172 protein-coding genes and 1 tRNA gene (1 of these 173 cut by a window edge) are annotated in these 230686 nt (G+C 37.3%); 21 read left to right on the top strand and 152 right to left on the bottom strand.

Going from position 1 to position 230686, the window contains the following annotated elements; genetic code table 11:
* A protein-coding gene (locus tag ACTQ54_RS00865; RefSeq protein WP_441753948.1) for a carbohydrate ABC transporter permease crosses the window boundary here: on the top strand, positions 1 to 728 show its 3' portion. It extends 100 nt beyond the left edge of the window; only the last 728 of its 828 coding nucleotides appear in the window; its start codon lies beyond the left edge, outside the window; its stop codon occupies positions 726 to 728.
* 15 nt (positions 729 to 743) lie between these two features.
* Positions 744 to 2192, top strand: a complete 1449-nt coding sequence (gtfA, locus tag ACTQ54_RS00860; RefSeq protein ID WP_441754395.1) for a sucrose phosphorylase — start codon at positions 744 to 746, stop codon at positions 2190 to 2192.
* A gap of 583 nt (positions 2193 to 2775) precedes the next feature.
* On the opposite strand, the gene ACTQ54_RS00855 is transcribed toward gtfA, so the two are convergent.
* The 25 genes from ACTQ54_RS00855 to ACTQ54_RS00735 all read right to left on the bottom strand — a co-directional run bounded on the left by ACTQ54_RS00855 (position 2776) and on the right by ACTQ54_RS00735 (position 40509).
* Positions 2776 to 4236: a sialidase family protein gene (locus ACTQ54_RS00855; RefSeq protein WP_441753947.1), complete on the bottom strand. Its 1461-nt coding sequence runs from the start codon at positions 4234 to 4236 to the stop codon at positions 2776 to 2778.
* Positions 4237 to 4329: 93 nt separating this feature from the next.
* Entirely contained in the window at positions 4330 to 4635 is a 306-nt protein-coding gene (locus tag ACTQ54_RS00850; protein ID WP_441753946.1) for a hypothetical protein, read from the bottom strand.
* Positions 4636 to 4670: 35 nt separating this feature from the next.
* Positions 4671 to 4880, bottom strand: coding sequence for a hypothetical protein (locus ACTQ54_RS00845; protein WP_441753945.1), 210 nt, complete (start codon positions 4878 to 4880; stop codon positions 4671 to 4673).
* 40 nt (positions 4881 to 4920) lie between these two features.
* Positions 4921 to 5058: a hypothetical protein gene (locus ACTQ54_RS00840; protein WP_441753944.1), complete on the bottom strand. Its 138-nt coding sequence runs from the start codon at positions 5056 to 5058 to the stop codon at positions 4921 to 4923.
* Between the two features lie 33 nt (positions 5059 to 5091).
* Positions 5092 to 5976, bottom strand: a complete 885-nt coding sequence (locus tag ACTQ54_RS00835) for an ROK family protein (RefSeq protein WP_441753943.1) — start codon at positions 5974 to 5976, stop codon at positions 5092 to 5094.
* A 1227-nt stretch (positions 5977 to 7203) separates the two neighbouring features.
* Positions 7204 to 8133, bottom strand: coding sequence for a dihydrodipicolinate synthase family protein (locus tag ACTQ54_RS00830; protein ID WP_441753942.1), 930 nt, complete (start codon positions 8131 to 8133; stop codon positions 7204 to 7206).
* A 24-nt stretch (positions 8134 to 8157) separates the two neighbouring features.
* The gene (locus ACTQ54_RS00825) at positions 8158 to 8883 is read right to left on the bottom strand and encodes an N-acetylmannosamine-6-phosphate 2-epimerase (RefSeq protein WP_441754393.1); all 726 of its coding nucleotides are present in this window, start codon (positions 8881 to 8883) and stop codon (positions 8158 to 8160) included.
* The gene (locus tag ACTQ54_RS00820; protein ID WP_441753941.1) at positions 8867 to 11878 is read right to left on the bottom strand and encodes a glycoside hydrolase domain-containing protein; all 3012 of its coding nucleotides are present in this window, start codon (positions 11876 to 11878) and stop codon (positions 8867 to 8869) included. Before ACTQ54_RS00820 ends, ACTQ54_RS00825 begins: the two co-directional genes overlap by 17 nt.
* Positions 11879 to 11982: 104 nt before the next feature.
* Complete coding sequence (locus ACTQ54_RS00815) at positions 11983 to 14682, bottom strand: sensor histidine kinase (RefSeq protein WP_441753940.1); 2700 nt, start codon at positions 14680 to 14682, stop codon at positions 11983 to 11985.
* Positions 14672 to 15526: a response regulator transcription factor gene (locus tag ACTQ54_RS00810; RefSeq protein WP_441753939.1), complete on the bottom strand. Its 855-nt coding sequence runs from the start codon at positions 15524 to 15526 to the stop codon at positions 14672 to 14674. Before ACTQ54_RS00810 ends, ACTQ54_RS00815 begins: the two co-directional genes overlap by 11 nt.
* A gap of 605 nt (positions 15527 to 16131) precedes the next feature.
* A complete protein-coding gene (locus tag ACTQ54_RS00805) occupies positions 16132 to 16935 on the bottom strand; it encodes a nuclease-related domain-containing protein (protein WP_441753938.1) in 804 nt (267 codons plus the stop codon).
* Positions 16936 to 17052: 117 nt separating this feature from the next.
* Positions 17053 to 21003, bottom strand: a complete 3951-nt coding sequence (locus ACTQ54_RS00800; protein WP_441753937.1) for an endo-alpha-N-acetylgalactosaminidase family protein — start codon at positions 21001 to 21003, stop codon at positions 17053 to 17055.
* Between the two features lie 69 nt (positions 21004 to 21072).
* Entirely contained in the window at positions 21073 to 24156 is a 3084-nt protein-coding gene (locus ACTQ54_RS00795; RefSeq protein ID WP_441753936.1) for a glycoside hydrolase family 2 TIM barrel-domain containing protein, read from the bottom strand.
* Between the two features lies 1 nt (position 24157).
* Positions 24158 to 25999, bottom strand: coding sequence for a GDSL-type esterase/lipase family protein (locus ACTQ54_RS00790; protein ID WP_441753935.1), 1842 nt, complete (start codon positions 25997 to 25999; stop codon positions 24158 to 24160).
* 158 nt (positions 26000 to 26157) lie between these two features.
* Entirely contained in the window at positions 26158 to 28089 is a 1932-nt protein-coding gene (locus ACTQ54_RS00785) for an ABC transporter substrate-binding protein (protein WP_441753934.1), read from the bottom strand.
* Between the two features lie 40 nt (positions 28090 to 28129).
* Positions 28130 to 28759, bottom strand: coding sequence for a YesL family protein (locus ACTQ54_RS00780; protein WP_441753933.1), 630 nt, complete (start codon positions 28757 to 28759; stop codon positions 28130 to 28132).
* 51 nt (positions 28760 to 28810) lie between these two features.
* Positions 28811 to 29686, bottom strand: coding sequence for a carbohydrate ABC transporter permease (locus ACTQ54_RS00775; RefSeq protein ID WP_441753932.1), 876 nt, complete (start codon positions 29684 to 29686; stop codon positions 28811 to 28813).
* A gap of 14 nt (positions 29687 to 29700) precedes the next feature.
* Positions 29701 to 30663 carry an ABC transporter permease gene (locus tag ACTQ54_RS00770; protein ID WP_441753931.1) on the bottom strand — a complete coding sequence of 321 codons (963 nt, stop codon included), beginning with the start codon at positions 30661 to 30663 and terminating at the stop codon, positions 29701 to 29703.
* 1435 nt (positions 30664 to 32098) lie between these two features.
* Entirely contained in the window at positions 32099 to 33364 is a 1266-nt protein-coding gene (locus ACTQ54_RS00765) for a CapA family protein (protein WP_441753930.1), read from the bottom strand.
* 20 nt (positions 33365 to 33384) lie between these two features.
* Positions 33385 to 34185, bottom strand: a complete 801-nt coding sequence (locus tag ACTQ54_RS00760) for an AAA family ATPase (RefSeq protein WP_441753929.1) — start codon at positions 34183 to 34185, stop codon at positions 33385 to 33387.
* Positions 34186 to 34461: 276 nt separating this feature from the next.
* Positions 34462 to 35058: a hypothetical protein gene (locus ACTQ54_RS00755; protein ID WP_441753928.1), complete on the bottom strand. Its 597-nt coding sequence runs from the start codon at positions 35056 to 35058 to the stop codon at positions 34462 to 34464.
* A 1266-nt stretch (positions 35059 to 36324) separates the two neighbouring features.
* A tRNA-Leu gene (locus ACTQ54_RS00750) sits at positions 36325 to 36406 on the bottom strand.
* Positions 36407 to 36510: 104 nt separating this feature from the next.
* The gene (locus ACTQ54_RS00745) at positions 36511 to 37584 is read right to left on the bottom strand and encodes a S66 family peptidase (RefSeq protein WP_441753927.1); all 1074 of its coding nucleotides are present in this window, start codon (positions 37582 to 37584) and stop codon (positions 36511 to 36513) included.
* Between the two features lie 27 nt (positions 37585 to 37611).
* Positions 37612 to 39786 (bottom strand): Tex family protein, encoded by a 2175-nt coding sequence (locus tag ACTQ54_RS00740; RefSeq protein WP_441753926.1) that lies wholly within the window; start codon positions 39784 to 39786, stop codon positions 37612 to 37614.
* Between the two features lie 3 nt (positions 39787 to 39789).
* Entirely contained in the window at positions 39790 to 40509 is a 720-nt protein-coding gene (locus ACTQ54_RS00735) for a metallophosphoesterase family protein (RefSeq protein WP_441753925.1), read from the bottom strand.
* 175 nt (positions 40510 to 40684) lie between these two features.
* Here ACTQ54_RS00735 and ACTQ54_RS00730 point away from each other — a divergent pair, with 175 nt between their 5' ends.
* Positions 40685 to 42142: an NCS2 family permease gene (locus ACTQ54_RS00730; RefSeq protein WP_441753924.1), complete on the top strand. Its 1458-nt coding sequence runs from the start codon at positions 40685 to 40687 to the stop codon at positions 42140 to 42142.
* Positions 42143 to 42740: 598 nt separating this feature from the next.
* Here the strand turns inward: ACTQ54_RS00730 and ACTQ54_RS00725 are convergent.
* The 7 genes from ACTQ54_RS00725 to pepF form a co-directional block, all read right to left on the bottom strand.
* Positions 42741 to 43079 (bottom strand): DUF896 domain-containing protein, encoded by a 339-nt coding sequence (locus tag ACTQ54_RS00725; protein WP_441753923.1) that lies wholly within the window; start codon positions 43077 to 43079, stop codon positions 42741 to 42743.
* 73 nt (positions 43080 to 43152) lie between these two features.
* Positions 43153 to 44733 carry a bifunctional metallophosphatase/5'-nucleotidase gene (locus tag ACTQ54_RS00720; protein WP_441753922.1) on the bottom strand — a complete coding sequence of 527 codons (1581 nt, stop codon included), beginning with the start codon at positions 44731 to 44733 and terminating at the stop codon, positions 43153 to 43155.
* Position 44734: 1 nt separating this feature from the next.
* Complete coding sequence (locus ACTQ54_RS00715; RefSeq protein ID WP_441753921.1) at positions 44735 to 46060, bottom strand: MBL fold metallo-hydrolase; 1326 nt, start codon at positions 46058 to 46060, stop codon at positions 44735 to 44737.
* 33 nt (positions 46061 to 46093) lie between these two features.
* Entirely contained in the window at positions 46094 to 47017 is a 924-nt protein-coding gene (locus tag ACTQ54_RS00710; RefSeq protein ID WP_441753920.1) for an RluA family pseudouridine synthase, read from the bottom strand.
* 609 nt (positions 47018 to 47626) lie between these two features.
* Entirely contained in the window at positions 47627 to 48592 is a 966-nt protein-coding gene (locus ACTQ54_RS00705; protein ID WP_441753919.1) for a nuclease-related domain-containing protein, read from the bottom strand.
* Positions 48593 to 48753: 161 nt separating this feature from the next.
* Entirely contained in the window at positions 48754 to 49926 is a 1173-nt protein-coding gene (locus tag ACTQ54_RS00700; protein WP_441753918.1) for a 3D domain-containing protein, read from the bottom strand.
* Positions 49927 to 50126: 200 nt separating this feature from the next.
* A complete protein-coding gene (gene pepF, locus ACTQ54_RS00695; RefSeq protein WP_441753917.1) occupies positions 50127 to 51926 on the bottom strand; it encodes an oligoendopeptidase F in 1800 nt (599 codons plus the stop codon).
* A 215-nt stretch (positions 51927 to 52141) separates the two neighbouring features.
* Here pepF and ACTQ54_RS00690 point away from each other — a divergent pair, with 215 nt between their 5' ends.
* Positions 52142 to 52423, top strand: a complete 282-nt coding sequence (locus tag ACTQ54_RS00690) for an ArsR/SmtB family transcription factor (RefSeq protein WP_441753916.1) — start codon at positions 52142 to 52144, stop codon at positions 52421 to 52423.
* A gap of 106 nt (positions 52424 to 52529) precedes the next feature.
* On the opposite strand, the gene ACTQ54_RS00685 is transcribed toward ACTQ54_RS00690, so the two are convergent.
* From ACTQ54_RS00685 to ACTQ54_RS00625, 13 genes are all read right to left on the bottom strand, one after another.
* The gene (locus tag ACTQ54_RS00685; protein ID WP_441753915.1) at positions 52530 to 53732 is read right to left on the bottom strand and encodes a pyridoxal phosphate-dependent aminotransferase; all 1203 of its coding nucleotides are present in this window, start codon (positions 53730 to 53732) and stop codon (positions 52530 to 52532) included.
* Positions 53729 to 54217: an Lrp/AsnC family transcriptional regulator gene (locus ACTQ54_RS00680; RefSeq protein WP_441753914.1), complete on the bottom strand. Its 489-nt coding sequence runs from the start codon at positions 54215 to 54217 to the stop codon at positions 53729 to 53731. The genes ACTQ54_RS00685 and ACTQ54_RS00680 overlap by 4 nt, the downstream gene beginning before the upstream one ends.
* A 757-nt stretch (positions 54218 to 54974) precedes the next feature.
* Complete coding sequence (locus ACTQ54_RS00675; RefSeq protein ID WP_441753913.1) at positions 54975 to 56759, bottom strand: serine hydrolase; 1785 nt, start codon at positions 56757 to 56759, stop codon at positions 54975 to 54977.
* A 32-nt stretch (positions 56760 to 56791) separates the two neighbouring features.
* Positions 56792 to 57529 carry a hypothetical protein gene (locus ACTQ54_RS00670; RefSeq protein WP_441753912.1) on the bottom strand — a complete coding sequence of 246 codons (738 nt, stop codon included), beginning with the start codon at positions 57527 to 57529 and terminating at the stop codon, positions 56792 to 56794.
* 244 nt (positions 57530 to 57773) lie between these two features.
* Positions 57774 to 58538, bottom strand: coding sequence for a M15 family metallopeptidase (locus tag ACTQ54_RS00665; RefSeq protein WP_441753911.1), 765 nt, complete (start codon positions 58536 to 58538; stop codon positions 57774 to 57776).
* A 173-nt stretch (positions 58539 to 58711) separates the two neighbouring features.
* Positions 58712 to 60562 (bottom strand): ABC transporter ATP-binding protein, encoded by a 1851-nt coding sequence (locus tag ACTQ54_RS00660; RefSeq protein WP_441753910.1) that lies wholly within the window; start codon positions 60560 to 60562, stop codon positions 58712 to 58714.
* The gene (locus ACTQ54_RS00655) at positions 60562 to 62319 is read right to left on the bottom strand and encodes an ABC transporter ATP-binding protein (protein WP_441753909.1); all 1758 of its coding nucleotides are present in this window, start codon (positions 62317 to 62319) and stop codon (positions 60562 to 60564) included. Before ACTQ54_RS00655 ends, ACTQ54_RS00660 begins: the two co-directional genes overlap by 1 nt.
* A gap of 699 nt (positions 62320 to 63018) precedes the next feature.
* Entirely contained in the window at positions 63019 to 64140 is a 1122-nt protein-coding gene (locus ACTQ54_RS00650) for a sensor histidine kinase (RefSeq protein ID WP_441753908.1), read from the bottom strand.
* Entirely contained in the window at positions 64140 to 64811 is a 672-nt protein-coding gene (locus tag ACTQ54_RS00645; RefSeq protein WP_441753907.1) for a response regulator transcription factor, read from the bottom strand. The genes ACTQ54_RS00650 and ACTQ54_RS00645 overlap by 1 nt, the downstream gene beginning before the upstream one ends.
* Positions 64812 to 64894: 83 nt before the next feature.
* Positions 64895 to 65449, bottom strand: a complete 555-nt coding sequence (locus tag ACTQ54_RS00640; RefSeq protein ID WP_441753906.1) for a chromate transporter — start codon at positions 65447 to 65449, stop codon at positions 64895 to 64897.
* Positions 65446 to 66051: a chromate transporter gene (locus ACTQ54_RS00635; protein ID WP_441753905.1), complete on the bottom strand. Its 606-nt coding sequence runs from the start codon at positions 66049 to 66051 to the stop codon at positions 65446 to 65448. The genes ACTQ54_RS00640 and ACTQ54_RS00635 overlap by 4 nt, the downstream gene beginning before the upstream one ends.
* Positions 66052 to 66106: 55 nt before the next feature.
* Positions 66107 to 67264 (bottom strand): NADH-dependent flavin oxidoreductase, encoded by a 1158-nt coding sequence (locus ACTQ54_RS00630; protein ID WP_441753904.1) that lies wholly within the window; start codon positions 67262 to 67264, stop codon positions 66107 to 66109.
* 15 nt (positions 67265 to 67279) lie between these two features.
* The gene (locus ACTQ54_RS00625) at positions 67280 to 68284 is read right to left on the bottom strand and encodes an MsnO8 family LLM class oxidoreductase (RefSeq protein WP_441753903.1); all 1005 of its coding nucleotides are present in this window, start codon (positions 68282 to 68284) and stop codon (positions 67280 to 67282) included.
* Between the two features lie 1459 nt (positions 68285 to 69743).
* Here ACTQ54_RS00625 and ACTQ54_RS00620 point away from each other — a divergent pair.
* The 3 genes from ACTQ54_RS00620 (at position 69744) to ACTQ54_RS00610 (ending at position 72640) form a co-directional block, all read left to right on the top strand.
* A complete protein-coding gene (locus ACTQ54_RS00620) occupies positions 69744 to 69860 on the top strand; it encodes a putative metal homeostasis protein (RefSeq protein ID WP_441753902.1) in 117 nt (38 codons plus the stop codon).
* Between the two features lie 147 nt (positions 69861 to 70007).
* On the top strand, positions 70008 to 71210 hold the full coding sequence (locus ACTQ54_RS00615; RefSeq protein ID WP_441753901.1) for a serpin family protein: 1203 nt from the start codon (positions 70008 to 70010) through the stop codon (positions 71208 to 71210).
* A 65-nt stretch (positions 71211 to 71275) separates the two neighbouring features.
* Entirely contained in the window at positions 71276 to 72640 is a 1365-nt protein-coding gene (locus ACTQ54_RS00610; RefSeq protein WP_441753900.1) for an aspartate kinase, read from the top strand.
* Between the two features lie 43 nt (positions 72641 to 72683).
* Here the strand turns inward: ACTQ54_RS00610 and ACTQ54_RS00605 are convergent, their stop codons facing one another.
* Entirely contained in the window at positions 72684 to 73424 is a 741-nt protein-coding gene (locus tag ACTQ54_RS00605; protein ID WP_441753899.1) for a sugar phosphate isomerase/epimerase family protein, read from the bottom strand.
* 120 nt (positions 73425 to 73544) lie between these two features.
* Between ACTQ54_RS00605 and ACTQ54_RS00600 the strand changes: the two genes are divergently transcribed.
* Both ACTQ54_RS00600 and ACTQ54_RS00595 read left to right on the top strand, forming a co-directional pair.
* A complete protein-coding gene (locus tag ACTQ54_RS00600) occupies positions 73545 to 74384 on the top strand; it encodes an aldo/keto reductase (protein ID WP_441753898.1) in 840 nt (279 codons plus the stop codon).
* 25 nt (positions 74385 to 74409) lie between these two features.
* Positions 74410 to 74730 (top strand): thioredoxin family protein, encoded by a 321-nt coding sequence (locus ACTQ54_RS00595; protein ID WP_441753897.1) that lies wholly within the window; start codon positions 74410 to 74412, stop codon positions 74728 to 74730.
* A 188-nt stretch (positions 74731 to 74918) separates the two neighbouring features.
* On the opposite strand, the gene ACTQ54_RS00590 is transcribed toward ACTQ54_RS00595, so the two are convergent.
* From ACTQ54_RS00590 to ACTQ54_RS00555, 8 genes are all read right to left on the bottom strand, one after another.
* Positions 74919 to 75344: a DUF1801 domain-containing protein gene (locus ACTQ54_RS00590; RefSeq protein WP_441753896.1), complete on the bottom strand. Its 426-nt coding sequence runs from the start codon at positions 75342 to 75344 to the stop codon at positions 74919 to 74921.
* A 31-nt stretch (positions 75345 to 75375) separates the two neighbouring features.
* Positions 75376 to 77331 (bottom strand): alpha/beta hydrolase family protein, encoded by a 1956-nt coding sequence (locus tag ACTQ54_RS00585; RefSeq protein ID WP_441753895.1) that lies wholly within the window; start codon positions 77329 to 77331, stop codon positions 75376 to 75378.
* A gap of 115 nt (positions 77332 to 77446) precedes the next feature.
* Positions 77447 to 77917, bottom strand: coding sequence for an ABC transporter substrate-binding protein (locus ACTQ54_RS00580; RefSeq protein ID WP_441753894.1), 471 nt, complete (start codon positions 77915 to 77917; stop codon positions 77447 to 77449).
* Positions 77918 to 77921: 4 nt separating this feature from the next.
* Positions 77922 to 78599 carry an ABC transporter substrate-binding protein gene (locus ACTQ54_RS00575; protein ID WP_441753893.1) on the bottom strand — a complete coding sequence of 226 codons (678 nt, stop codon included), beginning with the start codon at positions 78597 to 78599 and terminating at the stop codon, positions 77922 to 77924.
* 914 nt (positions 78600 to 79513) lie between these two features.
* Complete coding sequence (locus tag ACTQ54_RS00570) at positions 79514 to 79687, bottom strand: hypothetical protein (protein ID WP_441753892.1); 174 nt, start codon at positions 79685 to 79687, stop codon at positions 79514 to 79516.
* A 133-nt stretch (positions 79688 to 79820) separates the two neighbouring features.
* Complete coding sequence (locus tag ACTQ54_RS00565; protein WP_441753891.1) at positions 79821 to 80975, bottom strand: ABC transporter substrate-binding protein; 1155 nt, start codon at positions 80973 to 80975, stop codon at positions 79821 to 79823.
* Positions 80976 to 81290: 315 nt separating this feature from the next.
* Entirely contained in the window at positions 81291 to 81911 is a 621-nt protein-coding gene (locus ACTQ54_RS00560) for a DUF624 domain-containing protein (RefSeq protein WP_441753890.1), read from the bottom strand.
* Positions 81912 to 81947: 36 nt separating this feature from the next.
* The gene (locus tag ACTQ54_RS00555; protein ID WP_441753889.1) at positions 81948 to 82802 is read right to left on the bottom strand and encodes a hypothetical protein; all 855 of its coding nucleotides are present in this window, start codon (positions 82800 to 82802) and stop codon (positions 81948 to 81950) included.
* Between the two features lie 174 nt (positions 82803 to 82976).
* On the opposite strand from ACTQ54_RS00555, the gene ACTQ54_RS00550 reads away from it, so the two are divergent.
* Positions 82977 to 84548, top strand: coding sequence for an IS1634 family transposase (locus tag ACTQ54_RS00550; RefSeq protein WP_441753888.1), 1572 nt, complete (start codon positions 82977 to 82979; stop codon positions 84546 to 84548).
* A 175-nt stretch (positions 84549 to 84723) separates the two neighbouring features.
* On the opposite strand, the gene ACTQ54_RS00545 is transcribed toward ACTQ54_RS00550, so the two are convergent.
* The 7 genes from ACTQ54_RS00545 to ACTQ54_RS00515 all read right to left on the bottom strand — a co-directional run bounded on the left by ACTQ54_RS00545 (position 84724) and on the right by ACTQ54_RS00515 (position 92907).
* Positions 84724 to 86124, bottom strand: a complete 1401-nt coding sequence (locus ACTQ54_RS00545) for a GDSL-type esterase/lipase family protein (protein ID WP_441753887.1) — start codon at positions 86122 to 86124, stop codon at positions 84724 to 84726.
* A gap of 62 nt (positions 86125 to 86186) precedes the next feature.
* Complete coding sequence (locus tag ACTQ54_RS00540) at positions 86187 to 87455, bottom strand: family 43 glycosylhydrolase (RefSeq protein WP_441753886.1); 1269 nt, start codon at positions 87453 to 87455, stop codon at positions 86187 to 86189.
* 24 nt (positions 87456 to 87479) lie between these two features.
* Complete coding sequence (locus ACTQ54_RS00535) at positions 87480 to 88511, bottom strand: glycoside hydrolase family 88/105 protein (protein WP_441753885.1); 1032 nt, start codon at positions 88509 to 88511, stop codon at positions 87480 to 87482.
* Positions 88512 to 88606: 95 nt separating this feature from the next.
* Entirely contained in the window at positions 88607 to 90238 is a 1632-nt protein-coding gene (locus ACTQ54_RS00530; RefSeq protein WP_441753884.1) for a hypothetical protein, read from the bottom strand.
* A 115-nt stretch (positions 90239 to 90353) separates the two neighbouring features.
* Entirely contained in the window at positions 90354 to 91274 is a 921-nt protein-coding gene (locus ACTQ54_RS00525; protein ID WP_441753883.1) for a carbohydrate ABC transporter permease, read from the bottom strand.
* Positions 91274 to 92233, bottom strand: a complete 960-nt coding sequence (locus ACTQ54_RS00520) for an ABC transporter permease (RefSeq protein WP_441753882.1) — start codon at positions 92231 to 92233, stop codon at positions 91274 to 91276. The genes ACTQ54_RS00525 and ACTQ54_RS00520 overlap by 1 nt, the downstream gene beginning before the upstream one ends.
* A 41-nt stretch (positions 92234 to 92274) precedes the next feature.
* Positions 92275 to 92907: a YesL family protein gene (locus ACTQ54_RS00515; protein WP_441753881.1), complete on the bottom strand. Its 633-nt coding sequence runs from the start codon at positions 92905 to 92907 to the stop codon at positions 92275 to 92277.
* A gap of 168 nt (positions 92908 to 93075) precedes the next feature.
* On the opposite strand from ACTQ54_RS00515, the gene ACTQ54_RS00510 reads away from it, so the two are divergent.
* The gene (locus ACTQ54_RS00510) at positions 93076 to 93831 is read left to right on the top strand and encodes a helix-turn-helix transcriptional regulator (RefSeq protein ID WP_441753880.1); all 756 of its coding nucleotides are present in this window, start codon (positions 93076 to 93078) and stop codon (positions 93829 to 93831) included.
* A 377-nt stretch (positions 93832 to 94208) separates the two neighbouring features.
* On the opposite strand, the gene ACTQ54_RS00505 is transcribed toward ACTQ54_RS00510, so the two are convergent.
* The 21 genes from ACTQ54_RS00505 to rhaM all read right to left on the bottom strand — a co-directional run bounded on the left by ACTQ54_RS00505 (position 94209) and on the right by rhaM (position 126001).
* Entirely contained in the window at positions 94209 to 96302 is a 2094-nt protein-coding gene (locus tag ACTQ54_RS00505) for a beta-galactosidase (RefSeq protein WP_441753879.1), read from the bottom strand.
* A gap of 105 nt (positions 96303 to 96407) precedes the next feature.
* Positions 96408 to 97388 (bottom strand): AraC family transcriptional regulator, encoded by a 981-nt coding sequence (locus tag ACTQ54_RS00500; protein WP_441753878.1) that lies wholly within the window; start codon positions 97386 to 97388, stop codon positions 96408 to 96410.
* 51 nt (positions 97389 to 97439) lie between these two features.
* Entirely contained in the window at positions 97440 to 99749 is a 2310-nt protein-coding gene (locus ACTQ54_RS00495; protein WP_441753877.1) for a hypothetical protein, read from the bottom strand.
* Between the two features lie 281 nt (positions 99750 to 100030).
* Positions 100031 to 101323 carry a Gfo/Idh/MocA family protein gene (locus ACTQ54_RS00490; protein ID WP_441753876.1) on the bottom strand — a complete coding sequence of 431 codons (1293 nt, stop codon included), beginning with the start codon at positions 101321 to 101323 and terminating at the stop codon, positions 100031 to 100033.
* 32 nt (positions 101324 to 101355) lie between these two features.
* Positions 101356 to 102807 (bottom strand): aldehyde dehydrogenase, encoded by a 1452-nt coding sequence (aldA, locus tag ACTQ54_RS00485; protein ID WP_441753875.1) that lies wholly within the window; start codon positions 102805 to 102807, stop codon positions 101356 to 101358.
* A gap of 106 nt (positions 102808 to 102913) precedes the next feature.
* A complete protein-coding gene (locus ACTQ54_RS00480) occupies positions 102914 to 103807 on the bottom strand; it encodes a carbohydrate ABC transporter permease (RefSeq protein ID WP_441753874.1) in 894 nt (297 codons plus the stop codon).
* A 17-nt stretch (positions 103808 to 103824) separates the two neighbouring features.
* Positions 103825 to 104799, bottom strand: a complete 975-nt coding sequence (locus ACTQ54_RS00475) for an ABC transporter permease (RefSeq protein WP_441753873.1) — start codon at positions 104797 to 104799, stop codon at positions 103825 to 103827.
* Positions 104800 to 104858: 59 nt separating this feature from the next.
* Entirely contained in the window at positions 104859 to 106379 is a 1521-nt protein-coding gene (locus ACTQ54_RS00470; protein ID WP_441753872.1) for an extracellular solute-binding protein, read from the bottom strand.
* A 984-nt stretch (positions 106380 to 107363) separates the two neighbouring features.
* Positions 107364 to 109877 carry an exo-rhamnogalacturonan lyase family protein gene (locus ACTQ54_RS00465; RefSeq protein WP_441753871.1) on the bottom strand — a complete coding sequence of 838 codons (2514 nt, stop codon included), beginning with the start codon at positions 109875 to 109877 and terminating at the stop codon, positions 107364 to 107366.
* Positions 109874 to 110521: a YesL family protein gene (locus tag ACTQ54_RS00460; protein WP_441753870.1), complete on the bottom strand. Its 648-nt coding sequence runs from the start codon at positions 110519 to 110521 to the stop codon at positions 109874 to 109876. The genes ACTQ54_RS00465 and ACTQ54_RS00460 overlap by 4 nt, the downstream gene beginning before the upstream one ends.
* 7 nt (positions 110522 to 110528) lie before the next feature.
* The gene (locus ACTQ54_RS00455; protein WP_441753869.1) at positions 110529 to 111227 is read right to left on the bottom strand and encodes a DUF1961 family protein; all 699 of its coding nucleotides are present in this window, start codon (positions 111225 to 111227) and stop codon (positions 110529 to 110531) included.
* A 23-nt stretch (positions 111228 to 111250) separates the two neighbouring features.
* Positions 111251 to 113506, bottom strand: a complete 2256-nt coding sequence (locus ACTQ54_RS00450) for a helix-turn-helix domain-containing protein (RefSeq protein ID WP_441753868.1) — start codon at positions 113504 to 113506, stop codon at positions 111251 to 111253.
* Positions 113507 to 113746: 240 nt separating this feature from the next.
* Positions 113747 to 115582: a rhamnogalacturonan lyase gene (locus ACTQ54_RS00445; protein WP_441753867.1), complete on the bottom strand. Its 1836-nt coding sequence runs from the start codon at positions 115580 to 115582 to the stop codon at positions 113747 to 113749.
* A complete protein-coding gene (locus tag ACTQ54_RS00440) occupies positions 115583 to 117382 on the bottom strand; it encodes a glycoside hydrolase family 35 protein (RefSeq protein ID WP_441753866.1) in 1800 nt (599 codons plus the stop codon). It lies immediately after the preceding gene.
* Between the two features lie 72 nt (positions 117383 to 117454).
* Positions 117455 to 119494, bottom strand: a complete 2040-nt coding sequence (locus ACTQ54_RS00435; protein ID WP_441753865.1) for a glycosyl hydrolase 115 family protein — start codon at positions 119492 to 119494, stop codon at positions 117455 to 117457.
* 12 nt (positions 119495 to 119506) lie between these two features.
* On the bottom strand, positions 119507 to 121492 hold the full coding sequence (locus ACTQ54_RS00430; protein WP_441753864.1) for a beta-galactosidase: 1986 nt from the start codon (positions 121490 to 121492) through the stop codon (positions 119507 to 119509).
* Positions 121479 to 122171, bottom strand: a complete 693-nt coding sequence (locus ACTQ54_RS00425) for a YesL family protein (protein ID WP_441753863.1) — start codon at positions 122169 to 122171, stop codon at positions 121479 to 121481. The genes ACTQ54_RS00430 and ACTQ54_RS00425 overlap by 14 nt, the downstream gene beginning before the upstream one ends.
* Positions 122172 to 122245: 74 nt before the next feature.
* Positions 122246 to 123538, bottom strand: coding sequence for an ABC transporter substrate-binding protein (locus ACTQ54_RS00420; protein WP_441753862.1), 1293 nt, complete (start codon positions 123536 to 123538; stop codon positions 122246 to 122248).
* Positions 123539 to 123717: 179 nt separating this feature from the next.
* Positions 123718 to 124815: a beta-galactosidase BglB gene (gene bglB, locus ACTQ54_RS00415; protein ID WP_441753861.1), complete on the bottom strand. Its 1098-nt coding sequence runs from the start codon at positions 124813 to 124815 to the stop codon at positions 123718 to 123720.
* A 13-nt stretch (positions 124816 to 124828) separates the two neighbouring features.
* Positions 124829 to 125668 carry a sugar phosphate isomerase/epimerase family protein gene (locus tag ACTQ54_RS00410; RefSeq protein WP_441753860.1) on the bottom strand — a complete coding sequence of 280 codons (840 nt, stop codon included), beginning with the start codon at positions 125666 to 125668 and terminating at the stop codon, positions 124829 to 124831.
* A gap of 12 nt (positions 125669 to 125680) precedes the next feature.
* Positions 125681 to 126001: an L-rhamnose mutarotase gene (gene rhaM / locus ACTQ54_RS00405; RefSeq protein WP_441753859.1), complete on the bottom strand. Its 321-nt coding sequence runs from the start codon at positions 125999 to 126001 to the stop codon at positions 125681 to 125683.
* A gap of 595 nt (positions 126002 to 126596) precedes the next feature.
* Here rhaM and ACTQ54_RS00400 point away from each other — a divergent pair.
* Together ACTQ54_RS00400 and ACTQ54_RS00395 are read left to right on the top strand one after the other, a co-directional pair.
* The gene (locus tag ACTQ54_RS00400) at positions 126597 to 128315 is read left to right on the top strand and encodes a sensor histidine kinase (RefSeq protein WP_441753858.1); all 1719 of its coding nucleotides are present in this window, start codon (positions 126597 to 126599) and stop codon (positions 128313 to 128315) included.
* Positions 128316 to 128332: 17 nt separating this feature from the next.
* Positions 128333 to 129877, top strand: coding sequence for a response regulator transcription factor (locus ACTQ54_RS00395; protein WP_441753857.1), 1545 nt, complete (start codon positions 128333 to 128335; stop codon positions 129875 to 129877).
* Between the two features lie 474 nt (positions 129878 to 130351).
* Here ACTQ54_RS00395 and kduD read toward each other — a convergent pair whose 3' ends face one another.
* The 26 genes from kduD to ACTQ54_RS00265 all read right to left on the bottom strand — a co-directional run bounded on the left by kduD (position 130352) and on the right by ACTQ54_RS00265 (position 163727).
* Positions 130352 to 131134: a 2-dehydro-3-deoxy-D-gluconate 5-dehydrogenase KduD gene (gene kduD, locus ACTQ54_RS00390; RefSeq protein WP_441753856.1), complete on the bottom strand. Its 783-nt coding sequence runs from the start codon at positions 131132 to 131134 to the stop codon at positions 130352 to 130354.
* Between the two features lie 98 nt (positions 131135 to 131232).
* Positions 131233 to 132009 carry an IclR family transcriptional regulator gene (locus ACTQ54_RS00385; RefSeq protein ID WP_441753855.1) on the bottom strand — a complete coding sequence of 259 codons (777 nt, stop codon included), beginning with the start codon at positions 132007 to 132009 and terminating at the stop codon, positions 131233 to 131235.
* 106 nt (positions 132010 to 132115) lie between these two features.
* Complete coding sequence (locus tag ACTQ54_RS00380; protein ID WP_441753854.1) at positions 132116 to 132919, bottom strand: gluconate 5-dehydrogenase; 804 nt, start codon at positions 132917 to 132919, stop codon at positions 132116 to 132118.
* Between the two features lie 45 nt (positions 132920 to 132964).
* Complete coding sequence (kduI, locus tag ACTQ54_RS00375) at positions 132965 to 133807, bottom strand: 5-dehydro-4-deoxy-D-glucuronate isomerase (RefSeq protein ID WP_441753853.1); 843 nt, start codon at positions 133805 to 133807, stop codon at positions 132965 to 132967.
* 1664 nt (positions 133808 to 135471) lie between these two features.
* Positions 135472 to 136296, bottom strand: coding sequence for a rhamnulose-1-phosphate aldolase (rhaD, locus tag ACTQ54_RS00370; protein ID WP_441753852.1), 825 nt, complete (start codon positions 136294 to 136296; stop codon positions 135472 to 135474).
* Between the two features lie 15 nt (positions 136297 to 136311).
* Positions 136312 to 137565 carry an L-rhamnose isomerase gene (rhaA, locus tag ACTQ54_RS00365; RefSeq protein WP_441753851.1) on the bottom strand — a complete coding sequence of 418 codons (1254 nt, stop codon included), beginning with the start codon at positions 137563 to 137565 and terminating at the stop codon, positions 136312 to 136314.
* A gap of 13 nt (positions 137566 to 137578) precedes the next feature.
* On the bottom strand, positions 137579 to 138994 hold the full coding sequence (gene rhaB / locus ACTQ54_RS00360) for a rhamnulokinase (protein WP_441753850.1): 1416 nt from the start codon (positions 138992 to 138994) through the stop codon (positions 137579 to 137581).
* Between the two features lie 854 nt (positions 138995 to 139848).
* Positions 139849 to 141030: an MFS transporter gene (locus ACTQ54_RS00355; RefSeq protein ID WP_441753849.1), complete on the bottom strand. Its 1182-nt coding sequence runs from the start codon at positions 141028 to 141030 to the stop codon at positions 139849 to 139851.
* 421 nt (positions 141031 to 141451) lie between these two features.
* A complete protein-coding gene (locus tag ACTQ54_RS00350) occupies positions 141452 to 143227 on the bottom strand; it encodes a family 43 glycosylhydrolase (protein WP_441753848.1) in 1776 nt (591 codons plus the stop codon).
* Positions 143228 to 143298: 71 nt separating this feature from the next.
* Entirely contained in the window at positions 143299 to 144387 is a 1089-nt protein-coding gene (locus ACTQ54_RS00345; RefSeq protein ID WP_441753847.1) for an alpha-L-arabinofuranosidase C-terminal domain-containing protein, read from the bottom strand.
* Positions 144388 to 144632: 245 nt separating this feature from the next.
* The gene (xylB, locus tag ACTQ54_RS00340) at positions 144633 to 146126 is read right to left on the bottom strand and encodes a xylulokinase (RefSeq protein ID WP_441753846.1); all 1494 of its coding nucleotides are present in this window, start codon (positions 146124 to 146126) and stop codon (positions 144633 to 144635) included.
* Between the two features lie 10 nt (positions 146127 to 146136).
* Complete coding sequence (gene xylA, locus ACTQ54_RS00335) at positions 146137 to 147444, bottom strand: xylose isomerase (RefSeq protein ID WP_441753845.1); 1308 nt, start codon at positions 147442 to 147444, stop codon at positions 146137 to 146139.
* A gap of 155 nt (positions 147445 to 147599) precedes the next feature.
* Positions 147600 to 148775, bottom strand: coding sequence for an ROK family protein (locus tag ACTQ54_RS00330; RefSeq protein ID WP_441753844.1), 1176 nt, complete (start codon positions 148773 to 148775; stop codon positions 147600 to 147602).
* 66 nt (positions 148776 to 148841) lie between these two features.
* The gene (locus ACTQ54_RS00325; RefSeq protein ID WP_441753843.1) at positions 148842 to 149495 is read right to left on the bottom strand and encodes a hypothetical protein; all 654 of its coding nucleotides are present in this window, start codon (positions 149493 to 149495) and stop codon (positions 148842 to 148844) included.
* Entirely contained in the window at positions 149488 to 150768 is a 1281-nt protein-coding gene (locus ACTQ54_RS00320) for a response regulator transcription factor (RefSeq protein ID WP_441753842.1), read from the bottom strand. The genes ACTQ54_RS00325 and ACTQ54_RS00320 overlap by 8 nt, the downstream gene beginning before the upstream one ends.
* A complete protein-coding gene (locus tag ACTQ54_RS00315; protein ID WP_441753841.1) occupies positions 150749 to 152440 on the bottom strand; it encodes a sensor histidine kinase in 1692 nt (563 codons plus the stop codon). Before ACTQ54_RS00315 ends, ACTQ54_RS00320 begins: the two co-directional genes overlap by 20 nt.
* A gap of 151 nt (positions 152441 to 152591) precedes the next feature.
* Positions 152592 to 153527 (bottom strand): family 43 glycosylhydrolase, encoded by a 936-nt coding sequence (locus ACTQ54_RS00310; RefSeq protein ID WP_441753840.1) that lies wholly within the window; start codon positions 153525 to 153527, stop codon positions 152592 to 152594.
* Between the two features lie 109 nt (positions 153528 to 153636).
* Positions 153637 to 155283, bottom strand: a complete 1647-nt coding sequence (locus ACTQ54_RS00305; protein WP_441753839.1) for an extracellular solute-binding protein — start codon at positions 155281 to 155283, stop codon at positions 153637 to 153639.
* Between the two features lie 76 nt (positions 155284 to 155359).
* A complete protein-coding gene (locus ACTQ54_RS00300) occupies positions 155360 to 156229 on the bottom strand; it encodes a carbohydrate ABC transporter permease (RefSeq protein ID WP_441753838.1) in 870 nt (289 codons plus the stop codon).
* A gap of 13 nt (positions 156230 to 156242) precedes the next feature.
* A complete protein-coding gene (locus ACTQ54_RS00295; protein ID WP_441753837.1) occupies positions 156243 to 157202 on the bottom strand; it encodes an ABC transporter permease in 960 nt (319 codons plus the stop codon).
* 169 nt (positions 157203 to 157371) lie between these two features.
* Positions 157372 to 159342, bottom strand: coding sequence for a hypothetical protein (locus tag ACTQ54_RS00290; protein WP_441753836.1), 1971 nt, complete (start codon positions 159340 to 159342; stop codon positions 157372 to 157374).
* 91 nt (positions 159343 to 159433) lie between these two features.
* Positions 159434 to 159931 (bottom strand): hypothetical protein, encoded by a 498-nt coding sequence (locus ACTQ54_RS00285; RefSeq protein WP_441753835.1) that lies wholly within the window; start codon positions 159929 to 159931, stop codon positions 159434 to 159436.
* Positions 159932 to 160116: 185 nt separating this feature from the next.
* Positions 160117 to 161673, bottom strand: coding sequence for an extracellular solute-binding protein (locus ACTQ54_RS00280; protein WP_441753834.1), 1557 nt, complete (start codon positions 161671 to 161673; stop codon positions 160117 to 160119).
* A gap of 17 nt (positions 161674 to 161690) precedes the next feature.
* Complete coding sequence (locus tag ACTQ54_RS00275; protein WP_441753833.1) at positions 161691 to 162590, bottom strand: carbohydrate ABC transporter permease; 900 nt, start codon at positions 162588 to 162590, stop codon at positions 161691 to 161693.
* 16 nt (positions 162591 to 162606) lie between these two features.
* Complete coding sequence (locus ACTQ54_RS00270) at positions 162607 to 163587, bottom strand: ABC transporter permease (RefSeq protein WP_441753832.1); 981 nt, start codon at positions 163585 to 163587, stop codon at positions 162607 to 162609.
* Positions 163584 to 163727, bottom strand: coding sequence for a hypothetical protein (locus tag ACTQ54_RS00265; RefSeq protein WP_441753831.1), 144 nt, complete (start codon positions 163725 to 163727; stop codon positions 163584 to 163586). The genes ACTQ54_RS00270 and ACTQ54_RS00265 overlap by 4 nt, the downstream gene beginning before the upstream one ends.
* Before the next feature lie 158 nt (positions 163728 to 163885).
* Between ACTQ54_RS00265 and ACTQ54_RS00260 the strand changes: the two genes are divergently transcribed.
* Together ACTQ54_RS00260 and ACTQ54_RS00255 are read left to right on the top strand one after the other, a co-directional pair.
* Positions 163886 to 166288 carry a glycoside hydrolase family 2 TIM barrel-domain containing protein gene (locus tag ACTQ54_RS00260; RefSeq protein ID WP_441753830.1) on the top strand — a complete coding sequence of 801 codons (2403 nt, stop codon included), beginning with the start codon at positions 163886 to 163888 and terminating at the stop codon, positions 166286 to 166288.
* 37 nt (positions 166289 to 166325) lie between these two features.
* Positions 166326 to 166952, top strand: coding sequence for a YesL family protein (locus ACTQ54_RS00255; protein ID WP_441753829.1), 627 nt, complete (start codon positions 166326 to 166328; stop codon positions 166950 to 166952).
* A gap of 99 nt (positions 166953 to 167051) precedes the next feature.
* On the opposite strand, the gene ACTQ54_RS00250 is transcribed toward ACTQ54_RS00255, so the two are convergent.
* Positions 167052 to 167705 carry an endonuclease III domain-containing protein gene (locus ACTQ54_RS00250; protein ID WP_441753828.1) on the bottom strand — a complete coding sequence of 218 codons (654 nt, stop codon included), beginning with the start codon at positions 167703 to 167705 and terminating at the stop codon, positions 167052 to 167054.
* A gap of 26 nt (positions 167706 to 167731) precedes the next feature.
* Positions 167732 to 168853 carry a GNAT family N-acetyltransferase gene (locus ACTQ54_RS00245; RefSeq protein WP_441753827.1) on the bottom strand — a complete coding sequence of 374 codons (1122 nt, stop codon included), beginning with the start codon at positions 168851 to 168853 and terminating at the stop codon, positions 167732 to 167734.
* A gap of 277 nt (positions 168854 to 169130) precedes the next feature.
* On the opposite strand from ACTQ54_RS00245, the gene ACTQ54_RS00240 reads away from it, so the two are divergent.
* Positions 169131 to 170858, top strand: coding sequence for a helix-turn-helix domain-containing protein (locus tag ACTQ54_RS00240; RefSeq protein WP_441753826.1), 1728 nt, complete (start codon positions 169131 to 169133; stop codon positions 170856 to 170858).
* A 105-nt stretch (positions 170859 to 170963) separates the two neighbouring features.
* On the opposite strand, the gene arfA (ACTQ54_RS00235) is transcribed toward ACTQ54_RS00240, so the two are convergent.
* From arfA (ACTQ54_RS00235) to ACTQ54_RS00175, 13 genes are all read right to left on the bottom strand, one after another.
* The gene (gene arfA, locus ACTQ54_RS00235) at positions 170964 to 172460 is read right to left on the bottom strand and encodes an arabinosylfuranosidase ArfA (RefSeq protein WP_441753825.1); all 1497 of its coding nucleotides are present in this window, start codon (positions 172458 to 172460) and stop codon (positions 170964 to 170966) included.
* Positions 172461 to 172500: 40 nt separating this feature from the next.
* Positions 172501 to 172650: a hypothetical protein gene (locus ACTQ54_RS00230; RefSeq protein WP_441753824.1), complete on the bottom strand. Its 150-nt coding sequence runs from the start codon at positions 172648 to 172650 to the stop codon at positions 172501 to 172503.
* Between the two features lie 23 nt (positions 172651 to 172673).
* Positions 172674 to 172928 carry a hypothetical protein gene (locus tag ACTQ54_RS00225; protein ID WP_441753823.1) on the bottom strand — a complete coding sequence of 85 codons (255 nt, stop codon included), beginning with the start codon at positions 172926 to 172928 and terminating at the stop codon, positions 172674 to 172676.
* An 84-nt stretch (positions 172929 to 173012) separates the two neighbouring features.
* On the bottom strand, positions 173013 to 174413 hold the full coding sequence (locus ACTQ54_RS00220; RefSeq protein ID WP_441753822.1) for an ABC transporter substrate-binding protein: 1401 nt from the start codon (positions 174411 to 174413) through the stop codon (positions 173013 to 173015).
* Positions 174414 to 174537: 124 nt separating this feature from the next.
* Positions 174538 to 175560, bottom strand: a complete 1023-nt coding sequence (locus ACTQ54_RS00215; RefSeq protein ID WP_441753821.1) for a carbohydrate ABC transporter permease — start codon at positions 175558 to 175560, stop codon at positions 174538 to 174540.
* Positions 175514 to 176488, bottom strand: a complete 975-nt coding sequence (locus ACTQ54_RS00210; RefSeq protein WP_441753820.1) for a carbohydrate ABC transporter permease — start codon at positions 176486 to 176488, stop codon at positions 175514 to 175516. The genes ACTQ54_RS00215 and ACTQ54_RS00210 overlap by 47 nt, the downstream gene beginning before the upstream one ends.
* Positions 176488 to 178890 carry a DUF5696 domain-containing protein gene (locus ACTQ54_RS00205; protein WP_441753819.1) on the bottom strand — a complete coding sequence of 801 codons (2403 nt, stop codon included), beginning with the start codon at positions 178888 to 178890 and terminating at the stop codon, positions 176488 to 176490. Before ACTQ54_RS00205 ends, ACTQ54_RS00210 begins: the two co-directional genes overlap by 1 nt.
* A complete protein-coding gene (locus tag ACTQ54_RS00200) occupies positions 178877 to 180940 on the bottom strand; it encodes a hypothetical protein (RefSeq protein WP_441753818.1) in 2064 nt (687 codons plus the stop codon). Before ACTQ54_RS00200 ends, ACTQ54_RS00205 begins: the two co-directional genes overlap by 14 nt.
* An 8-nt stretch (positions 180941 to 180948) precedes the next feature.
* A complete protein-coding gene (locus ACTQ54_RS00195; RefSeq protein WP_441753817.1) occupies positions 180949 to 181818 on the bottom strand; it encodes a carbohydrate ABC transporter permease in 870 nt (289 codons plus the stop codon).
* Positions 181819 to 181832: 14 nt separating this feature from the next.
* A complete protein-coding gene (locus tag ACTQ54_RS00190; protein WP_441753816.1) occupies positions 181833 to 182735 on the bottom strand; it encodes a carbohydrate ABC transporter permease in 903 nt (300 codons plus the stop codon).
* A complete protein-coding gene (locus ACTQ54_RS00185; RefSeq protein ID WP_441753815.1) occupies positions 182735 to 185638 on the bottom strand; it encodes an extracellular solute-binding protein in 2904 nt (967 codons plus the stop codon). The genes ACTQ54_RS00190 and ACTQ54_RS00185 overlap by 1 nt, the downstream gene beginning before the upstream one ends.
* A gap of 130 nt (positions 185639 to 185768) precedes the next feature.
* Positions 185769 to 187535 carry a glycoside hydrolase family 2 protein gene (locus tag ACTQ54_RS00180; protein ID WP_441753814.1) on the bottom strand — a complete coding sequence of 589 codons (1767 nt, stop codon included), beginning with the start codon at positions 187533 to 187535 and terminating at the stop codon, positions 185769 to 185771.
* A 20-nt stretch (positions 187536 to 187555) separates the two neighbouring features.
* Positions 187556 to 188500, bottom strand: a complete 945-nt coding sequence (locus ACTQ54_RS00175) for a glycoside hydrolase family 43 protein (protein WP_441753813.1) — start codon at positions 188498 to 188500, stop codon at positions 187556 to 187558.
* 324 nt (positions 188501 to 188824) lie between these two features.
* Between ACTQ54_RS00175 and ACTQ54_RS00170 the strand changes: the two genes are divergently transcribed.
* Positions 188825 to 189739 carry an ArsR/SmtB family transcription factor gene (locus tag ACTQ54_RS00170; protein ID WP_441753812.1) on the top strand — a complete coding sequence of 305 codons (915 nt, stop codon included), beginning with the start codon at positions 188825 to 188827 and terminating at the stop codon, positions 189737 to 189739.
* A 37-nt stretch (positions 189740 to 189776) separates the two neighbouring features.
* Here ACTQ54_RS00170 and ACTQ54_RS00165 read toward each other — a convergent pair whose 3' ends face one another.
* The 12 genes from ACTQ54_RS00165 to ACTQ54_RS00110 all read right to left on the bottom strand — a co-directional run bounded on the left by ACTQ54_RS00165 (position 189777) and on the right by ACTQ54_RS00110 (position 206800).
* Positions 189777 to 191408, bottom strand: a complete 1632-nt coding sequence (locus ACTQ54_RS00165) for a glycoside hydrolase family 43 protein (protein WP_441753811.1) — start codon at positions 191406 to 191408, stop codon at positions 189777 to 189779.
* Positions 191409 to 191708: 300 nt separating this feature from the next.
* The gene (locus tag ACTQ54_RS00160) at positions 191709 to 193715 is read right to left on the bottom strand and encodes a TIM-barrel domain-containing protein (protein WP_441753810.1); all 2007 of its coding nucleotides are present in this window, start codon (positions 193713 to 193715) and stop codon (positions 191709 to 191711) included.
* An 18-nt stretch (positions 193716 to 193733) separates the two neighbouring features.
* Positions 193734 to 193952 (bottom strand): hypothetical protein, encoded by a 219-nt coding sequence (locus ACTQ54_RS00155; protein ID WP_441753809.1) that lies wholly within the window; start codon positions 193950 to 193952, stop codon positions 193734 to 193736.
* Positions 193953 to 194143: 191 nt separating this feature from the next.
* Positions 194144 to 195643, bottom strand: a complete 1500-nt coding sequence (gene arfA, locus ACTQ54_RS00150) for an arabinosylfuranosidase ArfA (RefSeq protein ID WP_441753808.1) — start codon at positions 195641 to 195643, stop codon at positions 194144 to 194146.
* A 20-nt stretch (positions 195644 to 195663) separates the two neighbouring features.
* Positions 195664 to 196932 (bottom strand): glycoside hydrolase family 27 protein, encoded by a 1269-nt coding sequence (locus ACTQ54_RS00145; RefSeq protein WP_441753807.1) that lies wholly within the window; start codon positions 196930 to 196932, stop codon positions 195664 to 195666.
* 33 nt (positions 196933 to 196965) lie between these two features.
* On the bottom strand, positions 196966 to 198414 hold the full coding sequence (locus ACTQ54_RS00140) for an alpha-N-arabinofuranosidase (RefSeq protein ID WP_441753806.1): 1449 nt from the start codon (positions 198412 to 198414) through the stop codon (positions 196966 to 196968).
* Positions 198415 to 198449: 35 nt separating this feature from the next.
* The gene (locus ACTQ54_RS00135) at positions 198450 to 199394 is read right to left on the bottom strand and encodes a glycoside hydrolase family 43 protein (protein WP_441753805.1); all 945 of its coding nucleotides are present in this window, start codon (positions 199392 to 199394) and stop codon (positions 198450 to 198452) included.
* Between the two features lie 13 nt (positions 199395 to 199407).
* Positions 199408 to 201663, bottom strand: coding sequence for a glycoside hydrolase family 127 protein (locus ACTQ54_RS00130; RefSeq protein ID WP_441753804.1), 2256 nt, complete (start codon positions 201661 to 201663; stop codon positions 199408 to 199410).
* A 34-nt stretch (positions 201664 to 201697) separates the two neighbouring features.
* Entirely contained in the window at positions 201698 to 203122 is a 1425-nt protein-coding gene (gene araA / locus ACTQ54_RS00125) for an L-arabinose isomerase (protein ID WP_441753803.1), read from the bottom strand.
* A gap of 26 nt (positions 203123 to 203148) precedes the next feature.
* The gene (locus ACTQ54_RS00120; RefSeq protein WP_441753802.1) at positions 203149 to 203850 is read right to left on the bottom strand and encodes an L-ribulose-5-phosphate 4-epimerase; all 702 of its coding nucleotides are present in this window, start codon (positions 203848 to 203850) and stop codon (positions 203149 to 203151) included.
* Positions 203851 to 203861: 11 nt separating this feature from the next.
* The gene (locus ACTQ54_RS00115; protein ID WP_441753801.1) at positions 203862 to 205484 is read right to left on the bottom strand and encodes a xylulokinase; all 1623 of its coding nucleotides are present in this window, start codon (positions 205482 to 205484) and stop codon (positions 203862 to 203864) included.
* A gap of 392 nt (positions 205485 to 205876) precedes the next feature.
* Positions 205877 to 206800, bottom strand: a complete 924-nt coding sequence (locus ACTQ54_RS00110) for a nuclease-related domain-containing protein (protein ID WP_441753800.1) — start codon at positions 206798 to 206800, stop codon at positions 205877 to 205879.
* A 121-nt stretch (positions 206801 to 206921) separates the two neighbouring features.
* Here ACTQ54_RS00110 and ACTQ54_RS00105 point away from each other — a divergent pair, with 121 nt between their 5' ends.
* Complete coding sequence (locus tag ACTQ54_RS00105; protein WP_441753799.1) at positions 206922 to 207341, top strand: acyl-CoA thioesterase; 420 nt, start codon at positions 206922 to 206924, stop codon at positions 207339 to 207341.
* Positions 207342 to 207364: 23 nt separating this feature from the next.
* On the opposite strand, the gene ACTQ54_RS00100 is transcribed toward ACTQ54_RS00105, so the two are convergent.
* From ACTQ54_RS00100 to ACTQ54_RS00055, 10 genes are all read right to left on the bottom strand, one after another.
* Positions 207365 to 208447 carry a GntR family transcriptional regulator gene (locus tag ACTQ54_RS00100; RefSeq protein WP_441753798.1) on the bottom strand — a complete coding sequence of 361 codons (1083 nt, stop codon included), beginning with the start codon at positions 208445 to 208447 and terminating at the stop codon, positions 207365 to 207367.
* A 177-nt stretch (positions 208448 to 208624) separates the two neighbouring features.
* Positions 208625 to 209464 (bottom strand): sugar phosphate isomerase/epimerase family protein, encoded by an 840-nt coding sequence (locus ACTQ54_RS00095; protein ID WP_441753797.1) that lies wholly within the window; start codon positions 209462 to 209464, stop codon positions 208625 to 208627.
* 20 nt (positions 209465 to 209484) lie between these two features.
* The gene (gene uxaC / locus ACTQ54_RS00090) at positions 209485 to 210888 is read right to left on the bottom strand and encodes a glucuronate isomerase (RefSeq protein WP_441753796.1); all 1404 of its coding nucleotides are present in this window, start codon (positions 210886 to 210888) and stop codon (positions 209485 to 209487) included.
* Complete coding sequence (locus ACTQ54_RS00085; protein ID WP_441753795.1) at positions 210888 to 212366, bottom strand: tagaturonate epimerase family protein; 1479 nt, start codon at positions 212364 to 212366, stop codon at positions 210888 to 210890. The genes uxaC and ACTQ54_RS00085 overlap by 1 nt, the downstream gene beginning before the upstream one ends.
* Positions 212367 to 212385: 19 nt before the next feature.
* A complete protein-coding gene (locus ACTQ54_RS00080) occupies positions 212386 to 213087 on the bottom strand; it encodes a rhamnogalacturonan acetylesterase (protein WP_441753794.1) in 702 nt (233 codons plus the stop codon).
* A 19-nt stretch (positions 213088 to 213106) separates the two neighbouring features.
* Positions 213107 to 214072, bottom strand: a complete 966-nt coding sequence (locus ACTQ54_RS00075) for a pectinesterase family protein (RefSeq protein ID WP_441753793.1) — start codon at positions 214070 to 214072, stop codon at positions 213107 to 213109.
* A gap of 4 nt (positions 214073 to 214076) precedes the next feature.
* Positions 214077 to 215372: a glycoside hydrolase family 28 protein gene (locus ACTQ54_RS00070; protein ID WP_441753791.1), complete on the bottom strand. Its 1296-nt coding sequence runs from the start codon at positions 215370 to 215372 to the stop codon at positions 214077 to 214079.
* Between the two features lie 249 nt (positions 215373 to 215621).
* On the bottom strand, positions 215622 to 216719 hold the full coding sequence (locus ACTQ54_RS00065; protein WP_441753789.1) for a glycoside hydrolase family 88/105 protein: 1098 nt from the start codon (positions 216717 to 216719) through the stop codon (positions 215622 to 215624).
* A gap of 52 nt (positions 216720 to 216771) precedes the next feature.
* Positions 216772 to 218343, bottom strand: coding sequence for a glycoside hydrolase family 43 protein (locus ACTQ54_RS00060; RefSeq protein WP_441753787.1), 1572 nt, complete (start codon positions 218341 to 218343; stop codon positions 216772 to 216774).
* Between the two features lie 74 nt (positions 218344 to 218417).
* The gene (locus ACTQ54_RS00055; RefSeq protein WP_441753785.1) at positions 218418 to 219716 is read right to left on the bottom strand and encodes a Gfo/Idh/MocA family protein; all 1299 of its coding nucleotides are present in this window, start codon (positions 219714 to 219716) and stop codon (positions 218418 to 218420) included.
* 153 nt (positions 219717 to 219869) lie between these two features.
* On the opposite strand from ACTQ54_RS00055, the gene ACTQ54_RS00050 reads away from it, so the two are divergent.
* Entirely contained in the window at positions 219870 to 222173 is a 2304-nt protein-coding gene (locus ACTQ54_RS00050; RefSeq protein WP_441753783.1) for a helix-turn-helix transcriptional regulator, read from the top strand.
* A gap of 23 nt (positions 222174 to 222196) precedes the next feature.
* On the opposite strand, the gene ACTQ54_RS00045 is transcribed toward ACTQ54_RS00050, so the two are convergent.
* The 5 genes from ACTQ54_RS00045 to ACTQ54_RS00025 all read right to left on the bottom strand — a co-directional run bounded on the left by ACTQ54_RS00045 (position 222197) and on the right by ACTQ54_RS00025 (position 226969).
* The gene (locus ACTQ54_RS00045) at positions 222197 to 222643 is read right to left on the bottom strand and encodes a hypothetical protein (protein WP_441753781.1); all 447 of its coding nucleotides are present in this window, start codon (positions 222641 to 222643) and stop codon (positions 222197 to 222199) included.
* A gap of 25 nt (positions 222644 to 222668) precedes the next feature.
* Positions 222669 to 223775, bottom strand: a complete 1107-nt coding sequence (locus ACTQ54_RS00040) for a glycoside hydrolase family 88/105 protein (protein WP_441753780.1) — start codon at positions 223773 to 223775, stop codon at positions 222669 to 222671.
* 82 nt (positions 223776 to 223857) lie between these two features.
* Positions 223858 to 225345: an extracellular solute-binding protein gene (locus ACTQ54_RS00035; protein WP_441753778.1), complete on the bottom strand. Its 1488-nt coding sequence runs from the start codon at positions 225343 to 225345 to the stop codon at positions 223858 to 223860.
* 9 nt (positions 225346 to 225354) lie between these two features.
* The gene (locus tag ACTQ54_RS00030; RefSeq protein ID WP_441753776.1) at positions 225355 to 225975 is read right to left on the bottom strand and encodes a YesL family protein; all 621 of its coding nucleotides are present in this window, start codon (positions 225973 to 225975) and stop codon (positions 225355 to 225357) included.
* Between the two features lie 28 nt (positions 225976 to 226003).
* On the bottom strand, positions 226004 to 226969 hold the full coding sequence (locus tag ACTQ54_RS00025) for an ABC transporter permease (protein WP_441754391.1): 966 nt from the start codon (positions 226967 to 226969) through the stop codon (positions 226004 to 226006).
* 411 nt (positions 226970 to 227380) lie between these two features.
* Here ACTQ54_RS00025 and ACTQ54_RS00020 point away from each other — a divergent pair, with 411 nt between their 5' ends.
* Complete coding sequence (locus tag ACTQ54_RS00020; protein WP_441753775.1) at positions 227381 to 228307, top strand: carbohydrate ABC transporter permease; 927 nt, start codon at positions 227381 to 227383, stop codon at positions 228305 to 228307.
* 69 nt (positions 228308 to 228376) lie between these two features.
* Here ACTQ54_RS00020 and ACTQ54_RS00015 read toward each other — a convergent pair whose 3' ends face one another.
* Entirely contained in the window at positions 228377 to 229264 is an 888-nt protein-coding gene (locus tag ACTQ54_RS00015; protein ID WP_441753773.1) for a dienelactone hydrolase family protein, read from the bottom strand.
* A gap of 230 nt (positions 229265 to 229494) precedes the next feature.
* Between ACTQ54_RS00015 and ACTQ54_RS00010 the strand changes: the two genes are divergently transcribed.
* Positions 229495 to 230475 (top strand): hypothetical protein, encoded by a 981-nt coding sequence (locus ACTQ54_RS00010; protein ID WP_441753771.1) that lies wholly within the window; start codon positions 229495 to 229497, stop codon positions 230473 to 230475.
* On the opposite strand, the gene ACTQ54_RS00005 is transcribed toward ACTQ54_RS00010, so the two are convergent.
* Positions 230408 to 230686 (bottom strand): IS30 family transposase (locus ACTQ54_RS00005; protein ID WP_441753769.1); only part of this gene is annotated, 279 nt, incomplete at its 5' end. The genes ACTQ54_RS00010 and ACTQ54_RS00005 overlap by 68 nt on opposite strands.

Below are 230686 nucleotides of genomic sequence, written 5' to 3'. Positions count from 1 at the left end.
AAACAACCGCCAATATTACAGGTGATTTCTTTGGCTTACCGAATCCATTTACAACAGTCAACTATGAACGTGTCTTTAACGATGGTTTAGTGGTTCATTTTGTGAATTCAACGATTATTTCGGTAGTGTCCATTTTACTGATTACCCTCGTTGTACCACTAGCCGCTTATGCTGTGGCGCGTAATATGCGTAAACACAAAAGTTATCGTATCTTGTACTTTTTACTGATTATTGGGATTTTCGTTCCCTTTCAAGTGGTGATGTTACCCATTACCAACTTGATGAGCCGCTTTGATTTAATGAATATTCCCGGCTTAATTATTTTGTATTTAACTTTTTCTGTTCCACAGACTCTGTTTTTATATACAGGTTATATTCAAGGTTCAATACCTGAAGAATTGGATGAAGCTGCCGAGATTGATGGTGCAGGAAAAATCCAAACCTACTTCCGTGTGATCTTTCCGATTTTGAAACCAATGCACGCAACAACCATCATTTTAAATGCTTTATGGATTTGGAATGACTTCTTATTGCCATTGTTAATCTTAAACCGTGATAAAAGCTCATGGACTTTACCTTTATTCCAATATAATTACCAAGGACAATATTTCCTTGATTTTGGTCCTTCATTTGCTTCTTATGTTATTGGTATAATTGCTATTTTAATTGTTTACCTACGCTTCCAAAAGAATATTATCGCAGGTATGACAAGTGGTTCTGTTAAATAGAAAGGCAGGAATGAAATAATGATTGAAAACAAAGTAATGCTAATTACCTACCCCGATTCCATTGGTGAAAACCTTAAAGACCTCAGTTCTTTTATGAATAAATACCTCAGCAAAGCCATTGGAGGAATCCACATCCTCCCTTTCTTCCCTTCTACAGGTGACCGTGGTTTTGCACCAACAAGATACGATATGGCAGATGAGAATTTTGGCGATTGGTCGGATATTAAGCGTTTGAGTGAAGATTATTATTTGATGTTTGACTTTATGGTTAATCATATTTCTAAGCAATCTCATTATTTTCAAGATTTTGTTGAGCATGGTAAGCAATCAAAATATAAAGATTTATTTATTGATGTTCAGGAGTTTTTCCCAGAAGATCGTCCTACCGATGAAGATATCGATTTAATATATAAACGTAAAGACAAGCCACCATTTCAGGAGGTGACCTTTGCAAACGGAGAATCGACACAGGTTTGGAATACTTTCGGTGAAGAACAAATTGATTTAGATGTCACGAAAGCAATTACCTTAGAGTATATCCAAGAGACTTTTGAGGATTTTAAAGCTAATGGTGCTTCAATCATTCGCCTCGATGCCTTTGCTTATGCGATTAAAAAATTGGATACAAATTGTTTCTTTGTCGAACCAGAAGTATTTGAATTGCTTGAAACAGTTGATAAGATGGCCGGCGACCAAGGGTTAACAATATTACCTGAAATTCACGAGCATTATACCATCCAGCATAAATTAAGTGATCGAGATTATTATATTTATGATTTTGCTTTGCCAATGGTTGTTCTGTATAGCTTGTATAGTGGTAAAACTGACCGATTGGCAGCTTGGTTAATGAAGTCCCCGATGAAACAATTTACAACTTTGGATACCCATGACGGGATTGGCGTTGTCGATGCTAAGGATATTCTAACCGATGAAGAAATTGATTATACTAGCGAAAAATTATATTCTGTCGGTGCGAATGTGAAGAAAATCTACTCCAGTGAAGCCTATAATAATTTAGATATTTATCAAATTAATTCAACTTACTATAGTGCGCTTGGTGAGGATGACTTTGATTATTTCGTTGCTCGTGCGATTCAAATTTTTGCTCCAGGAATTCCACAAATTTATTATGTTGGTCTTTTAGCTGGGAAAAACGATATTGAATTGTTGGAAGCGACTAAGGAAGGTCGAAATATTAATCGTCATTACTATTCATTAGCTGAAGCCGAAGAAGAGCTAGAACGAGGTGTGGTCAAAGATATTCTGATGCTCTGCGAATTCAGAAATCAAAGTTCAGCCTTTGACTTAGATGGTTCCATAGCGGTTACAACTGAGGATGAAAACTCTATTTTAATTACTCGAAAAGGTCGTGTAGAAAAAGCTACCGCTAGCCTGTATATTGATTTTAAAGATGGAACGGTTGTAATTAAAGATAACGATCAAGTTATTTGGAAGAATGTGTGATTTATTGGTGGTTTGTCTCAAATAAGGTTGATGAAAAATCATTTAAAGGTCAAGCAACATTTTTTATGTGGCTTGACCTTTTTGTTTGTTTGAGTTCATAGAGTCGTGGCGTAAATAAGATTCGATTTTTATAATCGCTGTAATTACGATAAACATAAGTATTGTTTTTAGAATTATATGATAACTTGTTTGGGGAACGCGAGATACCTTTGGGATTTCTCTATAACAGCTATGATGGAATATGGGAAGAAAGAAGGTCAACGTGTCACAAAAATTTTTACAGCATCCCTTTTCAATGGATTTATTTACTGCTAGAAATGCGTTTGGCAATCGCAAGTACTCTTTTCGAGTTAGAGGGTATGCGTTCTGTCACTTCTTATTTATTTAGCTTGTTGGTTGACTACTCCTTGCTAACGATAGCTAATTTAGTTTGCGCATTTTTAGTATATGATCAATATAATGATTGTCTGCATTTTTACGTTGAATCAAAGATGAGGTTGATGACAAATTTTCGTCATCAACCTCATTTGTTGTAGAACCAAAAAAAAAGGGCTCTGCTGAACGCAGAACCCTTATATTCATATTATTGTTCCATTAAAAACGCCCAATCAAATGCTTTATACAAGATGCAATATTCATGGTGATCATCATCCGAATGTTCGTATAACACACCAAATGAATCCGGTCCAATTTGTTGAATCGCATTATAGGCATACTTGCCTTCTTGAATTAATTTTTTGCTTAACCAGGTCAAACTATCATCTTCGTTAACTTTGGCGACGCGCACCACACCATTGGTTCTCTTTGGCCCATCCGCATTCACCAGCAAAATATACTCTTGGCCGTCTTGAACGGTTTGAATAGCCGTCATTTGACAGTAGACGTCATTGATACCATCGTGTTGAACGATTTCATTTTCCCAAGTTTGGCCGCCATCGAGGCTGCGCGCTGATTGGACGCTACCGGACAAGTTACGCATGAACATTAATACTGTACCTGAATTCAACTGAACCCCAACCGCTTCGGTATTTTGTTCGGCGCTGTGATCCATCGTCGACGAATGAATGGTTGTCCCGTCGGCTAATGTGCGGTTATCATTTACCGCCTCACCCGACTGCCAAGTCTTCCCATTATCATCGGAATAAATCATCCGCGAAGACTGCGATCCATCCAGTATATAATGATGGTTGGTCGAATAGGTCGGCGCTAACATCCGCCCCTTATGTTCACCCGTATGTAAAGTCAAACTAACGCCCGGCCCAATCCCATAAAATTTCATCCATGGCAATTTCACCTGCGCGGTAATATCCTCCGGACATGACCAAGTCAAGCCCTCATCATCCGAATACGACAACCACAAATACATACTGCGCGCAATCCTAAACGGTGATTTAGAATTTGTAATGAAATATACATTCCCAATTCTTTCCCCATCCAAATAAATATCCCCTAAATCACGATAAGGTGCCGTTTCAGACGTTAATTTTACAGTGTAGTTGGTTGCTTCACCCGCTGGTGTGTAGACAACGCCTTCTTCACGAACCGTGTGGGCTTCTTTTTCATTGTCTTTATACAAAGCTAAATAATACTTGCCATCAATTTCAATAAATTGTTTATCATCAAATGGCTCTTTCCCTTGATCGATCAATTCTTTATTATCACTCATCATCCCAAATAATCCCCGGATTTCTGGATACATTCCAAAAATCGAATAAATACGTTCAGATTCTGGATCTTGGATCAAGGTCATATCAATATTAACCGGCGTTCCATAGTCTGGAAATTCCGCATCAGGGTTGGTTTGTAAATCTACAATCGTAATAATATCGCCCCAAGTTTTACCATTATCCTCGGAACGACGGACGACCATGTCAATGTCACCCCAGTCATTTTGATGTTGATGGCGCTGGTCAATCCCGGCAATTAGTGTGCCTTTTTTGCTTTTTAAGAGAGAAGGAATACGATAGCTTGCAACCTTCTCGGTTGTTGTATCTTCTAGCAAACGACTTTCGAATACCATTGTCGCATCAGTTAATTTTGTCATCTTAGAACTCCTTTTAAGTTTTTTTGCAGTGATATTTATTCTTCAGTTAAATAGGCCCAATTGAGCATCACTTGTGCGGTCCAGCATGTAGCGTCAAGCTTGCCCCTCATCATCCGAATACGATAGCCATAAAAACATGCCTTTTGCCATTCGAAACGGCGAACTTGAATTCGTAATGAAAAACACATTCCCAATCTTTTCTTCATCTAAATAAATATCTCCAAGATCATGATAAGATGGATTCGTTGAATGGGTAATCACTTTGTAGGCGGTCGCTTCATTAGTCGGTGTGGAAACCTGACCATTATCTCGAACAGTGTAAGCTTCTGTTTCGTTTTCTTTGTAAAGCGCAAGGTATGCCTGCCCGTCTATGGTCACATGTTGTACTTCTTTATACATTTCTTTGTTGTTTTCTGCCCTGAGACGGTTGTCTTCTAAAATTCCATACGAGCCACGAATCTCTGGAAACATATCAAAAATTGAAAAAATTCTTTCTGTTTTTTTTGATCCTGAATCATTGTCATATCAATGTTCATAGCTGAATTAATTTCTTCGTTTTCGGCATTTGGATTTGTTTGTAAATCCACGATGAGAATCATCGGTCCCCAACTTTGTCCATTGTCTTGTGAACGGCGGATTACCATATCAATATTGCCCCAGTCCCAATGGTGGTCGTGACGTTGGTCAACGCCAGCAATGATGGTTTTTTTTTAGCAAGGCAGGAATACGATAGCTCGCAACATTGTCGATAGACAGATCATCTAATCGGCGGCTCTCAAATAAAATTTGTGCCTCCGATAAATTAGGGTTAACTTCTGTCATTGTTTTGTACTCCTCTGGATGGTTGTGATTACGTTATTTATTTGGGTGTTGATTTTTAAAGTGCTGGTAGGCGCCAAGCATACCTGCGGTATTACCAAGGGTTGCAAAAGTGATGGTTGTGCGCTGGCTGGCGTAATGGTTGGTATAAAATTGATTGAAATATTTCGTCAGTTGCGGTTCGAAATAGCCGGTCTGCTCCATGATGCCGCCGCCTAGGATTACCAGTTCAGGATTGAGCAGGCTAACTTGGTTAATAATGGCTTTAGCGAGTTGCTGGCAATAATCGTCTAGGATACGGGCGATTTCCGGATTGCCTTTTTCCAGCTCCTTGAAAATATAGAAACCATCGACTTTTTCATGGGGCGTTTGTTGTTGGACGCGATTGACGAGCGCGCGAGCGGATACAACCTCTTCAATATTTTGGTCATTTAGGAAGGTATAGCCTACTTCCCCCGCTGAAAACGAATAACCATGATAAATTTGATGGTTCAGGAAGAGCGCCCCGCCGACACCCGTCCCGATCGTCAGCATAATCGCCGAACTCACCGATTGATGTTTTCCGAAATAAATCTCACCAAGCAAGGCTGCATTCACGTCATTTTCAACGGAAACAGGCAGGTTATATTTATTTTCAAGGATTTCTTTCAGCGATGTATTGGCGTAATTTGGAATATTGGGGTTGGCGTGAACAATTTTCCCAGTGGTTGGGTTGACCACACCAGCCGAAGAAATCGCAATCCCTCTTATCGTGTAATCTTCCTTTATGTGCTCGATGGCAATATCAATTCTATCAAGAATATTGAAATCAGGCAGGTCGGTAGCTGTGTCAATGCTACCCAGTGTCCGCGCTGTTTCAGTGTTGGTATTCATGATACCGTATTTAATTTGCGTCCCGCCGATATCGATTAATGCGATCATGTAGATATACCTCCGTTTAGATTGTATTTGGGGTTGGGTTGGTGTATGTGTAGGTGGCGCGACAACTTGTATTGGGTGGTGCTGGGTGACGTGGTAGGGTGAAATCATCATTTCAAACGGGACGATCCAGCCGCAAACCAGCCGCTCGGATGAAATCACTTTTTCATCCGACCGCGCAACAACCGCTCGGATGAAACTACCTTTTCAAACGACCGCACACCAACCGCTCGGATGAAACCACTTTTTCATACGACCGCGCACCAGCCGCTCTGATGAAACTACCTTTTCATCCGACCGCGCACCAACCGCTCGGATGAAATCACTTTTTCATCCGACCGCACACCAACCGCTCGGATGAAATCACTTTTTCATCCGACCGCGCACCAGCCGCTCGGATGAAACTACCTTTTCATCCGAGCGCACACCAACCGCTCGGATGAAACTACCTTTTCATACGACCGCGCACCAACCGCTCGGATGAAATCAGCTTTTCAAACGACCGCGCAACAACCGCTCGGATGAAACTACCTTTTCATACAACCGCGAGACAGCCGTTCGGATGAAATCAGCTTTTCAAACGACCGCACACTGGCCGCTCGGATGAAACCACCTTTTCAAACGAGCGCGCAACAACCGCTCGGATGAAATCACTTTTTCATCCGACCGCGCACCAGCCGCTCGGATGAAACTACCTTTTCATACGACCGCGCACCAACCGCTCGGATGAAATTATCTTATCTAGTTCAATCTTGTGTAAATTTAATAAGTTAAGACCAAATGTGATGCTCATTAAGCATATAATCTAAAGGGTGTGCTGAATGGAGTGCTTATTAAGCATATAATCTAAATTATGTGCCAGGGAATGACCGTCCAAGGCATATAATTCAAAAGATGTGCCGGGGCAAGGCTCGCCATGGCATATAATTCAAAAGATGTGCCAGGGAATGGCTCTCCATGGCATATAATTCAGAAGATGTGCCAGGGAACAGGGCTTCATTACATTCAACTCAGTCAAGTCCAAAAATTGTATAAATTAACTAGATCGCGTAGCCCCTTATTTCCCATAGAAAGTAGCATTAAACCTATAATCTGAATTATATGGGCTCTTTTATTCCCTTTTCATCCGACCGCCGCGCCCACTCCACTCCCAAGTAACCCCTTACTTGTCTTTTTAAACTAAAAGCCCTTATCTCTTAGAAAGAAAAGGGCTTGGAATTGTCAGTTAGCTTAAGCTTCTTGGTAGACGGATTTGTATTTATTGACTGCGTCTTCGATGTTGGCAGCGATGGCGTCGATTTTTGCCTTATCTGCTTCGGTGGCAGATTGTAATGGTTTGCGGGCGCGACCGATATTCAAATCGCGTTTCGCCAAAATCAGTTTAATCACATCGTACATGTTTCCTTCACACTCAAAGAAAGAGAAAATAATGTCGTTGATGCGGTATTGGATTTCGCGAGCCAGTTCGATATTATTTTGGCGAATCGCATGATCAGCAGCCAGGAATAATTCAGGCATTGCTCCATAAGTACCACCGATTCCACCGTCTGCTCCCATCACACGGCCACCAACAAATTGCTCGTCTGGTCCGTTGAAGACGATGAATTCTGCGCGGCTGTTATGTTTAAATAAATATATATCTTGAATTGGCATGGATGAGTTTTTCACACCGATGACTTTTTCATTATGGACTAATTTTTTCAATAAAGTTGGTGTTAAGGCATAACCGGTTGTGCCAGGGATATTGTATACAATAAAGTCCAAATCAGTAGCATCCATAATATCATTCCAGTAGCCTTCAATTGCATGCTCTGGTAAACGGAAATAGATTGGAGGAATCGCAGCTAAGGCATCGACCCCTAAAGTTTCTGCATGTTTTGCCAATTCAATCGACTGGTCTGTACTTGCAGCAGCCACGTGGGCAATAATGGTCATCTTTCCACCAACAGCTTTCATCACTTCTTCCAAGACTAATTTACGTTCTTCAACGGTATGGTAAATACATTCGCCCGAGCTACCGCCGACATACAAACCTTTCACACCTACCTCTAAGTAGTGCTTGGCTAATTTGTGAATGCGTTCTGGGCTGATGTTGCCTTCGTCGTCGTAACATGCGTAAAATGCTGGGATTACCCCTTTATATTTTTCAAATTTATCCATAATAAATACCTCTTCTTTTATATTTTATTTATTTATTTGATCAGGTGTTACTGCTATAAAGCGTCTGGCAATGTCCAATGGGCGGGTGATGGCGCCACCGATAACGGCGGTATGGATACCTGTTTCGTAGGCTTTGGCTAGGTCTTGTGGGTAAGCTAGTTTTCCTTCAGCGACAATTGGTTTGCCCGTTTGTTCGACTAAGGCACGCATCAAATCATAATTGGGTTCTGTTTGATTGGCTGTTTCTTCAGTGTAACCATTCATGGTTGTACCAATAAGGTCAAAGCCTAGTTCAGCTGCATTTAAACCATCTTCTAGCGTCGCGATATCCGCCATCAGTAATTGCTGGGGATATTTATTTTTGATGGTTTTGACGAAGTCGTTAATGGTTGTGCCGTCACCGCGTTTGCGCATGGTGGCGTCGAGGGCGATGATGTCGCTGCCGGCTTCCACCAGAGCGTCGACCTCAGCCATGGTTGCGGTAATATAGGAATCGTAACCGTCGTAGTTTTTCTTAATGATGCCGATGACAGGAATATCAAAAGCTTCTTTGATTTGCTTGATGTCCGTCAGTCCTTGGGCGCGAATTGCTACGGCACCGGCTTCGATAGCTGCTTTCGCCATAAGAACCATGACGCCGCCTTCTTCTTTATAAAGGGGCTCGCCGGGTAGGGCTTGGCATGAAATGACCAGTTTGCCTTTGAGTGTTTCAATTAATGGATGCATGTTACTATCAGTCTCCTTTTTCATTTTTTTCAATGTCGGACAATTTAAATTTGACTTGTTTGATATAAGACAAGTCTCCTAAGGGGTCGTTGGGATTATTTTGAGACACATGTTTATCCCAATGCCCATAGGATGCTAGTATCAAGGTTCCATCGGACTGGGTCACAAAACCGGCGTAACCTGTATCGCCTCCGCGGCGAGAAGGAGTCCAGTCTTGAATCAGGCGAATCCGATACTCGCCTTCCGTCAATGACAAGATATCTTGGTAAGTTCCCACCCATAACATCCAGTCGCCTGCTAGCCAATCACGTTCTGTGATAGCAGGATTGACATGTTTGAGTTGAATCATTTGACGGAAAGTCACCAATAGGCGGCCACTTTCAGGATCGTATTGGACCTTATGCCGTTCGCCCCATAACTCCAATGGTAACTCTTGAGGTTGACTCCAAGTCTGGCCTTGATCATAAGAATGAAAGACAACGGATGAATGCTCGTGACTTTGCGAGCGCCCCAAGGCAGAAAGTGTTTTTTTATCGGGTGAATAGAACAAGCCAACTTCACAAATCTGATACAAAGTTTCTAATTGGCGGTGTTCAGCCAAGTAAGCTTCGGGTTGACTCCAGTGCGGCTCAGCTGTAGCTTCGTCAAAAGTCAGATAAGACTTGTAATTGATAAAGTCATTATTATGATAAACGCCCATCCATTTATCCATAGGCTGGCCATTTTCATCATACAACTGCACCAGCGAAGCCATCGGCACCGTCGTCCAATGGTCCTCCCCATCTAATCTAGCATGGTAATTTTCAAACTCCGTCCAGGTCGCCCCTTTATCCTCAGACACTGACATTTGCCAACCGCCCACAGGATTGTTTTTCCAATTTGGCCGGCCACTAATTAATACCTGCTTCACACGGCCATCGGTAAATTCTAAATTATATAAGGTCGGTGTTTCGTAAGACTCCTCCCATGAACGAGGCGTTGACTGCTTTTCCCAACTTTCCCCACCATCTAAAGATTTCTGTAAAATTATCGGCCCTGCCCCATGCCCTTTCGGATAAGCAATTAACAAATGATTCTCATCATCTGGCATGGCAATCATATCCGGCTGGCCTAAGTACATATGCTCTGGCTCGGTCGGCCTTTCAATCGTAGTCACAAAGTCGTCAGCTAAATGATAAGTCGGTATCGTCAGTTCAGTCTCCACCCAATCCGCATCATCTCGGGCAGGCGTCAACTTAAAGCCTTCTTTCAAGGCAAAGCGCGTCAAGTCATGCAAATCTCGGCGAAAGAGATCCATATCCGCAATTATCTGCGCCTTACTGTCAGCTGTTAAATAATACCCTTCCGACTCATAATCCTGCTTCACTGTTTTCAACAAATCTTGCACTTGAATGTCAATCGCAGGATTGACTTGCGCCAATTGAATCAACTTATTCACATCGTGCACCCCTTGCGCCAACTTTTCTAAACGCAAGCTCGACTGCGGCTGCGGGTCTGGAGCATCCTTTTCAGACGGAAAGACTAAAAATGTATCGCCCGCTTCAAAGGCATTGTGGGTTGTATCCCGCAACGGATCTTCCACCCAAGAATCATAGGCCCAACGCAAGAAGCCCTGCGCCCCATTCGCATAAGCAAAAGCAATTGTCCAATAACTCTCGGCCGGCGCATTCAAGGAAAAATTCCCCGGACTATGTCCTGTACACGAATAAATACTGGTCTTCAAACCCAAGGCGTCCCGTTCCTCCATAATCGACGCAAATTCGTCCGCCGACTCTTTTACCGGAATCGTCCCCACGCTTAAATCCGTAATATGCGGATTGAAATGACGCTTGGCAACAATCGAGTCCATCGCCCCCGCCACTTTAAACGGCTGGCCATCCTCGCCTTTGACTGCTTCCAACACTTCAAAAATCGCTTCATCAAAACCGCGCTCATCAATCCCAATACAAATATCTCTGCTCCAACCTTGCGCCTGTGTATGCGCCATAAAGTCTTTAAGAAATACGGTCCAATTGTCGGATGCCTCGTCAGCATCCGTAGCAAAAGACGCCATCTGTTGGCTAGCTTCATCAAAATAAACCACTTGATTTGTCCATGGCGCTAGCGTATAACACACAATTTTATCCCCTAAACCGATTGCTTTGTTAAAACGCACCCAACTATCAAAATCTTCATAGTCAAAATGAAAATCCCCTGCGGCAGTCTTGGTCCACTTAACCATCGACGGAAACTTGGTTTCATGCTTGCTGTAGGTTTGCCCCGCCCACGCTTCCTCGACAATCGTTGCGGTAATCGCATTCCCACCTATCTCACGGTATTTCAACATATGCGGCTCTAAAAGATCAAAATGTGCCTTTGAAAACGGCTCAACACCATAATATTCCGCTACTGCATAAGGATTTTGCCATAATTCAATATCAAACGTTTTAGCATCCGCTAAAACCGCCTCTAAAACCTCAAAATAAATATCTCCGGTCACTTCCTCGGCTGAATTTTCACCAAAAGTCACCGCAATGGTTGCCTTGTAATGCCCAACCGGTGCTTCGGCAGGAATGTGTGATTGAATCCAAACCGCCTGTAAATGTTGGGCTGGCATGCTTTCAATCATGTGTTGTTCAACTAAAACTTCTGCTGCTTTTTGGCGGTCACCTATCGGCAGTGGTCGTGTTGTTGAACCATAGCCTAGAAAGCCGGTATGGGCATCGACTTCTTGTACCATAAAAATTTTAAACCAATTTTCGACTACTTCTAAAGGGATCTCATGTGTGCCCAAAGTTTCCTCGTGATGAGCAGCGTTATTTATTTGGGGGTTAAACGTTATAGTTTTTAATTGGACGTGTATATTTTCAACGGTCTTTGTTTGACTTAGGATGGCGAACTGTACCATGAGTTGGTCATTTTGCCAGACGGTTTCATGGATGGCCTGGGGTTTTTGTTGTAAAAGGTCTGAATAATCTGTTTGCGTTATCGCTTGGTTTGTCGATACAGGAATAAGCTGTATCGAGTTGGTAGCGGTCAATTGAGTCAACTCCCATCGTGTGAAATCTGAATTCGTTTGCATTTAATTATAACAAAAGCACAATTATTTAAATTGTGCTTTTTTTAGGTATATTAGTATTATTTTTAGATGGACTTGACAAAAGAAGGAATCACAATGCGAACAGAAGTCCCTTGAAGGGGCTGGCTGCTGATTTCAAAAGTAAAGTTCTCATTGTAGTAGAGGGTTAAACGGTCATAAACATTTAAGAGACCTGAGCGATTATAGGTCGGATTGGTTAAATAACTTTGAATTTGTTGTAATTTTTCGGCAGACATCCCATCGGCATCATCCGCGACGATAATTTCAAGTTGATCGTTTTGGTTGTGGACGCTGATATCCAGATGAATCATCCGTTCGGTATTGCGGACGCCGTGATGGACAACATTTTCAACCAATGGTTGCAGGATAAGTTTCAGAAGCGGTCGGTTGGCAATGCCTGTGTCCACATCCCAATGGACTTGGAAATTATCAAAACGGGCGTTCATGATGTTTAAGTAATGGCGGGTAAAGTCAATTTCTTTCCATAAAGGAACAACTAAGTCCTTGCGGTTATTAATGAATTGGAAGTAATTGACCAGCGAATGCACCATTTCAACGGCAGCATCGGTTTGTTCATCTTCAACCAAGAAAAGTAAATTATCCAACGCATTATAAAGAAAATGCGGATTGATTTGATCTTGGAGGGCAAACAATTGGATTTCGCGTTTTTCATAATTTTCCTTAATGAGGTTTTCTTGCATCGTAATTTTTTCGTCAACCAATTGATTCAATTTATCCAAAATTTCTGTAAAATTGTTTTGGATAAGCGTCACTTCATCAATACCTTCTAAGAAGTTCGGCTGTCGATCAAAATTGATTAAGCCATCTTGTTGGTTAATAATTCTTGAAAACGGCTTAAGGAAACTATTGGCAATAAAGTAAGCTATGGCTAATAAAATCAGTAAAATAATAAAGAAAATCGACAAATATTGGCTTAAAATTAAGCTGATTTCATTCGTTAAACTCGTTTGGTTAAAGGTCACCTGATAGGTCCAACCAGGGATATTTAGTGGAAGATTGACCTGGTATAAGTCGGTGGTTGGTAGCGGTTGGTTGGACGTGATATTGTTGGCTTGGAATTCAAAAATCGGCTGATTGTTGACAATCAAGCGCTCCGACATCGCCTCTTCCAGAATCGGCAAGGCCGCAAAATAATTTTGGTCGAATTCAATTTGAACCGTATCCACATTGGACAGCGTCGGGCTGACATTTAAAATCGGCAGTTTAATCGTCCCATACATTTCCCGCTTGTCGGTTTGGAAAATAAAATCATAATTCCCACTAGTCGAATAAATCGCCGTCTTAATATGACTATACCGCTGTACGTCTTGAGCCGTTTGATTGTAATTGTAATAATTCGTTCGATACAGCTCTTCCTGCTGATTATTCAAAAGGCTAATCGAGCGGACATTCAAGGTCGACTGGTAGTTGCTGAGATAGCGGCGAATATTCGACGGTGTATCAATAAAATCTTCCTGAACAGGCAAAGTGTTGAGCGACAGTGATGCCAGCACATTTTGTAGCTTTTTAATTTCATCAACCACTAATTCCGCTTTACTTTGTGACCGCGTTTCTTGCAGAGCTTGAACATCTTGAATATAGTTGCCGTAAAACTGCGTCATATAAAGCACCATGATGATGGTAAATGGCAGGACCGTCGTCACAATCAGATAAAGAAAAATACGGTTGTGGAGTTTAAACCTCGATTTATTATGGTGCTCGACTTTTTTCCCCGGCTCCTGGTTCGCCATCCAATCCAGCAAACCATCAATCGACTTTAAGGCGTTTTTCGCCATATAATCCGAAATCGGCCAAGATACAACCACCACAATCACTAGCATAATCATAATAAATATCAATGATGTTTGTAGGCTTGGATTTCGATAATTGGCTGACTGGATTTTAATTTCAAGATTGAACGGCAAAATTTCGCGGCTAAGAACAATATCTTGACTGGTCGGACTGAATGAATTTCCTTTAAATAATTCTTGATTGTTGATGCGGATTTGATAATATTCTGGCGTTAGAAAGGACGTTAAAATCGTATCAGTATTTAAAATAACAAAGGCCGTCGCAGCATGTTCATCCGTTTCGGCATTTTCTATATTGGCTACAAAATATAACTTATCATCAAAGTAAGAAAAGTCGTTGTCGCTGAGATCTTTATTCAGCCCTTGATGATTGCTTGTTTTTCTGAAAAACTCATTATCATAAAAAAGTTGGTTGCTTGTGATCGCCGGGTTTTTTTCAATCCCATTTAAGCCAAAGCCCGCACTCAACATACTCGCTGAAAACTGCGTGCTATTGGTCACTAACAAAATATCTTCGATAAATTGACTCTCTTGTGCCAATACAAATAAATAGTTGATCAACTGCTGGGAAGCGAGGTAGTGGTCTGTCCCCACATATTGGGGATTTTGCAACCTATCGAGGATATAATTCAAAAAGTCGCTATTTTCAAGCGACCGGCTCACGCTGGCCACTTCTTCCAACCCTCTTTGGACTTGATTTGTCGATTGTCGAAAGGTTTCTTGGGTGTTTTCCTCATTTTCACTTTGAGTAAATTGTGTGAATTGATGGTTAAAAAACAAAATAATAATGAGTCCCGTAAGCAAGCTCAGCAAAATAGATGTGCGCGTCAAAAAATATCTGAGTGAATTGCGCTCAGATGAATTGTTTTTATAAGAATGGGCGACCTTTGGGTCGCCTTGGGGATTTGCAGAGTTATTTATTTTAGTGGTCATGACTTTCAAAATACTTCTTTCTGTAACTTAATGGGCTGTCGCCGACAATTTGTTTAAAGACGCGATTGAAATACGAATGGCTCGAAAAACCGACCGTGGTCGAAATTTCCTTCAACTGCTGATCCGAATAAATAATTAAGCGCTTGGCGTTTTCAATGCGGATAAAATTGACGTAAGCGTTAAAGCCCACCTCGGTTTCCTCATTGAAAAGCTTACTGAAATAAGCTTCGTGAATAAATAACTTATCTGCAATGTCTTTGAGTGTAATGTTTTCTGTGTAATGTTCTTGGACATATTGAATAGCATAGTTGACATAACGGTTGTTGGATTTGCGAATTTTCAAGGTCGCTTCCGGCCGTTCTATCGGAGATGGAATAATTTTATTTTCTGATTGGTTTGTAACTTGAGGATGGTTGGTGACGGTTGTTGCTGCATTTGGATGGGTGTGAGTATTCATTTGTTTGGCTTTGAGTTTGGCTTCGTCTTGGATACGAAGCATCATTTGACGGAAATCACTTTTCATGATGGGTTTAACTAAGAAGCCTTTCACATTAAAGTTGATTGCCTTTTGCGCGAGTTCGAAATCGCGGTAAGCCGTTAGTATAATCACAACAATGTGCGGATATTTTTCATGAATGATTTCAACGAGTTCTAAACCATCCATTTTTGGCATTTTGATATCCGTCATAACCAAATCCGGCTGCAGATCATCAATCAGTTTGAGAGCATCCAGCCCATTAGCAGCTGTTCCTACCACTTCAAATTGAAAATCTCCCCACGGAAAGTGGTTCGCCATCCGTTCACGGATATTTTTTTCATCATCTACAATGATGCTTTTAAACATCTTGTTGCCTCCTTGGTGCTGTTTCCAGATTACTGGTTCCTATCCTTAACATTATAAGGAGAATTTGAAGAATAAACAAGGAAGAAGTTTATGAGAGCGGTTTTTGTGGGGGGATGGGGGGCGCGCTCGGATGAAACTACCTTTTCAAACGAGCGAGAACCAGCCGCTCGGATGAAACCAGCATTTCATCCGAACGCACACCAACCGTTCGGATGAATCCAGCTTTTCAAACGAGCGCGGACGGACCGCTCGGATGAAACCACTATTTCAAACGAGCGCGAACCAGCCGCTCGGATGAAACCACTATTTCAAACGAGCGCGAACAAACCGCTCGGATGAAATCTCTATTTCAAACGAGCGCGAACAAACCGCTCGGATGAAAGCACTATTTCAAACGAGCGCGAGCCGGCCGCTCGGATGAAACCAGCATTTCATACGACCGCAGACAAACCGCTCGGATGAAACCACTATTTCAAACGAGCGCGCACCTCTACCCTCCCCGCTCATCTCCTCGGCAAATAATAAGTCGCCTGACTCTTCTTCACAATTTGAAAGTTTTTATTCAGATAGCGATAAATAACATCTTTGCTAAATCGTTCATCTATTTATTGATGGAGATTAGCCACTGTCAATATTTCAGGGTGATCGGGAAATAAACCAATCAGCTCGAAAGCTTTACGACTAATAACAAATTCCAAGCGTTCCAGATGGGAACACGCTCCACACCGCACACAAGATCTCATCCGTTCTACATTATAACTTGAACAATTAGCACAATGGATACCTTTTCTAATTTTCACGAAAGCCTCCGGCTCAAGGCGGTGATATTTAATTTGGTAGGGGGTCTTGTATTTATTAAGGGTGTTTTGGGTTTGTTGGTAGTTTAATAACGGGGTGACGGGCGGGAGTTTAGTGAGAAAGTGCTTGATGGCGGTGCGCGGGATGACGGTCATGCTGGGTTTTTGGTTGAGGGTGTAGGTGAAATCGGCGCCGATGAAAATCATGATGGGGGTGACGGTGATTTGGCGGCTAACGGTGGCGACCAAGCGTTTCAGCCTAACGGTCCGATTGTCCAAGTCACGAAAAATATTTTGGTAAATTTTGTTGTTAATCGTGACGGTGTTATCAGTGTAGTCCAAATGACCACTATAGTTTTTGACTTCTATTAAATACCAAAGCTGGTTCGAAACGAGAAGAAAGTCGATTTGCGCTTTGCCGTCGAAATCAAAACTATAATCATAATAGACAACCCAATTTTGAGGGGCATGCGCCTTGAAATAGCTATAGAATAGAGCCTCACCTTCGTAACCTTTGCGGAGTGTGGTAAATTCACGTTGTAGTTCCTTCGTATCGAGTGCGCCCCTGAGATCAAGCATTTCAAAGTAAATAAGTTGTTCGTTTTTTTCCATGGAATCCTCCTTTAAATAAATATCAACTCACACATATATACACGAAAAAAGCCGAATTCCATTTTTTTAGATAAAAAAAATTCTATCCCACCACAAAAGTGAGATAGAAATTTAACTTTAAGTCAAGCGCTCGATCACTAAATTATCCAAAATCAAATCTTTATAGGACTTGAAATTATAATCGCGGTCGGCGTTTGCCGCGTCACTTAATTTTTTGTCCGTAGAATAGATCCCAATCCAAGTGCTTTCATCTTCTTTGGCCGTGAATTCAAAGCTGACCGTTGCAGGCGCATCATCAGCTTCCCAGGTGTTCCCCAGAAAATGAACTTGGAAGTGGTCGCTCCACTCTTCCCCGTCCCCAATCACAAAGGCATAATGGTCATCCAGACCCGCCTCGTAATCAAACGTCACCTTATACTTAGCGCCCGCTTTAAAGCAATAATTTTGCGGGATAGTCCGGTACAACAATTTCCCAAGGCCAACTAAACCATTCACTTTCAAGGACCAGTCGCCGCCAATCACATCGCTAATCTTCTTATCATGCCAGCCGCGCTGCGAATACGGAGCATTTTTTTCCGCCAGGTGAATCCGGTTATCTTCAACACCTTCACCGTCCGCAATCACAAACGGGAAAATCCCCTGCGGGACATTTTCAAAATCCTGAATAAATATCTCTGGATACTCTACTGTCTCATGTCCGCCATCAAACAACTGTGCTTGATTCTCAACAATCCGTAAATTATCCCAATATGTCGCTCCTATTCCTGGCTCACGACTCAGCGTCAACTCTACATCAGCTGGATTTTCTCCAGTCGTAAAGTAAACCATCAGATTTTGGAAATAAGATGAATTATCCACAGTCGCGTTCATATTCAAGGTGTTGTGCGGATCAGCCTTCACATAATTTTGTGCCAAGGACCGTGTCAATCCATGCGAAACGCCTGCCACACTTAAGCGGGCAACCGCATCAGAACGGTTATCCACCGCCACATAGGCCACATATTCCGTATTCGGCTTCAAGTCCTTAACAGCCTGCGTCAACCTTGTTGCCTCCCCAGGCGAATCAATCTTCAACATTGGATTAGCTCCTTGGGACAACACAATTTCAACAGCCTCGGTATCGCCACTCACAACCCAATGGTCTAAACTTCCGCTATTAAAGCCTGTATCTACCAGATGTGATCCCGCACTCCACTCAACCCTTTCCTGCTCTTGCGCTTCCAAATAAATCACATAAGGCGTATTGCGCGCCAAATCCACATCCAACATCTCCCCACTTTCGACCACCAGCTCATTCGCCTTCCCTTGTGGGGTCAATTCATAAATAAATAACTTCTTCCCAGCCAAGGCTTGAGGTAAGGTCCACGGCATCACTCGACTTTCTTCTGCCTTTGAACTAGCTACAGTCACTGCTGCATCATCCGTTGGATCTTCCCGCACGCCATTGCCTGCTAAACGCTCATCTGCTTCAACTTCACGGGCTACCCCTGAGTAGTAGTAGTATTTATTTGTGTCAGGCCAAGGGATTAAATAAGTATCGCCCAATAGCACGACTTCCCCGTTCAGGCGGATTTCACGGATACGATAGTCTGCACTGTCCACATCATTCGACATCCGGCGGATTTCAACCACATCGCCTGCAGCATTCTCCAAACGCATGTACATTTCAGGAGTCCACTCATAACTTTCACCATTGTCGGTCATCGCTACAGCTTCACCAAATTGAACTTCTGCCACAGTGAAGTGTTGGAGATATTTAGTTGGGAGGTTGACCGCAAACAAGGTATCCAAATAAGACTGGTAATTGCTGCGACCTTGCCAACCTTCGAAATCATTCAGCACATAACCGCCCAGAAGAGGGGTTACGGCAGCGCCACCGTAACGGGGATAGTCAGCAACCCAAGCGTCTTTTTGGTTGTTACGGATAAAGCGGGCAATGGTCGAGTTGATTCCCTTGAAGGCATAGCCGCCATAAGGCTGGTCAACTGCCCAGTGATGAAAAGTGGCATCATACTCGCCTGCATGCCCCCACTCGTAAGCCACACGCCAGCCCAGGGAATTAATTTCTTTCGACAATTGGTGGGTCGCCCAAGCACGCTCGTCGCCTGACTGGTGGTTGCCCCAGACATCGACATACAAGTAATTCAAGTCATCGCCGACAACATCCTTCAAATCCTTGAAACGGTCATAGCGGCCATGCGCCAAATCGTAGGCACTATCAATGTTGATGGCTTGGTCCAACCAATTCCAGCCGTAATGGTATTGACCTTTCGAATCTTTTCGCAAGCGGTCCGGTTCAAAGTAAGGCGACTCCGGATACGTTTCCGAAGCATTCACATGCAAACCAATATTGGCACCTAACTTTTTTCCTTCTTTTAATAAATACCTAAAGTCATCAACGCCGCCCATTCGCTGACCGATATCTTTATAGTTCAAATGCCCAGAGTCATGACCTTCGTTCCCGTAACCTTTTAGCATCACAGCTTGTTCTAATCCATCCGTTTGCAAGTAGACTTTTTTGATTTCATCTAAGGTGGTTAAAAACGGGTTTTGGGCTTGCGAACCAAAGTTCATCGCAATCCGGTAACCTACTAAGTCAGGTGTTTGGTCGGCGCCGAACGGATGATGCATAATATCACGATAAGCAATCGCTGCATCTTGCCAGTCAACCTTGCCATCCCCATTTAGATCAGTCGTCAGCACAACGCGGGCAGACGGCAATTCTAAAGTATGGTCTGGATTAACAATAAATGAGGCTTTGTCTGCCAATTCGTTTTGATAACGATAAGCCGTCTCATAAATCCATGGGGAACTGGCAATGCCAATATAATTGCTTTGTCCCAGCGTCTGTTTTTGTGCCGTCAAGCGGGTATAATCTTCTGTTTTCCCCCCATGGCTGTATTGGGAATTACTCCAGACCCCTGCTGCCAACTGTTCGTGTCCAACAAAAGCATACATAATGCCTTCATCTAAGTCTGCCATTGGATTGACCACATCCATAAAACGGTCACCGCTATGATGCGTGTCATTGGACATGGCAGAACCTGCATAATTAGCCCCGGCTTGATCGCTGACAACGGATACTAAATAGTTTTCTGGGAAACTAATTTGTTCTACTAATTGAGACACATCTTCCAACAATTCGCCTGCTTTTACCGCATGCTTATTTTGAATATCCGTCACATCAAAATGCAAGATCTTGCCTTCTACTTTAAGCTGCACCATCAAGACAAGATCTAAATTATATTCAGCCTCTACCACTTCCAACACATATTGAGCAGTTGCAGCGTCTAATTTTTTATAAGTCACCTTCGGCACTACCGCATGGCCGTTAATAGCCATCGCTGTCAAAGGCTTCACTTGGCCAAACAAAGTATGGCCTGCATAATGATATTCTCGCACCCTTGGAAAAGCTGTGTCAATAACCGCAACCATCTGGCCGGAATCTAACTCATCATAGACAACCGCCGTGTCATCCACTTCAGGTCCGCTTTGAACCGGCTCTTTTGACCAGTCCCGTTCTTCAACTTTTTCCAGTACCCCAACCGTTGTTCGGTTCAAGCCACTGGTTCCTAATTTCAAGTAAACTTGGCGCGACTGCACTAAGTCTTGCATAACTTCCGCCGGTATATTGGCATTGTCCACCAAATTTTGGTCGTCCAACAACAAGTTCAACTGCCCATCTTGCTTCAAGTTGACGCTTAATTTAAAGGCTTCTTCCAACTTTGGTGGCGCCAGATCTAAAACGGTTTTGCGTTCTGTCTGCGGTGTTTTGTACTCCCAAAACCATTGCTTAGCATTATATCCCACTAATAAATATCGCTTGGGTCCTCCATCATGCAACAAAATACCGAAATGACGGTCTTCAGACGTTGATAAATCAATTAGATTAAAGCTTAAGCTGGTGCTATCTGTAGCTGCCATTTGAACAGCAGTGTTTTCAAAAAGAGCCGCCTTATCATCGAGATTATTTGAAAAGGTCGAACTTAAAACTTGATAGCGGTGGTCAGCGATATTTTTTTGTGAACTATTTCCTGCGTTGTTGGGCAATGTTTTCCATTTTGACAATTGTATACTCCTCTCAACATCTAAAATTTAAGGGATAATTCGAAAAATTATCCCTTAATAAAAAACTAACTAAAATTCATTTTCTAAAGCAAGATCACTAATAGATAAGTTAAAGTTGTAGCTGAAACGTGGGTCTTCTAAGCGATATTTATTTAAAAGTTCGGGACCGTTTGAATTGCTTCCCACCCCGCTTTGGCGCGCATCAAGGTAAAGGTAGTGGCTAGCCTCGGCGGTCAGCTTGTCGCGGTGTGGCATTTGCGTCAGCTGGTCAGCAGAATAGGCGGTGAAATTAAAGGAAATGCCTGCTTCATCAGTTGTGTTGACGAATATCTGGCTGGTGTCACCGAATAGCTTGATTTGTGTGGTTCGGTTACGAGCACCATTTTCTTGCGGCTTAATATGTGGCTCGTAGAAATCTTCGATTGATCCGCTAAAGCGACCGTAATAGCTTAAGTGGTGCTTATCCTCATAGCTTTCGTGCGGTCCATTCCCAATATAGTCAGCATAGTTGAATTGGTTTTTCAATGGCAATTCCAAACCAAAACGTGGCAGGAACGGCAAGTCGGTATTGCGAACTGCATCGACAGAAACTTCTAGCTCGCCCTTTTGATTTACCGTATAAGTAATCGTTAAATCTAAAATCTTTGGACGGGCAATCGCGGTTAGATTTGCCTGGTAAGTAATGCTGATGGCTTCTTCGCTCTCATCCACCGTAAAGTCTTTGACAAAAATTTGTGTGTGATGGTAGTTAAATGAGCGCCAAGAATTTGCCACAAAGCGGTCATTATCCATTGGGGCACGCCATACCGTCCAACGACTGGCTTTTTCTAAAAGATTTTCACCTTTGTAGACGATTTGGTTTAAAGCAGCTGTTCCTTGGCTGAAGGTAAAGCTGGTGTCTTCGCCCACATGAATGGTTTGTTCAACAAGTGATTCGCTATAAGACAAGGATGCGGTCGGATTTTCAACTGCTTCAAGCGTCATGGCTTGGATATCAATCGCATCAAAACCTAAATCAGATTCATCTTCAATGGCTAAGTATACGAGTCGTAAACTTCCGATTGTAGTCAAATCAAGGTCATGGTCGCTTAAATCATATGTACTGGTCTCATTTGGTCCCGCATCTGGGAAGTCTAATTCAACCATGTCCATTAGCTTGCCATCGAGCCCATAAACTTCTAGCATAAAGCCGACACGTTGCGAAAGTTTGCTGAATTCATAATGGTTTATGACCGTTAATTTTTGATCTGTAAAATCGGTTAAGCGGACACGGCGGAAAACTTGTCGGTGCTCCAAGGCCCCAGTATGCAAGCGGCGGTCAGGGTCAACTATCCCATCCACACAGAAATTCCCCATATGCGGGTATTCGCCAAAGTCCCCACCGTAACGATAAATCGCTTCTTCTTCCGGTTGATCATGTTTCAAGTTGACAGCGTGGTCAGCCCATTCCCATAAAAACAACCCGACAAAAGCTGGATATTGCATCATATAGTCATAGTAATCAGCTAAGTCTCCTGGTCCATTCCCCATCGCATGTGCATATTCACACAGTAAGAATGGGCGGTCAATGACTTCACCATAATCATCGACGTAAGCATCGCGGCCTTTGCGACCTTCTGTTCCAATGTCATCAGAATCGCGTTTAAAGTATAAGGCGTCCATTTGATCAAAACTTGGATACATCCGGCTCCAAACATCAATATAAGTATCATCAAAATCTTTTTTACGGTTGCGGTAGAAATAAGATTCTTGGTGTAATGGACGCGTTGTGTCCAAACTACGCGCATGTTCTAACTGCTTAATAACGGCTACACCAAATCCAGATTCATTCCCACCTGACCACATGACTATAGAAGGATAATTCATAAAAGGAACCATGCTAGCGTCCATGCGATCAACGAAAGCAGCGCTATAAGCTGGATCATCTGAAATCGTGTCATAAATATCATCATCATAAGATCCTTTTAAAGCGACCACTCCGTGCGCTTCAATATCCGCTTCACTCATAACATACAAACCAATCCGGTCACATAATTCGTAAAACTCAGCCGTTTTAGGATAATGCGCCGTCCGTACACTGTTCATATTTAAGGACTTCATCAAGCGCAAGTCGTGTTCCTGCTCTGCTAAAGTAACCGTTGGCCCATTATTTGGATGCGTATCGTGGTGGTTAACCCCAATCATCCGAATTGGCTGGTGGTTGACACAAAATTGCGTACCTTTAATGTCAATTTGTCTTAAACCAACTTCTTGTCTGATCACTTCACCCTCCGTTTGAATGAGTAAAACATACAAGTAAGGATTTTCCGCATTCCATAAGGCAGGATTATCTACTTTAATAAATACCTCTGCTTCTCCTTTAGCTGTATTTTCACCAACCACTTGATGTTCAGCATCTAATAAAGTCAAAGTAATTTCGGAATTTAATTGGACATCTTGGAAGTTAACATTTAAAACCGCTTGAGATAAATCTTCAGCTACGGTTGTTTCGATTTTATACTGATTAACTCGTTCTTTCTGGCGCGTTAATAAGTATACATCCCGGAAAATTCCCGAAAAACGGTATTTATCTTGGTCTTCTAAATAAGTTCCATGTGACCATTTCAGAACTAATACAGATAAATGATTATCACCTGGGTGCAAAAAGGCCGTTAAATCAAATTCAGTGTTGCTGTGGGAGATTTGACTATAGCCCACAAATTCTCCGTTAAGCCAAACATAGAAAGCACTGTCGACACCTTCAAAATGGAGGTGGTAGTCCTTATCAGCTGCTAATTCATCTACATGAATGACCCGTTTGTATAAACCTGCAGGGTTCTCAAATGGGACAAAAGGTGGATTATAAGGAATCGGATACTCAAAATTGGTGTATTGGATTTGATCATAGCCGGCCATTTGCCAAGCAGATGGCACTGTCATATCCACCATTTCTTCTACATCAGCATCTAACCAATACTCTTCTTCAATGGCACGAACATTTTCAAAATAACGGAATTTCCATTGACCATTTAAATCCATATAACGACTGGATTGACGGCGGTTGGTAGAATTTTTGGCTTCTTCTACTGAATCATAAGTAATAAAATAATTGCGTCGTGGAAGGTTATTTACCTCAAAAACATTTGGATCTTCAAAATAATTAGGAATTAACATACTAGCCTCCTTGATTTAATTCGACACTTAAGCAATATCGTTCCGCAAATTTTCGTGCATAGGCATAGACCGTCAATGTGAGCTTTTCAGCTTGAAACAGACTCAAAGGTATATCAAGTTGGTCTGACAGCTTAATAGTCATTGATGATTGATTGGCTGTCGTTACGACAACAGTTAGGTCGCCGATGGCTGTTGCTGCCATATGGTTTGACCATTGTTTAACGGATTCAATCATGCCTTCTGGTAAGGCTACCATATGCGGTCGTGTTGATTTTATTTCATTCGATTTTGCATATGATTTTTGGTAATCATTAATTTGTAAAACGATTTCTTGAGCATCTATGTGAATACTATCGTTAATGATTTTACTTTTCAATGATTCTTTGACATTATGTTCATTAAATTCCAATGAGAAGTCGAGTTGCATCAGATGATGGTTTGGTTTAGCTATTCCTAAAGATGAAACAAGTTGCTTTGCCATCAGCATTTGACCTCTAAAGGCTGGGTGAATCCCATCATTAAACATCCCATAATATGGTAGGCGTAAGTAGGGATATTGGTTTAAAAGGTTTTCAAAAATATGCAGTTGGTCGACAAAAGCGGCTTGATATTCATGGGCTAACTTTTGTGTGATCTCGTAATAGTCGTTAAGTTTGTCGTCTAATGACAGCCAATCTTCTTTGAAAGCTGGGGTCAGCGAACGCAGAACAAGAGGTAGCTGACGCGCTTGAATGTGATCGAGCAGCAAACGGTAGTTGTGTTCGTATTCCTGACTCGTTTCAAAAAACTTGAGGTCATTGGTACCGAGCATTAAGATGACAATATCTGCTTGGATGGCGTCAAAACGTTCATCGATTGCTTTTAAAGTTGACAATGTTGTTGCGCCACTTACGGCCATATTAAAGACTAAATCATCCGGTCGCTCTAAATCATGGTGTAAAAACTTTTCAAATAGTTGGGGCACACTTTCGTAGCCATCGGTATGCAACGCGCCGTGAGTAATCGAATCGCCCATAAATAACCATTTAAGCGGTTGCTTACTTTGGATGAGTAGTTGAATGGCTTGGCTATGGGCTACCGCATTTTGTTGATAGTGTGGATGGACCGAATCCAAAGGATTATTCTTGATTTGAGTCGCTTTTAATCCGCTATAAGTCAACACATTTTGATGGAAGCCAAAAACAGTTTTGAGCAGGTGTTTGGCCAGACGCAAATGTCCTATGGTATTCAAATCACCGTCTAAAGTCAAAGCTTCCATCCAATTTTCGTCTTGGCTCAGAATAAAATGATCCACTATGATAAGGTGGTCTTTTTGTGTTTGCCCTAAGCTATTGATGGCTTGTAATACTAGATTTCTTAAATTGCGATAGAACGGCAATTGTAAGACTAAAACACCTGTATGATTTCTTTGGGCTAAGGCTAATTCTGCTAATTGATGAAGATCTTCTTCTAGCTGTGTGGCATTGTTTGCATAGAGAGCTTCATCTTCAGCGCCAAATAAATAAGCTGTTACCTTGTGATCGTACGCTTTAGTTTTAGCTTGCCAATTTGCGACAACATCTGCTAAGTTTTGACCTGTTTTCCCACCGTTAATAACAAAACGTTCGCGGCTGCGTTCATTTTCAGTAATGTATTGCCAGCGGTAAGCTTCTTCAAAATGTCCAATATAATTACGAGCAAACCCCAGCTGGTTGAAGTCCGGCTGTGTTTCTTTGCCTCCTAAAAATAACCAAGAATTGATTTTTGTATCATCTAATAAGTCATTGATTAAGGTTTGATTTAATGGGGTGGAATAATTTGTGACCCATTCATCGTTCGTGTTTTGGTGTGTATCAGTTTTCATTTACAAGCTCCCTACTTCTAGCGATTCAAAGTGACTATAAATCAATAAAAGGCAGAAGGTCATAATGATCTTCTGCCTAATATAAGTTAATTTGCGGCAATCTTTGTCATAAAAATTAACACAACACTGCTATAAAATCAAAGCTTAATGCCAAAGCATTACTCTTCTGATTCTTCTTCTGTTGTTTCTGAATCCGCTTCTTCTAAATCTTCCGTTTCAGTAGCAGCTTCCTCTTCTTCAACTTCTTCAACACCACGCAAGTCGCTTACAAGTGGTGCTTTTAGATACTCTTCAAGTGTTAATGCTCCACCGTTATCCATGTAGCTTTGTACGTAGTTATCCCACTCAGCTTCAATATCGATAACGCCAGTAATACCATTCATACGGAACTCTTGAACCAATGTATCCATTTGTGAACCATAGCGTGATGAAATTTCAGCTAGGTCTGTCTCATTGAATAAGTCCCAACGTACTGGACGAATAGCGTATTGTTCTACAACGTCTGGTCTAGCAAAGAATTTGTCCATTAATTCTAATGTCTTAACGTGTGTTAACCAAATTAAGTGCTCTTTATAGTAAGATCTATGGCTATAGTTCCAGAAGCCCATTTCTCCTTCTTCTGCATCAAATTCTGGACGTACAATTAAAGTAGAGTTTCCTTCTTCAGCCATCCAGTCAGAGTGCTCACCAGGGATTCCATATTTAGTCCAAACACCTTCTTCACCATAATGCATGAAGTCAAACATTTGTAAGAAACGAGCTAATTCTTCATCTGTTACAGATGCGCTTAGATACATATTGTCACCTAATAAAGTAACTGGCATGTATGACGGTTGTCCTGAATCACCATTTGGTCCAATTTCGTGGTTGGTTACTAATAATTTAGCATCCGGATTCACTTCTAAGATATTTTGAGGTGCACGTCCATCTGTCCAAGCTTCTTGAGCTAAGTAAGTTCTTTGTGCGATGAAATATCCGATTGAACCTGATTGATATTTTTCCCAACCTGTTCTTTCGTCTAATGTTGTCCACTCAGGGTCAATCAAGCCTTTTTCATACCAATCAGCAAATGTACGTAATGCTTCTTTATAAGCGTTTGATACAACCGGTAAAGTCAACTCGCCATCTTCCATCAAGTTATAACCTGGAGCAAGACCGAAAGCTCCAAATAATGTTTGACCCCAGTTTAAGTTATTGTTAGCTGGTAACAAACCAAATGTATCATCTTGACCATTTCCATCTGGATCATCGTAGGTAAAGGCAGTTAAGATTTCTTCTAACTCTTCAATTGTATATGAGTGACTGGTCATATAAATTCTTTCGTAACCATCAGAATCTCCAATTGGCTCAGCATCTTCTGGAATTTCCATACCTAAGTTTTCCATCCAGTCCATGCGTAAGGTTGGTGCCCAAACAATCCCTTCAGTATGTCCTTGATATCCAATTAGCGATAAGTGTGCATCTGGATTTTCTGGATCGGTATTCATACGCCAACCTAAACCAGCATCAACTTCATCTAACATAGCTGCATAGTTTGGTGCATACAAACGAATCATATCATGTGGAATTGAACGTGTTAAGCCATCTTGGAAGAACTCTAATGGTGTCATTCCACCTGAAGTAAAGGCAAACACATCAGGTAATTCGTTCGAAGCTACTAAAATAGATGTTTCTTGTGAATTCCAAGTATCTGTAAAGACGTTTGAAATATCAATGTTAAACATTTCTTCTAAACGTAACTGAACCCAGTTATCATCCACTGCTCTACCTTTAGTAACAACTCCTGATAGTTGCATTGCTACTTCTTCAGAGAAATCGCCTGGTGCAGGTAGACCTTCAATTTGGGCTACTTCTTCACTTTCAGTTTCTTCTTCGGTATCAGAATCTTCTTCCGTTTCAGCGTCTGTTTCTTCTTCAGTTGTTTCTGTATCTTCTTCTACTTCTTCCTCAACTTCTTCAACAACCTCTGTTGTTTCAGCAACATCTTCTGATGAAACAGATTCTGTTGTTGAAGTTGAATCGCCACAAGCTGCTAAAACAAGCATTGAAGATAATAACAAACCTGTTTTAATAAAAAATCCTTTTTTCATTTGGTTCTCTCCTTATATCAACTTTTAAAACATTAAAACCTTATTTACTGACCTTCTCTAACCGTCGTGTCAATCGTTCCATCGCATCCAATCCAACATAAGTTAAACCGAAGGCGCACATCGCAATGGCAATAAAGGGGATCAATATAAACCATCTAATCACCAGATAACTAAATAACAACAACATGACTCCCATAATAACGGTATGCAGTGGACAAGCTAACATTATGATCGCCGCATGTTTGATCGTTTGAAAAATACTAATGTCCAGATGCGTCATTATCGTTGGGATATAGAGACAAAGTAACGCAAACAATATGATAAAACCATAACCAACAAAAATAAACAATGTAGCCAAACCAGAATCAATTAAGGTCGTTAACCTAAAGTAAATAACTAATAAAATCGCAAAAATAAGTGATCCATATCCCACAAGATTGGCTTTGACAAATTCTTGTTGATAAACTTCCCAAAATTTGTCTGGGCTGACATGGATATCTTCATTACGGATCATATGACGACTCGTCCCAAAGGTTGCAATTAAACTTGGAAACAGACCTCCTAATACAAACCCTCGAAGAGTGCCTAACCAAAAATAAAACTGTAACTTAACCATTTCTGAAAGCCATGTCATAAAGCGCATCAATGGACTGTCAACATTGAAATTCATCGTCATTTTCCTTCCTAAATTATAAAAGCAGGGTTGTCGCAGAGATATTTATTATCCTTTAACAGCTCCAAGTTGTAGACCGTCAATAAAGTAGCGTTGCGCGAACGGGTAAACCGCAATGATTGGCCCAATGGAAACGACTACTGTAGCAGCACGAACGTTGGCTAAGAGTAACTGAGCGGCGTCGGCCCCGGTCCCTGAAACTTGGTAGTCCATCCGAGATGGGTCAACGTTCACAAGCATGTCACGTACAAGGGTTTGGAGTACGTCCAGCGAACTGTTACGGATGTAGATGGTAGCACTGAACCACTCGTTCCAGTGATAAATCGCTGACCAAAGTGCTATGGTTACAATAATCGGAACCGAAAGTGGTAAAACAATTCGAACGAGGATCGTAAAAGGACTGGCCCCATCCATAATCGCGGATTCTTCGATTTCTTTACTAATACTTCTAAAGAAGTTACGTAAGATAATGATGTAAGACGTGTTCAGTGCAGCTGGAATAATTAGCGCGGCACGTGTGTCAAGTAAACCTAAATCTCTTACTAATAAATATCTCGGGATCATACCACCGTTTACGTACATCGCAATGATAAACAATATAACAAACAGATTTCTAAACGGTAAGTCATCTCTTGATAAGGGATAGGCAGCTAAAATGGTTACTGTTACAATGGTGATCGTACCAAGGATTGTACGGACAATTGTGTTAAAGTAAGCGCGGCCAACGTTCCCATAGTCAAAGATATAGTTATAAGCTTCGGTTGACCATTTCTCAGGCCAAAGTGCAATTCCCAATCCTCCGGTGGTTGATGAATCTGAAAAGGAAAGGACAATTTGGTTCCAAACTGGGTATAAAATTGAAATACACAGTAGGACTAAAAAAGCGATATTTAATATATCAAAAAATGTAATTCTTTTTTTCATGTCAATTTTCCTTTCTATAAGATTCTTTGACCTGTTGTTTTTCTAACGATGAAGTTAGACGTTCCAACCATAATCAAGCCAACAAAGTTTTGGAATAACCCAACGGCTGTTGAGTAGTCAAAGTTAAAGTCGATTAAACCGACACGGTAAACATAAGTATCAATAACGTCTGCCACTTCGTAAACAGATGGGTTATACAAGTTTAAAATTTGGTCGAAACCAGCACTTAAAATACCACCCACACGTAGGATAAACATTACCAAAATGATTGGCATAATTGACGGAATTGTAATATAACGCATTTTCTCAAAGCGTGATGCCCCATCAAGCTCTGCTGCTTCATATAAAGCTGGGTCAACCCCAGTGATAGCCGCTAAATAAATAATTGAGCCATAACCGATCCCTGACCAAATATCTGTGATAACCAGAATTGGAACAAACCATTTTCTACTTGCTAAGAAGTGAATCGGTTGTCCTCCAAATAAAGTCACGATGTAGTTAATGATACCTCTTTGTGGTGAGAAAATCTCAATCATCATCGCAGCGATAATTACCCATGATAAGAAATAAGGTAAATATGAAATCGTTTGGGTTACTTTTTTGAAGCGAACAAAACGTAATTCATTTAGCATTAAAGCTAATAATATAGGTGCTGGGAATCCGAATAAAATTTTCAAGAACGAAATCCATAACGTATTTCTTAAAGCTCTTGTAAAGGTGAAGTCTGAAAACATCCGGTGAAAGTGATCAAAGTTATTCCAAGGACTTCCTAAAATACCTAGACCTGGCGAGTATCGTTTAAAGGCAATCAACACCCCATACATTGGTCCATAACTGAAAACGAGCAATAGCGTTAACGGTATAAGCATCATAATGAGAAACGGAATATTCTTTTTGAAATTCTTACGTTTCAAATCACGTTGACGTTGTTTGTCTGGTAGCCCACCTGGCGATGAACTAACTGCATTCACTTGCATAATTTGCCTCCTTTGATTTAATCAATAGAAATTGGTCATCGTTTTGAAACTCGATTGCTCGCAACCCCTTTCATTTTGATTATTAAAACTTTTCTATCAACTAAGAATAATTTAACATATTACTGTTGCTGTAATTTGAACTTTTTTTGAAGTTTTTTGCACTATCTTAATGAGAAATTATTATTTCGGGGAAGAATTGTAAATAAATTGATGTAAAATCATTTTGGTGGTTAGGCGAGTGATGCTATAGTTGATTGTTTTTTTTGTTATTATGTAGGAGGATGTTAGGGTGTTCATGTGGTTTGAAGTCTTGTTCTTTTAATAATATTGATATTTTTTTCTTTATTAATTGTATTATAACGATTTTTGTTTGCGTTTTCAATTTTTGCTGAGGGGTGGGAGGTAGGCGACTGTTTAAAACGAGCGCAGGCCAACCGCTCGGATGAAACTAACTTTTCAAACGAGCGCAAGCCAACCGCTCGGATGAAACAACTTTTTCATCCGACCGCACATCAACCGCTCGGATGAAACCAACTTTTCAAACGACCGCGAGCCAACCGCTCGGATGAAACCAACTTTTCAAACGAGCGCGCACTAACCGCTCGGATGAAATCAACTTTTCATCCGAACGCGAGCCAACCGCTCGGATGAAACCAACTTTTCAAACGAGCGCGCACCGACCGCTCGGATGAAACCAACTTTTCAAACGACCGCGAGCCAACCGCTCGGATGAAACCAACTTTTCATCCGACCGCGCACTAACCGCTCGGATGAAATCAACTTTTCATCCGAACGCGAGCCAACCGCTCGGATGAAATCAACTTTTCATCCGACCGCGCACCGACCGCTCGGATGAAACTACTATTTCAAACGAGCGCACAACAACCGCTCGGATGAAACCAACTTTTCAAACGAACGCGCACTAACCGCTCGGATGAAACCAAATTTTCAAACGAACGCGCACCAGCCGCTCGGATGAAACTACCTTTTCATCCGACCGCGAGCCAGCCGCTCGGATGAAACTACTATTTCAAACGAGCGCACAACAACCGCTCGGATGAAACCAAATTTTCAAACGAACGCGCATCAACCGCTCGGATGAAATCCACTTTTCAAACGAGCGCGAGGCAGCCGCTCGGATGAAATCCTCTTTTCAAACGAGCGCCAACTAACCGCTCGGATGAAACCAAATTTTCAAACGAACGCGCACCAGCCGCTCGGATGAAACCCACTTTTCATCCGACCGCGGGCCAACTATTTCAGCGGCAAGTAGTAAAAACGTTACTCATTTTTGCAACAAGAACCTAAAAAGCAGAAACAAAAATTAATGCAATAAAAAACAGAAATCATTCACTCATAAATGATTTCTGTTTTTTTTATTTAGCAGCAACCTTTTATCCAAACTCTTGATAAAAGCTAGTTTTAGCAGCGATATTTATTTAGATTCTTGGGTCCATTGGGTTTCTAAGTGGGTAACAATGTCGACTTGGTCGGTCAGCTGGGTCATGCGAGCGGATAAGGTGTCCCACCACCAGGCGCCGTCGGGAATGGCATAGCGGTCGTAGTCCGCTAGGGGGACGGTTTCGTACATTTTTTCAGCTTCGACTCCTAAGACGAAGGTAGGCATGAATTTAGGATTCGTCACATAAACCTCGCCCTGCTCATCTTTTTTAAAGGTGACTTCCGTGATGCCACCTTGCTTGTTTTCAAGTTCACGTTGGCCAGTTAAAAAGCTTGCTTGGGAATAGATGGCAAAAGTTTCGTCTTCATTCAGCCACGCTAGAGGCTGTAAAACGTGGGGGTGACCACCTAAAATTAACTTCACGCCGGCATCACTGAGTGCTTGGAAGTAGTATTGTTGTTGGTCATCAGGCCATTCACCGTATTCGGGTCCCATATGAAGAGTAACGACAACGGCATCGACTTGCGGTTTCAGCCATTCGACTTCACTCAAAATAACATCCAGGTCTAGCATACTTACAATATATTCCTCGCCGTAAGGGATCGGAATGCCGTTGGTCCCATACGTATAGGAGAGGAAGCCAAGTTTAATCCCATTTTTCTCGATGATTCTTGGAGTTTGGAAGTCGTCTTGATCTTTGTAGCTTCCTGAGTACAAAATGTCTAATGTTTCTAGGTTGTTGATTGAACTAATCGCCCCATCTGAAAACCAATCCAATGTGTGGTTAGTCGCATTTGAAACGAGGTCAACGCCGATCGCCTTCATCGCTTCAAGGACCGAGCCTGGGGCATTGAATTGCGGATAACCTGAAATCGGTAAGTCCGGATAAGCAGCAATAATTTCAAGATTTGCTACCGTGACGTCCGCATAGCTGGTAAAAGGTGCAATCCGGGCTAACATCGGCATAAAATCGTAGTCCTCAGAACCTGCAATAGTCGCAGAAACCTCCTCTGCACCCGGCACCATGCCATCTTCCCACAGGCCTTCGGCTTCTAATCGCGCGATAGCATCCTCATACAGCCAACTCGATTTATCTGCCATCCAGCTGACACGGTCATGGATTAAAAAATCACCAAACGACCGCAGGCGCAGCTCACCTTCTTGACCTTGCCATGGCTCAAACTGCTCTTTTGCCGGCAAATGATCCAAAGTTTTGGGTACTTCACCTTCAGCCTGAACGATTGGCATACCTAAATTAAATATCACTGCTAATGTTAGAAATAGTCTATTTGTTTTCATGATGGTCTCCATTAAGTTATTTATTTGAACATGTGGTACATAAAGCGTTGAGGGTCTTGCATAAAACTTTGCATAAATTGAACGTGTTCAATTTCTTGATAGTTGGTTTGCTGTAAGCCACTGTCTGATAATTCAAAAACAGCAGCTTCAGGGTAGGCCATAATTATCGGTGAATGCGTACTAATGATAAATTGGCTGCCGAGTTTAGCATACTCGTCGATTAGGAGCAAGAGTGCTAATTGATTTTGCGGGCTTAAAGGCGTTTCCGGCTCGTCTAGAAAATAAAGACTTTTAGGGCGGAGACGAGCTTGAAACAAAGCTATAAAGGACTGGCCATGCGATAGATCTGACAAATCAGTCGGATAAAGTTGCTTCATTTCATACAGAGTATTGGCATGAGGCATGCGTTCCATTGAAAAGCCTTCAGGATCACGTCGGTCAATATCGGCTAGGGCATCAATTGCTTCTTGCTTGCGTTCTTTTGTTTCACGAATAAAAGTGATGAAATCATCTGCACGAAAAAAGAAACCTGACTGCCTTCGATTGTGCCAAATTAATTTGAATTGTGTTGCGAATTCACGCACCCATTTGTACTCATCCAATTGGTTAAAGCCACGGTTGTTTAAGGTAATCGCTTGGGCAAGATAAGCAATGGTTTCGATGAGGGTCGATTTGCCCACACCGTTCTCGCCTACAAAAATGGTGACAGGTCGGGATAACTCAAAGGTTTCGAGATCTTTTAACCATGGCAGATTATAAGGAAAGTTTTGTTGTAGGGGTTCGTCGGATGGGAGCTGGTATTGGATTGATTTGAGTAACATTCCATTTTTCCTTTCTATATTATAGTAGTTGCGTTTGATTTTGGTTTTCGATGATACAGTTGGGAACGGCTGGTATGTTTTATATTTTTCATCATTGATACCTTGAGTGGGTGGAGACGAGTTTAATACTTTAGCTTCGTTTTACCGACGAGTCGATAAAGCCCAAACATTTTCCCCATCTATGAGAAATTATTCATCATCTATCTTGCTTACTTTAATAAACGCGTTATACCTTTTTGATTTCTTTATAACCCGTTTGGCTAACAAGAATCTTATCTAGGAAATCTTAATTAGACAGTTAGAACCATGAATTTCGTCTATTCGCCTGTCAATCGGACAGTTAGAGCCTCGTATTTCGTCTATTCGACTGTCAATCGGACAGATAGAGCCTCGTATTTCGTCTATTCGACTGACAATCTGACAGTTAGAGCCTCGTATTTCGTCTATTCGACTGACAATCTGACGGTTAGAACCTTGAATTTCGTCTATTCGACTGCCGATCGGACGGTTAGAACCTTGAATTTCGTCTATTCGACTGCCAATCGGACGGTTTGAACCTCGACTTTCGTCTATTCGACTGACAATCTGACAGTTTGAGCCTTGAATTTCGTCTATTCGACTGCCAATCGGACAGTTTGAGCCTCGTATTTCGTCTATTCGACTGACAATCGGACGGTTTGAACCTTGAATTTCGTCTATTCGACTGCCAATCGGACAGTTTGAGCCTCGACTTTCGTCTATTCGACTGACAATCTGACGGTTAGAACCTTGAATTTCGTCTATTCTCCTGACAATCTGACAGTTTGAGCCTTGACTTTCGTCTATTCTCTTGCCAAAAACTATCCTGACACCAACCTGCCCTGTTAGATACATCCTCTTGCTAACGCGGAAGGAATGATTTCACGCCAAATGTATATTGCAAATTAAAACCACTCATTTTTCAGATAAATTGCAATAAAAAACTGACTACTAAAATTTTGTAAAAATGAAGCGATTTGACGAATGCGACATACCTTTTTGATTTACCTATAACGCGTTTAACAAACTCATGAAATCTTTTACAACTTTTAATACCACCTAAACTAAATAATATTTTCTTTATGACTTAATTAACTGAATTATAAATCAAACAACAAAAAAAGCAAAAAAATTCCGGACAAAATCCAGCATTTTTCATTACATTGATTTAGTTTTTATATCAAATTTTTTAAGAGTTCATCCATTTGAGATGTGAATATCTCAAAAATATAATTGATTCTTTTATCTGAAAATCCAACACTTGGATTGTAATCAGCTTAATTTTTATATCCTTTAAAATCCATCATTAAACTACATAATTTATTTCATTCATTTTTATCTAATAAATCTGTTTTTTCTTTTTTATTTTTGAATATTTTTTTCATGCGAATCTCTACTAAAAGAATGGTCAGATAGACCAAAATGTCCATTTTAATTTCTTATTTTATGAAAATAAGCGTAGTACATTCTGCTCACTGCTGTCCTATATACAGATTCTCTTAAATGACTCTCAATATCTTCAATATTTTCAATCAGTTGATTAGCATGTTTTTATAATCATTCCAATCAAACATAAATTAACCACCTATCAAGAAATGAATATCATTTAATTCACTTGTTTCTTCCTTAACAGAATTGAAAATAGCTAGATTTTCATTGAATGTTAAATTCTCATCGTATAAAGTAACGTATATTCCACTTTCATTTCGAAATTGTTCAACAATATATCCTTCAAAATTGTTTCGATAATGATTTCTAAATACGAAAGCTGATCTAGCTTTATTAATTGTTCTTCAGAATATTATTCACCAAAATATTCCTTCAATGATTCCTCTTCAATTGAGCCATTTCCAAATGATTATTCCCAAGCTTCAATTCAATTACCTCCTCAACTCCACAAGACAACTTCACCTAGTGAATCTTTTCACTTCAATCCACTTTCATACTAACATTTTAACACTCGAAACACTAACAAAATATAAATATTTCTTATCCAATCTCAATGCAAAAAAGCCCACAAACATCGACTTTGAGGTGACCCCCGAAAGTTAGAGTTAAAAATCCAACTTTCGGGGTGCACTACACTTACCGACATTCATAGGCTTTTCACATAAATATTAATGCGGTCGATGGGACTTGAACCCACACGAACATTGTTCACTACCCCCTCAAGATAGCGCGTCTGCCATTCCGCCACGACCGCGGGACTGGAAAGGTGCCTTACGAGCACAACCTTAATTGTACTTTATAAAGCGCCAGCTTGTCAATCAGCAATCGCCCCAAAAGCAGAAACAAACTACAAACCACTCACGCAAACATTCCTTCAAGCATTTCCAAATGTTTTTTCTCGCAATCCAAGACAGCCTGCAAACCGTAGGGCAATACAGCGCGTGGATATGCATGACCGAAATTCATATTGTACAAAATCGGTAAATCTTCATCGGCAGTCACTTCAAGCAAGACCGTCTTATATTCCTCGTAATAGACATTGTTTTGCGGCTTACCTACAATTAAACCACTAACTTGCTCAAAAATCCCCCATTCCTTAAATCGCATTAACATCTTGCGAAACAAAGCAGGTTCCGGCTTTTCTTCACTCGTTTCAAAAAAGAACAACTTCCCTTTCCACTCATCCACTTCTGGAAACAGCCGATAACGTTTGCTAACCACCGCTTGGTCTGGATAACGTTCGCCTTCCAGCAATTCATACAAACTTTCCAGGCAACCTCCTAGCAAAGCCCCTTGAATCCGTCCTTCGCCTCGCAAGACTTCATGTCCCTGCAATTCTTCATGTGACACACGCTGGACGCCCAATTCAGCGACAGAAAAATCAGTCCGTTCTTCGTACCAAATCGAACTCGATTCAATAACGTAAGGCGATTCGTCCCCGAAATAACGTTCAAAAGTTTGCCGACTATAAGGCAACATCTCCGGTCCCAACTCAGCCAAGTCATTGAGAAAATTAAGCCCGTAAAAACTCACCATTCCTAAGCGGTAAAACATTAAATGATTGACAGTTGTATCCGAAAATCCAGTGAAAAGCTTTGGCTGCTTAACGACCGCCTCAACAAATTCCGCATCTTCCAGCAAAAACTCAGTCAAACGATAAGTGTCGTCTCCACCAATGCTACAAATAATCCCTTTAATTTCTTCATCCAAAAAAGCAGCTTTTAAATCTTCAGCGCGTTTTTGGGGATATTTATTTAAAAAATCGATGCCTTTCAGGGCATTCGGCATCACAACCGGCTCAAGGCCGAAGGCCCGCAGGCGCTCCAAACCTAAAGCGAGTTGATGCTGGGACGATTCCTCCCCCAACACCCCACTGGACAAACTCACAATCGCAACTTTATCCCCTTTTTGCAAAGCCTTCACTTTTTGCATTCAAGCCCACCCCTAATAAATATCTCTTTATTTCTTCGTAAATACACGTTTTAAACCAATTCTCTGTGCTTTCTTATCCACTGATAATACTTCGATGTCAACAATATCACCAACGGCAACGGCTTCCGACGGATGTTTAATAAACTGCTTAGATAATTTCGAAATATGAATCAAGCCGTCTTCTTTCACACCGATGTCAACGAAGGCACCAAAGTCCACCACATTACGGACAACCCCTTGTAATTGCATGCCCACTTCCAAGTCGTCAATCGTTAAAACATCCGAACGTAAAATCGGAGCGTCCTGTTGGTCACGAATATCGTGTAGCGGATTTTTTAATCCTTCAATAATATCGTTTAAGGTTTCTTCACCAATCGCATGTTGAGCAATGAAAGCTACCCGATCTAATTGATTCAATTTCACAATCGCTTCGTCACTTCCGATTTCCTCAACATCAAGATTCAATTGATCCAATACCGCCATGGCAGTCGGATAAGATTCAGGGTGAATGCTGGTTTGGTCTAAAGGATTTTCACCATTTAAAATTCGTAAGAAACCAACCGCTTGCTCATATGTTTTTGGACCTAAACGCTTCACCGACTTAATTTGCTTACGGTTTGTAAATGACCCATTTTCATTCCGCATAGCAACAATATTTTCAGCTGTTGCTGCCGTTAAACCGGACACATGCTGCAAGAGTGGCACCGAGGCAGTATTAATATCCACACCGACTTGGTTAACCGTCATATTAATCACAAAATCCAACTCATTGTTCAGCATATTTTGCGCCACATCGTGTTGGTATTGGCCAACCCCCATCGATTTCGGATCAATTTTAATCAATTCCGCCAATGGATCTTGTAAACGACGGGCAATCGAAACAGCACTCCGCTCTTCTACTTGAAAATCTGGAAACTCCTCACGAGCAATTTTCGAAGCCGAATAGACAGAAGCCCCTGCTTCACTCACAACGATAAAGCGAACTTCACGGTCAATTTCACTCACCACTTCACTCACAAATTGTTCGGATTCACGGCTGGCTGTCCCGTTCCCAATCGCAATGACCTCAATCGCAAAGCTTTGAATCAACTCTTTCAATTCAGCTTTTGCCCGTTGACGAGCACCTTCCCCATTATGCGGGTAAATAATCGCCTTATCTAAAACGCGACCTGTCGCATCAATGATTGCCAACTTACAACCAGTCCGGTAAGCCGGGTCAAAACCAAGAATCACATAACCTTTCAATGGTGGTTGCAGCAGCAAATTACGTAAGTTTTCACTAAAGACCGAAATAGCCTGCTTGTCTGCTTTTTCATTTAACTCATTACGGATTTCACGTTCAATCGCAGGTTTAATAAATCGTTTATAGGCATCTTCAATTGCAGTACGTACAAAATCAGCTTTCGCTTCGGACAAACCTTCCGGAATATGACGCTTCTCCATATAATTTTGCGCCCCTACAGGATTCACTTCAATCTTCACCGAAATAACGTCTTCTTTTTCCGCCCGATTAATCGCCAATACTTGATATTCCCGAACTTTTTGAATTTGTTCCTGGTAATCATAGTACATTTGGTAAACACCCTGCGGATCCAAGCTCGCATCCTTTTCAGAGGTCACCAATTCGGCATTATATCGGAAAAACTTCCGCATAAACTCACGGTATTCCGCCCTTTCCGACACATCCTGCGCCAATATTTCATGCGCTCCCGCCAGAGCCTCTTCAACCCCTACAACCTCTTCATTAATAAATAACGCTGCTTTTTTCTCTAGTGTTTCTGCATTATCATCCGGATCTAAAATCCAGTCTGCTAAAGGTTGCAAGCCATTTTCAATGGCAATCATGGCTTTGGTACGGCGTTTTTGCTTGTAAGGTCTGTAAATATCTTCGATTTGTTGAAGTGTCGCAGCGATATTTATTTGTTCAACTAGCTCTTCGGTTAGTTTTCCTTGCTCGTCGATTAAGCGGTGAACTTCTTCTTTCCGTTCATTTAGTTGCTCAACGTAATTGTAGCGTTGTTGAATGTCGTGAATCTGTACTTCATCTAAAGAACCCGTTAATTCCTTTCGGTAACGGGCAATAAATGGGATGGTTTTGCCATCATTCAACAAATCTAGAACCACTTGAATTTGTGGTTGGCTGATTTTCACTTCTTGACTAATTTGTTTAATAATAGCATTGCTATCTGTGGTAACTTCCATGCGTTAATTCTCCTTTTGTGTTTCAATTTGATAGGTCTCAAGATGTTGGTGTTGATCAATCGTAATAGCCGTTAGACGACCTCCATAAACCGCTGCCGTATCAATACCAATTTTATTGTCTTTTTTCCAAATGGAAACTGATTGATTTAGGTTCACCGTTGGCGTGTGACCAAAAATGATGGTACGGTTGGTGTTATTTTCGCCATCATGGAAAGGATCACGGATCCAAATAAAATCATAAGGCTTGGTGTCTTTCCAGTCCTCTAGACTTAAGTCGACTCCGGCATGTACAATAATAAAATCACCAAATTCATAATAATAAGGAAGGTTTTCTAACCAAGCCTTTAACCAAGGGAGAGTTTGCATGACTTCTTTGGCTAAGTGGTCAGCATTAAAGGCATTGATCTGACTTTCGGGCACATTCAAAATATTGCTCAAAGTCGTTGCCCCGCCGTTCCTTTGGTAGAGTTCCCATTTCATATTAGGATGGTTTAGAAAATCAAGAAATAGTTGCTCGTGATTGCCACGCAAGCAAATCGCTCCATGCTCTTGCTGGAGGGCATAAACTTTTTTGAGGGTAGCCGCTGAATCTTCACCTCGATCAGTGTAGTCTCCCACAAAAATTAATTCTTGCGTGTTTTTATCCCAATTTTCTAGTAAAGCTTCTAATGCTGTGTTCATTCCATGGATATCTCCAACAACAAAGGCTAGTTCTTTTGTCACGGCCTCCTACCTCCTTTAAAAGTCACTACCCTTTATTATAGCATAAGTTGGTTTCAAGCATTTATCTAAAAACACGAACGTTTGAAGATATTTATTTTAAAAGGTTTGATTTTAGTTTGAACTTCCTAAAGTTTTCGTTATAATTTGTTTATAAAATTCTTTTAGGAGGCTTTAAGTGGAAAACTTTTTTAAATTAAAGGAAAACAATACAACGGTCGCAAGAGAAATTACAGCAGGTATCACAACATTTTTGGCAATGTCCTACATCATTTTCGTTAACCCGGCAATGTTGTCGCAAACCGGCATGCCAAGTCAAGCTGTCTTTTTAGCAACCATTTTCGCTGCGGCAGCATCAACTTTAGCGATTGGTTTAATTGCGAACGTTCCTTATGCATTGGCACCAGGAATGGGATTAAATGCATTTTTCACTTTTACAGTCGTTTTTGGGCTTGGATTCACTTGGCAAGAAGCACTATCAATGGTCTTTTTATGTGGTGTGTTAAACGTATTACTTACGGTAACGAAAGTTCGTAAATTATTAATCACTGCCATTCCAGAATCTCTACAACATGCGATTTCTGCAGGTATCGGTGTTTTCATCGGTTATGTTGGGATTAAAAACGCAGATTTACTTACTTTTACCGTTGAAGGGCCACAAATCCTTTCAATAAATAACGCTGCTCCAGCTGCCGCTAACTTAGAAGGCGGTATTAACACCATTGTCGCAAACTCAGGTACCCTACCAGCTTTAGCTGATTTTACTAATCCGGCTACTTTAGTTGCGGTGTTTGGATTATTTTTAACCATTGCTTTAATGTTACGCAAGGTTAAAGGTGATATGTTAGTCGGAATTGTTGTGACAACCTTATTAGCCATTGTCGTAGGTGTAGTTGACCTATCTGCAATTGACTTTGCTGGCAACTCATTAGCTAATGCTTTCGCTGATTTAAGTCAAACATTCTTAGTAATCTTTAAGCCTGAAGGTCTGCCTTCATTATTTGGTGATGCTTCCCGCTTACCATTGGTATTGATGACGATTTTTGCTTTCTCACTTTCTGATATTTTCGATACTATCGGAACATTTATTGGTACAGGTCGTAAAACAGGTATTTTCTCTGCTGAAGATGAAAAAGCTTTAGCTGAAGGTTCAGGTTTCAGTTCTAAAATGGATAAAGCCTTGTTCGGTGACTCCATTGGTACAATTATTGGTGCTTTATTCGGAACATCAAATACAACCACTTACGTCGAGTCTGCAGCTGGTATTGGTGCAGGTGGTCGTACAGGTTTAACCGCTGTGGTTACTGCAATTTGTTTCGTCTTATCTGCTTTTGCAGCACCATTAATTAGCGTGGTTCCAGCAGCTGCAACAGCTCCAGCTTTAATCATTGTGGGTATTTTAATGGTAGGTTCATTTGGTGATATCAATTGGAACGACTTTGCTGAAGCTGCTCCTGCCTTCTTTGCATCAATCTTTATGGGCTTAACTTATTCCATTTCTTACGGAATTGCAGCCGGCTTTATCGTTTACGGTTTAGTAAAAATTGTTCAAGGTAAAGCACGTGAAGTTCACTGGATCCTTTGGGTATCAATCGTATTATTTATTCTGAACTTTATTATCATGGCTACTTTATAGGAATATAAAGATGTAAGCCCCCAAACTCTTTTGTGAGTTTGGGGGCTTTTTTGAGTTGAGGTGTTAACGTGGGTGGAGACAATTTGGAAAAACTGTTAGCATGAGAGTCGTATGGTGCCAATAAACTTGGGAATCGGATGGATTTCAGGCAGGAGTTCGTCTAATCAGCCGGGGATTAGACGGATATAAGACTGGGGTTCGTCTGATTAGGCAGGGATTAGACGGATTTGTGGCAGGGGTTCGTCTAATCAGGCGGGGATCTGACGAATATGATTTAGGTTTTCGTCTGATCAGGCAAGGGTTAGACGGATATAAGGCAGGGTTCGTCTGATCAGGTTGATAGAAACATTTTTCAGGATATGCTACTTTGGAATTTGGCCAACTTCCTCCAATTTATGGCCAGTGACGAAGGAATGCGGCCAACTTTAACCAGTTTTTGGCCATTAGTGGTGGCATATGCCCAACTTGCTGACGCCTAAGAACCCAATTTCTCGTCAGATCCAATAGATTCCCACCATTTTAAACGGCCCCCCTTCACCTCCACCCCACCCCCTAAATTTCCCCAAACAAAAAACCTCGTTCAACGAGGTTTTTAAAATTATTTATTTGATTTTTCATCGCATTCGTCGAGAAAGGCTTGTGCTTTGGCAATGAGGTCTTCCATCGCAGCTTTTTCGGATTTCGCTTTTGCATCCAAATGGCGGCCGTGAATTTGTTTGCCACGTTGGATGGCTTTCATTTTTGCCGGTGTCACGTCCGTGCCTTCGATGTCGACCACTTTCACGTGCTCAATTTGATCGGAAAAAGCCATGCGGAATAAGCGTAAATATTCATCTCGTAATTCTGCTTGCAAGTCTTTTTCTCTCTCGTCCAAGCCGTAAAACTTTTCTTTTTTCGCAAAATAATTAATGCCATCTAAAACTAATTCCATGTGCATTGCTTTCACTTCCTTCTTTTAAAATAAATATCATTGCTTACACAACTTCTTAATTGTACTATATTGACTCTGTTTAGTCAAGTGGGTATTTGAATAATGGGTATGGAGGTTGGTAGTTCCAATGGCGGTAGTTACGATTAATCGCCTCCCAATCTAATTGAATCTTGCCTGAGACTGCATCAACCAACAAGCCTGCAACATCATTTTCAGATAAGTATTCAATTTTATCGACATGAAACTGCTCATAATCGCCCCCACCAGCAGCCCGGTATTGTGAAAGTGCAATGGAATAAGTGGCATCCGCAATAATTGGCTCCCCAGTTGATTCATCGATAATAGAAATAACACGTTGTCCAAACGGCTGACCTAAATCAACTGTTACTTGAATCCCGCTATAGCTATCAAAATTATAGTGGCGTGGCTTTGGATCTATGTAAGTTGGATTGACGATGATTTCATCCCGGTCATTCAGCATTAAATATTCCAAATCATATTCGATCACTTCAGTTAACTCAGAACCAGTGATATTTACTTTAGCGATGCGGTTGTAATAAGGATAACTGAGGAGGAGGATTTCATTGGTGATGTCCCCCGTGAAGGCCGCGAAAAAGTCGTTGACGAGTGTGACCGCGCTGAGTTGGGCGCTGGTTTCGTACAATTGGATTTGGTTGAGCATCTCGATGTAGGGGTGGCCTAATACGCGTGCTTCGAAAACGTCGTTGGTCGTTGGCGTCAGGGGCGCGTGGCCGATGACTGTTCGCAGCCAAGTATTGCCCGCTTCTAGGTCGGCTTTGAGTGTTTGTTTTAGGACCAGATCTTCTGTGTAATTTGTTGTCGGGTGCAGTTGCCCATTGATGTGAACATTTTTCTGCTCGTCAACTGTGATGGTGATATCGGCGATTAGCTCACCTCCAAAACCAGGTTGAACCACCCAGGTGGATCCTACTTTTTGATTGATTTGACGGTGTTGGTGACCGGTCAGCAAGACATCGATGCCATCAATTTCTTGCAACATTTTCGCCCCTTGGTTTTCACCGGTTAATTTTTCTAGCGGTGAAAAATCGGTTAAGTCAGCTTCAAAACCACCGTGGTAGGCGACGACTAGTACATCAACTTGTGGGCGCAAGATATTGACATAGTGCTTGACGGTTGTGAAAGCATCTTTAAACTCGATGCCATCATAGTGGGCTGGTAATTCCCAGTTAGGAATATAATGCGTCGTTGCGCCAATAATCCCAACTTTCAGGCCATCGATTTCATGAATCGCATACGGCTGACCAATGAAAGCTTGCTGGTTCGAAGCTGTCACCATATTGCTGTTCAAAATAGCCGCATTCAAATCGGCAAACACATTTTGGCGGTAGTCCGCCCCATAATTAAACTCATGGTTACCAATAATTTGATAGTCATAGCCAATCGCATTCATCGCTTGGGCAAAAAAAGTACCCGATTGGCGAATTTTATACATATAGGTCGCAAAAGATGAGCCTTGGATAAAATCACCTAAATCAATCATCAAAGTTGGATGCTCTTTTTGCGCTTTTAATTCCTTCAAGCCCTGCGCGGTTTTCAATAAATTATCTGGCGTCCCCTCTGCTGAATTCAGCCAGTAACCATGTGTATCGGATGTCATCAAAATACTAAAAGTTGTCATATTACTCCTCCAATCCTGGTAGTTCTTTGTACTCTTTTTCGTAGGTCGGTAACCAAGTCGCCAAGCCATATTTTTCTAGTTCTGCAGTCATGACTTCCGGTTGGAAAGAATGCCAAGGCACGACAAGCTTCGGCTTGATTAAATAAGCTAACTGAATCAAATCCGCTGGATAAGCATGCCCCGACACATTAGCATCAACAAACAACCATCCTGCCTCGTGGATTTTTTTCACAAACGGTTCATATTCCGGATCAAAACTCCCCAAAGGCACTCCGTTCGAATGCAAATAAATACCTGCAGGAATATCAAAAATAAAGTCATGTGCATCATAATCCACTTGCACGACATAATGTTGTGGATTCGCTTGAATATTTTCTAAAGCGACGCCACCGTCTCCTATTGGCTGCACCCAAGTTTTTTCGCCGTATTGGTATTGATATAAGGCGTAGTAGCGCGGATCTAGAACCAATTGACGGTGTTGGTGCGCCGCCACTTCCCCTAAATAATAAATTCTTTCCATATTTTGCGGATAGCCATTAAAGACGAACACTTTATCAGAATATTGTTGCAACATCGCTGCTATTTCCTGCATTAATTTGGTCTCAGTTGGAGCTTTCAAGCGATGGATGATTGCATCCAAACGCTCATCCACAGAATTCACCGGCCGCCCAAGCGACGAAAACGACGTCCCTTCAAGCAATAGCACATCCACCTCCCAGGCACGCCCCTCCAACGCCCAGTCGTAAACCTCGTCCGCATGAAAACCCGTCACCCTCAAATCCCCCGAATAAATAATTTTTATTTCTGGCGTTTGAATAAATATCGCTGCGACTCCCAAAGTATCATGATCACTTGGATGGAACGTAATGGTGAATGGTCCAAATGTGATGGTTTCGCGAGGCGTAACTGCTTGCCAATTGACCTTATAAGTAGGTAATAACTGCTGTTCTGCTAACTGGTGATAAAAATTCACAGCTTCTTCTAAGGCATAAACTGGTATTTCGGCTGGCAATTGGGCAAAGCTACCAAGGTGGTCTAAGTGCAAATGCGATAAACAAATAATGGTCTTGATTTCAGATTCTTCAAAGCTTGGAAGCGAGTGACTGCCGAGGCGCTCGCGACTATATAAGGCTGGAATCGCAGCAACTTTATTTGTATCAATCAAGTCAGCCAGGTCTGCTTCTTCTGTCAAAATATCACTGTTTACACCCGCTAAAGCACCAAAATCGGTAATGATTCGATAGTTTTCATATTGAATGCTGATGATATTTCCCCCGATGGTATTTAAACCACCCCAAAATTGTAGTACGGTTTGACTTTGTCGCATGTGTCGATTCCTCCTTGCTTAAAGCAGTGATATTTATTTGGTTAATTGAAAAAAGCTGTTTGGGACTTTTGAGCTAAAGGACATTTTTTCGTGGGTCAATGGGTGGGTGAAGGCGAGTGTGTTGGCGTGTAGGCCGAGGCGCTTGAGGGCGCTGGATTTGCCGCCGTATTTGCTGTCGCCGACAACGGGATGGCCGACGGACTGCATGTGGACGCGGATTTGGTTTTTGCGGCCGGTATCTAGGTGGACTTCCAAAAGGCTGTATTGTTTGTTTTGTTGGATAACTTGGTAGTGCGTGACTGCGTGTTTGCCGCCATTATCAAAAGGTGTCGAATAAATTTGCATGTTTTTATTTTGAGACAACCAAGATTCAATAGTGTCTTTTTTCTTGGCGACGTGGCCGATGACAGCAGCCGTGTATTGGCGTTCAGACACTGATTTCTGCCAGTTGGCTTGAAGTAATTCTTTGGCTTCTGCTGTTTTAGCAAACAGCATGACGCCGGATGTATCTCGGTCAAGGCGATGAACAATAAAGATTCGGTTTTTGCTGTCTTGGATTTTAACATAGTCGGTCAGTTGCTTGTAAGCAGTTTCAGCTTTTGGATCATTGGCAGCAATGGATAAGATGCCCGCAGGTTTGTCAATGACGATGAGGGTATCATCTTCGTAAAGAATCGGAATTTCAGTCAGTGCTGTTTTTTGTTTGGCACGTTTTTGGTTGATGATGCCAATGGTTTGCCCTGGCTTAAGTGGATGATTGTGCTGTGTAATGGGTTGCCCGTCGATGTGTACTTGTTCACGAGTTAACATTTTTTTGATGGCTGTCCGACTTTGTTGTGGTTGAAAGGTGTCCAGTAAAAATTGTAGGAGCTCGGTTTCTTGTTCAACTTGATAGTGGGTCATGTGTTTGGTTTCAGATTGGTTATTTTTGCGTTTTTTCGAGCGAATGATGATCACTTCTTTCTTAAATACTAACAGTTAGTAGTATAGCAGATTTTTAGGAGTGAAAGAATGAAAATGTTGGTGGGGTATTGAGTGGGATTTTGGATTTTGTGGGTGAAACAGGGGAATGATTAAGCCTCGTTTGGGAAACGAGGCTATTTTGGGTACTCGTTGAAAAAACGAGGGGCACTTTGGGGACTCGTTGAGAAAACGAGGGACACTTTGGGTACTCGTCACAAAAACGAGGGACACTTTGGGTATTCGTCACAAAAACGAGGGACACTTTGGGTACTCGTCACAAAAACGAGGGACACTTTGGGTACTCGTCACAAAAACGAGGGACACTTTGGGTACTCGTTAAAAAAACGAGGGACACTTTGGGTACTCGTTAAAAAAACGAGGGACACTTTGGGTACTCGTCACAAAAACGAGGGACACTTTGGGTACTCGTCACAAAAACGAGGGACACTTTGGGTACTTGTCACAAAAACGAGGGTCACTTTGGGTACTCGTTAATAAATCTAAAAACTTTTTACAATATATTCTCTCTCAAAAGCTAACTTTTTCAAATTTTTCCTATTTCCATTCCCATTTCAATTTCAATTTCAAAGATAATCATCAAAGTTATAAATGGTCGTTATAATGAAATTTAACATGACCAAATTGATATTCAAAATTCTTAACGGGATTAATAAAACCCGCTTGCGATGCATTTCGTTGAAAATATTTATTCAATATTTTTTTAACGCGCCGATACTGCACTTGTCCCCCAAAAACACTATAAACCTCCCTAGTGTTTAAATGCTTATACGGAAACAAAATCCCATAACCACAAATCGTCCGCAAGATAGCTTTTTCAGCCGCTTCAACCGCACCACACGACTCGCAGCAAATATGATAGCGCTCAAACTGAATATGAAAGCTCGCACAACGACAACAATAAATCCCTTTGCGCATTTTGTCATAACGCTCATCCGTTAATGACCGCAAATGCAAATCGGGCTCACTGTGGGCATTCAGCCAATTCGCCTCAACTGCAATCTGATGCGTATTATCCAAGTAATTTAAACAATCTTCGCCCAACCGCCGCATGAAATCCTTGAGTTTCGCCCTTTTTATAAACAAAGCAGGTTCAGCGCCTTCAATTTCAACAGTATCCGATTCATTAATGAACAACAATTTCCCACTTAATTCACCGCTAGCCCCAATTCGCTGATGGACGTTTTTCAAAATCGCCAACGTCCGATTCAACTGAGCAAAATCATCTCGCGTTTTAGGCAAGCCATTCACCAGCCATTTCCCATCACGATAGTGATAATTCGAATCATAATTTTTCACTTCAAACATAACCCAACCCACTTGCGTAATCAGCAACAAATCCACCTGAATCTCCGACATTCCCTGAGTAAACCGTAGCCCACTCAGCAATTGCCAATCGTGCTGTTTATATTCCGAAATCAGTTTAAACGCCTCAAGCTCTCCCTCAAACCCAACCCTTTGAATAAATATCTCCTTTTCTTCCAACTTGGTTAACGCCAATCGACATTGTAACTCTTCTAACCACTGATATTCTTGCGTTTTAATGATCATCAGTAAGCAACCTCCTTTTTAAGTCCTTACTCATATATACGTAAAAAAAACGCGATTTCCATTATTTTATTTATTAAATTTTTCTCTTTTAAATAAATAACGCAAAAAACCCGTGCATTTTATCAAAGATACACGGGCTTTTTGCAGTGATATTTATTTTATTAGTCGACGATATAAATGGTAATTGTTTGACGACCGAATTGGTAAACGTCATCTAGATTTTCCATGTGGATGTCGATTTTGTTGCCTTTGATGGCGCCACCTGTGTCAGCGGCAGTTAGGTAGCCGTAGCCAGGGACGTAAACAGTTGTGCCTAGCGGGATAACGGTTGGGTCAACCGCAATAACAGCGCCGTTCACACGTAAGTCCGTTCCGTTAGCAGTGAAATTGCTGAGTCCAGCTTCGTTACGTGAATAAGCTGTTGCTTCGACTGTTAATGGACGGCCATATGAAGCTGGATCTTCTGTCGGTGTTTCTTCAACAGGTTCTTCAACTACTGGTTCGTCGATGACTGGCTCTTCAACAACGGGCTCCTCTACTACAGGTTCCTCAACAACGGGCTCCTCTACTACAGGTTCCTCAATAACGGGTTCTTCGATTTCAGGCTCCTCAACAGGAACTTCTTCAACTGGAACTTCCTCAACTGGTTCCTCTTCTACAGGAACTTCCTCAACAGGAACTTCAATTTCAGTTTCTTCTTCTACTGGTTCTTCGACAACAGGTTCTTCTTCCCAAACTGGAACTTCCTCTTCAACGGCAGGCTCTTCCCAAGCAGGTTCTTCAACCACAAGGTCTTCTTCAACCGGCTCTCCAATAACTGGTTCTTCAACCACAACTTCTTCCCAAGCTGTGTCTTCTTCTACAGTTTCTTCAGGAACCCATTCAGTTGTATCTTCAACTACGTATTCAGGTTCAGTAACTTCTGCAACTTCTTCTGTGTAAGTCGGTTCTTCCCATACGATTTCTTGGTCAACAACGGCGTCGTTTTCAACGGTATAAGTATCGTGAGCACCTGTTTGATCAACGTATGTCATTGTATGATTCACATTATTAAAGAATAATACAGCTCCCGCTAAAATAAAATCTGGGTTTGCAATTTGGTTAACTTGTGCTAACTCAGAAACAGATAATCCAGTGGCGCGGCTGATGGAGCTTAATGTATCACCCCATTGAATGATATATATTGAATTATTTGTTTGAATGGCATTATTAACGGATGCAGCAACTTCTTCGTCCGAACGGCTAACCCAGTTAGCGGCAGAAGCAAATGGCATACTCATTGTTGCTACAGATAATGTAACGGCAGCAACAGCTATTTTCAAACTTTTTCTCATAAGTAGTAACTCTCCTTGTTTGATTCAAAAAATGAACCAATTTATGTTTGCTAGCTAATCATACATCATTTTGCCAACAAAAAAAGCGAGTTAGGCTAGATGTTATCTAGCTTTAACTCACTTGTTTCATCTTGTTACTTAGTTGTCATGCAAAGATATTTATTTAAATGAAATGTTACAATTGTAATGAGACTGTAATATTAGGCCAAACTTTCAATTTGATCCAATAACTGGTCAACGTAGCCAATCGCGGACAGCAGGGCTTGCTCGTCGTGCATAGAAACGTCTGCCATGTCGGCTAATTCCAGTGGCGTTTTCGTTCCGCCCGCTCTCAAGACGTCCAACCATTTACTAATCGCATCTTCATCTTTAGCTGCAATGCGTTGGCCGATTTGGGTACCAATCGTTAAGCCGGCAGAATAAGTATAAGGATAAAGCCCCATGAAATAGTGTGGTTGACGCATCCATGTTAATTCAGCGCCCGGATTAACTTCAACGGCGTCACCCCAGAAAGCTTCCAAAGTTCCACGGAAGAAATCGTTTAAGCGAGCCGCATTTAGTAATTCACCGGCGTCAACGGCTGTGTAAACTTTACGCTGGAAGTCGGCTTCCAATAAGTGAGTCACCATATTATGGAAGTAAGTCCGTGAAATAAATTCTGCGATTAAAATTTGTTTTTGCTTGTCTTCGATCGGCTGATTCAATAAATATTGGCACATAATCACTTCGTTGGCCGTTGATGGTGCTTCAACAAAATAAGTACTCACTGCTGGTGTTAAAACAGATTGGTTTTTGTTAGTTAAGTTAAAATGTCCTGCATGACCTAATTCGTGGGCGAGAACCAATACTTCACTCAACAAGCTCGTCCAATTCAGCAAAATATAAGAAGGTCCATTATAAACGGTTGAACAGAATCCGCCAGTAGACTTAGTTTTATTCATTGGATAATCAATCCAGCGCTCATCAAAAGCTTGTTTTACCACACTTAAATATTCGTCGCCCATAATTTGGAAGGCATCTTCGATCATTTTACGAGATTCTTCGACCGAAATTTTTGCCGAATCTTCGGTGCTAAATGACATTTTAATGTCCGCCAGTGATATTTTTTCTAAAGCATGTTCTTTTTGTAATAATTTCGCATAGCGTTGCATCACGGGACCAAATTTCTCCATAATCACGTCGATTTGGCGGTGGTAAGCATCTTTGGTCACTTGTTGGTCGAATAATAAATAATCAATCACAGATTCAAAACCGCGCAAGGTCGCCATTTTCTTTTCCGTTTGAACATGATTAATATAATTAGCCGCCGCAGTATTTTCAAATTTACGTAAGCCATCGTGGAAGGACTTCCAAGCGTTGTGGCGGATTTCCGGATTGGCGTGGGCTTCCCAGTCCCCTTCAAAAGCCGGAAACGAATTCGCATATGTTTCACCATTCGCCACAAATTCATCAAAGGTAAAATCTTGGAATTTCATGGTGCCATACAGACGATATTGGTTAAAAATCGAACTGCGCAAACCGCTCAACAAGGCCTCAATTTCCTCACTCAACATCTGCCCCTTCACACGATCAATTTCCTTCAAGTAATATTGATAACGACTCCCTTTTGGATCTTCGATCACTTGAGTAAATATCTCTGCATCCAACTCAGCTAACGCTGGTTGGAAAAAAGCCATGGTTTGACCAAACCATTCGCTAAAATTCATTAACGTGAGTTCGTTTTGTTCGTAAACGGGATTTAATTTATCCACTTCGTAACCTAAGCTACCGTAGGCATAAATTGGATAAACTTTTTCTTGAATGTTTTCATAATCGATTAAAGCATTCAATAATGTCTCTTTATCGAAGTTTGTAGCTTTATATTTATTTGCAAAAGCCTCAATCGACGTTTTCAATTCACTTAAGGCCGTTTCAAAATCTGCTTGTGATGGGAATAATAAGCTTAAATCCCATGTTAGTTCTACGGGTAATTCTTCTCTTAATGGTAATGCTTGACTCATTCAGACACCTTCTCTATCTATAAATTATGTTTCTATCATATCGAAAATGATGAATGACGTCTAGTTAATTAATGTTCAAGAAGATATTTTTTCAATAAATTAGAATATTCTTTTCATTTTTTAATACAATCTTTATCTTATGGATTGGATGTGGTAAACTAGGGTTATTATTAATGAATCCTTATATTAAATTATTCTAAGAGGAGGTTTATCTGATGGAGATTGATATTGAAACAAAAGACTTGAATGATAAAGTGACGGTCATCCGTTTACTCGCACATCCGATTCGCTATTCAATCGCTTTAATTCTTTATAAACATGGCGTTCAAAATGTCGGCACTATTCAAACGAGTTTGAATTTATCTCAATCAACCGTGTCTCAACATATTAGCAAAATGCGTGAAGCAGGCATTGTTTCATCACGTCGCGAAGGTACTAAATTGTTTTATACCCTAGTTAATCCAATGGCAATTCAAGTCATTGAAACTTTGGGCTAAATTAATTGGCGTTTATTGCTTTGTTGTTAGGAGGTTGGGCACCACCTCCCCTTTTATATTTAAAAAAGTCGCTGACGAATATTCGTTAGCGACTTTTTAAACGGCGTTATTTATTTAAAAGGGTTTGAAGGGGTTGGGTTTCGCTTGTCCGAAGTTTTTCGATAAATTCGGCTAGGCGGGCCATGGCCACGCGCAGTTGGTTCATGGAATAAGCATAGGAAATACGGACGAAGCCCTCACCGGAATCACCGAAAACACTGCCCGGAATGACCGCCAAATGTTGGTCCTCAATGAGTTTCATAGCGAATTCCTCAGAGGTCATGCCAAACTGCGAAATATTTGGAAACACGTAAAAGGCTCCGAGCGGTTCAAAACACGGTAAACCCATTTCTCTTAAACTTAAAACTAAATATCTCCGGCGCTGATTGTAGGACTCGCGCATCTGATTAATGTCAGCCTGGCCATTTCGAAGCGCCTCAATCCCTGCAAACTGGCTGATGGTGCTGACTGCCATGATGGTTGCCTGATGGACTTTCGCCATATGTTTGGTCAAATAATCCGGCGCACATAGATAGCCCAGACGCCAACCGGTCATAGCATAAGCTTTTGAAAATCCATTCATGTAAATCGTCCGCTCACGCATTCCCGGAAGTGAAATCACGCTATCATGGGGTTTATCCAAATAAGTCAATTCTGAATAAATCTCATCGGTAATCACCAGGAGGTCGTGCTCGATGATAAGGTCAGCAATAGCTTCCAAATCTTCTTTTTCCATAATCGCTCCAGTTGGATTATTAGGATAATTCAGCATCAAAATTTTGCTTTTTGGCGTAATGGCTGCTCGCAATTGATCGGCAGTTAAGCGAAATTGATTTTCTTCTTTTAAATGGATTTCCACCGGAATACCGTCTGCTAATTTAATACAAGAAACATAGGTCACATAGGCTGGCATACAATAAATAACTTCGTCCCCTGGATTGATGGTTGACCTTAAGGCTAGATCGATGGCTTCTGAGCCTCCGCAAGTGACAATGATTTCCGTTTTAGGATTATAGCTGGTTTGCGTTTTTAATTTTACTTCATCCGCAATGGCCTCACGGAGTTCCATCAAACCTGCATTAGAAGTATAAAAAGTTTTGCCTTTTTGAATGGCATAAATCGCTTCATCTCGAACATGCCAAGGGGTTGGAAAATCCGGTTCCCCTACTCCGAGTGAAATAATATCATCGTAGGTATTGGCTAATTCAAAAAAACGTCGAATACCTGACTCTTGAATATTAAGGGCTCTTTCGCTAATAAAATCTCTCATGGCGATACCACCAAGCGTTGTTCATCATCTTCTTTGACAAAAACTGTCCCATGATCCTTGTATTTTTTTAGAATAATATTGGTAGAAGTTGATTGTACTTCTTCAATGATCGATAAGCGTGAAGAAACAAAGTTTGCTATATCACGCATCGGTGCTTTTTTTAATTCAATTGAAAAATCATATGAGCCTGAAATCAAAAACACAGCTTGTACTTCAGGAAATTGATAAATTTTCTCTGCAATCCGATCAAATCCTTGTCCACGTTGTGGATTAACACGAACTTCTACAATCGCAGACACATCCGCATCATTGGTTTTTTCCCAATTGACAATGGTATGGTAACCGCAAATAATGCCTTCTTTTTCCATTTCACGAATTTGTTGCGTCACACTCTCTTCTTCCATCGCTAACATCATAGCAATTTCTTTATGTGTGAGGCGGCTGTCATTTTCTAATAATTGAAGTATTTGTTCCTTGCTCCCCATAAGCTTCCTTCTTTCAAATATACTTTCCGCTATTATAGCAGATAATACTTGGAATAGCTTTTAATTCTCATTTGATTTTAATAATTTTTTCTAAAGGTAATTATAGCGCGGGGTGAGATTGGGGGCTGGGGAGCACTCGGATGAAATCTACTTTTCAAACGACCGCGAACTAACCGCTCGGATGAAACCACTCGTTCATCCGACCGCGAACCAGCCGCTCGGATGAAATCCTCTTTTCATACGACCGCAGACCAGCCGCTCGGATGAAACCACCTTTTCATACGAGCGCGGACAATCCGCTCGGATGAAATCAACTTTTCAAACGAGCGCGAGGCAGCCGCTCGGATGAAATCACCTTTTCAAACGAGCGCGCACAAGCCGCTCGGATGAAACACCACTTTCAAACGAGCGCGAACCAACCGCTCGGATGAAATCTCCTTTTCATACGAGCGCGAACTAACCCCTCGGATGAAATCTCCTTTTCAAACGAGCGCGAACCAACCGCTCGGATGAAACTCACTTTTCAAACGAGCACGAACCAACCGCTCGGATGAAATCTCCTTTTCAAACGAGCGCACACTAACCGCTCGGATGAAATCTCCTTTTCAAACGAGCGCACACTAACCGCTCGGATGAAATCACTCTTTCATCCGACCGCTACCTACTCACCACCACCCATCCCCAAGCAGTAAACAACCCATCCCATCGTTCGGCGCAAAAACGCCGGACGATGGGATGGGTAGCAGTGATATTTATTTTAGTGGTTGGCTTCTTCATAGGCTTGCGAGTCTTCAACGGTGATCCAGAGTTGGCTGCGGATTTCGTTGTAGACGTCGTGGACGCGCAAGGACAGCATGCCGAGTTGCTCCCCGATGATATCATAATTGTAAGGCTCGGCGGTATAGACGGCCAAGGTATAGCTACCGAAGTCGGTGACAAAGCTGGCGACGTCGTTTTGTTCGGTGCCACCTAGACCGGACTTGTTCCAGTAAGTGGTGGTGTAAGGGATATAGTTGGTCAAGAAATTGTGGGTGTTGTAGCCAAATTTCTCGATCAAGAGTTCGTCCCAAGGCTCGCCGTTGACTTGGTTATTGTACAAGAGGGCGAAGAAACGAGCCGCATCACTTGGGGTGGTGACAAATCCACTTGAATCTTGGTAATATTTCCCATCAACATAGGTGTTGTAAAGGCCGAGGGCGTGAATGTCGGGATTAATATTTGCACCGCCACCAACGGTATCGATTAACATGTTCGCGGCTGTATTATCGGAATAAATAACAACTAAGTTAACTAATTCGTCAATGGTAAAGACGCTGCCGTCTGGGTAGCCTTGGATAATACCGGCACCAGGGACTTTGTCGTAGTTATACATCACAACGGTGTCGTAAGGGTCAAGGATGCCTTCAGAATATTGGCGGTAGAGTTCCCCTAGAACGTAAATTTTTTGCGTACTTGCTGGGAAAAAGGTCTGGTCATAAGCGCTGACCTGACTCATGGTTTCAGTATTGACAAAGGATGCGCCAACTCTGGCATTGATTTGATTCAACTCGTCGATTAAAACATATTGAATCGTGTCGAGTAATTCGCGCTCACTGTAATAAGTGTAGACATAGTCGGAAAAGTTCACGTCTTTTTTGATCCAGCCGATTTCATCATAGCCAATCGCAATGCGGAGCCAGTCGCCGTTGAATGTCTTTACTTCTTCCAGCACTTCCATCGGCATATCGACATAATTTTTTGTCGTCGTGAGCATAGTTGAATCAATGGTTCCGGGCGGACTCGTCAAAATCATACTATCAGGATTTTTAAACAAAATACTATAATTCGTCGGGGTCCGCTTCATCAAGCCACTGTATTTCATCGTATCTTCAACAAAGAAAAATTCTTTTTTGACGTTAGGTGCTAAAAAAGTCAAAATATCTCTTTCAGCTAATAAATCTCCCACATCAATGGCAGACATGCGGATTTCAGGATTCATCACGCCTTCGCTGTAATAATACCAACCATCAAACGGCGTGCTATACCAACCGGTGTAGGCTTCATTGTTTTGAAACAGCAACTCTTCGCCTTCATGGCGCACACGTTGAAAAGCATTCAAGCCTTCATTTTCAATCAGCTGATATTTATTGGCGGTGGAATAAGGCGAAACTTCCTTAACATAAGGGCTGTAGTAAAACCAAGGCAGATTGCTAATCAACTCCGGCTCGACATAGCTGGAAGTCTCCTCAGCGACCTCCTCCATCAGGCCTTCCTCTTCATCAAACTGCTCCACAAAAACATTGATGCCCGACACACGCAGGTCTTCAATTAAAATACTGTGTTCATTTTTTAAATTAAGGCGCGGTGGGTCGCGATGTACAATCACTTTCTCAACCTCTTCAGTGTCACCTGAAGCAAACAACGATTGAAAACTATTGGACGACCAATTGGAAATCGAGTTATTCACAGTCGGCTGCACAAAAGCACCCAGCACAAAATAGAAAACAACCCCAACGAGCACTCCCAAACCAATAATCGTCGCAATTCGATGGCTCTTTTTCAATCTCACCTCTCCTTTTAAAATAAATATCTCTGCTAAATCTCTTGATCTGTTTGATCGCTTTTCACAAAGCGAATTTTTTCTGTAAAGTAATCATATAAATTTTGCGTAAACAACATCTCAGGCATCATTTCTTTGAATTTGGTATAAGGCAAGCGAACACGAATCTCAATTTCATCCGCTAATTGGTGTAAAACATTTTGATGGATAAAGTCTTCGTAAGCTTCCTCGTCTAAAGATAAACCTTGTTCAGCATATCTTTTGCGGGCAATCAAATGGAAAATAAAGTCTTCCTCGGCACGCTCTTCAATCCCCTGCATCACTGGATGGGCAAGTTGTAGGATTTGGGCACCATAGGTTTCTAAGTCCATATTTTCTTCTTCAGCAAATTGGTTCAGTTGCTCATAATAGCGATCAAAGTAAGCTTCTTTTTCTTCGCTATTCATCACAACCTCCGTTGTTTCGGCAAAATAAGCCATCAAAAATGGTAAAATTTCATTATAAAATTTTCGTTGGCGGCTATTTTTTTGATAATAATCAATCGCATATTGAGTCAATTGATTGACATTATTAATATTAGGAATTTCTAAAGCCGCGACCATATCATCTGTCAGAACATCCGTACTAACACGCGCAATGGCTTTATATTGCTCCAAAATCGTCTCGAGTGTCGGTTGTGCCACCGCTTCCCAAGATGGAATTTCAATTTTTAAATAATGGTCAGGCAAAGTAATGCTTTCATAATCTGGATAATATTCGACTGAGCTTCTCATATTAACGGCTCCTTTTACTAATTCATTCTAGTTAACATCTTTTTTATAGTAACACATATTCACTAAAAGCAAATGAGATTTAGCTAAAGAAAGATTAAAATTTAATCTTTTTAAATAAATTACTCTGCTAAAACCCTTAGTTGTAGCTAGCAGATCCGAGTAGCTAGCACATCCTCCGTCAAAATATCGTCTCCTAAAAACCAAGGAGCTTAAGAAAAGTCCCTTGGTTTAGCAGAGATATTTATTAATTGTCTCGAAGATTGATTAAGGATAAGTATTCTTCTAAGGTCAATCCGTGTTCAAACATAAAGTTGGCGTTGTCGACGCCGACATAACGGATGTGCCAAGGTTCATATTCATAGCCTGTGATTGGGGTTTTGCCGTATAAATAGCGGATGACAAAGCCATAGTGGTGGGCATTTTCAGCCAACCAAATGGCAGACGGATAGTATTGGTAATCTTGGTGGAGGTCACGGCCGTATTCATTCCAGTCATAACCGAGTAAGTCAAAGGCTAAGCCCGTTGAGTGTTCGGTAGCATCGGCTGGCGCAACGAACATGTCGGTCATGTAAAAGGCATCCTCTTCGCTGTAACCTGCACTAATATAGGAATAGTAGCGCGAATCAAAGTTGTTAGCCTGGTAAGCCATTGTTCGGTAAGCCGAAATGGTTTGGAAGTAGTGGCCTTCATATTCCGCAGCTGTAATTAAATTTTCAAAGTCTTCTGCAATCGCAGCATCATAATAATGACCAGACCCTGTTTGTGCAAATTCCATTTGGATATCTTCTGTAATCCGGTTATCGCGGTTGATGAGCATTAAGAACGGATCATCTAAACTAGCTGATTTAGGCAAGTCTTTTACTAATTCTTCCACTGTCAAATCGCTGTACAAAGGCTCTATCAATTCTGGATCAATTAATTCATAGGCAGACGCTACTGGTATAAAAATTGAAAAAATGAAGATGGCTGTGATAAAGCGTAAGATTGCTTTGAGTACATTTCGAACCATTTTTATCTCCTTAATATTCTAAATTTATTTTAAAAAAATCTATTTAATTATAGCATAGATAATTTATTTGCAACATTATATAGAAAATAAATATCCCTAACACCAGTTAAAATAACCACCTACTGTGTAAAAGTACAAGCAGGTGGTTATTAGCAGAGATATTTATTAAAGGGTTAAGCAGCTTCTTCCGTAAATTGGCTGTTGTAAAGTTCAGCGTAAAATCCGTCGGCTGCCAGCAGGTCATCATGCGTCCCACTTTCGATAATGTCGCCTTCTTTCATCACCAGAACCAGATCAGCGTTGCGGATAGTCGACAAACGGTGGGCGATAATGAAGGATGTACGATTTTTCATTAGCTCATCCATAGCATTTTGGATAATGATTTCCGTCCGGGTATCCACGGAACTTGTCGCTTCGTCTAAAATCAGCATTGGACGGTCGGCAATCATGGCCCGCGCAATGGTGATTTGTTGCTTTTGACCTTCAGATAGGCTGACTTGGTCGTTCAGAACAGTGTCGTAGCCTTCGGGTAACGTTTGGATAAAGTGGTCTAAGCCCACAGCTTTACTGGCTTGGAGAATTTGTTCATCACTGACGTTTTCTTCGGCATAAACTAGATTTTCACGAATGGTTCCTTCAAACACCCAAGTGTCCTGCAAGACCATACAAAATTGGTCGTGGATATTGGCGCGGGTGAAGTCTTGAATAGACTGGCCATCGATACGGATATCGCCACTTTTTATTTCGTAAAAGCGCATCAAGAGGTTGACCATGGTTGTTTTCCCAGCACCTGTTGGTCCAACAATCGCAATTTTTTGGCCAGGGTAGGCAGTGGCGGAAAAGTTTTTAATAACGGGATCGGCATTTTCGGCCTCTTCGTCATAGCTAAAGCGAACATTTTCAAATTCGACTTTTCCTTCAATATTGATCAATTCTTTAGTCTTGTGTGATTCATCTGCCATATCTGCCGCATTTAACATATCAAACACACGTTCGCTAGCTGCCGCCGTTGATTGTAGCGACTGCATCCCTTGGGCTATTTGACTGAGTGGCTGCGTAAAATAGCGGACATACATCATAAAGGCAACAATTACCCCGAAGGTAATGCGGCCTTCGATCGCTAAAGCAGCACCTACAACCGAAACGGCAACATAACCAAAGTTTCCGATAAATTGCATAATCGGCATCATCAAGCCAGACAAACTTTGGGCACGAAAGCCACTGGTTCGCAGGCTGTTATTAATCTCGTCAAAACGTTCTTTAGTGTGGTTAATATTATTATAGACTTTTACGATTGAATGACCGGTGTAAATTTCTTCAATATGACCGTTAATCAACCCTAAGTCTCTTTGTTGGCTCTTAAAGTATTTTTGTGATTGGCTCATAATTAAAAACATCAAGCCAAATCCTAACAGCGTTGACAAGATTGCTGTCACCGTCAAGGTCACATTGGTCGTTAACATCATATACAAAGATCCAAACAACATAGTCACAGCCGTTACCAAAGTACTCACACTTTGGTTCATGGATTGCGCCATGGTATCAATATCATTGGTCACCTTGGATAAAATATCTCCGGTAGTCGTTTGGTCAAAATAGGCGATCGGTAAGGTATTTATTTTTTGCGAAATACTGGTTCGTAGTTTTTTGGAAATGCCTTGTGTTACTTGCGCCATGATCAAGCCTTGTATCAAGCTCAAACCAGCAGAAATAATATAAAATACAACTAAGATAAAGGCAATTTCTTTAATGCGATTCATATCGATTTGACCGAGGAATCCCGCGGTAATCGTATCGGTTAAGTCTGATAATTTATCTGGTCCGATCAAAGTTAGAACCGTCCCAATGATGGCCCCAACTAAGGCCACTCCCATTGCGACCCAATATTCTTTCACAAATTGAAATAATTTGAGCCACGAACCTTTAAAATCTCTCGGTTTTTCAAAGCTTCGCCCTAGTCCACCCGGTCCTGGTCCCATTCCACCGCCAGCTGGACGCTTTTGCTCTTCTGTTCTTTCACTCATTAGGCTAATTCCTCCTCTGAAAGTTGTGAATAGGCAATCTCACGGTAAACCTCATTGGACGCCATTAACTCATCATGCGTTCCATCGCCCACAATCCGGCCTTCATCCAGCACAATAATCTTATCTGCATCCCGAATCGTCCCCACACGTTGCGCGACAATCAGTTTCGTCGCATCCGGACAATCTTTGGCTAAGGCCTCGCGCAGCGCGCGGTCTGTTTTATAGTCTAAAGCCGAAAAACTATCATCGAAAATAAATATCTCTGGTCGACGCGCAATGGCACGTGCAATCGACAAACGTTGTTTCTGTCCACCTGAGAAGTTGGTGCCCGATTGAGCTACCCTACTATCATAAGTTTCAGGCAATTTTTCAACAAAATCATTGGCCTGCGCCGTGTAGACCGCTTCTACCACATCACTTTCAGAAACATCCCCACGGCCATTTTGACCATAAGCGATATTTTCTTTGATGGTTCCAGAAAACAGAACGGCTTTTTGTGACACATAAGAAAGCATATTCCGCAATGCTTCTTGCGTATAATCTTTCACATTCACGTTATTAACGAGGACTTCCCCTTCGGTTGCTTCATAAAGTCGAGGGATTAAATTAACGAGCGTACTTTTCCCCGATCCAGTTGAACCGATAAAAGCCACTGTATCCCCTTGGTTGGCTTTAAAGCTAATATCTTTAATCACATATTCGCTCGCATTCGGATACTTAAAGCTAACGCTTTTAAATTCCACTTGCCCTTTTGATGCAGTCGGCGCCGTGGTCAGTGTTCCGTCCGTAATAGCAGGTTCTGTATCAATCACTTCTAAAATCCGTTGTGCAGAAACATTCGCCCGTGGCACCATAATAAATATCATGATTAACATCATGAAAGACATGACCACTTGCATCGCATAGGAAGAAAAAACGATCATGTCTGAGAATAAGCCAACCCGTTCAACAAGTCCGGCTTGATTAATTAAGATAGCCCCAATCCAATAAATCGCTAAGGATAAGCCCGACATGGTCATTTGAATCGTTGGCCCTAAAAACGACATCACGCGGCTTGTAAATAAATTCGTTTGGGTCATTTCTTGGTTAACAGCTTCAAATTTGTTTTCCTGGTACTCTTCAGCGTTATAAGCACGCACAACGCGTAAACCAGTGATATTTTCTCGAGTGACCGAGTTGAGTTGGTCGGTGAGTTTTTGTAGTTTTTTGAATTTAGGTGTCGCGAGTAAAATTGCTATCCCTACGACTGTCATCAAGAATACGACTGCGACGGCAGTTGCCGCTGTCCACTGCCAGCTTTTACCGGCAATTTTGGTGATAGCCCAGCCTCCCATAATAGGTGCCTTCAGCATCAGTTGAAGCCCCATCACGATTAGGATTTGCACTTGGGTCACGTCGTTCGTCGTCCGCGTGATCAAGCTTGACGTTGAAAAGCGTTTGATTTCTTCTAAGGAGAAGGATTGCACTTTATCGAACAGCACTTCGCGAAGATTAGCTCCAAAATTGGACGAGATTTTCGCTGCGATGACCGCTATGACAACTGCCGTTAGCAAACTAGCGAAAGCGACCGCAACCATTTTACCCCCTACCGAATAAATATCAGCCATTTGGCTGCCGTCGGTTTGGACTAACATGGTGATTTCACTCATATAGTCCGGTATCCGCAAATCCAAATATACTTGAAGGATAATTAAACATAATGAAACAAGTGCTAAAAACAAATCTGATTTGGTTAAATATTTTGTCAGTTTTAACACACAATGGCCTCCAGTCTAAAATAATTTAGCAATAAGAAAATAGAAGCTAACCACTTGGTCGTTCAGTTAGCTTCTATTCGGTTTCATTCTTTCAATGAGGAAAGAAAATGAAAAGATTAAGAGAAGTATGGTCATTCATCTCAGTAAGTATTGTAGGATATGAATATTAACTGAGTCTAAACCATAGGGGTGGGTGTGTTGAAGAAAGACGGAGAAACGGCCTATTTTTGAGTAAAAAGACGGATTAAGGCGCCGCAACTGTCAGTTTAAGGCCTAAATAGACGATTAACAGCTCGCCAACCGTCAGTTTAGGGCCTAAATAGACGATTAACAACTCGCCAACTGTCAGTTTAGGGCCTAAATAGACAACTAACAGCTCGCCAACTGTCAGTTTAGGGTCTAAACAGACGAATAACAGCTCGCCAACTGTCTGTTTAGGGTCTAAATAGACGATTAACAGCTCGCCAACTGTCTGTTTAGGGTCTAAACAGACGAATAACAGCTCGCCAATTGTCAGTTTAGGGCATAAATAGACGAATAACAGCTCGCCAACTGTCAGTTTAGGGCATAAATAGACGATTAACAGCTCGCCAACTGTCAGTTTAGGGCCTAAACTGACGAACTAAGGCCCCGCAACTGTCTATTCTCCATCCAAAAAAGCTAACTTGCGGTTTTCTTTAGCCACCCCATCTCCCCAACTTAATCCTCGTCTTTAATATAGGGATATTTATTTAGGGTGACGGTAAAGGTGGTGCATTGGTTGTCGCTTTCGACCTGGATGTTGCCGTTATGGAGCTGGACGATGGATTTGACGATGGAAAGACCGATGCCGGAGCCTTCCTTATTGCGAGAGGGGTCGGCTTGCCAGAATTTGCCGTAGATGCGGTTGAAATTGTCCTGGGCGATGGTCTCGCCTTGATTTGAGACGGCAATAATGGTCGATGCTTGATTTTCAACCACATAAATATCGACCCTTTGACCTTCAGGCGAATATTTAATCGCATTGTCAATCAAATTTATCCAAACTTGCTTCAGCATTTCTTCATTGGCATGAATGAAGACCTCAGGGAATTTCAGTTCAAAATGCAAATTTTTTCTTGTCCATTTTTCTTCCAGCAACAAAATCGAGCTGCGAATTTGCTCCGATAGGTTAAAATAATCGATATCCGTTAGGATTTTCTGGTTTTCAACTTTTGTGAGGTAAAGGATATTCGTTGACAGTGAGGATAGGCGGTCAATTTCGGCAATAATAATATTCAAATATTCGTCTTCTTTTTCTTGGCTCAAGTTGCCCTTTTGAATCAATTTGGCAAAACCGCGGATGGAAACCATTGGCGTTTTATATTCATGCGACATATTATTCACAAAGTCCGACCGCAACATTTCGGTTTGATTCAACTCATCCGCCAAAGCATTAAAACTTGTCGTTAAACGCTGACCAATAGCTGATTTTCCCATATCAATTTGTGTTTGGTAGTCTCCACTGGCCAACTTATCCATCCCATTAACTAAGCGGTCAATTGGACGAATCGGAATGCCCGAAAGCAAAGTCGCAACCAAGGTCCCCGTAATTATCGCTGTAATCCCAAAAATCAGAATGGGAATCATGAGCGACGGGCCATGCGAAAGCGTAATAATTCCAAAGTGCATCCCAATAAATAACAACAGCGTCACAATCAGCATGGTGATAACCAAAATACCGAAAACCAACAAAGTAAATACCATTGATAAAATTATTCTTGGTTTTAAGCGCCACTTTTTAAACGAACGAATTTTGCTTTCAATATAATTTTCCTGAGTCTTATGATCTTTTTTCGTCATTATTTTTTCACCGCACGGTAACCGAGACCACGAACAGACTCAATTTCAATTTCGTCCCAGTCCTCAAAACGCTTCCGCAAACGGGCAATATGAACCGTCACAGTTTCCCAACCAGTTTCACTATCCATCCCCCAAATTTCATCCATTAATTGAATTCGAGTAAATATCTTGCCTGGATAAGAAAGTAATTTAAATAACAATTGAAATTCCTTCTGTGGCAAGACTTGCACATCCTCGCCCTTAGTCACAGAAAAAGCATCTAGATCTAACACAACGTCACCCACCGTTAATTGCCGGTCTGACGCAATTTTAGAACGACGCAGCAGTGCCCGAACACGTAAAATCATTTCTTCTTCGTCAAAAGGCTTGGTTATATAATCATCAATTCCCACTAAAAAACCTTGCTTCTTATCCGCTGGCAACTGTTTAGCCGAAATCATTAAAATCGGTAAATCATTATTGGCTTCACGTAAAATTTTTGTTAATTCATAGCCATCCATATTCGGCATCATAATATCAACCACTGCCAAATCAATATGACGCGATTCCAAAATATCTAAGGCCTCTTGTCCATCGTTAGCCACCGTTACACTAAATTGTTCAGCCTCTAAAATCGCCATCATTAATGCTTGTGTATGAATATTGTCATCCACCACCAAAATATTATTCATCGAATCACCTCTTTTAATAAATATAATAGCTAAAGATTAACTGAAGGTAAAGGAAGTAAAAAACAGACCTTCAAAAGGTCTGCTTAGAATAATCCCGTTATTAAATTCAGTACACCAGCCAAAATCATCACGACAATGGGATCCATCTTTGTCTTCATTAATAAAAACAAACAAATCATAAAAATAAATACCATCAAAATGTTGGTCGTAGCAATTCCCATGACTTCATTTCCCCAAAAGGCTGTCACCAAAATACTAACACCAGCGGTCGCAATCATCGCCACTACCGCAGGACGCAAGGCATTCAGGACATATTGTAAGACCAAAATATTTTTATAACGATTATACAAATAAGCAATAAGCGTCACAAGAATTGCCGACGGCAACACCGACCCAATTGTCGCAACCACTGCTCCTATAACGCCCGCAACTTGAGTCCCTACAAAAGTTGCGGAATTAATCGCAATCGGCCCCGGAGTCATCTGTGAAATTGTAATCAAATCTGTAAATTCTTGCATGGTCATCCAATGATAAGTCTCCACCACTTCCGCTTGAATCAGCGGCATGGCCGCATAACCGCCACCAAAACTAAAAGCCCCAATCTTCAAAAAACTAATAAATAACTGCCAGTAGATCATGACTTTGTTCGCCCTCCTTTACGCCTATCAATATAATAAAGCAATAAGCCCAAGGCGGCTGACATGCCGATAATAATTATCACATTGACCTTGAAGAAATAATTGGCAATAAAAGCTAGAAACATGACCGCAATCATAATACGGTTTTTCGAATCAAAAACTTGCATCGCCATTTGAATCACTACCGAAGCAATAACGGCTCCCACTCCTGCTTGCATCCCTTCCAGCATCAAGGCAATCCAGGTATTAGAACGGAAAGCTTCATAAAAGACTGAAATCAATGAAATAATGGCAAAAGGAGGAATAATGGTAGCAATAATCGCAACCAGGACACCAATTAAACCAGCTAATTTGTAGCCAATAACAATCGCCCCATTAACAGCAATGGCGCCAGGGGCTGACTGAGCAATCGCAACCAAATCAAGCATTTCCTCATCTTCAATCCAGCCCAGTTCGTCCACAAAAGTTTTCTTCATTAAAGTAACAATGACGTAGCCTCCGCCAAAGGTAAAAGCACTCAAGGTCAAGGTCGAAGTAAATAACTTTCGTAAAATCTGCGTTTTATTTAATTGTTCTAAGTTGTGTCTATATTCTTTTTCCATGACTCCTCCTTTATCGGTTAAAGAACTCGGTTCAAGTTGAACCGAGTCAGCAGCGTTATTTATTTTTGAGTTGTTCGAGGGTGGTTTGAGGAATCGAACCACTACGGCTTAAGGTATTGGCCATGCGGTAAAATTCTTTGGGTAAAGCAAGGTCATCGAGGCGACCCGTAATATCTAGCGAAATAGTGTCCGCTTGATCCGCTTTAATTTTAGCTGAAAAGTCTGGTTCGACAATGGCTGCCGAAGCCAAGGCCACCAAATCAACATAGTCTAAAGCTTCTAAGGCCTTATCGGGACTTGTGACGTCACCGGCCCCAATTAACAAGGCGCGACCATTGATTTTTTCACGAATCACTTGATTGATAGCTTGGTCCTCATATTGGCCTTGTTGAGCCTTATTGCTATAGCCTTTTTCACCCCACTGGGAAGTATGGATATAGTCAAGTCCTTCATTAAGCAAGGCTTCAACTAAAACCAACATTTCATCTAAGCGGTAACCGATATTGTCACCATGAATTTCCTCTGGGCTAATTCGGTAACCGATAATAAAGCCATCTGCAGCTTTTTCTTGAGCAGCTACTTTTACCTCACGTAACACCGCCAAAGGTAAAGCCATACGGCGGTCTAAGTCGCCACCCCAAGCATCGTCGCGATGGTTTGAGTAGGCAGAGAAAAATTGTTGTAACAAGTAATGGTTGGCGCCATGGATTTCAACGCCATCAAAGCCCGCATCAATGGCACGACGGGTTGCCTGACCAAAGTCTTTAATCAAAGCTTCCACTTGTTGGCTAGACATTCCGGTTACAGGATAGTCTAAAAATGGAAATTCTTGATCACTGGGACCGTAGGCCACTTTTTCATCTTTATAGGTGTAGGCCGCTTGGCGTCCTGGATGAAATAATTGCATTAGAGCTTTGGCACCTTTGGACTTCATGCTAGCCGCTAATTTTTTTAAGCCATCTAATTGATCATCACGATAATTTCCTAGACCATAACCGAAGGCATTACCAAATGGTCCAACGGTTGCTGCTCCCGTAATGAGCATGGCAGCTGTTTGGGCACGACGTTCAAAAAAGCGAATGTCATCGTCTTGAACATCACCCTCATAAGAAGACCCATCAACCACCATCGGTGACATGACAAAACGTGAGTCTAATTGCACGCCATTGGGAAAAGCAGGTGCATGTAATAAAGCGTGATATTTATTTGACATAAAAATCCCTCATTCTTAAATTTTACCAAACATTTTTGCTAGATGACGGTAAGAATTCACACGGGCTTTTTCATCGAAAATTGGCGCGTATACCATCACTTCGTCAATCCCTAGCGTGTTGATTTCATCTTCTAAAACAGCTTCGACTTGAGTTGGCGTTCCTTTAATAATAAAGCGATTTTGATAGTATCCTTGAAGATAAGCCTCATCGGAAGCTGAAAATGTAAAATCTTTGACTTCTTCTGGATCCATATTGGCAATCATTTGACCTTTATTTAAGGCGATGCGAGATAGTTCCAGCGGCTTCGCATAGTAATTCGCCTCTTCTTCGGTATCCGCCACAATAATCATATAACTTACCATCACTTGCGGCTTTTCAAAAAATTTGCTAGCGGTAAATTGCTGGCGGTAAGCCTGGAAAACTTCTGGCTCTGTTTTCAAACCAAAGAATTTTGCAAAGCTATAACCCAATCCCATTTCAGCTGCCTTGGTCGCAGATTGCCCAGACGAACCTAACATCCAAGGCTCAGGTAACGTTTGAGTCCCAAAAGGTACAGCCTGTGTATTGCCATAAAATCCAGCGGCCCGCTCATCTTTCAAGTAATCCAAAATAACTTCGATTTTATCATACATATCTGAAAAAGCATCCGGTTTCCCTTGCGCCAGAGCAATAATTTCGTGGTGACCGCTCCCCGGCGCCCTACCTAGCCCTAAGTCCACCCGACCAGGGGCTAAAGTCGTTAAGGTCTTGAAGTTTTCCGCGATCTTCAACGGCGAATAATGCATAATCATCGTTCCACCTGTCCCCAAACGCAATTTGTTGGTAATTGCCGACATATAAGCCACCATTAATTCTGGCGATGAACTAGCATTATCATTCGAGTTATGGTGTTCCGCAAACCAATAACGATGGAAATTTAACTGCTCAATCTCATTCACAAAACGCTTCGTGCGCTCGTAACCTTCCTCAACCGTCTCCCCGTGATTCAAAGTCACCAAATCATGCACTGCTAATCTCATTCAATCCCTCTTTCCATAAAATCATCCTATATATATTCTAACCTAGTATACCAATAATTCTAGTAAAAGACCTTTTAAATAAATATCACTGCTGTAAATCGGATGGAGGTGGTGGGAGTGGTTATGGAAGGAGGATTGCTGGCCGGAATTGGGTGGGAATGGCCAAGAAAGGTATATCCGTGGCCGAATGGAGTGCTCATTAAGCATATAATCTAAGTTATATGCCGAATGGTGAACTTATTGAGCATATAATCTGAGTTATGTGCCGAATGGTGAACTTATTGAGCATATAATCTGAGTTATGTGCCGAATGGTGAACTTATTGAGCATATAATCTGAGTTATGTGCCGAATGATCGCCCTTATCGGCATATATCTCAGAGGATGTGCCAGGGAATAGCTCTTCATGGCATATATCTCAAAGGATGTGCTAGGGAATGGCTCTTCATGGCATATAACTCAGAGGATGTGCCAGGGAATGACTCTTCATGGCATATATCTCAAAGGATGTGCCAGGGAATGGCTCTTCATGGCATATAACTCAGAGGATGTGCCAGGGAATGACTCTTCATGGCATATAACTCAGAGGATGTGCCAGGGAATGACTCTTCATGGCTTATAATCTGAGTTATATGGACTTAGTATCAGCTTTTCAAACGAGCACAAACCAACCGCTCGGATGAAACATACTTTTCAAACGAGCGCGAACCAGCCGCTCGGATGAAACTTGCTTTTCAAACGAGCGCGAACTGACCGCTCGGATGAAACTTGCTTTTCAAACGAGCGCGAACCAACCGCTCGGATGAAACTGCCATTTCAAACGAGCGCAGACCAGCCGCTCGGATGAAACATGCTTTTCAAACGAGCGCGGACCAGCCGCTCGGATGAAACCACCATTTCAAACGAGCGCGAACTAACCGCTCGGATGAAACCACCATTTCAAACGAGCGCGAACTGACCGCTCGGATGAAACCACCATTTCAAACGAGCGCGAACTGACCGCTCGGATGAAACCACCATTTCAAACGAGCGCGAACTAACCGCTCGGATGAAACTGCCATTTCAAACGAGCGCGAACTGACCGCTCGGATGAAACCACCATTTCAAACGAGCGCGAGCTAACCGCTCGGATGAAACATGCTTTTCAAACGAGCGCGGACCAACCGTTCGGATGAAATCAGCATAGTCAAGTCCAAAAATCTTGTAAACTTAATAAGTTGTGTAGTCCCTTATGCGCTAAGTGGTGATGACTGAATGGTGGACGATTTGGCACTGCCCCACTAGTATAGATAATTGTCTGGAATTGTCATATAAGTGGCACAAATGAAAGCAGAATCTGCCACTTAACAAAGCAATGACTAAACTCAATCTTCCTACAATTAAAAATTATTGACATGATTTCCTACAGGGTATACAATACAAACAGTAATGATTACTATTCAACGAAGGGGATATTTATTATGACAAACAAACAAACTAAATCGCGGGCTTATCGTCAACTGAAAAGTCCGAATATCAAAACGCGTCGTCGAGCATTGAAAGCGATTAAGGAAGCTAAGCGCCGTGGGGTTGCATAATTATCTATTGAACTAAACTTGATGGTGATCATCAAGTTTAGTTTTTTTACATTTATATCATCCTGATGACAATCGGTGTTTTTAATTAAAGCGATTACTTAAACGTGTTATACTGGCTTTAATAAATGATTCATAAAGGAGATTCTTATGATTAAAAAATGGATAATCCGATTCGCTGTTGCTGCCATCACACTTGCATCAACGATCCCGACGATACAAGCAGAAGAAACATTCACAAATGATTTAGCAGAGCAAGCGCAGTCTTTTACGGAAACCTTAAGAGAAAATTTCAATACAGGAAATAATGAGAATATCGTTTATTCACCTTTTTCCTATTATTTAACTTTAGCAGTATTGGAAGCTGGTTTAACGGAAGATGAAAAGTCGCAATTGACGGAACTTCTTGTTTACCCAGGCTATGAAGCAGAAGATTATTATTCGCAATTAAGTGATTTTTTAGACAATGTGACTACGCAAGAAGAAATGCCTTTCAATACGATGCAAGTGGTATTAGGACCAGAAGATCAAGATTGGCATCAAGACTTTATCAAAGCTGTCGAACAACTTCAAGGAAAAGTAGAAGCTGTAGATTTCCAAAATGAAGCCAGTTATGAGCAATTAAATACAGAAATAGCTGATTTTACCAATCATTTGATTGATCCTTATTTTACTGAAGATCGGATTGCTGAATTAACGACTAATGAAAACTTACAATTAATACTTATGAATTTGCTTTACTTTAAATCCAATTGGGTCGATACTTTCTCTGAAGATGCGACTAGCAGTGATATTTATTATGAGGTTGAAAAAGAAACGATGGTGGATATGATGTTCCAGTCGGAGTATTTTGCTTATTTGGAGACAGAGGCATTTCAGGCGGTAAAATTGCCGTATGTGAATGGGGCTGAGTTGTTGGTGGTTTTACCGGAGGAAGCGGCGACAAATGAGGAGATGTGGGCGTTCTATCAAGAAGCGGCTAGTGCAGCGGATTGGACGGAAGCAAAAGTTGAGTTGTCCTTGCCTAAATGGAGCATGCGAGCTTCATTTGATTTAACCGAGACACTTGCCCTCCTTGGTTTAGAGAACTTTACGGATTCTTTAGGTGAGACACAGTTTTCAACTCATGATGATGAAGAGCTAGCAATTAGCAAAATATTGCAGTCCATTATATTTAAATTAGATGAAAACGGAACAGAAGCTGCAGCCGTCACTGAAATGGATATCGAGACTACCTCAGCACCGATTGAAGAAGATCCGATTGAAATGATTGTGAATCGTCCATTTGTTTACGGCATTCAATATGAGGGGATTCCATTGTTTGAGGGAATTAACTGGTCTTTAGGTGAATAAAGACTACCTTTTTGCCAACAAATAAGCTATGATTAACCATGAATTTATTTTTAGAGGTGTTGGAGATGAAAGTAGCAAAATTTGGCGGAAGTTCTTTGAGTTCTGCACAACAGTTGGTCAAAGTGGGCAATATTATTCAACATGATCCCAAGATTCGTTATGTGGTCGTGAGCGCCCCGGGTAAACGAAGTGAAGATGACTACAAGGTCACCGATCGCTTGATTGATCTGGCGATTGCGCATAAAAATCAAATGGATATTGAGCCGATTATTTCTGATATTATTGGTCGCTACCGTTCAATGGCGCAAGAGTTGAAATTGGATTTCGGTTTAATTGAACGTTTAGAGCAAACTTTACGACAATATATTGATACGTTTTCAAATAATTACCCACGTCTTCTGGATGCTTTGAAATCCTGTGGCGAAGACTTTAATGCACAATTGATTACGGAGTATTTCAACCAATTGGGTGTCGATGCCCGCTACCTATCTCCTTTAGAAGCTGGTATTCTTGTAACCGACGAAGCTGCAAACGCACAGTTACTCGATGAATCTTATGATCTGATTGGAAAGTGGCGCAACCATGATCAACTGTTAGTTATCCCAGGCTTTTTCGGCTACTCTAAAGCAGGCAATATTGTAACGTTTCCGCGTGGAGGTTCTGATATTACAGGTGCCATTATCACCCGTGGCGTGGCCGCAGATATTTATGAAAACTTCACCGATTTGAGTTATATTTATTCGGCTCACCCTAAAATGGTGGAGAATCCGCACCCTATCAGTGAAATTACCTATCGCGAGATGCGTGAGCTGGCTTATGCCGGTTTTACCATTTTTCACGATGAAGCCCTTGAACCCCTCTATCAAGTAAATATCCCTGTTATGATCAAGGATACCAATCATCCCGAGATTGAAGGTACGAAAATTGTGGTTCAACGCAGTGATGTTAAAGAATTTCCGATTATTGGGATTAGTAGTGATGAAGGCTTTACTTCCATCACTTTACGTAAATATCTCTTAAACCGTCAGTTGGGTTATACGAGCCGTCTGCTACAAATTTTTGAAAGACAGCGCATTTCAATTGAGCATGTCCCAACGGGAATTGACAATATTACGGTTGTCTTTCGGACACGTCAATTAACAGGCCCAAGTCAATTAGCGGAGATTTTAAATGAAATCGAAGAAAAACTTCAACCGGAATGGATGAATGTAGAAGATGACTTAGCGATTCTAGTCGTGGTAGGCGAAGGGATGCGCGATGGCATAGGGATTGCGCATAAGGCAACCACTGCTCTGATGAATGAAAATGTTAATATTCTGATGATCAACCAAGGTGGTTCACAAATTAGTTTGTTTATCGGGATTAAAATTAAGAATCAAGAAGCTGCCATTCGCAGTATGTATGAGCAGTATTTTGGGGAAACAAAATAAAAATGTAAGAAGCTCTCAATTAAACAGAGCTTCTTACATTTTTTTAATTTAACCAAGATTTTAGGGTATGGACATCTTCGGTAAGCTGGTCAGGATTGTCGTCGCGGACAAATTCAAATAATAAACGTGGCGTTTGTTTAGCTTCATTGACGATTGCTAAGTAGGCTTGCCATTCTTTTGCACCTTCAGCTAAGGGAAAACGATGGTTGAAATCCTGCCAATGGAAAACATGTAAGGTAGATACCATTGGGAGTAGTTTGCGAAAACTCGCAATCCGTTCTTCGACGGTCAAACTTTCGGCCGGCTGCCAATATAAGAAGACATTGGGTTGTGAGACTTCTGCCATTAATTGTTCCGCACTTTCTGGTGTGTCAGTCAGCGTTTGGCTATGGTATTCAAAATGGATACTTTTATTTTTTTCTTTTGCTAATTCAGCGATTCGAATCGCATCATCGACGATTTTTTGCCGTTCTTTTGCGGAAACTTCCAGTGAGCCTTTCTCCCCTGCCCACACTCGAATGATATCTGTTTGCAAAATCGTGGCGGTTTCTAAAATAGCTCCAAAGTCTGCAAAACTTCCCACTTTGTAATAACTTCCGTAGGAAGCCACTGCTAGACCTGCTGCCTGAGTCGCTTCCAATGCTGCTTGTGCTTCTTCAAATTCCCTCGGCCTAACATGGGCCTTGGCGGACCACTCGATACCTTCCAAACCCGCTTCTTTTGCAATGGCCACCACTTCAGCGATAGCTTTTTCACTAAAAGTGACCGAACATAAACCAAACATTTTAACCCCTCCTTTTAATAAATATCTCTGCTTTTAGTTACTCTATTATAGCATGCTCTTAGATATTTATTTTTAAAACGAGTATAATATAATTATCTTGATAAGAAAGGAAAATTTATGATGGAGATATTTACTTTAAATGATGGAAATCAATTGCCAGCAGTTGGTTTTGGAACGGTCGGTCTTAATGGGGCTCGAGGAGTGAATGCTTTTTTATCAGCTCTAAATGTTGGTTACCGGATTATTGATACATCAACAAATTACAATAACGAAGGGGCCGTGGGGGAAGCGATTCGTCGAACTGATATCCCGCGGGAAGAAATATTGGTGACTAGCAAGTTGCCAGGTGCAGCACATGAATACGATAAGGCGATTGAGTGGATACAAGAATCCTTATACCGTATCGGTTTAGACTACTTCGATCAATATTTGATTCATTGGCCACTTCCAAAACAAGATCAATATGTCGAAGCTTGGCAAGCCTTAGTAGATGCTCAAAAATTTGGTTTGATTCGTTCGATCGGTGTATCTAATTTCTTGCCGGAACATTTAGATCGCATTATTGATGCAACAGGTGTTACGCCGGCTGTCAACCAAATTGAACGTCATCCTTATTTTAATAATCAAGAATTGGTAGATTATAATAATAAATTAGGCATTGTTCCGCAAGCTTGGAGTCCGTTTGGGCGTAATTTATTGGATGTTTTGGATGAAGAAAAGCTTAAAGCGATTGCTGAAAAATACGGTAAAGATGCTTCTCATGTGATAATCCGATGGAATATTCAAAATGGGGTGATTCCAATTGTGAAATCTGGGTCGTATAAAAATCAAGTAGCAAACTTAAATGTTTTTGATTTTGAATTGTCTGCTGATGATATTGCGCAGATTAACCAGTTGGATAAAGGGGAAGATGGTCGTATTGAAGGCCAACATCCTAATGAATATGAAGAGTTTGATTAAAATATTTATTTAAAGAGGTATTGCGGTGGATAAACAGCTAGCGACAATAGAGGACGTTCAAGATTTTATACAATCAGATCCTTATAGCTTACTTTTTGTGGCGGGACACACTTGTTCCGTTTGCCATGCGTTAAAGCCACAGGTCAAAAAATTATTGAAAGGATTTCCAGCCATTCGCTCAGCGATGGCTTACATTGAGGATATTCCCGAATTAGCAGGTGAGTTTTTAATTTTTACTGTTCCCGTTGTCATCTTGTTTGAGAACGGAAAACGAGTGGATTCCATGGCGCGCTTTGTCCCGCTTGGAGAATTGGAGAAGAAGATGACCATGTTGGTTGAGAATTAGTGGGTGGTCGGTTGAAATTTTAGCTTTGTGGCCGTGACGAGTTGAAAGCTTTAGCCTCGTTACAAAAACGAGTTGTATTCTTTAGCCTCATCTCCAATTACGCACCCCCCCTCTTCAATCCAGCAGTGATATTTATTTAAAGCATAAAGAAAGTGTACGGATCCTTTTCAGATTCGTACACTTTCTTTTTATTTTGCTTCCGGGTATTTCGTCAGGGTGTAGCGTAATGAGGCGGCCAGCATTTCCTTCAGGACGTCCAGGTTGACATCAGCCAACTTGTTGACGTAGACGCAGGACTTTCCGCTGGTGTGCTTGCCCAGGCGTGTCAGCATTTCTTCGCGCTCTGGAAATTCGGGTTCCAAGTACAAGCTGATTTTCGCCTTGCGTGGTGAAAAAGCTAACAAGGCCGAATCCCCTTCGCGGCCTGATTCGTAGACATAGTGGTAGTCGCCGAAGCCGATGATGCTAGGGTACCACATTTTTGGCTCATGGCCGGTGACTTCTTGGAACATTTCCACTAAAGTGTAGGCGTCCTGTTCCTTTTTTGCGTGCCCGATTGACTCGATGAATTCAATCACATCTTCGCCGGTCGGCTGAAATTTTCCTTCTGACATAAAACCCTCCTTTTCAATAAATATCTCTGCTTTATTTATTTGAATGTGCATTAAACCAATCTAAAATAGCTTGCAGACGTTCCAGTCTTAAATTCGGCAGACCGTTGCGCGACAAGCCATGGCTCGATTGTGGGAATAAAATCAATTTAGTCTCCACGCCATTCTTTTTCATCGCCACATACATTTGCTCGGCTTGCTCTTGTGGGCAGCGTAAATCGTCTTGCCCATGTAGCAATAAAATCGGTGTTTTGGCATTTGCCGCATGTGCTATTGGCGACATTTCCCAAAGGCGTTGGTAGTTGGTCAGATCGTTTTGCAATTGGAATTCGGTAAAGAACGCCCCAATATCACTCACACCATAAAAACTAATCCAATTAGAAATCGAACGTTGGCTCACCGCAGCTTTAAAGCGGTCGGTATGCGTTACAATCCAGTTGGTCATAAAGCCTCCATAACTTCCACCTGCCACAAACAATTGATCAGCATCAATTTCAGGGTGGTTGGCTAAAACCGCATCGACTCCTAACATGAGGTCGTCAAAATCATGGTTACCATAATCGCCTAAAATCGACGCCACAAATTCCTGACCATAAGAATTGCCTCCACGAGGATTCAACATAATAACCCCATAACCTTCGGCTGCTAACCACTGCATCTCATGGAAGAAGGTTTCACCATAAGCGACTTGAGGACCACCGTGAATATACAAAATAGCAGGATGGGACGCTTTTGCCTCAATAGGCGCTAAATACCATCCTTGGATATCCCAGTCATCATAACCTTTGTACCAAAAACGTTCCGGATCAACGACTTGATGGGCCTCCATAAAACTTTGGTTGGGTTGGTAAAAGGGCGTAAATTCAGCGGTATTTATTGGGATGTGCGCCAAAGCGCTCGGTTCAGTTGGGGTTGAATAGCTTACAGTGAGTTGGTCTTTGGCAATATTTAGGGCAGCACTGGTTAAATGCAACGGTTGATCAAACAGCAAGTTAATGTCACCATCGCGCTGGCCTATATATAATTTCGATTGGCCTTTTTCGGAGCTATCAAACACAAAACGCTCGTTGTCTAACCACAACACACCAATCCCCTTGGCATTTTGCTGAAAATCACCGACAAAGGCATCGCCAATTTCGATATCCAAATCCGCTGTCAGAGCCTTCAATTCTCCTGTTTCAACTTCATACAAATAAATATCTGTGAGAGTCACAAATTGGTAGTCGAATTCATTTCCATAAAAGACTAATGCATCTTCCGCTTCGTTTGCTGCTGCAAAATAATAGAAGCCCGTATATTTTCCGTCGAAGAAGGCAGTAGTTTCTTGGGTCGCTAAATCAAAGCGGTAAACTTTTTGCCCATAAGCCCATTCATCTTCTGGATCTTTGGCTGAATTGAATAATAAATAATTTTCATCTTTCTGGACATAGCTCAAGCTGAATGATTCATCTGAAGTCATAACGGTGTCTGCTTGACCATCTCTGATATTTATTTTACGGATCAGGTGTTTTTTGTTGTAATCAATGAAACCACCGCCATCGGCTTTGTATGTTAAGCGCGAAATACTTATTGGTTGTGGGTATTTTTCTTTTTCCTCTTTGCTTTCTTTTTCCGATGTTTGATAGTAGAGAATTTCGGTATTAGGAATCCAATAGTATGAGCTAACGCCTTCTTTTTCATCGGTCAAAGCAACAGCGCTACCGCCATCTAGTGGAATTGTAAAAATTTGTGGTTTAGCTTCAAAATTTTCACTGGCGATAAATATTAATTTACCTAAATTGGGAGCTACCGTAATGCTGTGAATGGTGCTCGTTTTTGAAAACCATTGGCGGATTTCCTTGGTTTTTAAGTCGATGCTTTGTAAACTCGTTTCATAGCGATTTTTCTTTTGGTTCATCTCCGTTTGTGTAAAATAGCTACGGTAGTAACATTGCGCCAGTTGGTTGATGCTTTTCAGGTCAAAGAGACTTTCTTTTGTGATTCGTTTCATATAATGTCCTTTCTCGTCAATTCGTTTATCTAAATATATCATTTATTAAGAAAAAAGCTGTGAAGATACTAAAAGCAAGTTGTGAATCACCACAACTTGCTTCTAGCAGTGATATTTATTCAGGTTTTACTTCAAAAACAGAGGATTCTTCGCCGTTTTCCAAACCGATAACCACAACCGATTTGATTGGATTGTGGTTTTCGTCGATGGAGAATGAACCCGTCACGCCGTCAAAGTCTTGGATTGAGGCAATGGCGTCCTTGATGGCGGCACGGTCTGTTGAACCAGCCTTTTCGATCGCAGCGATTAACAATTGCGTCGCATCATAACCTAGAGCGTTAAAGGTATCCGGCTGCTTGCCATACTCCTCTTCAAAAGCCGCCACAAACTCAACGGTTTTCGGATTTTCAGAATGCAGTGAGAAATGCGATGTATAATAAATATCATTGGCATTTTCATTGCCTGCCAGCTCTACCAAGGTGTCGTTGTGGAAGCCGTCCGCTCCAATAACGGGAATATCCAAGCCAAATTCACGGGCTTGCTTAATAAATAATCCCCCTTCGGTGTAATAAACCGGCACGTACATGGCTTCAATTTTGCGTTAAGAGGTTGGTTAAAACAGATGAAAAATCTGTATCACCGGTTGCCATTGTTTCTTCGGTTACAATTGTCCCACCTAAGGCTGTAAATTGTTCAACAAAGGCATCACGTAAACCTACCGAATAATCCAGTGCTTGGTCATAGACTACCGCCATTTGTCTGATTCCCAATGTGTCGTATAAATAATTGGCACCTACGTAACCTTGATAGCTATCTTCAAAACATACTCTAAATAAATACTCTAAGACAGATCCCGAGTCATCTAAAGTTAGATTATCACCCGTGGCTGCTGGAACAACACCTGGCAGTTCGGCTGTTGTTAAGGCTTTTACTTGTGCCAATACGTTACCTGTTGTTGTTGGTCCAATAATTCCAACGACTGATTCATTGGCTAAGCGTGTCGTCACTGCTGCCGATTCCGTCATGTCTGACGTATTGTCGTAAATAATCGCTTCAACTAATTGCCCATCCAGTAAGCCACCTGCTTCATTCAGCTGCTTAATCGCTAAATCAAAACCTTCACGCACAGGCGATCCATAGGAGGCATGCGGTCCAGACAATTCAAAGTTTCCACCGAAAAGGATTGGTTCTTGTGCCAAGACGACATGACTACTGGACCATAACATTGTACTAGCAACTAAACTTATCCCGATTTTCTTGAAATTCATTGACATTTCCTCCTAAAATATATTCTCTTTTTTTATGTTTGAAACAAAAAAGGCTCTCTATCCAAAAATGAATAGAAAGCCTCTATGCAAGGTCCCATTCATCAAATCAAACACGAATAGGACTTCGCTCTGTATGAAAAAATAACAGAATCAAGTCCTCTTAGATGACCAATACGACCACATTATTTATTTGTGTTAAAAATGATAACATAAGGATGACCTCGCTTATTTGTCTTTAACATAGTACCAATATAAACCCATTCTCATTAGATTGCAAGTATTTTCTTACCAAATTCACATTTATTTAATGAGGTTTGTGTTTTGGGGTGTGGGTGTGGGTGTGGGGATTTGAGTGTTGGGAATGCGGTTGGAGTGCGGTTTAGATATAGCGCTATGGTGGAGGGATGTTTAAGAATGTTTTTTAGACATTTGGTGGAGAGGTGGATCTGACGACTTTGAGCTTGTTATTCGTCTGATCCAGTCGCAATCAGACGCTTTCGCCCCGCCTTTTCGTCTGATCCAAGCTCAATCTGACGATTTCAACCTGCCTTTTCGTCTGATCCAGCCCGCTCTGACGATTTCAACCCGCCTTTTCGTCTGATCCAAGCTCGATCTGACGATTTCAACCTGCCTTTTCGTCTGATCCAGCCCGCTCTGACGATTTCGCACCGCCTTTTCGTCTGTTCCAATCCCAATCTGACGATTTCGCACCGCCTTTTCGTCTGATCCAAGCTCGATCGGACGATCTGACCTCATCTTTTCGTCTGATCCAACCCCAATCTGACGATTTCAACCTGCCTTTTCGTCTGATCCAGCCCAATCAGACGATTTCAACCCGTCTTTTCGTCTGATTCAAGCTCGATCGGACGCTTTCGCACCGCCTTTTCGTCTGTTCCAAGCTCGATCGGACGATTTCAACCCGTCTTTTCGTCTGATCCAAGCTCGATCGGACGATCTGACCTCATCTTTTCGTCTGATCCAGCCCCAATCTGACGTTTCCACATCACCTTTTCGTCTGATCCAAGCTCAATCGGACGATCTGACCTCATCTTTTCGTCTGATCCAACCCCAATCTGACGGTTCCACATCGCATTTTCGTCTGATCCAATCCCAATCAGACAACTCCCCCCTGCCCACTCGTCTAATCCAACCCCAGCAGTGATATTTATTCAAAAAAGCCACCAGCTCTTCGTAAAGAGTTGGCAGCTTGGGTCAAAAATATTATTCTGCGGCTACATCTACGACTGACGTTTCTTCGCCGTTTTCAAGTCCGATAACGACAACCGATTTAACTGGGTTGTTGTTTTCGTCCATTGAGAAGGTACCTGTTACGCCGTCAAAGTCAGTTGTTGCAGCGATTGCATCACGTACAGCCGCACGATCGGTAGTGCCAGCTTCGTTGATGGCATTCATCAATAATTGTGTCGCATCATAAGCTAAAGCTGAGAAAGTATCTGGTTGTTTGCCATATTCTTCTTCGAAGGCCGTTACGAATTCAACTGTTTTCTCATTTTCAGATAGTAATGAGAAGTGAGAAGTATAATATACATCTGTTGCATTTTCATTTCCTGCTAATTCTACTAAAGTATCGTTATGGAAACCGTCAGCTCCAACAACGGGCACATCTAAACCAAATTCACGTGCTTGTTTAATAAATAATCCTGCCTCTGTATAGTAAACAGGTACATATAATGCTTCAACGTCTTGCGTTAATAGGTTGGTTAAAACAGATGAGAAGTCTGTGTCGCCTGTTACTAAGGTTTCTTCCGTCACAACCGTTCCACCTAAAGCTGTAAATTGCTCAACAAAAGCATCGTGTAGTCCAACGGAATAGTCTAAAGTTTGATCATAGACTACTGCTACTTGTGTAACGCCTAGATTTTCATACATATAGTTAGCTCCTACATAACCTTGGTAACTATCTTCAAAACATACTCTAAATAAATACTCTAATAATTCACCTTTATCATCTAAAGTTAAGCCGTCACCAGTAGCAGCTGGTACGACACCAGGTAGCTGGTTATCTTGTAATGCAGGTACTTGTGCTAAAACATCTCCTGTAGTTGCAGGTCCAACCACACCGACAACACCTTCATTAGCTAAACGGGTTGTAACAGCAGATGATTCGGTCATATCAGACGTATTGTCATAAGTGACGCCTTCCACTGTTTGACCATCTAATAAGCCACCTGCTTCATTCATATGCTTAATCGCTAAGTCAAAACCTTCACGCATCGGCGTTCCGTATGCGGCATACTGGCCAGATAATTCGAAATTTCCACCTAATAAAACTGTTTCTTGAGCTAAAACTGCCCCGCTATTTGACCATAAAAGAGCCCCCGCCACTAAACCTAAACCTAATTTTTTGAAATTCATTGTATTTTCCTCCTAAATTTTTATCTTTATAATTATTAAAACAAAAGGGGCTACCTATTCGTATATGAATAGGTAGCCCCTTAAGTGAGGTCCCATTCATCATACAAACACGAATAGGACTTCACTCTGTATCAAAATCTTTACAGAATCAAGTCCATCTAAATAATAATAATAATTGTTGTTAATTTAGTTTGTGTTTGTACCGATGACATGGATTTTTCCTCGCTTACTCATTTTAATATGATTAAAATATACTACTTTATTTTTAATAAAGCAAGCTTTTTTCTCATTTATTTTAATTGTTTTCTAAAAAACTTAAAACGACTCCTTTTTTAACTCGACTTTGTTTAAAACAAAGCGCAAGAAAAAGGCATTTATTTTAGCTAGAGCAACAAAGCCGACAAAGCTAAAAAGATAAATAGCAACAATCATCCCGATATATGTGGTGGTACTTAGGAAAAGAACGAAGGTATTTATTATGATCAAGAAGACTGTTTGGACTGGATAATTAATAAACAAAAATAAAGAATTAGATAAAACGTCTTTGACCGACATTTCGAATTGGCTGATTAAAATATAGAAATAGGTCAACAAAATAGCTAGCAAGAAAATCTCAATGACCTGAAAAATAATGAATATGTCGATTTTTAATAAACTAGGGAGCACCACTAAAACTGCTAAAATTATCAATTCCACTAACGTCAATTTAAGGGTTAACTTAAAGTGTTGCTTGACGTAGTTCAGGAATCGTTTATGAAGTGGTAAATCAGGATGAAAATACTGTTCATAGTTTACAGCTAAAAGTGCTCCCCAGGCTGACGGAATCGTAATAACAGGAAGACATACAAGTATAAATAACAGATTTAAAGAAACCCAATCAAATAAATGTGACAAAAATTTTATAATCGGGCTATCTAAGTTCAACCAACGTCTCATGTATATCTTCCTCTCTTTTTAAACTAAACTTTTTTCTTAATTGATACTTTCGTTATAGCGTGTATAAGCGTCGTTCATAATGGTGTTAAATTCTTCTAATCCCATTTGGTTTAATTGGTTAATATAAGTATCCCACTCTTCATCCACGCCACCTTCAACAACCCACTTAGTTCCCATTTGGGCAGCATATGAACTAATGTCGGTATAAAGTGTTGTTAAGCGAGAAGTTTCTTCGATTGTATAACTTACACGTGGGAAGGCTGGTAGTGCATATTGAGCTAATTCCTTATCCAACTCAAGTTTTAGCCCATCACCTTCAGTGGTATCAATCTCAACACGGTCATTAAATCCATCATGAATGAATTTTGGTCCAAAGTCACGTAAAGAGTTGACCCAAGCCGAAATATCAGCTGTTTCACCACCTACTGGAGGTAGTACTTTATAAGTGCCATCGTCTTTTTTCTCTGTCCCAATGCCAAATGATCCATAGAAGTTTTGAATACTTGCATCTTCAGTATACCAAGTATCTAACCATTGTAATAATAACTCAGGATTTTCAGTTGTATTTAAAATTAAGAATTCATTACGGTTGTAGTTTAAGTGATCTGGGTCTGAAATAACATAACGATTTCCATCAGGACCTTCCAATGCTGGCAGCGCTACATATTGATCAGAGTTTTGACCGAATAAAGCGTCTGGAGTCCAACCAACCGATACCCCAACGCGAGCCGCAGATGTATCTTGTCTCTTCGCCTCAGCCATAGATGTATCCTGAGTAAATATCTCTGGATCAATCAAGCCTTCAGCATATGCTTCATGCATGGCACGGATAGCTTCTTTATATTGTTCACTTGTACGTAAGTAAACAGGTTCGCCATCCATTAAGGTCATATCATATTCATAACCGTGGCGAACATTAAATCCTAAACTCCGGTGTTTTTATAGTATACTTTCAACCTAAACCTTTTCATATCAAGCATTTAGTCGAAACATTTCGTTCTAAATGCTTGGTTTTTCATTCTTTGTATACTATAATAATAGTATGCTGGAGAGTGAGGTGGGATTATGAAAAAACAAACATTGGTTGACATGCCTGACAAACGGATTACTTACAAAAAAGGACCGAAAGGGACAAAATATGTTTATTACACTGTTCGCAGTTATCGCAATACCAACGGAAAGCCGACTTCCGATGAAAAGAGTATCGGAAAGCTAGATGAAGCGACCGGGAAGCTGATTCCTAATCGGAATTATTACGACTTGTTCCCCGAAGAACGACAAGACCGTCCTGAATCAGTTCTATCGCAGGGGTATTTCAGCGTATTTCTTGTATTGGCACAATCCATTGGATTAACGAATACATTAGCACACAGCTTTTCCGACAACCATGAAACCTTATTGAGTATTGCAGCTTACATGATGGCTCACGGTAATGTAATGATGGATTATTCCGATTGGGCGGAAAATGTCGCTCACCCACAGGTTCATTCACTCTCTTCTCAACAGACGAGTCAATTATTTGCCGACATGAAAGAAGCGAATCGCTCCGCCTTTTTCCAAGAATGGGTCAAAAAAGCGCATGAAGAAGAGTACATTGCCTATGATGTCACCTCCATTTCATCGAATAGTGACGGCATCTCTTATGTTGAGCGGGGGTATAATCGCGACAAAGAGAATTTACCGCAGATTAATTTCGGCTTGTTTTTGGGTGAGACCTCCCGATTGCCGCTCTATTACTCGATTTATCCCGGAAGCATTGTGGATAAATCTTACTCACCGTTTATGATGGCACTGACGGAAACAATGGGGATGAATAAACTGCGCTTTGTCATCGACCAAGGTTTCATGACCCAACATAACCTAGAACTGCTTGACCAAAAGCAACACACGGTGTTAAGTCTCATTCCTAAAAACTACACACTCTACAAAGACCATTTGAACGAGGTCATTAAAACCGAGTTCTCAGCCCGTGAACGCCTAAATGACCTTGAAATGTACTGTCGGACAATTCAAACAAGCTACGAAGGCGCTACAGTCCACATCCATTTTTATTACAATCCACAAAAGGCAGTTTTAGAAGAGAAAGCCTTATTTGACGATATTCAACGTCAAGAAGAAACTCTGAATACGTTGGTTAAGCAAACAAAAGTCAAACCATCGTTGAATAAGTATTTTGAGATTGAAGAAAAAGGAAAGAAGGAGATTAGTTATCGTTTGGCCTACGATAAGGTTGACTCCCTGCGCAAAAAGTTGGGTTACTTTGCCTTAATTTCTACTGATGTGGCATTATCATCGGAAGAAGCCTTGGTCATTTATCGCCAAAAAGATGGGATAGAAAAGAGTTTTGATCAGTTAAAAAATGGGATGGACTACCGCAGAATGCGAACCCATTACACCAAGACGACGGAGGGTAAGATGTTTGTCGCCTTTCTTGGTTTGATTATGCGAAGTGTGTTTATGAGGGCTATCAAAGCTCATGAGGCCACGAAGTCTTATACCTTAAAGAAAGTCATTCGGGAACTGGAAAAAATCCAACAATTGCGCTTAAAAGATGGTACCGTGCAGACCATGCCTTTGACGAAAGTTCAAAAAAATATCTTAGCAGCGTTGGATATTGACCCGTCACAGTTCAAATAAAAAGAGCGGTTGCGAAATGATGATTCATTTCTCAACCACTTTTTGTATACTATAATTTTACGGGAATTTAGGATCAATCGAATCTTAACAAAGATTAATGGTAAATTCTATTCAAAACAAAAACTCCCCTCTAAAGTTCTCGATAAACTTTAGGAGGGGGAGTTTAGTCATTTAATTAATCCAAATATTTATTCAATTCACCAGCAAGAAGTCCAGCTATTTTTCGAGCACCATATTCATTGAAATGGGTATTATCTTCGACCCCATCTGGATAATTTTCATGTTCGCCAGGCCTTAGATGTAAGAATATACGCACAGATTCTTCTTCGCCAATTTCATTCAAATAGTTTTCTACGATTTCATAAGCATTGACAGTTTGTACATTTAGTTTTTCAGCTAATTGTAAAGCTGCATGTGGATATTCGCCAATTGTTTTTTCATCCAAGCGTCCATTCACAAAAACGCGACGTGGAACAGATGAGAGTACAATTGGTATTGCACCGATCGCTCTTGTTTTTTCAATATAATAGCTTAAGTTCTCTTGATAAGAACCATAAGGTTCAGCATATCTTTCTGGATCATCCAACTTACCATCGTTATGACCGAATTGAATAAGTAAATAATCCCCTGCTTTTAAATTATTCTCAATAATTGTAAACCGTTGTTGTTCGATGAAGGACTTTGTAGAACGGCCATTATACGCATGGTTTTCCACAATAAATTTATCATCGATAAAGTCAGCTAAATACTCACCCCAACCAGCTTCAGGACGTGCGTTCCCTAACTTGGAAGCTGCTGTAGAGTCCCCAATGACAAATATTCTCTTGGATTGAGTAGAAAGATTTTTTTCTGAAATTAACTCATTTTTTAACAACCATTTTTCTAAAGCTTTGGACCAATCTTTAACAAACTTATCCCCAGTCGCAAGACCTAAACCATGCGGACCACTTTGGTACATATGTAATTCATGGGGTATCTTGAATTTATTTAATTGATTGACATATAATAAAGAATTCATAGCCGGTACAGCCGCATCATCCACTGTAGACCAAATGAAAGTAAGAGGTGTCTTTTCACTCACTAATTGATTGGCTGAATATTGCTTGATTTGTTCTTCAGTCGGATTTTCTCCCAATAAATTAGTCCGAGAACCTAAATGCAAAATATCACTTTCGAAACTAATAACTGGATAGGCTAAGATAGAAAAATCTGGGCTGACATCTAGTTTGTTAGATGTTAGAGCTGCTAAATGACCTCCAGCTGAAAAACCAATCACTCCTACTTTAGGATATCTTTCTTTTAACCATAGAAGTGTATCATTGATTTCTACTAATAGTTTATCAATTTCTACAGGATTTACTTGATAATACAAGACCCCTGCATTCAAGCCTCTTTTATTAAACCACTCCGCAATATCTTTCCCTTCATGAGCCGCCAGATGATCATAGCCTCCACCAGGAAATACCAAGACATAAGGCGCTTCTGGATTTCCCTCTAATAAATATTGTTCAAGGCTTGTTTTCTGTGGATGTACAGTATCCCCTACTACTTGACCTTTATCATATAAATCTATCATTATTCTTCCTCCAAATTTTCCAATACTCATATAAATACTTTAAATGATATCTATTAAATTAACTACTCAGTGATAACATGATAAGCTGTTACTTCGACAAAATAATCATCACTACCAAATTGTTCCCCACTCTTCTTAAACCAAATACCATTCGTACCCATTACTGTAATTTCTAAATAATACTCACTAAATTCAATTTCAGGAGAAATATATCGAAGCCCTCGATTTTCTACAAGACTATAAAAGTCAATCACAGACGAATGAATCATTTTTCCTGAATAATTATATAGTTTGAATTCTGCATAACCACCGTGTTTACTGCTATTCCCATAAACAAGAACTTGTTTACCTCTAAAATCAATAGCTACCGATTTACCCTTTCCATTTGAACCAAAATTTAGTGGATGCTCTGCTTGAATCTCGACTTCAGAAAATGAATCAATATCCCACATCTCCATATAATTTGCTATAGCCATTTGTCCATCATTCACTTCGATCGGTAGCCATACTTGTGTTGCACTAGATTCTTGCCGAGGGAAAGACCAACGATCGCCCATATAAATAGGAGTTTTCTTTCCATTAGGTGCTTCATATTCAAACACAAAAGAACACTGTGAATTATAAGTTAACGTTCCTTCGGGACAAAATAAACCCTGATATGTCCAAGGTCCATTTATTGAAGTCGCAGTTAAATAATAATTATCATTTCTTTCCCAACTTGTTTTATTAGAAAACAAGAGAAAATATGTATCATTTGACTTAAACATGGCTGGGGATTCTCCACCAGATGCAATATTAGTTACAATTTTTTTCTCAACAGAGAGATAATCATCACTTAATTGATAAATATCTCCTTCATGAAAAAGTATATAGGCTGTCCCATCAGCATCCACAAATGTGCCCATATCCCATTTTCTAAGTTTTTCCCCTTGAAAGAGTAAATGACCTTTAAAAGTAAATTCACCATCTATTCGATCACTAACTGCTATTCCAATAACAGGATCATTATAAGCTAAATCATCGGTATGCATCAGCATAATAAATCGTTGAGATTTAGGATGTTTCAAAACTTTTACTCGCTCACCAATTCGACTTGGCCCTAATAGACCATCTTTTTGAGGAGTGAGTGCCAACCCTTCATATCTCCAGTCAGTCAAACTTGAAGATGAATAACAAGAAAAGCCAATAAATTTATTCTCATCATTCGTTTTATACTCCCCAAAAAGATAATACCGATCATTTTCTTTCACGACACATCCAGCATGGGCATTGACTGTATGATTATGTTGATCATACCAAGGGACGCCGTTAGCAATAATATTTTTATGCATCCTTAATCATCCTATGAAAATATTTTAGTCCAAGCAGACAAGTAGTTCAGCAAAAAATGTCAATGCCAAACCTTGTCCCCAACCTTGTAACCAGTCTTTAGAAATGTCACGGTAGCCGGCTAAATCTCTCATTACTGCAGTTCCGCCAGAAACATTTAATACCCGTCCGTCATCTGTGACGTTTTCTAGCATCCCATGGACGGCTTTTTCAATATATTTTTTGTGCAGGGGATTTCTTTTAACAACCATGGCTGCTGCAATTCCAGCTGTAGCCGAAATTTCTTCATAAGACTCTTCATCATCCAAAATAGTCCGCCATAAACCATCGTCAGTTTGTAGTAACTTTAAAGCAGCTAATTGCTCATCCAATGACCCTTGGACATCCATAAATTTAGGATAAAGGTAGGCTTGTGGTAAACGAGCACCTACTTGAGACATCGTATAAGCTGCCCATGCATTGGCACGCCCCCAAAAGAAGCCTGATAAATTACTTTTTATAGTATGATCATAACCATGATAAAATAAACCATTCTCTCTATTTTGTAAATATTTAATATGCCAATAATATTGATTTAAAGCATCATTGATTAGTGCTTCGTCTTTATTGATGACTCCTACGCGTAACATAAAAAAGGCTGCCATAAAAAGTGTATCTGCCCAAGCTTGTTCAGGAAAATCGTTTTTTGAAGAAACGGTATGTTGCAATACACCATCACCAAAACGCAAGGCTTTATTTTGTAGATAATCAATTTTACTCATTACTAAATCCCAATACTTCTGGTCAGCGGTTGCTTCATATAAGGTGATTAAGCAATGACCCATTGCACATCGATTAACCGTCCATTCTGAATGCAAGCCCAAATCGATGAGTTCATCTACCCTTGTTTTAACTAATTCTAATAGGTTTTCATCACCCGTAACTTCGTAAGCACGACAAATCCCATAATAAGCTACACCTGTCGGCCAATCCCAGGTCAAATCCATCAAAATTGTGCGTTCAGCTATTTTATTAATTTTTGTGATCAGAACTTCAGCATTTGCTTCTATTGTAATCATCGTTTCCTCCATATATTCTATCCATCCAATATAAAAAACCACTACGTCATCAATGAATCTGACATAGTGGTCAAATTTTTCTAAAAAGTCAGCGATTATTCGATATTAAGTAATTTAGTTGAATTACCATCATTATAAGCTTGACGACGTTCTTCAACGATTTCTGCATATCCAGCATCTGCATAGCGTTGTGCATATTCGTCATATAAAGTATCAAATTCACTTGGATCTGCCATTACAATCGTATCACGAAGTTCCTTATAAGTTTCTGATAATGTACCTGTATACTCTGATTCAGCCTCAATTGGCACAGTAAAGATTGGGAAGTTTACTGCATAACCTTCCTGTCCTAACTCAATCTTACGTTCTGTTTGTTCTAAAACTTCAGCCGTAAAATCTTGTGGCAATCCTTTTGGAGTAATTGCATTAATTTGTTGCTCTAAGTCACCAACTACACGAGAAGCCGTTACTACACTCCAATAGTCACTATTGTTATTATAGCCTGTAGTCTTATCCCCTTCATAGCCAACAATAGTTTCAGGCAATCCAGTTTCCTCATTGATTGTATAATGCTCATCTTCAAATCCCCACTGCATAGTGAACAGATTCTCTTCATCTGCCATCCAATCTAAGTACATCCAAGCAGCTCTAATTTCATCCTCAGATGCCATTGATGAGAACCCAACAATATTACCAAATGGATTATCCGCCATAAAGACAGCAGTTGTGCCAGCTTCTTCATCATTTTCTGCAGGTGGCACAACACCTAACTCTGCATCTGGATTTGCTTCATAGAATGAATTTAGCCAATCCATATTGGTTGACATATATGAACCAAAAACAAAAGTTTCCCCATTTGCAAATTTTGCTTGTGCAGTAGCAGTATCAGTTAAGTAGTATTCTGGATCAGTAATACCTAAATTATAGTTTGTATTTTCACGTCTTAGTAATTCTTTATTTGCTTCCATACCTAAAGATGGAATAACAGCAGAAATATGACTTGCCCAATCTTCTTCATTAATTGGGAAATCCATGAAGCCCCAAGGTAAATCAGCCCCTTGACTTGGAATCATTGTTCCTCCCCCAGGGTGATCACTTAAACCAGCTTCTTGAATTTTAACCATAGCATCTTGCCAATCTGCATAAGTTGCTGGATATTCATCATAGCCTACTTCTTTTAACCAATCTTTACGGTAAAATTGTTGGAATCCAAATCCATTTGCCCAGTTTGGTCTGTTACCTAAAACAAAATACGTTTCACCATTCATCACAGAATAATCTGTAAGTCCTGCTTCGTCCATTTGTGCAAAATAATTAGGAGCAACCGCTTTAAACTCTTCCATATCAAAAGTTGCTAAGTAACCTTCATTTGCCCATTGAGAAGTTTTTGGATAATCATATTCCATTAAAATAGTTGGTAACTCTTGTGCTGAAGCTAACAAAGCATAGTCAGTCATAACGTCTGAACGTGTAATTGGAATATATTCGACAATAATATTATTAGGATCCCCAAAGTTTTCTTGAACATATTGAGTCCAATAATTATCACTTACATCTGGTACACCTTCAACACCACGGTCATAAACTGGAACTTGTAGTGTCACTTGTTCATCAAAAGGTTGTGCTTCAGATCCTTCTACTGTATTTACTGTAGCAAGACCTGAAAAAATGCTAAGCACTAACATACTACTGCTAGCAACTAATAGACTTTTTAAAGACTTTTTCATATTTTTTCCTCCATTTTTAAATATTTCCGACCTACACTAGTTAAACAATCTTGATGCTTTTAATCACCCTCCTTTAATAACAGTTAGTCTTATACACTAATGAATTCCATTTATTCTATCCTTTAACGGCACCTATCATAACGCCTTTGACAAAATATTTTTGAATAAATGGATAAACGATAATAATTGGAATTGTCACAAACATTACAGCCGCAGCTTGTAAAACTTCTGGTGTACTTACAACTGCTGCCGCTTCTGATAAAGACACCGTTTGCGCTTCAGTTGCCGATGCAACCATTTGATATAATTTATACTGAATCATTTTTAAATTCTCTTCACGGATAAAGTACATATTATCAGCGTAAGAGTTCCATCTACCCACTGCATAAAACAGAGATAAGGTAGCTAGAATTGGTTTTGAAAGAGGCAAGGCAATTTGAAGCAATATTTGAAAGTTTGATGCACCATCTAGTACGGCAGATTCTTCCAAACTGTCTGGTAAATTCGCTTGAAAATAAGTTTTCATAATTAACATGTTATAGGCGGAATAAATGATTGGTAAAATCAAAACCCATACAGTGTTCAAAATACCAAGTTGTTGATATAACATATATTGTGGAATAAGACCCGCTGAAAAGTACATCGGGAACATAAAGATAAATGTTAAGAATTTTCTACCTTTTAGTCTCTTTTTAGACAATGGATATGCTGTACAAATCGTAATTAGCATACCAAGTCCTGTGGATACTAAAGTCACAATGGCACTATATATCATTGAATAAACCATAGATCCATCTTTAAAAATTGAAATATAAGCATCAAAGTTAATATCTTTTGGCCATAGAAACACATTTCTAGCTAAAACTTCCGTATTGGATGAAATAGATTTAGCTGCCGTGTGGATAAATGGTAAAATACAGGTCAAGCAAAGTATAAAAATAATGATTGCTATGACAATATCAATCCACTCAATTCTTGACATTGCATTAGAACTTCCATTACTTTTCTTTGATCTTCTAAGTGCATTCGAAGCCATTATAGTAATCCATCCTCTCCAAGTTTCTTAGCAAAGCGGTCAGATAGTAAGACTAAAGCTAAACCTACTAAGGATTGAAATAAGCCCACTGCGGTAGCTTCACTAAATTTAGCGTTGCCGAGTCCTTTTTCAAATATATAAACCGCTAATTGATATTGGTATTCTCTAACTTGTGAATTACCAAAAGCAGTTAATCTTTCTAAGTTACTTCCCATCACACGGCCTAGGTTCATAATTAATAAAGTTACAATCGTCCCACGAATTCCTGGTAATGTTACATGACGGATACGTTGCCAACGAGTAGCTCCATCAATCATAGCTGCTTCATATAATTCCGGACTAATACTTGTCATTGCAGCAAGATAAATAATCGTCCCCCAACCCATCGACTGCCAAACACCTATTAATATATAAGTAACTGCCCAATGACCCGCTTCATTTAAGAATGGAATTCCCTTCTCAATAATCCCAGTATTCATCAAAATAATATTAATCAATCCTGTACTTGGCTTAAATAATATATAAGCAATACTACCTACAACTGCCCACGATAGAAAATGAGGTAAATATAAGACCGTTTGACTGACTCTTTTAAATCGTTTTAATCTTAATTCATTTAACATTAAAGCCAATGCAATTGGCACAAAAGCACCTAGTGCTAGATCAAGCACATTAAAGACGATTGAGTTACGCAAAGCTCGGATAAAGTCAGCATCATTAAAAATTTTCCTGAAATTATCAAACCCTACCCACTCACTATTCGCAAATCCTCTAATCGGGTTAAAATCCATAAAAGCCATTCTTAGTCCCGGATAACTTGCATAACTAAAAATAAAGACAATAATAAAAGGAATAATTAATAAGGCATATAATTGCCAATCCCTCTTCAAGGCTACACTCCATGAAACATTAGAGCCTAATCCTACTTTTGCATTTTTTCTAAACTTATTTTCCTTCAACTTCTATCACCCTTTACAATAAAATTTTCGCTGGATTACTTTCACGTCAATATTTGCTTAGACTTCAACATTTTATTGAATATTTGTTTAAAGATAAATGCATTAACTACAGTTACTAAGACAATCCCAATAAAAAAATATCCATAAATAAATAACGAATAATGTGTACCCAACCATTTATATACTGCATACAATGGACCTAGATTGACTAATAAAAGTAGAATCGTGTGTGGCAAATAACCGATAGACAACAACAAGACATTTTTTAAGTGGACATACAAGGTATTTTCAAATTTACTAATTAGTGGAAAGATATATAAACAAACGATGTACATCACAAGCAAAAAGAGAATAGTCAAAATCGTAATAATCGGATTCATGCTTATTCCTTGGCCTAAAAGTTTTAAATTCCCAAATAATATTAAAAAGATGGCTAAAATAGTACACCAAGCAATTGTGGCTTGCTTGAAATTCTCTTTAAAGCTTTTAAAATAAGTCTTGAATAAAGAGCTTTCATTTTTATTTATAAATTGAAAAGATACTGAGTATAAAGCGGATACATTTGCACCGATAGTAACAATTGGAATCGATAAAACTAGGAAAATTGCATTTAGCATTATAAAGTCAAACACAACTGTCATGATGCGATTAAACTTATTATCATATTTGAACAAGGCATTCACTCCTTCTATGGAATACGGTTTCAAAAGTCGTATGATAATTTCTTTCTATACTAAAATAGTAACATATGGCCTTTAACATAAAAATGGAATAACCACATATTTTATGTACAAAATAAAGATTAAATGTTAAAGTAGTCTTAAAGGAAAGGATAGGCTAACATGTTAAATTTATTAAATTTCAAATTACAACATTTCTTTTATCGTGACTGCTCAGGCGGATGGCATCTAGATGAACATGTTTTTCCTCTACATAGCTTTTCGTTACTCATCCAAGGGTCTATTGAATATAAAATCAATCATGTCACTTACTTTGCTGAAAGAGGAGATTTAGTTTATTCTGCTGCTGGAAGCACACGTCAAGCCACCCCTTCCAAGGACTGCATTTTTATTGCAATTGACTTAGAAACTTTCGAGGGAACCCTCAATTTAGATCCAATTACAGCTGTTTCATTATCTGACCGCGTCATTGAGCTATTAAATGATCTTGAGTTTTCTTGGCTACAATCTACAAACCACGACACTTTAAGAGCCAATCTACTCTTTCTTGAATTACTCTATGAACTGGTATACAACAAGACCGCTTTATCAGCCAACCGTCATGTCCGTGATATTAAACTCTATATCTCCAAAAACTATTCCGACCCTTTAACTGTTGAAAAGATTGCTTCAGTTGTCCAATTGAATCCAGTTTATTGTGGCGCTTTATTTAAACGAGAAGAAGGACGGACTATTTTAGAATACTTAAATCATATTCGTATCAGTCGAGCAGTCAGTTTACTTAAAGAAGGAAATTTCAACGTCACTCAAATTTCAGAAATGTGTGGCTACAAAGATGTCTTTTATTTTAGTAAAACTTTCAAGCAAATAATGGGTGTCTCTCCTAAGAAATACTGGTCTAACAATCAATATAGCTGACTTATTTTATCAATCGTTATTCTATATATTAATATTATAAAATATGTTCATATTAAAGTTTTGGCAAGCGCTTTAATTATTATAATTGAACTAATATTATATGTTCTTATATAAAAGTCAGCTCTGGATTTAGCTTATGTTGATGGATAAACTCTATCTTCCACTTTGGAGATAATCTGAATTATTACTATCAAATGCATATCTCCAAGACAATGGCACTTGCCTAGGGAAGATATGCATATATTTGTGTGCTGCTATAAATTCAGTTAGCGAAGATTTTTGCAGTGTGGCATCAGAAAAATACGATTGAAGATTCCGTTAATACAAGATTTTTCATGTATAGTCAGAAATATTCGGCTATATCTTCCGTTTTTAACTTACATCCCTAAACTAAAACTTCTTTTGAATAATGGGATCAAATTAATATCTCGTAATTCACAGCCTTCTTCGAGATCAAACTCCAAATATCTTTCGGTTTCAGTTGGAAAAACAATTAGTTTCAATTCTTTTGGATAGGCTAAAGTTTTCAAGGAGACAGCCCACTCTTTTCCAGTTGTAAACCAATCCGCAACTAATGTGCCATTCTCATCAAATAACTCTGCTCGATCCCCAATAAAATCAATATCTAATAACAAATCCATACTATCAGTTGATAAATCATAGTTAATATCAATACTATAGCTTGCTTCTTCTTCTTTCTTCGAAAGTGGCTTGTATGTCACTTTAGAATTATCTGCAACAAAATCAATTGTTTCAGTGCCTTCTGCTAATAACTTACGAACTTTGACTTTTTGCTCTCTACTAGAAACAAGCAGTTGATTATTTTCTTCCCATAAATCTGCTTTCGAAAGATAGAGTTCTTTATTCAATAAATAAGCATTATTAGCTTCGTCATCACTTAACACATGAACTTGTGGTGTTTGATTACTAAAAATAAACTTTGCATCTTCTGGACGTGGGTGAACAAAAATCCAATGATCATCGATCACAGTTAATAAAGTTGCATTACTGCTTTTTAAATGATACTCACCTATTTTTAGATTGAACGGTAATATAGCTATCTCGCCATCTTGTAATTCTAATGATGGAAAATTAATTGTTCCATTTTCTAACTCCACTTCAAATTGAAGCTTTTTATCGGTCATTTTCCGTAATCTCTGATAATTGTTCACAAAGATGAAGCCACTTTGGCTGTCATAATCGAACCGTATGCTGTAGCGAACATCCTCTGTATTTTCTGGTTCCACCACTGGTTGCTTAGCAAATTGAACCTGACTTTTTGTTAGAATTTCTTGGAAGCTTTTCACAAATAAATGAAGTTTGCGTAATGTACCAAAACTTTCATGTACAATACCGTATTCACCTAAAGGAGCTTGAAAATCATACGACATTTTTGGCACGTCGGTATGAGAACCCGATGCTCGAGTTTCTTCTAAAGTTGTCAATTTTCCTTGAGGGTTTGTCCCTCCATGATACATATAGTAGCCTAAGAGGTTGGCTCCTGATCCCAATTTAACCAACGCTTGTACCTCAGTGTCCTTTGCTGAAACTAGTGGACGTCTTAATTGAGTCACTTGCAATCCTCCACCAAGTTCAGCCGTTAGGTAAGGATATTTTTCAATATCAAAACTGTAGCTTTCAAACTTTGCCCCTTCTTTTTTAAAATCACTGGCAATTAAAGGATCATCAAATACTGGCGAAAAGATAAAATTACTATTAGCTGGCAAAACCTCCAAGCTATAACTCCATGGCGCATCTACATAACCTCCAAAAACAGGTAATGTGTCACCATCAACACTAATTCCTCCACCCCAAGCAGTTGCTGTATAAAATGGCGTATCATAACCTATCTCAACAAGCAATTCTTTCAACTTCTTCATATGAGCAATGCCTTTTTCACCACTAAAGCCACCTGCATGCCCATATTCATTTTCAATTTGAAGGCCAATTATTGGACCCCCATCTTTATAGAATAAGCCTTCAACCTCTTGATAAACTTTTTCAAAATAATTTTTAACGTGGGTTAAATATTCCTTATTATTTGAGCGTAATTCAAAACCACCATGTTGCACCCAGTCAGGTATACCACCATTACGTACTTCACCATGTGCCCATGGACCAATCCGTAAAAAGAAGTATAACCCTGCCTCTTGACACAACTGGATAAATTTCCTTAGATTTCTTTGTCCAGAAAAATCCCATTCATCTTTTATTTCTTCATGGTGAATCCAAATGACATAAGAGGCAACAATATCTACCCCTCCTGCTTTCATTTTCGCAATTTCTCTCGGCCACTCGTCTTCATTACAGCGACTAAAGTGGAATTCACCCATAATTGGAAACCAAGGGCGCTTATTCTTTTCAAAATACTGATTATTGATACTTACTTCTTCCTGACCATTTGTGCCTGAAAAAGGAAGGTTTTCTACTTCTTTATTGTCTTTATTAATTTTAATTAAAATGCGATTCAAAGTGTCACTCCTAAAATAATTTTACAACCATAAATTTATTTGTTATTGGTGTATTAATGAGAAAAAGTATTCATAAAACTCCTTTTAATACCATTAAGGAAATTATCATTCTATCTGACTTATAGACCTTTTTCTATATTGATGAGGTGTTAAACCATGATGCTTTTTAAATAAGCGATAAAAATAACTGATATTTTCATAGCCTATTTGATTAGCAATAGATTCCACTGAATAATCTTCGTACTTCAATAGTTTTTTTGCTTCATTCATCCGTTTTTCTTGAACAAGTTCCTTAAAGGTATTGCCTAAATTACGTTTAATAAATTTACTTAAATTATATGATTCCAAATTAACTTGCTGAGATAGTTCACTTAAAGAAGCATTGCGATAGGAACTATTGACATAATTAATAATTTCGTTCGTTAAATGATAATCGTAGTTAGCTTCCAAAGATTCTAAATAATGGGTATTTTTCATTAATTCAACAAATAATAACCCCATAGTGAACTTCATTTTTATCTCAGTAAATAAATCTTTATCCATCATTTCCGTAATCATTTGTCCCATTAAATTTTGAATAGATGGAACTTCAGATACTTTAAAATATAAATAACTACCTGCTCTATTTTGATCAAATAGACTTTGAAAAAGAAACTTATTGATTAACTCACCTTTGGTTTCTTTTTCTAATTCTTGGAAAATATAATCAAAAAATGGTGGATTAATAATAAAGTTTATAACAATATCATCCTCACCACATTCTTCTAAAGAGTGTTCAATATGCTGGTTTAAAAAAAGCATCTGGCCCTTTTTTAATTCAATTTCCTGATTTCCGATTTTTTGTTTCATTTTGCCATTATAGACATAGTTTAATTCGATATAATCATGTTTATGAAAAGGAAATTCAACAAAACGTGGATGTTTTCTCGTAATAATCAAACTATCATCTTCAAGGAATTTTGAGCTTTCTATCACAAATTCACTTTGCGTCGTATAGTTAGATTGATTGATATCTTTATGCCCATTTTTTAGTATATTTTTTTCTTCTTCATTTAATTGTTTTAAATCGTTAAACAGTGTATCCATCGATTTTATCACCCCTTTTCTTAAAAGCTTTTTAGATTAATATTTATACAATTAAATCTCAAACAAATGAATCTGATCGAGTAAGCCTGAATCCAATTTAGCTCCATCATAGCGGTTCGCTAAAGTATTGGTTACCTTAAGTTGTATCTCAGAATCTATTAAGTCATCTCCCTTTACAACAAATTGATAAGGAGCCCAAAAGAGCGTATCTCTTTCCTCGCCATTTATATAAAGCGTCACAAATTCCCTTACTTCGTCTAAATCCAATAGGTAGTCTTTGTCTTGCTTAAGTTTGTCTTTATTTAAAAAATCTATAGTATAAGTAACTGAACCAGAATAAGTTTCCATACCTTCAATGATTGTCCAAGAACCAAAATCTGAAACTAATTGATCTGAAGATTTAACATACGGCTGAACTATCGTTGTAGTCGCTTCAGCTATTTCAAAATATGGATTCCCTTTTCCTTCCGTCTCACTTATAAAAACGAATTCATTCCCTTTTAATCTAAGAGCAGAAGTACTATCCTTCGTTTGATATGCCTCAATTGTTCCCTTCAACGGATCCCATACTTCAAAACTATTAGTTGGATTAATAAATACTAGCTCTAAATCAATCACTTCAAATCCTTCATTAGAAAGCGCATAAAATTTCTTTTGGTCTTTAGTTATTGTAGACATGCGAATATTCTCGACAGCTTGTCCCACTATTTTTAAGCCAGAAACATGATTGTTCTTTAGTGAATCTAATATTGCCTCTTCAAAAAAGTCATCAAAAATAATTATTTTCCCGCCAGCTTCTTCAAAGGATTGTAATAGTTCTTGTACTTTTTGTGTTTGCCCGTAACTTTTTGGTATGAGCAAAGTATTATAGGACTGTTGCTCAATTAACAAGTGACAACCATCGACTTTAACTTTTCCATTAAATAAATAATCATCTAACAAATAATTAAATTCGATTTGCTGCTCATATAGCTGGTCAATCCCCTCGTGTGGTAAGAAATCAGACTCTGCCAAAACAGCAATATTAGTTTGATTCACACTTGAACTCAACATATAACTGCAACGTTTAATAAATGTCGTAAATAAATCATAATGCTCCCACCATAAATTATGCATGCCTACATCTGGTGCCCGCTCATCTCTTCTTTTCCCCTTTATCGAATAAAAGAAAGCATGTGGAATAATCAGATTAACACCACGAATAAAGAGCCAATTCAAATACCATTTCATATCTTTAGGTGAAAACGACCATTGAATGCCAGCCTTACCACAACAACCAAATACTTCATTCGCATTTCTGCCAATCCCCATATGTCTAGCAGCATCTGAAGAACACTTTGCTAATGTTGAATGCGGGCCATTTATATTTAAGTCATTCTCTGGCGCAACCCAACGCCAAACAGTATCTTGTCCTGGAATATGAAAATGTTCTTGCAAGCCAATGTCATCACTATTTTCTGGATGTCCAGTTAGAAATATTCCATGTCTGTCACACCAAGAGGATATTGGTTTATAATAATGCTCACTTAGTAGATTTTTCGCTATTTTTCTATATTTTTGACGTCGCAGACTAGTATGACTTTCTAAAGTAGTCAAAGCAATTTCTTCTAAAGAAAATCCTCCCTCTTTTAAAAGTTCAAATAAACTTTCGTTAAATGGCAACATCTTTTTTGGAGCATTTCTGCCTAATATATCCGGTTCATCTGTAAAGAAGCCGATAATCGTTGACCCAAAATAATCAGATAATTCCTCATAATAACGTTGATGCGTCAGTTCAATAAAGCTATTTACTGCATCCCTATTTAATAAGTCAACAGAGAGCGGAGCATTTTCTTCTCCATCATCTTCCCCATAATGAATCCCCCGAATAGTTCCTTTGGAATCTTCATGTACCAAATAATAGACATTTTCTAAAGGCTCTTGAGAATCCGCTTGCACTATTTTCTTCTCACTACTATTAAAAGTAAATTTAAATAATATTTGTTGAAAACCGTTCTTTAGCTCAATAAAATCATCTGCCTTGACACTATAGATTCCTTTAGAAGCAAACTCTGGATTTTTCCTCACAACTTGACCATTGGCTGAACCAGAAGGATACATTCCTTCATCATATAAGATAACAGTCATATCCAATCGTTTAGCTTCTGCAACTGCGATTTTTACAAAATAGAAAAATTTGTCACTTAAATAGGCTATATCTTCTGGTAATCCTATCCTAGAATGTAACACAAACCCATGAATCCCCTTATGATTCATTTCATTTATTTGTCTTATGATTTCACCTTCATCCAGTGCATCATTCCAAAACCAAAAAGGATAAGCCGTATACTGCCTTTCCGGATTCAAAAACTGTACCTTCATTATCCAACCACCATTTCCATTACGATTTAAAATTGCATTTTGTAATATAGTTAAAATCACGCATATCTACAAGAAAATGACCATTCATAGGTGCCATTGCGGTATCACTTAGTGCTTCAGCACTTAGTGATACCTATGCGTAGCGAAGCGGAGACGTTCTATTGGCACATATGAATGGGCCACGCCTTGTAGATATGCGAGTACTTATACTTAATTTATTTTCTCCAATGACTTTAAGACCTTAAGAATATATCTATCCCTAAGATCTTAATTCGACTACTTTATTTATGAAAATTGACTAAATCATTAATTTTTATTGGCTGACCTGATGCAATTGACTGGTTGGCAGCAATACCTGTTAGAATTGACAGTGCACCATCTTCATGACCAGCTGCTCGATTCAGTGGATCTTCTTTTGCTTCACCAAAAATATCATCTAATAATTTTGGATCTCCTCCACCATGTCCACCTGCTTCGGTATTAATTTCCACTTCATAAGGTTCAGCAAAAAGTGGGTAAACCATTAATGATAATTGTTCCAAAGCACCTTCATTTTCTTTCTTACCACCTGAATTGATGTAAGAATTTTCCATTACTTTTAGTTCAATTCGACCTTTATCGCCATTAATCGCTACATTGAAACCTTCCCAAGGCATATAAGCATTTAAAGAATAAGTAAGAATGGTTCCACTATTGTATTTGACCGTTACCCCTAAAGTATCTTCGATTGAAATTTCATCAGAAAACACATTACGGTCACGGATATAACCACTATCATTTTCAGCATTTAGATAGAGTTCTCTTAGTTCTTCTGTAGCAGTTAAATCAATTGCAAATGGATCGTCTTCAAGATGACCACTTTCATAATATCTTGGATAGTATGATTTTATACCTCTTCTTTCAGCATTAGCTCTACCATAAAAATTTAAATCCCCATAAGCAAATACTTCTTTAGGAGAGGAATTTAACCAGAAATTAACTAAATCAAAATGGTGGGTTGATTTATGAACTAATAAACCACCACTATTCTTTTTATTACGATGCCATCTTCTAAAATAATCTGCCCCATGTTGAGTATTTAATAACCACTCAAAATGAATAGAATGCACTTTACCGATAACATCCTCTTGAATTAATTCTTTAATCTTTGAGTTATGTGGTGCATAACGATAATTAAATGTCACAGTTAATTTTCGACCTGTCTTAGCTTGACAATCTAAAATTGCTTGTGTCTTTTCTGCATCAATCGTCATAGGTTTTTCTGTAATTACATCATAACCTTTTTCCATTGACGCAATAATATAATAATCGTGTGTCCGATCGACACTGGTAACAATCACTGCATCCGGTTTAAGTTCATCCAGCATTTTTTCAAATTCATGATTTAAATAAGTAGGAACTGGATTTTCATAGCCATACGTTTTTGTTACTTTTTTATTGACAAAATCCATACGAGTTTGTGAGATGTCACAAACTCCTACTAATTCACTTGTATCTTTATAGGTAGAAGCAATTGATTCATAAAAGAATCTTGCTCTACCTCCAACTCCTACTTGAACATATCTTTTCTTCATTTAAATTACACCTTTATAATCAAAATTTTAATTTAAGCGTTCAAATCATAATCAATATAAGCAACTGTTGTTGCTAAAAATTCTTCTAAACCATGACGACCATCTGCTCCACCGATTCCTGATTTTTTCCAACCAGCATGGTAACCTTGGATAGCTTCAAAACTCTCTCTATTTACATAAACTTCACCAGCATCCATATTGTTAATGAATTTCATCATTACATTTGTATTATTGGTGAAAATAGCTGAAGTTAAGCCAAAGTCTGAATCATTAGCTAATTCAAGTGCTTCATCTAATGTTTTGAAAGTTCCAACTGGAAGTACTGGTCCAAAAATTTCATTTTTCATAATGTCCATATCATTTTTTGCATCTACAATAACAGTAGGCTCGAAGAAGTAACCATCACTTGAACCTTTGTTTCCACCAGTTAATATAGTTGCGCCTTCTTTTTTAGCAGTTTCTACTTTTTCAATGACTGAATCTAAACTAGATTTTGTAATAAGTGGTCCCATCCCAACTGAATCATCCGCTAATGGATCACCATAAGTCACAGCCTTCATCGCTGTAGCAATTTTTTCATAGAAAGCATCTTTTATGTCTTCATGAACATAAACTCTTTCCGTACAGTTACATACTTGGCCAGAGTTTATTACACGCGAATCTACAATTGCTTTGACTGCTAAATCTAAGTCTGCATCTTTCCAAACAATCGATGGTGCTTTTCCACCTAATTCTAAGTTTACTTTAGTAATATTTTTAGCTGCTGCTTCCATTACTGATTGACCTGCTGGTACTGAACCTGTAATCGAAATCATATCAACTTTTGGACTAAGTGCCATTTGATTTCCAATTGTACGGTCACCACATAAAATGTTGACAACACCTTTTGGTAATTTAATTTCATCCAATAATTGAGCAAAAATTAAAGCATTGTTTGGCGAACTACTTGAAGGTTTTAATACGACTGTATTTCCCGTTAAAATAGCTGGAGCAACTTTACGTGCGATTAAGAAGAATGGATAGTTCCAAGGTAAAATACCTGCAATCACCCCTAATGGTTTTTTGAAAATTAAAATATTTTCATTAGGACGATCACTTGGAATAATTTCTCCTTCATATTTACGTGCCCAACCAGCATAATATTTGAAATATTCTGCTGTGGCTTCAACTTCACCAATTGCTTGGGCAGTTACTTTACCAACTTCTTGGGAAATAATTTTTGCAAATTCTTCTTTATGTTCAATAATTAAATCCGATATTTTAAATAAATATTCAGCTCTTTCAGATGATGGCACATGTTTCCATTCTTTTTGTGCACGTGTTGCAGCCGTCAAAGCTCTTTCTAAATCTTCTTCTGTTGCTTTTGGAACAGCATTAATAACTTGTCCAGTTGAAGGATTAATATTATCAAACGTATCATTATTGCTTGCGTCTACGAACTCACCATCAATATACATTTTAAACTGGTCTAATACTAAATTCATTTTCTAGCTCCTTTTTTGATTGTCTTTTCAAATAAAAGTTGACTAATAGTAATAAATTAAATTGACTATGGCAAAAGTATTTGTTGAGTAAAACGCAAGTTAGGGTTTAACCTTTAACAGATCCAATCATCATACCTTTAGCAAAGTGTTTTTGTAAGAATGGATACACCATCATAATAGGTGCTGTAGCAATAACAATAACCGCTAATTTCATACCTTCTGCAGGCGGCACATAGTTAGGGTCAACTTCACCTAAAGCATTAGGGTCAGCAGAAATAGTCACTTGTCTTAAGAGCAATTGTAATGTCCATTTAGAACTGTCATTTAAGTAAAGTAATGGACTCATAAAGTCATTCCAAATACCTACAGCATAAAACAGAGCGAATGTCGCAATAATTGGTTTTGATAAAGGAAGTACGATTTTCCAGAAAATTTGAAATTCTGAAGCTCCATCAATTTTTGCTGACTCCTCTAATTCTTGGGAGAAATTTCGGAAAAAGTTTCTGATAATGATTAAGTTAAATGGATTGATAGCACCAGGTAAAATCAATGCCCAATAAGTATCAATCAAACCTAAAGCTTGAATAACCAAGAATGTAGGAATCATTCCACCACTAAATAACATAGCAAAAAGAACCATATTCATTAAAAATTTATTCCCTTTTAAGTTTCGCTTAGACAATGGATAAGCCATTGTAAAAGTGAAGAATAACTGGGTTAATGTCCCAACTAATGTAACTCCAATTGTATTGATAATACTTCTCACAAAAGCATCTGAAGTAAAAATGTGTCTGTATGCATTGAGTGTGTAAGTTTCAGGCCAAATAAAGAAAGCCCTTCTAGCTAATTCTGATTCTGTTGCAAAAGAACCTGCGACCACATACATGAAAGGCAGTAAAGTAACTGCTGCAAATAGAAATAAAAATATGATGTTAAAAAAGTCAAATACTTTACCAGGTTTTGTATTATGCAGTTTATGTATTGTTGCACTTGAACTCATAGTTAAAATCTCCTTTCTTAGAATAGTCCACTATCTGGATCGATACGTTTAGCGATAAAATCAGTTCCTAGTATAAGTATGATGCTGACTAAGGATTTAAATAAACCAACAGCCGTACTATATGAATAAGAACCTTGATTGATACCGACTTGATACACATACGTATCGAACACATCAGCTACTGATCTATTTAAGGCATTTGTCATCAAGTAAATTTGGTCAAAACCTGTATTTAATATTGACCCCATATTTAAGATAAGCATAATAACAACAGTTGGTCTGATCGCTGGCAAGGTAATATGCCAAATTCTTCTAAATCTACCTGCACCATCCATAATTGCTGCTTCGTATTGTTCTGGAGATACGTTAGATAGAGCTGCTAAGAAAATAATTGTCCCCCAACCTGCACCTTTCCAAACACCTTGAAGAATAATCATCGGCCTAAACCAAGCTGGATCGGCTAAGAAATTAATTCTTTCTCCAAAAAACAATTCAACCAATTCGGTAATAACTCCACCATTTATTGAGAATAAAGTGTGTGTAAGTCCTACTACGATTGTCCATGATAAAAAGTGAGGAACATATACTGACGTTTGAACAAACTTTTTATATGTCTCACTCCGAAGTTCATTTAATAGAATAGCCAAAAATATAGGAATTGGAAAAGATATGACTAAACTTAAAAATGCAATCCATAGCGTATTAGTCAGTAGCCTCATAAAATCAGGACTATCAAAAAAGTATCTAAAATGTTCAAAGCCTACCCACTTACTACCATTTATACCTAAAAAGGGTACATAGTTTTTAAAGGCAATAACGATTCCATACATTGGGGCATATCTAAATAAGATAAAATAAATAACTCCAGGTATTAACATAATGTATAGATACTTATTTTTGAGTAGATTCTTTTTATCTTCTTCCCAACTCATTTTTGCTTTTTCTTTGAAAGTTAGCGAAGAATTAGTTGTTTTTTCAATTGTAGCAGCCATGTCATAACATCCTTTCTTTAAAAAGAAGGGAGACTTTTAACAGTCTCCCACTTAAATTTTTAATTCCCTTGTGCTGCTTGTGCTTCTTGATATAAAGCTGTTAATTCATCGACTACTTCTTGTCCACCACTTGAATACCAACGTTCAACAGCAGCGTCCCAATCAGTTTCATCAATTAAACCAGCAATATATTGTACACGTGCATCAGAGATAATTTCATCTAACTGTGTACCTTGACGTGCATATAAATCAGATACAAGAGATGCTGCAGGGTTAAATACTGCATTTTCTTCATTTTCTTCCATTAAACGATATCTTGTTTCAGCTAGCGTTCCCTCTGGTCTCATTGTATGTAATCCTTCACCATACATTGAAATTTGCGCTAATGAATAACCATCAAGTTCATGACCTCCTTCAATTGGAACTAAATAGCCATCTTCATCTAAATTATAAGTCACACCTTCAATACCGTGGTTTAATAAGTTAACCCCTTCAGGTGTAGTTAAAGTATCTAAGAAAGTTAATACTTCGTGTAATTCCTCTTCTGTCGGAACACTTTGTTTAGAGATAGCTAAAATTCCTGAATATCCATCAGTTGGTTGACCATATTCATTTCCTTCAGAATCTAATAAAGTACCAGTAATCTCAACATATTGTCCTTGTTCTTCACCAGCTTGATCTAAGAATAGGTTGTTAATTGCCATTGCTCTTGAGTAAACATCAAGAATTACCCCACCTTGACCATTAAACATTGCTGCATCCCAGTCGTCTGGACTTAGAGTTGTAAAGTCTTCATTAATTAAACCTTCTTCATACATCTTTCTAAGTAAGTTTAATGATTCTTTGTATTCATCAGTAGAAAATGCAGGAATAATTTGACCGTCTTCTACTCCCCAAACGTTTGGTGCTCCCATCCAAATACTTAATGTATCAAATGGTCCAGTATAAGTTGTAACAATCATACCTGTTGTATCATCTTCACCATTTCCATCTGGATCATCATGAGAAAATGCATACATTACATCATATAGTTCATCAACAGTAGTAGGAACTTCTAAACCAAGATTTTCTAACCAGTCAGTACGTATGATAGCTGTTGAGCGCATCACATCTCTAGTTCTTGGAATACCATAAATTGTTCCGTTTACTGATGAGTTCAATAATACGTCTTCATTTACATTACTTAAATTCTCATATTGAGGAATATACTCTGTTAAATCCCAGAATGCACCTGCTTCTGCAGAATTTAAGAACCCAGGGTCTTTCCCTTGAATTGTCATTATGTGTGGAGTCGCATTAGAGGCTAAAGTAACGTTCATTCGATCAGAATAGTTAACATTCGGTACCCAGTTAATTTGTACCTTTTTACCAGTTAACTCTTCCATTGCTAATTCCCATCCATTATCTGCTGGTGGAGCTGTTGTTTCAAATGTAGGAGCCATAATTACTAGTTCATCTATAAGTGCCTCTCCATCCTCTTGTGCTGAAACATTTGAAATTCCACTACCACTCATAACTACCATTGCTGCTGCTAAAATACTTGCTGATGATTTTAGCGTCTTTTTCCAATTTATTGACATCTATACTCTCTCCTTTATATCTATTTTTTTACTTGCAGTAGATTGTCAATCTACTTGCAACTATAATGTAAAACGCTTCCAGAATTATATCAACTATTCTTTTTTGTTGTTTTATTTTTTTGTTAAATACCTATTATACCAACGTTTACAACCGGTTAATTCCTCTTTTTTACACTTTTTTGCAAAGTAGTATATTCTTGCAAATCGCATATTAGAACAGTTTTGTGAAAGGGATTTCAGTAATTCGTTATTAATAAGCATTTTATTTTTTATAAGCCCAAATCAATAATTCCAAAACCAATAATTCAACAATTTTATGAATCAATATCGCTCTTTTTTATTGTTTATCAGCACAAATTGTATTTTAAAAAGTGTTAAAAGATAATTTATGCGGTCTTTGAACTAAGCCTTAAAAATATGCGAATACTTATTTATGAATACATAACAATCAATAGTTTGAATTTATGTCTAATCATTCTCAACAAACTTGATCTCTATTAGAACTATTTTTTATTCCAATTATTATTTCAAAAATCAAACCAAGCATATTTAAATAGTCCTTGTTATAAAAATATGCAGAAACATAATTATGAATATATAACTATTAGTGATTTAAATTTGTAATTATCATTCTTAAACAAACATAATAAGCATCATGGCAAAAGTAATCTTATACAATCAAAGCTTATGCAAGGGAGAACAGTGAGATGCCGTTTCATCAGGCTGACTACGCGCACAGACAGCCGTTGGAGCGAACAGCGACATACGGATGCGTAGCGTAGCAAGACGGAAGCTCATCCATAAGACGTTAGTCGTAATGGATAGCTGAAGGCGTGCCGAAACAGCAATCGAACAATTCTCCCTGAAATAAGCAGTTTTAAATACTTATTACTATTACAAGTAACATTCTTGTTGAATCAAAAAACAACCATTTTAGTCTACAAATAATCCTAAAATGATTGTTTATGAATAAGTTCCCTTTTTCTAGATATATTTCAGTGCCATCATCGCATTTAAACACCATTGCGATACAGTATTTGTTGTAATCCAAGGCACCTCATTGATTGTTTGCCATCTCTCAATTGTATTTACCTCTAAAGGTAATTGCATACCTGAAAGTTCTTCCTTAAGTAAATGATCCCACGCAATTTGAGCTAACTCTTCATCTTGATAATAGTTTGCTGCATAAGCCATCAACCCACTTGCAAACATTGGCCAAGCAAAATGTTTATCATTAAACTGCCCTTTAGAGTATTCTTCTTTCTCTTCATTACTCATCGCATAAACTTTCCCGAATTCTGCAAGCATTTCTTTGAATACATCATCTTCTAGTAAATTAGCTGTTTCAATCCAAACTTGCGGAGCACCAAAACAAATAATCATATGATAGCCATTTGTATTCCCAGTACCCATATAAATTAAATCGCTTGTTTCAGTATTATATTCAAAGGCTGGCCCTGATAATAAACGATAAGGTAATTTTTTCAACTGATTGAGTCCAGTTTTTATTTTATTCAGATAAGTTTCATCTTGATTTCTTTCCCATTGAGATAACCAATTTGAAACAAAAGCAGACCAATCCGGACCTGTTCGCACATGAGTAACATTTTCTTTTTCAGGTTGATCAAAATATTCTCTCAGTGGATTCAAATGATTCAATGCTTTATCTGCATCTTTAGTATCATCTAACAAATCCTTAGTTCGTTCATCAGCTGTTAGATAGTAATAATACTTAAATAATCCAGCCATACTAATCCGAGCTTCTTTACAGCCACAACCCCAGTGGGACACATTATGTCTGGTACCTAAGCCTTTATATTCACCAAAGTGATATCGATCTACTTCAGAATTATGTCGCGTCATGGCTTCAATGAACCTAAACACTTTTGCATCTGATTTTCTAAAGAAGGAATACCATAACCAAATATTAGGGACAAGTTCAGTATTTTGCCAAGCATATCCCCCTTGATCATAAAACCATTGACTACGAACATGGTCATAAGTGTGCATCACATCTCCGAAATTCCAATAGCCAGTCCATTGTCTTTGATTGATTTCATTTAAATAAAATTCAACAAATAGATCCAATTGCTTTTCAATGAAGATTTTTTGTTCACTTTCCTCATTAACTAATGCCCATTCTCCAGTTGCTTCCGTTTGATTGTAGTATTCTGGACTTGCAATTAGTAATGGAGGTTGTTGTAATAGAACTGCAGATTGAACAAGTTGCTCATCAGTCTGTCTTTCGTTATGAAACTGAATTACGGCTTCACTAGTATTGGCAATACCTGTAGGTGTTGCTCTCATTTCTGGAAATCCTTCATAAGCACTGTCCATATGTGTTTCATTATCATAGTGACGTAAATCCATTGCTTCACCATCTGGAGACCAGAACCAAATGGTCAGTGAACTTTGTTCTTCGTCTAAACCTAACACACTTAACTGAGAAGGATGTTTCTCACTAAAGTCTCTTAGACCAAATGAAAGACCATAGTCCTTATCACACACATGCATCAGACCATTAGATTGTGTAACCGTTGGTATCGGCAACCATGATTGACCTTCTTTAGTGCGTTTACTATATTGGCCAACTCCATCAGCAATTTGATTAAATTTAAAATCATTCCAAATCGCATTTCCTTCTGCTTCTTCAATTACTGCCTGTGTTGCTTCATTGCGTTCAACCATTTCACCCGCAATTTGCTTTTTATAATAGTCATTAAAACGATGACGTCTGCTAGTGAGTAGTAGTGAAGCTTCGTTATAAACTCCCTCTTCTGTCACTAACTTAACATGTTTATTATAAGGACTACCTTTAAATGAAGCATCAAAACTTAAACCTAATGAAGTAACAAATTCTTCAGCTTCATTCACATCATAAAATTGAGTAGAAATAATTTTTAGTTCATTAGAATCTTTAAAAATCTTCAATCGAATTGTAAATGGTAAACGACCATCCGCTAATTCTCCTTCAATTTTTATGACGGTATATTTATTCCCTTCTAATTCAACAGTTACTTTATTGGATAAAGATGTATAATGGCTTTCTTTGGAAATTGTCACACCATCTTTTTCTTCTACTTTTTTAATAGATGCAACTAATCTTAAATTCTCAATTAAATGATTACCTTCTATATCTTTAACTGCTTCTATAATCTGAGAACCACTTTTATTAATCTCATACACATATTTATTGTTGTTAATAATAATGTGGGTATCACTTTGATTAATTTGAATGCCATTTTCTTCAGCTTCAACTTTTTGATTTTCCACTGATAGCTCAAATGGAGCTTCGGGAACATGATCAAAAGCAGCTGCATGTCCTGTCCATTTTATACTTTTATCTGGCCAATAAGCTGTTGGCCAAGTTTGTAATTCAATATCATTTATTTTAAATAGCTGGTCGGTACTTTTTAATTTCCCTTTTTCCCAAGGAATTCCAAAAGTAAGTCCAGTATCTTTTATTGCTTTAGTGTCTAACCAATTGAGTTTCATCATTCTTCTTCCTCTTTATTTTTATTTTCTTCTAATATTTGTTCATTTCGCTTAAATGATGTAAAACAGAGCCCCATTACCCCATAAACTAAAAAGCTCATAAATAAGAGTATTGAATATGGGAAAAGTGAATACGTTAAATATAAAGATAAAGCGATCCATAGGATTAAAAGGCCTGTGGGAAAAGGTTGAATATAAGCTAAGCGAATGGCGGTTTTTAAATAATCCTTTTTTTCCAAATCGTAATGTACGTAGAGTGAATATAAATAGGCAACTATTACAGCTGAAACGACTGCAATTACAATCGTAGCACCATTTATAAATTGGAAAACAAATTCTTGTCTAAAATTAGTATAACGATAATTCACTAAAAGCATGTAGGCATACAAGACTACGAGCCAACCCATGATATTCCCATCTTTAAAGTGTTTTTTAAATGAACGAAAGTAGAATAAAAATAAATCCTTATCACTACCAATCCCATTTAATAACCACTCTCTAATAGTATCAAATAGTGCGATGGTACTCGGTCCAAAACCGAAAACGACTAAGCCTAACAAAGTAAATAAAATCCATAAAAGATTTAAATAGATTAAGCGAAAGATGAATTCAAAGACAATATATAATTTATTAAGTAGTTCACTCATCTTTTAGCTAATCCATTCTTTTAGCTTCAGAGATAACCAAGTCCCTATAAGCGCCTTTTAAAGGTGCCATTTGTCTAAAGCCTATTTTACCTTCGTTAAGTAACTTATTATCACTTGTTTCACGGTCTTCATATTCAAAAATAAATAAATCATCAATATAAAATTGGATATATCGTTTATATTTCATAACTTTTAAGCGATAAAACCGTATGGCATCACTGACTGCTGGTAGAGGGTCAGCCCCCTGTTCAACTAAATGAAAACCATGACTTTTTCTTAAATTACAAGTATGGAAAGAACGTTCGCTATCCCATTTTCTTCTAAAATAGGATAAGTGATAGGTGTTAATATCCCCTGAATGGTACTGAGGATAGTAACCGTCACGTTTTTTCAATTTGTCGCTAAATAAATCTTCCCCATTCCTACCTGATGCTGCAAAAAACAACATGCTTAAACCTGGCTCTTCCAATGGTTTAAAACTATATTCAATCACAATGTCGGCAGGGAAAGTTTGCTTATTCCAAAACACCCAATGCGAGTGATCATCTTCTGGATCTAGATGTGCCGGACTCGACAATACTAAAGACTGATCAATGATTTCTATCTCAATTTCACCTTCTGCTATAAAATCTTCTGTGGATGATAATTGACTTAAATCATTACTATATAAGATGTCTCCTTTTTCTATTTGAATGCGACTTTTCATAATTCCTTACTCCCCTCTATTTTTTATTTAAATTTACTACGATATTTTCCAGGTGTCTCTCCAGTATATTTTTTGAAAATCCGATTAAAGTAATTGCTTTGATAACCAATGGCTTCTGCGATTTCTCCAATTTTTAAATCAGAATTAGCTAACAAATCTTTGGCTTTATCTATTCTAAAATCTGTTAAATAATCAATAAAATTAATTCCATTAATTTCTTTAAACCATTTACTTAAGGTATATGGGTTCACATCCACCCTGTCAGCACACTCTTCTAACGAAATATCTTCATTATAATGAAGTTCAATATAGTCAATGGTTTCCTTAATCGCTTGGACTTTCTTGTCGTCCTCTTTATTTTCCTTTTGATCGAAAAATGGTAGCAGGATATTATTAAGTAACAAGTTCTTAATGTCTTTTATTTTTTGACTATTAATAATTATTTTTATTGGATTCTCCTTACTGACGATTTCATACGGAACAACGTTCTGATTAATTATTTCTTGATTAATTGATGTATATAACTGAATGAAATAATCTTGGACCAAACGGCGATCAAGTGATGTCAACCTTTGGCTGAAGCGATCAATTAATTCTTCAATTTCATATTGATTACCAAAGCGCATCCGATCAAGAATCTCTTTTTCAATATCATACGGATAAGTGACAATTTCTTTTTCTGTCGCACTTTCAATCGTCGCCATATCAATAATTGTTAAGATATCTTGGCTCTGACTTCTTCTATATTTTACTTTTGCAATTTCTTTAATGGCTTCTCTTAATTCTCTAAGATTAGCGCTGCTAACAGAAATGTAAATTTCAACAGCTTCATCATTGTATCTAACTAATTTATTTTCAAATTCTTGGAAAACAAGTTCTAATTTTTCATAAGTATCATCTTCTAATTCATGATGAATGACATAACCACTATATTTTTCATTGAAGCTGATATGATAAACTTCTTCTAAATTAAACTGTAATAATTTAGTTAATAGATTGCGATTTACTTTCCCTTCAGCTCGTGTATCTAAATAAATATAACGATTCTTAGTAGGATTCATGCCAAATTTAATTAGTTTATTTTCTATTTCATCATATTCAGCATAATTATAATGGTCGTTAATAAACTTAAAAAAGACATTGCCGATAATATCATCTTTTAGTTCTTCTACTTGGTCACTTAGTAATTTTTTCTCATCATTCATTTTTGTCCAATATTCTTCCAGTTTTTGCGTGTCATAACTATTTATCTCATCATTAGAAACTGAAACCGTATGATACATATTTCTAATAGGTTTAAACAAGCGATTCAAGGACAAAATACTAATCAGCAGTGAAAGTAGAATTCCAACTATACTAGAAACTATGATTATCGCTGACAAAGTAGTGACGGGTTGAATAATATCTGAAACGGGTACTAGTGACACATAGCGCCAATTATTATTGACCCGACTAATATTTCCAGAAATCATGGAGTATTCTTGATTATTCCATGAAATAAAGCGGGTATCCTCATCCATCGATTCGCTAAGAATAAAGTCTTCCATATATTGCGAGGTTCCAGTATTTGAAATGATTAACCCCGTTCCTTCATCAATAAAAAAGGATAAGCCATCTTCTGAAAGACTCAAACTATTTAGTTGTTGAGTCACAGCTTCTTGATTAAGTTCTATAATGAAACCAACATTATTAGAATTTGGATTAATATAAGGGTTTAGATGCTTGACTAATACTAGTGGGAAAATATGTGTATCATCGGATTCTTTCAATAAATTCCTTTCCCAAAAGAAATCATCTTCATCATTAATATAATTACGGTAGATTTGTGCATCGCTGGCATTGACCCATCTAAATTCTGGATTAAACACTATGGGCCTTGGACCATCAATAAAGAAATGCATCCTTTCAATCAAAGCATTCCCATATTGCTTAGAAACAAGCGAGTCCGCAATATCCTGTGCTAAATGATAATCCACTTGAAAATTAATCTCAGAAAAATCTTCATTAAATAAAGATTCATGAGAAGTAAAGTTTAAATTCATTTCTAAATCCTGAAACTGGCTATCAATAAACTCTATCTGATTGATAATTTGTGACTCATGATTTTCTATCAAGTGTGCCCGTATCGTGCTCGCTCCAAAGACATAAGTAATCAATCCGATGACTAAATTAGGAATCGAAATAATTAGTAATAAAACAACAATTCGTCGGTAAGTGCTTATATTTTTCCAATTAAATTTGTTTTTCCACTTATTCTTTTGCTCCTTTTTCAATTTCATTTACTCACCTTCTCATTATATAAATGGAACTCGTTTGACAACTTGCGATAGATACTTTTGAAACGGACTAAAGTTAAAATGATTAGTTCTTCATCTTGCAAATCGTCAATTTGAGATATTCTCAAGTTGACAAAACAGGCAATTCATCAAGTTGAGTTAATCTCAAGTTGACAAAACAGGCAATTCATCAAGTTGAGAAAGTCTCAACTTGACAAACTAAACCAACTAATCCAAAACTCCCTATTTTTCTTGCTGAATTAATTTAAAATCAGGCATTGGCACTTTAATATACTCTTCATCATATCCAATATAAAAACTTGGGTGAGGAGGTTGGTTATAGGCAACGTTTTGCCAAGCGATCGCGACACGATACATCTTATCGTGCATCAATGTATAGAAGCGGTGCTCAGAATAGTAAGGGGTGGTGTAAACACGTAAGGCACTTGAATCTTCTAAACGCCAAATCACTTCTTCTCGCCAATCGCCGAACAAGTCTGCTTGTAAGTTAGGATTTCCTTTTGTGCCGTTATTTGATTTGGTTCCTTCTGCGACTAAAAGGGTATCAACCTTTTTATTTTCCCAATCCCATTTCAAGATAACTCCCACACCATCTTCTGTTTCTGGATTAAATTGATGGTCAAGTATTTCACGACCTAAATCTCCTGTCCACCAAATGACAAAGTTAGCTGGTAAGACTGGACCATCAATGACCTCACCTTTAACCGTGTAGTAACTTTCAGTTCCACTGACACGCAGTGGTCCTTCTGGCGCATAGCCCCATAATTGAACTCCTTTATAACGAGGATCAATATCAGCCGCTACCCCACGTCCAATATCTTCGTCTGGAGATGGAATACTGAATAAAATCTCACCAGTTTTCGCATCATGTATTTCAAATCCATGCTCATTTGGTGTCTCTTCATGAGTCATAAAGATTTCGTAGCCTTCACGTTCGACATCAAAGTTCCCCACGTGTAAAGCATCTCCATGACCAATTCCAGTAGAATATAACAATGAACCGTCATGATCAATCACAGCCGCCCCATAAATTATTTCATCGTAACCATCTTGATCCACGTCTGCAATACTTAGTGAGTGCGCACCTTGTCCAGCTAATTCAGGGTAACCGTTGTCTGAATCCATCACCCATTTTTCAACTAATTTCTTATCAACTACATCGTATGCAACAATTACAGCACGGGTATAATACCCACGACATACAATAGCGCTAGCTTTTTCTCCATCTAAATAGGCAACCCCACCTAAGTAACGGTCTTCTCGATTCCATTCTTTATCACCCCAACTTCCTGCTTCACCTCTTGGAGGATTATATGGAATGGTGTCTAAAACTTTTCCAGTTGCCCCATCAAATAAGCTTAAGAACTCTGGACCTTCTCCTACAAAACCTTGACTATTACGGTAATCAGCATTCGCATCTCCAACTACTTGACCTAAGCCATCAATGGTTCCATCTGCAGTTTTACATACCAATTCAGCGATACCGTCTCCATCATAATCAAAAACTAAAAATTGAGTATAGTGAGCACCAGACCGGATATTTTTTCCTAGATCAATTCGCCAAAGTTTTTCACCTTCTAAGGTGTAACAATCGATTAAGGTATTACCTGTGTGACCAGTATGGGCATTATCTTTAGCATTCGTTGGATACCATTTAACGAAAATTTCATAAACGCCATCCCCATTGACATCACCAACAGATAAATCATTGGCTGTATAAGTATAGGCCACCCCATCAGGCGTCACTCCGCCTTCAGGTTTATCAAGTGGTATATCAAAATAGGCATTTTCTAATACTTCTACTTCATCAGAAGTTGCTACCTTACCTTCATTGCTTACTTTAACTGAGTAGCGGCTATTTAAGGTACCCTCTTTATCTACGTAATTACTGTTGTCTGTTGACGTAAAATGAGCAACTAGTTCACCATCTCGATATAAGTCATATTCTGCTTTTAAATACTCATCAATTGAAATACGCCAGCTGACAAGAATTCCCTCATCCGTTTGAATAGCAATTAAGCCACGATCAAGAAATTCTAGTTGAACTTTTTTAGTCATCTATTTTTCTCCAATATCTTTTATTTTAATATGGTCAATTAATTCAATTGACTCTGTCACTTTTCCTTCACTTTCAAAAATCACAATTTCGTTTTTACCTACTTTTAACTTTGGTCCTGGAATATAATAGCTTTCTTGTGGCCCATCTTCCCAGAAACGTCCAATATTAAAGCCATTCACAAAGATAACCCCTTTACCCCAACCAGGTAAATAAATATAAGTATCTGACGGGTCACTGATTTCTACTTCAAATTGATAGAAAGCAGGTTGCTTTTCAACATAGGCTGCCTCAAAATCTACTTTATCCACATTATCTAAGCGCAATGAATAGTGGGTCCATCCAGTTTGTTGATACTCATCCAACATCACAGCACCTTTAATTCCTTTTCGTTGCTGATCTAAATAAGGTCCAAAGTTTGCCCGTCCCATATTTTCAACTAAAATCTTCAAATTATTCTTCTGACCTTTATTTAAAGAAATTTTCCGCTTCACATTAAATTCTTGCAAGTAAGCACTGAATTGGTAATCGTTATTTACAAAGACTTGGGCACGATCATTGACATCGATTAATTTAATTGCCTGTTGATCTGTCACTCCATCAATTTCTGCTTCATAAAGGATATAGCCATAATCCTGATCCAGGGCTTCCATCGTATGTGGGTAATCTTTCTTAAATGGCTCAGTAAGTTTATCTAAAATTGAAAATAAACTTACTTTTTTATTGACTGATAGCTTGCCAAAAGCTGCCATAGTTGGTTGTTCAATTTGTTCCACGTCTGCCACTGTTCGCTTAGTCCCTTGTAAAATGACTTCTTGCATTTTAAAGAAACGTTCATTCATATAACCGTTTTCAGAAACAGGAGCCCCATAATCATAAGAAGTGACTGCAGGAGCATATTCATCGATCCAATAGCCATCTTTTTCTTTTTCATAATAATTAGAACCATTCATAAAGCCAAAGTTTGTTCCACCATGAGCCATATAAATATTTACATGCCCGATTTCTAGAATGTCTGATAAGTCTTTGAGAATAGGCTCTAGTGCTCGCCCTTCTTGTGTAGGGTGACTCCAGATATTAAACCAGCCAACCCAAAACTCCATGACCATTTTAGGTTTTCCAGGACTTACTTCATCTAAAATAGCTAAGCGTTCTTTTAAGTTCGACCCACAATTTACAGTCGGCATAGCAACATCTGGGACCATTCCCGCATTCATGATACTTTCACGGGTACTGTCTGAAGTAACAATTGGTACTTCAATTCCTAGGTCTTTATATAATTGTGCCATTTCTTTCATGTAAGTTTTTTCATTACTAAAATAGCCATACTCATTTTCCACTTGAACAAGAAGAATAGGACCGTTTTTATGAATTTGATAGTCTGTGATTTTAGGAATAATTTCTTTGAAATAATCTTTCACATGTTCCATAAAAGGTGGATAAGTGGAACGGACTCGCATATCTTTATCTTTTAACAACCAATATGGCAGACCACCAAACTCCCATTCTGCACAAATATAAGGCGAAATTCTTAAAATTAAGAATAGGTCCAATTCATGAACCAATTCAATAAAAGAAATCAGATCATACATGGCCGAAAAGCAGAATTGACCTTTTTCTGGTTCATGTACATTCCACGGCACATAGGTTTCAATTGTATTGCAACCCATGGCTTTTATTTTCAGCAGCCTATCACGCCAATATTCAGGCACGACTCTTACATAATGCATGGAACCTGAAACAATTTTGATCGGTTCACCATTTAAATAAAATTCATCTTTTACTTCAAATTTTTGTGTCATTTATCTCTCCAACTTTGCCCAGCCTACATTTATTTGTTGATTTCAAATGCTTGGGTCAAGTTATTTTGTATATTATTGAATCTCAAAGTACTCCTGTAATTTCAAGGCTAATACATCATCGGACAAGGGATTTCGATGGGTATTTTCTAAATAAATATGTTTTTCAGTTTCAGGCATCAAATATTTTTTATACCAATTAAAGTAAACTACTTGGTCGCCTTGAATCCGTAAGTAGCTACGATAAAGAGAAAGATTATGGACGGTTAATTCAATATTGGTTAACCAATCCGCACTATAAAAGCCTTCCCACTTATCATGCTCGCCAACTTTCCATGCCTTTAAACTGTCTTGGAAAAACCAAAGTGATTTTGAGGCATGGACAAAGGCTTTGGCGGTTTCTTCTTGATCATGTAATTCCATAGCTGTCATCAGACTCTCCAACCCACAAGCAGCAAAATAAAGTAAATCAACTTGATAGCCAATTAAGTCAGTAAAGCGAACTTTTTCATCTGCCACTAAAGCATTTTCAATATCGGTTTTCATTGCTTTAAGTTGTTCAAGTTGTGGAATAATGGCTTGGCATTCATTTTTAATCAGTGCAACTTGCTCTAAAAGTGAGACTTGACCTGTCAACCAATACAAACGATCAAGTGGTTGATTTTTCTTATCAGACATTAGGTGAGCAATCAGCCTTCGAGCTGTAAAGAAATAAATTTGTTCGCCTGCTTTTTGATCTTCTTCTGTACCAAACTTGAAGGAGCCTTGATGAAAGGCATTCAGTAAGTCTGCCACTGCTTCAGCTTGTGTCGGAAATAATCTTTGGGTAAAGTCCTCTAGTTGCTCTTGAATCTTCACTTCTTTATTGCGCCAAATATTTGCGACTAAATCAATGAAATAGCTATGCATTTTAATATTTCCAACATTTAATAACAGATAATCCTTGCCATTATTGGCAAAAATGTCTTTAAAGGCTTCTTGGATTAAATCAGGATGATTTGGGAACATGGTCAAGTGATTAGATGCTTGCAAGTCATGGAAAGTAATATGGTAATACACTCCTTCTTTACCTTTATTTTCAGGTAAGGAAGAAATTCGCTTATCGACATTTCCGTTGCGACGAGAAACCATTTTTCCATAGCCATTATCTGCCCAAATTTTTATAACATTTGGGGGCAAAGTGATATGTCCGTCTTTATATAATTCTGAAATCTCACCATAAAGATTGACACTACAAATCGCATCAGGAACAGCTTCTTTTATTAATTGGTATTGAATCGCCATCACTTCACTAATTTGCTTGCCTTGTTTTTCAGGCGTATCAAATTCAGGATCAGTTTGCCAAAACGGCGCATCGCCTTGCCCTCTAAAAGAAAGAGCCCAAATTACTTTTTTATCTTTTTGGCGTTCAATGGCTTCTTGCCATAATTTGATATACAAGTCACGATGTTCTTTAAAGGATGCTTGCTTATCAGGGTATGCTCTTTTGAACATTTCAGCCCCTAAAGGCTCAGCATGATGATGGGTTAGATACAAACCAAAATCTGCTGCTAAATCTTCCTGGATACCTTCAGGCAAATCTGTCCCTGGTAAAACCATATTGCCACCTAGACGTAATAGAGTTTCAAACACTGGGAACCAGACTTCTTTAGTTGGTGGATAACCTAACTCTTTTTTCCATCCAATGAGACATACCTCATCATTGACAAACCAGCCCCTATATTTAATAGCAAAGGGTTCAGACTTATAGTCTTGCATAGCTACAGCAATTGAGCTTTGCTTTTCAAAAGTCATGTGTGCCCAATACCAAAAGGGGTCGACTCCCAAATACTGCTGACTGATATATAAAAGTCCATAGACCAAACCTAACTCATCGGACCCATCAACTGTTAAGGTCTGAGGATTTTGAAAGCTAATTGAGAATTGCTCGTCATGAGAAAAGAGTGAAGCATTTGGTTCGTTCACTCTAATCTCAGTCAAGTCTTCTATGGCTTTAGAAGCAAGTGTCGTCATTTGAATATCTCGGTTTAATATATTTACGGCATTTTCAATAGCTGGAGTAGGCTGTCCATTTGCCTTAATTTTTGTTTGCTGATTGATTATAAATTTTTGCATGATTATACCTCCTTAATCATGGGCTAAAACTAAATAGTCATAAGCTTTTAGAGTATAGCTTCCAGCTTGTCTTATTTGATCATTTAATTTATCCATTAATGGTTGATGCAGTTGGATGGTCTTTTCTTCTTTCGACAGGTTAACCAACCAATACTGTAGTTTACCCGAAGTTTCTTCTGTTCGATTAAATACAACTACTTCATCAGAAGTCTCTAAAACATTATTAATCGTATGTGCGCCAGCATAATGAGTAATCAGCTCTTTCATCAACTCATCACTTACATGAGCCCCTAAGTAAACAAGGGTCCCTTTTCCAATTTTCTTCTCAACTATGAAAGTTTTATCTTTTGCGGTTTCAGAAGTCACTTTACCTTTTACATAGTCGGTATCAATATCGACAAAAGTATTTAAACCTTTTAAGTCAGAAGTGATGCCAAAGGCTTCACCAGTCGTTTGCCCTTCTTGACTATAAAATTGAACGGCAGATTCTATACCTAGCAGTTCTCCTAATTCGCCGAGACCATTATCTGTATGCCATAAATGCTCACTTGTCCGGTCAGATGTCATTGGTCCAACAAACCAAGTACCGCCTGCTTTGACCATATCCATTGCTCTAGCCACATAGTCCTTGGATAAATTATGCATATACGGCGAGAACAGAACATCGACTTGGCTTAAATCATGCCCTTCAGGTACTAATTTACGATGGATATTCAAATCTAAGAACAATTTATGAAAAGCATTCATTAAAGCTTTATATTGATAGACTCCTCCATTTTCATTATCAATAAATGAACGTGCCCGGTCAGAGTAAGTGATGGCTACTTTTGGTTCATCTAATTCAGTTTGTGAGATAAGCGGCTTTAATTTTTTGAAAAGATCACTTACTTTTAGGACAGAATCATATCCAATGGTTTTATCGCCCCAAGAACTAACTACCGACCCGTGCGGTTGTTCACAACCTGAACGCTGGCCACGGAATAGCCAATAAGAAAAGGCAGACGTCCCTGCTGCAAAAGTAGTAAACGCCTCTGCTTCTACATAGCCTTGGTCATGTAAAATACCATAGTTTTGAACATGCCCATTATAAGAAGTGCTCGTTTCAAGCAACATGACTTGTCGATTGTCATTTTTGACATAACGCCAAGTTTCTTGGTTCATCACAAAGTTTTCGTAATGCTCAACAGGCGTATAAGTATCGAAACTCATAAAATCAATTTCGTTTCCGATCATTTCGTTATCAATATCGAAAAAGACACCTGTATTATGGGTAATTGGAATATCGTGGTGTTTTTTAATCACAGCTACTTGCTCTTTAACAAATTCAGCCAATTTCTCGTGCTGGAATCGTTTGTAATTTAAAAGCAAGGCACTGTTATGAATAAATGGTGTCGCCAAAGGTTGAACCACTTGATCAAAGGCATTATATCTCTGACTCCAAATGTCCGTTCCCCAAGCGTCATTTAACAGATCTACCGTCTGATATTTATTCTCTAACCACTCATGCCATAAACCTTTACAATTTTCACAGAAACATTGTCCAACATGGCATTTAAACTCATTATCTAATTGAATCGCCACAACATGGTCATATTTCTTAACGACTTCCATCATTTTGTCAGCAATTATATATGCGCGTTCTCTAAAGTAAGGATTATTGGTACAAATATGTTGCCTTGACCCATGTGACATACGGGTATTATGTTCATCCACATGCAATCGTTCAGGATGATTATGTGTCAACCAAATAGGAGGCGTCGGTGTAGGTGTACACACAATGACGTCAATCCCTCTTTCTTTAGTTAATTCTAAAGAACGTTCTAAAACTGTAAAATCAAAATTATCTGGTGTTGGTTCAAAAGTTGACCATGCAAATTCACCTAAGCGTGCTAAATTCATGCCCAATCTCTGCATATGGTCGTAATCTTCAACCATGACTTCATCTGACCATAATTCAGGGTAGACACAAGCTCCGTAAAATATTTTATTCTTGCCCATCAAATACACTATCCTTTTCTGTCGAATTATTTATTTGAATAAATGATTTCTGCGTATATTTTGAAATAATATAAGCCGGTAATGAGATTAAAAAGAAAACCATAAATCCTGGAGAAATGTTTAAAGCAAAGCTGATAATTAATAAAAATAGTCCCATAATAATTGCATGATTTAAATGTGAAAGACCGATAATAAATGCCATTTTAAAAGTTTCTACATAAGAGGTGTTATAGTTCACTAAGACTGGAAAACTATAAAATAAAACCACTAACACAATACTTCCTACTCCGCCTAAAATAAGCGAAAGAAAGAAAAAGACGACTGTAGGTAAGCCTGGTAAATTTATAAAGCCAAATATTAGCAAAGCAACGACAATTGCAAGACTATAGCCAACAAAGTTTGCCCGCATAAAGTAACGCTTATAGGCTTCAAAAAAGCTTTTAAAAAGAGAGACTTTAAAAGTTTTTTCTTCAGAAACTTTCGTCCAGACAGCAAACAAGGCTGCAGTTGCTGGTGCACATCCAAAGACAATCAAACCTAATAAGGTAAATAATAGCCAAATTAAATTGAGATAAGCTAAATACATAATCCACTCAGCCAACATATACAATCTGTTGACTATACTGTTTTTCTTCAAAGTTGTAGCCCCTTTCATCTTCATAAAAATAAAAGTAGGCATAAACTTTTCTCGTTTATTACTACTTCCATTTAATTTTCGGTTTTCCTGTGGATTATAAAATCTGTTTCGAATTTTTACTTCAAAATACTATTCGCTTCATTCACAAATTGATTAGCGGCTGCTTCAGGAGTCAATTGACCATTTTTCAAAAACTCCACAATTCGTAAAAAGGAAGCTCTCACTTCTGTTTCCCCTGGAGGTGAAATGGGTTCAGCTGGCTTAGTATAGTCGCTAAGTTCATCTAAAAAGCTGAATGTTTTTAGTGTCGCATCATCTACTTGCTCACTTAATTGTTCCCGCACTACAGAAGATATAGGCACTCCACGTTCTGCTTGTAAGATTTCATTAGCTGCTAAATTGTTGGTCATAAAATTGATAAATTGTGCAGCAGCTTCTGTATTTTTGGCATTCGAACTAATCGACCAAGACATGGCTGGCCGAATATAGTTGGCATGGATACCGTCTAATGACGGAAGGACGGTTAAAGCTAATTCATAATCCGTTCCTTGCTGGTCTGCAATTAATTGATTACTCGCAGCTGTCCTCATTAATGAGGTTCCATCTTGAATCATGCTTTCTGCTCCTACGTGATAAGTCAGCATCATATCATGTGATGGAGCCGCTCCATCAGCCACCATTTTATGTAGCCAAGTAAAATAATCAATTAAAGTTTGCGTGTTAAAACCAACCCCATCGCCGAAATCGTTATAGATTGATTCATTATGTTGTCTCACAAAATTATTAAATAATTCATACTCAGAATTCGCAAAATCATAGCCCCAATAATTGAAACCTTCAGCTCTTATCATTTCTGCTAATTCGATATTAATGGTGTATAAGTCCTCGTAGCTATATCCAGCTTCCAAATTTACGTTATATTCTTGAGCTAAATCTACATTATAAATAACGGCCAAAGCATTTGCTCCAGCAGAAATCCCTAAGGTGCGGTCCCCAATTATTAATGTTTCTTGATAGATATCGTCTACATCTGACAAATCAATCATTCCAGCCTGAATAAATGGATCTAAATCAACCAACAAGCTATTGCTATCGAATTCACTTAAATAAGAATTATCCATTTGAATGACATCAGGCAAATTACTACCAGCTGCTTGCGTATTCAATCGTCCCCAATAGCCATCCCAAACAGTGTATTCTGTTTCCACTTTGATGCCAGTTTCCTTAGTAAATAATTGAATCGCTTCAAGTGTCATATCATGACGTTCTTGGCTACCCCACCATGCGACACGAATAGCCTGTCCTTCTTTGCCTTCTGCCGCAACAGTCACTATATTAGCGCTCCCTTTGTTGAAAACACTCATAAACATTGTAATGACAACAATTAAAGCAAATAAATATTTCCTCATTATTTATTTTCACCAACTTTTCCACAAACAAGATTGTACTTATAGTATACTTTTCTGGCACCGCTTTCTGAATATAAAAATGAAACGAAACTATCAATAATCAACGCAATTCAATAATTACTTTTTATATCAAAAGACTCTTTTCTCTTGGTTTGCAGAAAAGAGTCTAATATATTTACTTATACAAATACATAAAGATATTCTGTTAGAGCAAGAATTGCTAAAGATTGTCCATAAGGCATTGTCGTTACTCGAACATTACGGTAATAATCTAAATTATCTTCCAAAGCAGTCCCAACAGAAACTTTTTCAACTGCTCCATCTTCATTAATATTATCAATGATCCCCTTAATTGCTTTTTCAGCAACAGGTAAATACTCTTTAGAAATATAACGTTTACGGATTCCTTTCAGAATACCAAAAGCAAATCCAGCAGTTGCAGATGCTTCTAAATATGATTCCTTTTCATCTAAAAGTGTGTGCCATAGGCCACTTTCATCTTGAACTTCTTTTAAAGCCGCAACTTGGGCATTTAAAGTTTCTACTAAATATTCATATAAATGGTCACCTGCTTGTAAATCTAGGATTTCAATAATTTCAGGAATCGCAATCGTTGCCCAACAGTTTGCTCTTCCCCATAAAGCATCGGCAAAATGATGATGGCCTTCAAACGTCCAACCATGGAACCATAAACCACTTTTTCGGTCTGCTAAATATTTAATATGGATCAGGAATTGTCTTTTCGCTTCTTCAACATATTCTTTGCGGTCAAGCAACAAACCAATTTTTGCTAAAGGCAACACTGTCATCATCAAAGTATCCGCCCACAACTGATTTTTATTTTCAGGACCATAAGTCATATGTTGCAGACCATTTTCATCCGTACGCGGCATATCATACATTACCCAATCTGCCCATTGCTCTAAATATGGCTTGTATTCCGGACGATTTTCTTCTTCATACAATAGCGCCATTGTAAGTAAAGGAGCCATAGTATTCACATTTTTTGGAGGAGCCCCTTCCAATAAGCGTTGCTCAAACCATTCATCAATAATTGCTTTAGCTGAGTCACTTTTTGTGAATTTATAATATGAATAAAGACCATACAAACCGACACCTTGTGGCCAATTCCATACATGCCAACTCTTATCATCCACAATTAAACCATCAAAATTTAATAGATACTCACCTGTATCGTCTTTGATAGTGGATAAATTTTCTGCTAAACGATCAATATATTCTGTAATCTTATCTTTATTAAGTGTTAATTCTGTCATTATTTACTTTCCTTTATTTATTATATTTTTTTAAAAATTCAGTACTACTTTCGATATAAGGCTCTTCTGTTTCTTCAAGAAGAACAGGGATCCGTGGTTTTTCAGCTTTAACTTTATTCAATAAATATTCATAATCCATCTCACCTTGACCCACTGGCACAATCTTTTTCTCATTATTTTCAATGACAAAGTCTTTGGCATGAATCACAGTAATGCGGTCTCCAAACAAGTCAAAAGCTTCATCAATAATTTGATGTTGAGTTTCCACCGACGCATTGTCAGGGAAAATATAATTAACGACGTCCAATATTACTTGCATATTGTTGGAATCTACTTCATCAAGCAATCGTTTCATCATTTTCGGCGAATAAATTGGGTGATTAATCCCACCTTCAATGGCTACAATGACCCCATGCTTTTCAGCTTCCGCTACTAATTCCTTTACACTATGAACAGCACTAATAAATGCCACTTCTTCAAAGTTCTTTTCAGTGTATTGTACTTCAGGCGTTGCAGCTCCCGTTTCCGTCCCCACTGTCAAAGCACCCATATGTTTAGCATGGCGAATATGTGCTTTAAAGAAATCTAAAGCAGCTTTTCGTTCCACTGGATCAGGATGAATCAGATTCACATAACAACCTAAAACAGCAATATTTACATCTTGCTTACTGAAAATGTTGCCTATGTCTTTCGCCATTCCAACGTTCATATTTCTAGTAGTCACGTCATGTTCTTTTAACGATCTTTTTAGTGCAAGTTGAATATAGTTAATATTACGCTCTTTCAACTTTGCGGCTAAATCTTCAAGTGTAGTGTTCGCAATATCATGCGCTCGAACTCCAATATTATACATAAGTACCTCTCTTTATTCTTTTTCTAAATGAAACACTTCTAATAAATCACGGGATACAGGACTATTGTCAGGATTTGTTTCCATTACTGGAGCCATAAAATCCCACCATCTTTTATTCACATCAGTGGTCGCAGTCTTGTCCCAATTGTTATCATCTTCCAATTCTAAATAAGCAAACAAGAAACTTGTCTCCTTATCTAAATAAATATTGTATTGAATTAATCCGTGTGCTTTCAACATACTTTCCATCTCCGGCCAAAGCTCATTATGTCGCTTATGGTACTCATCATGTTGATCCGGATACACTTTCATCACAAAAGCTTTTCTTATCAAATAAATTCCACCCTTTCAAAATTTTCATTTTAGTTTAGTTAAGTGCTGTTTAAGGCACTTGGTTGATGTTGGTTTGTTTAGTGGTGTGTGCTGTCTGCTTTCTGGATTGCAGTGGCAGCGAGTTGGTTGGGTTGTTCTCGGGTCTGCGCGCTGTCTCGGTGGATCTGAGAGCGTGTATTTTGGGGTATTCGAGTTTGTGCGCTGTCTCGTATGACCTGAGTGCGCGTATTTTGGTATTTTTGGATTTGCGCGCTGTCTCGTATGATCTGAGAGCGCGCAAATTGGGTTTTTAGGATTTGCGTGCAGTACCTCACTGAAGGGAGTGCGCATATTCTGTATTTTTAGTCTTTGCGTGCACTCCCAGTCAACGAGAGTGTGCGCATATCAAATAAATACCGATTACCGAAATGCTTTTTTTCATAAAAGGCAGATATTTTCATGTTTCACACATATTTATTCGATTACTATCGTCTTTTTTGGAAAAGCATTTGTAACCCCTATCATAATTATATATAATAATAAGTAAGGTTTCTATATAAAAAAACAACTTTCTATATAGGAAAACTCTAATGATTAAAAGGAGTATACAATACAATTGAATTTTATAAAAAAGTATTCCTATAAAAAGTTATTGTTCAGCGGTATATTGATATTTTTAGGTGTGATTTTCACTATTTTTATTTCAATTAATTACTTTAATACAGTTGGTGAAGCAACTAATCTCACAGCTGAGCAACAAAGAAGTCATCTCACCCTTTTAAATGATCAAATTGAAGAACAACTGGCTAGTATCGAAGGACAGTCGGTTGTATTAGGTAGGCAAAATAATTTAAATGATGTCGTTAGAGGAAATGCCTCCTACTATCAAATGGGATTATTGACGACCGAAATCACAAATGTGGTTGTGACAAATTATTTAATTGATTCAATAGAACTCTATATCGATAGTCCACTTCCGCCTGCTCGCGAAGATACACCCGTAAAATTTGGGTCTTTATCGGATATAGAGGATTCTGATTTAATGAATAACTTGGGAGACGATAATGTTAAATGGTTAGGAATTAGGCAATTTGAATTATTTGATGAATCGCGGAATGTCATTACGCTTGCACGTAAATTGCGTAACTTTAGAGGCGAAGTCCATGCACTCTTATTAGTCAACATTAATCCGACTGAATTAAATAATTGGCTGGCATCATTCCAGAATCAGTCAGATTTATTAATCTTAAATGATCAAAATGAAATATTAGCAAGTACAAATGAAAGTCCTTTAGCTGAAGTTTATGCTTTACCTATTGAACTGGATACTCCTAATCAGCCAGTTCACCAAATAGTAGATGATAATTTAATCGTTGCTAATCGCTTGGCATCGCCAGCATGGACCACACTTAGTATTACATCTTATGATTATTTGACTAATACTAGTCGTGAAATGGCTTTAGGCATGACCTTGGTTAGTATCATTATGATTAGCCTGGCTTTAGTCGGATCAATGTTTGTGATTACTCAATTCACTGCTCCATTTAATCAACTCATTAATTTAATGAAGGACTATAAATTAAATCGAACGGTACAAGAAATTCCAGATGATTATGAAAATGAATTTGGGGAAATTTTTGACGTCTATAAAAACTTGATTGAACGGAATGAATATTTGTTAAATGAAGTGATTACTCATCATAATCAGCAGAAAATAGCAGAACAAAAAGCGCTACAGGCGAATATCAATCCTCATTTTTTATATAATACGCTCGACCAATTAAACTGGCGAGCAATTGAAAATGACGATGATGAAATGAGTCACATGATTGAACTGCTAGGTGAAATGTTACGCATCGGTTTATCTAAGGGCGAAAGCGTCATCCCCATTGAAAGAGAAGTCGCTTATGTTGAAAAGTATTTAGAATTACAGCAAATTCGCTTAGAAAATAGAATCAGCTACAGCCTCGAAGTTGAGGAGAATATTAAAGACAGTTACATTCCGAAGTTGACACTACAACCTTTTGTAGAAAATTCAATTATTCACGGCTTCAATAATATGGATTGTGGCCATATAACAATAAAGGTTTTAGAATCAGTAGACGAGACCATTACGATAACCATTAAGGATACTGGTGAAGGAGCAGAAACATTTGAGAAAAGTTCAAACACTGATACTGGTGGATACGGCATCAAAAATGTACGCGAAAGACTCGACACTTATTACAATTATCAAGCGAAAATTTATTTAGCAAACGCTAAAGATAAAGGTGTAATTGTTAAAATTGTGATTCCAAATATCACTAATGTGGATGACTTTTCAAATATTAACTAATAGAAGAGGTAACAAATATGTGGAGAGTAATAATAGTTGATGATGATAAAAAAGTATGCGAGGGAATTCAAAAAATAATAATAAATGCTGAGCTAAATTTTGAAGTAGTCGGCATGGCATTTAACGGTGCTGAAGGCTACGAGATGGCACTTGAGACAAAGCCTGATTTAATCATTACTGATATTTATATGCCAAAAGCAACTGGTATTGAAATGATTCAAGCCCTGAGAGAACAAAAAGTAGAATCTGAAGTGATCATTTTAAGTGGTCATTCAGAATTTAAACACGCTCGTGATGCCTTAAAATTAAATATTAGAGAATATTTATCCAAACCTACTTCAAGAAAAACACTAATAAAAACATTAGAAGATATCGATACGCACTTAACTAATCAACATAATGAATCGGAACATTTATTGAACTATAAAAATCAGTTAAAAACTTATACAAAAAATGCTACGGAAGATTTACTGCAAAATACTGTAAAAGGCTTGATTAATTACGATAATTTATCTGCAACGCAAGAGCGCATCATCCGTAATTGGCCGCAACATTTTTACTTACCGATCCGCTTTAATTTTTCTGTAGATTATGAAGCAAATAGTAAGTATTCGAACACCATGCTACATTTTGGTATTGAAAATATCATTAATGAGTTATCACAAACACTTAACTTTAAGTTTTTCTATGTCATCCTTGACGCAACAAACTTTGTACTCTTATTAAAGTATGATCATGAGACGGATGCTTCTTCCTCGTTCGATAAATCAATAAATCTTACTGCTAATACCTTGGGTGAATTTTTCCAAACAAACTTTGACTACGATTTTGGTCAGCTTGCCAATACATGGGAAGAAACAATCGATAACATTCAAAACCTACTCTTTAATTTTGAGTATGAACTAGATTCAGATACCTTCTCTAATTTTAAAAATGAGCTATCTAGTGCCATTCGGCAAATGAATATTGAAATGGTTAAGAAAAGTATTGTCGAATTTTTTACCAACCTGAAGAGACACAATTATATTTATTCAAGAGGTTTTAATATCGCACTTGATATGTTCACAATTCTTAAATATGAGTTAGGCATTTTAAATATTAATATTTATAAATATTTGGATGATGATAACTTGCTGCACACCTTAGTTTCATTCGATTCTTGGAATGAATTGCAACAGTTCTTTTATCAATTAATTAAAAAAATGGAAAGTGAACCTGTGTTCGAAGATAATGTGAAACACACGCGACTTGTTCAAGACGTGATTGAATACATCGATAAAAATATTCACACCCGTTTTACTCTAATTGAAATCGCTGATGAATTGTATATTTCTAGAAACTATTTAGGGAAGATTTTTAAAGATAAAATGAATATCACCTTTAATGAATATGTGACGCGGACCCGAATCGAAAAAGCCCGTAAAAAGTTACTGACAGGCGACTATATGATCTATGAAGTCGCAGAATCTGTTGGCTTTGACAATCCTGCATACTTTACCGCGGTTTTCAAAAAAGTCACCGGTTACTCTCCTTCCAAGCTATTGCAAGACACTAAAAATTAAATGATTTCAAATAAAAAACGAATCCTATTGTACAATTTGATGTACTGGGATTCGTTATTTTTGTTTAGTTTTTTTGGTGGGATTTTCCTGATTAGGTAAGTGTGTTGTGTTGCTATCAAAAGGTTTCGTGCTTGTTTTCAGGTTATGTGTAAAATGATGGGACTAAGGGAAGTTTTTAACGCTTTTTTACGCTTACGTCACTAAACCTTTGCAGTTAACGGAAAATTTGAGCTCTTTTTTACGTTTAGGCAACCAAACACCTACTGTTAACGGAAGTTTTTAGCTCTTTTTTTCATTTACGCAACTAAACGTTTGACGCAAACGGAAGTATTTAGCACTTTCTTACGTTTACACGCCTAAACCCCTGGCCTTAACGGAAATTTTTAGCAACTCTATACCTTCACGCACTAAATCCCATTCCCATCGTAATCCATCACCACATACTCAAAAGTCTACTAGCTAAAAACCTACTCCTTAACGGGCTAACCATCCACCATCTACTGCCAACACGTGACCGTTCACATAATCCGACGCTGGGCTGGCTAAGTAAACGACTGCTCCCATTAAATCATAAGGAGTTGCCCACTTGCCTGCTGGAATACGGGCAAGGATTTCTTCGCTTCTTTCTTCATCTGCACGAATTTCTGCTGTATTTTTTGTTTCGACATAGCCCGGTGCAATAGCATTAACTTGAATACCTTCTTCAGCCAATTCGTTGGCGAAAGCTTTTGTTAAGCCGACCACCGCATGTTTACTTGCAGTATACGGAGGAACGAATTTTCCACCTTGGAAACTCAGCATAGAAGCAATGTTAATAATCTTACCTTTTTGTTGTTTAACCATATACTTAGCTACTCGTTGACTTAAATAGTAAACTGCGTGCTGATTTAAAGAAACAACCTTTTCATAGTTCTCATCTTTATAGTCCACAATAGGTTCTCTAATGATCATCCCTGCATTGTTTACTAAAATATCAATTTTGCCAAAATGGCTGATACATTCTGCAACGAGCTCCTCAATTTTACTCTTATCCGTTAAATCTGCCGCATAAAAATAATAGTCCGCATTGATTTCTTTTAGTAGTTTTTCAGTTTCTTCCCATTCTTTACTATGAGTGGCAACAAATACTTTAGCGCCCGCTTTTGCTAGCGCAATGACATATGCCTGACCTAAGCCTTTATTTCCACCTGTGACAATTGCTACATTATTCTTTAAAGAAAATAAATCTAATGAAAAATTTGTGAGTGGCTTATCCATACTTACATTCTCCTCCTGTAAATTTTTTATTAACGATTTTTGCAACTTCTTTTTGTCCAAATAGCAATGATATGTCAACAAGACGGTCTAATAGTAAATTATACTAATGTTTTTTGAATGGATTGTTTAACCGACATTAATGAAGCAACAATTTCTTCAACTTTGTCTTCTGTTGCCCGATATACCGGAAGGCTCATACTGAAAGCCCCTAGTATTTCTTTAGGCTGATTCTTTCTTTCTCTTACGAGTGAAGTCCCCACACAGAATACTCCCTCTTCATTTTCTTCATCATCAATTGAAAAGCCTTGTGAGCGAATAGTTTCTACTTCTGAAAGTAATTTTTGTGCTTCTGCAATAGTTTTGTCTGTTTTAGCAACGAAGTTCTTTTCATTTATATAATTGAATAAAGATTCATCATCTAATTCTGCTAAGACTGCTTTCCCCATTGCTGAACTATACAATTCTTTTTTGTCGCCCACGTCAGAAGAAATACAAATAACAGATTTGCTAGATTGGATCTTTTTAGTCGTCACTATTTGATCTGCTTGATAAACTCCTAGGTGGACTGTTTCATCAAAAGCTTCGTATAAATCATCAATTTTACGCAAAACAGAATCATCGAATTGGTATAATTCTTGTTTTTTTGATGAGTATTTAATAATTTTTTGTCCAATGGAATAGGTCTTATTTTGGTTGTTTCGAGACACATATCCAATGTGCTCTAAGGTCTCAAGTATTTTAGAAATTGTCGATTTTGTGATGCCAGTATTTTCTGAAATTCTACTCAAAGACTGCGGAGTAGGCGTATCATAGAGAAAATCTAAAATTTGATCAGCTTTAATAAGGACTGTTCCATATAACTTTTTCTCCGCCATTTTTCATTCCTCCTCCTTAAATATATATATCAAAAACGACTTTAGATTTTAAATCATCCAAAGTCGTTTATCATTATATTAACACATTTTCATTTGATTAGTAAATTTAGTCATCTGAAGCTGGTTGTTTTCCGATAGAAGCTAAAATTCCACCGTCAACATATAATGTATGTCCATTCACAAAGTTAGATGCATCAGAAGCTAAAAATACTGCTGGTCCTTTTAGATCATCTGTTGTTCCCCAACGAGCTGCAGGAGTCTTAGAAATAATAAACTCATTAAATGGATGTCCTGCTACACGTAGTGGACCAGTTTGAGGTGTTTCAATATAACCAGGTCCAATCGCATTTGTTTGAATATTGTGCTCACCATACTCAGCAGCAATATTCTTCGTTAACATTTTCAGACCACCTTTAGCAGCAGCATACGCACTTACTGTTTCACGTCCAAGCTCACTCATCATTGACGCAATGTTAATGATTTTTCCGTGACCTCTTTCGATCATTGAAGGAATCACTGCTTTAGCCATAATAAATGGTCCTGTTAAGTCGATGTCAATTACTTGCCGCCATTCTTCAGCAGTCATTTCAATCATAGGAATACGTTTAATAATTCCAGCGTTATTCACTAAAATATCAATTGGTCCTACATCTTTTTCAACTTTAGAGATGAATTCATTTATTTCATCTTCTTTAGTTACGTCAGCTACATATCCATGAGCTTCAATATTTGCTGCTTTATAGCCTTCTAACCCTTGATCAACCAATGTTTGATTGATGTCATTAAATACGATTGTTGCTCCAGCTTCTGCAAGTGCACTAGCAATCGCAAAACCAATTCCGTAAGATGCTCCAGTTACTAGAGCAACTTTTCCTTTCAGAGAAAAGGAATCCATTGAAAAGTTTGTCATTTATTTTCCTCCTGATTATTCGTCGATCTTAATTTGTAATATTTATTATTTCAAGTCTTCCATAGCAACGAAGTCCATATCATCATAAGTGATATTTTCTCCACACATTGCCCAAATAAATGTGTAGTCACTTGTACCCACACCGGTATGAATTGACCAGCTTGGAGAAATAGTTGCTTGTTCGTTAGCCATCACTAAATGTTTAGTAGCGCTTGGCTCACCCATGAAGTGCATTACACGAGTATCTGGTTCCATATCGAAGTATAAGTATGTTTCCATACGTCTTTCATGTGTATGAGCTGGCATTGTATTCCATGAGCTACCTTCAGATAAAATTGTATAACCCATTTGTAATTGACAGCTTTCACATTGATTTGGGTGAACATATTGGTAAATAGAACGGTGATTCAATGTTTTGTTTTCACCAGTTACTTTAGGTTCAATATTATCAATCGCTAATTTAACAGTTGGGTACACTTTATGTGCTGGTGTAGAAACCACATAGAATTTAGCTGGGTTACTTGGATTATCAGATTTGAAACGAATGTCTTTTGTTTCTTTTCCAATATAGAATCCATCTTGTTTCTTCATTGGTTCTTCATTGCCTTCAATTGTAATGGCACCTGGTCCACCAATGTTAATAACTCCTAATTCACGTCTTTCTAGGAAGTATTCAACACCTAATGACTTGTTTAATACGATTTCTAATTCTTCATCTGTTGGAGTAACTCCCCCAAAAATCATACGGTCGTGGTGTGTGTAGTTAAGAACAATTTTGCCTGGTGTGAAAATTTCTTCCACCAAGAAGTCTTTTCTTAATTGTTCCGTAGAATAATGTTCAATGTCTTTAGGACCATTTGAGTAATACGTTTTGTATGCTGTTTCCATCTAACATTCTCCTTTTAGTTTGTTTTTTTATTTAATTTATTATTTCTATATAGGAAACTGCTTGTTCTTATATAGAAACCTTACTCTTATAATAGGTATTATTTCAACAAATGTCAAGCCCTTTCATAAATGAATTTAATTAGGGTCTGTGATGCTATTGACTTACAAGAAATTCAGCTTTGCTAGCTAGGGTAGATCGTCTTTCTTTCCTCTATTTGTTTAGGTTTGCGGATTTTATCAGCTAGATAAAGTCTATCCTCGTTTTGATTGGTAAGGCCTTATAAGCTGCGTTGAAAATCTCTATGCCGTGGGAGCTTGGTTGGATTTCTTTCCAGTCAAAGCTACTTTGTTTCATTTAAATATGTAAAGGTGGTCCCTTTTTCAAAAGCTTTTGTGGACATAGTATAATTTGGGAAAATTTATTCTATATTCCGATTTAATATTGACCAATTTGGACAAAAATCACATTGGAAACCTACTTGTCTCGTACTCACTCGAGATTGCTCTTCCAATTTGATGATTCTATTTATTGGAATTAACCCTAGCTTTTTATTTTATAAAAAATAATTAATCATCTCCATTGAATACGTTACCATAACTTGTATAAAAGCAATAGAGCTATTCGATAAGTGCCTTCTTTTTTGATTACTTTTCATCTTATTTGATACTCGAAAGTTATATAATTTAACTTGAATTCTTGAAACTCATAACACTGGTGGATCGCTTCATGGAGGATCAGAATTAGAGCGAAATAGCTACTATTATTTGATTGTACAAGACACCTAATAAATTAATTCATATTTGGCATTAAAGCCTTTTTAAGTTCAAGTACCACCTCAGTTAAAAAACAGGCTAAATTCAGGGTTGAGGTACCACTTTATTAAATTTTTGGCGTTTATTTTGAGTCAGGTACCACTCTGATTGATATTTAACATGATTTTTGGGGTTCAAGTATCACTTCACAAGGAAAACGCCTATAAATTGGGAGTTCAAGTACCATTTTTGCCGAATAAGGTACTTGAGTCTTGAATAAATGACGATTTTTAGCCGAAAGGTACTTGAAACCCTCTAAATCAGCATTAAACGACTGTAAAAGGTATTTGAACTACTAAATTTAGATAGATTTCTGAGCGAGGTGGTACTTGAACCATGAAATCTTAGGCTTTTTCGCTTTTGGTGGTACTTGAACATTTGTATCGGATTGTAAGACTGGCTTAGCGATGAACGATCTATTGTATTCCGATGATAGATTGGACAAAGTAGTACTTGAATTCTCGACAAATTTGATATCATGACCTTCCCCACTCTAAGTGGTACTTGATCCTTGAACAAACTTAGTTTTCCATCCTAAGTGCTTTTTGACTTCTTGAACACACTTAGGCTCTTCAATTCTAAGTGGCATTTGTCTTCTTGTACAACAAGATTAAACTGGACACTTGGTTTCAACAAATATGGTAGCTGGACTGCTTACAATCATTCCCATTCATTCCGACTTAAAATCAAACACAAAACTTTGACAAAGACAATAAATCTGCATATCGTCACACCATGTTCTTATCATGATTTCCAACTGATTTAATATGTAAGAAAAACAATATTTTACCCCGCATAAAAAGCCTTGTTACCGACGAAAGAGCCGTCAGTATACAAGGCATTTATTTATTTTATAGGTAGTTTGGATTTGGAACGACTCCGAAAGCGTCTGCTAATTCTTGAAGTTCTTCATCTGTAATTGTTTGTTTGATTTCTCCGCTGTGGTGGCTGGCTACTAACATATAAACTTCAGCAGCTTTTTCTGCAGTTTCAATCAGACTGAAAGCATCATCAAGGGATTCACCTGTACCGAAAATACCGTGATGTGGCCAAATAACTAGGCGGTGGTCTTTCATTTCCTTAGCGGTTGCTTCTCCGATAGCGTTTGATCCTGGAACCATCCATGGCAGAAGTGACACACCTTCTGGGAAAACAACGATACATTCTGTACACATTTTCCAAAGTGTTTTTGTAAATGCTTTTGGCGATGGGTCATGCACAAATGTCATTGCGATCACGTTAGTTGTATGGCAATGCATAATAACACGGTGATTTTCATCAATTTTTAGTCTTTCAATATGACTCATAAAGTGTGACGCTAATTCACTAGTTGGGCGTCCGCCATTGACTAAGCCCCATAATAAATCAATGCTCATCCCATCTTCAGCAACTTTTACGACTGCTAAAGTATCTTCTGGGTTCTTTTGAATATTTTTGAAGAATTTACCTGAACCTGTCACAATAAAATATTCGTTAGCCAGTTCTTTAACTGGGAACTCTAATTCGATTGAGCGTTTGACATCGTTTAAGTCTAAATATTTTGCCACTTCATCTTTATCAAGGCGATAACTAATATTTCCACCATTACGTTCATCCCAGCCATTGCGCCACATTATTTGCGTGATGTCCATCATTTCCTGAATAAATGGAGCATCCATTGCATTTTTGTTAGTCATTTTTTCCCTGCTTTCTTATCGTTTTGATAATTCTTTTTCTTCGTATTCAAGAACTTCTTTCATCCAGTCATTTTCAGCTGGCACATCCATTTGTTCACAGTAGTAATCCCAAATTGCGCCAAATGGCATCATTTTGAATTGCTCAAAAGTTGCTAATCGTTGCGTATAATTGCCTTCATCTTGCCATTCTTTTAATTGATCGTTAGGCATTAATAAACCATACAACAAGGATTTGATAATGTTTCTAGTTCCGATTGCCCAAGCAGCCACACGGTTAATACTTGCATCAAAGAAATCTAGACCGATTTTCACTTTATCTAAAGCATCATTCCTAACAATTTCTAGACCAATTTCTTTTAATTCATCGTCAAAGATAATCACATGGTCACTATCCCAACGAACGGGACGAGATACATGAAGTGCCACTTGATCATTGAAGCAAAGTAGTGCAGAAATCTTATTAGACACCACTTCAGTTGGATGGTAATGACCAGAATCTAACAAGCATAAAATATCATTTTGCATAGCGTAGCCCATATAAAATTCATGCGACCCAACCACATAAGCTTCAGACCCAATACCAAATAATTTACTTTCCACAGCATCCAAGTTGTATTCTTTTGAAATTTCATCAGAAAGAATTTCATCCAAGGACTCTTTTAAGCGTAAACGTGGCGTTAAGCGGTCTGCTGGAATATCTTTGTAACCATCTGGAATCCAAATGTTTGTTAAAGTAGGACTACCTAATTCTTTACCAATATGTTCAGCGATACGACGGCTGGCTTTTACGTGGTCAATCCAGAATTGACGAATTTCAGGATCTGGGTGACTAAGTGTCAAGCCATCTGCTGCTTTAGGATGTGAGAATAATGTTGGGTTAAAATCTAAACCTAAGTCATGTTCTTTCGCCCAATCAATCCAGTTTTGGAAGTGTTCTGGTTTAAGTTGATTTCTTTCAACTTTTTCTCCATTTGTTTCTGCATAAATAGCATGCAAGCTAATTCTGTGTTTTCCTGGAATTAAGCTCAATGCTTTTTCAATGTCACTACGTAATTCTTGTGGATTAGTTGCTTTACCAGGATAATCTCCCGTTACATCAATCCCACCAGATAATTCTTGTTGGTCTACTTCAAATCCACCAATATCGTCCCCTTGCCAGCAATGGATTGAAATAGGAACTTGCTTTAATTTTTCCAGTGCAGCTTCTACATCAATTCCCCATTCTTCATACTGGGCTTTTGCTAATTTATAACGTTCATTTACACTCATGCCTTATTCTCCTTTATTTATTATATTCTTTAATTTCAAAAGACTGGCGAATAATCTGACGCGCCGTCTCTAAATCTTTAATCTGCTTGGTGGCAATTAGCTGAATGACTGCATTCCCAATGGCTGTCGCCTCAGTAGGACCAGTCACTACCGTCAAGCCACTCTCCTGAGCAAGCAATTCGTTCAATAATTCATTCTGACTACCACCGCCAATAATATTAATCTGCTCATACTTAATCCCTTTTAAGCTTTCAATTTCTTGAATGGTCTGGGTATAACTTTTTGCCAAACTAATAAATATTGTCTGCGCCAACTCTCCTGGATTTGTTGGCACTGCTTGCCCACTTTCACGACAAGCCGCTTGAATTTCGCCTATCATATTGTCAGGACTTAAAAAGCGATTGTCATTGACATCGACTGTACTGGTAAAATCTTTTGCAATACGAGCCAGCGTTACAAAGTCCGCAAAAGAATATTGATTGTCTAATAAACGACGGACTTCTTGAATCATCCACAAGCCCATAATGTTTTTCAAGAAACGATAGCGGCCATTAACGCCACCTTCGTTAGTAAAGTTGTAAGCCAAGGCTTGAGGTGTAGCAATCGGTTCTAGAGTTTCAATCCCAAGTAGCGACCAAGTCCCTGAACTCAAATATAAGGTTTCCTTATTTTCAGGCACTGCCACCACAGCCGAAGCCGTGTCGTGAGTTGCCGGTAAAATAACTTCTAACTGAACTCCAACTTCTTCTGCAATTTCTTCGCTTAAAGTCCCCAGATGTGTGCCAGGTAATTGAATCTCTTGCAAGAAATGAGTCGGCAAGTCTAATTTTTCTAAAAGCTCCTTGTCCCAATCCTTGCTTTCGATATTGACAAATTGCGTCGAGCTTGCGTTGGTATATTCATTTGCAGCCACACCTGTCAGCAAGTAGTTTAAATAATCTGGAATCATTAAAAATGTGTGTGCCTTCTGCAATACTTCTGGATTTGATTTATTCAGAGCGACCAACTGATATAAGGTATTGAAAGTTTGAAATTGAATCCCTGTCCGGTCATAGATTTCCTCTTTAGATACGGTTTGGAAGACCTCTTCCATTATCCCGTCCGTCCGACTGTCCCTATACGCAACCGCATCAGTTAAACGCTCACCTTCCTCATCCAACAAGACAAAGTCAACCGCCCAACTATCAATCCCCAAACTTTTTGGCTGATAGCCTAAACGAACTGCTGCCTTAATCCCCTCTTTAATCGATATAAATAAATGATCAATGTCCCAAACCAACTGACCATTCTTGTCATGCGCACCATTTTCAAAACGATGCACTTCTTCTAAACGAAGCTCCGGATCCTTTGGATTCGCTTGGTCTAGCCAACTCACGATGACACGCCCGCTCGAGGCGCCAATATCAACCGCCAAATGATGTTGTTCCAATCACACTATCTCCTCTCTCCATTAATAACTTTTCTGTTTAATAAATATGAGCTGCTAATCTGTCACGATGATCTTTATGTAAACGGTATCACATATTATTATACTAGATCTATGAAATATAGAAATATCTGTATTTGGCAAAAAACTGTCCTTATTTGCCTGGGGTTGGGTAAGTGTGATGTGCGGTGCTTTTGAGTATTGCTAGAGAGGTGGGGTAGTTTTTTGGGGAGTTGGGGGTGTGGCAGTTTATAGTGTGACTGAAGGAAGTGTTAGTTTTGTGATGAGTTGGGGGTTAGGTTTTCTGTAATATAGGAAAAACTAGTGGACGATATTTTAGAGCAATGTATGCTATCCCTCTTGGTAGGCATAGCATACAAAGTCTATTTTAAGGAGTTGCGTGCTTTCTCTCTCTTGCGAGGGACAGCATACAAAGTGGATTTTAAGGGGAGGCGTGCTATCTCTCATTACAGGCATAGCACACAAAGCCTATTTTAGGGAGTTACGTGCTATCTCTCTAGTGGGGGACAGCATACAAAGTGGATTTTATGAAATTGCTTGCTATCCCTCTTGGTAGGCATAGCACACAAAGTTAATTTTTAGGGAGTAGCATGCTATCTCCTCAAATGAGACAGCGCGCAAGTTTGATTTCATAATTTACGTGCACTCTCTCACCCAAGGGAGTGTGAGCATTCAATAATTTGAACGTTTACGCGCACTCCCTCACTTCAGAGAGTACACGCACCCCACAAAATCCTACACAGCTAATCTCCAACAACTTCATCAGTCTCCCCACCTCCACTCCACGCCAAAACAAAAAAGCTCCCCAACAATCAGGAAGCTTTTCGAGTATATAGCTATTCTTTATTTCTTGAATCTAAATCATAGGCAAACACAAATATAATTAGTAACGCCAACGCAACAACGATGGCTGCCATACCAAACAAGATTCCGAATTGATCGGCCAATGCACCAGTAATAATCGGCATTAGAATGGAACCTAGTCCACCCAGTACAAGCAGAATTCCCATTGCCATCGGATATTCTTTAATAAATCCACCCGTAGCTGCAATCGTAGTTGGGTAAATTCCAGCCATGGAAAGACCAAGACCGAAAATTGCTAGTGTAATAATTATTGAATCACGTGAAGTTAATAATACAATAAATAACACAGTCGTCACTGCCGATAGTACATAAAGGATTTGTTTATTGGTAAAACGATGTCCAATGGCTGAAACTACCAAACGTCCAATTAAAATCCCAATCCATAATAATGATGCTAGAAATTGCGAATAAGCAATTGTAAAGATTTCTAAGTCCACAAAATACTTCACTAGCCAACCATTGATAGTTGCTTCTGCACATAAATAGAAAAACAAAATGCTAGCTAAAATCCAAAAAGTCTTCTTCTTCATAAATGAGTAAGATAAGGGAGATTTTTTCTCAGTGGCTTTCTCATCTAACTTCATGCGTGAGAATAGGATAATTGAAATGACTGTTAAAATAATAATAATCACAGCAGCAAGACGCCAGCCATTTGAACCTAACATTGACACTGAACCAACAACCACGTAAGGTGCAATCAAGGCACCAATCGCAAATACCGCATGCATAAAACTCAATGCGCCCGAATTACCATCTGTAATTTCACTCATAGTTGCATTGTTAAAGTTAGAAATACTTCCACGACTTATCCCAGTAAAGAAAAATGATAGCAGTAATAGAAATGGATTCCCAGTAACAATCATTAGTAAAAATCCAGCCACCACAAAACTACTTAATAAGACAACGGAATTTTTTCTACCAATATAAGCTGGTAAAATACCAGCAATAAAACTTGATAATAAATTTCCGGTATAATGCGCAGAAATCAATGATCCGCTAACTGTATTACTCAATTGGTAAGCTTCACTAATATATGGTAGCAACGGCCCCATAATCATGGCATACAAACCATTTACAGCAAATACATAATACATACATTTGACAATATATTTTTCATTGGACGACAGACGACTAAAAAACGAAGCGTTTTTCACTTCTTCCCCTCCATACGATTATATAAATAAATAATAAATAGCCTCTCTAATACCTAGTATTGGACAACAACATTTAAGCAAGCTAATAAATAATAAAGCCCCACTATTTGCATCAACTACTAAATCGGCAATTAAAGAACAACTAAAATAAAGCACATCAACAACTTAAATGAATAAACATGAGGAAACACTTTCCCCATGTTTATTTAATCACTCACAAAAATTTCACAAGCCAACGGTTTTCACATAAAACAAGGATTCCCCTGGCTCATCAGTTTTCTCTCAAATCAAGCTTTGCTCCAAGTCCAAAGGTTTTCACTTAACAACCTTCACCGCATCACTTCCAAAAAGCACATCGCCCTATCTGTATCAAATTACACACAAATAAAGCTTTTACCTATATGCCTCACTTCACCCACATTTATTGAATCACTTTACGCATGTAGCCTTTTTCATCAAAATCGAGTGGCGATAAGCAAGTTGCTCGGTTATAGCCATGTTCATCTTTGTTCTCAAAGTTTTCAAGTGGCAAACCGAAGCGGTGGTAGGCAATATAATAAGTATCTTCATTTGGAACTTTTAAAATACTATGGTGACCTGTGCCGAAAATATTTCGTTCAGGAATTTTTTCAAGAATTGGATAATGATAGTCAATTGGACCATAAAGTGATTTTGATGTCCCGTAATTGACATGATAATTTTCAGAACGCGTGTCGTCACATGACCAAGTGAAATGATAGAGCCCGCCACGTTTAAGGACAGTCACAGCCTCACGGAAATCAACCATGCCTTCAATCAGCCGCATCGTTTCTTCCTTCACAGACACCATGTCATCATTTAACTCCACAATGACACCAGAATAACCATTACCAAATAATAAATAATACACACCATCTTCTTCATAAATCGAAGGATCGATTACAGAAGAAAGTCTCAAATCTTCCCTTTCAACAAGTGAAGGACTTAAAATTGGTTCATCCATTGCTTTGAATGGTCCAGTTGGATGGTCACTTACCGCAACCCCAATCCCTGACTGGCCAGACTCGCCCTTACCTGTAAAGTAATAATAATAGCGTCCATCTTTTTCAGTACAACAAGGCGCCCATGCATTACCAGTCGTCCACGCCACTTGATCAGAAGCGAGGTCAAGAATTTGACCTTTATTTTCAAATGTCTGCAAGTCTTCTGATTCAAAGACTGAAAAAGTATGACCTGACCAGTTAGTAAAACCATCAGTCGTTGGATAAATATAATATTTATTATTAAAAGCCACAATATCTGGATCAGCATGCAAGTCAGGGAGAATTGGATTATTTTGCTTGTAATATTTCAACAAGCGGTCATATTCTTCATCCGTAATTTGTAGGACTCCACCATGACGCTTGATAGTTTCACCCATATCATATTCTGAAGCATCCAAAGCTTTAAACTCACCACTTGCTAAGTCTTTTGTCACAGCAATCCCGTAGCCAGTGCCCGCTTTAAAGTGGTCTAAGATTAATGCCCAAGTTTCGCCATCAGGCAAGAGATAGATTTCTGGTCCTTCGACACCTTCCAAGTCCGCTAAGTATTCAGAAGTCACTTCCGTATACTCACCTAACAAACTTGAACTCTTGTCCATAAAAACCCGACTATTTTCTTCACTTTTTGTAAAGCGATAATACATGCCATCACTGTAAGCAATAGTAGAATCAATGACATCCATTGTTTTTTCTAAAAATTTAGCTGGCTCACTAAAATTGCGGAAATCCGAAGTATGAGCATAATACATATCATGTTTGCCATCTACTTGAGACGCCCAGAAAACTAAAAACGACTCCGCTTCACGGTCGTAAATCACTTCAGGTGCCCATAAATTACCCGCATCTTCAGGCGCTAAAGTGACCTTCCAAGGCTCACCCCAATAAATCAAATCCTTAGACTCCCAGACCAGCATATCCCTACTTCCGTTAGTAATCGCATGTTGCCAGCCCAAACCTTTTTCAATTCTAAGGTCAGTAGCAATCAAATAAAATTTATCATTGGATTGGTCACGCACTAGAAAGGGATCACGTGCCCCTTTTTCTCCAATTTCTGATTTTAAAACAGGGAAGCCTTCGTTTAAATCGGTGAAGTGTAAGCCATCTTTACTTACGCTAAAATAAACTTGCTCGCCATCTTTTTGTTCGCTAATAAAATGAGCAAATAAGTATGCCATGTGCTCTCTCCTTATTATTTATTGAAAAAGTCTAAAAAACCTGTTGAAAGATTTTCTAGACTTTAATTTTTTTATTCAGCTAATTTAATACGTACCATATTCCACGAAAGTGGTTGGCAAGTAACGCTTGCTTTTGAATTTGATATCTTCACATTATCGGTATCTTTTGGAACAACCTCTTGACTATTTGCAGTATTGATATATTTCTTATTATAGCCCATCATTTCAGTTGCTTCAATAACAGAAATCAACTCAAAATCACTGTCAAGCTCGATTTCGATTTCATCTGTTAGATGTTTGTTGACTGCAAAGATGACTAACTCATTCGCTTCTTCGTTATGAATAGCCACTGAATCTAAGTAAGGCACCTCTTTTATTTTTTCAGTGTCGTACTTTTCAACATCAACCATGGTATTTAAAGCAAGTCCACGACCATAATTAGATGCTTGAGCAAATGGATAATAAATCGTTTGCTTCCAAGCTGGGCCATCTTTTTCAGTCATAATTGGGGCAATCACGTTTACTAATTGAGCCAGACAAGCAATTTTCACTCGGTCTGAATTTTTCAACAAAGTAATAATCATGCTACCTACTAATAAAGCATCCTCAAAATTATAAATGTCTTCTAAAATATGTGGAGCTTGTTGCCAAGGTTTTGCATTGTCTGTTTCTTCATTGGAGTGATACCATACATTCCACTCAACAAACGAAAGCATCATTGTTTTATCACTACGTTTTTTAGCTTTTACAGTGTCACAAATCGCAACGACCGACTTAATAAAGCGGTCCATGTCTTCAGATTTGGCTAAGAAACCAGCTAAATCATCGGTCTTATTGTCATAGTATTGGTGCAATGATAAATATTCCACATGGTCATAAGTATAATCAAGGACAGTTAACTCCCAGTCAACAAAGGTTGGACGACTCGAACTTGAGCTACCACAAACAACCAGTTCAATCGAATCATCGACCCATTTCATTACTTTTGCGGTTTCTAAAGCTAATTTCCCATATTCTTCAGCAGATTTTTGACCAATTTGCCATTCGCCATCCATCTCATTACCTAAGCACCAAGTTTTAATGCCGTAAGGTTCTTCTACTCCGTGACTTCTTCTTAAATCAGACCAATATGTCCCTTTATCGACATTAAGATATTCCACTAAGTGACGAATAACAGGCTACTTTTCGTCTGATCCAAGCCTAATGTGACGAATAACAGGCTACTTTTCGTCTAATTCAGGGTCAATCTGACGAATAACAGGCTACTTTTCGTCTAATCCAGGGTCAATCTGACAGTTGGGAGGCACTTTTAAGTCTAATTACGATCATCTGCATCTGCAGGGATATTTATTCAAATAAAAAGCTGAACGCTCTGGTTTTAAGAGAGTGTTCAGCAAATATCAATTTAAATTTGTGCCAGTTCAGCAGACAGGACTTTGGTTTGGGCATAAACTTTGCGGTATAATGGATAAATTTTCTCATATTGCGCAACATTTTCTGCAATCGGATTAACCGCTTCTTTGTACTGCACAAAAGTTTCCACACATGCTACAACTGAATCAAACCATTTTAAGCCCAGCGCAGCAATCATCGCTGCTCCTAAACCGGGTCCTTGCTCCGAACTTAACGCAACTACCGGCGCATTAAAGATATCGGCTTGAATTTGTAGCCAAGTTTTATTTTGTGCACCACCACCGACCGAAATAATCTTCTTAAAATGTCGTTGAGCCGCCTCGTCCATTAGCTTTTGAGAATCTTTCAGGGAAAAAGTAATCCCTTCTATGACAGCACGGGTAAAGTGTGTCAAATGATGTGACGCATCCATTCCAATAAAGCTCCCCCGAATCGCGCTATCGATATGCGGCGTCCGTTCCCCACTGATGTATGGGGTAAACAGCAGCCCATTGGATCCAACAGGAATACTTTCAATTCCATCCAATAACGCATCAAAAGATAAATCACTAGCGAAATTGTCTTTAAACCAGCTCAAACTATGCCCTGCCGCCAAAGTCACACCCATTGAATAGTAAGCATTTGGAATCACATGATTGAACAGATGCAATTTGCCTTCGTAATCACTCTGCCCGTCCTCCTCATAGCTTAAAAAGACCCCCGAAGTCCCAATACTACTCATCCCCGTCGCCGTATCCATCACCCCAGCGCCCAGTGCCGCGCAAGCATTATCTGCTCCACCTGCAAACACCTTCACTTCCTGAGTAAATATCACATTCGCTACCGAGTCTGCTTTTAAAACGCCGACGAAAGCAGTGGCTTCTACGGCTTCAGGCAAAGTATTTATTGGGATGTTAAATTGATCTAAAATGCTGGTTGACCATTTTTTTTGGTTGATATCAAACAATAGGGTTCCGGCTGCATCGGAATAGTCCATGTGGAATTGACCTGTTAGTTTTAACCTTAAATAGTCTTTTGGTAATAAAATATGGGCAACTTGGCTCCAAATTTCAGGTTCATGTTTTTGCACCCACAATATTTTTGGTAAGGTAAAACCTTCTAAGGCACGATTTTTCGTAATGTCATACAGTTCGTCTTTAAAAGTGGACATAATAAAATCGCATTCCGCCGTTGTTCGGACGTCATTCCATAAAATAGCCGGCCGTAAAACCTCTAAATTTTCATCTAACAAAACGAGACTGTGCATTTGACCAGAAAAACTGATCCCTTCAAGTCGGTCATTAAAGTCTTCCACCTGATCATTAAGTTGTTCAAACACTTCGACACAGGCAGTGTACCAATCTTCTGGATTTTGTTCGGAATAGCCTGGTTTAGGGTGGTAAAGCTCATATGAAGCAGTCGCAGTTTCAACAATTTCTCCTTGTTGATTCATTAATAGACCCTTCAAAGAGCTTGTGCCTAAATCAATGCCTAATACATAACTCATAAGCAAACTCCTAAACTAAATAATCATTGATTAAAGATTTAACATATTCTAAGTGACTGGATTCTAGCTGAATATCGTCATTTTTAAGAGCATACTCGGTTAATAAATCAAAATCTGTTTTATCTTCAGTGATTTCAAGTCCAATACCAGATTTGTAGCTTGCATAGCGCTTTTCTTTCAATTCATCAAAGAAACGGTCTTCTTTTAATTTCGCCGCTGCTTTCAAGCCACGAGCGAATGCATCCATACCAGCAATATGACCTAAAGCTAAGTCATCCATATCAATCGATGTACGACGTAATTTAGAGTCAAAGTTAATGCCACCAGGTGCAATACCATCATTTTCTAGAACTTCATACATGGCAAAAGTCGTATCGTAAATGTTATAAGGGAACTCATCCGTATCCCAACCTAACATTTTTTCTGCATGGTTAGCATCCATTGAACCTAAAGCATTGAAAGTACGAGCCACATGCAATTCATGTTCAAAAGTATGACCAGCTAATGTCGCGTGATTTCCTTCTAAGTTTAACTTAAAGTGATCTTCTAAATCATATTTCAATAAAAATGCCATAGAAGTAGCTGCATCATAGTCGTATTGGTGAGTACTTGGCTCTTTTGGTTTTGGTTCAATTAAAAATGGAATCTTGTGCCCAATCTTTTCAGAATAGGCAATGGCCATTCTATAGAAACGTGCTATATTATCTTGTTCAAAAGCAATGTCGGTATTGATTAATGATTCGTATCCTTCACGACCGCCCCAGAACACATAGTTTAAACCACCTAATTTTTTACTTAGATCTAAGCCCTTTTTCACTTGAGCTGCTGCATAAGCAAATACATCTGCACTGTTTGATGAAGCAGCACCATTCATAAAGCGAGGATGGGTGAACATATTAGCAGTATTCCATAATAACTTAACGCCTGTTTCATCCATTTTTTCTTTAATATAGTCTGTTACTTCATCTAAATTTTGGAAAAATTCTTCGAGTGAATCCCCTTGAGGTGCAATATCTACGTCGTGGAAGCAGAAATATTCTACTTGTAACTTTACTAATAATTCAAAAAAAGCATCGACTCTGTTTTTAGCTGTTTCCATCGGTGTTTCGCCGTCCCAAGTACGAATGTAAGTTCCATCACCAAATGGATCTCCACCGTCTTGCGTAATCGTATGCCAGTAGGCTAAGGCAAAACGCAAATGTTCTTTCATTGGTTTACCCAATACTTCTTCTTCTGGATTATAGTGACGGAAAGCAAATGGATTTTTCGTTTGGTTTCCTTCAAATACTACTTTGTCAAAATTTGGAAAATATGTCATGGTTGAGCTCCTTTAATGATTTTTTTGAATTTTACCCTTTACAACGAACGTTTGTTTATCGTGCTAACTAACTCTCGAATAAATTATACGCTAGCTCCATTTGATAGTCAACCGCTTTCATTCATTTTAAATAAATAAAAACGTCACTACAGATTTTATCCTTCAGTATGTAGTGACGTTAAGCTTGTTAATTTTAAATCTTCTATATTTAAATACTTTTTAATAACATTCGCGACGCCTCCTAAAAGTGTTGCTTGATTTAATAAATTACTCACTTGTAAAGCAATATTATCAGTTAAAGAACTAATCATTCTATTCTGTATTTCTTCAATCAATTCAGGTAATTCGTGATATAAAGGATGATTAATAATCACAACTTCTGGATCAAATAAAACAGCTAAATTGTTTATCGCAATGCTTAAATACTTTGCATTTTGTAACAAAATATCTTTAACTTCTTTATTTGTATGATAAAGTTGTCCAACTTCATTTATTATTAAATGTTCAAGAGCAAGCTTTTCTTTGATCGACTCAATTAAAACAGCATTAGAGGCATATTGTTCCAAGCAACCTTTATTACCACATGGGCATTTTTTGCCATCCGGTACGATAATGGTATGACCAATCTCACCACTATACCCTCTAGATCCTTCATATATATGACCATTTTGTATAAAACCAGACCCTATCCCCCGATGAATATTTAAATTGAGTAAATAATCATATTCATTCGAAAAACAATATTCACCTAAAGCCGCTAAATTGGCTTCATTTTCTAAGTAAATGGGTATCTTAAAATAATTTTCTAATTGTGTGATGAAGTCATTCCCTATTTGATAATTTGGAGTAATTCTTATTTGATTATCAATAACTGTCCCGTGTATCGCCAAGCTTAGACCAATCATTCCATGGGTAAAATCAGCGATATTAATTGTGGTTAATTGTGTGTATAAAGCCACAATATAAGTGAATATATTAAATGCATTAAGATTTATGTGTTCGAATATTTCGTAGTCCACAATTTCTCCATCTAAATACGTTAACATGCCCGAAATATAATCCGGGCCTAAATCCATTGATAATACTAACCCAGCTTTTTTGTTAAAGGAAAGAATAATTGGTTTTCTTCCACCCAGTAGTTTTGATTCTCCTTCACCAATCTCTAGAATTAAATCCTCTTCGATTAATTTTTTTGTAATTGATGAAACAGAAGCTTTGTTCAAACCACTCATTGTGGAAATTTTTGCTCTGGAAATCTGCTTTTCTCTAATAATTGTATTTAAAACTAGCGCTTCATTTTGTTCTCTAATAATATATTTATCGGTAACCATCTGTAAACTCCTTAACTAAGTGCCTAATAGTATTTATTCAGATTTAGGAGAATATGAATAAATACATTATACTGTTTTGATCATCATTTCAAAATAGAAGTATCTAACAATATAGATGATTACACCTGGTGCTGCAAATAATAATAAAGCTCCATTTAATGTAGAAATATATCCAATAAAATAAATAAAAGAAATCATATATATACAAAGAATGGGATGATTTAACCAGATTCTAACCGTTTTTTTCCAATATTCGATTATTTTTTCCTCACGATCGATTGAATATAGTGAAACAAATATATATAAAACAGAAATAATTAAATAAACAATCGATAAAATCTGGTATGGAATAATAAAATATTGACTATAAAACCAATAAACAGCATATACAATAAAAACAATAAAGATAAAGATAAAGCCATGACTAATTGCATTTAAATAATTTTCCTTATAATACTGAAATACTAATTTAATTCCGTTATTCTTATTTAAATAATCATTTCTAACATACTTTAATATCATTAATAAACTGGGCGAAAATACGAAAGGGATCAAAATGATAGCTGTCACGAATAATGTTCCTACTTCATTCATTGATGTTGATGTTAACATATTTAAAAACAAATATAGATAAGGTAAGTTAAAAATTAAACATAATACACTAACGGTTACTACTAAGAAGCCCCACTTCCATACAAACGAAAACTGTCTTTCAATCATAGTTACTATTTTCCTCCAATACATAAATTCTTCGATATTTTTGTGGAGTCAAGCCATAATAATCTTTAAAAAGACTAATAAAATGTTGTGTCTTGTTATATCCAACAAACTCAGCAATATCTTTAACAAGTAAATTTGAGCTCTCTAACAAATAAACTGCGTTTTCAATTCTCACTCTAGTTAAATACTTTGAAAATGTTTCTCCTGTAATCGCCTTAAACAAACGTGAAATAGTAACTGGATGTAAATGAAAAACCTCTGAAAGAATATCTAAAGAGATTTGCTTGTTATAATTATCTAATATGTACTGTTCTATTGCAATAATCGTTTTTTCCGATATACCTTGTTGATTTTCCAAACTATTTTCAACTTTAATTTTTGCTTCTATATTTTCCAATAATACATCTTTAATTGAAAAAACATCAATGAGTAATTCAGATAAATTAATAGTTTCAATAAATCTAGAAAACTCATCCCTCAGTAAGTACAATAAATCAAATGCAAAAGGAACATACATTTTTTCATCAACTAAAGAAAATATTGAACCATGATCAATTAATTCTCTCCAGTTTTTTTCTTTTATTATTAACTTTAATTCTGTTGGAAAACTATATTTGCTAATTGGAATATTTAAATGACTATAAAATTGATGGAAAAAATCACTCTTCGTGTATCGTAATGAATTAGATTTTTTTTTGATAATAGAATTATACTTAGAAAAAACAGTAAGATACTCACCTTCATACTTTAGTGAAACCGAATTTTTATGCAGGTTTGAGTCCCAGGTATAAAGTAAATCACTGTAAATCTTTTCATTAATTTTTTCTATTCCAAAGGTCGATAAAGCTTCAATAAAAAATAAATTTTTACTTTTCCCATCTAAAATATGATCAATTCTTATCGCATTGTTAGTATCAAAGGATCTTTTTACTACTGATATCAATTCTGATAATTCAATAGGCTTAATTAAATAATCAACCGTCCTTAGGCGTAATGCTTGCTGTGCATAAGTAAAATCGCTGTAACCTGAAATTATTATTACTTTAGTTAATAAATTATTGGTTTTGATTACATCAGCTAAATCAAGACCACTAATTTTTGGCATTCTAATATCTGTTATTAATAAATCAGGTTGAGTGTTCAATATCATTTCTTTTGCTTTACTTGGACTTGTTGTTGAAAATACTTCATTGAAACCTAATTCTTTCCAATTAATTTGTGTACTTATATAATCGACAATATGCATTTCGTCATCAACTATTATTAATTTCATAATCCTCCATCCTTATTACAAAGCTGACACATAGACCACCTAAGGATTCACTCATGTCTAGTTTAATTTTTGATTCACATCCGTAAAACGCTTTCAACCGATGATTCACATTCCACAAACCAATACTGAATTTATTTTTAGAATCATTTCTATCAATATTTTGAGTGATTATTTTAATTTGTTCTGGCCTTATGTTTCTACCATCATCTTCAATACTAAATTGTATTTTATTATTGTGTTTTCTTATTGTTAAATAAATTTGATTTGCACCTTCAGTTTCTTCAATTCCATGTTGTATAGCGTTCTCAATTATTGGCTGAATAATCAAAGGCAGTATCATTTCATCGTTTAAGTCTTTATCTACCACAATTTTGTATTGAATAAATTTTCTAAGCGTCATTATTTCTAAGTATGATTTTGCAAACATTATTTCATCCTCTATAGTTACAAAGTCATGATTTACAGTTCTATATTTATAATAATCCGCTAAATGTTGTGCCATCTTTCTAACTGCTTCAGGGTTATCTGCCATTGAAACTAAATAAAACAAAGAATTGTATAAAAAGTGTGGGTTAATTTGTGATTGTAACTGTTTTATTTCGGCAATACTTCTTCGTTTATATTCATTATCAAATGAATATAATAATTTATCAATTCCTTTAGTCATTTGATTAAATTGTGTGAAAACATAGTTAAATTCAACATTTGTAGTAGAAATAATTTCAGTTGTAAAATTCCCATTTTCTACTTTCTTAAATCCATCGGTTAATTTCAATATGTTTTTAGATATACTTCGATTAAATAATTGAATTAAAATTAAACCTGATATTATTACCAAACAAAAGAAAAACACAGTTATTTGCGTTATTCTATTGATTGGGATCAAAAGGTCATTATTATCGTAATATGTAATTAATTCTATTCCAGTATTACCGATTGTACGAGATAAATTGTTCAAATTTTTATTTTCTCCAGAAATATCTCTGATTGATTCAAGAGATGAAATTGTTTCATTTAAATAATTGTAACCATCCCCATATGTATATAAATAATCACCTTGTGGCAGTTTTAAAATTGAAAATGACTCTTCTATATTTGGTGACACTGATTGAATCGACTGTAAAAAAGTATTATTCATCTCTATAATAACACTGTATTCAATTCCTCCTTGTTCAGTTGGAACATATGGGTAAGATGAAGAGAAAGATAAGATATTTTGATTATTTATCCAAGCTTGTCGCTCTGCTGGCACCGCTTTAATCCATGGTTTTTTATTTACGTTCATCATTGTTTCACTAGAAATAATCAATTCTATTTCAGGCCAATAAATGTGAATTGCTTGTATGTCATAATCACGATTTGCTTCCAATTGAATTTTTGATTTTATCGCCCGTAAATCACTAATATAATCATACATATCATATTGATGAGAGTTTATTCTTAATTCTAAAAAACGAACAGTATCATCCGTTAAAATAGACATAGCGATATTTTCAATTGATTTAGTTTTATTTAAGAGAGTATTACTAGTATAATCAACTTGACTTGTCACTATTTTATATAAACTATCATTTAATGAATCGGTGGAATATCTATAAAATACCCCTAGAAGAATTAAGGTACTTACTAGGAATGCTCCAAGTAGATACAAATAATACTTAACTTTAATCATTTTAATTACCTCATTGATTTACCTATTTCTCTTATAAAAATCATTTTAGAATATAACTACAGTAAAATGAAGCATTTAAAACACTAACCTCATATCGCGAAAACGCTTCATTATTTTCTAATTTATTCAATCATAACACTATCATTAATTTTTATCTAAAGATTATTCCATTCTCTGAGAATTCAACCTCGGTACTATATTTCATAGTCCATATTTCATCAATTTTATTAAGTTTATAAGCTACATATCCTGAGTTTAAGTAATTATTATTACCTCCCCATCTATCACCAAAATATATCACAGCACCATCAATCTTCATTAAGAAAGAAGCTTGACTATCAAAGGTGGTTTCGTCACCTATATCTTTTAAAGTTGACCAATTACCTTCAATCGATTTAGCTGTTGAGTATTTTGCCTGATTAGGATCCCAGCCAGTACAAAATGAAGTAATCATTAAATATTCTTCATTAACTTTTATTACGGCTGGGGCTTCACGATACTCACCTTGCCATAACTTATGAACTAGCTTTTCAACATTCATGTAATCATCACTTAATTTATAGATGTGCAAATCTGCATTATCTCTAGCAGCTGATATGAAATATGCAGTTCCATCGTCATCCTTAAAAAGTGTACAATCTCTAGACATATAACCAAATGGATTAAAATGCCCATGGTATACAAAATCACCATCTGGTGTATCACAAGTTGCAATTGCTATAGCAGCATCATTATAATTTCTGCCATTTTCAAAATGTGCCCACATTACAAATTTCTTTGTCTTCTCATTAAATAGAACCTTTGGCCGTTCAATATTGACTTTATTCCCATCATCATTTATAAGTTGAATCTTTGTTCTAACTCTATAACCCATGGTAGGAGAATCACTAGTCAAACAATGATTCCTGAATTCCCAGTCAACTAAATTTTTAGAACGATAACAACTTACATAATAATTATCTCTTCGATCTTCACCATACCAATAGTAATATTCTCTATATTTAATTATAAATCCACCATGCGCATGTATCGGATTATCTTCTTGATCTTTCCATAGAGATCCATTTGTTCTAATTTTATTTTTCATTAATATCATTCTCCATATTATTAAATATACTTCCTATCATAATAACTACTATCTTTATTAATAACTCAAGCCCTCTAATTTATTAGAAGGCTTGACTATCTTAGAAAATTTAATTTTGTTTAACAGTTTGGTACCATTCATTTACTTCTTGTGTAATTTTATCTCCACCTTGCTCTTTCCATTGTTTCACGAAATCATCAAAGGCAGTAATGTCGCTTCTTCCATAAATAATATTAGTATATGTTTGCATTTCAAGTGTTCTAAGTTGCTCCCAATTTCTCTTCATTGTTTCAGTTGGTTCTCCGTTAAATTTAGAGGAAATCAATTCATCAATATGCGAATAAGCTACATAATTTGCATTTAATTGTTCAGGTCTTTGTTCAGAACTTAGTGCAATATCATATTCCATTCTATTTTCTGGTTCTTTTCCATTATTGATTACGGCATCATAAGCTTCCAGGAACCCTTCGGGCTTAGGTTGATTTTTCAATACAGTTGTTTTACCTGGTAAAAATGGTGTTTCAATCGGCTCATTAAATTGTTTAGAGTCTAAAACAATTTCTCCATCAACTTCATCCCAATCAACGCCTTTAATGAATCCATATTGGAAATCACCCGTTCCAAAAGCTATATCATATAACCAATCTAAATATTCAAAGAATGCTTCAGTATTTTCAAATTCACTACTAAACATTAACCATCCATCATTTGTTTGTCCACCTTGATAGCTAGGATCACCATTTGATTGTCTGAGAGTTGGATACGCAACTACATTTGCATCTGGATAAGTATTTAATAAGTCTAAGATTGAACTATATGCCCAAGATCTCCCCATAAACATACCAGCTTTACCTTCAATAAACTGAGACATTGCATCCCAAGCACCAGTTGCTGCAGCTTCTGGGAATAAGTAACCTTTTTCATGCCATTCAGCCATTTTTTCTAATGTTGCTCTATTTCCTTCATGAATTGAACCGTACATAAGTTCTCCATTTTCATCTTCTTGCCAACTACCAGGGAAGTGTATTCCACTGTTTGCAGAGAACAACATTACAGGATCTGAAACCCATCCTGAGTTATAAATACCAATCCCAGTATAAGTAAAACCATATGTATCGTCCTTACCGTTACCATCAGGATCATTTTCTGTAAAAGCTGCAATGACAGTTTCAAATTCCTCAAGGTTTGTTGGAGCTTCTAAACCTAAAGCATCTAACCAATCTTGTCGAACAAATAAAACTTGTCCCTCTTCTAGAAATGGAGCATTAGCAATCCCATATGTTTGTCCATCTCGAATAATTGGATAAAAAGTTTCAGGGAATCTATCATATATTCCTTTTATTCTGTCTGACATATGAGCTTCGATATCTTCATCTATAGCTCTCGCTCTGCCTGATTCAATCATGTCTGATATCATTTGTGTGTCATAAACTGGGAATACATCTGGTAATTCTTCAGTACCAGTAAGTGCTAATCTCAATTTAGTTGTATAATTATCAGCATCTCCACCAAGTAAGACTGTCTCCATTTTTATACCTAAAATTTCTTCAGTTAATCGTGTCATTTGATTATTATTAATATCATCTCCTGGTTCGTAACGTCCAGCGTTTTCATCTAATTGTTTACCTATCGTAATTGTAATTGAAGGATCATATTTTGTTCTCTCTTCTTGAGCAACCACATTTGAACTAAATAATGTTCCTAACATCATTGTGCTAACGCTTGCAACTAAAAACTTATTAAAACGTTTATTCATATTTATTAAGTCTCCTTTTTTAATATAAGTTAATCAAGGCAATGTACGATTATCGTTGCTTAATCCATTATATTTTTTATTCTTTCACCGCCCCAATAACAATCCCAGTAACAAAGTATTTTTGTAAAAACGGATAAACCATCAATATTGGGATTGCACCAATGAATACTTGTGCTGCCTTAATAGTTCTTTGCGACATAGCTTCAGCTGCTAATGGATCAAGTGCTAAGTCTTGAACATTATTCTGAACTACAATGACTTGTAGAAATGAAGCGAGTGGGTAATCTTGAGTATTGGACATATATAGTAATCCCGTAAACCAATCATTCCAATGTCCAACCATAATAAATAAGGCTACTGTTGCAAGACCAGGTAATGATAGTGGTAAGTATATTTTTCTAAATACAGTGAAAAAACTAGCACCATCAATTAATGCAGCTTCTTCTAATGATTTTGGTATTGATTTGAAAAAATTCATAATTAATATCATGTTATAACAACTAAATGCACCAGGTAAAATATATACCAAAAAGTTATTTTTTAATCCTAAAGATGTATTCACTATATATGTAGGGATCAAACCCCCTCCAAATAGCATAGTAAATACAAAAATCCACATAATAGGAGTTCTACCTCTGAAATCTTTCGACATTGCATAGCCTGCCGTTGTAATCATGAACATTCCATATAATGTTCCTACCAATGTTCTAGAAATTGAAATTATAATCGAACGAACAAAATTCCTATTTTGAAAAGTTGTAATATATGCCTGAGGAGTAAAATCAATTGGCCAAAATGTTACTAAACCAGCATTTGCCGCTGACTTTCCACTCAGAGAAATAGCGAGTAAATTAATTAAAGGAAGCACACATGATAAAGCAATGACTATCAAAAAAATTGTATTTACGACAGAGAAAACTCGATACCCAAATGATTTATTAGACATTTTGTGCTCCTTTCTAGAAGATTCTATAATTAGTTGTTTTATATGCAATAAAATAAGACACCACTGTTAATATAAGACCTATTGCAGATTTAAATAATCCAACTGCGGTACCAAAACCATATTGTCCTCCTAGAAGTGATTGACGGTAAACATACGTATCAATAATATCACCGGTACTATATGTCAAAGGCGAGTATAAGTTGAATATCTGATCAAACCCAGCATTTAAAACGTTTCCAAGACTAAGCGTTGCCATTACAATAATTATTGGCAACATTCCAGGAATCGTTACATAAAATGTTTGTTGCAACCTAGTTGCACCGTCCATTTCAGCCGCCTCATAGAGCGCAGGATCTATGTTTGATATAGCAGCAAGATATACTATCATTCCAAATCCAAAGCCTTTCCATAAGTCAGACCCAACTATAATTGTTCTAAATAAATCTGGCTCACCCAGGAAAAAAATAGAATCCATTCCTAGGCCATTAAGCACACTATTGACAATTCCATCCATTCCTAGAATATCCCTCAACATACCCGCAACTGTGACCCATGACAAGAAATGAGGTAGGTATACTAAGGTTTGTATTCCTTTTTTAATACCCGCATTTCTAACTTCATTAAGTAATAATGCCATTATTATAGGAACAATTAAACCTAAAACAATTTTCCATACTGCAATAATAACTGTATTGATAATGGCTTGGTAGGATTCAGGAAACTCAAAAATCCTTCTAAAGTTGTCAAATCCAATAAATGTTGAATCTTTAATACCTAACCAAGGTTTATAGTCTTGGAAAGCCATAATTAAGCCACTCATTGGTATATAGTTAAATATTATAACACTTATAAGTGCTGGTAATATCATTAGATATAGTGGCCAATTATTGTTCACTTCACTTTTCCACGACCTTTTTCGTTTAGACCTACCAATTGAGTTAGCGTTTTCATTTAAAGCGATATTTGATTCCATTATTTCCCTCCTTTATTCCATTATAATGTAAGCGGATTCTAAAACAATGTCTCTTTTTTAATTCTATAACCACAAAATTAGTTAATATTATCTTTGAATTTTATAAGATTAGCTATGTCTTCACTTTATTTAATGTTTTTTTATTAATTTACTTTATATTAAAAAATAATTAATATGCGACCATCGGAATAAAGTTTGCAAGTTTATCAGTCGGTAGTTTACTACCATCCATAACATTATATATATTATGATGACACTCTCTAATTATTGACAATGCTTCCTCATATGGTTGCGAGCAGATGTCAAGCAATCCAATATTATAATTTTCCCCATCAAAACGTCCTAAAGCAAATTGATCATAAAACTGAAAATAATGACAACCCACTCCTAATGGGTGCGCGGCTACTCTCTCGCAATAATAACTATATGCTAATCCTCTATCTAGTTGTGTTTCAACACCTTCTAAACCAGTAGCTGGCAGTCCAACATCTAGAGCTCCAAAATGAAATTCACCAATTATTACTGGTAAATCTATTCCTAATGTAACTAAATTATCTAAGTTTGAGCTAGGATCTTCAGCGTAACAATTAATTGAAAATGCATCAAAAAGTTCCCATCCTTCAATAAAATCATCATTTTCAATCCATGCCCAACGCATCCCTAAAATCATATGATTAGTATCTACTTTTCTACATTCTTTTATAGGAACTTCAATATATCTACGAATCAATTCCTTAGAAAACTCGTGCATATCACTGTTTGCTTGTTTAGTTCTCATTGATAAATCTTTGATTGAATTTTTTAATTCATCAAAAGAATTTAACTCTAAATCATATGCATTATTAAGTACATTAATTGTTTTATACTTATTTATAATTTTATTAATTAGATATTCTTTACTTCTCGATTTAATTGGATTATAAAATACTTCATCAGCAATTACTAAATTATTTACAAAAGCCCACTCTGGTTCATTTCTTAAAAAATATCCAATTAACCATGGATCATCTTTTCTAGATATTAAAGTTTGTGCACAATTTTTCGCATTTATTATATACTCTTCGCTCATCACATCTGGAAAATCCCGAAATATTTTTACTTCAGTATCTGGAAAGTTTTTTAATGATGTAACATATGGAATTTTTAATTGATCAAGATTTTCTAAGTCAGACCAATTACCAATTGTATTCATTCCATTTTGAATATAGACAGATCTAACAAGTTGTTTCCATTTATCTAACCAATTTTCTCCCCATATCTTAAATAGATTTATTATAAGAAAATCTATAACTTTGGGTTCTGGTCTCCATGGATTATTATTATTTTCAAGATATCTAATAAACCTATCATCATCATTTCCTTCAATTTGTGGAATCCACTCCAGCAAACTTTCAATACCATCAATTCTACCATCGATATAGGGTCTTACTCCATTGGCACCCAGAGAGATAAACGCGTATCCTTCAGGATCAACTAAGTACCACTTTCCGTTACGTTTTATCCTAGAAAAATAACCTGTCCCCTCAGTAATTTTATCATTTTTATTCCCTTTAAATTTTGATATTACAACATCAGTTACTAATGCAGTGTTTATAATTTCATCTAATCGATTTTTTAATTCTTCGGTATCATATACCTTATTTTTCCAATCCCGCGTGTTTAATTGTCCAAACGAATCAATTATTGGATTCGATTGTAAAGTAATTACCGGAAGTGAATCGACTGTTTTTATTTCATTTATTTTCAATAAAATATCTTTTTTTGCTGGATAACTTTCAAAAATAATATAATCAATTTCATCTAGTAAAATCCGTGAGCCGTGACATACAAGCTTTAATACTCCCGGAGTATTCGGGGGAAATAAATCATCTCCATTTAACCATTTTTGATCAATTACAAGACTTGAAGTTATTTGTGGTAATAATCCAAACCTAATATTCATTCTAGGATTATTCTCCTCTGTAGCATAAAAAGCAAGTTGAAATGTTGCACTATTCTCCTCAAGCAGTCGCATATCCATTAAAAAATATTTTCCACTAAGAAAAGTTTTTTTATCAATTAAAAACTTCCCACCTACAGATTTAAACCGCAACTTATTTCCATTTTCTATTTTCACATTATCTAATTTAGTATAATCCATATTTAAGATGTCCTCCTACTATTTGTTCTATTATTATTTAGCTACAGCTAAATAACAAAATAATTGTAAAAAAAAACAGTAAAAATTATTTTCAGCTTTCCAACCTCCTTATCAATTCCAATACCTTTTCTTCATTTTGTGTATTCACCGCCATAAATACATCAAAGAAATCCATTGATTGATCTAAATTTTCCGAAATCAAAGGAATAATGATATCCTCATTCACTAAATCAACAATTAAGTTTGATTCTGATTTTGGAATAAAAACCATATCAATTTCCTCTGCTGCTATTTGAAGCATAAATGTTTGCGAGTCAATTTGCTGAGAAAAATCAGAAAAATCAATATCGATAACATTTTCTTCTCCAAGCTCATTGTAGATAAAGTTTTCAATTGAGCTAATATATTGTATTTTTTCTTGAGACTGAATTAAATCTTCTGAAATTATACGGACTGTTAAACTGTATTCGGAAGTGTTAAGTATAGATATGGTAAACATAATAATAATAAATAATAATACAATGCCTCCGATAAGCCACTCTTTAAATACATACGATAAATAAAAAAACTTTTCTTTCTTCGTTTCCAATCCATTGAGTGTCTCTTTTACAATATCTGATAAGATAATATACACTCCTTTCGATATTCATTTACAACACAATAATACTAAACTAAAAGCCTGTATCCAATTAATTAGTTAAAAAGGATACAGGCATTACACATTTTTCTAAATTGACCAAATATTTTGTTCTTAATTAAGAAAATCAAAAAAGTTTATCTTTCCTCAACCCATTTATCCATATCTGCTTGAATCGCAGCTTTCACTTCTTCGTATCCTGCAGACATAATTTTTTCACGCATTTCATCAACTGCTTCTCTTGGATTTTCAAATTTCCCAGCTGATAGTTGAGGCATATATTCAGAAAGGACATTTGCAATTGCAGCTTGTTGAGCTTCAATAAGTGTTTTATCTACAATTAGATTTTCATATTCATAATCATATGCAAAGGAGTCAAGATAGGCAATAAAGTCTGCTGTTCCATCCCAGTTCTCTTCATTTTCTAGTTCCAACTCATCCATACGACCAGCCCAGAAATTTGATCCTAGACCATCTAAAGATGGATCCCATCCTTCAGGTCTACCTAATTTTCCTTCTTCTGTAACAATATAGTCTACACCTTCAATACCATAATTCAATAAGCGATACGCAGCTTCGTCATTTCTTATGATATCATAAACCATTAAGGCTCTTTCAGGATTAGACGAATAGGCGTTAACTGCCATTGCACCGTGGGTTTTGATAGGTTTAGCAACATTATCATTTTCTAATCCCCAGTAATAAAACTTAGCATTAGAACCTTCTTGTCTTCTATCCATGTTAGGTTTTATTTGTGAATAGTATGTCTGAGCATGATGCTGATCTGCTCCGGATAATCCGGCATACATATTTTCACGAGTATCGCCCGTATAGTTTAAAACATCTTCTCTCCATACTCCTAGGTCATTCCACTCCTTCATTAACTCTGCAGCCTCATAAATGACATCACTTTCCATGAATGGTGAGTAGACAGTGTATGGATCATCCGCGCTTGTAAACCAAAACTCATAATTTCCAGCATTTAAACCAACTAGAACTCTAGCTAATTCATTAGATGTGATATAACCTGGTAAAGCACCTGGAACACCAGCAACATCCCAAGGAATTACATCTGGATGGTTTTCTTTAATATAACTAAAATATGTAGTCAAGTCATCAAATTTAGTAACTTCACCATTTTCTAACCCCGCTTCTGTTGCCCAATCCCCACGATAGAACATTCCATGATTGGTATACTGTGTATAATTATCTTCAGGGATAAATGAAATTTCACCTTGATAACGTGTTACATCCCAACTATCGTTCGCTTCAACTTGTTCCCATGTTAGAGGTGCATATGTTTGAAGCATTTCATCTGTTAATGGTAAAAATGCTCCTTTTTGTGTATTTTCCCATGCATACAGCCAATCCGTAGCAGTTGTAATCAAATCTAAGTTAGGATCTCCAGCAAGCAATTGAATGTTATATTGAGTTTGCCAATCAGCCCACTCAACATAAACAATTTCTAGTTCAGCATTAACTTTTTCAAGCAAAATTTTATTTAATTCTTCCAACATATTCTCTAATCTACCATTTGTTGGTCTATCTCCTAAAGCTAGCATAGTAACGACTTCATGGTCGGATGTGTCTATTTCTTGAGCCTTAACATTAAGCGCTTGGAAATTCCCCATTGATGAAACTAAAAGTGATGCTAGTAGTGTTGAAGTAAAACTTTTTCTCATAAATTTTAACATCTATTTCCCTCCAATTTTTATCCTTTAACTGATCCTACTGTAATTCCAGAAATAAAATATTTCTGCAAAAATGGATATAGCATGATTATTGGTCCTGTTGCTATGACTGCAGTTGCCATTTTTAAAGTATTGCTTGGCAATTGTGAAACTGTAACATTCGCTCCTGCAACTGAATTACGTAAAGCATTTGCTGTATTAATTATATTGTACAAATAATATTGTAAAGGCTTAAACTCTACCATTGATCCTAAATATAGAGAAGATAAATACCATTCATTCCAATATCCTAGCGCTAAAAACAAACCAACAGTGGCTAACGCGGGTTTTAACATCGGTAAGATTAATTGGTAATAAATCCTAAAATCACCTGCCCCATCAATTTTCCCCGATTCCACTATTTCAAAAGGAATCGATTTAGCAAAGTTTTTCATTAATATTATTAACCATGGAGACATTAGCAGCTGCAAAAAAACAGCTAGATAACTACCACGTAAGTTTAAGTAACGAGACACCCAAATAAAGGTTGGTGCCATCCCAGCTGAAAATAAAGTAGTGAAATAAATAAAAAACGATAGTGCATTTCGAAAAGGAAAGTCTTTTCGATTTAAAGCATATCCAGTCATTGAAATCAAAAACAAACCTAAAACGGTCCCCAGAACAGTCATCGATATCGTTACAAAATAGGACCCTAAAATCATTCTTGGAAACCTAAAAACATAACCATATGCATCTAATGAAAAACCCTGTGGAAAGAGACCAAAACCATTACGCGCAATCATTTCCTCAGAACTAAAAGAAGCTGACAATATAAGCACAAAAGGTAACAAACAAACAATCGTAAACAAAATAATAAAAATATATGAAACCCACTTTATAACAATTCCACTTGTATCTTTACTATATTTAATATTTTCCATATTTATCCTCCTTTCATTAGAATAGAGCGTAATCTGGATTTATTTTCTTCACAAGCCAATTACTAGCCATAACTAAAATAAATCCAAATACAGATTGATACAAGCCAACTGCTGAAGAGGTTGCAAAATTATTTTGAGACATCATCATCCTATAAACAGAAGTTTCAATGATATCAGTTGTACTAAATATTTGAGCATTATTACCAACTAGATTCCAAAATAATCCAAAATTTCCTTTCATAATTCCACCGAGAGAAAATAAAAATAAAATTACAAATGTTGGTTTTAAACTCGGTAAAATAATATGTCGAATTCTTTGCCAACTGTTAGCCCCATCAACTTCTGCAGCTTCGATCATACTTGAATCTATACCCATTATTGATGCAAAATACACAACCGATCCATATCCACTTGATTGCCATAATTGAGCTAACACTATAATAAAAGGCCAATAATTTGCATTGCTATAAAAACTTACTGGTTCAGATCCTAATCCCCTTAAAAAAGTATTTATAGCACCTGTATCATAGTTAAGGATATTAAAAGCTATCGCACCTATAAGAACAGCCGAAATAAAATAAGGCAAAAACATAATTGTTTGAGAAACTTTTTTAAACCATCTTAAACGGATTTCATTCATCATAACCGCTAAGCTGATCTGTAATATATTACCTAAGACAATGAAGGCAAAATTATATAGGACTGTATTACGAGTTAAATCCCATAATTGCCCTGATTTGATAAGAAATTCAAAATTTTTAAAACCTACGAAAGGGCTTCCAAAAATACCATCTCTAAAATTGTAATTTGTAAATGCTATCCATATTCCTGGGAGAGGGAAATAACTAAAAATTAAAAAGAAAATAACTGCTGGCAAACACATTAATAAAAGCACTCGGCTGTCTTTTACTTTTCTTAAAAAACTCTTTTTACGAACCTTGCTCTCAGTTTTTACTCTTTTCTTTTCTTTACCTGAAAATTTTAAAGGTACATTCATACTACACTTCCTTTCATAATTACAGCAGACAATGGTTGCGCTTTCTTTACTAAATCATATACTAATTGAAGTAAAATGACAACATTATTTACTATATTTTTATTTTTATTTATTTTTTCTTTTGCTATTTTTTTAAACAACTTGGATTAATCCCTTGAATTTCGTTGTTCATTACTACCATTCCAGTGTATTTTACTAAAATATTTTGTATATATTTATTTTTTTAGTGAAATGTATTGAGTTTTTAATTTATTAAGTTATAATTATTTTTAAATGATATCGCTTACAGGAGGCTAATATGCAAATTCAACAATTAGTAGATTGGAAATTCACTTTGGACTCATTATCCCAAGCCGAATGGCAAAAAGATTTTGATGATTCAACATGGGATTCCGTTACCGTTCCTCATGACTGGTCAGTTCATCAAGCTTTCAACAAAAATAGTTCAAGTGGCACCGGCTACCTACCTGGAGGTGTGGGTTGGTATCGTTGTAATTTTTCATTAGATGAAAATGACTTCCAATTCAATAAAGCTATTGAGTTAGTTTTTGAAGGTATTTATAAGAACGCTCAGATTTGGATTAATGGTTATAATCAAGGAATATTTCATTCAGGATATTCCTCAATTGTAATTAATCTAAATCCTATTATGAAACATGCTCTAGACAATACATTTACCATCGCTGTGAAAGTCGATAATGTTAAAACTGCAGATTCTCGTTGGTACAATGGCTCTGGAATCAATCGTCCAGTGTATATAAAGAAACACGAAGAAGTATTTATTCCAACTTACGGCACAACTATACAAAGTCATAACATTCAAAAAGATTCAAACGATAATTTAGTTTCAACCATTCATATTAAACAAACTTTTTCTAGCTTTAATTCTCATAAATCTAATTTCATCATTACTCACAAAATATTTGATCAAAATAGTCATTTAGTACTAGAGCAATCAAACAAACATTCATTTGAAAAAGCAATTCAATCTTCTAAGACGATAGACTTTCAATATGAAATAGAATCAGCTGTACTCTGGTCTCCTGATCAACCACATCTATATAAACTTGAGACCATGATTGAATCGGATGATATGAAAGCATCCATATATAACGATACTTTCGGGGTAAGATCTATTCACTTTGATGCAGATAATGGGTTTTTCCTAAATGGTGAGTCACTTGTGCTTAAAGGTGTTTGCTTGCACGAAGACGCAGGTGTTTTAGGAACAGCAGTACCAAAAGTCGTTTGGCTCAGGAGATTAGAGAAGTTAAAAGCAGTAGGCTGTAATGCTATACGAATGGCGCATAATCCACACGACCCTAGTCTGTATGATTTGTGCGATGAGTTAGGATTTTTGGTCATTGATGAATGTTTTGATGAATGGGAAAATCCAAAGAATAAGTGGTGGCAAGGTCATAATGTCTATCCTCCAAAATTTGAAGGTTACGCTGAATATTTTCCATTTTGGCATAAGCATGACCTTGAGAATATGATTAAAAGAAATATTAATAGACCATCAATTATTGCATGGAGTATCGGAAACGAAATCGACTATCCAAACGATCCTTATGTACATCCTTCTTTTAACTTAATGGTTGGAAATAATGATGCTTCTAAACCGGAACAAGAACGAATCTATAACCCTAATCGCCCTAACGCCAACCGACTTGTCGAAATCGCAACCAATTTAACTTCGATCGTGAAAAACATCGACAAAACTAGACCTGTAACATTAGCTGCAGCATTTCCAGAATTATCAAGCATTACTGGTTTACTCAATACGGTTGATGTCATTGGCTATAATTATAAAGAACATTTGTATGATAAAGATCATCAGCGATTTCCGACCCTTCCAATGCTTGGTAGTGAAAATTCACATGGTTATCAACAATGGTTAGATGTGGTTAACCGCGAATATATTTCTGGGCAATTCTTATGGACTGGTATTGATTACCTCGGAGAAGCACACGGTTGGCCAATACACGGCTCTGGTCCTGGGCTACTCACTTTAGCAGGTTTTGAAAAAGATGAGTATTATTTACGTCAATCCTGGTGGTCGAATGAACCTATTATCCGAATAGCTACATCACCAATTACAGATACTAATCATCATATAAAAGGAAGAAGAAAATGGGATTATGTTTCGGAGCAGTTAATTGAAATAAAAGTATATTCAAACTTAGATGATATTCAATTATTTATTGATGATGAACGGATGGAAGATTTAAGTTTTAGCAACGAACATGGATATCATTATGTTCAAGTCCCATACAAAGGAGACCAAGTAAATGCTATTGGCTTTAGAGACAATCAAGAATTCAATGATTCAATTTGTTCAACAGCCCAAGCAGTCGCAGTACAAACAAACATTTGGAACCCTACTTACCCTCTATTCAGCAAAATAAATGATGAATTATTAAATGAATCAGAACGTATTTATCAAATTGAATGCCAACTCGTCGATCGATACCAAAATCAAGTGGAACAAGATATTTTACTTACAGTAAATGTCGATAATGGTTTATTACTTGGTTTAGAAAACGGTAATCTAGCTGATAACACTGAGTATACCGCAAATTATCGTTCTACTTATTTAGGAAAATTAATTGTTTTCGTCAAAGCAACAGGAGAAAGCGAACCACAAATCAATATAAATTCAACAGAAATTAAACCACATACTATAAAGATAAAAAACTAGTAAATATCTATATTTAAATATCTTATTGGAGGCAATTATGAATAAACTGAGCAACAACAATAATCCAATTTATAAATTATTTGAAACAATTGGGAGCTTAATATTATTAAATATTTGTTTTATTGTTGGTTGCTTACCTATATTTACTATTGGAACATCAATAACATCTTGCTATTATTCTCTCTTCAAGTTAATAGAAGAAAAAGATCAAGATGTGTTTAAAAATTATCTGCATTCTTTTAAATTAAATTTTAAAATCGGGACTAAAGCAACCATATATTTTTTATGCATCGTTTTGGTAATTTTCGCTTGGTCAATTGTTGAATCTCAGATGCGAAACGGCACAATAAATTTAATCGTTAAATTGTTTATTTACATTTTATTTATTGTCACCTTTTTAATGCAACTATATTTTTTTCCTCTCTTAGCAAGATTTGAAAATTCATTCAAACAATTGTTAACAAATTCCTTACTCATGCCCATTAGGCATTTGCATTTTACGATTATCGTTGCATTAATCCAATTTTTGTGGATCATAATAAGTTATGAATATCCTGTAATTATTGGATATGGGCTTTTTTGGTTACTAATTAACTTTTCTCTGCTTTTTGGAATATCTGCTTATTTTTTCTTAAAAATTTTTAATCAATATATCCCCTCTTAAATTTTTAAGTACACATATCAAAAAAGGTTGGTGACATAATTTTGTCACCAACCTTTTTTGATAGATAAAGAATAGATATAGAATTATCTTTTTGTAATCTTACTGTACCACATACCCCTCAAACAACTCATGCTCATGCGGTCCTTTACCTCTTAAAAACACCTTTCCAAAATTCAATATCTGCCCTCTGAAATCCTGCCATTCTTCCAAACTTAATTGCGTTCGCTCCTCAACATATCGCTTCAAAGACATATAGTCAGCAGCTTCGGCCAGCCCAAAACCAGTAAATAACTTCCGAGCATAATTATCCGCGACAAATACAGCTTGGTCAAAGATATATAGCAACAAAACATCCGCTGTTTCATTCCCAATACCCTTAAATTGTAAGAGACGCTTACGTAAGCCTTCTTCATCTGGATAATCATGCAAAATCGCTAATTCATCAAATTGATAACTTTTCATCCATTGGAACCATTCAAAAATTAAACGTGATTTACTGGAATGGAAACCACTTGAATAAATGAGAGGGACCAATTCTTCCGCTGTTAATTCGCTAATGACAATGGGATCTAACCCAGTGACTTCACCTAATTTTTTAATGGATATTTGTGTATTATGCCAGGTTGTATTTTGAACGAGGAAAGCACCTAGGGCAATTTCCCATTTTGTCTCAGCCTCCCATTTCCCACTTAATCCATAGGTATCGAGTAATAAACGATATACTCCTTCGGGATCAATCACTTGTTTATCCATTATACCACCTCTTTCATGATCGAAACTTAAAACTTGTCAGCAGTATGCCAAAATATAGGTAAAGGAAACCAATCTCTTGGAATGTGATATTTATTTAAATTAGCAAAAGGGGTTAAAATTAAGGCTTGAGCCTCCAGTTTACCCAATCGCGGCGCATCATCGTCAGCGGTTGACTTCACACTCAAGCGCTTATCCTTCATTTCAATTGTCAGCGGCTGACCATCGAAGTAAGCAGAAAATCTCCCTTCGCTTAAACCAACCATTGCATGTTTATAGGATAGATAAGCATGAATAACGGCTCTAAACTGCAGTATATTAATGTTCACGTTTTGCCGAATACTATAATTTTCAGCAACTTGAGCCAATGCATGCATACGACCAATTTCGTAAGCGGCTGTGACGATTTCTACTTCGCCTTTTTCACTTGCTTGATTCATAAAATATTTTAAAAACGACAAAAATTTTTCTTCGTCATCTAAATATAGTTCATTTACAGCAGTCAATTCATCGTTCGCTAAAAAATAGCCTGCCCAATTTCCATCCAAGAAAATATTATAAGCTATCAAGTCAAATGTATGTAAAATTGCAAACAAATCCGCTTCTTTTCTTTCTATATAAATATCTCTTTCTTGAACCGCTTGGGCAATATTCTTTAAATACTTACTATCACTTTCGAGTTTTTTAAAACTAAAATCAAGTTCATCCACATTTTTCAACGCATGCCGTATATTTGAATGATTGATGTTAAATGTATATTCCATCCCAGCTACGGTATAACCAAAGTATTCGTAACGCTGTCTTTGGCCGCTTAAAACACTCATCACATCATGTTCGGCCATTTCATTTAACCAATTTTGCATTAAGTGCTTCATATGATTTTGACCGCGATAATCTGGATGAACCGAAACTGTTCCTACATAGTTCACTGGCAATGATTTATCCTTAATGTGCAACACTTGAGGTAAGACTGCTACTTGGGCAACGATTTGATTCGACTCTGTTACTGCAACTTTTGTTATATCTTCAGCCGGAAACTGACCAGCATAAACTTTTGGGATTAGCTGACCCGCATCCATATTAAAAACGTTATTCGCTAATGCTACTATTTCAAATCGTTCAGTTGTTAATCCATTACGATATATCACCATTATCTCATCCTCTTTTAGTTTATAACGATTCTTGTTATAAATGTTTTTTATTGTTATTAAAAAATGATACCAAATTATATTAAGTATGCAATTTAATCCAAGCAAAACAAAGCTACACATCATTATCGTTTACACAACAAATAGAATTAGCTGTCTCAATATTTTAAACACAAAAATATTAATAATTATTTTCAAAATAGATGATTATCTTATAATTCATAAATAAATTTTATGTTATACTATTACTGCTGTGATTATTATCTTAGGAGGTGTCTAATTGAGATATCAAACCTTATTTCAAAAAATAATTTTTCTTTTATGTTTAAACAGTATCGTTGTCATTGTATTTCTACTTAAATTTAATTATCACCATCCGGTAATCAAGTCATATAGCCTACTTCCTAGCCAACAGATAATGACTCCACTCTCCATTGAAAGTAACAACGTCTCTTATCAAGCTGTTATTAAAGCTAAAGAAGATCCTGATCCATTTTTTTACTCAATTCATCCTAGGAAAGTCAAAAAGCTTATTCATAATTATCTTGCAGCTGTTTCTAAACCTGACTCAGTTGTTCCTTTTCAACGTTTTTTCTCTCGCTTAAAATTACCCACGAAACCTATTATTCACATACTCATCAGTTTTGTTAGTTGCATCCTTTTATTGATTTTTTATTACAAGTTCTTTTTAAGCAAACAAATTGAAGCCCTTTCATTAGTTGTGGATAATGGTTATTATTCATCCGATATGGTATTATTATTTTCCCATCCACAATCTGAGCCGCTACAAGATGAAACAATCTCTTATCAACGTTTTATACTCTCACTCATTGAAGGTAATATTATTTACTCTGAACTCCCTAGTTACATTAAGCAACTACAATTAAATGACTCATTCAATGACCAATCACGCTATATCATTCTCTTATCACAAATCCAACCTACTCTTATTGATTCTCAAGTATCAGAAGCGCATCAATTGATAAGCAATATGATTGAAACTTCTTTCAATTTAAAACCTATTACTGTAAATCATAATCAACAGCTTGTTATTTTGCCTTTTAAAGATAGCCATTCTAATATTGAAATTGAACAAACAGTTATCGAAATTGCTAAATCTATTCAAAAGCACTTTATATCACACTTTAATCAAGATATTTATTTTGGATTAAGTCATGTTTTTCAAGAGTTAACTAACAGTCATCTTGCCTTTGAAGAAGCGCAAATAGCTTTACAAAAGCTTGAGGATTCTAATAAAGCGACCATTCTAACATATAACAATGTTAGCCCTTCCGATTCATTGTCTCTGTCTGTCGCCTATCCTAAACCGATTGAATATCAACTCATTCAGGCATTACATTTTGATACTTTAGAAACAGCAACCCATCACTTAGATGCATTTTTTGAACACTTCCATTCAGATCCTTCACTGATTGGCATGTTAGAGGTTAGTGTTGTTCAATTAGTTAATACTTTACTTATTTTAACATATGAACAGAACGACGACACAGAGTTTGAATTTATCTTTAAAAATCGGGAAAATATTTTGAAAAACCTCATTCGTTTTCCGAAATATTTTTATATCAAAACCTTTCTTGTTCAACATTTCTTATTGCCTATTTATGAAGGTAATCAGAATACTACCAAAAAAGAATCCAAGCAGATTTCAAAAGCGATGATTGAACTGATTCAAAATCATTATAATCTAGATATAACCTTGGAATGGGTTGCTCAAAAATTAAATTATAGCCCAAATTATTTAAGTAATGTATTCAGTAGCGAAATGGGGATTCCTTTTACTGAATACTTGAATAAAGTACGCATTGATAAATGTCTTTATTTGTTAGAGCATACTAATTTAAAAATTTTTGAAATATCAAATGAAATCGGCTACACACAACCGCAAAATTTTAATCGATTTTTCAAAGGCATTGTGGGTATTTCGCCAGGAATCTATCGTGATTATAATAAAAATAAACTGATTGACAGCACTGATTCAAACCAATAAATAATCTCCTAAACACAACCAGTTATGACTAGCTTCAGTCATAACTGGTTGATACATTTCATCATAAAAAATCCCAGCGACTAAAACAGTCCTGGGATTTTTCTATTATAAACTTACGCGAATCACATTCCACGATAATGGTTTAAGTTGAGCTTTAACACGATGTTTTTCAACTGAAACATCTGTATTTTCATTCGGTTTTACAACTTCTTCATCTCTATTGTTGATCGCTTTGATATTAAAGCCAGCAAGTTCTGTTGCTTCTTTTAATTGACCTAATTCAATATCGGATAGTTCACAATCTAATGCGATACTCTCGTCTTTTGAACGATTGACAGCAAATATAACTAGCTCATTTTCATCTTCATTCAAGACAGCAATCGATTCTAAATAAGGAACATCCGCAAAATCTTTTGAATCATAGGTATCCACTTGAACATTCGGTGTTAAAGCAATGCCTCGTCCATATAAAGACGCATGCATAAATGGATAAAAGATTGTTTGGCGCCATGCCGGACCATCTTTTTCGGTCATAATAGGTGCAATGACGTTAACTAGTTGAGCTAAACAAGCAATTTTCACCCGATCACTATTTTTCATCAATGTGATTAATAAACAACCTACCAACAAAGCATCTTCAAAGTTGTACACATCTTCTAAAATTGGCGGAGCAATTTGCCATGGCTCATTTTTAGAATCTTGTTCATTAGAGTGGTACCATACATTCCATTCATCAAATGACAAATTAATGGTCTTCTTACTTTTCTTTTTGGCTTTTACATAATCACAGACAGCAATTACTGACTTAATAAAATTATCCATATCGATTGATTTGGCTAAATAATTTTCTAAGTCATTTTCTTGATTCCCATAGTAGCGGTGTAATGATAAGTAATCGACATAATCATAAGCTTCTTCCAAGACTTCAGCTTCCCAAGATGCGAAAGTTGGCATTTCAGAACTTGAACTTCCACATAAAACTAACTCAATACTATCATCGACTAATTTCATCGCTTTTCCAGCTTGAGCCGCTAGTTTTCCATAATCAACGGCAGATTTTTGTCCAATTTGCCAAGGTCCATCCATTTCATTTCCTAAACACCAGGTTTTAATCGCAAATGGTTCTTCGTGTCCATTTTGACGTCTTAAATCAGATAATTCAGTTCCCGAAGGAAAATTACAGTATTCAACTAATCTGCGCGCATCATCTACCCCACGTGTTCCTAGGTTTACTGCCATATTTATTTCCGCATTCGCTTCTTGCGACCAATCAAAGAATTCATGTAAACCGACTTCATTGGTCTCAATCGTCTTCCAAGCTAAATCTAAACGTTTTGGTCTTTCTTCTCTTGGTCCAATCCCATCTTCCCAATTGTAACCAGACAAGAAGTTACCACCTGGATAGCGAATCAAGGGGATATTTAATTCTTGAATCAATTCTTTTACATCATTACGAAAACCTTTTTCATCTGCTGTAGGATGGTCTGGTTCATAAATACCTTCATAAACAGCTCGTCCCATATGCTCAATAAATGATCCATATAATCGATCATCGATTTTTGAAATCTGAAAATTTTTAGAAATTTGCATACTTGCCTTCATTTATATATCTTACCTCTCGTCATAAAATTATTTATTTGCTTCAATTAAAAAATAACTCATCGATGGCATCTTGGTGATATTGATTCAATAAGTCGGTTAATTCTTGCGCCACGTCCGCTGGATTAACGATGCCGTCGTAAGCAGCTTGTGAGATGCTTCCATATTCGCCATTGTGGTAAACTTCGTCCAACCAGCTTGCAAAACCAGGGATAACTACGCCTGAAACATATAGCCATCTTGTTGTATCTCGACTATTTCCACCGTAATATTAGGATACTTTTCCATAAAGCGTTCTGCTTGTAATTCTTTTACTCCAATATATTCCCAACCAGCAAATGTCAAAGTAATTTCATCCGTTGTCATTTCAGCTAGTCCATCTTCAGCTTGAACTTGACTTAAAGGTAACATACCATTAACTAGTATCGATGTTAGCAACATACTAGTTATTGTTTTCAATAACTTTTTCATCTATTCTCACCTTTTAAAAAGAGGGAAGACACACAATGTCTAACATGCGTCTTCCCAGCAACTTATTAATGGACCTGTTTGAGACTAGTTAAAGAATAATTCATCCAAGGCTTCTTGATGGTGTTCGTTTAGTAAGTCGGTTAATTCTTGCGCTACGTCAGCAGGGTTGACTTCCCCATTGTAAGCTGCATGCTCAATGTTTCCATACTCACCATTAAAGTAAATTTCATCAATCCAAGTTGCAAATCCAGGGATAACTGCACCAGACAATGGAATTGGCTCTCTAACACGTTCTAACATATCTGTATAGTATTGTTCTTGAGGCAATTCAGCCGCTACACGATCCCAAAGAGCTTCATCGTTCACCAGTGGTAAACCATTTGGATAAGGGAAGATCATATTCCCATTATCATCCATTAAAACTTCACGAGCATCTAAACGTACTGCCCAACCTTCTGCACCCCAACCCATGAATTTCAATAATTCATAAGCTTCTCTTGGGTATTCAGTTGCTGAAGAAATACCACCAAAGTCTACAAAGGCAGGTTTATGTAATGATTCTGCATTAGCTCCACGAGGTACTGGATATGGTTTGAAGCGGATACCACTATCAATATACTCTTGAGAATTGAATAGGTCTTTTGTCCACCAAGCATCTAATTGCATGGCGATACGTCCTGAACGAGCTGCCCATAACAGACGGTCACCAAAAGCTGCTTCAGCTTCATCCGTGTCAAAGAATGGGGCATGCACACCTGTTCTTACATATTCTGCTTGTTGTTGCATAGAATCTGCCCATTCACCGGTTAAGTCAAAAGTTTCGCCATTCCAGCCAAATTCTCCGTCTGCATCCGTATTAACAATTGGTGCATAAGTCATAATTTGTGAGAAGTCATTGTATCCGTAAATACCTTGCTCAGGAACAGTCATTTTTTGCATTAACTCAATCATTTCGTCATAGGTCCAGTCAGGACTTGGCATTGGTTCATTTAAGCGTTCAAATACGGCTTCATCCAAGAAAACTGTTTGTGGTTGATAAGAAACAGCTGCTGCTAATTTTCTTTCCCCATCTAAATACCCTTTGTCTTTTAATGTTTCTAAAACAAGTTCGTTATCTGGGTCATTTTCCCAGTATTCTGTCATATCGCCAAACCAGCCATTATAGATAGCAACGTCCACATTCCCCATATACCAGAAGGCATCAGGTAGGTCACCGGCTGCAGCCATATTTACTAGTTGATCCATATAGCCATCTTGTTGAATTTCAACGATTTCTACAGTAATATTTGGATATTTTTCCATAAAACGTTGTGCTTGTAACTCTTTAACGCCAATATATTCCCAACCAGCAAACGTTAAAGTGATTTCGTCAGTTGTCATTTCAGGTAAGCCTTCTTGAGCTTGAACTTGACTTAAAGGTGCAAGTCCACCTAATAATGAAGAGGCAAGTAAAACACTTGTCATTGTTTTTAATAGTTTTTTCATTAATATTCTCCTTTAAAAATATGATTTGTTATCATTTCTGACATTAAAGCAAAAACTATGCAACGGCCAACTTTTTCAAAAAGTTAATTGTTTGATCACCCTCTTTGAGATATATATTCATTTATTACTCACCAGTAATCCCTGAATTATCAACACTTTCAGTGAAATACTTTTGTAAGAAAAAGTAAGTAATTAATAAAGGTATTAAGGTTAGCATGGTTCCGGCCATGGTAATCCCTTCATTAATATTCATCGTTCCAGTATCACTTGCTGGATACATCCGTTCATAAGTCGATCTAAATGATGCTAGTGACATTTGTAAGGTAATCCAGTTACGACTGTCTGTTGATGCTCCACCTGTTAGGTAAAGATTCACTAAGTAAGTTTCATTCCAATACCAAACAAATGAAAATAGAAAAACGATAATAATCGCTGGAGTTGCCATTGGGACCCCGATTCTAAAGAAATTGGTCCATTCACTCGCGCCATCTACTTCAGCCGCTTCATAAAGTGATTTAGGCGTTTGCTTAAAGAATTGATAGTAAATTAAAACGAAAATCGTACTTTTTATCCCTTGCCCTAAAGCAGCTGGAATAATAAAGGCATTTAATGATCCTAATAGACCTAAGTCACTATATAAAACATAAGTTGGCATCATCAATACTTGAGGCGGCACAATAAAACTAAATATCATTAAGAAAAACAAGGTTCGTTTAAAAGGAAAATCAAAACGAGCAAAGGCATAACCAGTCAAGGCTGTTACAACCACTTGGAACAAAGTAGGAAATAGTGATATCACAATACTTCCTAAGAGAGACTCCTTAAAATTCAAAGCAGAAATTGCTTGACGGTAATTATCAAAAAATAATTCTGAAGGTATCCAACGAATTGATGTATCTAATAAGTCGGTTAAGGACTTAAAGCTGGTTGTCACCATAAATAAAAGTGGATATAAGTAGACAAAGCCAATCGTTAGTAATAATAGATATATCCCTGCCTGGATTAACCAGCCGCTGCGATCATTCGTACCGAATAATCGCTTGCGGACCGGCACCCAGTACTTGGTCTTGTATTGTTCCCACTTACTTGAATAGGAAGGATCATTTTGTTGAAGTTGTTGTTTGTTGGTCAACTGGCTTTGTTGCATAATGTATTCCTCCTTCGTAAGTTGGTGTTTTTCTACGTTTGACGATTTGAATTTGATTATTTTTCTTACTAGTATCTCTAAATAAGAAGAAGATGACGCCTACTAAGCCTAAAACAATAATCGCATACATCCACGCCATAGCTGATGCAAAGCCGTAACCTCGAGTTGCAGCAAACATATTATTGTAGATTAAATTAATAACACTATTTTGATCACTATTAGATAAGGTAATCAGTGTATACAAAGCATTTAAGAGAATCATCGGCTTTAAGACAGGCAAGGTGATTTTCCAAAAACATTCCCAAGCAGATCCCCCATCAATTTTTGCTGCCTCATAAAGGCTTTTATCGATTTTTTGTAACGCTGCCAGGAAAATTAAGATTTGTACCCCAGAATTCCACAAAATAAGAATCATCTCTGCAAATAAGGTCGCAATAGGTGTTGCTAACCACATCGGCAAGAAACTTAGCAATATTTGGTTAATCGTAGACATATCTAACATCGGAATTTGTGCGGCACCTTGTGACATTAACTGATTCATTACTGGACCTGAAACGATTATTACAGGTAGGAAAAAGATAGATCGAAAGAATCCTTTTAATTTGATTTTCGAATTTAACAACATCGCAATCAATAAGGAAAACACGACAATGACAGGAACTCTTAGCGAAACACTAATAAAGTAGCCTAGGAGTTCTTGTACAAAGAACATATCTTTTAAGAAAATATCACGGTAATTATCTAAGCCATCAAAACGATATACCCGTCCTGTTGGTCGCAGACGAATCGTATTTAAACTGAAATAAAATGACTGACCTAATGGCCATAATACAAAAATGAAGAATCCAATCAGCCATGGTAAAAGGAACAGTATACCTGTTATGGCTTTACGACGATTAATTTTATTTGTCTTGATACGTTTCTTCATTAATTCACCACCTCATAAGATTGACCGGCTAACTGAACACCGTCAATTTCTGTATCAAAGTCATTGAAGTTCACATATACTTTGCTGCCGTTATCATAAGTAACGATTGAAACACCCTCTGTCGATTGGTAATCTAAGATAAAGCCTTCACCAATAGCTTCTTTGACTGCTTCTAATTCCTTATATGTTTCAACAATTTCATCATAATACAGTTCATATTGTGATGAATAAACCCATGACATATTGGTTTGATGCAACTCACTAGAGTTTTCATAAGTTAACAAATATGACGGATTAACAGCGGTTTCAACTAGTCTTAGGAAAAAGTCACGCGAATTGGGTTCAAAGTTTGAATAAGTTGCATACAATGGTAGCTGACCATTTAACGCTAAAGAGATAAATGGTACTTGTTCATCTTCAAATATATAAGAGGATGAATTTAAAGGAATATTGTACATGGCATCCGCATATTGCCAATAAGGCATAAACGGTTCATCTAGAATAAGCCCCTTATTTTCACTAATCTTGGCTATCATGTCTTCAAAAACCGTTGATGTATGCACGCGGTCATACTCAACACTATCTTTTAAGTATGAAAACAAATGATTCGAAATACCTGTTAAGGCAATGTTATTGACTTGATCGTACGAGTCCATTCGACTGGATAAGCGATTAACGGCTTCTTCTGGTTCGAGGAAGTTAAAACTTTCAAAAACCTTCCCAAAAACAGCCTCATTATAGACACGTCGGTTAAATTTCTTCATCACATTTGATCCAACTTCGAGCGAAAGATGTGGATTAAAGCGTAAGCCATCATCGGCTAAATAAATTGGGATATGGTCTTGATATTTATTTAATAAGCTCTCTAACCCTTCATTTCCTCCAAGTCCACTATCAACAGAATAACTACTGTTCCCAAGTGCCCCTGAGTAACCATTGGTTTCCCAGCCTTGGTAAACGACGGTCATTTGATCTAAACCTGCGGAAGAAAAGGCATCGATTATTTCATCTGCTTGTTCAAAGGTTGTCATTGATACAGCTGAATTATTAATCAGACCTGTTTCTAACTCTGTCCCGATTAAATCTAAGCGAATCCTAAAATTATCTGGTTTCTGAGTTTCTGAATCCACAAAAGTTTTCGAATCAGTTAAATAATTTCGAAACTGTTTAACAAGCCCCATTAAATTAGCATCGTCTTCTGACACAAAATAATAATTTAACTTCATATCAATATCATTTTGTTTCCGTTGCCTAATCGTGATAGTACCACTCGTACGACTGGTCGACTGATTGTAAAATTGGCGTAAAACAAACTTACTTGTAATCCAGTTATAGGGTAGGATGGCACCATTTGGATAAGCCTCAATCCAAGAATGATAATCTCCTTTTTCAACGGTTGCCAAGAAACCAAAAGCTTTATCTTCATGTAGTAAACCAAAATATGGCGCTAGTATTTGATGCGGGGTATTGGTCGTTACCATATTAAACAAACGCGAAAGGACATAGGACTCATCAATCCCCACATTTTGCCCATAAATCATTTCAGAATAAGGTTGTTTAAACTGGCCTTGATTATCTTCCAAATGAATTAAGGCCCCAGAACCATCCGGTATCAACATAAAGCCGTTTTCTTCATCTAACTTAGAGTAACCTAGATAGGGGTAAATAAAGACATTCCCCATTTTGTAGGTGTCAGAGTTTTCATAAATACTCTCATTGGGTATTTCAACACTTAATTTATTTTCATCAAGCGAAACAATTAATGTATAACCAAATTCAAAATCAGGATAATCAACATCTGCTTCAAAACCTGTGTCTGTTATCCGAATATCTTTCGTCGGTTCACCTGTGTACATATCGGCCTGCGAATAGACAATATTCGTATTAATCAAATACTCAATGACAACGGCTGATTGCACAAAATTTTGCCATTTTTCATTACTTTGAACAGGTTTTTCTACCGTTGAATACATAACGGCTCCACTCTTTTTATCCCGGACAATAATAGATAAATTTTCTTCTTTTAAATAAAGCGCTAAGAGATCATTTTCAGCGACTTTTTGATGACCGTCAATGTCATCCGCATCGTCTTCGACGACACTTGGTCGATTTTCTTTCTGCTCATTTTCACTTGTAAAATCCTCTACCGGCTCCGTTTCGACTGGAGGCGTTGGCACTTCTTCCCCATCAAGCACCGCTAAATCGTCCGTACCTTCAGGAACTTCCTCAGTTTCAGCTAATTCTTCTTCAGTGACTGGCAACTCAGTGGTTTCAGCTGGTAAAATTGGCGGTGGCGTTGAACTAAAACGTGTATCGATAAAAAGATACAGTGTTAAACCAACGACAAAGACAATAAATATCACCAAACGTAAATTGTTTTTTATGAAATTACGAAAATCCAAAACGTCTCACCACCTCTGAATATAATGATTCAATGAAATTCCACAATTGATTAAATAATACATAAAGGACAAAGATAACAATCGCTGCTATAAAAATAGCAAAGACGGTTAAGAAGAAGGTTCGTATGATTTCGCGCATATTGTAGCCATTTAATTCAATTAAAGAAGCTACAATTAAAACGACTACCCAGGTAATCATAATTACCGTACCGAACTGTAAAATAAATTGTTCATTTAGTGTGATTAGATTACTTAAAATCAATAAAACCCACTGGATGGTGATGTATGGACCTAAACTATAGACAAAAGCATGAACAGTCTGCCTAAAAGTTGCCTCACCTTCCGTAATGGTTGTAATCAAATAGGTAAAAACGATAACAAAGAAACTAACAACAACAAAGATCAAAATATCTTGAACTAAGGTATATTGACCATCTTGAACCGTTGTGAAAATAAAACCTGTGTAGTATTTATTAACGACAAAAGTTAGAATCGCAAACAAGTAAATAATTAAGGTTGATAAATTACTTGTCTTTCGTTCATATTGAATACCATATGCCCCGTCGATCGGATGTTTTGAAAAGTAACCAACAAAACTCAATTCTCTGACCAGCTTTAAGTCTTTAAAACGACGATAGCCTTTTCCAACTGGCGTATCTTTTAAGTACTTATCATACAACCAACGATATAAACGATACAAAACGTAAATTAGTATCAGAACAAAGATCATCAAAATGATATTTTCACGTAACCAGACATTACGCACTTCCCAATATGAATCGGAATAGCCAAAGGTATTTTTTGCATTTCTAAAAGATGTCATGGCATTTTCAAAATCTTCATCACGGAAATAAGCCTCTCCTAAACCTAAGTAGGCAAAATCGAATTGGGCATTCATTTTAATTATTTCATCCCAATATTCCTTACTCTCTGAATAGCGACCATTTTGATATAAATCTAAGGCATGGTGTAGGGTATTAGTAAATTCTGTCGGTTTAAACACATCAATTTTGTTGTTGAGTTGGTCTAAAGTATAAATATTCCCTTCATCATCGACATCAATCCCAACCCCCCGACTGATTAAACCAGCTCTTTGATAACCTACATCGGGTCCTGCAAAGAGAAAGAGGAATTCACCTTCTGAAGTAAATTCATAAATATAACCATTCTCTGCTAAAACATAAATATTTTCGTAATTTCCAACTGCAACACTGCTTGGGTAAGGAATATAATTCGAATCGAGTAAATTCAATCCACCCATATTTAATTTTTTCAATACATCATTGATGCTTTCATTAGCAGTTACAGTATAGATTAAACCTCGATCATCAATCGTTAAGTTTGTCGCAGTATTTGGTGCAGAATCTAACATACGATCCAATTGTTCATCGGTAAAAATTAATTTCCTAAAACGGGTCAACAATGATTCAATGGTTGAGTTTGGAGCAAAGTAGCCTAAAAACTCACCTTCTGTTTGAGCATTTAGCATGATAATCCCATTGTTATTCCCCCGGGAAATCGCATACACATTTTCGCGGTCATCAACGGCAAGCTTCAAGGGATAAAAAGGTGTATTCATCCCGTACGAAGGCGCTTCAGGTTTTTCGAAAACATGTTCTTCATTACCATTAGCATCAAAAACAAAAATCTTTTGTGCAGTGTCATCTGCAACGAATAACTTTCCTTCACCTGTCACAAACAAGCCAGTTGGTGTGGCGAATTGATCATGGGTAATTTCAGAGACAAACTCCCCTTCAAAATCCATGATGACAATCCGTCGATTATTTGTATCCGCAATATATAGCGTCTCATTTGGACCAATTTTTAAATCAGATGGATTTCGAAAGCTTAGCGATTCAGTAATAGTAAATGATTCAACCGGTTCATAGCCCGTTTGCGTCTCAACATACTGATCGTAACCATTTTGTGTATATGTTCGATAAGCAGTCTCAGCACCAACTAAAACTGGCATCACGAGATCCAACAAAGGAAAAAACAACATAACTACTAGACTGATACTTAAGAGAAATTGATTTCTAATATTCTTCATTCACTCACCTACTTGATTCCAGAATGACTCATCGTATTCATTACATTACTTTGAAGAATAATGAATAAGACTAAGTTTGGAATAAACATAATTAAGGAAGAAGCAGCTGCTATACCTTGCCCAACAACCACATTGGTTTGAGCAGCAAAGGTATTTAAGTAAAAGGCTAATGTCCTCAATGAATCACTCGTAATAAATAACTGCGATGTTTCTAAGTTGTTCCAAACGGCTTGAAAGACGAGTAATGCAGCTGTTGCAATAGCTGGTCTTATCAGTGGTAAAATAACTTTCCGGTAAACCACCCAGTCCGTTGCCCCATCAATTAAAGCCGCTTCAATTAATTCATCTGGCACTTGATCAATAAACTGTTTAATCAAGAATAAACCAATCGGCATAGCTAAAATAGGTAAAATATGCGCTAAGTAAGAGTTTTCAATTCCAAGTAAGTTAATAATAATGTAGCGCGGAATTGTCACTGCAGTAGGCACAAACATTAATGCAGCGTTATTTATTTCAAGACCTAAATGTTTACCACGGAATTGGCGTTTGGATAAGGCAAAAGCCGCCATCGATGAAATCAAGATTGAAACCAACACAACAATCACAGTTACAACTAAACTATTGAATAAATATCGACTAATTGGAATGTTCGATATTTGTGATACTTTCAACAAATTTCTAAAGTTTTCTAAACTAGGATTTTTTACAATAAAGGTTGGCGGGAAAGCAAATAACTCGCCAATCGGTTTAAAGGCATGATTAAAGATAAATATCAGTGGCAAAATCATAAAAGCAACAAAAGGAGCTAGTATGATATAAAATTTGATTTGACTACGATCAAATTTTTTCGGATTTATTCCAACTTTTCTGTATGCCATATTAGACTCCTTTCTTATTCTGAAAATAGACGTTTTGCGACCATACTAAACAAATAAATCATGATTAAAAGAATAACCGATACGGCTGCAGCATATCCCATTTCATATCTTTGGAAACCATAGTCATCGATGTGGTTAACAATTAACTGACCGGCATAAGATCCGGTAACCGGATTAGATCCAGTTAACTGAACCCCTATGAGTCCGTTTGAAAAAGCACCTACAATTGACATAACGGCACCAAATAACATTTGAGGTTTCATAGATGGAATGGTGATATAAATCAATTCCTGAAAACGATTACTTACCCCATCAATAGCAGCAGCTTCATAGAGCTCACGGTCGCCATTCAAAACACCAGCCATCATCGCCAGAAAGCCAACCCCCATGCTTCCCCAAAGTGCGACAACAATCATAATTGGTAAGATAAACCGTGAATCAGTGGTCCAAATAATCGGTTCATTAATCATACCCAATTGCATCAATATCCCGTTTAAATAACCTGCCTCATTCCCACTAAAGATAATACGCCAAACGACTGTCATAGCAACTCCAGCTGTCATGGATGGCGAGTAGAAAATCAAGGCCAAAATGGTTCTTGGTACCCGGGTCAATTGTGCAAGTATCCAGGCTAATAGAAAACCAAGGATATAGCCACCCGGACCAACGATCAGTGAGAAAATAATGGTATTGGGTAGAACATATTGCATAAAAATATCATCTTGTGTTAGTAAGTTAATATAGTTCAAAAAACCAACAAAAGTAGGAAACTCAATGGAGTTAAAATTTGTAAATGATAAAGTGATAGCTAAAATAATGGGAACAATGATGAAAACTGAGAATAAGATTGCGTAAGGTAAAACAAAGGCATACGCTGATCGTTCTCTTCGTTTTTCAAGCGATACAGACCGTTCCATTAATCATTCCCCTCCTTAAATGCAGCTGCTGGATCAATTTCTGGTAAAGGATATGGTTGTGACCATTGTCCTTCTGTAATGTAGCCGAATTCTTCTAATTTTCTTAATATTTCACGATTAATCCGCTTAATGGATAAGTCAGCAGAACGTCTTAAATTATCTCCATCAACAACCACTGATGTATATAAACGACTAACTTCACGTTCAATCATATAGCCACCTAAAACACGTGGCACTTCTGCAATCCATTCAGATTGTTCTAAAATAACTTGTTTATGTTTAGTAGACCAAGGTAGTTCTTCAAATGCAGCTAGGTTAGCGGTATTCCACATATATTCTTGGCCAAAGGTCGTCTGTAATGAATTACCAAACTGTAATTGAACATCAGCTGAATGCCACCATTTTAGAAACTCCCAAGCCTCGTCTTTCATCTGGCTACCTGAGAACATGATTGAGCTTTCTGCTCCCCCAGACGTCCAGCGTTCAACAACACCCTCTTCATTTTCAACTCCAGGAGTTAAAGCAATATCCCATAAGTTAGCAATTTCAGGTGCCGCATTCAGTAACAAGTTGTAGTTACCATAGTCTGAAATACCAATTGGAATGGTACCATCACGAAACTGTTGGTAAAAACTAGGTACATCAACTGGCATACTGTAAATCGTGAATAAATCCGTCAAATTTCGAACACCTGTCAGTGTTTCTTCTGTACTTAAACCAGTCCTTAAAATATCTTCTGTAAAGAAATTTCCACCACTTTGATAGACTAATGGCATTGTCCAAGGGAATATTTTAAACGCTGTTCCGAGTGTTGCGGTTGGATAAAACATGTTCATTCCTCTTTGGTTTAAGGCAGGTAACATATTAACTACATCTTCCATTGTTTCAGGAATTGGCAAGCCCAATGACTCTAAAACATCAGTTCGATAAAAGAGAACATAGAAGTTCATAGTCTCAGGTAATGCATAACTTTCTTCACCAATTGAAGCTGGAATTAACAAGTTCGGTGCATAATCACTAACGACTTCATCATAGTCTTCAAAACTTGATAGCTCTTCCAATGCTCCCCTAATAGCCAAATCAAAAGGTACAGCATAGCCGACTCCTAGGGCTACATCTGGTTCATTTCCTGCACTATTAGCTAAGATTAGTTTATTTTGATCCGGCATAATCGATAAATCTACGGTAATACCTGTTTGCGGTGTGAAACTTTGGTCAATCATTTGCTGCATAATCTCAATGTATTGTCTTGGTCGATTCACCCAAACTTGTAAGTAATCTGAGTTTATTTTCACCTCATAATCTTGTTCACCAAATGTTTGTAAAAACCGTGAAACTGAATTACTTGCCCGTTGCAAGAAATTAAGTGTTTCAATTTTTGGTGCCTGTGCTTGATGTAAAATTAATTGGTCAATCGAGATACCATTATTTCTTGAAGTTTGGATTAAAGTTGCTAATTGAGCTGTAACGGAAGAGCCACCTTTAGCTAACTCATTCCAACGGTTAGGAATTTTTCGAGGTTCGTTACCCAAATTTTCTAATTGCTTACGGGCAATATCCAGTTGTTGGAACGCTCCTGGTACCTCTTCAATCCCTGCCAACGATTTAATTGTTTCAATCATTCCTTCTAATTCAGCCGCCCAATTTAAAATTCTATCTGGAATGCCTGGAATATAATTTTCTAAATCGATGTCTCGCCTTAAATCAATATTAGCTCCTAATAGATTTTCAATGTCTAATGATAAAGCTTGAATTTCTAATACCATTTCTTCTAAGCGTTGCATAATTTCTTGAATCGGACTCAAAGTAATGGTTAAGGTAATTTCTTGAGTTCCTGCTTCTAAATACAGAGGAATTGCTTCTTTGCTTTGTGAATTTTGCATAGTATAGACACTATAAGATGAACTATAAGGAATTTGCTGATCCAAAAAGCTTTGCGATGGATACTCTCCATTCGTTGTCACATTAACATAGACAGGAAAATCAGGTTTTGCATCTTGTTGGTAATGTAAACTTAAATAATAATAACCTTCTTCTGCCACATCAACTGCATAAGTGACTGAATCTCCTGCTTGTTTAAACGAAGCACCATCTAAATAATTTAACACTCTTGATGTTGCATTATACGGAATCAATACGTCATTAAATGCTGCAGCGGGTCTAATCGATGAATCACTTTGATAAACGGGATTCTCACCTTGTACAACAAGATTTACATTTCCTTCAGGAACCGCATCACTATCTGCTGCTAAATTCAATGAAGGAATTTGTGACTCATTCATCAAATGTATGCGTTTGAATTTTATCGTACCTTCAGTACTTCTAAAAGAAATATCATTGTCCCCTTCTTTTAAATGCAACATAAATGGATGATTATAGTAACCATTACGTGCAGTTAAATAACCCAATTGATCTTCAGCTACTTTATAAACATCAGGGGCAATTTCATTTCCATAACGGTCTTTAATAATCTCGCCATCACGCTTCCACAAACCATTAAAGGCTAAGTTTTGCATTTCTTGATACTGAGAACTCCCATTGACTTCCATCATCAACGTTGTTGGTAAAATACTATCTTTATCGTCTAAATATTCAATCACAAAATAATATAAACCTTCTTGGGGTGCTTCTATCTCAAATTCAGCTTCTCCTAGGTTTTCTATAACGAGATAATCATCTTGGATGATTCCCTCAGAAACACCTTCTAAATCAGATAACTCTATCGTTACATTTTCGCCATCGTATACTCCCACATTTGCTTGTGCCATCTCGTCGAGGAAAGCATTATAAAGTGGTAATGAATTGGAGCTTGTCTGTGCGGCCACAGTAGACGGGCTAATGCTATTTGATGCTACTAAGATGAATACAATCATCACTATTTTAATTGCATTAAATATTTTCATCTTCTATCTCCATTCTTTGATTAATTCTGTTTCCTCTCGTTAGAGAATTCATAGAATAAATCCAAGCACCTTCATAAAAATAAAGCTATATTCTTTGATTATTTGAACAAAGGTGCTCGTAAATAACTAATTATCTAGTTTTTCTTTCATTTATTTTTCTAATTGCATCAACAGGTAATTTAAAATCACGATTGCCAAAGAGTAAACCATTAACTTCTTGCTCAACATCCGTTAATTGGGTGTAGCAGTAGCCATTGAAATAAGGAATTTGCTGAACCGCTGCATGGATTGCATCAAACCTTTCCATAAAGCTCTTCTCATCCGACATCTGTTCACCATAACCCCAACCACTTCCATCTTCAAAGGCAATCCCACCAAATTCAGAAAGAATAATCGGTTGACCTTGGTAATGGTGACCTCTAGCAAAGGCATACCAGTCTTTATTAAATTGAACTTGATCATTGACAATCGCATCTTTATCTTTGTAGCGGTTAAATAATTCTTCACCTACAGCTTCATAGTCATGTAAGGTAATCACATCAGAAATGGTATGTTCCCAGCCATCATTTGTTACAACTAAACGACTTGGATCAATTGCTTTTGTTAAATAATAAATACCATTCACGAAAGCTTGTTGTTCCTTATCATCACGGATGTTTTTAATCCCCCACGATTCATTAAATGGAACCCATGTAATAATACTTGGATGATTTTGATATTGACGTACAATTTTAACCCACTCATCGGTGACTGCTTCCATACTTTTATCTGTAAATGTATAATGCGAAGGCATTTCAGTCCAAACAAGCATTCCACTTAAATCACATAAGTATAAAAAGCGTTCATCCTCAATTTTTTGATGTTTACGTAGACCGTTATAGCCTAATTCTTTGATTCTTTGAAGATCAAGTTCAAGAGCTTCAATACTTGGTGGAGTGATACCACTTTCTGGCCAATAGCCTTGATCTAAAATCAATCGTTGATATAAGCCACGCTTGTTAATTAAGATTTGATTTCCATCAGCTTCGATTGTTCGCATTCCAAAGTATGATAATAATGAATCAACAAGCTCGCCAGCTTCATTTGTAATCCTTAGCGATAAATCATATAAATGTGGATGGTATGGATGCCAAACCCTTGTGCCCCAGTTATCATCAATCCCTACTTTGGTATCCAATGTATAGGTTTTCATTTCACCTGTTAAAGGTAAGCTGATTGCATCGACACGTTCATTATCAAACAAAGCTTCCAATGATAAAGTTAAATTCTCCGAATTTAATTTATTTAATAAATGCTGATTTAAATCGAGTGAAACTTTGACTTGGTCATTGAGCAAATCTGTTTCTAGCTTAATTTGATCGACACGTGCTTGCTGAGCTTTTTCAAGCCAAACAGTTTTCCAAATTCCTGTTGTTTGAACATACCAGCATCCAAAATTATCTTTTAGCCAACGCTGTTTACCCCGTGGTTGATTGGTTGATAGGGAGTCTGTTACTTTTACGGTAATAACATTTTCACCCGCTACTGCGTAATCGTGTAAATCAAATGAAAAACGTGTATAACCACCAACATGGTCGCCTAATTTAAATCCGTTTAACCAAACCGAAGTGACATAATCACTACCTTCAAAATTCAAGACGTACTGATTGTCTTCTAAATCCACTTTTTTCTGATACCACACAGCCGGATGTTGTGTTTCATCATGGATACCACTAGCTTTAGTTTCATATGTAAATGGCACAATGATCGTTTGGGGTGATTCAAAATCACTTTCAAACCAACGCTGTAATTCACCTTCATTGTGGTCATCAAATTTAAAATCCCACTCACCGTCTAAATTAATCCAATCGTCACGCATCAATTGAGGTCTAGGGTATAATTTTCTATTATCAGTCATGTTTTCTCCTTCGAATGATATTAATATAATTTCTGTTCAGACATTGTCGGTCCATCCAACTTTAAAACACCATCTTCAAAATACAAGCGATCAATCGACATTTGTCTATTACCAGAAGGTCTTTCAGGATCCGCATGGATATGGTAAACCATATATAAGGTCTCCCCATCCAGTCCTGTTGTAACACTATTATGTCCTGGTCCAGACACACCAATTTCTAAGTTTTTTGATAAAATAGGATTGTTTTCATATTTAGTAAATGGCCCCATTGGGTTATCGGCAACTGCATAACCTACACCATAATCAGGATCTAAAAACATATTCGCTGAATACATTAAGTAATATAGATTGTCATGTTTTAAAACAAAGGGTCCTTCATTCCAAGTTTCTTGACGTAAAGGATGCTCCCAATCTTGATCCGGTGTTAAGACTAAAGTTGGCTCGCCAACTAATTCATCGAGAGTTGGTGACATTTCCTGAACTAAAATTTGACTAACTCTTCTTCCATTGATGACATTATCATGCACATCCTTGACATAATATAAGTAGAACTTACCCTCATCTTTTAAAATATGTCCGTCGATATAGGAACCAGCTTCATTAACTAAATCCGCATTTAAATCAACGAACTGTCCGATTTCAGAATCTGATTTGGCAATACCTATACGCAACGTTCCTTCTTGCGTACGCGCACTAAAGGTCATATAAAAATGACCGTCATGTTCAATGACTTCTGGTGCCCAAAAGTCACCTGTCCCCCAAGGTTCTTCTTGCCGGCGATTGTCATATACAAGTCCTTGTTCTCGCCAATCCACTAAGTTTTCACTATGCCAAGCTTTAAAGCCATATCCAGCTGCTGAAGTAGCATACATATAATAGCCATTATCTGTCTTCATAATAAAAGGATCACCTATATTTTTAATCCTTCCTAAAGGATTTTGATAGGTCAATTCTTCTGCATTCACTTGATTAACGCCTCCAAAAGTTATCATCATTACGATAGTAATTAATATAAAATTCATAAAATTTTTAATGGTACTCACCTCATAGCTAGTAAAGCAATACTAGCTTTTTAGTTAAATGCTGTTGTATACTAATAGTAAATATCTCTGCCCTCCTCTTTGTGAACAATTAATAACGTTATTCTCGATATCAAAATTACCATTGATAGAAAGCGGTGTCAATCCAATTGTGTTATTATTTGCATTTACTACTTATCAGTTAAATCCTGCAATACAATTAAATTTACTCAGTATTTAAATTAACCAAAAAGTTAAATGAGGTGTAATATGGAGCTCGATTTATCATCCCACTCCTTAAAAGTTTATGAAGCATTAGCCAGTCAAACACGTTTAGACATTTTAAATTTTATTGGGGCAGACGAAAAAAGTATTTCAGAAATTTCAGAATTTTTGAACTTAAGCAACGCCATTATTTCTCGCCATGTTCAACAACTTGAAGATGCTGGTTTATTGAATTCAATCCGTGGTAGAAATGAAAATCGTAACAAAAAATTGGTGAGTATGAGAATAGATCAAGCTCGAATCGTCTTTCCTTTCCGCGTTTATCATCCCTATGATTTACACTCTTTAGATATTCGGCTTGGACAATATATTGACTTTATGGTCTTTCCAACTTGCGGCTTAGCCAGCAAAACACATATGATTGGTGACGTTGACGATGAACGTAGCTTTATGCATCCGGAACGTAATGAAGCAGATATTTTATGGTTTAGCGATGGCTATGTGGAATATAAAATTCCCAATCCATTGAAAAACGGTCAAGAACCAAAACTGCTTGATATCAATTTAGAAATTGCATCTGAATTTCCCCTATCTAACAATAAATGGCCAAGTGATATATCCATTTATATTAATAACCACTTAATCGGTGTTCACACGATTCAAGGAAACTATTCAGACACACGTGGACGCTTAAACCCAGAATGGTGGCATGATCAATTCAGCCAATACGGTGAAATGTTACACATCCGTATGAATACATTTGATACAGCCTTTAATGGGGTTTATAGTTCGCCTGTTTCTCTTAACCACCTTAATTTAAACGCAGAGCCCTTTATCTATTTGAAATTTGCTATTGATAAAAATGCAATCAATAAAGGTGGCCTAACTATTTTCGGAGAAAGTTTTGGCAATAATGACCAAAATATCGCACTTAATCTGTACTATGTTGAACAAAATTAAATATTATATCGATAATGAATAGCTAAGCTTACCTTGGCTATTCATTATTTATTTGAATACCCCAGACCGTTTGATTATTTTGGCCGTAGGCCGCAAAGACAAGTCGATTTTGGTCGAATTCATCCTGTTGTTCTACAATCACACCGTCAAAAATCTCACCGTTAATTTCTAAATGGATTTGACCATTAGCAGTCAATTCATATGTCCCAGCTTGGTCTCCTTCAATCATTCCATCCGAAGTTAAACGTATTTCTTGATTAACAATCATATCGCCACTTGTGGTATTACCGTGGTCGACCCATTGATATGTTCCAACGACTTGCTCAGAATCTTTAGTAATTGATTCTGCTAAAACACCGTTATAGCGGTAAGGCAAGGTGACTGGCCAGCCTGATTCGGTGTAGACCATTTGATGAACTCTTAAGCGGTGCATTTCATTATTGGTATTAAACCGAACATGGAAAACATTAAACCAGTTATTGTTGGCATCCACTAAAACAGAGTTATGTCCTGGTGCTTTATAGCCTACTCCTTTTAAGCCCGCAATATTGTAATTTCCCATTAATTTAATTCCGAAACTATCGTTGACATCGCCCCAATCAATGATTCCATCATTACCATTGAAATCTAAATACGGACCATCTACTGTCTCAGAGCGGAAAAGACGCATATTATATCCACCATCACGGTTTAACCCACCATAAGTTAACCATAAATAGTAGTAGCCAGTATCTTTGTTGTAATGGATGTAAGGTCCTTCACCTGATTGATGATGACCTCCTGAAATTTTAGTTCCAAAATAGCGATCAATCGAGCGTCCATCCTCTGTTTCTCCATCAACAGCTGGATAAATGGGTGTACCCGTTTCTGGATCAAGTGGTAAAACATGAATTCCTCCTGACCAAGAACCGTAAACTAACCACAATTCGTCATTTTCATCTAAAAATACAGTTGGATCAATGGCATTTGGCGCATAATCTGTATTGTATTCTCTCCCTAACGTTTTCGTCCATTTAGGGTTAAAACCATCGATTACTCCTGCTTCAATCAATTCATCCAGATGTGTCCCATGGTAATTAATATTGCGATCACTACCGTCTCGCCCATCTTCTTCTGAAAATCCCGAATAAATAATGGTGTCAACGTAGCGATAAGGACCTTCTATGGTAGGTGATACCATTGTGACAATGGCTGAACGTCGCCAAGTTGAACTAGCAGAATAGTACATCTGGAAAGCGCCAAGGTCTCCATTAGCCCATTTAAAATCTGGGTTCCAAATCACGTCAGGTGCCCAAAGGTTAAATCCTCCTTCTGAATCTGCATCATTATGCCCGGACCACTCAAAAGTTTCAGCTAAATTCTCAACCGTATTGCCAAAGATTAAGTTATCTTCCATATTTTGATATTCACTATTATTAGGAACATCCCAAGTAATTAAATCTCTTGATTTAGCTTGCGCAATATGGGTACCAAACACATAAAAAATCTCTTTTCCATCCTCATCTAAAAAAGAATAAATGGATGGATCATGGACCGATATTTCTTTATGCTGCACTGTTTCCCATGGTTTTTGTTCCATTTCTTCCACCTCATTTTTACTAACTGGTTGGTGAGGGACCGTTTGTAAAATTAACAAAGCAGATGTCACCAGATTTAATAGTGTGATCATTAGTTGATATCACTCCTCGTTATACAATAATCTTTCTACTCCAATAACATGAATTTTGAAATAAATACATTCTTTAGTTGTCAAATGTACTTAAACTACAATTTTGAATATTAATGATAATGACGAAAAACCTCCGTTTTATTGGAATTGTAGAGTAAAACGAAGGTAAAAATTATTTAATAGTCCAAATTATTTAGGATTAAAAACTTCAACTTCAATAATGACATACTATACGACTAACGCATAGAAATACAATATAAAAGTTACTGATAATATTTTTTATTAATTGTTCCTTGATGACTAGACTATACCAACCAAATACTCTTGTCTCCCATCCCGCAAATAGATAGGAAGTGTATCAATTTTTGCTTCAGATAAAATCCATTGACCACCTTCATAGATAACACCATCTCTAGCATCAGTCCAATTCGCCCCTTGTGGTAAGTATACTTTTCGTACTTGAGCACCGGCTTCCATTATTGGTGCAACTAAGACATCGCCACCGAACATATACTGGTCATTCAAGTCCCATGTTTCAATATCATTTGGAAACTCATAGAACATCCCTCGTAAAATCGGAGCTCCTTGCTCATGGGCTTGGGTCATTAAGTTTCGGTTGTAATCTCTCATTTTTTCACGAATATCAATAAACTTTTTCATGATTGTATAATTTTCTTCACCATAGCTCCATATTTCATTCGCTTCACCACTTTGTTCAGTAGTTTCACCATTCGAATTTATTATTTCGCGGTGAGGTATACGAGAACCATGGATTCGCATGACTGGGCTAAAAGTTCCAAATTGGAACCAACGAATTAAAAGTTCCTTAAATCCATCTGTATGAACATCCCCTCCATGGAAACCACCAATATCTGTTGTCCACCACGGAATTCCGGCAATTCCCATCTGTATGCCTGCCACTACTTGATTTTTGAAATCTTGATAAGTAGAGTGGATGTCGCCGGACCAAACCAAAGCACCATACCGCTGACTACCGGCCCACGCACAACGCACTAGCTTAACTGTATTTTCACCGAAATCTTTCATTTCTCCTTCATGAAATCCACGAATGTACTCACGAGGAAATAGATTTCCTTTCTGTAAAACACTACCAGTATAGTAACGATAAGCATCAAAGTCGTAAGTTCCAAACTCTGGTTCTGCCTCATCTAACCAAAAGAGACGAATTCCTTGGTCCCGATAGTTATCTTTAACCTTTTGCCAAATATATTTACGTGCTTCTGGATTGGTCGCATCATAAAAGACATTATTACCATGAAAAATCATTTGAACATCAATCCCATGGGCAGTTTGAACCAACAAACCACTTTCTTTCATCTCTTGGAAATTCTCACTTCGAACATCGATTTGAGGCCAAATAGAAACCATCAACTCAATACCATAAGAACGACACTCTTCCACCATTTCTTTAACATTTGGGAAAAAATGGTTATCAAAGCGATAATCACCACAACGCGGCCAATGATAATAATCAATCACTAAAACATCAATTTTTACACCTCGACGGTTATACTCTCTTGCTACTTCCAAGACTTCTTCTTGACTCACATATCTAAGTTTACTTTGCCAAAAACCTAACCCGTATTCAGGCATCATTGGAACCCTACCTGTTACTGCACTATACTGTTCTTCAATTTCCGCTGGAGTTTTCCCTCTAGTTATCCAATAATCTAATTGTTTTGTGCTGTCAGAACGCCATTCGGTATTATTCGAACCAAAAGATACTGATCCGACAGCAGGATTATGCCACAAGAACCCATAGCCTTTATTTGATAAGTAAAATGGTACAGAAGCTTGAGAATTACGATGAGCCAATTCCAAATTACAACCTTTTAAGTCCAATATATCTTGTTGATATTGACCCATACCGTAAATTTTCTCACCCTCATTAGCAGAAAAAGTAGCTATTAAACGGTAATCACCACCTATTTGAGAACGAAAATTACGAGGTTTTTTTAGTAATGCACCTCCACCATCTGCTTCCGACAAAAGAAGTGTACCATTCTCATCATAAAAGCTGATGCGTCCAAAAACATTAGACCAACCTTTTGAATTGACAACAGCTCTAATATTGCCATATTGTATAGCAGCTTCATTTTCTAGGATTTCGATAATCACCTCATCTTTAATTATTGGCTGTTCCAATAGTGCTGTTGAAGTTAAATCTATAGGTCCGTTAGGAGTCGCTACTACCCGAAAACTATTTAATCCCCAAGGTATTATTCGTACACGTTCATTGTTATTTTGAAACTCAAGATAAGTCTCACCATTAGTAAAGACAGTCATATTAAAATCCTCCTATATTCAATTAGGAAAACAGCTAGCACTCAATTGTAATTGCAGTGTTCTCCCATCCTCAATCCAACAATTGATTTGATTATTTTCATATGGGTGTTTTAAAAATATTGCTCTTAATGGTACCGCATCTTGTGCATTAACTATATTTACATTTTCTATTGTCAATCCTGCGAATAAACTACTCACCAATCCTACTGTTAATAACGCCTTTAATTGTTTTTTCATTAAATAATCTCCTTTATTTTTACTAAGAAATGCATCAGCGGAATAAACTATTGAGATATTGTTTCAACTTAAAGCAGAATCGTTTTTTTATATTAGGATATACCACTCCTTTCCACCTAAAAAAAAGATAGCGTTAACATAGCGGCAAATAAATATCCCCTCCTTTTTAAATTTACATCCTAAAAATATAGTTATACCAAGCTTACACGTATAACATTCCATGATAATGGCTTTAATTGAGCCTTCACTCGATGTGCTTCGACAGTCACATCTTTGTTATTGCTTGTTTTTACAACTTCTTCATCTCTATTGTTGATCGCTTTGATATCAAAGCCAGCAAGTTCTGTTGCTTCTTTTAATTGACCTAATTCAATATCGGATAGTTCACAATCTAATGCGATACTTTCGTCTTTTGAACGATTGACAGCAAATATAACCAGCTCATTTTCATCTTCATTCAAGACAGCAATCGATTCTAAATAAGGAACATCAGCAAAATCTTTTGAATCATAGGTATCCACTTGGACATTTGGTGTTAAAGCAATGCCTCGTCCATATAAAGAGGCATGCATAAATGGATAAAAGATTGTTTGGCGCCATGCCGGACCATCTTTTTCGGTCATAATAGGTGCAATGACGTTAACTAATTGAGCTAGACAAGCAATTTTCACACGATCACTATTTTTCATCAATGTGATTAATAAACAACCTACCAGCAAAGCATCTTCAAAGTTGTACACATCTTCTAAAATTGGCGGTGCAATTTGCCATGGCTCATTTTTAGAATCTTGTTCATTAGAGTGGTACCATACATTCCATTCATCAAATGACAAATTAATGGTCTTCTTACTTTTCTTTTTGGCTTTTACATAATCACAGACAGCAATTACTGACTTAATAAAATTATCCATATCGATTGATTTGGCTAAATAATTTTCTAAGTCATTTTCTTGATTCCCATAGTAGCGGTGTAATGATAAGTAATCGACATAATCATAAGCTTCTTCCAAGACTTCAGCTTCCCAAGATGCGAATGTTGGCATTTCAGAACTTGAACTTCCACATAAAACTAACTCAATACTATCATCGACTAATTTCATCGCTTTTCCAGCTTGAGCCGCTAGTTTCCCATAATCAACGGCAGATTTTTGTCCAATTTGCCAAGGTCCATCCATTTCATTTCCTAAGCACCAGGTTTTAATCGCAAATGGTTCTTCATGTCCATTTTGACGTCTTAAATCTGATAATTCAGTTCCCGAAGGAAAGTTACAATATTCAACTAATCTGCGCGCGTCATCTACCCCACGTGTCCCCAGGTTAACTGCCATATTTATTTCTGCATTCGCTTCTTGCGACCAATCAAAGAATTCATGTAAACCGACTTCATTGGTTTCAATTGTCTTCCAAGCTAAATCTAAACGCTTTGGTCTTTCTTCTCTTGGTCCAATCCCATCTTCCCAATTGTAACCGGATAAAAAGTTACCACCTGGATAGCGAATCAAGGGGATATTTAATTCTTGAATCAGTTCTTTTACATCATTACGAAAACCTTTTTCATCTGCGGTAGGATGGTCCGGTTCATAAATACCTTCATAAACAGCTCGTCCCATATGCTCAATAAATGATCCATATAATCGATCATCGATTTTTGAAATCTGAAAATTCTTAGAAATTTGCATGCTTGCTTTCATCTGCTATTTACTTCTCCTCTCTAGTCGTTCACTTGCCCCAACAAGACTCCATGACTCGGAACCATCCATGCCTCATCTTTCAAATTTGTTGTTCCATGCCATAAGTCTTCTATACTATTACCTTCAACTAAAGCCTTCAATTCCTCAGGAATAGGCATTTTATAGTCACTTACATTGAAGAAAGCATAGTAAGTGTCTGTTTCCGATTGAGCTTCCCATACGATCCATTCAGCCTCACGATGTATTTGTCTTCTTTCAACAATTTGATGGTACATTTGTAGAACGGATGTATTCGTTAACAATTTTAAAGTAAAGTCATCAATGTCTGGTAAAGTACCTCCAAACATTAAAGGCGAGCCGAATATAGTCCATAAACTCATTAATAAGTATTGCTCATTTTGAGTAAAGCGTGTCCAATTATCTCCACCACCACCATCAACGGCTCGAATCCCGATATGGCCAAGAGGCAACATGTCACAATCCGGCCAATTGCCAGGCCGAACATAAGGTGCCCATTCTGCTGTACGGTCAAACATATGATATAAGGCATCCCAATGATCCCAAAAATCATCTGTTAAGCGCCACATATTAGCGTGGTCTTGGAAAAAAGTACCATTTTTCAAAGCAGCAGGGCCGGGTGATAAGGATAACACCATTGGTCTGCCAACTTTTTGGATTGCTTTTTGAATTGCTGCAATTTCTTTTTTATGTGCATCATGATAGATTTTTGAATCAGCAATATCATCTACCTTAATAAAATCTACACCCCATGAAGCATATAATTCGATTAATGAATCATAGTATAACTGCCCTTCTGGCATATCCACATTTACCCCATACATATCCGAATTCCAAGGGCAAATATTATTCAAAGCGATGTCACGGGCTCTTTTGTCTGTACCTTTAAGTGCCGTATTTTGATGGACTGCTTGACGCGGGATTCCGCGCATCATATGAATGCCAAACTTCAATCCTTTGGCATGGATATAATCGCCCAAAGGCTTAAAGCCGTTTCCGTCTTTAGCAGACGGAAAACGATTTTCAGCCGGAATTAACCGTGAATACTCATCCATATTTAAAGGATAAAAGTCATTGTAACGTGTCGAAGACGCCTCAGGTTCACTCCACTGGATATCCACTACCACATATTCCCAACCATAGGCTGACAACTTGTCAGCCATGACATCTGCATGCGCCTTTACTTCCTCTTCTCTTACGGATGCTCCAAAACAATCCCAAGAATTCCAGCCCATTGGCGGTGTGGGAGCATAAGATAGATGTTTTTTCATTATTTACTCCTTTTTCGTTTTTTGCAGTGATATTTATTTGATTTTGGCTCTTATACTTATAACAGACATTGGTGGTGCTGTTACTTTTAAATTATCGTTTGATAGATCATATTGGTCAAAATCCAATAACTGGATATTGTCTGGTTGTTCAAAGGTATTGTGGTCATCATTATGTTGACCCACAATGTATTCAGCCGACACGAGTTCGCCTAACTGCTCGATGGTTAAGGATAAGTCTTGAGCTTCATCCATTGAATAGTTACATAAACTTAAGGTTAAGACACCATCTTTTTCAGATAAGGTATAGGTCAGTGGATCATTGCGATCAACATGCGTTTCGATTTCAACCGCATCTTGATGGTATTTATAAAGGTAGAAAACATAAAAACTTGGTGTTTTAATCATTTCTTTGCCTTCTGTTAAAATCATGGCTTGTAAAACATTCACTGTCTGTGCAATATTAGCCATATGGACGCGGCCTGCGTGTTTATGGAAAATGTTTAAGGTAATGGCAGCTACCATGGCATCACGAATCGTATTTTGTTGGTATAAAAAGCCTGGATTCGTCCCTGGCTCAACAGCCAACCAGCTTCCCCACTCATCGACAATTAAGTCAACACGGCGGTCAGGATCGTATTTATCCATAATGGCACTGTGGTTGGTAATAAATTCATCCATTTTGTAAGCACTGGTAATGAGAGAATCCCAATGTTCAACAGGGAAATCAGTCGCAGGACCTTTATCTTCCCATGGTCCTGTTAGGGCATAGTGGTGCAAGCTAATTCCATCCATAAAGCGGGTAGAATAGCGCATCAAGATTTCCATCCAATTGTAGTCATCAATATTAGGGCCACAAGCAATTTTATATAATTTGTCATCACTGTATTGACGGACATAAGTCTGATAGCGGTTATATAAGTCAGAGTAATATTCAGGGCGCATATTTCCACCACAACCCCAGCTTTCGTTACCCACTCCGAAAAACTTCACTTTCCAAGGTTCATCTTGACCGTTTTGACGGCGCCAGTTGGACATCGGCGATTCGCCATCCATTGTCATGTATTCAACCCATTCTTGCATTTCTGATACACTACCGCTACCAACGTTTCCGTTAATATAAGCTTCTGTTCCTAGTTGACGAACGAGCTCAAAAAATTCATGAGTACCAAAATGGTTGGATTCTGTAACACCACCCCAGTGGGTATTCACAATGGCTTGACGGTCTTCACGAGGGCCAACACCATCCTTCCAATGATACTCATCCGCAAAACAACCACCTGGCCATCTTAAAACCGGAATATCGATTTCTCTTAAAGCACGAACGACATCTTGGCGAATCCCATTCACATGTTCTATCTCTTCTTCATCTTCGCCCACCCAGTAACCTTCATAAATACAACGGCCTAAATGTTCTGAAAAATGTCCATAAATATACTTGCTAATTTCGGGTCCTTTTTTGTTTAAATCAATTACTTTATTCATTTATTTCTCCTCTAATGTTTGAATTCTATATGAATTTATTCGCCAGCTTCACCAAACTTTGGAAACCCTTCTTCATCCCAAGTAAATACCTTAGCAAAGGCATGACGGTTAGGATTGGCTAAAGGATCGCCCGTCTTATTCGCTTCAGGTCGAGCATGATAAATTAAAACATCATGTGCATCATCTTCTGATTTGGTAAAAGAATTATGCCCCGGACCAAAGGCTTGATTTTTCTCAGATGTAACAAACACTGGATCAGGACTCTTATGCCAAGAATAACCATCCAATAAATCACTGTCCACATCCGCCCACAATAAGCCCATCGCATAATTTTCATCAGTTGCACTGCCAGAATAGCTGATGAACACCTTATTATTGCGAATAATCACAGCAGGCCCTTCATTAACTAGATAAATTTGCTTTTCCCAGTCATATTCCGGAATCGACAATAAGGTTTGCTTCCCTTTTAATGTCCACGGATTTTCCATTTCTGAAATATACAAATTGGAATTCCCAGGGATACGCGGGTCTAATTGTGCCCACACATAGTACAAACGATTATTCAAATTAAAGACGGTCGCATCTAACGAAAAACTTTCAAATTGGGTCTTCACTTGCCCCTTTTCTTCCCATTCACCTTCTAATGGATTAGGCGAATCATTGCTAATCACAAACATCCGGTGATGGTGGTGTTGATCGCGAATATGTGGATGATCACTTGCTGCAAAATAGATATACCAACTGCCATTAATAAAATGAATCTCAGGTGCCCAAATTAATTCACTTTGTAATCCTGTGTCATGAGCTTGCCAAACCGTAACAATTTCAGCATTTTCTTCTAAATCATTGATTTGTTTTGCTCGTCTCACTTCAATCGATTGATAACCTGGCACGGAACCAGTGAAATAGTAATAACCGTCTGTATGCTTATAAACCCAAGGGTCTGCCCGTTCAATGACAAAGGGCTTGTTGTAAATCATGAATTCTAATCTCCTATCCTAATAAATATATACCAAAAATTCCTACGCCAGCTCCAAAACGAATAGACAATTCGCCTGCCTCTTCAATTTCAATTTCTTTTTCAATAAATACCTCTGCATTTAGTCCTTCAACTGCTATTGAATAACGCTTATCATTAATCGTTAACTGCAATTCTTTATTTAGGTCTTCTTGATGGAAAACGAAACGAACTTTATTAACTGGACTCTTAAGCTTTCCAAAATCATAAGCGAACCAACCATTGTCTTCTGCGATACGATAGTTTTTGCCTTCTTTTGTTGCAATAAATGAATGGTTGAATTCTAAACCTTTAGCAAACTCACTATTGTTATGATCAAAATTATTGAGCGAATCGACAATTTGATCCGATTTCCCATTTTTTTGTTTATTGTTTGCTGCAGTTAAATAAAGATGGTAAATTCCATAACGCTCATCATGAATTTGATAATAGGGAACAAATTCGACATGCTGGTTGCTAGCCTTGAGTTCAAAAGCCATTGAATATTTTTCGCTCTCAATAGGCTTTATGTCACTTAACCAGTCTTCTTTTTCAACGATAATATCCGTTTCTAAATAATCTAATTTTGTACCTACACGAACTAATATCCCATTAGGATTATCCGCATCCATGGCTTCATTACCTAAGCGACTAGCTAATACAAAGGGTCCATAAACTAATGCACCATAATTTGGATTATCTGGTGTCGCTTCGAATTGAAGCTGAGGATCAAATGACAGCTGGATTTCCTTACCCAGTGCAACAAAAATAAAATCTGCCTCATTTGAAACTTCCTGACCTTGGCCATCAACTTCAATCCTTGTCTTCTGTGACCAGTTCGGGATTCTAAAAGCCAATTCTTGAATTAATATGGGCTGATTAGAATCAATGGCAGTGGCAGTGATATTTATTTGGCTAAAATCGGCATTTGATTGTAGGTTTAGTAATAAATTGGCTTTTGCTAAATGTAATTGGTTAGAAAAATAACTATTGATAAAGAGTGTATCTTCATCACTGAAATAGAAAGTGTCGCTTAATTTAGCAAAACTTTCGATACCTGTGCCTGTACAACACCAAAATTCATCATAAGGGCGGTTGTAGACTTTGTTATAGCCCGCATCCATCGGCTGGAAATACATCATCATACCTGTTTCTGGGTTTTGTGATGCTAAAATGGCGTTAATGTAAGTCCGTTCGTAATAATCGAGATACTTGCTATCGTGAGTCAATTGATAAAGTCGTCGCGTGAGTTTCAACATATTATGAGTGTTACATGTTTCACATGTACAATCACCCACACGAATAGCTGCATCATGATAAAGTTCATCTGCTAGATGAAAATGCTCACTTTGGCTATTACCACCCGTTGCGTATGTATGGTGGTTGATTACAATATCCCAGAAGTTAATCGCTGCTGTTAAATACATCTCCTCTGGATTTTCAGTCGTCTCGTAATGACTAAGTGCACCTAGAAACTTAGGAATCATAGTATTGGCATGCTTGCCAGCTAAGACATCTTCCCCTCTAGCTAAGGCTTTAAAAAGCTCTACTTCATCAAAATAAGTCGCTGCTGTATGATGATTTGGATTTTTACTAAAAGTAAATAAGCGATAGAGCGCATCATTCATACCACCATACTCAATTTGTAACATCAGCTGTTTATCTTTTAGCCGCATCATCCGCTTGTAAATGTAATCCCCAAAGCGAGTCGCAATCTCAAGAGCTAATTGACTTAAAGCATCATTTTTTTGAATAAATACCTCATGCACATCCAACAATCCAGCTAAAACCTTGTGGAGGATATACCAAGGGACTAGATTGTTTTCAGCTTGATTTGCTGGCGCTGGAATGCCTTCAACGGCATCTAAAGATGCTTCAGTAAATGCAGATAGATAGCCTGCACTAGCAGGATTAATGGCAGCATATGCTTCTTGAATATGACCTAATTGCTTGACCATATTTTCTAATTTCTGCTCGAGTTTATTTTGTATAGCTTGGTCATCACTGGCTTTAAAAGCGAGTGCTGCGGCTGATAAATAGTGACCTGGGAAATGCCCTCTAAAATTGATTAAATCACTGCGTTCCCAACCTTGATAACCGGTTGAAGTAGGGGCTTCTAGTTGAGCCACTTGGTAAAACTCGTATAGTAATTTATCTTCGTCAAAACTTAATAAGTAGTCCAGTAACTTTTGTTCAGCATTCACTAAATAGGGGTCTGTTAGTGTAATGTGATTGGTTGCTGTCCATTTCATTTAATTACTCCTATTTGATTATTATGGCTGATATTTATTTGATTAATGTAACCTCTAAGCCGGTCAACTTGGCCCAAGTTAAAATTTGGTCAGTGTTGACATTCAGTGAAACAACCGTATGGTGGCCGCCACCTGCTTCAATCCATGCTTTAACGCCATCGTGGAAGTTTGGTTTTACTTTCCAAAGTACACGAGCCACCGGAAGTTTTGGCGCTTTGGTTGTTGGCTCAAAGGCTTCAACTTCATTGACTAAGAGTTTAAAGTGGGTACCAAAATCAGCGAGAGAAACAACCACACCATCTCCTGCTTTACCATCGAAGACTAAGCGTGCTGGATCTTGACGGTCACCAATTGAAAGTGGATTAACGACGATTTTCGGTTTGTTGTTGGCCAGTGTTGGGTCAACTTCTAACATGTGTGACTGTAAAATAGCTTCTTGGCCAGGGGTCAATTCATAAGTGTAGTCTTCCATAAAGCCTGTATTTTGATTATGGGACATGACTTTTAATTGACGCGATAAGGCGGCTGTTTTCCAATCTCCTTCTCCTGCAAAACCATAGCCTTCTGCCATTAGGCGTTGAACAGCTAGACCAGGTAATTGTTGCATTCCATGTAAGTCTTGGAAGTTGGTCGTAAAAGCAGTATAGCCTCCTGCGTCTAAAAAGTTTTTTAGAGCAATTTCATAGCGGGCCTGGACTTTAACTGCGGATTCCCAATTTTCTTTTTCATAATTACCGTAATCGAAATCATAGAGTTCTTTGTATTGGTCAAAGAGTGTATCAACTTCTTCATCTGTAACTTGGTTTATCACTTCAACTAAATCACCAATTCCAAAATAATCTACTGTCCAACCTAATTGAATTTGAGCTTCAATTTTATCACCATCTGTTACTGCTACATCACGCATATTGTCACCAAATCGTGCTACTTTGATGTTAAAGCCTTCTTCATAAGCCACGGCTGTATCCATCCATGCTGCAATTTGTTTTTGAATCTTTTCATCTTCGTAATAGCCAACCAACACTTTATTGTGTTTCTTTAGGCGAGCATTGATATAGCCGTATTCACGGTCACCGTGAGCGGATTGATGTAGATTCATATAGTCCATGTCAATGGTATCCCATGGAATGGCTTGGTTTACTTGTGTGGATAGATGTAATAATGGTTTATGGAGCAATTGTGTTCCCCTAATCCAAAGTTTTGCTGGTGAAAAGGTATGCATCCAAGTAATTACACCTGCAACCTTGTCATTATAATTTGCTTCCTTCATGACTTTTGTGATGGATGCCGCTGAGACTGCGATATCTTGTAATTTGATTGAATAAGGTAAATTTTCTGTTTCATTCAGGCTAGCAGTTATTTTTTCTGCATTTTGCTTTACCTGTTTTAAGGCTTCATCACCGTATAAGTCTTGTGATCCAACAACAAACCAAAATTCTTTTTCTGTATTTTTTAGCATAAGCATAGGCTCCTCATCATTGATATTTATTTTTTGGATTGACCGTAGTAAGCATCTTTTCCATGTTTTCTTAAATAATGTACGTCTAAAATAGCTTGCGGTAGTGGTTCAGCGTAAATATTCAGTTGGCGGCTATAAAAATTCATCCGGCAAACTTCTTCTAGAACAACGCTGTTCATAACAGCTTCATCAGGCGTCTTCCCCCAAGTAAAAGGTCCATGTCCATGGAGGAGGACAGCGGGAATCGCCATTGGATCTAAATTACGTTCTTTGAATGTATTGACGATTAATTCACCGGTATTGTGTTCGTAGGCGGTTTCAATTTCTTCTTGAGTCAGGAATCGTGCACAAGGGACGGTTCCATAAAAGGTGTCCGCATGAGTTGTTCCCATTGCTGGAACATCTAAACCTGCTTGCGCCCAAATGGTTGCCCAAGGTGAGTGAGTATGGACAATGGATCGAATATCGGGATAGTTTTTATAAATCACGGCATGAGTTGGGGTATCCGATGAAGGTCTTAAATCGCCTTCAATGACGTTGTTATCTAAGTCCAAAACAACCATATCATCTGCCGTCATGGTATCGTAGTCAACACCACTTGGTTTAATCACAAAGTAGCCTGATTCTGGATCAAATGCTGAGACGTTTCCCCAGGTATATTTAATTAATCCGCGCTCGGGTAACTCTAAATTCGCTTTAAAAACGGCTTCCTTCAGTGCTTCTAACATCTTTTCACTCCTTAATTATTTGTGTACAACAATTCGCCTGCTAACTTTTCAATCGGTAGACCTTCTAGATACCTTTGAATAAAGACATCGTAACCTTCAATCGATGCTTGACTCGCTTCGATCGTAACTCCTTTATCGGCTTGGAAAACTTGATGGGTTAAGAAGTTTGGCAGTGATAGCGGTTTGTTAGTTAAATTGTTATTCAAGTATGCAGCTAGGACTGCCATTCCCCATGCGCCACCTTCACCAGCTGTTTCCATAACGGTTACAGGTGTTTTCATAGCAGCAGCAAGAATTTCTTGTGCGATTTCAGGGGTTTTGAAAATGCCACCGTGAGCCACGAGCTGATCAATTTCAACTGCCTCATCTTCTAAAATCGTCATCCCAATTCGCAAGGCGCCAAAAGCGGTTAACAATTGCGTTCGCATAAAGTTTCCAAGGTTAAAGGATGCATCAGGTGTCCGTGCAAAAAGTGGTCGTCCGACTGGCATTTTGGTAATATTTTCGCCAGAATGATAACCATAAGCTAATAAGCCACCCCCATCTGGATTAGCATCACGGCTTGTATTAAATAAGGCCGCATATATGGTCGGAAGATCGATATCTAAATTTAATTGGGACGTAAATTCTTTGAAAATCCTTACCCAGGCGTCAATTTCAGTTGAACAATTATTGGCATGAACCATGGCAACTTGTTCGCCCGTCGGGGTTGTTACAATATCAATTTCAGGGTGGACATTTTTGAGTGCTTCTTCTAGGACAATCATGGCAAAAACGGATGTTCCAGCTGACACATTTCCAGTCCGAGGTAAGACACTATTGGTGGCAACCATCCCAGTACCTGCATCACCTTCAGGAGCACAAATCGGAATACCAGTCTTTAACGTGCCTGTTGGGTCTAAGAGTTTAGCGCCTTTTTCGGTCAGCGTTCCTGCGAGTTCACCCGCAACTTTAACCGTTGGAAGCAGTTGTTGTAGGTCAAGATCGAATCCTTCGTCTTTGGCTAATTGTTTAAAGTCTAATAAATACCGCTCATCATAATCTTTCGTTTGACTATCAATAGGAAACATACCAGAAGCATCGCCGATACCTAAAACTTTTTCTTCCGTCAATTGCCAATGGACATATCCTGCCAATGTCGTAAAAAAATCTATTTTATCTAAATGTTCTTCTCGGTTTAACATGGCTTGATAAAGATGAGCGATACTCCACCTTTGAGGAATGTTAAAATTGAAAGCTTGAGTTAATTTCTTTTCAGCTTCTTCCGTCATGGCATTTCGCCAAGTTCGAAACGGGACAAGTAGCTCGTTATCTTGATCAAAAGCTAAATAACCATGCATCATGGCGCTAAAGCCCATGGCTCCTATTTCAGTTAATTCCATTTGATAATTTTCTTTAACTTGATCTGCCATTTTACGATAGCTTTCCTGCAAACCCTTCCAAATGTCCGTTAAAGAATAGGTCCACACTCCATCTTCAAGTCTATTCGCCCATTCATGTTCTCCACTTGCAATCGGTTGGAAATCATTTGCAACTAATACTGATTTGATACGAGTTGAACCTAATTCAATACCTAAATATGTCTGTTTGTCTTTTATTTGCTGTTGAATCCATTTTTTTCTATTTTCAGCCACCCATTTATCCTCCTTTGACACTTTTCACTTTCATTATACTTTTTTGTCCGTATATGTCAACAATTATTTTTTATATGTTCGTACATCTTTGTAAGGGTTTTTAATTAATGTGAGGATTTTCTCGTTGATAAACTAATTATCACTAATTATTTAAGTTGATTCTTAGTGATAATCCCGGTATCACTAACTATTGACGAATATTGTTAGTGATAATCCCAGTATCACTAACTATTGACAAATATTGTTAGCGATAATCCCGGTATCACTAACTATTGACAAATATTGTTAGCGATAAACCCAGCATCACTAACTATCAACGAATATTGTTAGCGATAAACCCAGCATCACTAACTATCAACGAATATTGTTAGCGATAAAAGAGCATGCAAAAACTAATCTAGTTTAATTTCATAGTATTGTTTTCTAATACTACCTTTTTTCTTATAATTTCTTTCAAAAACCTTTAAAATACTTACTTTACTTATCGTACCGCCAGCTAATTGATATAAATTATTAACCGTCACTTTTTCTGGATGATCATAAAAAAGAATACGAAGTTCACGCCCCATTCGAAGAATGACATCTGATTTTCTCTCTGCCATTCCGCAAAACTGACAGGATACTTTTTTATGAGTCGTTTGTATTCCAAGATTTGTGCAATTCATACAAATGATACCTTTCTTTAATTTAAAAAAATCCTCATCAGATAATGATCGAGCTTTAAATGGATTCTCAATTCGAACAGCATTCAACACATCGCAACACTCTTTAATATACTTTGAATGCATTGGATAATCCGTCAGTTCTCGTATTTTTCTCAACCAACACTTCAACTGATGTCGTTGTAAAACTTCAAATTCGAAAGAATTATTTATTTCAATCTCGCAATTCTCACCAATAAATACTACTGCGCCATGAACACGAATTTGCGGATCGACATTAGCTGCAATAATTTTTAGTCGATTTAATCGATAAGTCATTTGATTAAAAATATCAGAATCTATAAGAACATGATTGAGATAATTTTTCCCATCAATCAATTTAAATTGACCATCATAATTTTTAACTTCTAAAACTAACCTTTGATCCTGCATAACGATAATAAAATCAGCTTCCATCCGTTTTCCGTGTTCAAACCAAAAATTACTAAATATTTTCCAATAAGAACTGCCATAGCATTCAATAAACCGAAACATATCTGTTTCCCCTTTGTTACCTTGGTTCAGTGTATAATATTTCTTATTTTGATCTGATGTGAAAAACATGGCTCGTTGTTTAAGTAACTTCAACTGCTCTAATTCAAAATTCTCTCTCAAATAAATACCTCCTGTAAAAAATATTCCTATACATATATACACCAAAAATGAGCATTTCCACTTTTATTTTTGAATTTAAAGTTAGATAATAGATAGTGATATTTATTGAGGGGGTTTTGATTTGAAATATCTACATACGGTGCAGTTTTACGAAACCGATGCGATGCAGATTGTCCACCATTCCAATTATATTCGGTGGTTTGAAGAAGCTCGAATAAGTTATTTGAGTGAGTTAGGTTATAATTATAAGAAGATGAGTGACGAGGGAATTAGTATTCCTGTATTGGCTGTTGACAGTCAGTTTAAAAAGCCTTTAAGGTTTGGCGACACTGCACAAATTCATGTTGCCGTTGAAATGTTTACAGCCTTTCGAATGGAGTTATCTTATGAAATTTATAACGAGGAAACGGGAGAATTAACGACAACAGGTTCGTCTAGCCATTGCTATATTTTAAGTGAAACTGGTCGACCAACTTCGTTAAAGAGGACGCATCCACATATTTTAGATGCTTTAGAAAAAGCATTGAAAAAGGATTCATGATAACGTTCATGAATCCTTTTGTTTTAATTTAGGTTTTTTACCGTTGAACCGGCGATTAATTTCGGTTCATAGAAAATACTCTTGCCATATTGTTGATTATGAATGGCTTCTACAACCCACTTGGCTGCATCCATCCCCAATTGCTCTTTTGGATGCTCAATGGTTGTTAAGTCGATTTGATTAATCGTTGGTGCTATATAGTGGTCGTTACCTACAATGGATATATCTTCTGGCACTTGAATATCATATTGGTTTAACAAAGCGATAATTTGATAAACAATTTGATCATTGTAGCCGACAACCGCCGTAATATTGGGTGACTTTCTCAATTTCTCTAATGCCTGGAAAGCAATTTCTTTACGGGTTTCTGTCGTATATGTCAGGATATTTTCTGGTTTGAAATCGATTTTGTATTGCTCACAAGCCTTAAAGAAGCCTTTCATTCTCAGTTTCCCTTGCAAGTCGTCAATTTTGCTGACTAATAAGATATCTTTGTGCCCTACTTTCATTACGGCTTCTGCTGCGACAAATCCACTCTTCACATCGTTTAAAGCGATTGAAGGAAGGTCTAACTCTTCGTAGTTGGCATTTATCATAACAACTGGAATCCCGCTATTTCGAATACTCGTATATAAAGCTAAATTGGGATTAAATTGATTACTCTTGGTCGGCTCCACAATTAATGCTTGAACACCTTGGCTTATCATTTGCTCTAAACATAATTTTTCTTGCTGATAGTCATTCCCTGTACTTGCAAGCATAAAGGAATAACCGTATTGCCGAAGGGTACGTTCAATTCCTCTCACAATATCTGGAAAAATATAGTCAGACATATAAGAAATAATGACCCCCACTGTTTTTAAAGTTGTCTGGTTATTTTGTAAAGTAGGTTTGTTGGAATCGACATAAGTTCCAGATCCCTTCCTCTTTCTTAGGTAGCCTTCATTAACCAAAATATTAATCGCTTCACGTACGGTATGGCGACTTACCTCGTACATCTCTTGTAACTGCAATTCTGATGGAATAGCTTCGTCTGGTAAATATTCATTCAGCAAAATCTTGTTACGTAAGTCATCGGCCACAATTTGGTATTTAGTTTTGTTCATTTTCATACTCCTAGATTCATCTCAACCTGTTCGGACAGGTTATGCCCTCTTATCATAATTGATTCGAATAGAGATTACAAGGAGAATGTTGTTATCACAATTTTATTAATAAATAAAATAGCCCCAAATGTTAGAATTTATGCTTAACACTTGAGGCTAGTCATCTTTTAATTTTACCTATACTTGCTCATACAAATCAGCAATATAGTCTAAGCTCTTTTGTAAATCTTTATCTTTCGTATCTTCAAAACTAATTTGGACTCCTGGACGGTGGTATTTGGCGTACTCGATATATGGTTTATGATCCATCAAGCCTTGTCCAACAGCTACTGGGACAAGTTTGCCATCTTGAACATCAAAATCTTTCAGATGAATCACTTGAATATATGGATCCAGACGTTTAAAAGCATCTTTAGTAATTTCTGTTTGATTATGATAGTTTTCAAGTGTCATTAGATTTACTGGGTCAAGAATTACCTGAATATTCTCAGAATTCACATCCTCAACGAGTCTCAGTAAATGATCGACGGTATAAATAGGATGATTAACACCGGCTTCGATAGCTACAATTTTGCCAAATTGCTCTCCAATTTTAACCATTTTTTGCACTGATTCTTTAACGATCTGGTACGCTTCTTCTGTAAAGTTATCCTCTGTATAACCTTTTCCAACGCTACCTGTTTCTGTACCAACTAAACCTGCACCAAAACTTTCTGCCATCTTCAATGAATAATAAAATTTATCTAATTCATCTTGTCTCACATTTTCATCAAGATGTGATAAGTTGATATAGCTTCCTAACACACAAATATCAACGTTATATTTTCTAAGAATTTGTCTACTTTGCATAGCAAAACCTTGTGAAACATCTTGAATTTTAGTTAACTCATCATAAACCTTGAGGGGAGCTAGTTGAACATGAGATAGCCCAAAAGAAGCTACCTTTTTAATGCGTTCTTCAAACGTTTTCCCTTCTACATCATGCAATCGGATACCTAAATTTAATGGATAAGTCATGGATCCTCCTTGTTAATTAACTATTTTTGAAAATATCTTACCGCATTATTAAACGAGATATTTTCAATTAATTGTTTCAACAGTTTCTCATCGTTTGGTATTTTACCTTTTTCGACTTTTTCCCCAATCAATTGACACAAAATACGTCTGAAATAATCATGACGTGGATAGGAGACAAAGCTACGTGAGTCTGTCAACATTCCAACAAAATGCATCAATAAGCCATGGTCGGCTAATGCTTCCATTTGGTGAATCATACCGCGTTCTGTATCATTAAACCACCAACCAGAACCTAACTGGATTTTAGACTTCACGCCTTGGTCATTCACTTGGAAGTTGGCAATTGTACTTGCAATAGTATCAAATTGATTTGGATTTAAGGGGTATAAAATCATTTTTGGTAGTCTTTCATTGGCTGAAAAAGCATCTAAAAGACGGTTTAGTCCAAACGCATCATTGGCTGTATCACGAATAGAGTCAAAACCAGTATCGTAACCTAGTAAATCAAAATATTTAGAGTTATTATTTCTTAATGCACCAAAGTGAATCTGCATAACCCAATTTTTCTCTGTATAAAAGCCAGCTAAATCATATAATAATCTACTTTGATAGGCGGTTTTCTCTTCTTTCGTAAGTGTATCATTGTCTACTGCTTTTTGAAACACAGCTTCAATATAAGTGTCATCTTTCTCGATATAATCGATTGTTTCCAAAGCATGATCAGAAGCTACTGTTCCTAACTCATCAAAGAAATCAATTCGTTTAGCTAAAGCACTTACTAAAGCTGCATAAGAGTCGATGGTTTCACCAACTACTACTCCAATGTCTTTAATGAATTTTCTAAAACGATCACTTGCTACATCTAAAGCAGCATCGGGTCTAAATGAAGGAACAACTTTCGGACCAAAATCACTATCTTTTAAAGCCACATGATACTCTAAGGAGTCATCTGGATTGTCTGTTGTCCCAACTAAATGAACATTGGACATCTCAATCAATTTACGTGCCGTTAATTTTTCATCCTTAATTTTGGCATTAGCTTGTTCATAAATTGATTCCCAGTTATCCTCATTTAATAATTCATCTACACCAAAGTAGGTTTTTAACTCCATTGCTGACCAGTGGTACAATGGATTTCCAACTGTATTAGGCACAGTTGCTGCCCAAGCTTCAAACTTTTCTTTATTCGTCGAATCTCCTGTAATTAATCGTTCAGGAACACCATTTGCACGCATAGCTCGCCATTTATAGTGGTCTCCTGCTAACCAAATTTCACCAATATCTTCGAATGCATAATCTTCGGCAATCAATTGGGGTGATATGTGGCAATGGTAATCGAATATTGGCATATCTTTTGCATATTCGTGATACAAACGTTTAGCTGTTTCGTTTTCTAACATGAAATCATCATGAATAAATGTCATTATACATTCTCCTTTGCAACATTCAGTAAATCGATGTGTTTTTTAATATGTTGATGTAATGTATCGGCATACTCATTGTCATACTTATCTAAACTCGCATAAATTTGATCACGGAAAAGATAGTGTTCATCATTTTCATCTTTATTTGTCAAGATTAAGCCATAAGTGACATGCAGTAACTGTCTTGCATTATCATCGGCTAAATAATTGACCAATTCTTCATCTTTTAGATCATCGATATTAGGAAGGTTTGAAAGATCAGGTGTAATATAATAATATTTTTGTGCTTCTGCAAAATTATCCATAGCAAACTTGTATAATTGTCTAAATAAATCATAGTCATGTGACGCAATCACTTTTAGCGCTTCTAACCAGTTTGTTCCTGCCGTTTTTACATGGAAACGACCTTTGGTATATTTAGCTACAATTGGAAAGACGCTAAATTTATCACTTCCAGAGTGAACAGAAATTTTATAACCAAAATGATCTGCAATTTGACAATGTTGACTGAAGTCTAGTTCAAAGGCTTCAATATCTCCCATATAGTCAATACCTTTTTGGAATTGACCAATAAAGCGTGGTGCTAAACTATTTACTTTAATATCATGCTTATATAGTTCATTCGCTACAAAGAAATGGGATGCTGGTGAAGTAACTGTCATGGTTTCATCAATAGAAACTTCAAAATCAATTCCCTTATCTAATGGACGAACATATTTATTGAAAATTTTAATCATATATTCGATACCGGCATGATATTGAACCGCATTGTACATTAAGGTTGCTTTATCAAAGTGAATGCTGAAATCTTCAAAATCAAATTCTTTTTCTAAGTAAGTTGCTTCCCATTCTTTACGTGAATCAGCATCAATTTCTAAATATTTTTCTTCTAATTCTTGGGCGCTATACTCGGTTACTTGATTATCAATATAATCAGAACAATCGAGCGTTAACATTGAAACGCCTGTATTTAAGGCATATTCAATATCTTCTTCTAGTTTTAAATGGTCTCCGTCTGCGCCAAAGCCAAGATGATAATTTTCTTTGAAAACTGCAAAAGCGGCAGCATCTAAGACATCAGTTAAACTACGATTGGTTAGGTTTAACTCGCGGATACTTTGTTGCGCTAATACAGGACGAACAGCATGTCCTTTTACCGCTAATAATTGACCTCTACCCGCTAAACCTAAACGATCTCCAAGTCCTATTGTTGCTATTTCTGTTCCAAATGCTTGCGGAACAGTATAATCAAAGTATTTATTTAATACGAGGCGGGTTGCGTGGTTAGCTAAAGCTACTTTTTCGCCATTGTCCAAAATATCGCCTTCAAGTTCATCATAAAAATCACTTTGGCCTTTTACAACGACATAGTCTTGGCCATCTTTTTTTGCCATGTAAATATGACTACCTTCATAGCTTTGTTTTGAATTCGGGTAAATTGCATCAAAAAATTGATTTGTTTCTGTTAGTTCACTCATTCATTATGCTCCTTAAAAATTAATTATTTATCTTATATCCGAGTGGATTGAATAATTTGACCAATGATAAATTATTTTCAATAACCTTCTTCACAAAAAGTTCTGCGATAGTAAAAGCACCATAAGGTGAAAAATGTGTCTGGTCTACTATTCCATCAAAGTAGTTATGATGTTGATTACTTTCCATTTGTAAAAACAACTGCTTGCTATTTTCAAAACCTATAACGATTTGCAAATCATAACTGTATTGATAGATATCTAAAAATTCAGTGCCTAATTCTTCACTCACTGCTTGCATTGCTTTAGGATATTCCCCAATGGTATCGACTCTTTTTTGACCATCTAAGTCAAAAGCTTGTCGACTACAAGAGGTCAGTAAAATAGGGTAGGCTTTTCTTTCTCTGATAATTTTTACAAAGTGTTTAATATTTTCTTTGTAAGTGGTATTGGGGTCGGTATAGCGTGTTTCATCTTCTAATTTTTGATCATTATGCCCAAACTGAATCAGAACAAAATCACCTTCCGATAATTTCTCCAAAACTAAACCCCAATCACCTAAATCAACAAATGATTTTGTGCTACGACCATTTTGTGCAAAATTGTAAAGATTAACTTCTGTTTTTAAAAAGAAACGCAGAGCTTCTCCCCAGCCTGTCTCAGGATGTTTTTCAGCCAACTTAATTGAAGCCGTTGAATCTCCCATAATAAATAAACTTGTCATACGATTTCCCCTAAATGATTTAATTGAGTACGTTCCAATCTAAAAATTGTTCTTGAATAATACTTTCTAAACTTTTTTCATCATTTTTAATCCTTACCCATGATGGGCGGTTATATTTCTTAAATTTCGTTTCAGCAGGATTTAAATCAATTTCACTATAACGTACTTTTTCAATATTATCACTATGCTTTGCCCAAGTGTCCCAAGCTAAAGGATTGATGCCTTCATCCATATAACAATTCACTAAGCGAACCATGGAATATGGACGCCAGGGTCTACCAAGGAAATGCGTTTGTCTCGGTGTTTCTGATGTGAAAATTGAGCGATAAAAGGTAAAACCATAGTCCCACTGGCTGGATGTAGAAGCAGCCGTTACCCAACAAGTATCTCCCTCGTTTAAACGATCTAGTGTGTATAATTGGCAAGCATTAAAAATAGCATTGCCTCCTCCAAAAATATAATCAACAGTCCCAGATATAAAACAATGGCAAAAATATACCCGCCTATGTCCAATCATTGGATAGTTAGGATTATTTATTTCGTTATGTGCTCCAGCAGCCGGAATAGGACCAATACACAAGGTATCTTGATAACCATGAAACTCACATTGATCAAAAATAATTTTATCTCCAGTAACAAAGACCGCCACAGCTTGACCTACAAGTTCGCCTTGTCCGGATGAATTTACAAATTTAAGATTGCTGAATTTCAAGTTTTCACCTTGTATGTAAACCGTTGGTGATTTAAAGGTACCTATTGCTTGACCATTTTCATCTAATTGGTTAGCGCTGGCATTATATTCAATTTCTACTTCCCCTAAACCAATAAAATGGATGTTATCCAATATTATTTCTATTTTTTCATGATAATGTCCTTGTAAAATAATAACAGTTTGCATTTCATCCGCTTTATTGGCGACTAAGTAATCAATACAATCTGCCAAGTTTGTAAAATCAGCGGAATTATTTTTTCCTACTATAATCATGGAATCACACTTTAGTAAAAGATGAATTAGCAACTTGATAGTCGTTTTCATCAAATATTTCAAGGGCAACGCCATCTACATTATGCAAATTAACAGAGTTAAATGTAATGCCTTCTGTGTTCCCCATTAAAATACCTCGTTGCGACATAGCTTCAATACCCGTCATCATTGCTGGTCTATCTGCTTGAGCATTGTCAGCCATCGTAATTTCAACTTCATTGAAGCGAATATTCGTGATTTTACTTTCAGGCAAGCCATACATAAAAATCGCACTAGCAGTTGCATCGACCGCACGAACTTGGCTTATCGTCACATTTTGAATGGCAGGTGTTCGTTCATCAAAAGGATAAAAATCCTTATCCCATACATATTTATCTTTTCCACCCGGTCCACAGAAGTAAAATAAATTCATGACAATTGGACACATTACTTTATCCATAATAATGTTACTGATATTAATATTCTCAATCGTACCGCCTCTACCACGGCGTGATTTGAAACGAATACCGCGATCAGTTTGATTAAAGACACAATTGCTAATCGTTACATTACGAACGTCTCCACTCATTTCAGAGCCAATAACGACACCACCATGCCCATGGATCATATTGCAGTTTGTAATCGTAATATTTTCGCAAGGAATCCGTTCTTCTGTTCCTTCAGTTCCTGCTTTTAAGGCGATACAATCATCCCCAACATTAATATAGCAATTACTGATACGGATATTACGACTTGATTCAGGGTTAATTCCATCGGTATTTGGTGAGTCCCATGGATTTTCGATGCGAATATTATCAATATTTACGTTATCACATAATAAAGGGTGTACCGTCCATGATGGAGAATCGTAAATAGCAATATCACGAACCACGACATCATGACAATTATCAAAGCCAATCGTTGTTGGACGTGGGTATAATAATTGTTCTCTTTCATTTCTAAATAAATGCCACCATTTACTACCATTGCCTCTAAGAATTCCTTTTCCAGTCACAGCAATATTTACCGCATCTTTAGCATAAATTAGTGACTGATATATCTTTGAAGTTGCCCCTTCCCATCTAGCTTCGATAACAGGATAATCTTCCTGATTATCTGAAAACTCTAAAATCGCTCCTGGAGCTAAATTCAATTCAATGTTTGAAAATAACTGAATCGAACTTACGGAGTACTTTCCAGCTGGGACATGGACAATTCCGCCACCATCTGAAACTGCTTTTTCGATTGTTTTATTAAAGGCTAATTGATTATCTAAAGCCAGCTTATCAACAGATGCCCCAAAATCTAACACATTTAACATTTTGACTCATTCTCCTTCGTTTGAAACCGCTTTTTAACTCTATAATATTAATCTATCATTAAATCGCATTCTTGTAGATAATCAGTAAATAGGAAGTTGGAATGAGTATAATCATCGGCATCAAATAAGGTTTAACCGCATAAACAGTTAAACCTTACTGATGAAATGATTATTATTTGTTAGCTTATCTAAGATTTTGATTGTTTAGCTAAAATCACTCAAAATACTACCTATTATTCATTGAGGACTTCATTTATTTATCAGTAAATTATAGTAAGCCATCGTAGCAAATAAGAATGTCCCTACCCCGTGTAAATCATTATCAGAAGCTGGACGCTCAACATAATAATTATATGTTCCCGCAGAAGTTCCGATACAAATTCCTTTTACGACTAAAGAATTGTCTTCTTCATCAACCATTTCTTCTAGCAAGCCCTGATAGCCTTTAACCAATACTTCTTCATATGAATCATCGACAAAGCCAATTTCGATTGCTTTAGCAATGGTATACAAATATAAGGATGAACTTGAAGATTCCAACCAGTTATCTTCACGGTCTCCTTTATCAACCACTTGATACCATAAAGAAGTTGTAGGATCCTGGAATGGAATAACAGCATCGATAAAATCTTTGGTTTTGCCTGGTAAGGCTTCTTGTCCTAAATTAGCATCACCGATTGCTTCGTAAATATCAATGAGAGCGGCTCCTATCCAGCCATTTGAGCGGCCCCAAAACTCTGGTGAACGACCTGTTTTAGGATCTGCCCAAGGCTGTACTTTCTTTTCATCCCAAGCATGATACAATAAGCCCGTTTTTTCATCTAACATATGTTTACGCATTAAATGCTCTTGATACAAGACAAGTTGAACTAAATCAAGTTGATTGAATCGTTTACCATATTCAACTAAGAAAGGTCCTGCCATAAATAAACCATCTAACCACATTTGGTAAGGGTATTTATCTTTATGCCAAAAACCATTTTCAGATGTCCGGTTTATGGTATCGAGTGTGGCGCGCAACTTATGGGTAGCGATGAGATATTTATTTTCATTCGTTAAATCATAAAGTTTAAACAATAATAGTCCTACTTGTATGGCATCTAATTGATCTCTATCAAACACGAGGTTACCTTGGTCATCGATTAATGAATCAAAATAGCCGCGTGTATAATCTAGATATTCTTGCTTGCCAGTCGTATCATATACCATCATCATTCCCATTAAGAAAACACTTTGGTGGTAATGAAACCGTCCTGCTGGTGGTAATGTTTCTGGAGTAAATTCTTTCATTAATGTTTGACAACTTTTCTCGGCAATTTCTAACAATCTTTCTTTAGTTAATGTCATTATTTTTGGCACTCCTTTAATTAATATAAATAATTAACCCATTTAATCAACATTACTCAGTTACATTGTATTCGAAATAATCAAAATCAGCAAAAATGCCTTTATAGCGATTCATATCATGGCAAGCTATACCTACAAAGTTTCCAGTAAAGCCGCCTGACAAGAAAGAAAGATCTGTTTCTTCAAAAAACAATCTTTTTTCTTCTTCAGATGATTCACTATAGAAAAATTTAGCATTTTCATGGTCAACATCAACCGATAAAAAGAGTTCCTCTTCCTCTAATGAATTGAGTTTTACAATTGTATCCTTAACTTCTACTTCACCTTTATCGGCTTTTAAAATTCTTAAAACTCTTTTATTATCTTCGGAGCTAATATATGCATACAAATAATTTTCTGCATTTAAAAATAAAATGAGTCCTGCCATTTGTAAATAATTATTCGGGTTGAAGGCAAATTGTGTTGAGGCTGAAAAAGAAAAATTAGTTTGACGTATTGCTAAGAGATGATGTTTGTATAAACTATGTAAAGATTCCCCACCATATAAACGAAGTTTACCTTCTACTTCTGATAAAGATAACCATTCTTCATTTGGCAGCATTCTTAGACTGTTCCATTGCGGATGTAAATCAGAACTAGAAAAATCATCTTTAAAACTGTAATCTATTGGCTTGATTTCACCGTTAAATACTTTCGGTGGTTCGACTTCAACTGCTGGGAGCTTCCCACCATGAGCAAGTTCTAACCAGCCATCATCATTCCACTTAATTTTTTGAATAAATGTTTCTCTACCCATAATGGCACGTTGATCTTTTAATGGTCGTGTCCCTAAATGAACCATATACCATTCATCTTCATCCGTTTGAATAAGACTCGCATGTCCCGCACATTGAATAGGATGGTCCGGATGTTGACTGGAGGTCATCATTGGATAGTTAGGATCGACTTCATAAGGACCAGTAATATCTTTCGACCGTGCGATGGTCACTGAGTGGTCACTACCTGTTCCTCCTTCTGCCATCACTAAATAATAGTAATCATTGACAAAATAAATATGAGGTGCTTCTGTTTTAGCTAACTCAGTCATATCGAAAATTTTATGAATCGGACCTACTAATGCTTCTTTTTCTGGATCAAATTCTTGTAATACGATACCTGAAGACTTATTAGGGGTTGTCATACGATAATCCCATAAGGCATTACTTAACCATTTTCTACCATCTCGATCATGATAAAGTGATGGATCGAAGCCACTAGAATTTAAATAAATAGGTTCAGACCAAGGACCATGTATATTTTCAGCCGTTATTAAGTAATTATGGGTATCTTTAAATGGACGAATCGATGTTTTTACATCGGTATAAAGCAAGTAAAAGAGCCCATCATGATAAGATATTTGTGGCGCCCAAATCCCACAGGCTGTTTGCTCACCAGATAAATCGATTTGATCTGTTAAAATATCTGTGGTGAATTTCCAATTAACCAAATCTTTTGATTCATACACCCTCACCCCAGGAATCCACTCAAATGATGAAACTACAATGTAATAGGTATCTTCAGCTTTTACAATACACGGATCTGGATTGAAACCAGCCAGTATTGGATTTTTTATCAAGTTTGTCATTTTATTCTCCTAATTTAATTTTAAAAAGAAGACAACTAACGCTGTCTTCTTTATTTTTCAATGATGCGAAATATTTACACATCCATATAAGGTTCTAAATCAATTAAATCTTTAATTTCAACAGCATTCCCGGTATCAATCGATTTATTTGCAGCAATTCCGGTTAGAATGGATAATGCTCCATCAAATGTTGATGCCGCACGGTTTAATGGGTCCTCATCAGGAACGCCAAAAATATCATTTAATAGAATTGGGTCTCCTCCACCATGTCCACCTGGTTTTTCAATAATCTCAACATCATATGGTTCGGCAAACATTGGGAATACACGAATGGATTTAACTTTTAACGCTCCTTCATTTTCCTTGTCGCCACCAGCATTAATATATGATTTTTCAACAACTTTCATTTCAATACGTCCTTTACTTCCGTTGATTGAAACGATAAATCCTTCCCAAGGCATATAGGCATTCAATGAATAAGTCAGAATTGTCCCTTGATCGTATCGAACTGTCACACCAAGTGTATCTTCAATCGAAATATCATCTGAAAAGACACTTCGGTCTCGAATATAACCACTATCTTCTTCAGCATTTAAATATAACTCACGTAAGTCTTCTGAACTATTTAAATCAATTGCAAATGGATCATTCTCAGCATTTTTTGCACCTGTTGATCGGTAGTAGAAGTTTGTTACACCTCTTTTTTCTGCATTTTTCATGCCATAGAAATTCAAATCCCCGAAGGCAAATACTTTTTTAGGAGAAGCATTTAACCAAAAGTTAACTAAATCAAAGTGGTGTGTCGACTTATGAACAAGTAAGCCACCACTGTTCAGTTTGTTACGATGCCATCTTCTGAAATAATCGGCTCCATGTTCTGTATTAAGTAACCATTCAAAATGAATTGAGAATACATCACCAATAACACCGTCGCGAATTAACTCTCTTATTTTTGAGTTATGTGGCGCATAACGATAGTTAAAAGTTACACGTAAAGAACGACCTGTTCTTTTTTCTGCTTCTAAAATTAATTTTGTTTTTTCCTCGTCAATCGTCATCGGTTTTTCTGTAATAACATCATAACCTTTTTCCATTGAGCGAATAATATAGTCATGGTGGTTACGGTCTACAGTTGTCACAAGAACGTAATCAGGTTTTAAATCATCTAACATTTGATCAAATTGAGTATAATCGTATGTTGGTACCTTTGGATGACTGTGTCTTTCTAGTAACACATTTGCATAGTCCATCCGTGTCGGAGATATATCGCAAAATCCGACCATCTCACTTGTTTCTTTATAGGTAGATGCTACTGATTCATAAAAAAACCTTGCCCTACCACCAGTCCCAACTTGTACGTACCTTTTTTTCATTTTTAAGCCTCCAAGAATTTTTTACTAAATAAATACTAAATTAAAATACTGACTAAAAACTAGATAATTTATGTTATAATATTATTTAACCGCTATCATCCCTTTCAAATTAAGTTATAGTTTACATTTATATGATTATTGAGGAGTTCAGCAATGTACCAATACTTACTAAAAACCAATGACAAGCTTCGTAATTTTTTTTGGGAACGAGGAAGTTCATTTATTCAACTATTCGTAACATTTTCCGTCATTGGAATTATCATTACTGTATTTTTTACCACATCTATTTATTTCGCTATGTATGATTCAGTTAAGACGAATACTCAAGACAATTTGATCATTTCAAATAATCAAATCAAAAATACAATAGAACGTGAGATCCAAACGGTTGAAAAATTATACAGCGGTTTTAGTACAACAAATGAGTTTTCTGAATTAGTTTCTGAACCCTTTACCATACAAGATTTTCAAAAATATCGAGCAATTAATACGCAACTCAATTATTTCTCTACATTTAGTCTGCCTAACACGGTATATTCGATTACTAGTTTAGACGAGAGGTGGAATATTCGTGATGGTCGTCTAACCCAACTGACAGAAGAAGAAGTATTTGAGTTAGAAAATACCTATATCAAAAATAGTCAGGACAATTTGTATTGGATTCAAGAAGATAACAAACTACAACAAATTAGCTTATTGCCTATATTCTCGAACAGAAAAAAAGCAATTGGTATGGCTGAATTCCCTCAGGAAAACTTATTAGCTCTCATTAATACTGACAATGATGCCATTCCTTTTTATATTATTAATAGAAATAATGATATTTTATTTTCAAGTCAATCTGAAGAAGAAATGTCATCGGATGCCTTTATTAATCAGCTTTTGAATCAAACCAAAGATCTTACTAAAAAAAGAAATAGTGGTGCGATGGATTTGGCATTTGATTCAAAAGAATATTCAGGCTTTGTCTATACAAAATCAGATTATAACGATTGGCTTTATATCACACTGCTTGATAAAGAAGTCATTAGTTCAACCTTAGGATTTGTTCGCAACGGCCTAATTCTTACTGCTATTGTCATTATTCTGATACTGCTCTTAGGAGCATATTATTTTGCGAGTAGAGTAACCAAACCGATCAAAACACTCATGCAACGCTTAAATTATTCAGCAATCGCTGAAGAACGCATAAATGATTGGGATTTTATTGGTTCAAAGTTCGATGCAATTGAATCAGAAAAAAATAAGTTAACAACCATATATGAACTTCAACACCCTGATTTGAAAAAGCAGTTTATGCGTAATCTATACAAAAACCAAGTTCTCGAATCAGAATTAAGTGATAAGTTATCTTTGTTACAATACCCTGATCAATCTGATAAAGTATTTTCGATTATGGTGATTCAAATTGATGGTTATGGTGAACGAACAGTCAATAATCCTGATATTTTTCTTTACGGTGTCAACCAAATTGTGACAGAAATTGTAGCCAAGGATAAACGTTTGACCCCAATCGTTCATAATGACAAACATCAAGTCACTTTACTTTCATTAGATTGCAGTGATGATTTAGCAAAGAAAGAACTCACAGAAATTGCTAACCATTTGATAGAAACCATTGAGCAAGTATTAAAAATATCCATCAGTATAGCTTTTTCGCCTCAATATAATAATTTACTGCATTCTAGAGAAAACTTGCATCTGGCAGAACAAACATTATCCTATCAGCTTTTATTAGGGAATCAGTCCATTATTTTTTATGATGAAGTCAAGCAAATGATTTCTGAACCAGAAATTTCAAGCTATCCCTATGATCTAGAATCACAAATTTTACAAGCTATTCGTTTAGGTGAAACAAGTCGCGTGGAACAATTGGCTCCTGATTTACTTAGTCAATTGTTTAAATCTAGTAATAGTCCTATTAATGTACAAGTAGCATTATTGCGTTTTGCTTTGAGTCTTCTTCAATTAGCTCAATCAACCAATGCTGAGAGTTTGGATAATAGTCGAGCTTCACAAATGTACAATAAAATTCTGCAAATGGGCCCTGCTAATGAACTAGAAGATTATTTATTGAATCATGTCATTTTCCCATTAGTCAATGAGCTACATCAAAAAAATGCTGAACAGTTTCAAGGCATTTCTGACCAAATGATTCAAATTATCCACAATCAATACGATCAAGATATTTCGCTCGATTCAATTGGTGATGAATTACACTACAATCCAAATTATTTAAGTAACTTATTTAAGAAAGAAACAGGCGTAACGTTTTCTGATTACCTTACATCTTATCGTTTTGAAATTGCAAAAGATTGGTTAATCAACACTGATATAACAATCAAAGAAATTTCCGAACGTTTACAATATAATAATTCACAAAACTTTATCCGTTCCTTCAAAAGAAGAGAATCAATTACACCTGGAGTTTTTCGCAAAGAAAATCGCCCAGACTAATTAGTGACACCTTAACAAGCTCGTTAAGGTGTCATTTGATTTTCATCAAGTATTATTTCTTCAGACTCATCTGTCGTCTCTTTTCGAAGCAAGGCTAAAGACACTATAACAAAGTAGATAAATGCCAAAGGATAGGCAATAAGCTGGCTTCCAAATAAAACAATTAATCCTGCTATCAAAAAAGCTAAAGCAGCTCGTTTGGGATATTTATCTATAAAAAAGACACCTATAGCCATTGGAAATAACGAAAGAAAAGCTGTAAAACCAAACCACGATGCCAATGAACGAACACTTTCAAAGCCTTCTTGACTATAAATATTAGGGATAGATTCTGCAAAGATGGGAGCAATCACATTTTGATATTGGTCATACTCAATATTCGTAACGATTAATGAAAAACCACCTAACCATACTAGCACAAGCGATGCAGTAACGATTGCTAGTATCTTTTCGATTTTACGATTTATCAAAATGACACACTCCTCTATAATTGCTTTATTTATTTAAATGTTCAATTGTATGGCTAGCAGCTAAAAACGCTCCATATCCTTTAAAATCATTGGTTATAATTGGTTCACTAATATAGTATACAAAGGATCCATCGCGATTATCGTCGCCACCTAATCCAGCTACTTCACAATTGCGAATTAGGTTTACTTTTTTATCCTGCGTATAAAAAACAAATTCTTCTTTAAATAAAGTAAATAACTCCTGAATTTCTTCGTAGGTATAGCTGGCGCTAAAATCTAATTCATAAGATTTTGCGATTGCATAAAGAATCATGCTTGTTGCAGAAGCTTCTAAATAATTTCCTCTTTCATGTCCTTTATCCAATACTTGATACCAGAGTTTCGTTACAGGATCTGAAACATTTTTTAATGCATGAAGTAAGGATTTTAATTGTTCAACTAACACTTCACGCTTTGGATTCTCTTCTTCTAATAACTCGATGACATTGACTAAAGCCATAACATACCAGCCCATTGATCTACCCCAAAAATTAGGCGAACAACCTGTCTCGGGATCAGCCCAAAACTGTTCTTTCTTTTCATCCCAAGCATGATATAAAAGGCCTGTTTGAGAGTCTAAAGTATGTTGATAACATAGTTCAAATTGTTTAATCACATCATCCAAGCCACTGCCATTCTCAAAGCGGATTAAGTATTCAGCATAAAATGGCGCGCTCATATATAATCCATCTAACCACATTTGATAAGGATATATTTTTTTGTGCCAAAAACCACCTTGACTCGTCCGTGGCATGTTTTGAATTTGATTAAAAAGAGTATCTAAAGCATTTTTATAACGTTCAAGTCCCGTTTTTTCATACAGCAGAAATAATAATTTACCATTATTTAAATGATCTAAATTATACTCTTCTTGTCGGTAATTTTTTATTGTTCCATCTTCTTGAATAAAATAATCCATATTAACTTGAATATACTCAAACAAAGATTCATCATTGCTATTTAAATATATTTCTTTAACAGCATTTAAAATCACACCATAATCATACGACCATTTTCCATTATATTTTTTTGATTGAGCTAAAATGGGGTGATCTTCTTTAAGTGTTTTTAATACATCTTCATATAAATACATAATTTACTCCTAGTAACTTTGACTTATTATTAATCAAGAAACTTCCTTTTCAAAAAAAGGAAGTTTCTTCGATATAATTAAATTAGTTAACTTCTGCGTAAGCAGCTGTAAACTCATCAATGATAGCTTGTCCACCATTTTGTAAGAATACTTCGATAGCTGCATCAAAGCCCTCGATTTCGATGTCACCCATCATATATTGATAGTATGCATCTTCGATACCTTGGATTAATGAACTCCATTGGCTTGTATATGTTTCTGAGTCTAATGCTTGAGCAGGGTTAATAATGGTATACTCAGCATTTTGTGCGATTAATTCATTCGCAAGATTTGATAACTCTGAAGTTGTTGTAAATGTATGAACTAATTCAGAAGGACGTGATCCAGCATATGGCTGAACTTCTTGTTGCCATCTTGTATCATCAATACGTTTGTAGGCACCATTTTCATCGATTTCATAGTGCTCACCTTCAATACCTTGCGTCATCCAAGTATAAGGATCTATATCAATTAATTTATCGATTACACCTAAGACAACAAGTAAATCTTCTTCTGTTTTAACATTTGTTTTTGGAATAGCTAACCATCCACCCATACCACCGTTAGTGTCTGATAACAATTGACGTTCACGACCATCATAAGTCATGTCATTAATCAATACCCATTCCATTACTTCTTCTTGAGGTGTTCCTACAGCATCCATTTGGAAGTTATTCGCATCGAATAATCCTGAGAATACAATCCCTCCACGACCGTTAGCAATGTAGTCTCGTTGGTCTTGTTTAGCCATAACTGCAAAGTCTGAGTTAATCCATCCATTTGCATAGATATCACGATACCATTCCATGGCTTCCCTAAATTCAGGTTGCATAAATGAAGGAATCACTTGTTTGTCTTCGTTTACGTGGAATAAGTTATCAGCACCGAAGATACCTGTAACATATCTAAAGCCAACTGCATAAGATTCTGCACGGTCAACAATCCCAACTGTATCATCTTGACCATTTCCATCCGGATCATCTTCTGTAAAGGCACGTGCCACTTCTCGTAATTCTTCCATTGTATGAGGTACTTCTAAGCCTAAATTGTCTAACCAGTCTTTACGAATAATGGTTCCATAACGACCAATTGGTTTTTGGAATGGTACACCATATATATGACCATTAATTCGAGATACATCCAATGTTGCTTCTGAAATTTGTGATAAGTTTTCGAATTCACTTAAATATGGTTCAATATCCCAGAATAATCCTGACCCCAAGGCTTGTCTAACCGTTGTATTATTAATTTGAGTTAGAGAAACGATGTCAGCTAAAGTGTTTGATGCTAAAGCCGCATTAATACGCTCTTCTTTTGATGCGTCTGGGACCCAGTTAATTTCTAATTCCATACCAATATATTCTTCTAATAAACTTTCAACTTCCCCTGATGGTGGAGTTGGTGTATGTAGCATGGTCATCCAAGAAACAGATGTTCTTTCGCTTCCTTCATTAGCTAAAACTCCTACTGAGCTACTCAATGCCATTAAAGCACTAGCAAATACCGTTCCGACTTTTAAAAATTTTTTCATTTTAAGCTCCTATATATTTATTTTTTGTTCTTCAGTTTGAATATCACCAATTATTTTCTTGGCTACATATGCTATTGATAGTGCGGTTAAACCAACACCTACTATTAGAATCAATAAAGGGTAACTAATTGACATTAAATAATAACAAGCAAGAATAACGGTCCAAAGGATAATGGTGTAATGTAGGTATCCAAAACCCATCATCATTGAATAGCGAAAAATATCTTTTATCGTTTCCCCATCTAATAAGACCATAGAGTTGAAAACATGTGTAAATGATACCGTTGCCGCTATCAACATTAGGACATTGATGATTTGTAAATACCAGATTTGTAAATTAAATATATTAACAATTAAAACATAAAAGATAAAAATGATTATCCAACTTGTTAACATCGATTGCAAAAAGTTTTCTTTATAGTAAGTAAAGAAACTTTTAAAAACAGCTGGTTCTTCTTTGTATATTAGCCACCGACTTAAATATTTACTAATTGCATAAGTGGCTGGACCTATCCCGAAAATGCCTAAACCTAAAATTGTGAAAAGGATCCACAAGATATTTAAATAAATGATTTTCCAAAAACCGACTAACAAATCATTCAATGAACTTAATTTCTCTAAAGAAAACATGTGATATCTCCCTTTCCAATTTCACTTTTTAATAGACGCCTTCTTCGCCAAACTTTTTGGCTAACCAGTTTGCCGCCATTACTAAAATAAGACCAACTATACCTTTAAACAAACCAACCGCCGTTGAATAACTCAACTGACCATTTTGAATCCCAGCCGTATAAACAAATGTATCAAAAATCTGAGCCACTGAACGGTTCATCGAATTCATTAATAAGAACATATGCTCAAAACCTAACTCTAAGACATCACCTATTTTTAATATCAGTAAGGTAATAATTGTAGGTCGAATCGCTGGCAAAGTAATATGCCACATTTTTCTTAAACGATTAGCTCCATCCATATCCGCAGCTTCATACAACTGCTCATCAACGTTGGTGATGGCAGCTAAATATACAATTGTACCCCAACCAGCACCTTTCCAAATTTGTTGGAAAATATACATTGGCCTTAACCAATTTGGATTGGTTAAGAATGATACTTTTTCTCCACCATTTGCAACAATTATGTTATTAATTACACCTCCTTCAGTTGTTAATAATACGTAAAATATTGAAACGACAATTACCCAAGACATAAAATGAGGTAAATAAATTACCGTTTGGATTGCTCGCTTCAATTTTTCACTACGTAGTTCATTAAGTAAAACGGCTAATAATATTGGAAATGGGAACGAAAATAAAATATTCATTCCAAATATAATTAGCGTGTTCTTCATTAGGAGAACAAAAGTATCTTCAGTAAATAATCGTATAAAATGTTTGAGCCCGACAAATGGACTTCCTAAAATTCCAAGCCATGGTTGATAATCTTGAAAAGCAATAATGAGTCCACCCATAGGCGCGTATTTAAAAACTAAGAAGTAAAGCAGGCCCGGCAAGATCATTAAGTAGAGGGCTCTATTCTTTTTTATATCTGCCCATTTCTTTTTTCGATTTCTTGCTTTGATTTCTGCTTTTGATTCTTCATCTACTACAGCAGAATTTGGACGCAAATTTCTTGGTGTTATGATTGATTTTTGCAAATCATTTCCTCCTAAACAACCTCCAGTAAGGAGGCTCAAAGTTCTACTTTTATCTCGGCACCTATATGATAAGCAATTTAAGCGATTACATAAATAATCATTTGCTTATGGGCTGCAATCTTGCATAAATCGGCTATTAATAGCCAGTTCAACACGGAAAACGCTATCATTATAATCTTTTATACATCTGTAAAATAGAATAATGATTGTTGCCTTTTTATCCTATTTTACGACCTTTTAGATTGTTAAATGTGACTGTATACATGATTATTTACGTAACACAATTTTGAGTGATACACTATTAGTATCTAATATAGACTACATTTATTTCGGCAAAATAATTGTGATACCTTATTTTAATTTAGGAGGTCTATACGCACTATGAGTCAATCAAATACAAATGGTAAGAATAAGATCCGTTTATCCGAACTTAACAAATGGAGACATTCTACAACTGGAGAAAAAGTTTTTGATATTGTTAATATTTTATTCTTAGTAGGCTTTGCTCTATTATGTTTAATTCCTTTTATTAATATTTTAGCTACATCATTTGCAACTCCAGGTGAAATTACAACCCGTTCCTTTATTCTATGGCCTAGAACTTTTACTCTAGATGCCTATCGCTATATTTTATCTACACCTACTATTTTCCGTAGTATTGGTGTTTCATTGTTTGTTACGGTAATTGGTACAAGTTTAAGTATGGTACTAACTTCATTTTTAGCTTATGGTTTATCAAGAAAATATCTACACGGTCGCCGTATGTTTAACTTTTTAATTGTTTTTACGATGCTTTTTAGTGGTGGAATGATTCCATCGTTCTTAGTTGTTAATTCTCTAGGTCTAATTGATTCATTATGGTCACTTATTTTACCTGGTGCAGTCAGTGCTTATAATATGATTATTATGCGCAACTTCTTCCAAGGAATTCCTGATAGCTTGGAAGAGTCGGCAAAAATGGACGGTGCTGGACACTTTAAAATATTTTTCAATATCATCTTACCCCTATCATTACCATCTATTGCAACTGTGTCACTATTCTATGCTGTTAATTACTGGAATACCTATCAAGGTGCTATCTTGTATATTAACGATCATACGAAATGGCCTGTTCAAGTTTTACTACGTCAAATCGTACTTGTTTCAAGTGGGTTGAATGCTGATGCTACAGTTGTCGATGTGGTACCACCTGCTCAATCAGTTAAAATGGCCGTTATTATCATTGCAACGCTTCCAATGTTAATTGCTTATCCTTTTGTACAAAAATACTTTGTTAAAGGTGCAATGGTAGGATCGGTTAAAGGTTAATTCTATTTACGCATTCAAAAAGACTAAAATTGGTTCTTTGTTATTCAAAAAACCAATTTTAGTCTTTTTTTATAGATTGAATTGAAGATAATCTACCCAACTTTTACGCATAGCAGCTGTTTCTTTATGTCCGCAACCAAATAGCCGGCTTTGCCAATTTTCACTGGCACCTAATGAACGATAATGTTGAGTTAAATGTTTATCTAATATTTCTATCCCCTCTAGCGGACAATTGCCATCAAAACGTCCTACTAGACTGAGCCGTTTACGTGGCGCAATCATACTCTGAATATCTGTTGTTGAAAAATGCTTTAGCAAGCCAGGTACATAAGAATAAAATCCATGCTTGCTAAACTTTCCTTGTTTTAATAAGGTTTGAGCATCCACTTGGCCTCCCATATCAACCGTCACTTTAATTCTTTCATCTAAAGCAGACAGCCACCAAGCTTGTAAGCCTCCCATTGACATACCAATCGTAGCAATACGCTTCTCGTCTACCTCTTCTAATTCAGTCAAGAAATCTAAAAATCGCATGTTATCATAGAGCATTAATCCCCATACAACTCTTCCACGCCACAACATCTCTTTAACTAAATCACTTTCATTGCGCTCTCGCTCTCCAAAACACCACATATCGATTGAAGCAGCAATATATCCCATATCCGTCAATGTTTTAGCATAAGAAGGTTTTTGTAAATAATGCGAAGGCGTAATAAACTCCTCTTTTCCTTGTGCATACATGCCACCATGAGAGTGATTAACTAATACCAAAGGTGCTTTACCCTCTAATTCAAGCGGTTTTGCGATATATGCCGGTACCTCTTCTTCTCCATTTAAATCTAATAGCCAGTTTTCTAAGCAATAACCGTCAGGATGTATTTGAGTAGAAATTAGTTGCGATGAGATTGTATGATGTTCAGGAAGATCTCCTAAAAGTTCCCATAATTCTTCTTTCATTGACATATCCTTTCTTCAAATAAATATTTTTGATGTAAGCCTTTTAATCTATAATATCACATTTACCTACAATTTCATTTAAAATAAAATAAAACTCAACATTTTCCCTTGATTATCACATTGGTTTTGATTAATACATATTATAACAACGCTTACAAAATAGGAGACTTTGCTATTATGATCATCAAAATAACTTCAAATTTTTGTTCCTCCCATAAAGGACGATGCGATTGAAACAACGCTTTATTTCCTATAGTTTCTTATTTTCTTTGCCTATTATTATTATCTCATTGATTATGTTGTATTTAATTGAAATTCCAATTAAACAAACTTATTTAAATGAGCAGACAAAATCTTTTGAACAACAAGCAGAATATATCGATAGAACTCTTCAACTAATAGAATTATATGTTTCAAACTGGGGAAATATTTACTCCAACGATGAAATCATTCCTTACGAGAATATATCTGAACATTATTTAGATATCCAAGAAATTAGTACTAATTTGTTTCATCTCGAGAATAGTTCACCTTTAATTAGCTCAGCAGTCATTGTTGTACAAACATACAATCCATATTTCATTAGTACTGGTGGTACTTGGCAACCTAGTTCATATGCTTATACCTTACCTATTGAAGAATTGGATAACGAGAAAACATTCCAATATTTAAGAATAAAAAAAAATGACAAACAACAATTACTCTTTGTCCAAAAAGTATCCCAAAACAACAAACAAGAGAGCAGTTTCTTGGTAGCTAATATTCATTTAAATTATATATCAAATTTACTAGAAATCAGCTCTAGTTTTGAAGGTGGATTCTCAGTCTATTTAATGGATGATTACGTACTTGCATCCACTAAAGACGATATTGATTTAACAAAAACATTGAGTCAAATTGACAACAATGAAAGTAGTTTTGTTGATTTAGATGATTTAACTTATTCCTTATCACGTATTTCAATTAATCGATTTGACCATAACTGGTCTTACTTATCATTCATTCCTGTTAGTCAAATCATTCAGCAATTGTCGCGATTTTCTCAGTTACTTTTACTTATATCATTAGCCCTTGTAATCGTTACTTTTGCAGTAAATTATTATTATTCGTTGAATTGCAATAAGTATTGCGACAATTTTTTATTTACTCAATTAATAAGAGTTCGTGTAAAAATACTTCCAAGGGTGTTTGGTAATCTAAGCATTTCCTAGGTCGATTATTCATTAACCACAAAGCTTGGAAGAGTTCTTGGTGCGTCACTTTAGCGAGGTCTGTTTTCTTAGGAAAGAACTCACGTAGTAAACCGTTCGAGTTCTCATTGGTTCCTCTTTGCCAAGCGCTATAAGCATCGGCAAAGTAAAAATCAATCCCTGCTGCTTCGACCTCAGCGTAACAAGCAAATTCTTTCCCGCGATCTGAGGT

It is taken from the genome of Fundicoccus sp. Sow4_H7, assembly GCF_052115865.1.
Classification (GTDB): domain Bacteria; phylum Bacillota; class Bacilli; order Lactobacillales; family Aerococcaceae; genus Fundicoccus_A.
The sequence above is the reverse complement of the archived record's forward strand: the minus strand, read 5'-3'. Positions and strand labels throughout refer to the sequence as shown.

Bases quoted from the DNA above. Each gene is read 5' to 3' on its own strand.
- ACTQ54_RS00855 (WP_441753947.1), bottom strand. From the start codon at position 4,236: ATGACAAAATTAACTGATGCGACAATGGTATTCGAAAGTCGTTTGCTA.
- ACTQ54_RS00850 (WP_441753946.1), bottom strand. From the start codon at position 4,635: ATGTATAAAGAAGTACAACATGTGACCATAGACGGGCAGGCATACCTT.
- ACTQ54_RS00845 (WP_441753945.1), bottom strand. From the start codon at position 4,880: ATGGTAATCCGCCGTTCACAAGACAATGGACAAAGTTGGGGACCGATG.
- ACTQ54_RS00840 (WP_441753944.1), bottom strand. From the start codon at position 5,058: ATGACAGAAGTTAACCCTAATTTATCGGAGGCACAAATTTTATTTGAG.
- ACTQ54_RS00835 (WP_441753943.1), bottom strand. From the start codon at position 5,976: ATGATCGCATTAATCGATATCGGCGGGACGCAAATTAAATACGGTATC.
- ACTQ54_RS00830 (WP_441753942.1), bottom strand. From the start codon at position 8,133: ATGGATAAATTTGAAAAATATAAAGGGGTAATCCCAGCATTTTACGCA.
- ACTQ54_RS00825 (WP_441754393.1), bottom strand. From the start codon at position 8,883: ATGAAAAAGGAGACTGATAGTAACATGCATCCATTAATTGAAACACTC.
- ACTQ54_RS00815 (WP_441753940.1), bottom strand. From the start codon at position 14,682: ATGACCACTAAAATAAATAACTCTGCAAATCCCCAAGGCGACCCAAAG.
- ACTQ54_RS00810 (WP_441753939.1), bottom strand. From the start codon at position 15,526: ATGTTTAAAAGCATCATTGTAGATGATGAAAAAAATATCCGTGAACGG.
- ACTQ54_RS00805 (WP_441753938.1), bottom strand. From the start codon at position 16,935: ATGGAAAAAAACGAACAACTTATTTACTTTGAAATGCTTGATCTCAGG.
- ACTQ54_RS00795 (WP_441753936.1), bottom strand. From the start codon at position 24,156: ATGTTAATTCCTAATTATTTTGAAGATCCAAATGTTTTTGAGGTAAAT.
- ACTQ54_RS00790 (WP_441753935.1), bottom strand. From the start codon at position 25,999: ATGAAAACTGATACACACCAAAACACGAACGATGAATGGGTCACAAAT.
- ACTQ54_RS00785 (WP_441753934.1), bottom strand. From the start codon at position 28,089: ATGAAAAAAGGATTTTTTATTAAAACAGGTTTGTTATTATCTTCAATG.
- ACTQ54_RS00780 (WP_441753933.1), bottom strand. From the start codon at position 28,759: ATGAATTTCAATGTTGACAGTCCATTGATGCGCTTTATGACATGGCTT.
- ACTQ54_RS00775 (WP_441753932.1), bottom strand. From the start codon at position 29,686: ATGAAAAAAAGAATTACATTTTTTGATATATTAAATATCGCTTTTTTA.
- ACTQ54_RS00770 (WP_441753931.1), bottom strand. From the start codon at position 30,663: ATGCAAGTGAATGCAGTTAGTTCATCGCCAGGTGGGCTACCAGACAAA.
- ACTQ54_RS00765 (WP_441753930.1), bottom strand. From the start codon at position 33,364: ATGAAAACAAATAGACTATTTCTAACATTAGCAGTGATATTTAATTTA.
- ACTQ54_RS00760 (WP_441753929.1), bottom strand. From the start codon at position 34,185: ATGTTACTCAAATCAATCCAATACCAGCTCCCATCCGACGAACCCCTA.
- ACTQ54_RS00755 (WP_441753928.1), bottom strand. From the start codon at position 35,058: ATGTATCTAACAGGGCAGGTTGGTGTCAGGATAGTTTTTGGCAAGAGA.
- ACTQ54_RS00745 (WP_441753927.1), bottom strand. From the start codon at position 37,584: ATGCAAAAAGTGAAGGCTTTGCAAAAAGGGGATAAAGTTGCGATTGTG.
- ACTQ54_RS00740 (WP_441753926.1), bottom strand. From the start codon at position 39,786: ATGGAAGTTACCACAGATAGCAATGCTATTATTAAACAAATTAGTCAA.
- ACTQ54_RS00725 (WP_441753923.1), bottom strand. From the start codon at position 43,079: ATGCACATGGAATTAGTTTTAGATGGCATTAATTATTTTGCGAAAAAA.
- ACTQ54_RS00720 (WP_441753922.1), bottom strand. From the start codon at position 44,733: ATGACAACTTTTAGTATTTTGATGACATCCGATACACATGGTTACTGG.
- ACTQ54_RS00715 (WP_441753921.1), bottom strand. From the start codon at position 46,060: ATGCGACAAAGTCAAACCGTACTACAATTTTGGGGTGGTTTAAATACC.
- ACTQ54_RS00705 (WP_441753919.1), bottom strand. From the start codon at position 48,592: ATGATCATTAAAACGCAAGAATATCAGTGGTTAGAAGAGTTACAATGT.
- ACTQ54_RS00700 (WP_441753918.1), bottom strand. From the start codon at position 49,926: ATGAGAAAAAGTTTGAAAATAGCTGTTGCTGCCGTTACATTATCTGTA.
- pepF (WP_441753917.1), bottom strand. From the start codon at position 51,926: ATGAGTCAAGCATTACCATTAAGAGAAGAATTACCCGTAGAACTAACA.
- ACTQ54_RS00690 (WP_441753916.1), top strand. From the start codon at position 52,142: ATGGAGATTGATATTGAAACAAAAGACTTGAATGATAAAGTGACGGTC.
- ACTQ54_RS00685 (WP_441753915.1), bottom strand. From the start codon at position 53,732: ATGAGAGATTTTATTAGCGAAAGAGCCCTTAATATTCAAGAGTCAGGT.
- ACTQ54_RS00680 (WP_441753914.1), bottom strand. From the start codon at position 54,217: ATGGGGAGCAAGGAACAAATACTTCAATTATTAGAAAATGACAGCCGC.
- ACTQ54_RS00670 (WP_441753912.1), bottom strand. From the start codon at position 57,529: ATGAGAAGCTCAGTCGAATATTATCCAGATTATGAAAGCATTACTTTG.
- ACTQ54_RS00665 (WP_441753911.1), bottom strand. From the start codon at position 58,538: ATGGTTCGAAATGTACTCAAAGCAATCTTACGCTTTATCACAGCCATC.
- ACTQ54_RS00660 (WP_441753910.1), bottom strand. From the start codon at position 60,562: ATGAGTGAAAGAACAGAAGAGCAAAAGCGTCCAGCTGGCGGTGGAATG.
- ACTQ54_RS00650 (WP_441753908.1), bottom strand. From the start codon at position 64,140: ATGACGAAAAAAGATCATAAGACTCAGGAAAATTATATTGAAAGCAAA.
- ACTQ54_RS00645 (WP_441753907.1), bottom strand. From the start codon at position 64,811: ATGAATAATATTTTGGTGGTGGATGACAATATTCATACACAAGCATTA.
- ACTQ54_RS00640 (WP_441753906.1), bottom strand. From the start codon at position 65,449: ATGATCTACTGGCAGTTATTTATTAGTTTTTTGAAGATTGGGGCTTTT.
- ACTQ54_RS00635 (WP_441753905.1), bottom strand. From the start codon at position 66,051: ATGGAAAAAGAATATAGACACAACTTAGAACAATTAAATAAAACGCAG.
- ACTQ54_RS00630 (WP_441753904.1), bottom strand. From the start codon at position 67,264: ATGTCAAATAAATATCACGCTTTATTACATGCACCTGCTTTTCCCAAT.
- ACTQ54_RS00625 (WP_441753903.1), bottom strand. From the start codon at position 68,284: ATGAGATTAGCAGTGCATGATTTGGTGACTTTGAATCACGGGGAGACG.
- ACTQ54_RS00620 (WP_441753902.1), top strand. From the start codon at position 69,744: ATGACAAACAAACAAACTAAATCGCGGGCTTATCGTCAACTGAAAAGT.
- ACTQ54_RS00615 (WP_441753901.1), top strand. From the start codon at position 70,008: ATGATTAAAAAATGGATAATCCGATTCGCTGTTGCTGCCATCACACTT.
- ACTQ54_RS00610 (WP_441753900.1), top strand. From the start codon at position 71,276: ATGAAAGTAGCAAAATTTGGCGGAAGTTCTTTGAGTTCTGCACAACAG.
- ACTQ54_RS00605 (WP_441753899.1), bottom strand. From the start codon at position 73,424: ATGTTTGGTTTATGTTCGGTCACTTTTAGTGAAAAAGCTATCGCTGAA.
- ACTQ54_RS00600 (WP_441753898.1), top strand. From the start codon at position 73,545: ATGGAGATATTTACTTTAAATGATGGAAATCAATTGCCAGCAGTTGGT.
- ACTQ54_RS00590 (WP_441753896.1), bottom strand. From the start codon at position 75,344: ATGTCAGAAGGAAAATTTCAGCCGACCGGCGAAGATGTGATTGAATTC.
- ACTQ54_RS00585 (WP_441753895.1), bottom strand. From the start codon at position 77,331: ATGAAACGAATCACAAAAGAAAGTCTCTTTGACCTGAAAAGCATCAAC.
- ACTQ54_RS00580 (WP_441753894.1), bottom strand. From the start codon at position 77,917: ATGTACGTGCCGGTTTATTACACCGAAGGGGGATTATTTATTAAGCAA.
- ACTQ54_RS00575 (WP_441753893.1), bottom strand. From the start codon at position 78,599: ATGAATTTCAAGAAAATCGGGATAAGTTTAGTTGCTAGTACAATGTTA.
- ACTQ54_RS00570 (WP_441753892.1), bottom strand. From the start codon at position 79,687: ATGTGGAACCGTCAGATTGGGGTTGGATCAGACGAAAAGATGAGGTCA.
- ACTQ54_RS00565 (WP_441753891.1), bottom strand. From the start codon at position 80,975: ATGAATTTCAAAAAATTAGGTTTAGGTTTAGTGGCGGGGGCTCTTTTA.
- ACTQ54_RS00560 (WP_441753890.1), bottom strand. From the start codon at position 81,911: ATGAGACGTTGGTTGAACTTAGATAGCCCGATTATAAAATTTTTGTCA.
- ACTQ54_RS00555 (WP_441753889.1), bottom strand. From the start codon at position 82,802: ATGACCTTAATGGATGGCGAACCTGTTTACTTACGTACAAGTGAACAA.
- ACTQ54_RS00550 (WP_441753888.1), top strand. From the start codon at position 82,977: ATGAAAAAACAAACATTGGTTGACATGCCTGACAAACGGATTACTTAC.
- ACTQ54_RS00545 (WP_441753887.1), bottom strand. From the start codon at position 86,124: ATGATAGATTTATATGATAAAGGTCAAGTAGTAGGGGATACTGTACAT.
- ACTQ54_RS00540 (WP_441753886.1), bottom strand. From the start codon at position 87,455: ATGCATAAAAATATTATTGCTAACGGCGTCCCTTGGTATGATCAACAT.
- ACTQ54_RS00535 (WP_441753885.1), bottom strand. From the start codon at position 88,511: ATGATTACAATAGAAGCAAATGCTGAAGTTCTGATCACAAAAATTAAT.
- ACTQ54_RS00530 (WP_441753884.1), bottom strand. From the start codon at position 90,238: ATGAAAAAGTCTTTAAAAAGTCTATTAGTTGCTAGCAGTAGTATGTTA.
- ACTQ54_RS00525 (WP_441753883.1), bottom strand. From the start codon at position 91,274: ATGGCTTCGAATGCACTTAGAAGATCAAAGAAAAGTAATGGAAGTTCT.
- ACTQ54_RS00510 (WP_441753880.1), top strand. From the start codon at position 93,076: ATGTTAAATTTATTAAATTTCAAATTACAACATTTCTTTTATCGTGAC.
- ACTQ54_RS00500 (WP_441753878.1), bottom strand. From the start codon at position 97,388: ATGGATACACTGTTTAACGATTTAAAACAATTAAATGAAGAAGAAAAA.
- ACTQ54_RS00495 (WP_441753877.1), bottom strand. From the start codon at position 99,749: ATGAAGGTACAGTTTTTGAATCCGGAAAGGCAGTATACGGCTTATCCT.
- ACTQ54_RS00490 (WP_441753876.1), bottom strand. From the start codon at position 101,323: ATGAAGAAAAGATATGTTCAAGTAGGAGTTGGAGGTAGAGCAAGATTC.
- aldA (WP_441753875.1), bottom strand. From the start codon at position 102,807: ATGAATTTAGTATTAGACCAGTTTAAAATGTATATTGATGGTGAGTTC.
- ACTQ54_RS00480 (WP_441753874.1), bottom strand. From the start codon at position 103,807: ATGAGTTCAAGTGCAACAATACATAAACTGCATAATACAAAACCTGGT.
- ACTQ54_RS00475 (WP_441753873.1), bottom strand. From the start codon at position 104,799: ATGGCTGCTACAATTGAAAAAACAACTAATTCTTCGCTAACTTTCAAA.
- ACTQ54_RS00470 (WP_441753872.1), bottom strand. From the start codon at position 106,379: ATGTCAATAAATTGGAAAAAGACGCTAAAATCATCAGCAAGTATTTTA.
- ACTQ54_RS00465 (WP_441753871.1), bottom strand. From the start codon at position 109,877: ATGATGAAACTCAATTGGTTAGACACTAAAGCAATAAAAGATACTGGA.
- ACTQ54_RS00460 (WP_441753870.1), bottom strand. From the start codon at position 110,521: ATGAGTGAACTACTTAATAAATTATATATTGTCTTTGAATTCATCTTT.
- ACTQ54_RS00455 (WP_441753869.1), bottom strand. From the start codon at position 111,227: ATGAAAAGTCGCATTCAAATAGAAAAAGGAGACATCTTATATAGTAAT.
- ACTQ54_RS00450 (WP_441753868.1), bottom strand. From the start codon at position 113,506: ATGAAATTGAAAAAGGAGCAAAAGAATAAGTGGAAAAACAAATTTAAT.
- ACTQ54_RS00445 (WP_441753867.1), bottom strand. From the start codon at position 115,582: ATGACTAAAAAAGTTCAACTAGAATTTCTTGATCGTGGCTTAATTGCT.
- ACTQ54_RS00440 (WP_441753866.1), bottom strand. From the start codon at position 117,382: ATGACACAAAAATTTGAAGTAAAAGATGAATTTTATTTAAATGGTGAA.
- ACTQ54_RS00435 (WP_441753865.1), bottom strand. From the start codon at position 119,494: ATGCAAAAATTTATAATCAATCAGCAAACAAAAATTAAGGCAAATGGA.
- ACTQ54_RS00430 (WP_441753864.1), bottom strand. From the start codon at position 121,492: ATGGGCAAGAATAAAATATTTTACGGAGCTTGTGTCTACCCTGAATTA.
- ACTQ54_RS00425 (WP_441753863.1), bottom strand. From the start codon at position 122,171: ATGCCTACTTTTATTTTTATGAAGATGAAAGGGGCTACAACTTTGAAG.
- ACTQ54_RS00420 (WP_441753862.1), bottom strand. From the start codon at position 123,538: ATGAGGAAATATTTATTTGCTTTAATTGTTGTCATTACAATGTTTATG.
- bglB (WP_441753861.1), bottom strand. From the start codon at position 124,815: ATGACAGAATTAACACTTAATAAAGATAAGATTACAGAATATATTGAT.
- ACTQ54_RS00410 (WP_441753860.1), bottom strand. From the start codon at position 125,668: ATGTATAATATTGGAGTTCGAGCGCATGATATTGCGAACACTACACTT.
- ACTQ54_RS00395 (WP_441753857.1), top strand. From the start codon at position 128,333: ATGTGGAGAGTAATAATAGTTGATGATGATAAAAAAGTATGCGAGGGA.
- kduD (WP_441753856.1), bottom strand. From the start codon at position 131,134: ATGGATAAGCCACTCACAAATTTTTCATTAGATTTATTTTCTTTAAAG.
- ACTQ54_RS00385 (WP_441753855.1), bottom strand. From the start codon at position 132,009: ATGGCGGAGAAAAAGTTATATGGAACAGTCCTTATTAAAGCTGATCAA.
- ACTQ54_RS00380 (WP_441753854.1), bottom strand. From the start codon at position 132,919: ATGACAAACTTTTCAATGGATTCCTTTTCTCTGAAAGGAAAAGTTGCT.
- kduI (WP_441753853.1), bottom strand. From the start codon at position 133,807: ATGGAAACAGCATACAAAACGTATTACTCAAATGGTCCTAAAGACATT.
- rhaD (WP_441753852.1), bottom strand. From the start codon at position 136,296: ATGACTAACAAAAATGCAATGGATGCTCCATTTATTCAGGAAATGATG.
- rhaA (WP_441753851.1), bottom strand. From the start codon at position 137,565: ATGAGTGTAAATGAACGTTATAAATTAGCAAAAGCCCAGTATGAAGAA.
- ACTQ54_RS00350 (WP_441753848.1), bottom strand. From the start codon at position 143,227: ATGGCATACTTATTTGCTCATTTTATTAGCGAACAAAAAGATGGCGAG.
- xylB (WP_441753846.1), bottom strand. From the start codon at position 146,126: ATGAGTTATGTATTAGGCATTGATTTAGGCACAAGCTCTTTGAAGGGT.
- xylA (WP_441753845.1), bottom strand. From the start codon at position 147,444: ATGACATATTTTCCAAATTTTGACAAAGTAGTATTTGAAGGAAACCAA.
- ACTQ54_RS00330 (WP_441753844.1), bottom strand. From the start codon at position 148,775: ATGGTTACCGATAAATATATTATTAGAGAACAAAATGAAGCGCTAGTT.
- ACTQ54_RS00325 (WP_441753843.1), bottom strand. From the start codon at position 149,495: ATGATTGAAAGACAGTTTTCGTTTGTATGGAAGTGGGGCTTCTTAGTA.
- ACTQ54_RS00320 (WP_441753842.1), bottom strand. From the start codon at position 150,768: ATGAAATTAATAATAGTTGATGACGAAATGCATATTGTCGATTATATA.
- ACTQ54_RS00315 (WP_441753841.1), bottom strand. From the start codon at position 152,440: ATGATTAAAGTTAAGTATTATTTGTATCTACTTGGAGCATTCCTAGTA.
- ACTQ54_RS00310 (WP_441753840.1), bottom strand. From the start codon at position 153,527: ATGAAAAATAAAATTAGAACAAATGGATCTCTATGGAAAGATCAAGAA.
- ACTQ54_RS00305 (WP_441753839.1), bottom strand. From the start codon at position 155,283: ATGAATAAACGTTTTAATAAGTTTTTAGTTGCAAGCGTTAGCACAATG.
- ACTQ54_RS00300 (WP_441753838.1), bottom strand. From the start codon at position 156,229: ATGTCTAATAAATCATTTGGGTATCGAGTTTTCTCTGTCGTAAATACA.
- ACTQ54_RS00295 (WP_441753837.1), bottom strand. From the start codon at position 157,202: ATGGAATCAAATATCGCTTTAAATGAAAACGCTAACTCAATTGGTAGG.
- ACTQ54_RS00290 (WP_441753836.1), bottom strand. From the start codon at position 159,342: ATGGATTATACTAAATTAGATAATGTGAAAATAGAAAATGGAAATAAG.
- ACTQ54_RS00280 (WP_441753834.1), bottom strand. From the start codon at position 161,673: ATGTTAAAATTTATGAGAAAAAGTTTTACTTCAACACTACTAGCATCA.
- ACTQ54_RS00275 (WP_441753833.1), bottom strand. From the start codon at position 162,590: ATGGAAAATATTAAATATAGTAAAGATACAAGTGGAATTGTTATAAAG.
- ACTQ54_RS00270 (WP_441753832.1), bottom strand. From the start codon at position 163,587: ATGAATGTACCTTTAAAATTTTCAGGTAAAGAAAAGAAAAGAGTAAAA.
- ACTQ54_RS00260 (WP_441753830.1), top strand. From the start codon at position 163,886: ATGCAAATTCAACAATTAGTAGATTGGAAATTCACTTTGGACTCATTA.
- ACTQ54_RS00255 (WP_441753829.1), top strand. From the start codon at position 166,326: ATGAATAAACTGAGCAACAACAATAATCCAATTTATAAATTATTTGAA.
- ACTQ54_RS00250 (WP_441753828.1), bottom strand. From the start codon at position 167,705: ATGGATAAACAAGTGATTGATCCCGAAGGAGTATATCGTTTATTACTC.
- ACTQ54_RS00245 (WP_441753827.1), bottom strand. From the start codon at position 168,853: ATGGTGATATATCGTAATGGATTAACAACTGAACGATTTGAAATAGTA.
- arfA (WP_441753825.1), bottom strand. From the start codon at position 172,460: ATGAAGGCAAGTATGCAAATTTCTAAAAATTTTCAGATTTCAAAAATC.
- ACTQ54_RS00225 (WP_441753823.1), bottom strand. From the start codon at position 172,928: ATGAAAAAGTTATTGAAAACAATAACTAGTATGTTGCTAACATCGATA.
- ACTQ54_RS00220 (WP_441753822.1), bottom strand. From the start codon at position 174,413: ATGAAAAAACTATTAAAAACAATGACAAGTGTTTTACTTGCCTCTTCA.
- ACTQ54_RS00215 (WP_441753821.1), bottom strand. From the start codon at position 175,560: ATGCAACAAAGCCAGTTGACCAACAAACAACAACTTCAACAAAATGAT.
- ACTQ54_RS00210 (WP_441753820.1), bottom strand. From the start codon at position 176,488: ATGAAGAAACGTATCAAGACAAATAAAATTAATCGTCGTAAAGCCATA.
- ACTQ54_RS00200 (WP_441753818.1), bottom strand. From the start codon at position 180,940: ATGAAGAATATTAGAAATCAATTTCTCTTAAGTATCAGTCTAGTAGTT.
- ACTQ54_RS00195 (WP_441753817.1), bottom strand. From the start codon at position 181,818: ATGGCATACAGAAAAGTTGGAATAAATCCGAAAAAATTTGATCGTAGT.
- ACTQ54_RS00190 (WP_441753816.1), bottom strand. From the start codon at position 182,735: ATGGAACGGTCTGTATCGCTTGAAAAACGAAGAGAACGATCAGCGTAT.
- ACTQ54_RS00185 (WP_441753815.1), bottom strand. From the start codon at position 185,638: ATGAAAATATTTAATGCAATTAAAATAGTGATGATTGTATTCATCTTA.
- ACTQ54_RS00180 (WP_441753814.1), bottom strand. From the start codon at position 187,535: ATGACTGATAATAGAAAATTATACCCTAGACCTCAATTGATGCGTGAC.
- ACTQ54_RS00170 (WP_441753812.1), top strand. From the start codon at position 188,825: ATGGAGCTCGATTTATCATCCCACTCCTTAAAAGTTTATGAAGCATTA.
- ACTQ54_RS00165 (WP_441753811.1), bottom strand. From the start codon at position 191,408: ATGATCACACTATTAAATCTGGTGACATCTGCTTTGTTAATTTTACAA.
- ACTQ54_RS00160 (WP_441753810.1), bottom strand. From the start codon at position 193,715: ATGACTGTCTTTACTAATGGTGAGACTTATCTTGAGTTTCAAAATAAC.
- ACTQ54_RS00155 (WP_441753809.1), bottom strand. From the start codon at position 193,952: ATGAAAAAACAATTAAAGGCGTTATTAACAGTAGGATTGGTGAGTAGT.
- arfA (WP_441753808.1), bottom strand. From the start codon at position 195,643: ATGAAAGCAAGCATGCAAATTTCTAAGAATTTTCAGATTTCAAAAATC.
- ACTQ54_RS00145 (WP_441753807.1), bottom strand. From the start codon at position 196,932: ATGAAAAAACATCTATCTTATGCTCCCACACCGCCAATGGGCTGGAAT.
- ACTQ54_RS00140 (WP_441753806.1), bottom strand. From the start codon at position 198,414: ATGAATAAAGTAATTGATTTAAACAAAAAAGGACCCGAAATTAGCAAG.
- ACTQ54_RS00135 (WP_441753805.1), bottom strand. From the start codon at position 199,394: ATGATTTACAACAAGCCCTTTGTCATTGAACGGGCAGACCCTTGGGTT.
- ACTQ54_RS00130 (WP_441753804.1), bottom strand. From the start codon at position 201,663: ATGAAATGGACAGCAACCAATCACATTACACTAACAGACCCCTATTTA.
- araA (WP_441753803.1), bottom strand. From the start codon at position 203,122: ATGCTAAAAAATACAGAAAAAGAATTTTGGTTTGTTGTTGGATCACAA.
- ACTQ54_RS00120 (WP_441753802.1), bottom strand. From the start codon at position 203,850: ATGTTAGAAGCACTGAAGGAAGCCGTTTTTAAAGCGAATTTAGAGTTA.
- ACTQ54_RS00100 (WP_441753798.1), bottom strand. From the start codon at position 208,447: ATGAACAAAACTAAATACCAAATTGTGGCCGATGACTTACGTAACAAG.
- ACTQ54_RS00095 (WP_441753797.1), bottom strand. From the start codon at position 209,464: ATGACTTATCCATTAAATTTAGGTATCCGATTGCATGATGTAGAAGGG.
- uxaC (WP_441753796.1), bottom strand. From the start codon at position 210,888: ATGACATTTATTCATGATGATTTCATGTTAGAAAACGAAACAGCTAAA.
- ACTQ54_RS00085 (WP_441753795.1), bottom strand. From the start codon at position 212,366: ATGAGTGAACTAACAGAAACAAATCAATTTTTTGATGCAATTTACCCG.
- ACTQ54_RS00080 (WP_441753794.1), bottom strand. From the start codon at position 213,087: ATGACAAGTTTATTTATTATGGGAGATTCAACGGCTTCAATTAAGTTG.
- ACTQ54_RS00075 (WP_441753793.1), bottom strand. From the start codon at position 214,072: ATGATTATAGTAGGAAAAAATAATTCCGCTGATTTTACAAACTTGGCA.
- ACTQ54_RS00070 (WP_441753791.1), bottom strand. From the start codon at position 215,372: ATGTTAAATGTGTTAGATTTTGGGGCATCTGTTGATAAGCTGGCTTTA.
- ACTQ54_RS00065 (WP_441753789.1), bottom strand. From the start codon at position 216,719: ATGACATTAACTAAAGAAAGATTGTTAGAAATTGCCGAGAAAAGTTGT.
- ACTQ54_RS00060 (WP_441753787.1), bottom strand. From the start codon at position 218,343: ATGACAAACTTGATAAAAAATCCAATACTGGCTGGTTTCAATCCAGAT.
- ACTQ54_RS00055 (WP_441753785.1), bottom strand. From the start codon at position 219,716: ATGAAAAAAAGGTACGTACAAGTTGGGACTGGTGGTAGGGCAAGGTTT.
- ACTQ54_RS00050 (WP_441753783.1), top strand. From the start codon at position 219,870: ATGTACCAATACTTACTAAAAACCAATGACAAGCTTCGTAATTTTTTT.
- ACTQ54_RS00040 (WP_441753780.1), bottom strand. From the start codon at position 223,775: ATGTATTTATATGAAGATGTATTAAAAACACTTAAAGAAGATCACCCC.
- ACTQ54_RS00035 (WP_441753778.1), bottom strand. From the start codon at position 225,345: ATGAAAAAATTTTTAAAAGTCGGAACGGTATTTGCTAGTGCTTTAATG.
- ACTQ54_RS00030 (WP_441753776.1), bottom strand. From the start codon at position 225,975: ATGTTTTCTTTAGAGAAATTAAGTTCATTGAATGATTTGTTAGTCGGT.
- ACTQ54_RS00020 (WP_441753775.1), top strand. From the start codon at position 227,381: ATGAGTCAATCAAATACAAATGGTAAGAATAAGATCCGTTTATCCGAA.
- ACTQ54_RS00015 (WP_441753773.1), bottom strand. From the start codon at position 229,264: ATGAAAGAAGAATTATGGGAACTTTTAGGAGATCTTCCTGAACATCAT.